Genomic DNA, 230,686 nt, shown 5'->3' with positions numbered 1-230,686 from the left:
GAAGAGCTCCGACCACTCCCTCGACCGCGTCTCGAACATCGTGTTCATGGGCATGGGCGAGCCGCTCGCCAACTACGCCCGCGTCATGCAGGCCGTGCGCGTGATGGTCGACAAGGAGCACGGGCTGGGCATGAGCGCCCGCGGCATCACGGTGTCGACCGTCGGTCTGGTCCCGGCGATCAAGAAGCTCGCCGACGAGGACATCCCCGTCACCTTCGCCCTGTCGCTGCACGCGCCCGACGACGGCCTCCGCGACGAGCTCATCCCGGTGAACTCCCGCTGGAAGGTCGACGAGGCCCTGGATGCCGCCCGCGCCTACTTCGACAAGACCGGTCGCCGCGTCTCGATCGAGTACGCACTCATCAAGGACATGAACGACCATGCCTGGCGCGCCGATCTGCTGGCCGACAAGCTCAACGCCCGCGGTCGCGGCTGGGTCCACGTGAACCCGATCCCGCTGAACCCGACCCCGGGGTCGATCTGGACGGCATCCGAGATCCCCGTGCAGAACGAGTTCGTGCGGCGCCTCAACGACGCCGGAATCCCGACGACCCTGCGCGACACCCGCGGCAAGGAGATCGACGGGGCGTGCGGGCAGCTCGTCGCGACCGAAGAGGACGAGGCGGCCGCCGAGGCGACGCCGGTCGGCTGACACCGCCCGCTGCGGGGCGCGCTCGTCAGGCCGCGACCGCCGTCACCACGAGGTTGTCGACGTAGTGGCCGCTCGCCGGATCCCAAGCGCCGGCGCACGTGACGAGCCGCAACTGCGGCGTCGGTGCGGGGGCGTAGATCGACTCGGTCGGGAAGCTGTCCTTTTCCACCGTCTGCAGGCCGGTGACGACGAAGTCCGCCGTCGAGCCGTCGGCGCGCTCGATCGACACGGTGTCCCCCGGGGTGAGACGGGGGAGGTCGATGAACGCCGCCGGCCCGGTGGGGGAGTCGACGTGGCCCGCGATCACCGCCGGACCCACCTCGCCCGGCAGGACGCCCTTCTCGTACCAGCCGACGGCGTCGTAGTCGGCGGGCGCCTGGATCCATCCGTCCTCTCCCCGGTCGAGGCCCACGAGGTCGGAGTCCACCCCGATGGCGGGGATGGAGATGTGCACCGGCGGCGCCGTGTTGGCGGACGCGGGAGCGACGGGGTCCTGCAACCCCGCCGCGGCGCCGACTCCCGGTGCGGTCGTGCTCCGCGCGGCCGCCGCGTCGGCGTCGTCGGCGAGAGCCGGGCAGCCGCCCAGCACGTCGCTCGAGAGGATGGCCGTGGTCAGGGCGTTCCACGCGGACCCGTAGTAGGTGGGCGTGGATGCCGCGGTGTCGCCCATGCGCCCCACGTCGGCGCGGGCGTCGTCCGACCGGCCGTCCGCGGCGTCCGCGGCTGCTCGAGCGGCGTAGGCGACGGGGTGCTGGTCGGTGGTGCGCGGCCCCGCTCCGGAGTCGAGTTCCGCGGCGAGGATCTCGTCCTCCGGCAGCGCGGAGGAGATGCGCGCGGCCAGGGCGCGGTCGGCGGGGTCGCAGGACTCCGCGAAACGGATCGCCGTCCGCGCCGCGTCGTAGCCGTACCCCGGTTCCCCTCCGCCTCCGGCGGAGCCGGCGATCGCCACGGATCCGTCCGCGGCGACGGTGGCCCAGTCAGTGGGCAGGGCGTTGGCATCTAGCAGCGCGGCGGTCGCGGCGCGACTGCCCTCGGCGAGCTCTGCCCAGCGGGAGTCGCCCGACGCCCGCTCGAGGATGTCGTACGCGGCCGGTGAGGCGTACGACGGGTTGTAGGCGTGGGGGGATGCCGTGGCCCACGGGCCCGGAAGCAGGATGCGCCCGAGCGAGGTCTCGGCCGTCATCTCGTCGAGCACCGCGGCGCCGAGCGCCACCCCCTGTTCACGCAGGTCGTCGCGGTCGAAGGCGTCGCCGGCCAGGACGAGGGCCCGCGCGGCATCCAGATCGGCATCCGAGGCGGGTTGCTCGTCGACGACGCCGTCGTCCTTCCACTGCCACGACAGAAGGAGGTCGTCGCGCTGGAGATTCGCGGTGGTCCAGTCCCAGATGCTGTCGAAACGCGAGGGGTCGTCGGCGGCCACGGCCAGGAGCATGCCGTACGCCTGCCCCTCGCTCACGGTGTCGCCGCCCTGATCGGTGCGGACGACCCGCCCGTCGTCGACGTAGGCGTCGAGGAACGCCGTCGCCGAGGCGACGGTGGCATCTTCCGCCGACGTATCGGGCTCGGGCGCGGGGCTGCACGCGGCCACCGTCACGACGACGGCGGCCGCGATTGCGGCACCGGCCGGTGCGCGGTGCGCGATGCTCACGCGTCCGCCCGCACCCGGCGACGGATGAGGATGCCGCCCGCGGCGACGAGGCCGAGGGCGCCGATCACGCCCGCCGCCGTGCCGAGGGGCGCGGCCGATGCGGCCGCGGTGCCGCCACCGCCGGTGTGGATTCCGCCGACGGGCATGTCGGCGAGAGTGGCGGAGTCGGTGATGGCCTGCGCCGTGAGCGAACCGTTCGCGTCGTCGAGCACGAACACCGTCGAGACGGAACCCGCGGGCAGGTCGACGGCCGAGGTGGCGGCCTCGTCGGCACCGGTCAGGGCCAGGTCCCACGATCCCGCGGGGACCGCGGCGTAGTCGGTCGCGGAGCCGCTGGGCACGTCGCGCGCGATGACGCGTCCCTCGGTGGTGTCGACGTCGACGCTCGACTCGACCGTGGAGGCCTGCACCACGCGGACGCGTGCCTGGCCCTCCGCGGGCGCGGAGAGGTCGTCCTCGAAGACGGTGGTCTCGAGGTCGGCGTTGCGGCCGTACGCGGCCACGGTGAGGGGCTCGCCCTCGGCGATGTCGATCGACTGCTGCACGACCGGCTGCGTGCCGTCGGCCGCATCGGAGGGCACCATCGACACGACGTACGTGCCGTCGGCGAGGGGGATGTAGGGACTCACCGCGCCATAGGCCACGTCGTCGAGCTCGTACACGACGGCGCCACCGGCGAGCGCCGTCAGCTGGACGTCGACGGACTTGGTATCGGGCGACAGGTGGGCGACTCGCGCCCATCCGCCCGGCGCGGGGTCGGCCGCGTGGGCGGCGGGAGCCATCGTCGCGGCGAGGCCGCAGGCGACGAGGGCGGCGGTGGCTCCCGCGGCGATGCGCGTGACGCGGCGGCGGGGGGAGATCGTCTGAGCGAAGCGGAACATGATGGTCCTTTCGTGGGGGGAGAAGGGGATCAGCCGGCGGGGCGGGGGAGGAGATCGACGGGCTCGTCGGGCGAGAAGGTGATCACGACGCCCGCATCGCTGCGCTCGACAGACACCGGCCGCAGGGACCCGGTGAGCGATTCGTAGAAGCTCAGCAGGGCGTCGGCGCCGGCGGCGTCCGCCCGGGCGTCCTGACCGGCGTAGGAGCTGATGACCAGCTGCCGGTGCACGCCGGAGGGGTCGCCGTCCAGCTGTGCGATGTCGGCCACGTCGACGCGTCCCGCGGCCGAGAGCTGACCGAGGGTGAGCAGGATGCGACCGTCCACGACACCCGAGGTGAGCAGGTCCTGCTCCTCGGCGGGCACTCCGATGTCGGGGTTCCGCAGCACCTGCTGGCCGGCGACCGACCGTGCGGCGTAGAGGCCGTCGTCCGCCGCCTGGGCCAACGCGGCCTGGTCGGTGTCGACCAGACGCACGTCGACCTTCTGGGCACCGTCGCCGAACGAGGCGACCACGGCGCTGTTCTCGATCGCCTGGCGCACGGTCGGGAACTCGGTGGGGAAGGTGCGCATCGAGTCGGTCGTGATGACGTAGTCGTAGTCGCGCCACCCGTCGGGGGCGAGCTCTTGCACGTCGGAATCGGTGTCGGCCTTGTAATACCAGACGACGTTCTCGCGCTCGAAGCCCGCGCGCACGAGGTCGACCCACATCGCGTCGTCGACGAGCATGCGCGAATCGGCGGGGGCGTTCTGCGTCATCCAGGCCTCGGCATCCCGCAGCGGTCGGTCGAGGTCGGCGAGCAGGAAGCCGCGCAATTGCGCCGCCCACAGCGGCCCCGCGGCTATCACGGCGACGACGAGCCCGGATGCCACGGCGACGCCTCCGAGACGTCGGGGGACGCCGTGCGCGCGCAGCGCCTCCACCGCGACCTGTCCCATACCCGCCACGACGATCGCGGCGAACGGCAGCAGCATGATCACGTACGGGACGGGGAGGTACCCGCCGCGGAACATGAACGCGGTCAGGGCCAGCAGCGCGACGGCCCACGGGCGCAGGCGCCGGACGAACAGGCCGGTGACCGCGGCCGACAGGGCGGTCACGATGAGAACGGCGTCGAGCTGCCACCACAGACCCACCGTGCGCGACATGAGGCTCTCGGGGTCGAACAGCGAGCCGCTGCCCTCCCGCGAGGCGAGCTGGAAGGCGAGGCCGTCCCACAGGCTTACGCGACCGGCCGCGGGCATGACCTCGCCCTTGACGGCGGCGAGGGCGACATACGTGAGCCCGATCAGCCCCAGCACGGCGGCGGCGACCGACAGGGTGTAGCGCCGCGTCGTGCGGTCCGCTCCACGCCAGATGAACCAGGCGACGAGTGGCAGCGCGAGGAGGTAGGTCTCCTTGGTCAGCACCGCGACGCCGAACGCCGCGGCCGCGCCGATGTAACCGGCGAGCTGCGCGCGTCGGCTCAGGGCGAGGAGGAGGGCGGCGAGCAGCCACGCCGTCGCGATGTTGTCGAGGTACACCTGGTGGTGGAACTGCACGGCCAGTGGAGACAGCAGGAAGAGCGCGACCGACACTGACGCCGTGAGGCGCGCGAATCCGATGCGGCGGACGAGGAACCACAGGAGCACCGCCGCGATGGCACTGGCGACGAGCATCGCCTCGCGCGCGGCGATGACGGCCACGTCGTAGCGGTTCCACGCGTCGGTGAGGCCGGCCCACGCCGCGATCTGGATCCAGCCGAGCGGGGGATGGTCGTACCAGTACGTGTAGTGCGTGAGTTCGCCGAGGTTGCCGATGCTCCACGCCTGAGCGGCGTAGGTTCCTTCGTCGTCGATGCGCTGGGGCGAGCCGCCGAGGTTCGCGGCGTTGACGAGGAGGCCGAGCAGCAGGGGCGGCAGCAGCCACAGGGCGTCGCCGAGGCGCGACCGCCAGGACGAGACGCGTCGGCGCCCGTCCGGGGCGGGGCGGTCGCCGCGGAGCGGGGCCGCCGGGGAACGGTCGAGTGTCGAGGTCATCGCGTCGCCTCCCTCGTGGCTGCGACGAGCACGCGCTCGCCGGGGTCGGGGGTTGCGGCGCCGTCGCGGTGGGCGCCGGTGTGCTCCGTCTTCTCCCAGCTGCCGTCGCCGCGCAGCTGCCGTACGACGGAGCGGACGGCGGCCGCGGCGAGGAACACCTGGTAGGGCACGAGTCCGAGGACGAGGCGCACGTAGTCGCGCACGCGCACCTTCTTGCCGTACACGCGACCGAACTCGGTCAGTCCCGCGGCCTCCGCCACGAGGGTGATGACGGTGGGCACCAGCGGGAGGAAGGTGATGAGCGCCACGGGCGTGGGGACCTTGACCAGCAGGATGAACGCCACGGAGATCGGGATGAGCAGTCCCGTCGCCGCCTGCAGGAACGGCATGTTCAACAGGTAGCGGGCGTACATCCGCTGCCGCAGGGTCGGCAGCGCCTTCCACTCGCCCTTACCGAGCACCTGCAGGAAGCCCTGGTTCCATCGCGTGCGCTGCTTGTACAGCGACTTCAGCGTCGGCGGGGTCTCCTCACGGGTGACGTACTCGGGGTTGTAGGCGACGACGACCTTCGCGCCGTCGCTCGACAGGCGCACGCCCAGCTCGCAGTCCTCGGCGAGGCACTGGTCGTCCCAGCCGTGCGACCATTCGAGCCGGTCGCGCGTGACGAACACCGTGTTGCCGCCGAGGGGGATGAACTTCGAGCGCGCGTGGAAGTGCAGGCGCGAGCGGAACCAGAAGTAGTACTCGAGCACGTTGCGCAGCGACCACCAGCTCGTCTCGAAGTTCATCAACTGCACGCCGCCCTGCACGACGTCGGCACCGGTCTCCTGGAACTTCGAGTCGACGACGGTCAGGAGCCCGGGGTGCACCTCGTCCTCGGCGTCGAACACGCCCACGACGTCGCCCGTGGCGATCTGGAGGGCGCGGTTGAGCGCCTTGGGCTTGTTCTTGGGCACGCTGTCGTCGACGACGACCTTGATGAGCTCGGGATGCCGTGCGGCGGCCTGTCGCACGACCAGCTCCGTCCCCGGGTCGTCCTGACCGACGATCGCGATGATCTCGAAGTCGGGGTGGTCCTGCTGGGCGAGCCGGTCGAGCGTCTGACCCATGACCTCCTCCTCGTGTCGACCCGGGACCAGGAGGGTGAAGCGGTGCCGCGCGGGGCGCGGCGTCGAGCTGAACTGCGTGGCTCGCAGGTCGTCGGCGGAACGCCAGGCGTGCAGCATCCACCACAGGGTCGTCGTGGCGACGACCGTCAGGGCGAGAGCGAGGACGATGATCCCGCTGTAGCCGAGCCACTCGCCGATCGACCAATCGGGCAGGAACCCGCCCGTCACGCTGGTCCCCGGCTGAGCGGGAAGGGGGACGTCGGTGGTTCCCGTCGACCCCTGCCCGGGGGCGGGAACGACGGGCGTGAGGAGCGGCTCGGGTGTGGGATCGGGGAGGACGGCGGTGATCGGGTGCACGTGCGGGAACGACAAAAGTCAACCTCCAGCGTCCACGTGGACGGTTCGAGGGCGGTAAGGGGACGTGCGGTGACCGGGGGCGAATCTCCCCGCACGGGTGGTCATCCGGGGCGGGCGGGGAGGACGGTTTGGACCGGTCAGGGTTCTCCCAGTCGCCTTTGCGGAACCTCCCATGCGATGCCGACGGCGTCCCGGTCCGTGAGGGGACCCGCACGACGGCCGGCCTCGCGCTGCCCCAGACTGGGCTCATGAGCGATCACGTCGTACGCGTCGACGGCCTGCGGAAGACCTACCGCGGGGGCTTCGAAGCGCTCCGCGGGGTGTCCTTCGACATCGGCCGGGGCGAGACGTTCGCGCTGCTCGGCCCCAACGGGGCGGGCAAGAGCACGGTCATCGAGATCCTCGAGGGCTACCGGGACCGCACGAGCGGCGAGGCCGAGGTGCTCGGCGTCGACCCGCACCGCGGTGGCCTCGCGTGGAAGGCGCGGCTCGGGATCGTGCTGCAGAACACCGGCGAAGCGCCCACCGCCACCGTGCGGGAGCTGCTGGCCCACTTCGCCTCGTTCTACCCGCGATCACGCGACGTCGAAGAGACCATCGCGGCGGTCGGTCTCACCGAGAAGGCGAAGGTCAGCGTCCGCAAGCTCTCCGGAGGGCAGCGTCGCCGCGTCGACGTGGCCCTCGGGATCATCGGCCGACCCGAGCTGCTGTTCCTCGACGAGCCGACCACGGGCTTCGACCCCGAGGTGCGGCGGCAGTTCTGGGATCTCATCCGCGACCTGCAGCGCGACGGGACCTCGATCCTGCTCACGACCCACTATCTCGACGAGGCCGCCGAGCTCGCCGAGCGCGCCGCCATCCTCGTCGGGGGTCAGGTGGCATCCGTCGGCCCGATCGACGAGCTGGGCGGCCCCGACGCGCGCGTTCCTCTCGTGCGCTGGCGCGAGGGCGGCGAGGTCCGCGAGCAGCGCACGCAGGATCCCGGGGGTGTGGTCGCCGCGCTGCATGCGCGTCTCGGCGAGCCCGACCGGCTCGAGGTGGTGCGCCCGAGCCTCGAGGACGTCTACCTGTCGTTCCTCGGCGACGAGGCGCGGCGCACGACCGCCGCGGGAGGCGTGGCATGAGCCGCATCCTGCGCCTGGGGGCATCGCGCATCGCGTTCGAGGTGCGCTCCTATTTCCGTCAGGGCGACTCGGTGTTCTTCACGTTCCTGTTCCCCGTGATGATCCTGCTGATCTTCGCCGTCGCGTTCGACGCGCAGACCTTCGGTCCTCCCGGCGACGAGGTGGATGCCGCGCAGTTCTACCTGCCGGCGATGCTCGCCGCGGGCGTGCTGCTGTCGGGACTGCAGAACATGTCGATCGACATCGCGATGGAACGCAGCGACGGCACCCTCAAGCGCCTCGGCGGAACGCCGCTGAGCCCCGTGTCGTACTTCATCGGCAAGCTCGGGCAGGTGCTCGTGACGGGATTCCTGCAGTCGGTGCTGCTCATCGTCGTGGCGGCGGTGTTCTTCGGCGTGCCCGTGCCGACGGAGCCCGGGCGCTGGCTGACCTTCGCGTGGGTGTTCCTGCTGGGTGTGACGACCTGCGCGATCCTCGGCATCGGCCTGTCCGCGCTGCCGCGCACCGGACGCAGCGCCACCGGCGTCGTCATCCCGATCGTGCTGCTGCTGCAGTTCATCTCGGGCGTGTACATCAACTTCGCCGCCCTGCCGGAGTGGCTGCAGAACGTCGCGAGCGTGTTCCCCCTGAAGTGGCTCGCGCAGGGTTTCCGGTCGGTGTTCCTCCCGGAGGGCTTCGCCGCCGCCGAGCCGTCGGGATCGTGGGACCACCCGCTGATCCTGCTCGTGACGGCGCTGTGGCTGGTGATCGGTCTCGCCGTGGTGCGGGTGACGTTCCGGTGGATCCGCAAGGACGCGTAAGCGCTCTGGCCTACCGCGTGAGGGGTCGAGATATGTCGCTTGTGTCGCCTCTCGGCCACGCATTCCGGCTCCTCGCGCGGGAAGGGAGATGCCACGGCCCCGATGTCCGAGGCCGGGTCTAGCGTGGAGGGATGGTCGCTTATCGCTATCTCGGTAACAGTGGATTCAAGATCTCGGAGATCACCCTCGGCAACTGGGTGACCCACGGGTCGCAGGTCGGAGACGACGCCGCGATCAAGACCGTGCACGCCGCACTCGACGCGGGGATCACGACGTTCGACACCGCCGACACCTACGCCAACACCGCCGCGGAGACCGTGCTCGGCAAGGCGCTCGAGGGGCAGCGGCGCGAGTCGCTCGAGATCTTCACCAAGGTCTACTTCCCCACCGGGCCCATGGGCCCGAACGACACCGGCCTGAGCCGCAAGCACATCATGGACTCGATCAACGGGTCGCTCACGCGCCTCGGAACCGACTACGTCGACCTGTACCAGGCGCACCGTTTCGACTACGAGACGCCCCTGGAGGAGACGTTCCAGGCGTTCGCCGACGTCGTCCGCCAGGGCAAGGCGCTGTACATCGGCGTCTCGGAGTGGACCGCGGAGCAGCTGCGCGAGGGTCACGCGCTCGCGAAGCAGCTCGGCATCCAGCTCATCTCGAACCAGCCGCAGTACTCCATGCTCTGGCGCGTGATCGAGGGCAAGGTGGTGCCGGCGAGCGAAGAGCTCGGCATCTCGCAGATCGTCTGGTCGCCCATGGCGCAAGGTGTGCTCAGCGGCAAGTACCTGCCCGGCAAGCCCCTGCCCGAGGGGTCCCGCGCGACCGACGAGAAGAGCGGCGCGAACTTCATCAAGCGCTTCCTGAATGACGACACGCTCGAGGCCGTGCAGCGCCTCAAGCCCATCGCCGACGAGGCCGGGCTCGCCATGCCGCAGCTCGCGATCGCGTGGGTGCTGCAGAACCCCAACATCGCTGCGGCCCTCGTCGGCGCCTCGCGGCCCGAGCAGCTCGCCGACACGGTCAAGGCCTCCGGCGTCACCCTCGACGCCGACACGCTCGCCGCGATCGACGCGGCCCTGGGCGACGCCGTGTTCTCCGACCCCGAGAACACCTACGAGGTGTCGCCGAAGGAGCGCCTGGTCTGACGCGGGTAGGGCGGCGGGTCGGGCGTTCGTGCTCGGCCCGCCGTGGCGCAGATGGCTGAGGCTGTCGAAGCCCCCGATGCTCCCCGCGCGGGGGAGTATCGAGACCGCACTGCGTTGTCCACACCGCATGCGATGGCGAAGCGACGGGTGCGGTCTCGAAAAACGGAGCGGTTTCGCCGTTTCGCGCAGGACCCGGGTCGGCGTGTGCCGAGTGGCCCACCGGACCGCGACCGGCCGCACCGGGCCGTGCCTCAGCCTGCGCACAGGAGAGGGCAGGGTCGGCGTCGTACCCTCTGCGAATGTCCTTTTCCGCTCACCGACCCGGCCGTTTCGGCTCCGACGGTCGCATCGAGTTCACGACGGACGAGGAACGCGTGCAGTACCTCGACGACATCCTCGCCGCCCAGAACGCCGCCGCGCGCCCGGCCGACGCGCTCCCGAACGACACGCGCCCGGCCGACGCGCTCCCGAACGACACGCGCCCTTCCGACGCGCAGGAGCACGCCTCCGAGCCGTGGGGCGCGCCGCCCGCCGACGACGAGCCGCGCGACCCCTTCCTCGACGACGCGGAGGGTGAACTCCGCGACGCCCACCCGCGCGACGACGACCCGGCCGCCGCGCACGACACCGTCGTGATCGACCGCGCGCACGCCGACGGCGACGCTGACGCAGAGACCGAGGCCGTCCCCGAGCGGGTGCTCGCGGCTCCCGCCGTGGCATCCATTCCGGTGACCTCCGAGCCGCGGCCGCCGCGTCTGCGCCGCTCCGACCCGCGCCGACCCAAGCTCTCGCTCATCCGGCGCATGGCCGTGCTCGGCGGCGCCGACAACGACGTGCTCGACGAGGTGCCCGAGGAGGTGCCGCGCTTCGTGCAGATGTTCCTCGTGCTCGCGGGGACCGCGCTCGTCTCGGCGCTGTCGATGATGTTCGCCCTGCTCACCGGTGTGCGCGTGAGCATCCTGCTCGCGATCCCCCTGGCGATCGTGTGGGGTCTCATCATCTTCAACCTCGACCGCTTCCTGACCTCCACGATGCGCTCGACCAAGAACGTCTTCCGGCTGCTGGGCCTGGCCTTCCCCCGCGTGATCATGGCCGCGCTCATCGGCATCGTCGTCGCGGAGCCTCTCGTACTGCAGGTGTTCCAGAACGACATCGCCCGCGAAGTGAATGCGACGAACGTCACCCAGGCGCTCACGGATCAGGATGCCGTGACCAACGGCCCCGAGAAGCAGGCCCTCGACGCCGCGTCGGCCCAGGTCTCGGCGCTCGAGAACCAGGCCGCGACCGGCATCGTGACAGGCACCTCGTCGACGTCGGCCGAGTCGGCGGCCGCTCAGCAGACCGTCGACCAGCTCACCCAGCAGCTCGCGGCGCAGCAGGCCGTGATCGACCAGGCGCGCGCCGTGTACCAGTGCGAGCTGACCGGCCAGGGCGCCGGCACGGTCCCCGGCTGCACCGGGGTCGCGGGCGACGGCGCGAGTTCCGACGCCGCGCAGGCGCAGCTGCAGCAGGCGCAGTCGTCGTACGACGCCCTGTCGACGCAGCTGCAGCAGGCGCAGTCGACGCTGGCCGCCGCCAACACCGCGGGCGCCGAGGCCGCGGCATCCTCCGCCGACCAGAACAAGCGGCAAGCCGAAGACCAGCTGCCCGCGGCGCGCGCGCAGTACGAGTCGGCGCTGCAGGCCTACAACGCCCGGGCCTCGTCGGTCGCCGACGGCAACGCCGGGGCCGTGGGTCTGCTGAGCCAGATCACGGCGCTCGAACGCCTGTCGGATCGTGAGCCGGTGCTGCGCTGGGCGCACTACCTCATCGCCGCGCTGTTCTTCATGATCGAGCTGCTGCCCGTGCTGGTGAAGGTGCTCACGGGCTTCGGCGGTCCCTCGCTGTACGAGAAGGCCGAGAAGATGCGCGGGCAGATCGCCCTCGACCGGGTGTCGGCCCGCACCTTCCGCAAGCGTGCCGACATCATCGCCGACGAGGCACACCGCGTCCCAGCGGCCACGGCCTGATGGTCGAGTGGAGCGCGGGGCTGCTGCTATACCGCCTGAGCCCCGCGCCCCAGGTGCTCATCGCCCACATGGGCGGCCCGTTCTGGGCGAAGAAGGACGCCGGCGCGTGGTCGATCCCGAAGGGCGAGTTCGACCCCGCGACCGAGGGAGCGCTGGATGCCGCCCACCGCGAGTTCCGCGAGGAGCTCGGCGTCGAGCCGCCCGAGACGCAGTGGGCGGAGCTCGGCACGTTCGCGTACAGCAGCGGCAAGAAGGTCGTCGTGTTCTGCGGCGACGGCGCCGGGTTCTCGGCATCCGGGTTCGTGTTCGGCACGTTCGAGATGGAGTGGCCGCCGCGGTCGGGGCGCACGGCGTCGTTCCCCGAGGTCGACCGCGCGGAGTGGATGGACCTGGATGCCGCCCGCGGGGCGCTCGTGAAGGGCCAGCGACCCGCGATCGACGCGCTCGAGGCGGCGCTGCGCGAGGTGCCCGGCGCCTGACGCGGCCGCGCTGCGCGACCCTCGAGCGCGCCCGCTCGCGCGCGCCCGCTCAAACGCGAGTGTCCAAAACACCCGGACGTTTCCTAAAGTCGTCCGGGTGTCTTGGACACTCGATGGGGAGTGGGCCCGGCGACGGCGCGCGATGACAGGGCGCCTCACGGCGCACGCGGCCGCGCTCGGCTCGCACGCGGGACGCGTCAGCTCACGGGCGCAGCAGAACCTTCCCGACGCGGGGCGAGTCGCTCGCGCGAGCGGCCTCGCGGGCGTCGTCGAGGCCGAAGGTCGCGGCGACGGGGAGGGTCAGGGTGCCGTCGGCGAGGTAGCGCGACAGCTCGCCGAACAGGGCGCCGCGGGTCTCGGCATCCATCGTCTTGCTGACGACGCTGCCCCAGAAGCCCTTCACGGTGGCCTGGCGGAAGATGATGTCGCCGACCGAGAGCTCGAGCGTGCCGGCGCCCATGGACCCGAAGATGACGAGCGTGCCGTTCTCGCTCAGCAGCGACAGCACGTCGTTGCTCGCCGAGCCGCCGACCGAGTCGACGCCGGCGACGATGCGCGCACCATCGGCGAGCGCGAGGGCGGCGTCGCGCCAGCCCTCGGCGTCGGTCGACACGACGTTGTCGATGCCCTGCTCGGCGAGTTCGGCGACGGCGCTCCGGCGGCGCACGAGGCCGATCACGTGGATGCCGCGGGCCTTCGCGATCTGCGCGACCATGCGGCCGACGGCGCCGTTGGCGGTGTTCTGCACGATCCAGTCGCCCGCCTTCAGGTCGACCGAGTGCAGCAGGCTGATGGCGCTGAAGGGCATCGAGACGAGCTGCGAGGCGACCTCGTCGCTCAGACCGTCGGCGACGGGGATGAGGCCCGCGGCCTTCGCGACGACCTGCTCGGCCCAGACGCCGAAGGTGCCGCCGGTGGCGACGCGCTGGCCGACGGTCAGTCCCTCGACGCCCTCGCCGAGCTCCTCGACGACGCCGACGGCCTCGGTGCCGGCGCGTGCTGGCAGCTCAGGCTTGAAGCCATAGGTGCCGCGGACGGTCCACAGGTCGTGATTGTGGATGGGCGAGAGCAGCACGCGCAGGCGCACCTCGCCGGGGCCGGGGGTCGGAGTCTCGACCTCTTCGACCCCGAGGACGTCGGCGGGCTCGCCGAACTCGTCGTGGATGACTGCGCGCATGGAATGCCTCCGATGGTTATTTTGTAACGACCGGTCTAATATAGACCTCGAGCCCGAGGATGCAACCGAGAAGGCCCTGAGTCCGTCGACGGGTCCGGGTGGCACGAGGGGTTACAGGGGAGAGAACATGGGCAGGACGCCGAGCTTCGAGCGCTCCGCCGTCGTCGACGCCGCGCGCGACGTCTTCTGGCGCCGCGGCTACGCCGAGACCGGCATCGCCGAGCTCGAGGAAGCGACCGGGCTGACGCGCTCGAGCCTCTACAACGCCTTCGGCAGCAAGCGCGGGCTCTTCGACGCCGTGCTCTCCGCCTACCTCGACGACGTCGTGCGCACGCGTCTGCGGCCGCTGGGCGGGGGAGACCCCGGCGCCCTCGAGGCGTACGTCGACGACATGCGCGCCGCCATCGACGCCGACGCCCCGCGCGCCCGTCTGGGCTGCCTGCTGCTGAACGCCGGTTCGTCTCCCCTGGCGAGCGACGACGCCGAGGTGCGCACGCTCGTCTCCGCGTACGCCGCCGAGATGCGCGCCGCGATCCGCGCCGCCGTCGCCGACCGGCGTCCCGATCTGACCCCGGATGCCGTCGACGCGCTCGCCGCGGTCTGCGCCTCGCTCGTGGTGGCCGGCCTCACCCTCGCCCGCGCCGATCGCGACGCGGCGCTGGGCACCCTGGCATCCATCCGGACGACGCTGGAGTCGTGGGGCGGCCCCGCCTGATCGCGTGAGTCGCCAGAATTCGTCGCCTCGCACGGCATCGAAGCGACAATTCCTGCGACTCGCGCGGGGAGGTTCAGGCGCGCGGTTGTATACGCAAGAGGCGTTCGAGAGCCTGATTGATGCGACTTCGACCCCCTACTGCATACACTAAGAGGAGACACGAAGGGGGTGCCGCATGCGAGCGAGCGAACGCGCGTACGCGATCCTCCTCGACGAGATTCAGACCGGCACTCTCGCGCCGGGGACCGTGCTCGGCGAGGTGGAGCAGTCCACGCGCCTAGGCGTGAGCCGCACCCCCCTGCGCGAAGCCCTGCGCCGCTTGGCATCCGACGGTCTCGTGGCCCAGGCATCCGCTCGCGTGACGGTGGTCGCGGGGATCGACGCCGACGACATCCGGGCGCTGTTCGACCTGCGTCGCGCGCTCGAGACCGAGGCCGCGCGGCTGGCCGCGCAGCGGGGCGATCGACGGGTGTTCCACGCGCTGGCCGCGGAGTTCGACCGCGTCGACACCGCGGATGCCGACGACTACTACGCGCTGATCGCCCGCTTCGACGCGGCGATCGACGCCGCCGTGGACAACGCCTACCTCTCGGCGGCCCTCCGCAGCGTCCGCACCCACCTCGTCCGGGTGCGCCGCATGGCCCGCGACAACCCCCTGCGCCTTACCGCCTCGGCGCGAGAGCATGAACTGATCGCCCGAGCGATCGGCGGCGGCGACCCCGAACTCGCCGCCCACGCCACCCACGTGCACCTGCACAACGCCTTCACGACCATCCTCGAAGCCCTCACGGAGGACCCCTCATGACGATCACCCATCACGTGCGCGTGCACCGCAGCGACGAGAACCTCGCCCGCGAGGGCCAGCTCGCCTGGGCGCTCGCGCGCGTCGCGGTCGACCCGGTCGCCGTCGACGACGACGTGGTCGACATGATCGTCAACCGCCTCATCGACAACGCGGCCGTCGCCGCGGCATCCCTCACCCGTCAGCCGGTGAGCGCGGCGCGCCAGCAGGCGCTCGATCACGCGGTGTCGATCGGCGGGTCCGGCGCCACCGTCTTCGGCTGCCTGCTCGAGCGGCGCACGAGCCCCGAGTGGGCCGCATGGGCGAACGGCGTTGCCGTGCGCGAGCTTGACTACCACGACACCTTCCTCGCCGCCGACTACTCGCACCCGGGCGACAACATCCCGCCCGTGCTCGCGGTGGCGCAGCACACCGGACGCGACGGTGCCGCCCTCGTGCGCGCGCTCGCGACGGCGTACGAGATCCAGATCGACCTCGTCCGCGCGATCTCGCTGCACAAGCACAAGATCGACCACGTCGCCCACCTCGGCCCCGCTGCGGCGGCCGGCATCGGCACACTGCTCGACCTCGACCAGGAGACGATCTACCAGGCCATCGGCCAGGCACTGCACGTCACCACCGCCACGCGTCAGTCGCGCAAGGGCGAGATCTCGACGTGGAAGGCGCACGCCCCCGCCTTCGCGGGCAAGATGGCGATCGAGGCGGTCGACCGTGCGATGCGTGGCGAGACCAGCCCCTCGCCCATCTACGAGGGGGAGGACGGCGTCATCGCCTGGATGCTCGACGGTCCCGACGCCTCGTACGACGTCCCGCTGCCCGGCGAGGGCGAGAGCAAGCGCGGCATCCTCGACTCGTACACGAAGGAGCACTCGGCCGAGTACCAGGCGCAGGCATGGATCGACCTCGCCCGTCGCCTCGGCACGGCCCGCCCCGATCTGCGCGACCCCGCGAACGTGGCATCCATCGTGCTGCACACCAGCCACCACACGCACTACGTGATCGGTTCCGGCGCGAACGACCCGCAGAAGTACGACCCCACCGCCTCGCGCGAGACGCTCGACCACTCGATCCCGTACATCTTCGCCGTCGCCCTCCAGGACGGTGCCTGGCACCACGTCGACTCCTACGCCCCCGAGCGCGCGGGCCGCTCCGACACCGTCGCCCTGTGGCACAAGGTGACGACGGCGGAGGATGCCGAGTGGACGCGCCGCTACCACTCCGAGGATCCGAACGAGAAGGCTTTCGGAGGCCGCGTGGTCATCACCCTCGCGGACGGCACGGTCGTCGAGGACGAGATCGCCGTCGCCGACGCCCACCCGCTCGGCGCCCGTCCGTTCGCGCGGGAGGACTACATCCGCAAGTTCCGGACGCTGGCCGAGCCCGTGCTGCTGCCCGAGGAGATCGAGCGCTTCCTCGAGCTCGTCCAGCGCCTGCCCGAGCTGACCCCCGCCGAGGTCATGCAGCTCACGATCGTCGCCAAGCCCGGCGTGCTGGCCCTGGCGCCGGCGCCGAAGGGGCTGTTCTGATGCGCGGCGGCGGGTGCGCACCCGAGAAGCCCGAGCCGCCGGTGCGCGAGGTCGCCCGCGGGAGAGGAACGCACTGATGCTGTACGCCCAGACCACCGCTGCGCAGAAGCGTCGCGCGCTGCGCGAGAAGCTGGCATCCGGAAAGCTCGTCCGGATGCCGGGCGCCTTCAACCCGCTGTCGGCCCGGCTCATCGAGCGCAAGGGCTTCGACGGCGTCTACATCTCGGGTGCGGTCATCTCGGCCGACCTGGGCCTGCCCGACATCGGGCTGACGACGCTCACCGAGGTCGCCGGGCGCGGGCAGCAGATCGCGCGGATGACGGAGCTGCCCGCGATCATCGACGCCGACACCGGGTTCGGCGAGCCGATGAACGTCGCCCGCACGATCCAGACCCTCGAAGACGCCGGGCTCGCGGGCACGCACATCGAGGACCAGGTCAACCCGAAGCGCTGCGGCCACCTCGACGGCAAGAGCGTCGTGGATGCCGACACCGCGATCAAGCGCATCCGCGCCGCGGTCGACGCTCGGCGCGATCCCGACTTCCTCATCATGGCCCGCACCGACGTGCGCGCCGTGGAGGGACTGGATGCCGCGATCGACCGCGCGAAGGCCCTGGTCGATGCGGGCGCCGATGCGATCTTCCCCGAGGCGATGCGCGACCTCGGCGAGTTCGAGGCGATGCGCGCGGCGCTGGATGTGCCGATCCTCGCGAACATGACCGAGTTCGGGAAGTCCGAGCTGTTCTCGGCGGCCCAGCTGCAGGATGCCGGCGTGAACCTCGTCATCTGGCCGGTGTCGCTGTTGCGACTCGCGATGGGCGCAGCGGGCCGGGGCCTGGACGCCCTGGCATCCGAGGGCCACCTGCGCGAGCAGCTCGGCGAGATGCAGCACCGCGCCGACCTCTACGACCTCATCGACTACGAGGGCTACACCCGCTTCGACGCCGACGTGTTCGACTTCACCGTCGAACGCTGAGGTCCGCCCCGCCGCCGCAGCGCATCCGGCAGCATGAACACTGTGCACGACTCGAGGGAGAGACGATGACCGACATCAAGAAGGGCCTCGCCGGCGTCACGGTCGACGAGACCGCGATCAGCAAGGTGAACCCCGACACCAACAGCCTGCTCTACCGCGGCTATCCGGTGCAGGAGCTGGCCGCGACCCAGCCCTTCGAGGCGGTCGCGTACCTGCTGTGGAACGGCGAGCTCCCGGATGCCGACCAGCTCGCCGCCCTACGCCGCACCGAGCGCGCGCACCGGGGGCTGGCCGACGACGTCCGCACCGCGATCGACCTGCTGCCGACCTCGGCCCACCCCATGGACGAGGTGCGCACGGCCGTAAGCGTCATCTGCGCGCGGGAGACCGCGGGCATCTCGAACGTGATGGATGCCGTGGGCACTCCCGCAGAGAACCTCGAGCGCTCGATCCGACTGTGGGCGCAGCTGCCCGCCGTGGTCGCGTACGGTCAGCGCCGCCGCCGCGGCGAGGAGCTGATCCCGCCGCGCGACGACCTCGACTACGCGGCGAACTTCCTGTGGATGACCTTCGGCGAGGATGCGGACGTCGTCGTCGTCGACGCGTTCACCCGCTCGATGATCCTGTACGCCGAGCACTCCTTCAACGCCTCGACCTTCACGGCGCGCGTGATCGCGTCGACCCTCAGCGACCTGTTCTCCGCGGTCGTCGGGGCGATCGGCGCGCTCAAGGGGCCCCTTCACGGCGGGGCGAACGAAGCCGTGCTGCACGTGTTCACCGAGATCGGCTCGGCCGAGAACGTCGGCCCCTGGCTCGACGCGGCGCTCGCCGAGAAGCGCAAGATCATGGGCTTCGGCCACCGCGTGTACAAGCGCGGCGACTCGCGCGTGCCCACGATGAAGGCCGCCCTCGACACGCTGGTGGAGCATTACGACCGCCCCGACGTCGCGGCGCTGTACGACGCGCTCGAGTCGCAGTTCGTCGAGCGCAAGGGCATCTACCCCAACCTCGACTACCCGTCCGGCCCGGCGTACGACCTCATGGGCTTCGACACGCTCACCTTCACCCCGCTGTTCGTCGCGGCGCGCGTGACCGGCTGGACCGCGCACATCCGCGAGCAGCAGGCCGCGAACGCGCTGATCCGCCCGCTGTCGGCCTACGTCGGACCCGACGAGAGGCACGTCGAGGGATACGTCCCAGATGCCGCGGACGTCGAGGCGCAGGAGCGCCCCGAGGAGGCGGCGGGCTGATGTCCGAGCCGCGGATCGTCATCGTCTCGGGCGCCCGCACGCCCATCGGTTCGTTCGGCGGCGCGCTCTCGAGCGTCGACGCCTACGAGCTCGGCGCCGTCGCCGTGACCGAGGCGCTGACTCGGGCCGGGGTCGAGAAGGACGCCGTCGACGAGGTGGTCATGGGCTGCATCGCTCAGAACGGCCCCGACGCGTACAACGCCCGCCGGGTCGCGCTCGCTGCGGGGCTGCCCACGCGCGTACCCGCCTTCACGGTCAACCGCCTGTGCGGCTCGGGCCTGCAGGCGATCTGGTCGGCGGCGCAGGAACTGCGCTGGGGCGGCATCGACGTCGCGGTCGCCGGGGGAGATGAGAGCATGTCGCGCACGCCCTTCCTCGACTACGGCGCCCGCGGCAACAGCCGGCTCGGCGACCGTACGCTCCTCGACGGCACGCTCGCGATCCTCACCGACCCGTTCAGCGGCCGGCACATGGGCACGACGGCCGAGGTCGTGGCATCCCGGTACTCCGTCTCGCGCGAGGAGCAGGACGCCTTCGCCGTCGAGAGTCAGCGTCGGGCGGCGACGGATGCCGCTCGCGTGGCGTTCGCGGAGGAGATCGTGCCCGTGACGACGGGTGGTCGGAAGCCGGTCGAGGTGTCGATCGACGAGCACCCGCGACCCGGTACCACGATGGAGGCCCTCGCGGGTCTGCGCCCGGCGTTCGAGAAGGACGGCTCGGTCACCGCCGGCAACTCCTCGGGCATCAACGACGGTGCGGCGGCGACGGTGCTGATGCGCGAAGCCGACGTGCGCGATCGCGGGCTGATGGGACTCGCGACGCTGGAGGCCGTGACCACGGCCGGCGTCGACCCCGAGATCATGGGCTACGCGCCCGTGATCGCGCTGCAGCGGCTGTGGGAGCGGACGGGGCTGACCCCTGCCGACGTCGACGTGATCGAACTGAACGAGGCGTTCGCGGCCCAGGCCGTCGCGGTGATCCGAGACGCGGGTCTCGACCCCGAGAAGGTCAACCCGTACGGCGGCGCGATCGCGCTGGGTCACCCGGTCGGCGCGACCGGGGCGATCCTCACCGTGCGCGCGGCCCTCGACCTGCAGCGCCACGACCTCGAGTACGCCGTCGTGACGATGTGCATCGGCGGCGGCCAGGCGCTCGCCGCGCTGCTGCGGCGGTACTGACCCCGCCCCCTTCTCGCGTGGGGGTCAGGAACTGTCGCCCAGCCGCCCTGTCGGCGACGGAAAGCGACCCCTCACGCGAGTCCCGCCCCGGCGCGGGCGTGCGCGCGGCTGAGGGGCCGTGGGCGCGCCCGCGCCGGGCCGCGGTCAGGGCACGTAGCCCGAGTCGCCGTCGACGCCCATGAGGAAAAGCCTGCCGCCGAAAAGCCCCTCCGCCACGAGCAGGCCGGTGACCGACGTCACCGCGACGCTCGCCAGAGCCCAGAACCAGACGCGACCGGAGCGCCGACTCCCCGGGAACGCCGTCAGCCCCAGGAGGACCACACCGATGATGTGCGCCAGCACGAGCGGGAAGATGCCGACGCTCGCCCCGAAGCCGGCCATGGTCGTGCCGGCCGAGACGGCTTTGGGCTGATCGCTCATCTCCTCCTCGAACGCCATGCCGAACCACACCCAGGCGGCCGACATCGCGATCACGCCGGCGGCAGCGAGCACCCAGAACGTCGGTCCGGGCGATCCGCCGCGGGCGGGCGCGCGACGGGTGCGGGGGGAGGAGGCCATGGCGCTCAGGCTAGCTGCGGACCCGCGATACTGAGCCGATGAGCGTTCATCTTCTCGGCGGAGGCCGCGACACGGCGCGGTGCGGCGCCCTGCTGACATCCTTCGTGGCCGAAGCGCGGACGCGCGCCGGCGATCGCGCGCCGGTGATCGCCGTCCTCCTCGTGCTCGAGGCCGACGACAGCACCTCGGTCGCCCTCTTCCGCGGCGTTCTCGAGGCCGCCGGAGCGGCATCCGATGAGATCCGCGTGCACGCCATCGTCGAGGGCGAGAGTTTCACGGATGCCGCGATCGAGGCCGACGGTGTGTTCGTCGGCGGCGGCCTGACCCCGGCGTACCACGATGCGTTCGGTGCGGTCCGCGAGGCGCTGCGCGAACGGGTGGCCCGGGGGATGCCGTACGCCGGCTTCTCGGCGGGAGCGGCGATCGCGGCCGAGCGTGCGCTCGTCGGGGGCTGGCAGCGCGGCGGCGTCGAGGTCTGCTCCGAGGACGCGGGTGAAGAGCTCGGCGAGCTCGAGGTGCGCCCGGGCCTCGGACTCCTCGGCTTCGCCGTCGATGTCCACGCCGCCCAGTGGGGGACGCTCTCGCGCCTGGTCGCCGCGGTCGATGCGGGGCTCGTCACCGATGGGGTCGCGATCGACGAGCACACGGCCCTGGTGGTCTCGGAGCGGGCGGCCCCGGCCGTGCGGGGGAGCGGACAGGTCTGGCGCGTCGAGCCCTCGGCATCCGGTGTCCACGTCCAGGTTCTTCGCGCCTGAGGCGCCATCGGCGTGAGGGGTCGGAAAGTGTCGCCTGGCGCGCTCCTAGGCGACAGTTTCTGACCCCTCGCGTGAACGGGAACGGCCCCCACCCGCGAGGGTGAGGGCCGTTCCGGTGTCGGCCGTCAGACGGCGCGGCGCTTGCGCAGGGCGAAGGCGAGGCCGCCCGCGACGACGAGGAATCCGCCCGCGAGGGCGAGGCCCCACGGTGCCTCAGCGCCGGTGTTCGCGAGCCCGCCGCCGGGACGCTCGCCCGAGGGTCGGCCGGGCTGCTCCCCGGGCTGACCCGGAGCGGGGGCCGGCGTCGGCTCCGTGCTCGGCTCGCCCGGCGCCGGCTCGGCATCCGTCGTGAGCACGGCGCGACCGAGCGGCGCGGGGTCGACCACGCCGGTCGCCCGGAAGTACGCGAGCGTCGCGTCGAGGTCGATCTGTCCGGTGTCCGTGCGATCGGTGCCGGCCGCGAAGGTCGCGAAGCCGTCGCCCCCGTTGCCCAGGAACGAGTTCGTCACCACCGTGAAGGTGTCGGTTTCGGCGATCGCGCGGCCCTGGTAGGCCATCGAGACGACCGAACCGACGCGCGGGTTCGTCGCATCCTGCGTGTAGTCGTACGTGAAGCCGTCGGACACGCCCAGGTGCAGCTTCGGCCGATCGCCGGTCGCCTTCCACTGCTCGTTCAAAATGCCGCGGATCTGCGCACCCGTCAGCTTCACCGTCACGAGGGTGTTGGCGAAGGACTGCACGAGCGCCGCCTCCTTGTAGGTGACCACGCCGTCGTCGCCCTTCAACAGGTCGGCGCGAAGGCCGCCCGGGTTCATCAGGGCGATCTGCGCGGTCGTGCCGGCGTAGGCGGGGTTCTCCGAGGTCGCCCAGAGGTACACGTCGGCGACCCAGTTGCCCATCGACGACTCGACGCCGCGGTCGGCGCCCGAGGGCGAGCCGCCCCGCAGGATGTCACCGCTGATCCTGCCGATGGGCTCGGCACCGATGACGTCGGACTGTGCGACGTACTCGGCCACCTTGGCCGCGATGTCGGCATCCGGTGCGAACGCCCCCGTGAGCGGGAAGGTGGTGCCCGAGACGGATGCCAACGAGTCGGTGCGCGTGTCCCACGCGAGCGACAGCTGACCCATGGCCTTGCCGTACTCCGACGCCTGGATCACGGGGCGGGTGCGGTCGGTGCCGGCCACGGGCAGGTCGCACGCGTACGTCTGGTGCGTGTGCGCCGAGACGATCGCGTCGATCTCGGGCGAGGCGTTGACCGCGAGGGCACCGAAGCCGGCCTGGTCGGCCGCGATGGCCGCGCAGTCGTTCGACGTCGCCGCGCCCGAGTGCGTGAGCAGCACGATGACGTCGGCGAGGTCGCCCGCGGTGATCTCGTCGGCCACGCGGTTCGCGGCTTCGAGCTGGTCGCCGAAGTCGAGACCGGCGATACCCGCCGGGTCGACCATGGTCGCGGTGTCGGGGGTGACGGTGCCGATGAAGGCGACGCGCACACCGTCGACATCCTTGACCGCGTACTCCTGCAGAGCGGGCTCTTTCGTGCCCTTCTTGTAGACGTTCGCGCCCAGGCCGAACTCGCCCCCGCCGTACTCGCCGAGCACGCGTTCCGTGAGATCGGCGAAGCCGCGGTCGAACTCGTGGTTGCCGACCGCCGACACGTCGAGACCGGTGGCCTTCAGTGTGTCGATCGTCGGGGAGTCGTTCTGGATGAGCGAGGTGAAGGTGGAGGCGCCGATGTTGTCGCCGGCCGAGACGAACAGGGTGTTCGGGTTGTGCGCTTCTTTCGCCTTCACGGCCCCGGCGAGCACGGCCGCGCCGGCCTCGCCCTGCGTGCCCGCTTCGAGGCGGCCGTGGAAGTCGTTGATCGTGAGGATGTCGATGTTCTTCACGTTCGGGTTCTCCACCGCGAACACGGTGGTGGTTCCCGAGACCTCGTTGCCGACGGCGACCAGCGGGCGGCCGGTGGGCGAGTCCGCCGCGGAGATGAACTCCACGCCCTCGGGACCGAGGTCGCCGGCCGTCGCCAGCAGCTCGCGGTCGGCGGCCTGATCGCCGGTCAGCTGGTCTTCCACCGAGATCGAGAAGTCGCGGTTGTTGACGTACCCGGCGTAGGTCGCGTTCGCCGGGTCGGTGATGTCGTACGTCATCACGCCGCCGACGCGCTCGAGGCCGATGAAAGCGTAGGTGCGCCCGTCGACCTCGCCGATCGCGAGATTCTCGGGCTCGGGGCCCTTGTCGTCGCTGCGTCCCTCGAGGTTCGACTCCGAGTGATTGGAGTTGAAGAAGTCGGGGTTGGCGTGGTGCGTGATGTGCTCGAAGTCGGAGCCCGAGTCGAAGACCTGCTCGCCCGCGGTGTTCCACACCGAGAAGCCGCGTCCGCCGAAGGTGTAGAGCTCGGAGTAGCAGGTGCCGTCGGCGTTCAGGCCCATGTCGGTCGCGATGTTCAGGCGGCCGAGGTCGGCGTCACCGAGCGAGCCGGCCAGGGGGCTGTCGTCGCAGACCGGTGCGAGGCCGTCGTCACCGAGGTCCTTCACGCGAGCGGTGTCGTTGTAATCGCCCCACTCGCGGCCGTCGCCCTCGTTGGCGGTCACGAGGTAGGTCTCCCCGCCCGCCTGGTAGGCCTGGATGCCGTCGGGCATGTACATGCCGAACAGGCCGGAGTAGCTCTTCTGGCTGTAGGTGGGGGCGTCCTCCGGATCGCGGTCGCTCGCGTCGAGCGTCTCGACGCCGTAGTCCTTGAACCCGAGGGAGCGGATGCCGGTCACCTCCGCCGACGCGAGATCCACGGTGGCGACCGCGTTGGCCTCCTGCAGGGCGACGTAGGCGGTGGAGCCGGCGATCGCGACGTACTCGGGCTCGAGGTTGCGGCTGACGCGGTTCGCGGCGAGGGGCGTGGACCCCTGGTCGGGGGCGGCGACGTCGGGGCCGAAGACGCGCACGTCGGGGTCGAGGGTCTTCGACCTGCCCTGCTCGAAGGCTCCGAAGCCCGCGGTGCGCACGGCATCCTGCGTCGGGGCCGTCTTCGTGCTCGGCAGCGCGACGACGCCGACCGTTCCCTCGGGGTCGGTCGTGAAGTCGTCGGCCGGTTCGCCCTCGTTCGCAACGACGGCGAACGCGCCATCGTCGCTGATCGCGACCATGTCGGGCAGGGCGCCGACGGCGACCTCTCCGAGGACCGTGGGCTCTGCGGCATCCGCGTCGAAGAACACCAGGCGACCGGGCGCGGTCTTGTCGGTGCTCTCGAGCGCGATCACGCCGAGGCCGTCGGCGCGCACGGCGAGCGAATTGGCGACGCCCGTGCCGGCGATGGCGTACAGCTTGGCGGGAGCGACGGGGTTGCTGTTGTCGAGCACGTCGACGGCGCCGGCCTGTGCGTTCACGACGAACAGGCGGTTCTTGTACGCGTGCACGATCTCGGCGGCCGACTGGTCGAACACCCCGGTCTCGTAGGTGCCGAGCGGGCGCAGGGCCACCGGGCTGTCGGCGGCGACGTCGCGCACGGGATCGGCGACGAGAGCGGCGGATGCCGCGGTGGCACTCGACAGTGCGAGAGCGCAGACCGTCGCGGTGGTCGCGCTGAACGCGACCGCACGGCGGAGAAGAGGCGAAGGCATGGCTGTGTCCTCGGATGCAGTGGGGGGACTCGTGCGTCGCGGGCGGCGCACGAGGTCGCCGCGGGGGCGGCGCCGCCGCGATCATGTCGCGCGGCGGTGACTCGCGGGTGAACAGGGGGGAACGTCCCGCCCGAGGGGCCGGCGGTCGCGGCGCGCACGACACCCGAGGCGGGAGCGAGCGGGATTACCCTGACGCCATGACCACCGCGAACGGCGCGCACACCGACGAACCGCACCGCCAGGGACTCTCGCAGCGCCTGAACTGGCTGCGCGCCGGCGTCCTCGGCGCGAACGACGGCATCGTCTCGACGGCGGCTGTCGTGGTCGGCGTCGCGGGCGCCACGAGCCAAACCGGTCCCGTGCTGATCGCCGGTCTCGCGGCGCTCGTCGGCGGTGCGATCTCGATGGCTCTGGGCGAGTACGTCTCGGTGTCGAGCCAGCGCGACAGCGAGCACGCGCTCATCCAGAAGGAGAAGCGCGAGCTCGCCGAAGACCCCGACGCCGAGCTCACCGAGCTGGTGGGCATGTACGAGGCGCAGGGTCTGTCGCGAGACACGGCGACGCGCGTGGCGACCGAGCTCACGGCATCCGACGCCCTCAAAGCCCATCTCGCGGTCGAGCTCAACATCGACGCCGACGACGTGGTGAGCCCGTGGGCGGCGGCGTTCGCCTCGGCGGTGGCGTTCACCATCGGCGCCCTGCTGCCGCTCGCGACGATCCTGCTCGCACCCGTCGAGGTGCGGGTGGCGCTCACCTTCGTGGCGGTGCTGGTGGCGCTGGCGATCACGGGTTACCTCGCGGCGTGGATCGGTGGGGCGCGGCGCGGGCGGGCGATCCTGCGCACCGTGATCGGCGGCGCGCTCGCACTCGCCGCGACCTACGCCGTGGGAGCGCTGTTCGGGGTGACCGCCGGGTAATCGGTCCCTCTACCAATTACTAGGACGTCCAGGTAATCTGGCGGGAGCGACGACGCCGTCGCATCCTCGAAGGAGAGCCGCATGGACACCACCCCTGCCCCAGCCCTCGACGCCGCGACCGGTGGTGCCCTCTCACCCGACGAGCGCGCCGCGATCCTCGACGCCGTCCGCGATTTCGCCGCGACCGAGTTCGCGCCGCACACCCTCGAATGGGATGCCGAGAAGCACTTCCCGCGCGACGCCCTGCGTCGCGCCGGCGAACTGGGTCTCGGCGGCGTCTACGTCAACGACGACGTGGGCGGCGCCGGGCTGTCGCGCGCGGATGCGGTGGCGATCTTCGAGGAGCTCGCCTACGGCGACCCCACGGTCACCGCGTACATCACGATCCACAACATGGTCGCGTGGATGATCGACACCTACGGCACGACGGCCCAGCGCGAGCGGTGGCTGCCCTCGTTGGTGGCGATGGGCGACCTCGGCGCCTACTGCCTCACCGAACCGGGGGCGGGATCGGACGCCGCCGCGATCACCACCTCGGCGATCCGCCACGGCGACACATACGTGCTCACGGGCGTGAAGCAGTTCATCTCCGGGGCGGGTGAGGCCTCGGTGTACGTGGTGATGGCGCGCACGGGCGAGCCGGGACCCCGCGGCATCAGCGCGTTCCTCGTGCCGGCCGACGCCGCCGGGCTGTCGTTCGGGCCGAACGAGAAGAAGATGGGTTGGAACGCGCAGCCGACGCGCCCGGTCATCCTCGACGAGGTGCGGCTGCCGGCTGAGAACCTGCTCGGCGGCGAGGGACGCGGTTTCTCGATCGCGATGAGCGCGCTCAACGGCGGCCGGCTGAACATCGCGACGTGCTCGATCGGCGGGGCGCGCTGGGCACTGGATCGCGCGATCGCGTACGTGCGCGAGCGTTTCACGTTCGGCGAGGCCCTCAGCGAGAAGCAGTCCGTCATCTTCGCGGTGGCCGACATGGCGACCGAGCTCGACGCCGCGCGCCTGCTGGTGCGCGACGCCGCTCAGGCCCTGGATGCCAGAGTGCCGGACGCCGCTACCCGCTGCGCGATGGCCAAGCGTTTCGCCACCGATGTGGGCTTCCGCGTCGCCAACGAGGCGCTGCAGCTGCACGGCGGCTACGGCTACCTCCAGGACTACGGCATCGAGAAGGTCGTCCGCGATCTGCGCGTGCACCAGATACTCGAGGGCACCAACGAGATCATGCGTCTCATCGTCGGCCGAAACGTTCTGGCGGCGTGACTCCGCCCGTTGCGGTCCCGGGGCGCGAGATGACACGCGCGTGCCGAGAAAACCAACTGTTCGCGGCACACACGGGTCAGGTCGGCGAACGGAGGTCCTCTCGGCGTCTCGCGGCATCCCGGGGCAACGGGATCGTCCGGCGGAGCGGCGGAACCCCCTCGGCGGATGTCGGGGGAGCGTGCGAGCATGCCAGAAGCGGGGCCGACCGCGCCGACACGACGGGAGTGACATGACCGATCAGGATGCCGAATACGAAACGATCCGCGTCGAGCAGCGGGGCCGCGTCGGGTGGATCACCCTCGACCGTCCCGAGGCGCTCAACGCCCTGAACACGCAGACCATGCGCGACGTGGTCGCGGCGGCGGAGGCGTTCGACACCGACGAGGGCGTCGGAGCGATCGTCGTGACCGGCAGCGAGAAGGCATTCGCGGCCGGAGCCGACATCAAAGAGATGGAGCAGAAGTCGGGGCTCGACATGATGCTGACCGACCACTTCGGCGCCTGGGCGCGATTCGCCGCGGTGCGCACGCCCGTGATCGCCGCGGTGTCGGGCTACGCGCTCGGCGGCGGCTGCGAACTCGCCCTCATGTGCGACGTGATCCTGGCATCCGATCGCGCGAAGTTCGGTCAGCCCGAGGTGCAGCTGGGCGTGATTCCCGGGATGGGCGGCACGCAGCGGCTCGTGCGCGCCCTCGGCTATTACAAGGCCGCGGAGCTCGTTCTGACCGGACGCATGATCGACGCCGCCGAGGCGGAGCGGGCCGGCCTGGTCTCGCGCGTCGTGCCCGCCGCCGAGCTGCTCGACGAGGCCGAGAGCGTCGCGCGCACGATCGCCGAGAAGCCGTTGCCGGCGCTGTACGCCGCGAAGGCCGCGCTCGACGTGGCCCTGGAGTCCACCCTCGCCGAGGGCGTGCGCTTCGAGCGCCAGGCGTTCGCGGCGCTCTTCGACACCGCCGATCAGAAGGAGGGGATGGCGGCGTTCCGCGAGAAGCGGTCGCCGTCGTTCACGCACCGATGAGCAACGGGAGACGACGCCATCCGGCGGGCGCGGCGGTCCGCGGGTCCGTGCTGCCCGGTGGGGCTCAAAGCGGGTCGGGCACCGGGGCGGGATCGGCGAAGTCGCCGGCGCCCTTGCGGAAGCGCGCGATGATGCGCACGAGCGCCGTCGCGTCGTCGTCGGCGAGGCCGAGGTCGGCGAACACCTCGTTCAACGCCGCCGTCGCCTCGTCGACCCGCCGTCGTCCGGCATCCGTCAGCGCGAGCAACGCGGCGCGCCCGTCGGTGGGGTGCGGCTCCCGCGTGACGTACCCGTCGCGGGCCAGCCGCTCGACCGTGTTCGTCACGCTCGTCGGGTGCACCTGCAGGCGTGCGATGGCGCTCGCCATCGGCATCCGCCCCTCCCGCGTGAACGCGAGCAGCCGCAGCATCTCGAAGCGAGAGAACGATAGATCGAAGGGCTTCAACGCCCGGTCGATGGATGCCATGAGCAACTGGTGCGCGCGGATCACCGAGGTCACGACCGTCATGCCGTCGGCGGCATCGTCCCACCCGTGCGCCAGCCATTGGCGCTTGGCCTCGGCGATCGGGTCGACCGGCAGTCGTCGCGTCATGGGTCCTCCTCGTGCTTCACGCTACCGCCGCGGGGTCGCGGCATCCGTCCCCTCTTCGAAGGAGCATGGTCGATGAAGATCGTGGTGCTGATCAAAGAAGTCCCCGACACGTGGGGCGAGCGTCGGCTCTCGCTCGAGACCGGGCTGGTCGAGCGGGCAGCGTCCGCGCCGGTGCTCGACGAGATCGACGAGCGCGCGGTCGAGGCCGCGCTCGCCTTCGCCGACGCGCACCCCGGCACCGAGGTCGCCGTGGTCGCGATGGCGCCGGCGTCGGCCGTGGCGACCATCCGCAAGGCCCTCGCGATGGGCGCCACCTCCGCGCTGCACGTCGTCGACGACGCCCTGCGCGGGGCCGACCTGCTGCTCACGGCCGAAGTGCTGGCCGCAGCGATCCGGCGCGTCGGCTTCGACCTCGTGCTCGCCGGCAACCTCTCCACCGACGGTGGGGGCGGCGTGGTCCCCGCGATGGTGGCCGAGATGCTCGACGCGCCTCAGCTGACCGGGCTGTCGACGCTCGAGATCACGGACGACGCGGTCTCGGGCGACCGCGTGAGCGACGCGGGCACGATGCGCGTGTCGGCGCCGCTCCCCGCCGTCGTCTCGATCACCGAGGCGATGCCCGAGGGGCGCTTCACGACCTTCAAGGGCATCATGGCGGCGAAGAAGAAGCCCTTCGAGACGGTGGATGCCGGCGACCTCGGCGTCGCGCCCGAAGACGCCGCGACCGCGCGGTACATCATGCTGTCGGTCGCGGAACGACCTCCGCGCCAGGCCGGCACGAAGATCGTCGACGAGGGCGACGCCGGGGAGAGACTCGCCGCGTTCCTCCTCGCCGAGGGGGTGGCCTGATGAGCGTGCTGGTCGTGCCGGAAGTGCTGCCCGGGGGAGCGCTCGCCGCGTCATCGGCCGGCCTGCTCGCCGCGGCCGCGGCCGTGGGGGAGCCGGTCGCGCTGATCGCCTGCTCGGCCGACGCCGCGGAGGCGGCATCGGCGGCGGCCGCCGACCTCGGTGCGGTGCGAGTGCTGACGGCCCCGACCCCCGGCGACGCGCTGACCGTTCCCGTAGTCGACGCGCTGGCGGCCGCGGTCGCGCGCGAGCAGCCCGAACTCGTGTTGGCCTCGCACGCCGTCGAGTCGCGTGACGCGTTGGCCCGTCTGGCCGCGCGGCTGCGGATGCCGTTGGCCACCGATGTCGTCGGCGTCGAGCGCGACGACCTCGGTGTCGTCGCCCGCCATTCGGCGCTCGGCGGGGCCTTCGCCGTCACCGGGGCGCCGACCTTCGGGCCGCTGCTCGCCACCCTCCGCCCCGGCGCCGTCGAGGGGCGCCTGCCGGCGCAGCCCCTCGTCCGCACGGAGCTCGAGATCACGGCATCCGGGGCCCGGGCGGGGCGCATCGAGAGCTTCGCCGAGACCGCGGCGCCGTCGTCGCGCCCCGAGCTGCGCGGAGCGGCGGCGGTCGTCGCCGGGGGTCGTGGGGTGGGCTCGCGCGAGGACTTCGCGCTCGTCGAACGCCTCGCCGACGTGCTCGGCGCCGCCGTGGGCGCCTCGCGCGCCGCGGTCGACGCGGGGTACGTGCCCTCGAGCGCCCAGGTCGGACAGACCGGGGTGACGGTATCGCCGCGGCTGTACGTCGCGCTGGGCATCTCGGGGGCGATCCAGCACCGGGCGGGCATGCAGACGGCGGGCGTGATCGTAGCGGTCGACAAGAACCCCGATGCTCCCATCTTCGACATCGCCGACTTCGGTATCGTCGGAGACCTGTTCACCGTCGTCCCGCAACTCATCAGCGCGCTCGAGGCCCACAAGAAGTAGATGGCGTCCACACCCCGCACCCCGCGTCGCGGGCTGCCGCGCGTCCCCGGCGGGGAGCCCTGGCCGCCCGCGGCCTCCGACGCGCCCGGTCTCGACGCGGAGGGGCGCGCGCAGGACGGCACCGGTCTCGCAGATTCCGCCCCGGGGGATTGCCCCAGCGCGACGAACCTCGCGGTGTTGTCGACGGATGCCGCGGACTCCACTCTCGGGTCCGGCTCCGGCGACGCGGGGGGCGGCGTCGCCCCGCCCGCCCCGATTGAGGGAGCCGCGTCGGCCGACGCGCCCGCCTCGACCTACGCGCCCGCGCCCGCCCCGGCCGAGGTTGCCGCCTCGGCCGACGGAGCCGCTTCGACCGGCGGAGCCGCCCCGACCGGCGGAGCCGCCCCGACCGACGGAGGCGCCCGGACCGACGTGCCAGCCCCGGCCGACCGAGCCGCTTCGGCCGACCGAGCCGTCCCGGCCGCCGCGCCCGCGTTCGCAGACGCGCCGACCTCGGCCGACGCGAACGCTCCGGCCGGCAGGCCGACGGCGCGCCGGGGCCTGCCGCGCGAGCCGGGCGGTGAGCCCTGGCCGCCGGCATCCCTCGTCCCGTCCGTCGGCAACGGCGCAACAGCCGCGCCGGAACCCGACCGGAACACGGGCGTCGGACCGAAGGCGCCCCCGCGTCCGACGCGGGAGCACGGCTCCGATCCCGTCGAGCCCGCGAGCGCTGGCGGTGCCTCGCACCCGGCGGCCGCGCCTTTCGCGGCGGATGCCGCGACCGGCGAGGGCACCTCGCACCCCGCCGCCGCGCCGTCCGAAACGGATGCCGCGACCGCTGCTTCGCGTCGCGGACTCCCACGTGAGCCGGGCGGGGAGCCCTGGCCCCCGGCATCCGGAGCTGCCGCGCCGCGAGGGGGTGCGGGACCGGACGAACACACCGGCGTCCGATCGGGGGCGTCCGCGCACCCGGCGTCGGTGCCGACGCCCGAGCCCGACTCCGCGCCCCCCGCGCCCCCCGCGCCCGCCTCCCCGACCCCGGAGTCCGCCTCCGCACCCGCGCCCCCCGCGCCCGCCTCCGCGCCCGCCGCGCCCGCGGCCCCGGCGGCCCTCGCGCCCACGGCCCCGCGCCCGCCTCTCACCGTTCGCCGCACGGTGTGGCCCGGCGCCGCGGGGCGGCGCGCGGCACCCGGTGCCAGGACCGCCGCCTCGCCCCGCCCGACCGCTGCCACGGCCGCGCTCCGCGACTACTCGCCGCTCCAGCTGCTCGGCTCGACGGCCGTGCTCGGGGTCTTCGCCCTCGCCCTCGTCGGCATCGCGGTGCTCCTCGCTCGCTTCGTGCTCGCGATCGGCCCCGGGCGCGAGTTCCTTGCGGCGTTCCCTGGGGAGTATGCGCTGCCCGCGTCCGCGCCCGTCGGGCTGCCCGCGTGGCTGAACTGGTCGCACTTCCTCAACAGCTTCTTCCTGCTGCTGATCATCCGCACCGGCTGGCAGGTGCGTCGCGAGAAGCGGCCCTCCGCCTTCTGGTCGCCCCGCACCAACAAGAGGCGGCGCATCAGCCTCGCCCTGTGGTTCCACCAGGCGCTCGACATCCTGTGGATCGCCAATGGCCTGATCTTCGTCGTGCTGCTGTTCGTCACGGGGCAGTGGATGCGAATCGTGCCGACGTCGTGGGAGGTCTTCCCGAACGCCCTCTCGGCGGCGCTCCAGTACGCCTCGCTCGACTGGCCCACCGAGAACGGGTGGGTGAACTACAACAGCCTGCAGCAGCTGTCGTACTTCACGATCACCTTCGTCGCCGCGCCCCTCGCGATCGTCAGCGGTGTGCGCCTGTCGGGGGTGTGGCCGAAGGATGCCGAGAAGCTGAACCGGCTGTATCCGGCGGAGTGGGCGCGGAAGGTCCACTTCCCGACCATGCTCTTCTTCGTGGCGTTCATCGTCGTGCACGTCGCCCTCGTGCTCGCAACGGGTGCGCTGCGCAACCTGAACCACATGTACGCCGCCCGCGGGTCCGTCGACCCCGAGGCGTTCACGGGCGATCCGACCGGACTGCTGATCTTCGCGGCATCCCTCGTCGTCATGGCCGCGGCATGGATCGCCGCGCGTCCCGCGGTGCTCGTGCCGATCGCCCGCCTGTTCGGCGAGGTCAAGCAGCGCTGACGGCGTCCGGCGCCGGGCGGATGCCGAAGCCGCATCCGTTCGCCGAGCTCGCGCCCTCATGCGCGCGAAGGCCCGCGGTCTCGGCAAATGCCTGCGGTCTCGGCGGACGGGGGTGGTTCGGGCACGCGCGGGTGGTGTCGGTGCGGGCGGCTGCTCTCGGCACGCGCGGGTGGTCTCGGCAGGATGGTCGTGGGTCGCGCGGGTCGCCTGGGTTGCGCGGTTCGGCGCGGTGGACGCGAGATCGCATCCCTTCGCCGACCTCATACGCCTTTGCGCCCCAACGCGTGTGGTCTCGGCGATCTCGTGTGATCTCGGCGAACGCGCGTGGTCTCGGCGCACGCGTGCGCTCTCGGCGACCACGCGCGGTCTCGGCGGGTGGGCCGGGCGCGGGGGCGGGGTTCAGACCCGTGCGCGGAGGCCGGCGACGATGAGGTCCAGGCCGAAGGCGAAGTCGTCGCTCGCGAGACCGGCAGCGCCGCCGTCGACCTCGGCCGGATCGTCGGCGGCGGACCCGGCGTCGGAGCGGGCGGCGGCGTCGGGGCGGGCGCCGGCGCTGTCGTACTGCAGGCGCTGCTGCTCGTGCCAGACGAATCCCAGCACGTAGTGCAGCACGGTCGTGGCGACTCGGCGGGCGGTCCCGGCGTCGGACCCGGCGGCGGCGGCGGGCGCGGACAGGCGATCCAGCGCGACGGACGACCCCAGGCCCATGGCGAGCGTGCTCGAGACCACCTCCGCGCCGTCGCGGTAGGCGAGCAGGGCGTCGCGGAGGGCGTGCGCCTCGCGGGAGAGGTCGGTGGCGGGGCCGGATGCCATGCGCCCCACGATCCGATCCGACAACTCCGCGAGCAGCGCCTGCTTGTTCGGGAAGTGCCAGTACAGCGCGCTCGGCTGCACCTCGAGCGCCGCCGCGAGCCGGCGCATCGTCAGGTCGGGCAGGCCGTGGTCGTCGAGGATGCGCAGTGCGGTGAGGGCGACGTCGTCGGCGGAGTGTCCTCGGGGGGCCATGCGATGAGTATAGTGAACGCCGTTCAGGTGAACACCGTTCAGGAAGGCCCGCCATGACCCGTACCCCTGATGCCACCGACCTCTCGCGCGTCGCCGTCTTCGCCGCGCTCATCGCCGTGCTGGGTCTGCCCGGCAGCTTCCCGGTCTTCGGCGGCGTGCCGATCACCGCGCAGACGCTGGGCGTCATGCTCGCCGGCGCCGTCCTCGGACCGTGGTTCGGGGCGCTGTCGGTGACGGTGCTCCTCACGCTCGTCGCGGCGGGACTGCCCCTGCTGGCCGGAGGCCGCGGCGGCTTCGGCGTCTTCCTCGGCCCCACCGCCGGGTACGCGCTCGGCTGGATCCTGGGCGCGATCGTCATCGGACTCATCGTCCACGCGGGCGGGCGGCGTCCGGTCCTCTGGCGCACCGTCCTCGCGATGCTCGCGGGCGGCGTCGTGGCCATCTACGCCGTCGGCATCCCCGTGCAGAGCCTGGTGACCCGGCTCCCGCTCGGCGAGACCGCCCTCACCAGCCTCGTGTTCGTGCCGGGCGACCTGCTCAAGGCGGCGGTGGCGACGGTCGTGGTGACCGCGCTCGCGCGTGCGTACCCGCGTGGGTTCCGTCGCGAGTGGCGCGAGACGGCCCCCGCGCAGGTCACGGTCGGAACCGCCGCGTGAGCACGCTCCGCTGCGACGGGCTGTCGGCCCGTCTCGGCGGGCGGGAGGTGCTGCGCGACGTCACCCTCGATCTCGACGCCCGCACGATCGCCGTCATCGGCGACAACGGCTCGGGCAAGTCGACGTTCGCGCGGCTCATCGCGGGCCTCGCGACACGCTCGGCGGGCGGCCTCACCGTCCTCGGCCTCGATCCCGACCGGGATGCCGCCGACCTCCGCCGCCGCGTCGCCCTCGTGCTGAGCAATCCCGACGCACAGATCGTGATGCCCATGGTCGCGGACGACGTCGGGTTCTCGCTGCGCGCGGAACGCCTGGCGAAGGCGGAGCGCGCCGAGCGGGTGGCCCGCGCCCTCGCGCGGTTCGGACTCGCCGACCTCGCCGATCGGCCCGCGCACGACCTGTCCGGCGGACAGAAGCAGCTGCTCGCGCTGTGCGGAGCGTTCGTCCGCGATCCCGCCCTCGTCGTCGCCGATGAACCCACGGCATCCCTCGACGCTCGCAATGCGCGCCGCGTCGCCGACCACCTCCTCGCCGATACCGGTCACGCGCTCGTCCTCGTGACCCACGATCTCGCCCTCGCGCGGCGGTGCGACGCCGCCGTGCTGTTCGCCGAGGGTTCCGTCAGCGCCGCGGGCGCGGCATCCGGGGTCGTCGACGCCTACGAGCGGGCCCTGGCGTGCTGAGCCTGTACCGACCCGGCGACGGACCGCTGCACCGGATGCCGGCGGGCCCCAGCATGCTGCTGGTCGCGATCATCGCGCTCGGCGTGGCGGCCCTGCCGAGCGTGGCGTGGACGGCGGCCGTCTGCGCGGGCGTCGTGACGGTCGCCTACGCCGCTTCCGGTCTGCAAATGCGCGAGCTGGGGCGTCAGCTCCGGGGCCTGCGCTGGATCCTGGCGATCACCGCGATCGGCCAGCTCGTCTTCCTCGGCCCCGAGCCCGCCCTGGCCAACACCGCGCGCGTCGCGGCCGCCCTGCTCGTCGCGACGCTCCTGCCGCTCACCACGCGCGTCGACGACGTGCTCGACGCCCTCGAACGCGCGCTGCGCCCGTTGCGGAGGGTCGGGATGGATGCCGAGCGCGCGGCGCTCCTGCTCGCGGTGACCATCACGACGGTCCCCGTGCTGGCGCGGCTGGCCGCCGAGGTACGCGAGGCGCAGCGCGCCCGCGGAGTGCGGCCGTCCCTCCTTCGCGGAGCCCTGTCGCTGCTCATCGCGGCCCTGCGCCATGCCGATGCCCTCGGTGAGGGCCTCGCGGCCCGCGGCATCCGCTGAGCGCGCCGTTCGCGTCCGCGCCGGAGCTCATCCCGCCCCGTTCGGCGTCGGACCTCGTCCCCCTTGGGGCCCGTCTGAGCCCGCTGGAGTGACCATATGCGGGACATGCGCCGCCCTCTGTGGGACGAGCGGTCCAGACCTTGCGCGTGCGCCGGGTGGGGCGCCCTTGTCCCACTTATGGCTGGTCCGAGCCCGCTGGAGTGGCCATCGCGGCGGAACTTCGCCACACCCATTATTACGAGCACGTCCTCGCTACTTGGAAGGCCTTTGAACAGGTCGGTTGAGTCGTGCAGTAGGGACACGCTGGAGGCGTGGCTCGAGGAATTGGCCGCGAGCGGTGCAGGCGGCGGCGGAATCGCTTACGTGGCCGATCAGAAGCCCGTCGACGGCGTCGACAGCGGTCTGGTGATCTTCCCGCTGCGCAACGCAACGACCTCCGTGTACCTGGCGCCGATCGGGGTCGGTGCACCGGATTGGCGGGTCGCTTTTGAGGCGCAGCCCGAGGTGACCGAGCTCTCGCCCAGTGCTGAGCCACCGCCGCCCGCCCCGGTCCCCTGACCGCTTTTGACCGCACCGTCATGGCACCCGCGCTGTCCTCGGGCATCGACTGGGCGTCAGGCGCCAAAAGGATCACGACGGAGTGAGAGACGGCGTCAATGTCGAACTCGAACGACGCAGCGCCGCCGGTCCATGCATAGAGATTGACGTCTGCCGTCAGCTGGACGCCAGGCATGCCCGGGAGGGGGAGGTCACCGGAACAACGGGCTCCTAGGGCAGGCGACTAGCGCGGAGACTTCGACGCGCGCGGCCTTCATCGGGGGCGGCAACCCGGATCCCATAGCTTTGATTCAAAGCGGGACACATTGCGCACCGTGGATGCTGGCGATGCCGCGGCCACCTAGCGTCGAGTCATGCTTACCTACACCGTGCCCGGCGTCGGGCGCGTCGTCGTTGAGTTGCACGAGCATGTGTTTGGTATGACCGGTGAGAAACTAGTCCTGCTCGGTGACGTCAGCCGCGCTGACGGCACCCCCCTTGGTGTCGTCAACTATGAGCGTGTGGCTCAGTACCTCCACGCGACCGACGTGATCTGAGCGGGGACGTGGCCGAATGCCGCTGTTTGAAATGGAATCGACCAGCCGAGGGCGCCTGCGCGTTTTTCTTCGTGCGCAGCTGCCGTTCGTGCTGGGGGTGGTTTTCCTCGCGGGTGTTGCGGGTATCGCCCTGCCGTCTTCGCTGGGCACTCCCGTCGTCATGATGGGCGCTGGAGTAAGTGGTGCTGCGACGTTGGCGGCCTTGTTCGTGCCGTGGGAAAAGTTCGCTCCATCATGGATGATGATCGTCGCCGTGATGGACATCACGGCCGTGGCCTTTCTGCGCGCTGAACTGCTGCCCTTTGTTCCCGCCGTCTCCATCCTTGCAATCTTCCCCGTGTTGTGGCTGGCGTACGGGTTCCGCTGGTACGGAATCGTCGTCGCGGTCGTTGGGGCAGGATTTGTGACGTCGTTTCGCTTCGCTTATGTCGGTGCGTGGCCCGGGGCCGCGCTTGAGTGGGCGAATGTCATCACCTTGCCCACTTTCATCGTCGGTGTGGCGGTCATCGTCTTCGTGGCGGCTCGACACCTACGACGGAAGTCGGAGCGTCTCGCACAGGCATACCGAGACCAAGCCGCAGCGCTGATCGAGGCTCAGGATGCGGAGACAGTCGCTCTCGGCATCCTCAGCACAGTTAACGCCGGGGTTGCTTTCTATGACGCGGATGGGCGCCTCGACGTCGCGAACGCGCTCGCACACGGGTATGCAGAGCGCGCCGGGTTCTCACTCCACGACCGCCCGCATGTGGGAAACGACGTTCTCGCCGCTGACCGCTCGACTGCCGTTCCCTACAGTGCGCAGCTGATCCCTCGCGCCCTGGCGGGGGAGACCATCACCGACCACCTCGAATGGTGGGGCCCGATTGACACGCAGGCGGCCCTCCTCGCGTCTTCCAGTCAAGTTCGCCGGCCCGATGGGCACGTGCTGGGAACAGTCATCGTCATCTACGACATCACCGAGCTTGCGGAAGCGATCGAGGTACGCGAACACTTCCTTCGCACCGTTTCTCACGAGTTGCGCACCCCGATGACCAGCATCACCGGGTTCCTGGACCTTCTCGAGGACGCCGTGCCCGAGGACAACGCGACCGTGCGACGCTACATCGAGGTCATCACCCGCCGCACCAATGATCTCTTCGACCGAGTGGGCAACCTCCTCGCCGCCAGCGACACCCAGAAGAACTTGCACATCGTCGACGTCGACCTCGGCGAGGTCGCCGACGAGGCGGTGCGTCAGGTTGCGCCCGGGGCTGGCCCACGGCAGATCCAGATCAAAACGGAGCGCTTGGGAGCCAGCCTTCTCCACGCTGACCCCGAGCAACTGACGATCGCGACGGCGGAGCTGTTGACCAATGCAGTGAAGTTCGGGGACGCGCGCTCGCGCGTCAGCCTTCAGTACGGCGTCACAGGTGCTGGTGCGATCATCTCTGTACGCAATGACGGGCCTGGAATCACCTCGGCGGAGCAGCGGAGGATCTTCGACCGGTTCTACCGAACTCCGTATGCCCGAGCTCGAGAGATCCAGGGCTTTGGCCTGGGCCTCACGAATGTGCGCGCAATCGCAATCGCGCATGGAGGTTCCGTTCGCATCCATAGCACTCCTGGCGCGAGTACGACGGTCACCCTGAAACTACCGGCCCGCGCGACGGGCGCCAGTCCGTCCCCAGCGCACGCATCGCTCCCCGCGGCCCCTTCCGCGATGTCGCTGCCCGACTAGCGCACGAACTCAACGGAACCTGACCGGAATGAGTCAGGCGAGACCGGTCGTGCACCACTGCGGATAGCTGTCAGAGGCGCATCAAGGTGGAACGTGGCGGGGGAGGAGCGTTCACCCCCCAAGGCCAACGCGGTCGACCTTACGGTGGTAGCGCATTCCGGCGAGGCCGCCGAGGATGGCGCCTAGCAAGGTGATCACCGCGGCACCGAGTGCGGTCAGGATGCCCGCAGTTGTGGCAGATTCAGGGGTGACCGGAATGCGCGGGAAGCTGTTTAGGTTCCCGAGGATGTCCCACTGGCTGCCCGCGATGACGGTGACTACCGCAACCACGACGGCGATCGCGATGGCCCAAACCCAAACGGCGAGTCCCTGCTTAGCGCCACTGAACCGCGCCATACGTCCAGCGACGTAGCCGCCGGCGAAGTAGGCGACGAGGAGGATGACTCCGACCACGATCGCGCTGACAACGCCCAGCGTGCCAGCGTTGTCCGTAGCGGCGTTGTCCGCATTGTCCGCGGTCTCCGTTTGGCTCAGCCCGATGGCCGCTCCCACTGCGGCAGCGAAGGCGGTGAGCAGGACGGCGGTGCCGGTCGCGGTGAGCCACCCGAAAAAGGCTGAGCCGAACTTGAAGCCTCCGAACGTCTCCCTTTCCCGGGCCAGTACATCGTCTCGACGGGGGTGGTCGGCGTCGATGGGAACGGCGCTGCCGGGCGAGGAAGCGTCGTGCGTGGGGCGGGGCTCGTGATGTGTCGACCTGACTGCGTCTGGGGTGTTGTCGGAGCTCATGCCGCGGACGCTACGAGCGCTACGGGCAGCCGGCGACATAGTTGATCACGGCGTATGCCGCGCGTACACTCCCGCGTCCCGCGTCCGTGGGCGGGGGTGGTCATCTTCACCCTCATCGCGCCACATTTGACGGTTCTTAGGCCGGAATGGCGGCTGCCTGTAATTCAATGTCTGTCGGGTCGCCGCTGGACTCGCGGTGCCACAACCTGACCGGCAGAGTTACGGGTGCTCCGCAACCCGATGGCCCAAACCGGTGGAGCCGCTCTCGCCTCTGACCCTGAAGAAAGACTCCGACTCTCCTCTGCAGGTTGGGCCCGGTGGGCGCCCGTGCAGGTTGCGGCAATCGTGGTGCACGGCATCGGGGGAGTCGGTCTCTTTGTGGGCAACAAGACGCGGCTCGCCGGGCAACCCGAAGCGCGACGTAACACTGCGCTGAAGCTGGTCGCCACCGGTCTCGCTCTCGCCGCGAGCGTGCAGTCCGGGCTTCTGGGTGCGAAGATCGCGAGCCATGCCGACGAGGGTGGGAAGGGGGTCACCGAGCCGTCCGCAGCAGCGTCTTCCACGCTCGCTTTTGCGCAGAACCAGGAGCGCATCCTTCAGCGGGTGACCCCCGCTCTGACCGGATTGCTCATTGTCCTCGGCGCGCAGCAAGGAGAACAGCAGCGTCCCGCAGCGGGACTTCTCCGCTCATTTGGCCGCCGATGAGCCTCCCCACACCCGCAGCGCCGATAGCTCCAAGTCCACGCCGCCGCTCCACAACCCGTCGCGACGTCCTCTGGAGGCGAGTTGTTCAACACCGCCGGCGCGGCTGACGTAGCGGTAGAACCCCCCTCGGTTGACGAGCATTGTCGGACCAGCCGGAGCGGAGATGCACAGTGTGAGGGCGTCCGGCAGCACCACCCAGAGACACTCTGCGGAAGCGGTGGGAAGGGCACGGCTGATGCGCCGTCAGATGAGGCGCACCAGCCGTGCCCGTTGTGCCGTGGTCTTACTCGCCGACCTTGCTGTCCACGGCTTCTTCGCCGGCGTCGATCTTGTCGTCGAACTTGCCGCCGCTGACCGAATCGGCGGCATCCCCGGCTTTCTCGATCGCGGCGTCAGACGTCTGCTCGCCTTGCTCGCCGTTGACGGCGTCCTTGGCCTTATCGCCAAGTGCTCCCAGATCTGCCATGTCGTCCTCCTTCTCCCTGCGCTGCAGTCGCGACGCGCATGCAGTGTCCGGGAACAGAGCCGCATGGGAACGGGGGTTGATCAGTCCCGCCCACCGTGCTGCACCTCACAAAACGGGCAAAGGCTGATGTCAGCGACGCCCACCCGCTCGACGGTGTCGGAGACCGATTCGAGCGGTCGTGCACACCACCAAAACCCCTGCGCGCTGCCGTTCCTCGCGATCGACAGCAACGTCACCGAGCGCGAGCTCGAGCAGCGGCTGGTTGACCGCATCAGAACATCCCCATGCCGTTACTTGGACGTCAGACGCTGCTGTCCGTATGAAGGCCGTCGAGTTGCCAGTTGAGTGTGACCGGCTCGCCGTTCCATTCGGCGCAGCCAGTGCTGTCGCTCCCGCGTCACGGCGAGGGGATGGTTCTTTCAGCGCCCCTCTATCCCCGTGTCAGAGCTACGCGCACGAGGAGTCACGTCCGATTTCTGAGGGTGAGGCCGTCTGCCCCGCTCGCGTCGCGCATCATCCTGTCGATCAGTTCAGCGTCGAGCTGAGGGGGTCTGCCGCCATGAAACTGCATCATCTGTGCGGTGGAGGCCCCGATCCAAATGGACGCTTCACCGCCGCCCTTGGTGGGTGTCTGCAGCATGAACCCTTCGCTGCGGCGGAGCTTGTTCATCACGACTACCCGGAGATGTGCGAGCAGGCGGTCATCGATGTCGAAGCTTGAATCCTCGGTGTAGATCAGGCGTCCCAAGGAGCCGACTCTTGAACGGATCGGAACGGGTCCGCCAAGCAGATACACCGAATCTGAACGGCTGCGGAATGATGCTGAACCGCTGATTGCCGCCGTGCGAGATTTCGAACCAAGCAAAGGAGCTGCATATGTTCGGACTTTTCAGCAGCGCGCCTCGCCCCACGTGGAAGCGAGTGGAAGACGACTTCGTTATGGGCGCGTGTTCACGGCGCATCTTCGGCTTCGCCTCGCGAGGAGACGGTCAGATTTGGGCGGCGTTCGATGATCAGTCACAACCCCTTGGGTCGTTCGACGGGTTGGCGGACGCGCAGAATGCAATGTGGGAGAAGCATCGAACCTTCCACGCGCGCGTATGCGAGCCGGCACATGCGCGGTTCCCGCAGCGGCAGGCGCGTCCAAAGGTGAGCGTCTAGCGACCGCGCCCTCACAACGCCGGTTTCGGTGAGCTGGCGGTCAGGTCATCGCGTGGACGGTCGGTTCAGTCGGTGGCTGTGGGGGGAGCGTTGGTGGGGACTTCCTTGAACGTCATCGGTTCGCCGGGCGTCTCGGGGGTGTGTTCGCCCTGGGGTTCGGGAACGATGTAGAGCCCTCGTCCCGAGTTGGCTGTGTAGTTGAGTGCGTGCAGCCATGCGGGGTTGAGGCTCGGGGTGCGGCCGCCGCTGTACTTGAATATGAGGGATACCTGGGGGTGGATGTAGACGGTGGTGCGCCCGCCGCCCGTGCTCATGTCGTCCTTCCAGGTGAACGTGAAGCTTTCGCCTCGCCGCGTCTTGGCCATGATCACGGCTTGAAGGTGCGCGAGTAGGCGGTCTTCGAAGGTGATCGAGGTGTTCGACTCATAGGTGAACTTGCCCATGGTTTCTCCTGATCGCGACTGGATTGGCGGCGTCTGAGGAGATTCTATGAGGGGCGCGACAAGGTCGAGTGTCGCGCAGTGTGCAACGTGCTCCTCGCCTACGGCAACGGGGGTTGTGGGATCTTCGAGTGGGTTTTACGGTCGGCCGCATGGGGGAAAGCATCGAGAGAGTACAACTGACCGTAGGAGACGCGACCTACCCCCTCGCTCCCCTGGAAGCCGTCAAAGAGATTGAGGCGCAGGTTCTCGGCGCAACACGCGCCGGAGGCGGCTTCCTGCGAGTAACGACGGACGGCGGTCAGCGGCTCAGCATCTTCGTCACGCCCACGACGTCGATAGTGATCGCCTCGAACACAGTCATGCTCGAGGGGGCAGAGGCTGACGGGGACGCGTCAACACGTCATGCGCAGCCACCCGACATGTTCGGCGAGGGTGACACCCCGTACGATTACATCTGACGTCGCCGCGGCCTACGGCACCCACGCTCGGGCGTTCATCCGTTGAAGAAGACCCTGTCTATGCCGGCGCCGACGAGAAGCAGCGAGGTCGCGACGGCGAAACCGGCGCAGCTGAGGAGTATGAGCGCGATCCAGTCGGGCATGGGCCGGCGGGTAGTGAGCGGCATCTCCATGCCGCCCAGCATGGCAGGAGAGCCATGACCCAGACACAACTTGGTGCGTCTTAGATGCCCTCTCGCACGCAGCACCGACTTGCCGTCGACGTCCTTCGCGCCGAGACGCTCGGCCGACTCGACCGCGTTCTGTCGGCTTAGGCCGGCGACGTCCTTGCCGCGGCCCATGTATGAGCTGGCGCGGTCGACGCGGGTCCGACCCTTCCGGTGACGCACGACGCCGACGATCACGAGGACCGTCAGCACGAGCAGGATCGCGCCGAGCACGGCGACGATCCATATCGCGGATGCCGGCCACGCCACGCGCGCGAGGATGACTCCGAGGGTGAGCCCGAACGGGTCGGACGGCGGCTCGGCCGCGGTGCCGTCGAGCTGCGCGCCCAAGCGCACCGCGACGTTGGTCACGACCAAGCCGCCAACGACAACGACGACCAGGACGAGCAGCATCAGCGTCTCGCCGCCGAAGCCGCCGGGATCGCGGCGACGGTTGTTCGGAGTGCTCACAGCGCCGGCTCCTTTTCGCGCTCCTCGTGCTCCTCCGCCAGCTCCTCCACCGCGCGCACGGCACGGCGGGCGGTGCGGGACTGCTCGTACCAACACTGATTCGTATCGCGGATGGAGCGCTCAGCCTCCATGAGCTGCACCTGTACCGGGATGCCCGGTCGGGTGCCGACCTTCACGAGGAACTTGCCGCGGCCAGGAGGGTCGACCTCGCGGCCCGTCGCGGCATCCCACGCGGGCGGATCTCGCCACCCGGTCAACAGCTCTTGCTCGGCCTCCGAGAACGGGAAGACCGTCGTGAGCTCCGGCATTTCGGTGTACGGCAGACCGCCGCACATGACCATGCCGGCGCGCTCGACGAAGCCCTTCGCCTTCAGGCGGTCCTCCTCCGGAAGGGCGCTCAGGTCGGCCATGGCGTGCGAAATCATCGCCGTGCCGACACCCACCTGGCGGTTGAGTCGGGTGAGGAAGTCCACGCGGTCGACGATGCCGTTACCGGCGCGCAGGGCACGTCACAGCTCATCCATGATGACGAAGTAGTGCCGGCGCGGTTCCAAGCCAGCGTCCGCGAGGACGTTGGCGATGTTCACCGTCGCGAAGCCGTTCGACCAGCACGCGAGCAGCGTGGCCGCACGCAGATCGCCCTCAGCCTCACCGATCGCGGAAATGTTGTGGACCACCGGACGATCAAGCGCCATGGGGTTCGTCGTGTGATGGGAGAACACGCCGCCTAGGCGCCGCTACCGGTCGCCAGCGCCAGCAACGACGCCTCAAGACCGCGCGTAATCTCCTGGTACTTCTTGAAATCGCCGCGGTCGACGGCGACCTGACGCAGCTCATTCGGACCTTCCTGCACCACGGCCAGCAGATCGGCCAACACCCGAGCGATGAGCGACGCACCGGACGCCGACGCGCCTGATTCGGTGCTCTTGCGCCCGGTGCGGACGAAGATCAGCGCACCCTTTGCGGGACATGCACCGCCAGAAGTGGGACGAGGCGGCGCTCGGCCCCGCGCGCCGACCCGCGCGCGGACGCCGCCACCTCGCCCGGCGGCCGCAGCCCCGCTACGCCCCCGCCGCGCGTCCGGCGGCCAAGCCCTCGGCGTAGGCCTCGTCGGCGCCCTGGCGGAACATGTCGCGCGCGGGGTCGCGAACGATCGAGCGGGCGCCGGGCAGGTCGAGGTCGCCGACGAGGTCGGCGCGTCCGCGCACGATCGCGACCGGGCGGCGCGAGGCCTTGCCCTTGACCAGATCGGTCGCGGCGGCGATCTCGTCGGCCACGCACGGCAGGGTCACCACGAGGGGGCGGCCCTCGGCATCCACCGTTCCGCGGAGGTCTTCGAACACGTGGATGCCGCCGGCCCCGATCGCGTGATCGGTCTGGCCCTCGCGCCAGGCGCGGCCGAGCGTATCGGTGATGATCACGCCCACGTGCGCCCCCGTCGCCGTGCGCAGGCCCGTCGCCAGGGCCCGCGCCGAGGCGTCGGGGTCGACGGGGAGCAGCAGCACGGTCCCCTCGGGGGTGTTGCTCGCGTCGACGCCGGCGGCGGCCGAGACGATGCCGAGCGGATTCTCGACGATGCGCGTCACGTGCCCGGTGGGCGAGGTGCGGGATGCCACCAGGCGCACGGTTTCGCGCGTGATGGCCTCTTCGCGGTCGGCGGCCTCGATGATGCGCCCCTCGGCCTTCGACACGATCTTGCTCGTGACGACGACGATGTCCCCGTCGCGCAGCGACCGATCGGCACCGTCGCGCAGCGGTTCGCCGATGGCATCCAGGATCACCCCGACGAGGTCGTCGCCCGGGGTGATCTCACGGATGCCGTCGAGGGCCCAGATCTGCAGCACGGTCAGCGGACGAAGCGCACCTCGGTGAGCTCCTCGCCGAGGAAGGGCTCGGTGTGCGAGGCGCCGTCGAGTTCGAAGCCGTTGCGCGTGTAGAAGCGGTGCGCGCGCGGGTTGTCGTCGGCGACCCAGAGGTACAGGCCCTCGCCCTCCTCGACCGCGGCGTCGAACAGCTGCTGTCCGATGCCGGTGCCGTGGAACGCGTCGAGCAGGTAGATGAAGTACAGCTCGCGCTCGCGCGGGGCGTCGTCGTCGCGCGCGGGGCCCGAACCGACGAAGCCGACGATCTCGCCGTTCACGAGGGCGGCGTGCATGCGGTATCCGTCGCCCTGCGCGGCCCAGTGAGTCCAGAGCTCGGCCATGCGGCGGGGGGAGACGGCCTCGAGGGCCGCCTTGCTGATGAGGTGGTCGTAGGTCTCGTGCCAGCAGGTGGCGTGCACGCGGCCCAGGGCTTCGGCATCCACATCGCGCACCGGACGGACGACGATGTCGGTTCGGGTCTCCGCAGTCATGGCGTGACTCTACGCGCGGGTGCGGCGCAGGTGAAATCGGTGCCATGACGGGCTCGGATGCGTTAGCGAGGGGTCCCCCATCGCCCGCGGGCCGGTTCTGAGCGCCGGCCGCGCTGTTTGTCGATGGCTGACAACGAGATCGCCGATCCGTCGTGGACTCGCTACGCTCGCCCCTCGTGAACGTCCTCTGGCGCACGCTTCTCGTGCTCGTCCGTGCCCGCCGCCGTCTGCGCCGCGAAGGGCCCATCGACCCGAACTCGGTGGCGCGTCTGCGCATCCGGGTGCTGCCGACCGACATCGACCTGTTGCGCCACCTGAACAACGGTCGCTACCTGTCGCTCTTCGACCTCGGCCGGTGGGACCTGCTGACCCGCGCCGGACTGATGTCGGCGATGACGAAGCAGGGCTGGTACGCCGTCGTGGCGGCCGAGACGATCACGTTCCGCCGGTCGTTGGAGCTGTGGCAGCGTTTCGAGCTCGAAACCCGCCTGATCGGACACGACGACCGCGCGGTGTACCTCGAGCACCGCGCCCTGGTGAAGGGCGAGATCTACGCCCGCGCGATCATCCGGGCGCGCATCCTCCGCCGCACCGGCGGGACCGTCCCGCACGACGAGCTCTTCGCCGCGGTGGGCCGCCCCGAGGGACTGCCCGACATCGAGTCGTGGGTGCACGACTGGGCCGCGGGCTCGTCACTGCCGTCGACGAAGCGCCCCGCGCCGAGCGTCTGGAGCTGAACCGGCGGAAGCCGCGCGGCTCAGCGCCCGAAGCGGGCGTCGAGCCAGGCCACCTGCTTCATGAAGTGCCGGTAGCCGCCGCCCTCATGGCCGTTGTAGCGGTACACCTCGATCGCGGCATCGGTGGATGCCAGGGCGTGGAACGACGCGAAGACGCCCGAGGGCAGCACGACGTCGTCCATCAGGGCGACCGAGAAGAGCGCGGGCGCGGTGATGCGGCGGGCGAGGATGGCTCCGTCGACGTACGAGAGCGTGCGCAGCACCGCCTCTTCGGCATCCCGGTGGATCGAGAGGAACCGGGTGATCTCGGTGAACGGGGCGAGCGGGGTGCGCACGATCGCGTTCGGGAAGTCGGCGAGGAACGGCACGTCGGGCAGGAGTGCGGCCACCGCGTCGCCCGCCAGCGCGGCAGCCGCGATCGCGAGTCCGCCGCCCTGGCTGCCGCCGGTCACGGCGATGCGCGAGGCGTCGACGCCCTCGAGTCGCGAGACCTCGTCGACCAGCCGCGCGGCGTCCGTGTACAACCGGCGGTAGTAGTAGTCGCGGGGATCGAGGATGCCACGGGTCATGACGCCCGGGTAGGCGGCGGACGAACCGTGCGGATCGGGGGTGTCGCCCACGCTCCACGACGACCCCTGCCCCCGCGTGTCCATGATGACGTGGACGTAGCCGGCCGTCGCCCACGCGGTCTTCTCGCCGGGGAGGCCCCGTCCTCCGCCGTAGCCGATGAACTCGACGACCGCCGGCAGCTCTTCGTCGCCGTGCGGACGCACCACCCAGCCCCGGATCTCGTCGCCGCCGAACCCCGTGAAGGTGAGGTCCTGCACGCGCAGCGTCCGCACCGGCGACGCGACGTCGGCGAGCCGGAGGGGGCCGGCGGCCGCGCGGGCCTCGGCGAGCGTCTCGTCCCAGAACACGTCGAGGTCGTCGGGCGCGGTGAGCGCCGGTCGGTACTCGGTGAGGAGTTCGAGGGGAAGGTCGGTGAACGTCTGGGCCATGCGGATCTCCGTCGATGTGGGGGCTGCACCGACAGTAGCGAAAAGCGGTGCCCGGCCCGCGCCTCTGTGACGCCCCGCGCCGGTGGGGCGGACGGATGCCGGGGCCGGCGGGCCGCTCGCGCCTCGGCGCCGGGAGGCCGGCGGCGCGGAGCGTCACCCGTGCGGTGCGCCGCCCCGATCCGCAGCTTGCGCGGCGGGCCGCCGGGATGCCACGCGCGCGGTGTTTAGGCTGACGCTCATGAGCACGAACGACCCTCGCGCCACCGGTCCTGCGCTCTCCTCCGACGTCGCCGCGCGTGCCGCGACGCGCATCTCCGCGTTCTCGCCGCGGACCGTCGCCCCGACCCGCGGCGGCGACCTCGCCGGCGATGCCGAGGCCGCGGAGTTCACCGCGGCCGCCGTCGACGGGGTGCTCCGGCCCGAGAGCCTGACCGCGTCGGCCGCGGCCCTGCACCGCCTGGCCGAGGTCGTGCCCTCCACGCTCCCGTGGTTCGTCCGCGGTGCGCTGCAGCTCGGCGGCGCGGTCGCGCCCGTCATGCCCACGCCCGCCGTCCCCCTCGCCAAGCGCGCGCTGCGGGACCTCGTCGGAGCCCTCGTCGTCGACGCGCGTCCCGAACGCCTCGCCGTCGACCTCGGCGCGGTCGCCGACGAGGGTGTGACCCCCGACCTGCGCCTGGTCGGACCCGCCGTGCTCGGCGACACGACCGCACGACGCCGGCTCGACGGCATCCGTGCCCTCGTCACCCGCGACGACGTCGATCGTGTCTCGCTCTCACTGGCCGACGCGGTCGCCAGCCGGTCGCCCTGGGCCTTCGACGCCGAGGTCGAGCACGCGGCCGAGCGCGTACTGCCGCTGTTCCTCGACGCGCTCGCCGCGCACACCCACCTCACGCTCGTCGTCCGTGACCGCGCCGAGCTCGACGCGACCGTCGCCGTGCTCACGCGCGTGCTCGAGGAACCGCGCCTGACCGGCATGCGCGCGGGCATCGCCCTCCCCGTGGGCGTGACCGAGACAGTCGACGCGGTGCGGGAGCTCGCGGCGTGGGCGCGCCGGCGCGCGCAGGACGGCGGCGAGCGCCTCACCCTGCGCCTCGACGACGCCCCGATCGAGACCCCGGATGCCGTGACCGCCGCCCGTCACGGATGGCAGGCGCCCGCGGTCGCCACGCGCGACGACGTCGATGCCGCTCTCGTGCGGGTGCTGCGCGAGGCGCTCAGTGCGCGCGCCCTCGACGGCGTGCGTGTCGAGGTCGCCACGGCCGACCCGGAGCGCGCCGCCCTCGCCCTGGCGCTCGGCGAGGAGGCGGGCGCCGACGTCGCCCTCGTGCTGCCGCGAGTGACGACGTGGACCCCCGACGCCGCTCACGTGCGCGCCGTCGCCGTCGTGCACCCCGACGACCTCGACGCGGTCGCAGCTCCCCTGGCCGCCGCCGCAGCCGCGACGGTCGCCGCCGCTCCCGCCCTCCCGCTCGACGCGCCGACCAGCGCCCTCGACGACGCGTCGAGCGTCGAGGACGACCCCGCCACGGCGGTACCCGAGACCGCCGCCGTCGTCGCCCGCGCCCGCCGCGCCCTCGCCGGAGCCGACGCGCCGCCGCCCGCGGTGCGCGCGCCGCAGCGCGACGTCGAGCACGACCCGGCGATCCTGCGCGATCCCGCGGACGCCGACGCCGACGACCCCGGTCTGACGCAGGCCGTGCTCGGCATCGCGCGCCATGCCGCGGCATCCGAGGACACCTCCGCCCTCGGCCCCGACGTGCAGCAGATGCTGTTCGGCGGGCAGGCGTTCGTCGACACCGCCGTGTTCTCGTCGCGCGAGAGCGCGGAGCTCGCCGGGGGCGCGGCGGGTTTCCGCAACGCCGCCGACACCGACCCGACCGTCGCCGCCGACCGCGCCTGGGCGCTCGCCGTGCTCGACCGCGTGGGCGGCTCGACCGCGGGCGACGCGACGGCGGCCGCCGGACGCATCGACGACGAGTCCGGTCTCGACGAGGTCGTCGCGCGGGTGCGCGAGGGCGCCGAAGCGTGGGGCGCGTTGGCCGCCGCCGATCGGTCCGCGGTGCTGCAGGCCGCGTCGCGGACCCTCGCCCATCGCCGCGCGGAGCTCATCGAGGTGCTCGCGTCGGAGGGCGGCTCGCTGCTCGCCGAAGCCGACGCGGAGGTGAGCCAGGCGGTCGACGCCGCCGCGTACTACGCCTCCACGGCCAAGGAGCTCGATCGGGTGCCGGGGGCGGTGTTCGTCCCCGATCGCCTCACGGTCGTCGCACCGCGGTGGAACGCGTCGGTGGGGCTCTGCGCCGCCGAGACGCTCGCCGCGCTGGCCGCCGGGTCGGGCGTGCTGCTCACGCCGTCGCCGCGCGCGCGTCGCGCCGGGGCGGTCGTCGCCGAGGCCCTGTGGGCGGCGGGTGTCCCCCGCGACGTGCTCGCCTACGTCGACCTGAACGAGGACGCCTCGGGTCGGGCCCTGATCGCCCACCCCGGCGTCGACCGCGTGCTGCTCGCCGGGGCCCGGACCACCGCCGAGCGCTTCGCCGGCTGGCGCCCCTCGTTGCGCCTGCAGGCGTTCACCGCAGGGCGCAACGCCGTGATCGTGGCGCCGTCCGCCGACCTCGACGAGGCCGTCGCCGACATCGTGGCCGGAGCCTTCGCCCGCGCGGGCCAGGCGGCCACCGCGGTGTCGCTGGTGATCCTCGTCGGCGCGGTCGCGCGCTCCGCGCGTTTCGCGGAGCAGCTGAAGGATGCCGTGTCGTCGCTGCGCGTCGGCCCGGCCGATGATCCGCTGTCCGACGTCGGGCCGCTGGTGGAGGAGCCGGCGGGCGAGGTGCGGCGGGCCCTGACGGTGCTCGGCGACGGCGAACGATGGCTGATCGAGCCGCGCGAACTCGACCTCGGGCCCGACACGGCCGGTCGGTTCTGGTCGCCGGGCGTGCGCACGGGCGTGACCGCCGGGTCGCACCTGACCAGGGCCGCCGTGGCGGCGCCGGTGCTCGGCATCCTGCACGCCCCCACCGTGACGCGGGCGATCGAGCTGCAGAACGCGATCGGCTCCGGCTTCGTCGCGGGCCTGCACACGCGCGACACCGCCGACCTCGACCTGTGGCTCGACACCGTCGAGGCCGCCGTGCTGCGGGTGAACCGTCCGTTGACGGGCGCGGTGGTGCAACGCGAGCCGCTCGGCGGGTGGGGTGAGGCCGCGGTCGGCGACGGCGCGATGTCGGGCGGGCCGAACCGGCTCGTCACGCTCGGCTCGTGGCGGCCCTCCACTGGCGGGGCGTCGTCGTCGACGCTGCACCTGCGCGGACTCGACAGCCGCATCACCGCCCTCATCGAGGCCGCGCAGCCGACCCTGTCGTACGAGGCGTTCGACTGGCTCCGCCGCGGTGCCCTCTCGGACGCGGTGGCGTGGGATCGCGAGTACGGCCGCGTGCGCGACGTCTCGCGTCTCGGCGTCGAGCGCAACCTCCGCCGCTACCGTCCGGCCGACGTGGCCGTGCGGGCGACCGCCGACGCCTCGTGGCAGGCGGTGCTGCGCGTGCTCGTGGCGGCGGTGCGTTCGGGCTCGACGTTCTCGCTCAGCACCCCCGTGGGGCTCCCCGCCGCGGTGCGGCACCTGCTCGGCGAGAGCGAGATCGCGGTCTCGGTCGAGAGCGACCAGGAGTGGCTGCAGCGCCTGGCGGGTGGCATCCCGGATGCCGAGCCCGGCGCCGACGATCCGGTTCTCGCTCCGCGGCCGGCGCGGGTGCGTGTGGTGGGTCCGGCCGCGTCGGTCGCCGCGGTGCGCGCGGCGGTCGCCGAGACGGTGGGGGCCGACGTGTCGCTCACCCTCTACGCCGACGAGGTCACCACCGCCGGGCGCCTCGAGCTGCTCCCGTTCCTGCGCGAGCAGGCGGTGTCGATCGGGGCGTTCCGCTTCGGGCGCGTCGACGCCTGGAGCGCCGAGGTGATCTGACGCCGCGGGCGCCCTGCCCCCCGCACCCGCACCCGCTCGAATCTCTCCCGAGTGTCCGAGAAACCCGGACGATTTTTTGCGACGTCCGGGTGTTTTGACAGTCACCATCGCTCGCCGCCCAGGCCGCGGTATGCAACGTTGTAGAGTCTCGACCAGAACGAGGGGGGATGCCATGACGGCGACGCTGCACGACGTGGCCCGCGCGGCGGGGGTGTCGATCAAGACGGTCTCGAACGTGATCAACAACTACCCGCACGTGCGGCTCGAGACAAGGGAACGCGTCGAGGCCGCCATCGACGAGCTGCAGTACCGCCCGAATCAGGCGGCGCGGAGTCTGCGCTCGGGACGCGCCGACATGATCGGGCTCATCGTCCCGGATCTGCGCAATCCCTACTTCGCCGAGCTCGCCGACGACGTCATGCGGGCGGCCCGCGCGCACGGGTTCTCCGTGCTCATCGAGCAGTTCGACGCCAATCGCGACAGCGAGCTGGCGGCGCTGCGGGGAGCGCGCCGACGGGGGCTCGACGGAGTGCTCTACTCGGTGCTCTCGCTCGGTGAAGACGACGCACCTCTGCTCGACGAGGTGGGCATGCCCATGGTGCTGTTGGGGGAGCGGATCTTCCATTCCGCCCACGACCACGTGACCATGCGCAACACCGAGGCGGCGCGCGAGGCCACCGCCCACCTGCTCGCCTCCGGTCGTCGCCGCGTGATCGCGCTCGGGTCTCACCCGGGCGAGATCGTCGGCTCCGCGGGGCTTCGCCTCCGCGGCTACGAGGCCGCTCTCGACGAGGCGGGGGTCGCCGTCGACCCCGCTCTCGTGGTGCCGGTCGACCGCTGGCATCGTGTCGACGGGGCGGATGCGATGCGCGCGGTGCTCGACTCGGGTGTCGAGTTCGACGGAGTCGTCGCGTTCAACGACTCGATCGCGCTCGGTGCCATGCGCGTGATGCTCGAGCGCGGCATCCGCATCCCGGACGAGGTTTCTCTCGTCGGGTTCGACGATCTCGACGAGACGCGGTACTCGCTACCCGCCCTCACGACGATCGACCCCGGACGCTCGGAGATCGCGCGCGTGGCCGTGGATCAACTCGTCCGTCGCATCACCGGCGATGCCGCCGATGAGGAGCCTCGTGAGGTGCTCGTCGATTTCCGCCTGGTCGAGCGCGAATCCACGGCGCGCTGACGATCGGCGCTTGACAACCCGTCACGGGCGGGCGATCATCCATTTACAACGTTTACCTCCATCGTTGTAAATTCCTCTTGCACCACGGTCGGCACCCGAGCCGAAAAGACGACGCAGTCACACGAAAGGCATCGAAGATGATGAAGCGCACCACCTCCGTCCTCGCGACGGTCGGCGCCGCGGCCCTGCTTCTCGCAGGTTGCTCCGGTTCGTCCACCCCCGCGTCGGACGGCCCCGCCGAGATCACGTTCTGGCACGGCTACACCGAGGCCGACGGCAAGGTCCTCGACCAGATCGTCGCCGACTTCAACGCCTCGCAGCAGCAGTACAAGATCACGACCGAGACCAAGACCTGGGCCGTCATCGACGACACCCTGCTGCCCGCGCTCAGCTCGAAGGAGGGACCGCAGATCGTCGCGATGCCGGCCGAGCGCATGCCCGTCTATGCCGACCGCGGCGCTTTCGCCGATCTGACCGACTTCTACGGCTCCGCCGACAGCAACACGGCCGACCTCGTCTCCCAGGCCGTCGACATGGTGACCGTGGGCGGCACCCCGTACGGCGTCCCCACCGGGTTCGTCCCCCTCGCGATGTTCTACAACAAGGCGCTGTTCACGGCCGCCGGCATCACCGAGCCGCCCGCCACGTGGGACGCCTGGGTCGCGGATGCCAAGAAGCTCACCGTCGACGAGAACGGAGACGGCACCCCCGAGGAGTACGGCGTCGCGATCCCCGACCACGCCACCGTCGCGAACGGCCTGTGGCCGAGCCTGCTCCTCAGTGGTGGCGGCCAGATCGTCGACGGCGGCGACAAGGCGGTCATCGACTCGTCCGAGAACGCCGCGACCATCCAGTACTGGACCGACGCGATCACGAAGGACAAGATCTCGCCCACCGGCCTCGACGGCATCGCCGCCGACCAGCTGTTCAGCTCGGGCAAGGCCGCCATGCACGTCGGCGGTCCGTGGATGGCATCCATCGCGAAAGAGAACAACATCGACTACGGCATCGCCGCTCTTCCCGCCGGCCCCGCAGAGCAGGCCGCCTCGGCCATTGGCGTCGCGATGGGCATCACGGAGTCGGCCGACGACCAGCAGCGCGCCGGTGCCGAGGCCTTCTTCACCTACTTCTTCCAGAAGGACGTCGCGACCCAGTGGTCGCTCGGCTCGGGATGGCCTCCCCTGCGCACCGACATCCCCCTCAGCGCGGTGGAGTCGAACCCCGTCGTGGCCGCCCTCAGCGAGATCGCGCCGACCGGTCGGGCGCTCCTGCCCGGTGTCGTGAACAGCGTCGACGTCATCACCGACATCGACGAGCTCACGCAGAAGGCGGTCGCGGGCGGCGACGTCGACGAACTCCTCTCGACGGCCCAGGACAAGATCCAGCAGGCCATCAACTGACGACCGCACGGGAGGGGTGCCCGCGTCACCCCTCCCGTGCTTTCCTTCCCGCCTCCCGAACAGGACGACAATGACCACTCACGCCCCGAGCGCGCCGCCCCGTCGGCGCGGGGCCTACCGGCCGCCGGCACCGATCGGCGGACGCGGGCCCCTGCGGCACAGCCCCCGCCACCGCCTCACCGTGGTCGCCTTCCTCACCCCGGCCATCGTGATCCTCACGGTCTTCGTCGCGTGGCCGATGGTTTCGGCCCTGCGCCTGTCGTTCACGGATGCCAGTGGCTTCGGCCGTGAGAAGTTCGTGGGCCTCGAGAACTACGCGCGCGTGTTCACCGACCCCGACATCGTGAGCGCGATGGGGAACACGGCCCTGTACGCCGTGCTGTTCACCCCGATCGCGATCGCTCTGGCGCTCGCGTTCGCGCTCCTGCTGAACAACCCGCTGCTGCCGCTGCGCGGTCTGTTCCGCACCGCGCTGTTCACCCCGTTCATCGTGTCGCTCGCCGTGGCCGCCTTCGCGTGGTCGTACCTGCTCGACCCGCAGATCGGTCTGCTGAACTACTGGCTCCGGGGTCTCGGCATCCAACTCGGGAACGTCCTCCAAGACCCGACTCTCGCCATGCCGGCCGTCGTCCTCGTCGCGGTCTGGAAGAGCTTCGGCTTCTACATGGTGATCTTCCTCGCCGGGCTCCAGGACATCCCGACGAGCCTGTACGAGGCCGCGCGCGTCGACGGGGCGAGCGCCTGGCAGCGCTTCCGCAGCATCACCTTCCCGATGCTCGGCAACACCATGGGCTTCGTCGTGATCGTCGCCCTCATCGCCGCCCTGCAGGCCTTCGACCAGATCTACGTCATGACCGGCGGCGGCCCCTACGGCACCACGCAGACGATCGTCATGGAGATCTACCAGTCCGGCTTCCGCAAGCTCGAGCTCGGGTTCGCCTCGGCCCTGTCGTACGTCCTGCTGCTCATCACCCTCGTGCTGAGCCTGACCCAGTTCCTCTTCTTCTCACGACGAGAGAAGGATGCCGCATGACCGCCCTCGCCCCCGCCCCGGTCGCCTCGGCATCCGGGGTCTCCGCCCCGCGGCGCTCGCCGCAGGCGCGTCGTCGACGCCTCGTCTCGGCGGCGCTGCTCATCCTGGTCGCCGCGGCGACCCTCGTGCTGATGCTGCCGATCCTCATCATCGTGTTCACGGCCTTCAAGCCCGTCGCCGAGGTGAACGCCTACCCGCCGACCCTCCTGCCCGGTCAATGGACGCTCGACAATTTCGCGCGGATCTTCACCGAGCTGCCCTTCGCGCGCCTGATCGCGAACAGCTTCGTCTTCGCGGGCGGGGTGACGCTCTTCGCGTTGGTGTTCGACTCGCTCGCCGCATACGCCCTGGCGCGCCTGGACTTCCGGGGGAACAAGATCCTGCTGATCGCGATCATCGCGAGCCTCATGATCCCGTTCCAGGCGACCCTGATCCCGATCTACCAGCTCGTGTCCGACCTCGGATGGGTCAACTCCTACGCGGGGCTCATCGCCCCGCGCGCCGCCGATGCGTTCGGCATCTTCTTCCTGCGCCAGTTCTTCCTATCGCTGCCCCGAGACCTCGACAACGCCGCACGCATCGACGGGGCGAGCGAGCTGCGAATCTTCCGCAGCATCGTCCTGCCCAACGCGGTGCCCGCGCTGCTGACGCTCGGCATCTTCACCTTCGTCAACAACTGGAACGACCTGCTCTGGCCGCTCGTGTTCACGACCGACTCCGAGATGGGCACCGTGACCTCGGGGCTGACGCTGCTGACCGGTCCGGGCGGCATCATCCCGCAGGGGGTCATGATGGCGGGCTCGCTCATCGCGGTGCTGCCGCTGGCGATCCTGTTCCTGCTGATCCAGCGTCGGTTCGTCGAGAGCGTCGGAACGTCGGGACTGAAATGAGAGAGAATCCCATGTCGACGACCCCCTGGTACCGCGACGGTCGGCTGCACTTCGGCGCCGGTGTCGAGAACACCTTCATCCCGCAGGAGCGCCCGGGGGAGCGCGCGATCGACGAGTACGCCCTCACCGAGCACTACGACCGCTGGAGCGACGACCTCGATCTGGCGGTGTCGGTGGATGCCGAGTTCCTCCGCTGGGGGATCCCCTGGCATGTCGTGTCCCCAGAGCGGGGGGTGTGGGACTGGTCGTGGACCGACCGGGTGCTCGACGGCTTCGCCGCTCGCGGCATCCGTCCGATCGTCGATCTGCTGCACTACGGCACTCCGACGTGGATCGAGGGGGAGTTCGCGCACCCCGACTACGCGTCCTTCGTCGCCGAGTACGCGGCGCGCGCCGCGGAGCGGTACCGCGACGTCGCCACCGACTACACGCCGGTCAACGAGCCGATGCTGCACTCCCTGTTCAGTGGCGAGTACGCCTACTGGCCGCCGTACCGCCAGGGGCCGGCGGGGCTCGTGGAGATCTCGACCGCGATCGCCCGCGGCTTCGTCGAGACCCAGCGGGCGGTGGCCGCGGTGCTCGGGCAGCGCGCCACCTTCGTGCACGTCGACGCCTCGATGCGGTACGCCGGCGACATCGATGCGCCCGAGCACCGCGAGACGGCTGAGCGCTACCGTCACCAGGCGTTCCTGGTCGAGGATCTCGTGACCGGCAGCGTGGGGGCGGAGCATCCGCTCCTCCCTCTGCTGCGCGCGCACGGCACCTCCGACGAGACGCTCGCGTGGTTCGCCGAGAATGCCGTGCACCCCGACGTGATGGGCGTCAACTACTACCCCCGGCACTCGACGGAGCTGTTCGAGAGCGGCATCCATCACTCCGGAGGCTTCGCCGATCCGCGTCCCACGCGCGACGACGGCGTGGGAGGGCTCGCGGAGATGCTGCGCACCTACGCCGCGCGCTACGGCGCGCCGGTGATGCTCGCCGAGACGTGCGTGACCGACGACGTCGCCACCCGCCTGCGCTGGCTCGACGATTCCGTGGCCACCGTCCAGGGGCTCCGCGCAGACGGGATCGACGTCGTGGGCTACACGTGGTGGCCGCTGTTCGACATGTACGAGTGGACCTACCGGCACAGCGACGAGCCGCGGTCCGCCCACCTTCTGACCATGGGACTCCACGACCTCGTGGAGACCGAGACCGGGCTCGCGCGCCGCCGCAACCCCGTCGCCGACCGATTCGCCGAGTACGCATCCCGAGGAGCACGATGACCACCGCCCGCCTGACTCTCGACCCCCGCTTCCCGATCGGGGCCGTCCGTCGCCGCCTGTTCGGCGGGTTCGTCGAGCACCTCGGCCGCCACGTCTACGACGGCATCTACGAGCCCGGCCACCCCGAGGCCGACGACCAGGGCTTCCGGCGCGACGTGCTGGAGCTCGTGCGCGAGCTCGGCGTCTCGACGATCCGCTATCCCGGCGGCAACTTCGTCTCGGGCTTCCGCTGGGAGGACAGCGTGGGACCGCGCGAGCAGCGCCCGCGCCGCCTCGACCTCGCGTGGCACTCGACCGAGACGAACGAGATCGGCCTCCACGAGTTCGCGGACTGGCTCGACAAGGCCGGCAGCGACCTCATGCTCGCCGTCAACCTCGGCACCCGGGGCGTCCTCGAGGCCCTCGACCTGCTCGAGTACAGCAACGTGCCCGGGGGGACGACCCTGTCGCAGCAGCGCATCGACAACGGCCGGGTCGAGCCGTTCGGCGTGCAGGTGTGGTGCCTCGGCAACGAGATGGACGGTCCGTGGCAGCTCGGCCATCGCTCCGCCGACGACTACGGCAAGATCGCCTCGCAGACCGCGAAGGGAATGCGTCAACTCGATCCGTCGATCGAGCTCGTGGTGTGCGGCTCGTCGGGAGCGTCGATGCCGACCTTCGGCGAGTGGGAGCGCGTCGTGCTGGAGCACACGTACGACGACGTCGACATGATCTCGTGCCACGCGTATTACCAGGAGCACGACGGCGACATCGACTCGTTCCTCGCCTCGTCGGTCGACACCGACCGCTTCATCGAGGCCGTCGTCGCGACCGCCGACCACGTCGGTGCCGTCCGCGGCAGCGCGAAGAAGATCGACATCTCGTTCGACGAGTGGAACATCTGGTACCAGACGCGCTTCCACGACGTCGACCAGATCACCGGCGTCGAGAACTGGCCCGTCGCCCCGCGCCTGCTCGAGGACGTGTACTCGGCTCTGGATGCCGTGGTGTTCGGCAGCCTCATGATCTCGCTGCTCAAGCACGCCGACCGCGTGGCATCCGCGTCCCTCGCTCAGCTCGTCAATGTGATCGCCCCGATCATGACGGAGCCCGGCGGTCCGTCCTGGCGGCAGACGACGTTCTTCCCCTTCGCGATCACCTCGCGTCTCGCGCAGGGCGACGCGGTGCGTCTGCAGGTCGAGGCGCCGCTCATCGAGACCGCGAAATTCGGCGCGGTTCCGGCGGTGGACGCCGTCGCGACCCACGACGCAGAGACCGGTGCGACCGCGATCTTCCTCGTGCACCGCGGCCGCGAAGAGGCCGTCGACCTCGCGATCGACATCAGCGGACTGGGCGACGTCGAGATCGTCGAGACGCACAAGCTGCACGACGACGACCCGTACGCTCGCAACACGCTCGACGAGCCCGAGCGCGTGCGGCCCGGAACCGTCGAGGCGCGCGTGGATGGCGGCATCCTGCACGTGACCCTGCCGCCCATCTCGTGGGCCGCGCTGGCGCTGCACCGCCTCGGCTGACACCTCGCCACCGGCGGTTCGGGGCGCGATTCGTCGCTCGGGGCGGAGAATCCACGCCCCAAACGGAGAATCACGCCCCAAACGGGGCCCTGGAGCCGCGCCAGCCATCCCCGCACGCAGAAGCGCCCGTTCCCCGCAGACTCCGACGGGGGCTGCGGGGAACGGGCGTTTGCGCGGGGGTCAGACCAGCTGCGCGCGGCGAGCAGACAGCTCGTCGAAGGTCGCGAACGACTCCGCAATCGGGCTGCCGGTGAAGTGGCCGACCCAGCCGTCGTCGTCGTGGAAGAAGCGCACGCTGACGTAGTGGGGCGCGGTGCCCATGTCGAACCAGTGCGTCGTGTTGGCCGGCACCGAGATGAGGTCGCCCGCCTCGCAGTACACGGCGTGCACCTTCTCGTTCGCGTGCAGGTAGAACACGCCCGCGCCCTTGGCGAAGTAGCGGTCCTCGTCGTCGTCGTGCTGGTGCTCGGAGAGGAACTTCTGCCGCGAGGGCGTCTTCACCTCGTCGTAGTTCTCCTGGGCGGGGTCGAGGGCGACCACGTCGACGAGGGTGTAGCCCTCGCGCTCCTTCACCTCGCTGATCTCGTCGGCGTACAGCGCGAGCACCTCGTCCTGCGAGGCCCCGGCGGGCACGTCGCGGATCTCCCAGCGCGAGAAGCGGGCACCGAGCTCGGCCAGGGCCTCGCGGATCTCGCTCTCCTCGGTGGTCTCGAGCACGGGCGTGCTCGGGTCGGTCTCTTTCCAGACGGTCAGGAGCGTCACGGCTCCTCCTCTCGGCGCGATATGAGCGGAATGATCCGATTCTCTCGCCGAATCCTTCCGAGTGCCCACTTCCGCGACCGGATCGCGGGTCGAGGTGTAACAAAGTGCAACCTCGACTAACGAGCGGGTGGACGGTGCTGCTTGACTGCTCGACGGTCGACCGGCATAGCACCCGGACGAGCCCTCGCACCCGACTCCTCGACGAAGGGGACCCCGTGTCCGTTCGATCCCACCGCTGGGCCACGCTCCTCGCGACCGCCGGCATCGCCGCCCTCGCCCTCACCGGCTGCGCGCAGCAGAACACCGCGGCCCCGGCCGCCTCGGCGGCCCCCGTGCAGAAGGTCGAGAACCTTCCGGCTCCCTTCGACGGCGCGCCGATCAAGGTCGCGCTCGTGCAGCAGTCCGGAGCCGGCGACTTCTTCACCGCCTGGACCGCGGGCGCGAAGGCCCAGGCCGCCGCGATCAACATCGACCTGACCGTCTTCGACGCCCGCAACGACAACGCCAAGCAGGCGTCCGACCTCGAGCAGGCCATCGCCTCCAAGCCCGACGCGATCATCGTCGACCACGGTCAGACCGACACGATCGAGTCGCACGTGCACGACGCGGTGGATGCCGGCATCCCGGTCATCGTGTACGACCTCGCTCTCGCCGACACAACCGGCGTCATCGTGACCTCGCAGTCCGACGCGTCGATGGCGCAGGGCGTGCTCGACCAGCTCGTCGCCGACAACGGCGACGGGGCCAAGGTGGGTCTCGCCAGCACCGACGGCTTCGCGCCCCTCGAGCGCCGCAAGAAGGTGTGGGACGAGGTCGTCGCCGAGCACGGCCTCGACCAGCTGTTCTTCACCGGCAAGGTGACCGAGTCGACCGCGACCGACAACATCCCGCTCATCGACGCCGCCCTGAAGGCGAACCCCGGCATCCAGGCGATCTTCGCGCCCTACGACGAGATCACGAAGGGCGTCGTGCAGGCCGTGCAGCAGAACAACCTGCAGGACAAGGTCAAGGTCTACGGCATCGACATCTCCAACGCCGACATCGAGGTCATGATCGCCGAAGGCAGCCCGTGGGTGGCCACGAGCGCGACCGACCCGTCCGCCGTGGGTGCCGGCGTCGTGCGCGCCCTCGCCCTCTCGCTCGCCGGGCAGCTCGACGAGACGAACGTCCAGTTCCCCGCGATCACCATCACGCGCGACTTCCTCCTCGAAAAGGGCATCACCAACGTCGCCCAGCTGCGCGAGGCCGAGCCCTCGCTCCTGCTCAGCGACACCGTGGTGGCCGACTGGCTCCCCGCGATCTCGGGATGACCGCACCTCTCCCCGCCGACGCCGCTCCGGTCGACGACACCTCCGTCGTCCGCCTGAGCGGCGTCGGCGTACGCTTCGGCAGCAATCAGGTGCTGCGCGAGGTGTCGCTGGCCCTCGAACCGGGCAGCATCACCGCGCTGCTCGGCACCAACGGTGCGGGGAAGTCGACGCTGATCGGCGCCGTCTCCGGCGCCAACGCCGGGTATACGGGCGACATCGCGGTCGGGGGCGAGGTGCTGCGCCTCACCTCTCCCGCCCGCGCCCGGCGGGCCGGTATCGAGACCGTGCACCAGCGCATCGCCGACGGCATCGTGCCCGGCCTGAGCGTCGCCGACAACCTCGCGCTCACCGACCTCGCCACTGCCGGTCACCGGCTCGTGCGGCGCGCGGAGGCCGAGCGCATCGCACGATCGGCCCTCGAGAGGCTCGGACTCGCGTGGAGCGACGAGGTGCTGCGGGCCGACGCCGATCGCCTCGGCACCTCCGACGCGCAGCTGCTCGTGCTCGCGCGCGCCCTGCGCTCCACCCCGCGGCTGCTCATCCTCGACGAGCCGACCTCGGCGCTCACCGCCGCCGAGGCCGACCGCCTGTTCGCCGTGCTGCGCGTGCTGCGCGACGAAGGGCTGTCGATCCTGTTCGTCAGCCACCGATTCGGAGAGATCGAACGCCTCGCCGATCGCATCGTGGTGCTGCGCGACGGCCGGCTCGAACTCGACGCCCGACGACCCTTCGACTGGCACGCCGCGCTCGAGGCGATGCTGGGCGTGCCCACCGAATTGCAGCAGCACATCACCGAGCCCCTCCCGGCCGGCCGCGACGTGCTCGCCGTCGCCGACGCCGTGCTGCTGCCCGGTGCAGAGCCGCTGAGCCTGCGGGTCGCGGGCGGCCAGGTGACCGGCATCCTGGGTCTGCTCGGCGCGGGCAAGACCGAGCTCGCCGAACTCGTCGCCGGGGTGCGCTCTGCCGGCGACGCTCGCCTCTCGCTCGACGGGGAGCCGTACCGCCCGACGTCGCCGGCCGCCGCGATCGCCGCGGGCGTGGTGCTCGTACCCGAGGACCGGCAGCGGCAGGGCATCCAGCCCGGGTGGTCGATCGCGCGCACGGTCGGCCTGCCCGTCCTGCGCGCCCTCTCGCGCGCGGGTGTCGTGGCGACCCGCCGCGAGCACGCCGCCGCCGACGAGGTGATCGACGCCTACGGGGTCGTCGCCCCGTCCTCCGACGCGCGCGTCGACGACCTCTCCGGCGGCAACCAGCAGAAGGTCGTCGTCGGGCGCTGGCTGCGCACCGATCCGCGTCTCGCCGTGCTCGACGAACCCTTCCGCGGCGTCGACATCGGCGCCAGGCGCCGCATCGGCGATGCCACCCGCGCCCGCGCGGCCGCGGGTGCCGCCGTCGTGGTGCTCTCCAGCGACGTCGACGAGGTTCTCGACGTCGCCGATCGGATCGTCGTCCTCGTCTCGGGCCGCATCGTGCTCGACATCCCCGCCGGCGCGCTCGACCGGGCGCGCATCGTCGCCGCTCTTCTCGACGACCCCGGCCACCGGAAGGAAATCGCATGACCTCCGTCTCCGCCCGGAGCACCGGCGTCGCCCCCGCGCGATCGAGCGTCGAATCCCGCGCCGTCGATGCCGTCGCGAAATGGGGCTTCGTCGCCGTGACGGTGCTGCTCATCGTGTTCTTCGCGCTGACCGAATCCGCCTTCGCGACGACCGACAACGTCTTCGGGATGCTGAAGTACATCGCCCCGATCGGCATCGCCGGTCTCGGCGTGACCCTCGCCATGACCGTCGGCGGCCTCGACCTCTCCGTCGGCGCCAACGCCGGCTTCGCGGTGTCGATCGCGGCCTGGACGATGGTGATCGGCAATCAGGTGGGCGGGATCGCCGTGGGCGTGGTGCTGATCTCCGGCGCCCTCATCGGCGCCGTCAACGCAGCGCTGATCGTCTTCGCGCGCATCCCCGACCTGCTGGCGACCCTCGCCACGATGTTCACCGTCGTGGGGCTCAAGCTCATCATCGTCGACGGCAAATCGATCTCGTCGCAGATGACCCTTGACGACGGGACCACCGCGCCCGGTCGTTTCACTCCCGACTTCCTGTGGTTCGATCGCGGGTCCATCGGCCCGGTGTCGGTGCCCGTGCTGCTGTTCCTCGGACTCACGGTGCTGCTGTGGTTCGTCCTCGACCGCACGCGCTGGGGCCGCGCGCTCGCCGCCGTCGGCTCGAATCCCGAGGCCGCCCGTCTCGCCGGCATCCGCGTGCGGGCCTACCGCGCCGCCGCGTACATCGGCTGCGGCATCCTGGCATCCATCGCCGGTCTCGTGCTGGCCGCCCGCATCGGCCAAGGCGACGTCTCGGCCGGCAACAGCCTGCTGCTGGACGCCGTGGCCGTTTCGCTCGTGGGGGTCTCGGTGCTCGGCATCGGCCGCCCGAACGCGTGGGGGACCGCGCTGGGTGCCGTGCTCATCGCCGTCATGGTGACGGGCTTCTCGATGATGGGCCTGCCGTACTACATCCAGGACTTCGGGAAGGGCGTCGTGCTGCTGGTGGCGCTGCTGTTCAGCTTCACGTTCCGTCGTCGCAAGACCACCATCGTCGCCGGGAGCACCACCGCATCATGACCGTCCTCACCGATCAGCTGACCGTCGCCACGGTCCCCGCCTACCTCGCGGCGCGCCCGCACCTCGCAGGCCCGGTGGACCCGGCATCCATCGTCTCGGTCGACGAGGTCGGCGACGGCAACCTCAATCTCGTCTTCATCGTGAAGGATGCCGCCGGCCGTGGCGTGGTCGTGAAGCAGTCGCTGCCCCACGTGCGCGTCGACCCCTCCTGGCCCCTGACTCGGGAGCGGGCGGCGCGCGAGGCCGTGGTGCTCGGGGCGCACGAGCGCATCGCCCCCGCTCACGTGCCCGCCTTCTACGGCTTCGACGCCGAGAACCTGGCGCTGTCGATCGAAGACCTCAGCGACCACGCCGTGTGGCGGGGCGAGCTCAACGCCGGGCGCGTGCACCCCTACGCCGCGGCCCGCCTCGGCGAGTACGTCGGCGAGGTGGGCTTCGCCACGAGCGTGTTCGGCACGCCGGGGCCCGAGCGTCGCCGCCGCATCGCCGAGGCCACCAATCCCGAGCTGAGCGAGATCACCGAGGACCTCGTCTTCAGCGAGCCGTATGTCGAGCACGAGCACAACGGATGGCTCGACGCCAACGCCGACGACGTGCGCGACCTCCGCGCCGACCGCGTCTTCGTGCGCGAGATCGGCCTCGCCAAGCAGCGGTTCCAGGAGAGCACCCAGAGCCTCATGCACGGCGACCTGCACACGGGGTCGGTGTTCGTGCGGGCCGAGGGCGAGTCGGTGCGCGCGTTCGACTCGGAGTTCGGCACGTACGGTCCCACCGGCTTCGACCTCGGTGCCGTGTGGGCGAACCTCGTGATCGCCGCGGCTCGCGCGCACGTGCTCGGACGAACAGAGGACGCCGAGACGCTGCTGCGCCTACCGGTCGAGCTCGTCGACGCGTTCGAGGCGGCCTTCCGCCGCCGCTGGCCCGAGCGGGTCGACCCGCGCGTGTACGACGACGAGGTGCTCGAGCGCACGCTCGCGCAGGTGCGTTCGGATGCCGCCGTCTACGCCGCCGCCAAGGCGGTGCGCCGAATCGTCGGGTATTCCAAGGTCGCCGACATCCTGACGCTGCCCGAGCCGGAGCAGGCCGCGGCCGCCCGGCTCGTCCTGCGCATCGCGCGCACCCTGGGCACCGCGCGGCTCGACGACGCCGACCCCCGCGTGCTCACGGCGCGGACGGTGGAGCTGTTGGGCTGACGCATCCAGTCAGTCGCGGCGTGCCGGTGCCCTCATGCGCTGCGCTGTGCGGCGCGCAGCGCCTCGAGCAGCTCGGCGCGCACCGCGCCGATAAACGCTGTTCCTTGCGAGACACGGCGTCTCTCCGCGTGTCTCGCAACGCGCGGCGTTTATCAGCTGCGCGGCGTCAGTAGGACGGGCGCAACGTGGCGCGCGGCGTGCCGGTGCGCGCGCGGCCTGCCGGTGCGCGGCGCGGCGCGCCGGGCGCGGCATCGGCTCGGGGCCGTCGCCGATAAACGCTGTCTGTCGCGAGACACGGCGTCTCGCCGCGTGTCTCGTCAGGATCGGCGTTTCTCAGCTGCGCAGCGTCGCTCGGCGGCGAGCTGCGCTCGTGCGGCGCGCACCGGGACGCCGGAGCGATGCGCACCGGGACGCCGGGGCGTCGCGCGCCGGATGCCGTCGGGTCAGCGCGTCGCGACGGTGAAGCGCAGCAGCCACTCGGTGATCTCGAGGTGGCGGCGGGCCGCGGCGACGTCGACACCCCAGGCGTACATGCCGTGGTTCGCGACGATGAGCGCGGGCACCTCGGGCACCTCGGCGGTGGCTTCGACGTAAATGTCGTCGAAGCGGGCGGCCTCGACGCGCATGTCCTGGTCGTTGGCGATCACCGGGATCGTCACCGTCTCGTCGTGGGCGCGGTGGCCGATGCCCTTGAGCATCTCCATGTCGCGGATCTCGACGCCCTGCGGCCACCGATGCCCGGCGACGACCGCGTCGAAGGCGTGGACGTGGAACACCGCTGCGGCGCCCGTGCGCGCGGCGATGTGGGCGTGCAGCCCCGCCTCGGCCGACGGCGGGCGCGGGTCGTCGGCGTCGAGGGCCTCCCCGTCGGCGCCGATCAGCACGACATCGCGGTCGGTGAGCTCCGACTTGTCGAGGCCCGACGCGGTCACCGCCAGCACGAGCGGGTCGCGGTCGAGCACGACGGAGAGGTTGCCGGAGGTGCCGCGCATCCAGCCGTAGCCCGAGAACCGCGAGGCCTCGGCGGCGAGGGCGGCACCGGCCTCCTGCACGCGGGTAGCGAGGGGGAGCTTCATCGGGTGATCTCGATCTCGTCGAAGGAAGCCACGGCATCCGCTGCGAAGTCGGAGCCGGCCCACGGCTCCCCGGCGCGGTCCAGCGCGACGGCCTGCCAACCGGCCGCGAGGGCGGCGGCGACCTCGTCGGGGTGGTCGGTGAGGAACAGCGCGCGGCCGGGTTCGACGCCGAGGGCCGCGGCGATGCGGTCGTACGACCCCGACTCCTTCTTCGGTCCGGCGCTGACGGTGTCGAAGAAGTCCTCGACGAGCACGGTCAGATCGCCCTGCGGCGCGTGACGGAACCACGGCACCTGCGAGGCGATCGAGCCCGAGGAGTAGACGGCGAGGCGGATGCCGTCCTTGTGCCAGGCGCGCAGGCGCGGCGGGACGTCGTCGAAGAACTGCGAGTGGATCTCGCCGGCGGCGAAGCCCTCCGCCCAGATGATGCCCTGCAGGGTCTTCAACGGCGTCGACTTCACGTCGGATGCCATGAGCCCGCGCAGCGCCTCGGCGACCTCGGCGTCGGTGGCGTCGGCATCCAGCCCCGTCTCGGCGATCGCGTCGGCGCGGGCGGCGCGCACGGTGTCGTCGTCGCGGCCGAGGACCTCGTCCAGGCGCGGGCGGGCGTAGTCGTAGAGGTCGCCGAGGATGAACCCTGCGGCGCTGGTGGTGCCCTCGATGTCGAGCACGACGACGTCGGCGGAGATGCGGGTCATGACGGTTCCTCGGAAGTGGGGGAGACGGGACGGAAGGAGATCGTGTCGGGCTGCACGGTGGCGGACACGGGCGCCGGCTGCTCGGGCGAGCGACGACGCAGGACGGCGGACGCGGGCACCGGCGCATGGGCGTCGGCGGCGAAGTGCTCGCCGACGCGCGCGGGTTCGAACGTTCCCCGGCTCGTCGCGATGCGGGTCACGAGGCGCGGCGGTGTCACATCGAACGCGGGGTACCAGGCGTCGGTCACGAGCGGGCTCGCGGTGCGCTGCCCCAACACCTCGAGCACCTCGTGTGGGTCGCGGTCCTCGATCACGACGTCGTCGCCGGTCGGCGCTGCAGGATCCGGGGCCTCGACCATCGCGATGTACGGGATGCCGAACGCCGCCGCGGCGGCTGCGTGGGCGAGCGTGCCGACCTTGTTGACGACGGAGCCGTCGAGGGCGACGCGGTCGGCGGCGGTCACGACGGCGTCGATCCGGCCCGAACCAACCCCGCGCGGAGAGGCGAGGGCGGCCGCGGCCATGCCGTCGGTGATGAGGGTGACCTTCTGGTCGAGCTCGCGCAGCGAGTGCGCGGTCAGGCGCGCTCCCTGCAGGTAGGGGCGGGTCTCGGTCGCGATCCACTCGATCTCGCGGCCGGCTTCGCGAGCGGCGGCGACGAGCCCGAACAGATAGGCATCGGCCCAGCAGTGGGTGAGGATGCGCGGCGCCTCCGGCAGGAGCGACAGCGTCGCCCGGCCCAGGCGCAGGCTGGCCTCGCGGTAGTCGCGGTCGACGGCGGCGGCGGTCTCGAGCGTGGCGTCGACCAGCGCCGCGGTGTCGTCGGCGTCGCGACCGGCGGCGAGGATGCGGGCGACCGCGTCGCGGGGGTGCGCGTTCGTGGGACGCGCGGTGGCGAGGGCCCGACCGGCGCGGCCGAGGGCGGTCCGCGCGTCGGCGAGGGGAAGCCCCCGCGCCTGGAGGGCGGCCAGGGCCATGCCGGCCGTGGCGGCGTAGAGCGGGCCGGAGCTCTGCGTCACCATGTCGCGAATCGCCGTCGCGACCTCGTCGGGAGTCGTGGCATCCACCCATTCCACGCGGGAGGGGAAGACGCGGCGGTCGAGGATGCGGACGACGCCCGCGGCCTCGTCGAGGACGACGGAATTCTCGAGCGTGGCGGACATCGCCGCCATCCTCCCATGTCGCCGGTATCGCAGTGGGGCGCATGACGCCGTGAGACATCGCGCGGTCGCGTACGATCGCCGATTCGCGCACCCTCGGGCCCGGTCCGCCCGGATGTCGCGGAGTCCGTGCGCATCGCCGGACGCCGGCCGCTCGCGCGCCCGCGCGTCCCCGCGCGCGCCCGTGAGACAATGGCCGCGGCGTGCTCGGACCGACCTTTCCCCGCACGGTGCCATGGGAATGGCGCCTCCGGGTCGAAGGGCCACCGAGCCCCAGGACAGCGTCCGCCGCACCTTTCCTCCGAGGAGCAGAGATGTCCGCTACCCCCGCCACCGCCACCGAGGCGACGACCGAGCGCGTCCAGCAGCACCGCCGGTACCTCATGTGCAAGCCCTCGCACTTCACGGTGAGCTACAGCATCAACCCGTGGATGGAGCCCTCGCGCCCCACCGACACCGACCTCGCCGTGCAGCAGTGGCAGGCGCTCTACGACACCTACGTGTCGCTCGGCCACGAGATCGAGCTGATCGACCCGCTCGAGGGCCTGCCCGACATGGTCTACACCGCCAACGGCGGCTTCGTGATCGACGGCATCGCCTACGGCCCGAAGTTCCGCTTCCGCGAGCGGGCCGCCGAGGCCCCCGCGTTCATCGACTGGTTCGCGGCCAACGGCTTCGAGGTCGCCGAGCCCGTCGAGGTCAACGAGGGCGAGGGTGACTTCTTGCTCGTCGGCGACACGATCCTCGCGGGCACGGGCTTCCGCTCGACGGGTGACAGCCACCGCGAGGTCGGCGAGGTGTTCTCGCGCGAGGTCGTGTCGCTGACGCTCACCGACCCGCGCTTCTACCACCTCGACACCGCGCTCGCCGTGCTCGACCCGGTCGAGGGGCCCGGCGGCGTCGACAAGGCCAACATCGCCTACTTGCCGAACGCGTTCGACGAGCGCAGCCAGGCGATCCTGCGCGAGCGCTTCCCGGATGCCATCCGGGTCTCCGATGCCGACGGCTCGGTGTTCGGCCTGAACTCTGCCAGCGACGGCAAGAACGTCATCATCTCCCCGCGCGCGGTGGGCTTCGAGGCGCAGCTGCGCGAGCGCGGCTACACCCCCGTCATGGTGGACCTGTCCGAGCTGCTGCTCGGCGGCGGCGGGATCAAGTGCTGCACGCTGGAGCTGCGCGGCGGCACCCGATGAGCACCGCCGTCGACGACCTCGGCGCGCAGCTCATCGCCGCCGAGGGAGCGCACGTCGCGCACAACTACCACCCGCTGCCGGTCGTCGCCGCGCGCGCCGAGGGCGTCTGGGTCACCGACGTCGAGGGCAGGCGCTACCTCGACCTGCTGTCGGCCTACTCGGCGTTGAACTTCGGTCACGGGCACCCGGCGATCCTCGCCGCCGCCCGCGAGCAGCTCGACCGCCTGACGCTCACCAGCCGTGCGTTCCACAACGACAAGCTGGGCCCGTTCGCTTCGGCGCTGTCGCAGCTGTGCGGCAAAGACCTGGTCCTGCCGATGAACACGGGGGCCGAGGCCGTCGAGACCGGCATCAAGGTCGCCCGCGCCTGGGGCTACCGCACGAAGGGCATCGCCCCGGATGCCGCGACGATCATCGTCGCCAACGGCAACTTCCACGGCCGCACCACCACGATCGTCGGCTTCAGCGACGACCCCACCGCGCACGACGACTTCGGTCCGTACGCGCCGGGCTTCGTGCACGTGCCCTACGGGGACGCGGATGCCATCGCCGCCGCGATCGACGAGAACACGGCCGCGGTGCTCCTCGAGCCCATCCAGGGCGAGGCCGGGGTCGTGCTGCCGCCCGAGGGCTTCCTGCAGCGGGTGCGCGAGATCTGCACCGCGAACGACGTGCTGTTCATCGCGGATGAGATCCAGTCGGGTCTCGGGCGGGTGGGCGAGACGTTCGCGTGCGATCGCGAGGGCGTCGTCCCCGACGTGTACCTGCTCGGCAAGGCGCTGGGCGGTGGCATCCTGCCGCTGTCGGCGGTCGTCGCGAACGAGGACGTGCTGGGCGTCATCCGTCCCGGCGAGCACGGGTCGACCTTCGGCGGCAACCCGCTGGCCGCGGCCGTGGGGCTGCGGGTCGTCGAGATGCTGGCATCCGGAGAGTTCCAGACCCGCGCGAAGGCGTTGGGCGCGCACCTCGAGCAGAACCTGCGGACGCTCGTCGGCCACGGGGTCACCGCGGTGCGCATCGCGGGGCTGTGGGCCGGGGTCGACATCGACCCCGCCGTGGGGACCGGCCGCGAGATCGCGGAGAAGCTCCTCGCGCGCGGCGTGCTCGTGAAGGACACGCACGGTCAGACGATCCGCATCGCGCCGCCGCTGACGATCCGCGCGACCGAGCTGGACTGGGCGGTCGAGCAGCTCAAGCACGTGCTGGGGTCCTGACTCGGCCAATCCCTGGGCGATGAACGCGCGCTGCACCGGGAAACGTCTGCTGCGGGCGTTTCCCGGTGCAGTGAGCGTTTTTCGGCGGACTCCGACCCTTTTGTCGGACGCCTGACCGCGGACGCGCCGGCTGCCATCGCCTTCGCACCCGGCTGCGCCGGGGCGGTCATCCGTGTTCGGAGCGTGGGTCAGGCGACCGAGATCGTCGCCTCGTCCCAACCCGTCGCGCCGTCGGGGGCGGGAGGGGCGACGTCGGACGTCTGCGTGCTGCCGTCGGCCGAGATCGCGCGGCAGCGTGCCGTGTGCAGGCCGCTGGTCGCCTCCCACGGCAGGCTCCACTGCACCCACGTGTCGGCCGAGATCGCGCTCGCGAGCGTGGCCGGCTGCCACGGGCCGTCGTCGATCTGCACCTCGACCCCTGCCACGCCGACGTGGTTGTGCCACGCCACCCCGGCGATCATGGTCGAGCCGGCCTCCACGCGGGCACCCGCGCGCGGGACGTCGATGCGCGACTGCAGCTTCACCGGTCCGCGTTCCGACCACCCGCGCGGGGTCCAGTACCCCTGGGCGCGGTCGAAGCGCGTGACCTCGAGCTCGCTCACCCACTTCGTCGCCGAGACGTATCCGTAGAGCCCCGGCACGACCAGACGCGCGGGGAATCCGTGCTCGATCGGCAGAGGTTCGCCGTTCATGCCGATCGCGAGGAGGGCGTCGCGCTCGTCGGTGAGCGCCTCCAGGGGACTTGATGCCGTGAACCCGTCGACCGAGCGCGAGAGCACCATGTCGGCCTCGGCGGTCGGTTTCGCCCGGGCGAGGATGTCGCGGATCGGCACGCCGAGCCACCGGGCGGTGCCGATGAGCGAACCGCCGACCTCGTTCGAGACGCACACGAGCGTGGCCACCGTCTCCTGCTGCGGCAGGGCGACGAGGTCATCCCAGCGCAGCACCACCTCCTGCTCGACCAGGCCGTGCACGCGCAGCGTCCAGGTCGCGGGGTCGACCTGGGGCACGACGAGGGCCGTGTCGATGCGGTAGAAGTCGGCCGACGGGGTGATGACGGGGGAGAGCCCCTCGATGCCGAGGTCGGCGGCATCCGGAACCGTCGTCGTGGAGACGGGCTGCGGCAGGCGCAGGGCCGAGCGCACGGCGCTGATCGCGCGGGCGCCGCCGCTGAGCGCCACCGATCCGAAGGCGGCGAGGGCGCCGGCCATGACGGCGACGCCCGAGAGCGCGAGCACGCCGCGGCGGGTGATGCCCTCCTCGGCGGGCGCACCGTCGGCTACTGCGCGCCGGGGCGGACGCCGCAGGCGGCCGATCAGCAGGGCGCCGACGACCGCCGCTCCCGCTCCCGCGATCAGTGAGGGCACTGGCGACAGCAGCCCGGCGTCGGCGCGCGTCATCGAGACGACGGCGCCGAGCGCGCCGAGGCCCGCGAGCACCACGCGTCCCCACGGCGGACGACGGTTTTCGAGCGCCCCGGCCGACCCGGCGACCACGAGCAGCAGGACGGCGATCCCCACGAGCAGCGCGGCCTTGTCGCCGGTGCCGAAGAGGTCGATGGCCAGGTCCTTCGCCCACGCCGGGGCGAGGTCGATCATCGCGCCCCCGATCACCGCGAAGGGGCTCGCCGAGGGTGCGACGATCGCTGCGGCAAGCTCGCCGAGCCCGGCCCCGAGCACGGTGGCGGCGATCCCCGCGACGACGGCCGGGAGATCGCGGGTGCGGGAAGAAGCGGGAGCCACGATTCGGAGCCTAGGCAGCACCGGGCGCGCGGGCGCCGACCGCGGCGGAACTCACAGCCAACCGGCATCCGTCACCGGACCGCTCATTCGGACTTTGCATGACGCGGCAGAGAATCCGGATGCCACCGGCCACGACCGCGACACCCACCGGTAGCGTTCACGCATGCGCGAGAGCCTGCGGTCCCTCCGGCGTCCGGCCTCCGACGCGGCGCCCGCCTTCGACCTGGCGTATGTGCGGTCGGGCCCGCGCGGGGCGACCCCCGTCGTGGTCATCCCCGGGGGTCCGGGGCTGGCGTCGGTTCTGCCCTACCGCGGCCTGCGGCGGCGAGCGGCCCGCGGCGGGCTCGACCTGATCATGGTCGAGCACCGCGGGGTCGGACGCTCCCGCCGCGACCTCGACGGCCGCCCGCTCCCGCCCGCGGCGATGCGCATCACGGCGGTGCTCGACGACATCGCGGCGGTGCTCGACGCGGAAGGCGTCGACCGCGCGGTCATCGTCGGCTCCTCGTACGGCAGCTATCTCGCGATGGCGTTCGGAGCCCGGCATCCGGAACGGGTCGCGTCGATGCTGCTCGACTCGGCCCTGCAGACGGCCCACGACGTCGATGTCGAGCGCGCAGCCGTGCGGACGTTGTTCTGGGATGCCGACGACGACATGGCGCGCGGGGTCCGGCGTCTCGTTGCCGCGGGGGTCTCGGAGCGGATCGTGCTCGACGTCGTCCGCGCCGCGTACGAACTCGGCGGGACCGACCTCGTCCACCCGCTCGTGCGGCACGAGCCCGGTCTCGCCTGGCGGGCGCTGACCGCCTACGCCACCCGCGATGCCGAGATCGCCGACATCCCGCACATCTACGAGTTCGACCTCGTGGGCACGATCGCCTTCCGCGAGCTGGGATACGGCGGCGCCCTCGACGGTCACCCGCTCGACCCGGTGCGCACCTACCTGCCCCTCGCCCCGCGCTACCCGGCGTTCGCGGGCGAGCCGTACGACCTGCGCGCGGCCGTGCGCGCATTCGACTGGCCCCTCGTCGTGCTCTCGGGCGACCGCGACCTGCGCACGCCGCCGACGATCGCCGAGCGGGTGGTCGCCGCGGCTCCGGATGCCACGCTCGTGCGCCTCCACAACGGACACAGCGCCCTCGACACCCACCCGATGGCGTTGCTGAACGCGATCCGACGGCTCGTGCGCGGGCAGCAGGCGGCCCTGCCCGGCGACGAGCCGGCGCTCGACCGGCTGCCGCGCACCGGTCTGTCGGCGTCGTTCCCGTCGCTTCTCGTGCAGATCGCGCGGCTGGAGGCCGTGGTCCGCCGCCGCGTGCTCCGCCGCCGCTGAGCCGCGGCGCCGACGAGCGGCATCCACTGTCCGCCGGCCGGTCGGTGTCAAGGCTTTGTCGCGAGAGGACCACCGTGATGAGAGTGGACGGTGACAGAAGTCGACCATCCCCGCTTCCCCCTTCTCCTTCCGCCCGACCTGATCGATCTCGACGGCGTCCGTGCATGTCTCGAGGGGGCGGATGCCGTGGACGCGCTCGGTACCGACGTCGCCGCCACTCTCGCCTGGGCGACGGATCTTCCCCGGCCCCGGTCGCTCGCCGCCACCTGGGAGCTGCTCGCGCAGGTAGCCGCGCGCGACGTCGCCGCCGCCCGCATGCTGGAGCCCCACCTCGACGCCCTCGCCATCCTCGACGAGGCGGCCGAGGCCGGAGTGCACCCCGCGATCGACACGGCCGGCTCGTGGGGGGTCTTCGCGGCGGAAGGCCCCGGCGTGCGCCTCGAGGCGCGCGAGGATGCCGGCACCTGGACCCTGCACGGCACGAAGCCGTGGTGCTCCCTCGCCGCCCACCTCGACCACGCGCTCGTCACCGCCTGGGTCGACGACGACCACCGGCAGCTCTTCGCCCTCGACCTGCGCGATCCGGCCGTGTCGCCGCGCTCGGGACCCTGGCACGCCCGCGGCCTCGACCGGGTCGTGAGCGCCCCGATCGACGTCGACGGCGCCGCCGCCGTGCCGGTCGGTGAGCCGGGCTGGTACCTGCGGCGCCCCGGATTCGCCCACGGCGGGGTCGGAGTGGCGGCCTGCTGGTGGGGCGGAGCGGTGCCGCTGCGCGACGCGCTCGCCGAGGTCGCCGCGGGGGAGTGGGCCGATCAGGTCTCTCGCGTGCACCTCGGACGCGCCGACGTCGCCTTGTGGGCGGCCCGCGCCGTCCTCGTGGAGACGGCAGCGGTGTTCGGCGCCGGGGTGTCGGCATCCGCGGGCCTGCGCGCCACCCGCGCGCGCACGGTCGTCGTCGACGCCGTCGAGCAGACGCTCGCCGCGGCCGCTCACGCCCTCGGGCCGGCGCCGCTCGTCGCCGACGCGGCGCACGCCCGACGGGTGGCCGACCTGCAGGTGTACGTGCGTCAGCACCATGCCGAGCGCGATCTCGCCCGCATCGGCGCCGACGTCGCCGCGGGGGACGGGGCATGGTGAGCTTCGACCACCGCGACCCCGGGACCGCCGAGAGCGTGTGGTCAGCGGCGCTGAAGCGCCACCTCCCGCCGCTCGTCCTCGACGTGGACCGTGTCGTGGTCGTGGCGGCGCATCCCGACGACGAGACCCTCGGGGCCGCCGGGCTGATCGCCACGGCCGCCGCCCGCGGCATCCCGGTCGACCTTCTCGTCGTGACCGACGGCGAGGGTTCGCATCCGGATTCCCCCACGCACAGCCCCGCCACCCTCGCCCTGGCCCGCCGCCGCGAACTCCGCGAGGCGGCGTCGATCGTGGGGGTCGGGAGCGAACCGGTGTTCCTCGGCCTGCCGGACGGCGGCACCGACGACCACCGGGATGCCATCGCCGCGGCGCTGCATGACGTGATCGATCGCGCGTCCGCCGATCGCCTCCTCGTCCTCTCGCCGTGGCGCGGCGACGGTCACCGCGACCACCGGGTGGTCGGCGAGATCGTGGAGGAGGAGTGCGCCGCGCGGGGCGTGCGCTCGCGGTCCTTCCCCATCTGGCTCTGGCACTGGGGCGGCTCCGACGACGTGCCGTGGGAGCGCGCCGAGCGCCTGACCCTCGACGCGGCGGCCCGGGATGCCAAGACCCGCGCCCTCGACGCGCACGCGAGCCAGCTCCGCGCGCTGTCGCCCGCTCTCGGCGACGAGCCGATGGTGCACGCGGGCATGCGCGCGCACTTCGAGCGCGATGGTGAGGTGTTCTTCGCGCCTGAACCCGCTTCGGCGGCTTCAGCGGAACCGACCGCGCGGGAGGCGGTGGCGTCTCCCGCCCCGCCCACCGTCGACCAGGGCTACTTCGACGGCATGTACGCGCGCCACGACGACCCGTGGGGCTTCGACTCGCGCTGGTACGAGGAGCGCAAGCGCGCGGTGCTGCTGGCGGCGCTCCCGCGTCGGCACTACCGCGCGGTGTTCGAGGCCGGATGCGCGACCGGCGCGCTGACCGCTGCGCTCGCCGACCGTGCCGAGCACGTGCTCGCGGTCGACCTCGCCTCCGCGGCCCTCGAGCGCGCACGGACCCGCCTTACCGGCCGCCGCGGCGTCGAGTTGCGCCGGGCGACGCTGCCCTTCGAGTGGCCGGAGGGGGAGTTCGACCTCATCGTGCTGTCGGAGGTGGCCTATTACTGGGCGGGTGACGACCTCCACCGGGGTCTCGCGGCAGCCGTCTCCTCTCTCGCCGCCGACGGATGTCTCGTCGCCTGCCACTGGCGGCATCCGGTCGCCGAATACCCTCGCGACGGCGACGAGGTGCACGCCGGGATCGGCGCCCGGACCGATCTCGTGCGTCTCGTGCGGCACGAGGAGGAGGACTTCCTGCTCGAGGTGTTCGGCCGCCCGGGCGCCCGATCGGTCGCCGGTGACGCGGGTCTGATCCGGTGAGGGCGGTCGCGGTGGTCATCCCGGCCCACGACGAGGAGGCGCTCATCGGTCGCTGCCTCGCCTCCGTCGAGCGGGCCGTGACGCACGCGCGGGAGCGGGAGCACGGGCTGTCCGCGGTGGTCGTGGTCGCCCTGGACGCCTGCAGCGACTCCACGGCGACGCAGGTGCGACGCCGTCGAGTCGAGGCGGTCGAGCTCACGGCGCGGCGGGTCGGTACCGCGCGCCGCGTCGGCGTCGAGCGCGCACTGAGCCTGATCGAGGCGGACGCGGCCGACACCTGGATCGCGATGACGGATGCCGACACCACCGTGCCGCGCGACTGGCTCGCGCATCAGCTCGATCTGATGGACGCCGGCGTCGACATGATCCTCGGCACGGTGCGCCCCGACTTCGCCGACCTCAGCGCCCGCCATGCGGACTACTGGCGTGCAACGCATCGGCGCGGAGAGCCCGCCGGGAACGTGCACGGGGCCAACCTCGGCGTGCGCGCGAGCATCTACGCCCGTGCGGGCGGCATCCCGGACCTCGCTGAGCACGAGGACGTCGCCCTGGCCCGCGCGGTGCGGGCGATCGGGGCGACGGTCCGCGCGAGCGACGTGCACGAGGTCGAGACATCGGGGAGGTTCGTGGGGCGGACCCCGGCCGGGTACGCCGCGTTCCTGCGCCGTGTGCACGCGTGGGTCGACGCGCCGCCGCTCGCCGAGACCGGCGCCTGACCCATGTGCCGGGGGCTCGTCAACCACCTCGGCGGCGGGGCCGTCGCGCAGCAGACTGGCCATCCCCCGGAATGAGAGGCATCACCATGAAGGCATTGACCTGGCAGGGCATCCGCAACGTGAGCGTCGAGGAGGTCCCCGACCCCGAGATCCTGGAACCCACCGACGCGATCGTCAAGATCACCTCCACCGCGATCTGCGGCTCCGACCTGCACCTCTACGAGCTCTTCGGTCCCTTCATCGACAAGGGCGACGTACTCGGCCACGAGCCGATGGGCGTCGTCGTCGAGGTCGGCTCGGCCGTGACGAACCTCGCCGTCGGCGACCGCATCGTCGTCCCCTTCAACATCTCCTGCGGGCACTGCTTCATGTGCCGTCGCGGCCTGCAGTCGCAGTGCGAGACCACGCAGGTGCGCGAGTACGGCAGCGGTGCGGCGCTCTTCGGCTACACCAAGCTCTACGGTCAGGTGCCCGGGGGCCAGGCCGAGTACCTGCGCGTGCCGCTGGCCGACTACAACCACATCCGCGTCGGCGACGACCTGCCCGACGACCGCTACCTCTTCCTGAGCGACATCGTGCCCACGGCCTGGCAGGGTGTGCAGTACGCGAACGTCCCCGAGGGCGGCACGCTCGCGGTCATGGGCCTCGGCCCGGTCGGTCAGTTCGCCGCCCGCATCGGCGTGCACCTCGGCTACCGCGTGCTCGCGATCGAGCCCGAGCCGGAGCGTCGCGCGATGGCCGAGCGGCACGGCATCCTGACGTACGACCTCACCGATACCGTGGTCGACGAGCTCGTCGACCTCACCGAGGGACGCGGGGCGGACGGGGTGGTGGATGCCGTGGGCATGGAGGCTCACGGCAACGGCGGCATCAAGCTCGCGCAGAACGCCGTCGGGCTGCTCCCCGACGCCCTCGCGCAGAAGCTGATGGACAAGGCGGGCCTCGACCGCCTCGCCGCGGTCTACGCCTCGATCGATCTCGTGCGCCGCGGCGGAACCGTGTCGCTGAGCGGCGTGTACGCCGGCGAGGCCGACATCCTGCCCATGAAGACGATGTTCGACAAGCAGCTGAACCTGCGCATGGGGCAGTGCAACGTCAAGCGCTGGATCGACGACCTGCTGCCGCTGGTCGAGGACCCCGCCGATCCCCTCGGCGTCATGGACCTCGTGACCCACCACGCCCCGCTGGAGGACGCCCCCGGCCTCTACGAGACGTTCCAGAAGAAGGAGGACGGCTGCATCAAGGTTGTTCTGCGCCCGGGTTCCTGACGCCCCGCTCCGTCCCGCCACCCCGCTCCGCTCCCGCGTCGACCGCCGGCCTAGGAACGTGACGGCGCGTGAGGGGTCATTTCCTGTCGCCGGGATTCGCGCCAGGCGACACTTCTTGACCCCTCAGGCGGTGGCTCGTGCAAGGAATGAGGGGGAGGGATGCCGTCAGGCGGCGCTCACACGCGACCGGCGTGAACGGCCTCGAGGGCGTCGGCGTCGGCGGGGCTCATCCCCTCGATCGGCTCGCCGTTCCAGACGATGTCGTCGCCCAGGGCGGCGAGGATCTCCTTGCGATCGCCGTGCGAGATCTTGGCGCCATGAACGATGGTCGCGGGGCTCCACAGCATCGCGGCGTCGTCCCACCATCCCGCACCCACGTCGCGCACGTGCAGCAGGTCGTGCAGCGTCTTCGGCAGGTGCTTCAGCGGCTCGGTGAAGGCGTCGGCGAGCACGGCGAGTGTGATCTGACGCTCGGTGCCCGGCACCGCCACGACCGGCTCGGCGAGCTCGCCCTGGATCGCTCGCGAGACGTCCTCCGCCTCGAGCAGGATGACGCCGTTGGTGGGCCGTGGGTTGCACTCGATGATCTTGTAGTCGGGCGCGGCTTCGCTCCCGTGATCGACGAAGTCGAACGAGATCTGGCCCGTGAAGCCCGGGTCGAGGGTGTCGACGAGCTGCTGCGTGTAGCGGAGCGTGTCGGTGCTGTCGACGGCGATGAAGGCGATCGCCGTCGAGTGCGCCCACTGCTCCGCGGCCTTGTAGGTGGTGTGCGCCTGCACGCGGCCGTCGACCACGACGCTGTAGGTGCACACCATCGGACCGTCCACGAACGGCTGCACGAGCCACGGCTGCTCGGGGGTGGGGACGCACTCCTCGACCGGGATCTTCCCGGCCAGCGGACCCGTGTTGGTCAGCAGGCCCACGCCGCCGCGCGAGAACGCCGCGCGGGCGAAGTAACGCGGGAACGAGGCGATCGCCTCGCGCAGCTCGTCGGGCGAGGTGACGACCACCGTCTCGGGGATGGGCACCCCGGCATCCTGGGCGAGGCGCTGGAAGCTCGCCTTGTCGTGCAGACGCGCGAGGTCGGCGAAGCTGCCGGCGTACAGGCGCACCCGCGCGGGCAGGTCGGCCACGCGCGCGGCGAGGTAGAAGACCTCCTCGAACGTGGGGATGATGACGTCGATGTCGTGCTTCTCGACGTAGTCGCTCACCGCGGCGATGAAGGCGTCGGTCTCGAACCGTGGTGACGGGGTGGCGAGGTGCCCGGCGAGGAAGCGCGAGTGATTGCCCACCGCGCCGTCGTAGGTGTCGCTCGCGAAGACGGTGTGCCCGACGCTGCCGAGCTTGCGGATCAGGTCGAGGGCGAAGGTGTTCCGAGAACTGGTGACGAGCACGCGCATGAAGGGACCCCTGGTCGTTACGGCTGACGTTGGGCGTCACTCTATCCATCGGCTGTGCGCGCGTGGGGGAAACCTCTTCGCAACACGGCGCTGGATAGAGTCTCAGCATGGGTGACCTGTTCGACGGTTACGGCTCCACGCTGGCGCCGCGCAAGACCGCATCCGGCATCCCGGCGTACGACGAGATGTTCGGCGTCCCGGCCAGACCCGGAGACGCCGCCCCCTCTCGCGAGGCGTACCGGGAGCTGTACCAGACGCTCGCGCAGATGACCCAGGAAGAGCTGCGCGGTCGCACCGAGTCGCTGGCGAGCTCGTACCTGGCCCAGGGTGTGACGTTCGACTTCGCGGGCGAGGAGCGGCCGTTCCCCCTGGATGCCGTGCCCCGCGTCATCGCCTACGACGAATGGTCGCGCATCGAGGCGGGCGTGAAGCAGCGCGTGCGCGCTCTCGAGGCCTTCCTCGACGACGCCTATGGCAACCAGCACTGCGTGCGCGACGGAATTCTGCCCGCGGGTCTCATCTCGTCGTCGCAGTACTTCTACCGCCAGGCGGCCGGCATCCGGAGCGCCAACGGCGTGCGCATCCAGGTCTCGGGTATCGACCTCATCCGCGACGAGCACGGCGAGATGCGCGTGCTCGAAGACAACGTGCGCGTGCCCTCGGGCGTCTCGTACGTCATCTCGAACCGCCGCGTCATGGCGCAGACGCTGCCCGAACTGTTCGTCTCGATGCGGGTGCGTCCCGTCGGCGACTACCCGAACAAGCTGCTCGCGGCACTGCGCGCCTCGGCCCCGCCCGGCATCGACGATCCGAACATCGTGGTGCTCACCCCCGGTGTGTACAACTCCGCGTACTTCGAGCACACGCTTCTCGCGCGGCTCATGGGCGTGGAGCTCGTCGAGGGCCGTGACCTGCTGTGCGTGGGCGGCAAGGTGTTCATGCGTACGACGCGCGGACCGCAGCGCGTCGACGTCATCTACCGCCGCGTCGACGACGACTTCCTCGACCCGCTGCAGTTCCGCGCCGACTCGATGCTCGGAGCCCCCGGCCTCATGCTCGCCGCGCGCCTGGGCAACGTCACGATCGCCAACGCCGTGGGCAACGGCGTCGCCGACGACAAGTTGCTCTACACGTACGTACCCGACCTCATCCGGTACTACCTCGCCGAGGAGCCGATCCTCAAGAACGTCGACACCTGGCGTCTGGAAGACCCGGGCGCACTCGAGGAGGTTCTCGACCGCCTGCCCGAACTCGTCGTGAAGCCGGTCGACGGCTCCGGCGGCAAGGGGCTCGTCGTGGGCCCCGACGCCTCGCCCGCCGAGCTCGACGCCCTCCGCAAGCGACTGCTCGCCGACCCGCGCGGCTGGATCGCGCAGCCGGTCGTCATGCTCTCGACCATCCCGACGCTCGTCGAGGACGGGATGCGACCGCGGCACGCCGACCTGCGCCCCTTCGCCGTCAACGACGGCGACGACATCTGGGTGCTCCCTGGTGGTCTCACCCGCGTCGCGCTCCCCGAGGGGCAGCTCGTGGTCAATTCGAGCCAGGGCGGCGGGTCGAAGGACACGTGGGTCGTCGGCGGCTCCGCGCCCTCTCACGTCGAGTACGGCCAGGGCAACGGCGTCTCGGGCCTCGTCGCCGATCAGGCGGCGGTGACCGAGGCGATCCCGATCATCTACGACGGCCAGCCGGCTCCCGCCACCGCACCGCGCGACCTCCGCGCCGGCCGCGACCAGCAGGAACAGCAGCAGCAGGATGCCACCGTGCAGCACGGCCCGCAGGCCGAGCAGCAGCAGCAGGCGTCGCAGGTGATCGCGGACCCTTCGACGGGCTCAGGGACCAGGGAGGTCGACTCATGTTGAGTCGCATCGCAGAGAGCCTGTTCTGGATCGGGCGGTACATCGAGCGCAGCGACGGCACCGCGCGCATCCTCGACGTGCACCTGCAGCTCCTGCTCGAAGACCCCTGGATCGACGAGGACACCGCCTGCCGATCCCTGCTCAGCGTGATGGGCTCGACCTGGCCGGAGAACGTCGACACGGTCCGCCGCGACGACGTTCTGGCGCGCCTGGCGGTCGATCGCATGAACCCGTCGAGCATCGCCTACTCGCTCACCGCGGCGCGCGAGAACGCCCGCCGCGCGCGAGAGATCGTGTCCACCGAGCTGTGGGAGATCCTCAACACCACGAACTCGCGGATGCCGCGGCGACTGCAGACCGACAAGGTGCACGAGTTCTTCCAATGGGTGCGCGAGCGCGCAGCGCTGGCGATCGGCATCGTCGACTCGTCGACCAACCGCGACGAGGCGTGGCAGTTCTTCACCCTCGGCCGCAGCATCGAGCGCACCGACATGACGGCGCGTTTGCTCGCGACCCGTTCGCTCACCGAGGTGTCAGGGCCGTCGTGGACGACCATTCTCCGCTCCTGCGGCGCGTACGAGGCCTATCTGCGCACCTACCGGGGGATGCCGAGCGCCCGCAACGCGGCGGAGTTCCTCCTGCTCGACCGGCTCTTCCCGCGCTCGATCATCTACTCGATCCAGCGAGCGGAGGACTGCATGAGCGCGATCGACCCGCGCGCCGACCGCGTCGGTCATTCCAACACCGTGCTGCGGGCCCTCGGCCAGATCCGCAACGACCTCGAATACCGACCGGTCAGCGAGATCCTCTCGGAGCTGCCCGAGCACATGCAGCGCGTGCAGACGGTCACGCGCGAGGCGTCGGAGGCGATCCGCTCGCGGTTCTTCCCCACGCAGGCCGAACCGAGCTGGATCGGGGAGATCTCATGACGGATGCCATGACCACGGCCACCACGTCGACCCCGGGGGATCTGCGATGAAGCGCCTGCGCATCGAGCACCAGACCGGTTTCGTGTACCCGGGCGACGTCGTCGCCTCGTACAACGAGGCGCGGATGCTGCCGCACTCCACCGACAGCCAGTTCGTGCTGAGCTCCTCGCTCGACATCGAGCCCTCGACGTCGGTGAACCAGTACGTCGACTACTTCGGGACGCGGGTGGCGGCGTTCGACGTGCTCTCGCCGCACGCGGCGCTCACCATCACGGCCCGCTCGCTCGTCGAGGTGCGCCCGCGACCGATCGAGCACGCCGACATCACGTGGGAGCAGCTCGCCGCCGAGGCCGACCGGTCGATCTCGACGGTCGAGCAGCTGACCCAGACCCGCCGCACCACACCGCACGCCGAGGTGGCCGAGCTGGCGCGCTCCATCGCCGCGCAGCACGACAGCCCCGGTCCCGCCGCGCACGCCATCGCCGAGGCGATCGGGAACGCGATCGAGTACATGCAGGGTGTCACGGGCGTCACCTCCACGGCCATCGACGCCTGGGAGGCCCGCAAGGGCGTCTGCCAGGACATCGCGCACGTCGCCATCGGGGCGCTGCGCGAAGTCGGCATCCCCGCCCGATACGTCTCGGGCTACCTCCACCCGAAGCCCTCGGCCGAGGTCGGCGAGGCGGTCACGGGCGAGTCGCACGCGTGGGTCGAGTGGTTCGCCGGCGACTGGCAGGGCTTCGACCCCACGAACAACATCGAGATCGGCGACCGGCACGTGCTCGTCGGCCGCGGCCGTGACTACAACGACGTGCCCCCGCTGCGCGGTGTGTACGCCGGCCCCGGCAAGAGCAACCTCAAGGTGAAGGTGACGATCACGCGCGAGACGTGAGCGCCGCATCCCCGGCGCGGTGACCGCGCGCGCTGCCCGGTCGCGCGGGGCGTCGGCCTACGGTGCCCCCGTCGACGCCCGCGCCACCAACTCGGGCGCGAAGACCGTCTGCCGGGTCGGTCGCCCCGGGTCGTCGGCCTCGTCGAGCAGGATGCGCATCGCCGTGCCTCCGATGAGTGCGCTCGGCTGCCGGACGGAGGTCAGCGGCACGGCCGCGGCCGCCGCGAAGGGGATGTCGTCGAAGCCGACCACGGCGATCTCGTCGGGCACGAGCATGCGGCCGTCGACGACGAGGCCCTGCAGCAGCCCGAGGGCAAGCAGGTCGTTGGCGGCGAAGACCGCGTCGGGGCGGTCGGCGCGGTCGCGGGCCAGGAGCCTCCGCCCGGCGGCCACCCCCTCGTCGACGGTGAGCGCGTGGGTGGGGACGACCTCGAGCGTGGCGCGGTGGGCGCTGTTCTCGACGGCGCTGCGGGCCCCCGCGAGACGGTCGGTGACCTGCCGGATGTCGAAGGCTCCGCCCACGAAGGCGATACGCCGGCGGCCGCGGGCGAGCAGGTGCTCGGCCGCCAGACGCCCGCCCGCCACGCTGTCGACCGAGACCGACGAGAAGCGTCCGTCGCCCGAGAAGCGGTCGACCAACACCGACGGAATGCCGCGGGCTCGCAGCCGTTCGAGGCGCGCGGTGACGTCGCCGAACGGCGTGATGAGGAGCCCCCGCACCATCTGCTGCTCGAACAGATCGATGTACTGCATCTCGCGAGCGGCATCCTCGTCGCTGTTGCCGTGCAGGACCGCGAGACCGCGTGCCGTGGCCTCGTTCTCGGCGCCTCCGACGACGTCGGCGAAGAAGGGATTGCGCCCGTCGAGGGCGACGAAGCCCACCGTCGTGCTCACTCCCGCCCGCAGTTGTCGGGCCGCATCGTTGCGCACGTAGCCGAGCTGCTCGATCGCATCGTTGACGCGTCGGACCGAGGAGGCGGAGACGGCGTCGGGGCGATTGAGGACGTTCGAGACGGTTCCCACAGAGACGCCCGCGAGGGTCGCGACATCGCGGATGCTGATCGACACGGCGCCTCCTCACGTCACGATCCGGTCTCGACGCGATCCCGACTTGACCACGTCGTCGGGCTCACCCTACAGTGACTGGCATCCGATCTGAAACGTTTCAGATTCCGCCGGGAAACCGGATCGACCCTCAATGAGGAGGCCGCATGGCTGACGCGATGGACGCGACACCCGCCCCGTCCGACCACGCCCTCGAGCTGCGCCGCGTGATGAAGTCCTTCGGCCCCGTCGTGGCGCTGCGGTCCGGGAGCCTCGTGCTCGACCGCGGTTCGATCCACGCGCTGATCGGCGAGAACGGCGCGGGCAAGTCGACGCTCGTGAAGATCATCGCCGGGCTCTACCGTCGCGACGACGGCGACTTCCTGCTCGACGGAGAGAGCGTCGATTTCGCCAGCACGGCCCAGTCGAAGGCCGCCGGGATCGCGGTGATCTACCAGGAGCCGACGCTGTTCCCCGACCTGTCGGTCACCGAGAACATCTTCATGGGCCGCCAGCCCACCGGTCGCCTCGGACGCATCGACCGCGCCGCGATGCGCGACGAGGCGACGCGGATCTTCGCCCGCCTCGGCGTGGCTCTCGACCCCGACCGGGTGACGGAGGGTCTGTCGATCGCCGACCAGCAGATCATCGAGATCGCCAAGGCCATCTCGCTCGACGCCCGCGTGCTGATCATGGACGAGCCGACCGCCGCCCTCAGCGGCGTCGAGGTCGAGCGACTGTTCGCGGTGGCGCGCAGCCTCCGCGACGAGGGCCGCGCCCTGCTGTTCATCTCCCACCGCTTCGACGAGGTGTTCGCGCTGTGCGACACCGTGACCGTCATGCGCGACGGGGCCTACGTGCACACGACGCCGCTGGCCGACACGACGGTCGACGACCTCGTGCGGCAGATGGTGGGCCGCGACGTGACCGAGCTGTTCCCGAAGCTGCCGTCCACCCCGGGCGAGGTCGTGCTCGAGGTCGAGGGCCTCACCCGCAAGGGCGTGTTCCGCGACGTCTCGTTCTCCCTCCGCGCCGGCGAGATCGTCGGTCTCGCCGGGCTCGTCGGAGCGGGACGCAGCGAGGTGGCTCGCGCGATCTTCGGCGTCGACTCGTACGAGTCGGGCACGGTGCGCCTCGGCGGCAGTGTCCTGCCGAAGGGCACCGTCCGCCAGGCGACGGCGCGCGGTCTCGCCCTCGTCCCCGAGGACCGAAGGAAGCAGGGCCTCGTGCTCGACGAGGGCGTCTCCCGCAACATCACCCTCGCCATCCGGCAGAAGCTCTCGCGGTGGGGGCTCCTGCGCAGCTCCGACGAGAACCGCGCCGCCCGCGAGTGGGCGAGCCGCCTCGAGGTCAAGACCGCGGCTCTGGATGCCACGACGGGAACGCTCAGCGGCGGCAACCAGCAGAAGGTCGTCATCGGCAAGTGGCTGGCCACCCAGCCGAAGGTGCTCATCGTCGACGAGCCCACCCGCGGCATCGACGTCGGGACCAAGAGCGAGGTGCACCGCCTGCTCTCCGAGCTCGCGCAGCAGGGCCTCGCGATCCTCATGATCTCGAGCGAACTGCCCGAGGTCCTCGGCATGGCCGACCGCGTCCTCGTCATGCGCGAAGGACGGCTGACGGGGGAGTTCGCCCGAACGGATGCCACTCCCGAAGCCGTCATGTTCGCCGCGACCGCCGAAGCGGGGGCGGCATTGTGAACACGGCCCTTCCCCTCACCTTCCCGACCACCCCTGAAGCGGAGAGCCTGCGATGAGCATCGCCACCCCCGTCCGCCCGGGCACGAGCCCCGCGGCGAAGCTCGTCTCGCACGTCGCCACGGCGCGTGAGAGCGGCATCGTCCTCGCCCTCGTGCTGATCGTCGTCGTCGCGACGGTCAACAACCCGACGTTCCTCTTCTCCCCCGACGGGTTCCGCGATCTGCTGCTGACGCCGTCGCTGCTGCTGCTCGTCGCGGTGGGTCAGGCCATCGTCATCATCACCCGCAACGTCGACCTGTCGGTCGGATCCGTCGTCGGGCTGACCGCCTACCTCACCGGACGCCTCTTCATCGACGTGCCCGGGCTGCCCCTCGTCGTGGTGTTCTTCGCCGGCATCGTGGTCGGCGGCATCCTGGGATTCGTCAACGGCGCGCTCGTGGCCTACGCGAAGGTGCCCGCGCTCGTCATCACGCTCGGCACGATGTACATCTACCGCGGCATCAACGTCGCGTGGGCGGGGAGCAACCGCGTCAACGCCTCCGACCTGCCCGCCGATTTCCGCGGTCTGGGGACGGGCCAGATCCTCGGCATCCCGGTCCTGACGATCCTCGCCGTCGTCGTGCTCATCGTCGCGGCCTGGTACCTGCGCAACCTCCGCAGCGGGCGCGAGCTGTACGCGATCGGCTCCGACCCGGCAGCCGCCCACCTCTACGGCCTGAAGGTGAACCGCCGCATCATCGGGGCGTTCGTCACGAGCGGTGCCCTCGCGGGCCTCGCCGGCGTGCTCTACGCGGCCCGCTACGGCACCGTCGCCTCCAACGCCGGTTTCGGCTGGGAGCTGCAGGCGATCGGCGCGGCCGTCATCGGCGGCGTCGCGATCTCCGGCGGCGTCGGTACCGTGTGGGGCGCGGCCATCGGCGCGTACCTGCTGCTCACCATCAACCGCGCGCTGCCGATCCTCGGCATCGACGACTTCTGGCAGCGCGCCGTGGTCGGCGCGCTCATCCTCGGCGCCATCGTGCTCGACCGCGTGCTCGCCGTCCGGCAGTCCCGCAAGCTCACCGCAGAGAGGGAGACGGGTCGATGACCTCCACCACCGTCGACGAACGCGCCCGGACGTACCGCGCGCACGGCCGCCCGTTCTGGCGTCGCGCCCTGCTCACGCGCGAAGCCGCCATCATCGGCATCCTGCTGCTCGTGATCGTCGTGTCGCTGGCGACCGTGCGCAACTTCGACAGCCCGCTCACCGTCACCTACCTGCTGCGCGACATCGCACCGATCCTGCTGATCGCGCTGCCGATGACGCTCATCATCATCACCGAGGAGATCGACCTCTCCGTCGCCAGCATCGTCGGGCTCTCCAGCGTCACCGTCGGGGTGCTCACCCAGGCCGGGTGGCCGTTCGAGGTCGCCGCTCTCGCGGCGATCGTCGTGGGCCTGGTGGCCGGGGCGATCAACGGCTTCCTCGTGACCGTCGTCGGGCTGCCGTCGCTCGCCGTGACGATCGGGACGCTCGCGCTGTTCCGCGGCATCGCCGTGGGTCTGCTCGGCACCGAGGCTGTCACGGAGTTCCCCGAGACCTGGACCGATCTGGCCAAGGCGAACATCCCCGGCACCCCGCTGCCGCTGATCATGATCCCGTTCGCGGTTCTCGCGGTCGTCTTCGCGGTTCTCCTGCACCTCACCCCCTTCGGGCGGTCGCTCTACGCGATCGGCCTCAACAAGGAGGCCGCGCAGTTCTCCGGCATCGACGTGGCCCGCACGAAGTTCGTGCTGTTCGTCCTCAGCGGTGCCGTCTCGGGCTTCGCCGGGGTCTACTTCACCCTGCTCTACAGCAACGCCCGCGGCGAGAACGCCATGGGCATGGAGCTGCAGATCATCGCCGCCGTGCTGCTGGGCGGCGTGTCGATCTTCGGCGGCCGGGGCGCGCTGCACGGCGTGATCGCGGGCGTGCTGCTCATCGGCACTCTCGGCAGCGCGTTGCGCCTGGCCGGGGTGACGAGCGACATCATCAACGTCATCACCGGCGTGCTCCTCGTGCTCTCGGTGGTGTCGGCCAGTCTGCTCGCCTGGCTGCAGTCCCGCCGCGCGGCCGCCCTCGGCCGACGCAAGAGCCCGCGTTCCTCCGCCCCCGCGGCCTCCGTCTGACCTGCTCATCACCCGCATCACGAAAGGAAACAACGATGTTCGCATTCACGCGCAAGACCCGCGTCGGCACCGCTGCCGCCGCTCTCGCCCTGGCGGTCACCCTCGTCGCCACCGGCTGCTCCGGCGGCTCCGGAGGAGGCTCGGGATCAGGGGGTGACGGAGGCAACCTGTCGATCACCTTCCTGCCGAAGAACCTCGGCAACCCCTACTTCGAGACCTCGAACAAGGGCGGAGAGGAGGCCATCGGCGAGTTCGGCGGCACCTTCGAGCAGGTCGGCCCGAGCGAGGCCACCCCCACGTCGCAGGTGCAGTACATCCAGACCGCGGCCCAGCAGGGCGTGGGCGGTCTCGTCATCTCGGCGAACGACCCCTCGGCCATCTGCGACGCGCTGGATGAGGCACGCAGCGCCGGCGTCAAGGTCGTCACCTTCGACTCCGACACGGACGCGAAGTGCCGCGACCTCTTCATCAACCAGGCGACCGCCGAAGGCATCGCCAAGGTGCAGGTCGACCTCGTCGCGAAGCAGATCGGCGACGCCGGTCAGGTGGCGATCCTCTCGGCCGCGGCCAACGCGACGAACCAGAACGCCTGGATCGAGCTCATGAAGAAGGACTTCGCCGCTGACCACCCGAACATCGAGCTCGTCGACGTCGTGTACGGCGACGACGATGACCAGACCTCGTTCGACCGCACCGCGGCGCTCCTGCAGACCTACCCGAACCTCAAGGGCATCGTCTCGCCGACGACGGTCGGCATCGCCGCCGCGGGTCGCTACCTGTCGACCTCGGAGTACAAGGGCAAGGTCGCGCTGACGGGCTTGGGCACGCCCAACCAGCTGCGCGAGTACGTACAGGACGGCACCATCACCGCGTTCGCGCTGTGGAACCCGGCCGACCTCGGCTACCTGTCGGCGTACGCGACGAAGGCGCTCATCGACGGCACCATCACCGGCAAGGAGGGCGACACGTTCGAAGCCGGCAAGCTCGGCGAGTTCACCGTCGGCGCCGACGCCACGGTGCTGCTCGGCGACCCCTACGTGTTCGACTCCTCGAACATCGCGGACTTCGACTTCTGAGTCGACGCCGGCGCATCGGCCCCGGCCGCCCTCGTGGCGGTCGGGGCTTCGTGCGTCTTCGGGTTTCGTGCGTACCCCGCTTCGGCCTTTCCACGGGTGCGATCGCTCCGAACGGTTCGTCTCACGAATGTCCACGAATACCGGATGCCACGGACGCGGTCTCCGGGTGTCTCGGGCACTCGACCGCGGGGCGGCTCGACGGAGAAAGCGGACCCGCCCGCGCGGCGGCCTCTACCCGCTCGAGGCCCGCACGACGAGCTCGGGGCGGAAACGCACCTGGCGTTCGGCGGGATCGAGCTCGCCGTCGAGTTGGCGCAGCAGCAGGTCGACGGCGGTCGAGCCGAGGGCCTCGGCGGGCTGACGCACCGAGGTCAGCGGGACGACGGTGGCCGCGGCGAAATCGATGTCGTCGTAGCCGACGAGGGCGATGTCGTCGGGCACGCGGATGTCGCCGAGCATCGTGAGCGCCTGCAGCACGCCGACGGCGAGCAGGTCGTTGGCGGCGAAGACGGCGTCGGGGCGATCGGCCCGTTCGCGCAGACGTTCGCCCGCGGCCCGGCCCGCGAGGACGGTCATCGCTTCCACCCCGATGACCTCCAGCGACGCGCCCTCGACCTCGGCGACGGCGCGTCGCGCTCCGGCGAGGCGATCGGCGACCTGTCGGGTGGTGAGGGGACCGGCGACGAAGGCGATGCGCCGCCGACCCTTCGCGAGGAGGTGGGCGACGGCGAGGTGGCCGCCCTCGACGTCGTCGACCGAGACCGCGCACACCTCGCCCGAGGTGTTCTGTTCGTCGACGAGCACGACCGGGATGCCGGCGGAGGCCAGATGCTCGACGGCGTCGCTGTCGGCGTCGGCCGGGGTGAGAAGCACGCCGGCGACCCGCTGCTCGCGGAACTGGTCGAGGTAGAGGCGCTCGTGATCGCCGTCGGCCCCGCTCGAGCCGAGCAGCACGATGTAGCCGTCGGCGGCGGCCCGGGCTTCGGCTCCGCGCGCCACGGCGGCGAAGAACGGGTTGCCGACGTCGAGCACGATGAGCGCGAGCGAGCGGCTGCGTCCCGCGCGCAGCTGACGCGCCGCGTCGTTGCGCACGTAGCCGAGGGCGTCGATGGCGGCACGGACGCGTTCGACAGCGCCCGGAGACACGGTGGCCCGGCCGTTGAGGACGTTCGAGACGGTCCCCACGGAGACCCCGGCGTGCGCCGCGACGTCCTTGATCTTGACCGCCATGATCCGACGACGATATCGCACCACTTCGTACGCTGTGATATCGTGCAATGAAACGATTCATTCTCGAGGAAGAGAAGTCACCCTCCATGTCCGCACAGACCACGCGCGTCTGCTTCGAACTCCGCATCCGGCCCGACCTGATCGATGAGTACGTCGCGCGTCACACGCCGGTGCGCGCGGAGATGCTCGAAGAGATCGCCGCCGCCGGACGCCGCAACTACTCGCTGTTCCTCGGCGAGGGCGGGCACCTCATCGGTTACTACGAGACCGACGACGACGCCGCCGCCCAGGCGTACCTGGCGGCCTCGCCCGTCGCCGCCGCCTGGGAGGCCGAGATGGCCCCGTACTTCGTCGGCCTCGAAGGTCGACCCGACCAGGCCGCGACCCCCCTCGCCGAGGTCTTCCACCTCGCCGACCAGCTCGCGGCGGCCTCGCCCGCGGCATCCGCCCCTTCCGTCACCGCCGAGACCACGGCATCCGCTCCGACCGAAAGCACCCGTTCATGACGACGCTGTCCCCCGAGATCCTCTCGACCCTCGAAGCCCAGGCCATCGAGCTGCCCTCCTGGGCGTTCGGCAACTCCGGCACGCGCTTCCGCGTGTTCCCGACCGCCGGCACCCCGCGCGACCCGTTCGAGAAGATCGCGGATGCCGCCGAGGTCAACCGCCTGACGGCCCTCGCGCCCACGGTGGCGCTGCACATCCCGTGGGACCTCGTCGACGACTACACGGCCCTGCGCCGCCACGCGGAAGACCTCGGCGTGAAGCTCGGCACCGTGAACTCGAACACCTTCCAGGACGAGGACTACAAGTTCGGCGCCCTCACCCACCACGACGAGCGCATCCGTCGCAAGGCCATCGACCACCACCTCGACTGCATCGACGTGATGGATGCCACGGGCTCGCGCGATCTGAAGATCTGGCTCGCCGAGGGCTCGAACTACCCGGGTCAGAACGACATGCGCGGCCGCCAGGACCGCCTGCAGGACTCGCTGCAGGAGATCTACGCGCGCCTCGGCGACGACCAGCGGCTCGTGCTGGAGTACAAGTTCTTCGAGCCGTCGTTCTACCACACCGATGTTCCCGACTGGGGGACGTCCTACGCCCAGGTCGCCGCCCTCGGCGACAAGGCGATGGTGTGCCTCGACACCGGCCACCACGCGCCGGGCACGAACATCGAGTTCATCGTCATGCAGCTGCTGCGGCTCGGCAAGCTCGGCTCGTTCGACTTCAACTCGCGCTTCTACGCCGACGACGATCTCATCGTGGGCGCGGCCGACCCGTTCCAGCTGTTCCGCATCCTCACCGAGGTCGTGCGCGGCGGGGGCCTGAACAACCCCGACGTGGCCTTCATGCTCGACCAGTGCCACAACATCGAGGACAAGATCCCCGGCCAGATCCGCTCGGTGCTCAACGTTCAGGAGATGACGGCGCGGGCGCTGCTCGTCGACCGTGATGCCCTGGATGCCGCGCAGCGTGCGAACGACGTGCTCGGCGCCAACGCGGTGCTGATGGACGCGTTCTACACCGACGTGCGCCCCGCGCTCGCCGAGTGGCGCGAGTCCCGCGGCCTCCCGGCCGACCCCATGGCCGCGTTCGCGGCATCCGGATACCTGCCCCGTATCGCCGAGGAGCGCGTCGGCGGCACCCAGGCGGGCTGGGGCGCCTGACCGACTCCCCGGGGCGGCGCGTCACCTGCCGCTCCGGGGTCTGATCCACCGGGCGGCGCCACCCCCGCCTCGACTCCCTCTCACCGTCGGCGCGCCGACGATCTCCCGACCACCGGGGCGGTGGCCCCTGAATCACCGCCGCCCCGGTTCCTTTCCCGTCGCTCTCACCCGTGAGGAACGTCATGACCAGCTCCACCGCCGCCGACCTCGTCGCGCGCAGCAACCGCCTCGGCTCCGACCCCAAGGTCACCAACTACGCCGGCGGCAACACGTCCGCCAAGGGCACCGACATCGACCCCGTCACCGGCGAGCCCGTCGAGCTGCTGTGGGTCAAGGGCTCGGGCGGCGACCTCGGCACGCTCACCGAGAAGGGCCTCGCGGTGCTGCGGCTCGACCGCATGCGCGCGCTCGTCGACGTCTACCCCGGCATCGAGCGCGAAGACGAGATGGTCGCCGCGTTCGACTACTGCCTGCACGGCAAGGGAGGTGCGGCCCCGTCGATCGACACCGCCATGCACGGGCTCGTGGATGCCGCGCACGTCGACCACCTGCACCCCGACGCGGGCATCGCAATCGCGACCGCCGCCGACGGGGAGGAACTGACGGCGAAGATCTTCGGCGACAAGGTCGTGTGGGTGCCGTGGCGCCGCCCCGGGTTCCAGCTGGGCCTGGACATCGCCGCCATCAAGGAGCGGAACCCGCAGGCCATCGGCACGATCCTCGGCGGTCACGGCATCACGGCGTGGGGCGAGACCTCCGAGGAGGCCGAGACCAACAGCCTGTGGATCATCGACACCGCGCAGGCCTACATCGACGAGCACGGTGCCGCCGAGCCGTTCGGCGGCGTCCGCGACGGATTCGCAGCCCTGCCCGAGGCCGAACGCCGCGCGAAGGCGGCGGCGCTCGCCCCGACGATCCGCGGGCTCGCCTCGACCGACAAGCCGATGGTCGGCCACTTCACCGACTCCGACGTGGTGCTCGACTTCCTGGCATCCGAGAAGGCTCCCGCCCTCGCCGCGCTCGGCACGAGCTGCCCCGACCACTTCCTGCGCACCAAGGTGAAGCCGCTGATCCTCGACCTGCCCGCCGACGCCGCGGTCGAGGACGCGATCGCCCGGCTGCACGAGCTGCACGCGGAATACCGCGCCGACTACCAGGCGTACTACGACGCGCACGCCAGCGCCGACAGCCCGGCCATCCGCGGCGCCGACCCGCTCATCGTGCTGATCCCCGGCGTGGGCATGTTCTCGTACGGGGCGAACAAGCAGACCGCGCGGGTGGCGGGGGAGTTCTACGTCAACGCGATCAACGTCATGCGCGGCGCCGAAGCCCTCTCGACCTACGCCCCGATCTCGGATGCCGAGAAGTTCCGCATCGAGTACTGGACGCTCGAGGAGGCCAAGCTCCAGCGCATGCCGAAGCCGAAGACCCACCAGGGCCGGATCGCGTTCGTCACGGGCGCGGCATCCGGGATCGGGAAGGCCATCGCGACCCGCCTCGCCGCCGAGGGCGCATGCGTCGTCGTCGCCGACCTCGACCTCGAGAAGGCGCAGGCGGCGGCGGCCGAGTTGGGCGGCACGGACGTCGCGATCGGCGTGGCCGCGAACGTGGCGGACGCCGAGGGCGTGCAGGCGGCGATCGACGCCACCGTGCTCGCGTTCGGCGGCGTCGACCTCGTGGTGAACAACGCAGGGCTCTCGCTGTCGAAGCCGCTGCTGGAGACCACCGAGAAGGACTGGGACCTGCAGCACGACGTCATGGCGAAGGGCTCGTTCCTGGTGTCCAAGGCCGCGGCGAAGGCGCTCATCGCGCAGAAGATGGGCGGCGACGTCATCTACATCTCGTCCAAGAACAGCGTCTTCGCCGGCCCCAACAACATCGCCTACTCCGCGACCAAGGCCGACCAGGCCCACCAGGTGCGCCTGCTCGCGGTCGAGCTGGGCGAGCACGGCGTGCGCGTGAACGGCATCAACCCCGACGGCGTCGTGCGCGGATCGGGCATCTTCGCCGCAGGCTGGGGCGCCAACCGGGCCGCGACCTACGGCGTCGACGAGAAGGACCTCGGCCAGTTCTACGCGAACCGCACGATCCTCAAGCGCGAGGTCGTCCCCGAGAACGTCGCCGACGCGGTCTACGTGCTCACCGGTCCCGAACTCTCGCGCACGACGGGCCTGCACATCCCCGTCGACTCGGGCGTCGCCGCGGCGTTCCTGCGATGAGCGGCGCGTCGCCGGACGCAGGCGGAGCCGGGACCGCGTCCACGGTGCGCCCCGGTGTGCGCGCCGTGGCGGCCGTCGACCTCGGCGCGACCAGCGGTCGCGTGATGATCGGGCGGGTCGGCGACGACGTGCTCGAGCTCGAGCAGGTCGCCCGGTTCCCGAACGGGCCCGTCGAGCGGCCCGACGGCTGGCACTGGGACGTCGAGGCCTTGTGGGCTCACGTGCGCGAGGGGCTGGCCGAGGCGCGGAGGCGGGAACCGTCGATCGAGAGCGTCGGCATCGACTCGTGGGCCGTCGACTACGGGCTGCTGGGCGCGGACGGACTGCTGGCCGAGCCGTTCCACTACCGCGACGGGCGGACGGAGCGCGGGGTGGATGCCGTGCATGCGGTCGTCCCGTTCGAGGAGCTGTACCGCCGCAACGGCCTGCAGTTCCTCCCGTTCAACACGGTGTACCAGTACGCGGCCGACGCGCAGCTGGCCGCCGCCGAGGCGAGCTTGCTCATCCCCGACCTCCTCGCCGAGCGTCTCACCGGCCGCCGTGTCGCCGAGCGGACGAACGCCTCCACGACGGGCCTGCTCGACGTGCGGACGGGGGAGTGGGATACGGCGCTCGCCGAGGCGCTCGGCATCCCGTCGTCCGTGCTCCCCCCGCTCGTCGACCCGGGCGGGACGATCGGACCCGCGACCGCCGAGCACGGGGAGCTGCCCGTGATCGCGGTCGGCTCGCACGACACGGCCTCGGCCGTCGTCGCCGTGCCGCTGTCGTCGCCCGATGCCGCCTACATCTCGTGCGGCACCTGGGGATTGGTCGGCCTGGAGCTCCCCGCGCCGATCGTGACGGATGCCGCGCGCGCGGCCAACTTCACGAACGAGGGCGGCGTCGACGGGCGCGTGCGCTTCCTGCACAACGTCACCGGACTGTGGCTGCTGAGCGAGACGGTGCGGTCGTGGTCGGAGGCGGATGGGAAGCCGGTCGATCTGGGTCGCCTGCTGGCGGCGGCCGCCGCGGTGACCGCGCCGGGGCGGTTGTTCGACGCCAATGACCCCTCTCTCGCCGCGCCGGGTGACATGCCGGCACGGATCGCGTCGCTGTTGGGGCGCGACGTGCCCGGACCCTCCGAGCGGCCGATGTTCGCCCGCATCATCGTCGAGAGCATCGCCCGCGCCTTCGCCGAGACGCTGCGGACGGCGGCGGGGCTCGCCGGTCGCGAGATCGACGTGGTGCACCTGGTGGGGGGCGGGGCGCTGAACGCCCTGCTCTGTCAGGCCACGGCCGACCGTTCCGGACTCCCGGTGCTGGCCGGTCCCGTCGAGGCGACGGCGCTGGGCAACGTGCTCGTGCAGGCGCGTGCCCTCGGTTGCTTCGGCGACGAGCCCACCCTCGAAGACCTCCGTCGGCGCGTGGCCGACGCGTTCCCCCCGCGGCGGTTCGAGCCCCGCGCGTAACCCCTTCCTGCCCGACCTCGGCGGGCGTACTATGTGGTCAGACCACACGAAAGCGAGATCTCCATGGTTCAGCGGCAGCTGCCCAAGGTCGGCGAGCTCCTCGAGCTCATGCAGTTCAAGAAGCCCGAACTCGATGCGCGCAAGCGCCGCCTCGACGCGGCGCTCACGATCGCCGACCTGCGCACCATCGCGAAGCGGCGCACCCCCAAGGCGGCCTTCGACTACACCGACGGTGCCGCCGAAGGCGAGCTCTCGCTCGACCGCGCCCGCCGCGCGTTCGAGGACGTGGAGTTCCACCCCGACATCCTGCGCCCCGCGGCGAACGTCGACACCTCGTGCCAGATTCTCGGCGGGCCCTCGGCGCTGCCCTTCGGCATCGCGCCCACCGGCTTCACGCGTCTGATGCAGACGGAGGGGGAGACCGCGGGGGCCTCCGCGGCCGCGGCCGCCGGCATCCCGTTCACCCTCTCGACCCTCGGGACCACCTCGATCGAGGGCGTGAAGGCGGCGAACCCCGTGGGGCGCAACTGGTTCCAGCTGTACGTCATGAAGCAGCGCGACATCTCGTACGGCCTCGTCGAGCGCGCGGCCAAGGCCGGCTTCGACACCCTGCAGTTCACCGTCGACACCCCGATCGCGGGCGCGCGCCTGCGCGACAAGCGCAACGGCTTCTCGATTCCGCCGCAGCTGACGGTCGGCACGATCGTCAACGCCATTCCGCGTCCGTGGTGGTGGATCGACTTCCTGACCACGCCGAAGCTCGAGTTCGCCTCGCTCAGCACCACGGGCGGCACCGTCGGCGAGCTGCTGAACGCGGCGATGGATCCGACCATCGGCTACGACGACCTCGACATCATCCGCGGCATGTGGCCGGGCAAGATCGTCGTCAAGGGCGTGCAGAACGTGCAGGATGCCGCGCGCCTGGTCGACCTGGGCGTCGACGGCATCGTGCTCTCGAACCACGGCGGCCGCCAGCTCGACCGCGCTCCGATCCCGTTCCACCTGCTGCCGAAGGTCGTGCGCGAGGTCGGGAAGGATGCGACGGTCATGGTCGACACCGGCATCATGAACGGCGCCGACATCGTGGCATCCATCGCCCTGGGAGCGAAGTTCACACTGATCGGCCGCGCGTACCTCTACGGCCTCATGGCGGGCGGGCGTCAGGGCGTCGACCGCACGATCGCGATCCTGCGCAGCGAGATCGAGCGCACGATGACCCTGCTCGGCGTCTCCTCGCTCGACGAGCTCGAGCCGCGCCACGTGACCCAGCTCACGCGCCTCGTGCCGGTGGGTGACCAGGCGGTCGACGCCCGCGTCTGACCTCGGGTCGCGACGGGCGCGGGGCGGCGCGCTGGGTCGATCGACCGGGGGTTATCGCCCGCGTATGACATGCGACGCGCGGGGTGGCGGCACTCGACCGGGCGGTCGACGCGCGCGTCCGAGGCCGGGACGCGACGGGCGCGAACGGCGGCTCACCCTCAGTGATTCGCACACCCTCGGCCGCGAATGGGGGAATCCAGCGGAGGTTGTGCGGATCGCGGAGTCTGCCCGACGCCCGCGGGCGCGGCCTCGCGGGTCAGCGCGGCGGGGCGAGCAGCCCGCCGAGCGCCCCGAGCACATCGGCGAGCGGCATCGACGGCTCGAGGAGCCACTGCACCTGCAGCCCGTCCGAGGCGGCGATGAGTAGAGCGGCGACCTGGTCGGGGTCGACGTCGGTGCGCACGCGCCCGTCGGCCTGCTCGAGGCGCAGTCGTTCGGCGAGTTCGGCGCGGAGACGGGCGAACCGCTCGGAGAAGTACTGACGCGCGCTCGCGCTGTCGTCCTTCAGGGAGGCGGCGACGAGCGTCGTGTACAGCTCGACCAGACCCGGGACCGAGGTGTTGTGCGCCGCGGCGTCGGTCAGTGACGACAGGGCGGTCGCATCGGGGGCCGGGGGGCGCTGTCGGTTCGCGTGGTCGTAGACGGCGACCAGCAGCTGCTCGCGGGAGTCGAAGTAGTGCAGGAGGGCGGCGTGCGACACGCCCAACGCCCGCGCGATGCTGCGCAGCGACGCTCCTTCGGCCCCGCGTTCGGCGAAGACGCCGATGGCGCGATCGAGGATCTCCTGCCGCCGCGCCACGCCTTTCGAGTACGCGCCCGAGCGGCCGAGGCGCTCGTCCGCGGCGTCGTCGAGCGGGGGAGGCGGGCCGTCGGCCGCGGGGGTGTCGTCATCGCGCCGCATCCCGCCAGTGTAGAACGGTGGAAAACAACCACTGGTTGGTTTTCTGGTAGCGTTCCCACGAGGCGCCGCCAGGGCGCCGTTCGACGACGAACGAGGAAGGCCCGATGTCGCTCCCCATCCCCTCCGTGCAGCTCTACACCCTGGTCGAGGAGTTCCGCGCCGATGCGGCCCGGTCGCTCGACCGGCTCGCCGCCATCGGCCTGCGTCATGTCGAGGCCTTCGACTTCGTCGGCCGGCCGACCGAGATCCGCGCGGCCCTGGATGCCAGCGGGCTCACGGCCCCGACCGGTCACGCGCCGCTCCTCTCCGACGAGCTGTGGACGCCCGACGGCTCCATCCCGACGCCCGAGCCCGAGGCTGTGCTGGAGGCGGCGGCCATCCTCGGTCTGTCGACGGTGATCGACCCCTTCGTCGAGCCCGTGCGCTGGTCGACGCTCGACGGGGTGACCGAGATCGCCGACCGTCTCAACGCCGTCGCCGACCTCGCCGCCACGTACGGACTGAACGTGGGGTACCACAATCACGCGCAGGAGTTCCTGATCGACATCGACGGGCGGAGCGCCCTCGAGCACGTCGTGGCGCACACCGACGAGCGTGTCGCGGTCGAGCTCGACCTGTTCTGGGCGCTCACCGGCGGACAGGACGTCCCCGCCCTCGCGCAGCGCCTCGGATCGCGGCTGCTGGCCGTCCACGTGAAGGACGGTTTCGTGCCCGCCGAGAACCCGTTCGGCGTCGACGCCGATCGCACCGTCACCCGTCACCTCGACCAGCGTCGACCGGGCGAGGGGGAGGTTCCACTCGTCGAGGCGATGCAGGCGACGGATGCCGTCCGCTGGGCCGTCATCGAGTACGACCGGTCGCCTGGCGACGTGTTCGACGACATCGCCGCGAGCTACGCGTTCCTGCTCGAGAAGGGGCTGGCCGCGTGAGCGCCCCCGTGGGCGTGGGCATCATCGGTGCGGGCGTCATCAGCGACACCTACCTCGCGAACCTGACCTCGTTCCCGGATGTCGCCGTCCTGATCGTCGGCGACCTGGTCGCCGAGCGGGCCCGCGCTCAGGCCGAGCAGTACGGCGTGCCCGCCTGGGGGACCGCCGACGACGTGCTCGCGCACCCCGACGTGCAGATCGTCGTCAACCTGACGATCCCCGCGGTGCACGTCGAGGTCTCGGCCGCAGCGATCGCCGCAGGCAAGCACGTGTGGACCGAGAAGCCGCTCGGCCTCGATCGCGAGAGCACCGCGCACCTGCTGCGGGATGCCGAGGCGGCGGGGCTGCGCATCGGATCGGCGCCCGACACCCTCCTCGGCCCCGGCTTCCAGTCGGCCAAGCGGGCGATCCTCGAGGGCGCGATCGGCGAGACGCTGTTCGCGCAGGCGGCGTTCCAGACGCAGGGTCCCGACCTCTGGCACCCGGGACCGCAGTTCCTCTTCGCCCGCGGGGCGGGACCCCTGCTCGACATGGGGCCGTACTACGTGTCGGCTCTGGTCAGCCTTTTCGGTCCGGTCGATGGGGTCGCCGCGATCGGCTCGCGTCCGCGCGCGCAGCGCCGCATCCACACCGGGCCGGCCGCGGGCGACCTCTTCGACGTCGAGGTCGACACGACGGTGCAACTCGTCCTGTCGTTCGAGAGCGGGCAGCAGGCGCAGGCGCTGTTCAGCTTCGACTCCGCGCTCGAGCGCGCCGGGGTGCTCGAGGTGCACGGGACGCGGGGCTCGCTTTTCCTGCCCGATCCCAACCACTTCCGGGGCGAGATCAGCCGGATCGAGCCCCTCGGGGTGCTTCTCGACGACGTGCGTCCGGAGCAGGAGCGCATCCCCGTCGCGCAGGAGGGGGTCGTGGTCGGCCGCGGTCTCGGGCTTCTCGACATGGTGCGCGCGATCGCCGAAGACCGTCCGCACGTGGCGACCGGCGAACTCGGGTACCACGTGCTCGACGTGCTGCTGTCGGCCGAGGAATCGGCCGCGGGGGCGGGCTTCGTGGCGGTCGAGAGCACCCTGGCGGCTCCGGTGCCGGTCGTACCACGCGACATGGACCCGTTCGCCCGCACGCTCTGAGCGCGGAGCTCCCGTCGGCGGTGCGCCCCGCCCGCGGGGTGGGACGGGGTGCGGGTGATCGGCTGCGGGGTGCGACCTGCCGTCCGTCAATCCGCAAGTGGGAAAGTACTTGCACAAATGGAAAGTGGTTGCGAGGATGGGAGCATCGAAAGGAGTCCCCATGGACACCCCCTCCGCCGTCACCGCCCCCGAAGCGCGCCTCCTCCTCGATCTGGCCGCTCGGCTCAGCCGGTCCGCCCACGACGCGACCCGCTGGCCGTACATCACCTTCATCGTCGCCCTGGGCGTGGCGACCTCGATGGGCACGTTCGCGATGGCCCTCGCCACCGGTGACGCGTTCGGTCTCGCCTACGTCGGCACCCTGGCCGTGACCTTCGCCCTGCTGCTCTTCTTCGTCATCAGCATCCAGGGCCGCTCCGCCTTCGCCCGCAGCCGGCGGTGGACCGCCTACATCGCGAGCTGGTTCGTCTCGTACGCGATCGCGTTGTCGGTGGTCATCTGGGCGCACGGCTCGGTGCTGCTTGCGGGCGTGGCCTCGGGGCTCGTGCTCGCCGTGGCCCTGGTCTGCGCGGCCCGCGAGGCCCGCTCGTGACCCTGGCGCCGCAGCACCCCCGTCATCGGCTCGACGACCTGCTGCAGAACGCCGTGCGCTTCTCGATCATGGCCGCACTCGACCGGGCCACGACCCTCGGCTTCCGGGAGGTGCGCGATGCCGTCGAGATCACGGATTCGGCGCTGAGCAAGCAGGTCTCCGCGCTCGAGGCCGCCGGGTACCTCTCGGTGGGCAAGTCCTTCGCGGGCAAGATGCCGCGCACCTCGCTGACGATGACCACGGAGGGGCGCTCGGCCTGGCGGAGCCACCTCGCGGCGCTGCGCGAGATCGCCGGCATTCCCGACTGAGCGGGTCGTGCGGCGACGCACCGCCCGCGCGCGGGGTCGGCCGAGGCGCGAGGCGGGCAGGGACGCTCCCGTCCCCGCCCGCCGGCGCCCCGGCCCCGCTCACGCCCCCGCGTCGACGCTCTCCTCGGCCGGTGATCGACGTCGGGCGCCCGCGCCGAGGGTCGCCGTCGAGGCGAGCCCGAGCACGAGGAATCCCGCCGCCGTGAACGCGGCCGCGCGGGTTCCGTCACTGAACGCGGCCCGCGCGTTGATCGCCAGGTCCTGCGTCTCGGGCGAGGCGGCCAGGCCCGCGATCGCCGCTCCCGCGCTGTCGACGACCTGCGACACCACCTGATCGCGCTCGGCGGCCGGGATGCCGCGGTCGTCGAGCGTGGCGGCCAGCACCCCCGCCGTGGTCGAGAAGAGTACGGTGCCGAGGACCGCGACGCCGAGGGCGGCACCCAACTGCCGCGAGGTCGACTGGGTGCCCGAGGCCTGCCCGCTGGCCGCCGGGGGGACCTCCGCGAGCACCACGCCCGTGAGCTGCGCGGTGGCGAGTCCGACACCGACCCCGTAGACGAAGAGGAAGGGGACGAGCGGCCCCCAGGTGGCATCCGGGCCGATCGTGAGGGCGACACCCGCAACGCCGACGATCTCCGCGAGCAAGCCGCCGCGCACGATCCAGACCGGGGCGACGCGGCCGCTCAACGCCCCGGCGATGCCGCTCGCCACGAACGAGCCGACGGCCAGCGAGAGCAGCAGCAGACCGGTCTGCAGCGCGTCGAAGCCGACGACGAACTGCAGCCAGAGCGGCAGGGCGAGGATGATGCCGAATTCTCCCAGCGAGACCACTGCGGCGGCGAGGTTGCCATTGCGGAAGGAGGCGATGCGGAACAGTCCGAAGGCGAGCAGGGTGGACTCGCCGCGACGCTGGCGGCGCAGACCCCACGCGATGAAGGCGACCAGGGCGACGAGCGCGACGGCGAAGGCGAGGGGGACCGGAGACAGGCCCAGTGGCCAGGTCCAGTCGCCGATGCGGGGCGCGGTGTCGAGCGTCCACCAGCCGTAGGTGCGTCCTTCGATGAGGCCGAACACGAGAGGCGCCATGGTCAGCACCGATAGCAGGGCGCCGACGCCGTCGATGCGCTCCACGCGGTCGCTGCGCGACTCGGCGACGGTGAGGAGCACGCCGACCACGATGATGACGCCGAGCGGGATGTTGATGCCGAACGCCCACCGCCACGAGAAGGCGGTCGTGAGCCACCCTCCGAGCAGGGGGCCGACGGCCGCCATGCCGCCGATCGTGGAGCCCCACACCGCGAAGGCGATGCCGCGCTCGCGACCGCGGAAGGTGGCGTTGATGATCGACAACGTGGTCGGCAGGATCATCGACCCGCCCACGCCCTGCGCGAGGCGGGCGAGGATGAGCAGGCCCCCGCTCGGGACGAGAGCGGCCGCGATCGAGGCCGCGGCGAAGACGACGACGCCCACGAGCATGAGGCGGCGTCGGCCGAAGCGGTCGGCGAGGCTGCCGAAGACCAGCAGCAGCGAGGCGAAGACGAGGGTGTAGGCCTCCTGGACCCACTGCACCTCGGTCGAGGAGATCTTCAGCTCTTCGACGATCGAGGGCACGGCGACGTTGACGATCGTCGAATCGACGATGATCAGCGACACGGCGATGCTGATGAAGACGAGGCCCGCCCAGCGGCGCCCTGCCATGATTCCGGACATCTCGCTAGATTATCTAGCTAGATTATCGAGGGAAAGGGCTTGCGCCGTCGGTGCTGCTCGCAGTCGACCGCGAACGGGACCTCAGTGGCCGTGGCGCGGACGGGGCGTCGCCGGCGTCGGCCTCTCGCCCGGCGGAAGCGGGATGGGCGTCGTTCCGGCGATCTCGTCGCTGAAGTCCTCGGGCTCGGGCGTCACGGTCGCGATCGGCCGCGTCTCGTCGATGGTGAGGCGGAACCGCTTCGTGTCGTGACGGTGCACGCGGCCCGAGGCGAGGGTCCACGTGATGCCGATGCCGCACGCGACGAGCGCGACGCCGGCCGCCAGGGCGATCGCAACCCGCGGGCCGAACTCGGCGGCCACGGCGCCGACGATGGGCGCGCCGACGGGGGTGCCGCCCAGGAGGATCGCCATGTACAGCGCGAGCACGCGCCCGCGCAGGGCGGGGTCGGTGGTCGTCTGCACGTAGCCGTTCGCCGTGGTCAGGGTGGTCACGACGCAGAAGCCGGTGAACACGAGCGTCGCTGCGTACGCCTCGTACGAGGGGGCGAAGACCGAGAGGGCGGATGCCACGGCGAAGCCGCCCGCGCCCAGGATCACCACGCGCATGCGGGCGCGCTCGCGGCGTGCGGCCAGGAGGGCGCCGGTGAGGGACCCGATCGCCACGAACGAGCTCAGCAGACCGAAGCCGTCGGCGCCGCGTCCGAAGGCGAGCGCCATGGTCGACGCGAAGATCGGGAAGTTCATGCCGAACGCGCCGAGCAGGAAGACCATGACGAAGATCACGACGAGGTCCGGTCGATGGGCGACGTAGCGGAAGCCGTCTGCCAGACGCGCGGGCCCGCCCCGGCGGTGGTGCGCCACCAGCTCGTGCGGACGCATGATCAGCAGGGCGGTGATCATGGCGAGGAACGTGAACGCGTTGACGAGGAACACCCACCCGGTCCCGATCGCGACGATCATGACGCCGGCCACCGCCGGTCCGATCAGGCGCGCGGTGTTGAACGACGCGGCGTTCAGGGCGACGGCGTTCGAGGCGTTCTCCTGGGCGACCACATCGGACACGAACGCCTGACGGGCGGGGTTGTCGAACGCGGTGACGATGCCGAGAGCCAGGGCGAAGCCGAACATCATCGGCAGGGTCATCACCCCGGTCAGCAGCAGGATGCCGAGGGTCACGGCCAGCAGCAGCAGAGCCGACTGCGTACACATGATGAGCTTGCGCCGATCGAAGCGGTCGGCGACCCACCCCGTCACGCTCACGAGCAGGAGCGGCGGGGCGAACTGCAGGGCCATGGTCACGCCCATGGCGGCCGCGTCGTTGTCGGTGAGCTGGGTGAGCACGACCCAGTTCTGGGCGGTCGCCTGCATCCACGCACCGATGTTGGAGACCAGAGCCCCGATGAACCAGACGCGGTAGTTGAAGATCGACAGCGACCGGAACATCGACGTGCTCATCTGTCGGCCACCTTCCTCATGACCACCGCGGCACGGGCCAGCGTGTCGCGTTCCTCGGGGGTGAGCTCGGCGAGAGCCTCCTCCACGAAGGCGTCACGGCGTCGGACGGTCTCGTCGACGATCGTGCGCCCGAAGTCGGTGAGGTCGATCGTCACGCGGCGACGATCGACCTCGTCGGGGATGCGGCTGACATAGCCCGCTTCCTCGAGCAGGGACACCGTGCGGTTCATCGACGGTGCGGTGACGCGCTCGCGGTCGGCCAGCTGGCCGAGCGTGTGCGCGCCGTGAACTGTGAGAGCCGCGAGGACGGCGAACTGCCCGTCGCTCATGGTGTCCACGGCCCGCTGCGCCCGAAGGCGGCGGGCCAGACGGAACGTGGCCATGCGCAGCTCGGAGGCCGCGGCGCTGAAGTCATGACTCCGGTCGGGAAGGGGGGATTCGTCGACGCGATCATTCATGTTCCTGACCATGAGGGTAGCTCATTAGTCTTGCTAACGGAATGGATGCCGCGCTTCGCGGCCGCCCGGTCGCGCGTTCCGGCCGCCCGCCGAGGACGCGTCGGCCCCTAAACTCGGCGCATGCCCGAGTTCGTCGACGCCTACGGCATCCCGATCGTCTACGACGTCCACGAGGCGGCGGAGCCGCGGGCCGTGGTGCAACTGCTCCACGGGGTCGGGGAGCACGCAGGCCGCTACGGCGCCCTCATCGAGGCTCTCGTCGCCGACGGCTACACGGTCTACGCCGACGATCACCGCGGTCACGGGCGCACCGGACTGCGGCAATGGGGCGGCGATCACCGGCGCCTCGGGCGGCTCGGACCGGGTGGGCTCGGCGCCGCACGCGACGCGGTGTGGACCCTCACGCAGCGCATTCGCGAGGCGCACCCCGATCTGCCGCTCGTCCTCCTCGGGCACTCGTGGGGGTCGTTCCTCGCGCAGATGCTGCTGGACCGGCATCCGGACGCCTACGACGCCGTCGTGTTGAGCGGATCGGCCCTGCGCTGGCCGGGAGCGCTGAACGCCGGCGACCTCAACGCCCCCTGGAAGCACCTGCGCGGATCGGGGATGGAGTGGCTCTCGAGCGACGAGCAGGTGGGGCGCGATTTCGTCGCCGACCCGCTGACGACCTCGGAGCCGTTGATGAAGCTGTTCGGGCCCATCGAGGCGGCCAAGCTCTTCGGTCGTCCCCGTCGCGACCTCGGCCGTGACGTGCCGATGCTGCTGATGGTCGGGCGCGACGACACCGTGGGCGGCCCGCGGAGCGTGCACCGACTGGCCGACGCCTACCGCGAGCGGTCGGGCCTCACCGACGTCACGACGCTGGTGTACCCGGGCGCGCGGCACGAGATCTTCGCGGAGCGGGAGCAGGCCGCCGTGCGCGCGGATCTGCTCGCCTGGCTCGACCGGCGGATGCCGGCGCGGGACTGACCGTCCCGCCCCCAGGGCCCTGTGCTCGTCGAACAGTCCCGGCTCCGCGTGCGGCGCACGACGCTGAGCCTGTCGAAGGGTCCGATCCCCGAACCCCTGTACGGCGGAGGGCCGAGTGCGTGCGCACTCGGCCCTCCTTTTCGCTTCCGGCTGATCCCCCCGATCAGCGCCGACTGAACGCCGCGTCGAACGCCGCCCCCGACGGCTCGTACGACGACATCCGCTGCACGAAGGCGAGCGCCTCCGGTGCCCCCACGAGCCGGTCCATCCCGGCGTCCTCCCACTCCACCGACAGCGGCCCCTCGTACCCGATGGCGTTGAGCATGCGGAAGGCGTCCTCCCACGGCACGTCACCGTGACCGGTGGAGATGAAGTCCCAGCCACGGCGGGGATCCGCCCACGGCAGGTGCGACGAGAGCCGGCCGTTGCGTCCGTTCGTCAGCCGTTTCTTCGTGTCCTTGCAGTGCACGTGGAAGATCTTGTCCTGGAAGTCCCACAAGAATGCGACCGGATCGATGTCCTGCCACACCATGTGCGAGGGGTCCCAGTTGAGCCCGAACGCCTCGCGATGCCCGATGGCGTCCAGCGCCCGCTTCGTCGTCCAGTAGTCGTACGCGATCTCCGAGGGGTGCACCTCGTGCGCGAAGCGCACGCCGACCTCGTCGAAGACGTCGAGAATGGGGTTCCACCGATCGGCGAAATCGCGGTAGCCGGCATCCACCATCTCCTCTGTGGCGGGCGGGAACATCGCGACGTACTTCCAGATGCTCGACCCGGTGAAGCCCGTGACGGTCTTCACCCCCAGCTTGGATGCCAGCCGCGCGGTGTTCTTCAGTTCCTCGGCGGCGCGTCGGCGCACGCCCTCGGGGTCGCCGTCGCCCCACACGCGGTCCGAGACGATGTCGCGGTGACGCTGGTCGATCGGGTCGTCGCACACGACCTGGCCCTTGAGGTGGTTCGAGATCGTCCACGCCTTCAGGCCGTTGCGCTCGAGCACGTCGAGCTTGCCCTGGACGTAGTCGTCGTCGTCCCAGCGCCACGGGTCGAGATGGTCGCCCCAGCAGGCGATCTCGAGGCCGTCGTAGCCCCACTCCCCGGCGAGGCGGGCGACTTCGTCGAAGGGCAGGTCGGCCCACTGGCCGGTGAAGAGGGTGATCGGTCGCGTCATCGCGCCGTCCTTTCGTGGGTGGTGGTCCGCAGAGACGGTTCAGGATGCCGCGAACGCACGGTCGGGGGAGGGAGAGGTGAGCGCGGCGCCCACGCCCGTCCAGCTGCCGTCCGCTTCGGAGCTGCGAGCGACCGCGTCCAGCACCTCCTGCACGTGAAGGCCGTCGGCGAAGGAGGGGCGGGGGTCGGTCCCCGCGGCGACGGCGTCGACGAAATCCTTCGCCTGGTGCGAGAAGCCGTGCTCGTACCCGAGCATGTGGCCCGTCGGCCACCACGCGGCCATGTAGGGGTGCTCCGGTTCGGTCACGAGGATGCGACGGAACCCCTGCTCGGCGCTCGGCAGCGTCGCATCGTGGAACTGCAGCTCGTTGGGGCTCTCCAGATCGAACGACAGGGCGCCGAGGGATCCTGCGACCTCGACGCGCAGAGCGTTCTTGCGGCCGAGGCGGAAACGCGACGCCTCGAACGAGGCGAGTGCGCCCCCCTCCAGTCGCCCCGTGAACAGCGCGAGGTCGTCCACGGTGACGGGTCCGCGGTCGGCCCCCGCCGTGCCCGACAGCCCCGATGACGCAGCGAGCACCGGCCGCTCGGCGACGATCGTCTCGAGCACCCCCGCCACGCGGGTGAGGCGCCGGCCGGTGATGTATTCGGTGAGGTCGACGGCGTGGGCGCCGATGTCGCCGAGGGCACCGGAGCCCGCACGGTCCTTCTGCAGGCGCCAGGTGAGGGGGGCCTCGGCGTCGCTCAGCCAGTCCTGCAGATACTCGGCGCGGACTTGGCGGATCTCGCCGAGACGGCCGGCGGCGACGAGGTCGCGGGCGAAGGCGGTCGCCGGCAGACGGCGATAGGTGAACCCGACCATCGACCGGATGCCGTTCGCCGCGGCGTCGGCGGCGGCATCGCTCATGCGACGGGCCTCGTCGACGGTGTTGGCCAGCGGCTTCTCGCACAGCACGTGCTTCCCGGCTGCCAGGGCGGCCAGCGCGATCTCGGCATGGGAGTCGCCCGGGGTGACGATGTCGACGACGTCGATGTCGTCGCGGGTGACGACCTCGCGCCAGTCGGTGGCGCTGTCGTCCCAGCCCCAGGTGGCGGCGGCCGCGGCGGTGCGGCCGGCGTCGCGACCCACGAGCACGCTCATCACGGGGGAGAGGGGGAGGTCGAAGAAGCGGGGGGCCACGCGCCATCCCTGCGAATGCGCGGCCCCCATGAAACCGGCGCCGACCATGGCGATGCGGAGGGGACGGGTCATGATCGGAGCCTTTCGTCGGCGGGAGGGGAGAGGGGCGCCCGCGGTGACCGTGGACGCCCCGGGCGCATCAGGACTCGAACGCCAGGTCGATGTACGAGTCGACGTTGTCCTTCGTCACCACCGGTGCGTCCAGCACGATGCGGTTCGGCACGCTCGGGGTGATGAGGTCTCCCGCGGTCTTGCCCTGGGCGATGAGGCGCGCAAGGGCGATGCCGTCGGCGGCCTGGGTCGAGGGGTAGATGACCGTGGCCTGCAGCGGGGTGTCGCCGGCCTGGATGGCCTCCATGGCGTTGCGGCTGCCCGCACCGCCCACCATGAAGAACTCGTCGCGGCCGGCGGCGGTGATGGCGGCCAGCACGCCGATGCCCTGGTCGTCGTCGTGGTTCCAGATGGCGTCGATCTTCGGGTTGGCCGACAGCAGCTGCGAGGTGGCCGACTCGCCGCCCTGCACCGTGAAGTCTGCGGCGACGCGCGGACCCACTTCGAGGCCGCAGTCCGACAGAGCGTCGGCGAAGCCTGCGGAGCGGTCCTGCGTGAGGGGGAGCGAATCGATGCCGGCGATCTCGGCGACCACCGCGTCGCTCTGGCCGCTGAGTTGCTCGCAGATGTACGTGCCGGCGCTGACGCCCATGCCGTAGTTGTCGCCGAGGACGGTCGAGCGGGCGGCGAAGGGGCTCGAGAACTCGCGGTCGACGTTGATGACGGGGATGCCGGCGTTCATCGCCTTGATGGCGACCTCGGTCAGGGCGGCGCCGTCGCTCGGCAGCAGCACGATGGCATCCACCTTGTTGTTGATGAAGGTCTCGACCGCCGCGATCTGCGCGTTGACGTCGTTGGTCCCCTCGGCCACCTGCAGGTCCACGTCGGAGAAGCTGTCGCCCGCGGCCTGGGCGCCGGAGTTGATGGCGCCGAGCCAGCCGTGGTCCGCCGCGGGACCGGAGAAGCCGATGGTCACGGTGTCGCCGGTCGCGGCGTTCTCCTCGGTGGTGGTGCCCTGGTCGACGATGTCCTCGCCGTCGTTGCTCGAGCCGGTGCACCCGGCGAGCAGGCCGACGGCGGCCACGAAGGCGGTTCCCGTCAGGATCAGGCGGGAGCGCGTGGTCAGCTGTGAGCGCATGTCTTTCCTCCTTGAATGTGATGCGGCAGGCGCCGTCGCGGCCCCTGATCCGAGGAGGAGTCCACGATGACGCGGCTCACGCTAGCAGAACAAACAAAGCAACTGTCAACTTTTGTTTGCTGATCGTCAAAAGCCGAAAAGGGGGGAGAAAGCCGCAATGACGCGACCATGCGGGTCATAGACCGGGTTTATGCGGCTTCCGCACGATCCCCGTCCGGGTGTCGCGCTGCGCGGAGGCGCGTGTTATGTTCGCGGCGTGATCAAAGTTGACCATGAGAAGTCATTACTCACCGTCCGAGGAGTGACCAAGTCGTTCGCCGGGGTGCAGGCCCTCCGCGGCGTCGACCTCGACATCGTCGCCGGCGAGGTGCACTGCGTGCTCGGGCAGAACGGCGCCGGCAAGTCGACGCTCATCAAAACGCTCGCCGGCGTCCACCGCCCCGACGGCGGCGAGATCGTCTGGCTCGGGGACGCGGTGGAGATCGCCGACCCCGACGCGGCCATCGAGATGGGGATCGCCACGATGTATCAGGAGCTCGACGTCGTCGACGGCCTGACCGTGGCCGAGAACATCTTCCTGGGCCACGAGCTGTCGCGGGGCGGCTTCACGCAGCGACGCGAGGCCGCCCGCCGGACCACCGAACTGTTGCGCCGACTGGGGCATGCCTCATTCCCGCCGCACACCGAGGTCGGCACTCTCAGCGCGGCCAACAAGCAGATCGTCAGCATGGCCCGCGCGCTGTCGCACGACATCAAGCTCATCATCATGGACGAGCCCTCCGCGGTGCTCGACACCGAGGAGGTCAAGAACCTCTTCGCGGTGGTGCGCGAACTGACGGCATCCGGGATCGCGGTGGTCTACATCACCCACCGGCTCGAGGAGATCCGCGAGATCGGCGACCGCATCACCGTGCTCAAAGACGGCAGGACGACGGCGGTCGGCCTCCCCGTGGCGGACACCCCCACGGCCGAACTCATCCGCCTCATGACCGGCCGCGAGATCGCCAACGTCTTCCCCGAGCGCAAGCCGATCGAGCCCGACGCCCCCGTCGTGCTCGACGTTCACGGGCTGGCGCTGAACGGCGTCTTCTCGGACGTGTCGTTCTCGGTGCGCGCCGGCGAGGTGGTCGGACTCGCGGGTCTGGTCGGATCGGGACGCTCGGAGATCCTCGAGACCGTGTACGGAGCCCGCAAGTCGTCGGCCGGACGCGTGTCGGTACGCGACCGGGTGCTGCCTCGCGGCTCGGTGCACGCCGCGGTCGGTGCGGGGATGGGTCTGTCTCCCGAGGAGCGCAAGAGTCAGGGACTCGTGCTCGACGAGCCGATCTTCGTCAACATCGCGCTGGCATCGATGGCCCGCTTCGCCAAGAGTGGGTTCCTCGACGATCGTGCCGCCCGTGCGGTCGCGCGCCAGCAGATCGACGCGTTCGAGCTGCGCCCCGCCGACCCCGACCGACCCGCCCGCACCCTGTCGGGCGGCAATCAGCAGAAGATCCTCCTCGCCCGCTGGATCGTGCACGGCACGAGCGTCCTGCTTCTGGACGAGCCCACGCGCGGCGTCGACGTCGGTGCCCGTGCCGAGATCTACGCCCTCATCCGCGACCTGGCCGCCGCCGGCAACGCCGTCGTCGTGGTCTCGAGCGAGATCGAAGAGGTGCTCGGTCTCGCCGACACGGTGCTCGTGGTCGCCGACGGCCGCATCCTGCGCACCCTCCCCTCGCATCAGATCGACGAGCACGGCGTGCTCGACCTCGTCATGAAAGGAACTGCCGCGTGAGCGAGCCGACCACCCCGACCCGTGCGCGCACGGTTCCCGCCTCCGCCGGTGCGACACCGGCTCCCCCGACCGCGGCGTCGCCGTTGCGGGCGTTCTTCTCCGGCTCCGCCGGGCGCAACGTCGGTCTCGTCATCGCGCTGCTGGTGATGTTCATCGTCGGGGCCATCACTGCGCCCGGCACCTTCCTCACCGTCGACAACGTCTTCGTCATCCTCCGACAGGCCTCGATCGTGGGCGTGATCGCCGTGGCCATGACCCTGGTCATCATCGCCGGGGGTATCGACCTCTCCGTCGGTTCGGTGACGGGCCTTGCCTCCGTGGTGGGCACGCTCGCCGTCGTGCAGGACCTCGCCGACTCGATGCACTGGGTCGTCTTCGTGCTCCTCGCCCTCGCGGTGGGCGCGGTGGCCGGGCTCATCAACGGCATCGTCATCGCGTACGGCAACGTCGTCGCCTTCATGGCGACCCTCGCGATGCTCGTCGGGGCGCGGGGCCTCGCCGAGATCCTCGCCGAGCGACGCACCCTGGTGGTGCAGGACCGCGGATTCATCACGTTCATGAATGCCGACATCCTCGGCGTCAACATGCTCATCTGGATCTTCCTCATCGTCGCCGTGCTCGGATGGGTGCTGCTGAACCGCACGACGTTCGGGCGTCGCACGGTGGCGATCGGCGGCAATCGCGAGGCCGCGCGCCTGGCCGGCATCGACGTGCGTCGTCACGTCATGTGGCTCTACGTCCTCGTGGGCTTCGCCTCGGGAATCGCCGGTGTCATGTTCCTGGGCCGCACGACGGCCGGCAGCTCGACGAATGGCCTGCTGCTCGAACTGGACGTGATCGCCGCCGTCGTCGTGGGCGGCACGCTGCTCGTGGGTGGCCGCGGGACCATCACCGGCACGGTGTTCGGTGTCCTCATCTTCGCGACGCTCACGAACGTGTTCATCCAGAACAACCTGTCGTCGTCGGTCCAGGCCGTCGCGAAAGGTGTCATCATCGTCGTCGCAGTGCTTCTGCAGCAGCGCTTCTCCCGCCCGCCGGGGCGGGGCTGAGGCGCGACTTCCGCCGACGGTGACTGCGCTTTCCGCGCAGTCGCCGTCGGCTTGTGGATCGTGTCGATAGCAACTGATGGTGTACTGAGGGCGTGAAGAGGATGAGCACAGATTCCGTGCAGACCGGGAACGGCGCGGGGCAGCTCTTCCAGCTGCTGCGCGACGGGATCCCCCGCACGCGCGCCGAGCTCGCCAAGTCGACGGGGCTCGCCCGCTCCACGGTGGCCGTCCGCGTCGACGAGCTCATGCGCATGGGCTTGATCACGCCGGTGGCGGACGCGGTCAGCACGGGTGGACGGCCCCCGTCGCAGTTCGCGATCAATCCGGCCGCGAAGGTCGTCGTGGCGGCCGACATCGGCGCCTCGCACGCCACGGTGGCGATCGTCGATCTCGCCGGCACGGTCCTGGCCGAGACCAGCGCGGCACTGGACGTGACACTGGGCCCGGTTCCCGTGCTGACGTGGCTGGTCGACGGCGCGCGCGACCTGCTGGCGTCGGTCCAGCGCTCGGTCTCGGACGTGGTGGCGATGGGCATCGGCGTCCCGGGTCCGGTCGAGCACTCGACCGGACAACCCGTGAACCCGCCCATCATGCCCGGCTGGGACCGCTTCGACATCCCGGGGTGGATCTTCGACCACCTGCCCGTGCCCGTGCTCGTCGACAACGACGTGAACATCATGGCGCTCGGGGAGCAGGTGTCGTCGTGGCCGGGCGTCGAGCACCTGATGTTCGTCAAGGTGGCCACGGGCATCGGCACCGGCATCATCTCCGACGGTCGGCTCCAGCGCGGTGCGCAGGGCATCGCCGGCGACATCGGTCACGTGCAGGTGGCGCGCGGCGCCGACATCCCGTGCCAGTGCGGCAATCGCGGGTGCCTCGAGGCCCTGGCATCCGGTCCTGCCATCGCGCGGGCCCTGCGAACGCAGGGCATCGATGCGCACAGCGGTTCCGATGTGGTCGATCTGGTCAAGCGCGGCAACATCGACGCGATCCAGGCGGTACGGCAGGCCGGCCGCGACATCGGCGAGGTGCTGACCACCTGCGTGAGCCTGATGAACCCCTCGGTGATCGCCGTGGGCGGCTCGATGGCCCGTGTGGGCGAACACCTGATCGCCGGGGTGCGCGAGGTCGTCTACTCGCGCTCGACGCCGCTGGCGACGGAGTACCTCTCGATTGTGCAGTCGGTGGCGGCCGAGAACGCCGGCGTGCGCGGGGCGAGCATCCTCGCGATCGAGCACGCCTTGTCTCCGGAGTCGCTGAACACGGCGTTCCTGCCCGCCTGACGGTCGCCGGTTCCCGCGGGATCGGAGGCCGCGTCGCCGCGTATGCGCAGGGCCGTCGTCGCGCGGTCACCGTCGCGGGAGGCTCCGGGTCGATCGCCGGCGCCGCCCTCCGGCGTCGACCGGATCAACCGGCGGCATCCGTGGCACGAGAGGCGACGGTGCGCAACGCGTCGAGCACCAGGCGCGCGGCCGCGTACGCCAGCGCATCGGGCCGGGCGAGGGCATCGACGTGACGCACGAGGGGGAGGTCGTCGAGAGGGCGCAGCACGACACCGTCGACGGCGAGCGCAAGCGCGGTCGTGCGGGGCATTACGGCGATCGCCGCCCCGGCGCGGACGACTTCGGCGGTCACCGAGAACTCGTTGATGCGGTGCGCGATCCGCAGTGGTCGGCCCACGTGCGCGGCGAGGTGGTCGAGCACCCCGGCCAGGGGGAACCCCTCGTGCACCGAGACCCACGGTTGCTCGACGAGGTCGGCGGCGGCGAGCCGCTCGCGCGCGGCCAGCGGGTGCGCCGCCGGGAGGGCGATGTCGAGGGCCTCGGTCAGCAGCGGCGTCGTGACGACCCGGTCTTGGGGCCAGGGCGGGTCGTGCGCGAGGCGGTGCGCGATCACCAGGTCGTGGTCGGCGGTGAGGCCCGGGAAGTCCCGGTGCGCCACATCGGCGTCGGCGAGATGAAGGGGAGGGATGCCGTCGAGCTCGCGCAGCAGGGGACCGAACAGCGCGAGTCCCGCGCTGTGGAAAGCCGACACCCGCACCGGTCGCTCATCCCCGTCGAGGAAGTCGCCGACCGCCTCGCGCGCGGCGGTGAGCGCCTCCTCCACGCGCGTGCCGGCGGCGGCGAGCGCCTCACCCGCCGCGGTGAGGGTCAGCACACGTCCGCGGCGCACGGTGAGCGGCACCGGTACGCGCGCCTGCAGATGCGCGAGTTGCTGCGACACCGCCGACGCGGAGACGTGCAGCGCCGCGGCGACTGCGGCCACGCTCCCGCGGTCGCCCAGTTCACGCAGGAGGCGGAGGTGGGCAGGATCCATAAGCCAGAACTTACGGGACGCTGAAGAAACGTGGCGTTGTTCTTCCGTGTCGGCCGGTCGAGGCTGGACGTATGACCCGCCGTGCACCCGAAATCGTCGTCGACGTGCTCCTCGTGGCCGTCGCGGCGGTGTGGGGCGCAAGCTTCCTCGCCGCGAAGGGCCTTGCCGCCGAGGCCGGCGTCGCCCCGGCCGTCGCCCTGCGCTTCCTCGTCGCGGCGGGCGCGCTCGGGGTGATCTGCGCGGTGCGCCGAGAGCGGATGCCACGCGGCCGCGGCCTCGCGATCGCCGTCGTGCTCGGCTGCTCTCAGGCGGCCGTGATCGGCCTCGAGACATGGGGGGTCCACCTCACCTCCGCCACGAACGCGGGACTGCTCATCAGCCTCGCTCTCGTAGTCACCCCCGTGCTCGAGAGCATCGCGGCGCGATCGTGGTTGCCGAGGTCGTACTTCGTCGCCGCCGTCGCGGCCGTGGTCGGGGTGGCGCTGCTCGTCTCGGGCGGGGGCTTGCGGATGCCGAATCCCGGCGACGCGCTGGTCATCGTCGCGGCGGTCGTGCGCGCCGTGCACGTCACGGCCAGCGCGCGCCTCACGCGCGGCCGCGACGACAGCACCCTCGCCGTGGTGTTCGTGCAGCTTCTCGTGTGCGCGGGGGCGTCGTCGGCGGTGGCCGGCGCCGACCTCCCACGCGCGGTGGGCCGGCTCTCGGCATCCGGGTGGGGGAGCGTGCTGTTCCTCGGCCTGCTGTGCTCGGTCTTCGCGTTCGTCGTGCAGCTGTGGGCCGTGCGGCGCACCTCGGCGACGCGGGCGAGCATCCTCATGGGCACCGAACCGGTATGGGCTCTCGCGGTGGGCGTGGCGGTCGGCGGTGAGGCGCTGGGGCTGCCCGCACTCGTGGGCGCGGCCCTCATCATCGCCGCGTCGTACGTCGGTCAGGCGATCGAGCGCCGTCACCGCCGTGGGCTCGTCGCCCCCGGCGTCGCCCCTCCCGTCCCGGCCGCGGCGCCGCCGCCGTAGGCTGGATGCATGCACGGCGAGTACAAGGTCCCGGGGGGCAAGCTGGTCGTCGTCGACCTCGAGGAGCGCGAGGGCCGCATCCACGGCTTCCACCTTGCGGGCGACTTCTTCCTCGAGCCCGACGACGCCCTCGACGACATCGATGCGGCCGTGAACGGCCTGCCCGTCGAGTCCGACGTGCCCACGATCGCCGCAGCCATCCGCGCCGCCCTCCCCGAGGGGGCGCAGCTGCTCGGCTTCACCCCCGAGTCGGTGGCGACCGCGATCCGCCGCGCGCTGGTGACGGCTCCCGGCTGGGCGGACTTCGAGTGGGAGGTCGTGCACGACGCTCCCGTGTCGCCGCGCATGAACCTCGCGCTCGACGAGGTGCTCACCGCCCGCGTGGGCGCCGGACTCCGCAAGCCCACTCTGCGCCTGTGGGAGTGGAACGAGAACGCCGTCGTGATCGGCTCGTTCCAGTCGCTGCGCAACGAGGTCGACCCCGAAGGCGCCGCGAACCACGGGTTCGACGTGGTCCGCCGCATCTCGGGCGGCGGCGCAATGCTCATGGCGGCGAACTCGATCGTCACGTACTCGCTGTACGTCCCGGCATCCCTTGTCGCCGGGATGACCTTCGCCGACTCGTACGCCTTCCTCGACGACTGGGTGCTCCAGGCGCTGCGCTCGCTCGGCATCGACGCGGTGTACCAGCCGCTCAACGACATCGCGGGACCCCACGGCAAGATCGGCGGCGCCGCGCAGAAGCGTCTGGCGAACGGCGGGGTGCTGCACCACGCGACGCTCAGCTACGACATGGACGGCCAGGTGCTCACGGAGGTGCTGCGCATCGGCCGTGAGAAGCTCAGCGACAAGGGCACGGTCTCCGCCGCCAAGCGTGTCGACCCCCTGCGCAGCCAGACCGGACTCCCGCGCGATCAGGTCATCGACCGCTTCATCCAGACCTTCACCACCCTGTACGGCGCGACCGAGGGGCACATCTCCGACGAGGAGTACGCCGAGGCCGAAGCGCTCGTCGAGACGAAGTTCGCCACCGACGCGTGGCTGCAGCGCGTCCCGTGAGCGTCGAGGTCCTCCCCGACGCCCCCGAGACCGGCCGCGTCGAGATCCACCACGCCGACAACCTCGACGTCACCCCGGCCTACGCCGACGGGTCGTTCGCCCTCGTCTACCTCGACCCGCCGTTCAACACCGGGCGCACCCGCTCGAAGGCCGTCGAGTCGGCGACGTGGACGCCCCCGGCCGAGGACGCGGAGACCCCGGATGCCGCCGAGCCCGAGGTCGCGGCATCCGGCGACGATCCGAACATGCTGACGTTCCCCGAGGAGGAGCCGCCTCCGCCTCCCGTGGTGCAGCGCGGCTTCCACGGACGCGAGTACGCGCGCCTGCGCGGCGACCTGCGCACCTACGACGACCGCTTCGACGACTACTGGGGGTTCCTCGAGCCGCGGCTGATCGAAGCGTGGCGTCTGCTCGCCGACGACGGGACGCTCTACCTGCACCTCGACTACCGCGAGGTGCACTACGCGAAGGTGATGTGCGACGCGCTGTTCGGTCGCGACCACTTCCTCAACGAACTGATCTGGGCCTACGACTACGGTGCGAAGACCAAGCGCCGCTGGCCCACGAAGCACGAAACGATCCTCGTCTACGTCAAGAACCCGGCCCGGTACTTCTTCGATTCGGATGCCGTCGACCGCGAGCCCTACATGGCTCCCGGTCTCGTGACCGCCGAGAAGGCCGCGCGCGGGAAGATGCCGACCGACGTCTGGTGGCACACCATCGTGCCGACCACGGGTCGGGAGAAGACGGGCTACCCGACGCAGAAGCCCGAGGGCGTGCTGCGGCGCATGGTGCAGGCGTCCAGCCGCCCCGGCGATCGCGTGCTCGACATGTTCGCCGGCAGCGGCACGCTCGGCGCCGTCGCCGCCCCCCTCGGCCGGCACAGCGTGCTGATCGACGACAACGCCGACGCCGTCGCGGTGATGCGCAAGCGCCTGGAGCCGTTCGCGGGCTGAGCGCGGCCCCGGGCGCTGCCGGCATGAGCGCGTTTGAGGCGCATTTCGGCGTTCGGGGCACGATTTTCCGCGCCCCGAACGTACGATCGCGCCCCGAACCCCGGTCGTGCCCGAGGCTCCCTCTCGACGAGCGAGCGCGGCGGCCGGATATCGCGCGGCGGAGTCGGGTGGGGCCGGCGGTGACGGCGCCGCGCGTTGCGGCCCGCCGCCGCGGGTTCCGGCTCGACGGCCCCCGACGTCGGCGGCCGCGCCTAGGGTGAGCGCATGGAATTCGGAATCTTCGTCCCCCAGGGCTGGCGCTTCGACCTCGTCGGCATCGACCCCTCCGAACACTGGCGTGTCATGAACGCCCTCGCCCAGAGCGCCGACGACGGCCCCTGGGCCTCGCTGTGGGTTTACGACCACTTCCACACCACCCCCGTGCCCAGCGCCGAAGCGACGCACGAGGCGTGGACCCTCATGGCCGCCTTCGCCGCGGCGACCGACCGCGTGCGGCTCGGCCAGATGTGCACGTGCATGGGCTATCGCAACCCGGCCTATCTCGCGAAGGTCGCCGCCACCGTCGATGCGATCTCGGGCGGCCGCGCCGAGATGGGCATCGGCGGCGGGTGGTACGAGCACGAGTGGAAGGCGTACGGCTACGGCTTCCCGCCCATCGCCGAGCGTCTCGGTCGCCTGCGCGAGGGCGTCGAGATCATGCACCAGGCCTGGACCACCGGTGAGGCGACCCTGTCGGGGAAGTACTACGAGGTCGACGGCGCGATCGTGCAGCCGAAGCCGCTGCAGCCCGGCGGCATTCCGCTGTGGATCGCCGGCGGGGGCGAGAAGGTCACGCTCAAGATCGCGGCGAAGTACGCCTCGTACACGAATTTCGGCAACTCGGTCGAGGAGTTCGACCACAAGTCCGAGGTGCTGCGCGGGCACTGCGACGCCCTCGGCCGCGACTTCGGCGAGATCACGCGCTCCACGAACTTCAACACGATTGTCGCGGCGACCGAGGCCGAGGCCGACGATCGTCTGGCCGCAGTCGTGGCCCGACTGCGCCCGCACGTGGGCGACGACCGGGCGGATGCCATCGAGGCCGACTACCGCTCCTCCGTCGGTTTCGGCACGCCCGAGCAGATCGTCGAGAGGCTGCGCGAGCGCGCCGAGCACGGGCTCGGCTACGCGATCCACTACTTCCCCGAGGCCGCGTACGACACCTCGGGCATCTCGCTCTTCGAGCGCGAGGTGATCCCGAACCTCTGACGCCGGCCGCAGAGCGCGCGAGTCGCCGGATCGTGTCGCCTCATCCGACCGGGAGGCGACGATCCCTGGCGACTCGCGCGTCTCTCGGTGGGTGGGTCGAACGCACGGGGAAAACGCCCGCTGCACCGGGAAACGCTCGCGAGGAGCGTGTCTCGGGGCAGCGGGCGTTCATCGAGGGGGCGGTGCCTCACGCGTCGCGCCGCGCGCCCTCCGACGGGGTCACCGTGAACACGTTCGGAGCGCGGAATCCGGATGCCGAGAACGCGGCCCGCACGGCATCCGTCGCCGCCCGGATCGACTCGACAGGGATCAGCGCGATGGCCGCCCCGCCGAACCCGCCGCCGGTCATGCGCGCGCCGAGCGCGCCCGACGCCAGCGTCGTCTCGACGGCGAGGTCGAGCTCGGGTACCGAGATCTCGAAGTCGTCGCGCATCGAGGCGTGCGAGGCGATGAGGAGGTCGCCGATCGCGGCGGGGCCGTCGGCGTCGAGGGCGGCGACGGTGTCGAGCACGCGCTGGTTCTCGGTCACGACGTGACGGACGCGGCGGAAGGTGACATCGTCGAGGATCTCCGCGGCGCGCGGCAGGTCGTCGACCGTGAGATCGCGCAGCGAGGCGACGTCGAACGCCGCTGCCCCGCGCTCGCACGCCTCGCGGCGCTCGCGGTAGCCCCCGGTGGAGTGCGCGTGCTCGACGAGTGTGTCGACCACGAGGATCGCCAGGCCCGCGTCGGAGAAGCCGAGCGCGACGGGACGCGTCTCGAGCGTGCGGCAGTCGAGGAAGGTGGCCGCGTCGGCGACGCCGAGCATCGAGGCCATCTGGTCCATGATCCCGGTGGGGGCGCCCACGGCGTCGTTCTCGGCGATGCGGCCGACGCGGGCGAGCGCGACCTTGTCGAGGCCGGCGTCCCACACGTCGTTGAGGGCGGATGCCACGGCTCCCTCGATCGCGGCGGAGGACGACAGCCCGGCACCCACCGGCACGTCGGAGGCCAGGGCGATGTCGACGCCGTGGGGCGCGGCATCCGGAGCCTCCCGACGCAGCGTCCACGCCACGCCCAACGGATAGCCCGCCCAATCGAGGCCGCCGGCGGCGATCGTCGCGTCGAGGTCGGCGAGCGAGACCTCGACCGGCTCGGGCGAGAAGGTCGAGCTCACCCGGATGACGTCGTCGTCGCGCAGGGCGACGGCCGCGGCGGTGCGCTGGGCGATCGCGAACGGGAACACGAAGCCCTCGTTGTAGTCGGTGTGCTCGCCGATGAGGTTGGCGCGACCGGGCGCCGACCACACCCCCTCGACCGGGGCGTCGGTGAGCGTGGCGAGAAGGGTGCGGGCGTCGTCGACGGCGGTCATGCCGTCACCTCCGGAACGGTGTCGAGGGCGGCGCGCAGGCGCTCGGCCTGCGATTCGGGGGTCACGTCGCCGATCCAGGCGCCCATGGCGGCCTCGGATCCGGCGAGGTACTTGAGCTTGTCGGCGGCGCGACGCGGCGAGGTGATCTGCAGGTTGAGGCGGACAGCCTCCCGCCCGCGTCCGACCGGTGCCTGATGCCAGGCGGCGATGTAGGGGGTGGGGGTGTCGTACAGCGCATCGATGCCGCGCAGCAATCGCAGGTAGAACGGCGCCAGCTCGTCACGCTCGGCATCCGTCGTCTCCGCGAGGTCGGCGACGTGGCGGTGCGGGAGCACGTGCACCTCGATGGGCCAGCGCGCGGCGAACGGGACGAAGGCGGTCCAGTGCTCGCCCCGCAGAACGACGCGCTCGCCGCCCTGCTCGAACTCCAGGATGCGCGCGAACAGGTCGTCGGAGGTCCGCGAGATCGTGTCGAGCAGACGGTGCGTGCGCGGGGTGACGTAGGGGTAGGCGTAGATCTGCCCGTGCGGGTGGGGGAGGGTGACGCCGATCTCCTGCCCGCGGTTCTCGAACGGGAACACCTGACGGATGCCGGGCAGAGCCGACAGCGCCGCGGTGCGGTCGGCCCACGCTTCGATGACGGTGCGGGCGCGGGTGCGCGAGAGCGAGCCGAACGACCCCTCGTGCGCGGGGCTGAAGCACACCACCTCGCAGCGACCGACCGAGGTGCGCGTGCGGCCGAGGCCGAGGTGCTCGAGGTCGTCGTCGCCGCGGGGCGGGTCGACGGCGGCCGGAGCGTCGCCGGTGGCCACATCGAGCGCCGGACCGAACGAGGGCGACTTGTTCTCGAACACGGCGACGTCGTACAGCGACGGGATCTCCGACGGGTTGGTCGGCGTCTGCGGCGACAGCGGGTCGAGGTGCGCGGGGGGCAGAAACGCGCGGTTCTGGCGGTTGGACGCCACGGTGATCCAGTCGCCCGTGAGCACGTCCTGGCGCATGGTCGCCGTCGCTGGACGCGGGTCGAGGGTGCGGGAATCGACCGCGCGCTCGGCACCGAGCGTCGTTCCGGGGTCGTCGAAGTACATCAGCTCGCGGCCGTCGGCGAGACGGGTCGTCCGCTTGACGACGCCGGCGCCCAGAGTTTCCGCCGAGGGAGTGTCCGTGTTCACGATAACACGCTACAACCGGGGCGTGATATCGTCAACATGAGGGGGCGTGATGCGCGTATCCATGGCCGATGTGGCCGAGAGGGCCGGAGTCTCGGCGCAGACGGTGTCGCGCGTGGCCAACGGCAGCCCCCGCGTCGATCCCGCCACCCGCGCACGGGTCGAGAGGGCCATGGCCGACCTCGGCTACCGCATGCACCGCGCCGCCCGCGCGCTGCGCACCGGTCAGACCTCCACCATCGGCCTCGTCGTGTCGACGCTGGCATCCGTCGGCAACTCCCGCATGCTGCAGGCGATCTCCGAGGCCGCCGCGGCCCGTGACTACGCGCTCGCGGTCGTGACCGTGGGCGAGCGCGGCATCCGCGACGCGTTCGCGCGGCTGCGGTCGCAGGGCGTCGACGGGGCGGTGGTGCTGAACGAGGCGACCGAGCTCGCCCGCGACGTCGATCCCCCCGCCGACCTGCACGTCGTCGTGGTCGACTCCCCGCCCGATGCGCGCTTCTCGATCGTGCAGACCGATCACGCCGGCGGGGCGCGCGCTGCGACGCGATACCTGCTCGAGCTCGGTCATCCCACGGTGCACCACCTCGCGGGACCGCGCGGGTCGTTCGCCGCCGCCGAGCGGGAGCGCGGCTGGCGCGAGGCGCTCGTCGACGCGGGTCTCACCGCGCCTGAACCGGTCCGCGGCGATTGGACGTCGGCATCCGGCCATCTCGTGGCCTCGGAGCTGATCGAGGCCACGGCGATCTTCGTCGCCAACGACCAGATGGCGCTCGGTGCCCTGCGTGCTCTCGCCGACGCCGGTCGGCGCGTCCCCGAGGACGTCTCCGTGATGGGCTTCGACGACATCGCGGATGCCGCGGAGTTCCGCCCGCCCCTGACGACGGTGCGTCAGGACTTCGACGCCCTCGGCCGCCGCGCGGTCGCGGCACTGGTCGCGGCGATCGAGGGCGGCGACACGGTTGCGGAGACCGTTCCCGCGTCGTTGATCGAGCGACGGAGCACCGCCGGAGCCTGATGCACGCCGGCAGCCTCGGCGCGCCGCGCGCGAGACGGCCGCCGTCAGCGCGGCTCGCGCCACCCTCGCTCGAAGAGACGGAAGCCCGCCTCGATGGTCGCGGCGGCATCGTCGTGCTCGAAGGCGAGGATCTGCAGCTGCAGCACCATTCGCGCGTAGACGCGGGTCTCGGCATCCGGCTCGCTCTGTCCGGTCGTCTCGGCGATGGCCGCGGCCAGGGCGTCCTCGTGGCGCAGCCACATGCGTGAGGCGTAGTCGCGGAGGGCAGGTGTGTCGGTGATGAGCTGCATGAACTGGCGACGATGCGCGCCCGTGGGGTCGAAGGCGAGGCCGATGAGCTCGCGCCGGTAGAGGTCGCGAAGGGCGTCGGACACCGACGTGCCGTCCGGGCGGTCGCGCACGGCCGCGACGAGCATGTCGCGCTGGGCGTCGTCCTCGTCGAAGACGAGCGCCTCCTTCTGGGGGAAGTGCGCGAAGACGGTCGTGGGCGACACGTCGGCGGCATCGGCGACCTCGCGGATGCTGACGTCGTCGAAGCCGCGCTCGACGAAGAGCTGCGTCGCGGCGTCGGAGATGGCCTTCCGCGTCGCGGCCTTCTTGCGTTCGCGGCGTCCGACGTCTGCGCTCATGGACACACTCTACCGACTTCGCTTCAAACATGTATTGACACCGAAACTGGTACGAGTACAGTTACGGCGTGACTTCAGAATCTTCCTCTTCCTCGCTCAACGTCCGCGACGGCCGTCGCGCCTGGGTCATGCTCGTCGTCCTGACGACGCTGACGACCGCCGGCATGACCGTTGTGCTCCCGGTCCTGCCCTTCGTGGTGCTGCGGTACGTGTCGAACCCGGCCGACCTCGCCGTGTGGGTCGGCATCCTCGAGACCGTCAACGCTCTCTGCGCGTTCCTCGTCGCCCCGTTCCTCGGCCGCATCTCCGATCGCTTCGGCCGGCGGCCCGTCATCATCGTCGCCGGCTTCGGGGGCGCCCTCGGCTTCCTCCTCTTCGGCATCGGGGGCGCCATCTGGGTGCTGCTGCTCGGACGCATCGTGCAGGGCGTGACCGCGGGCGACCTCCCCGCCCTCTTCGCCTACCTCGCCGACATCACCCCGCCCCACAAGCGGGCTCGGCGCTTCGGTGTCCTCGGGGCGACGGCCGGCATCGGCACGATGGTCGGCCCCGCCCTCGGCGGCACGCTCGCCGCGATCGACGTCGACCTGCCGGTGTTCGTCACCGCGGGCCTCGCGCTGACGGTCGCGATCCTCAGCATCTTCCTGCTGCCCGAGAGTCTCGCCCCCGACAAGCGGATCGCCGCTCTCGATCTGCGGGCGGTGCACCCGTTCGCGGTGTTCCGCGGCGTCTTCCGCCGTCCGGAGCTGCGCGGGCTCATGATCGGGCTGCTCCTGGTGGGCCTGCCGTTCGGCTTCTTCGTCAACAACTTCAGCGTGCTCGCCCTCGACGCCATCGCATGGACTCCCACCGCGATCGGCCTGCTGACCGCGTGCGTCGGCATCATCGACATCGCCATCCAGGGCGTGCTGCTCGGGTTCCTGCTGCCGCGGATCGGCGAGCGGGGTGTCGTGGTCAGCGGCATCGTCACGCAGGCGATCGGTCTCGTCGCCCTCGCCGGGGTCACGTCGCTGTTCGCCCAGCCGTGGCTGTTCGTCGTGGGCGCGCTGACGCTCGCGGCGGGCCAGGGGGCGGCGCAGGCCACGATGGACGGTCTGCTCTCCAACGCCGTCGGCGACGACGAGCAGGGCTGGATCGCCGGAGCCGCGCAGTCCCTCAACGCCGCCGTCGGTACCGTCGCGCCGCTGGTCGCCGGTCTGCTGTACGCCCACGTCGCCCACGCGGCGCCGTACGTACTGGGGGCGGCGCTCATGGTCGCCGCGGCCGTGGTCATCGGACGGGCGCGCTTCACGAGCCCGTCGATGAAAACGACGGTTCCGGATGCCGCGGGGTCCGTGATCACCACGACGTGAGGCGGCGACGCGGGTCAGTGCATCGGGCGGTCGGGCAGGCGCACCTGCCGCAGGGTGAGCGTCACGACGCTCGAGAGCGAGGTGCTCGCCCCGTTCGGCGCGAAGACGGCTGCGGCAATCGCACCCGCGTCACGCGGCACCACGCGAGGACGCGTGCCTGAGGTCGAACCGCCGTCAGGCCCCGTCGCCCCACGGCATCGGACGGTCGGCGTCGCGCGCACTGTCGTCGGGGATGTGCGGAAGGGGCTCGCCACCCGCGCGGATGCACAACCACCGCAATTCGCCGGGGCTGTCCGGGACCGCGCGCCAGACGCGCCACACGCCCTGCCCGACGCGGATGACGCTACCGGGGCCGACGTCCACGACGTCGTCGTCGAGGCCCATTTGTCCGCGCCCCTCGAGGAACACGTAGAGCTCCTCCACCCGGCTGTGCGTGTGCCAGTAGCCCGCGTCCTCGCCGGGCAGGAGGGCGTTCGCCGTCATGCCGATGAATTGCATCGTCAGCTCGTGATCGACCACGCGTCGTCCGTCGCGCGAGCGCTCCGGTACGAAGCCGCCGAAGTGGTCGCGCCAGTCGGCCATCGCTCCGATGTCGGTGATCTCGTAGTCGCTCACGTCGTCTCGCTCTCTGTCGCCGGGGCGGAAACCTGCCAGCCATCGCCGGTGCGACGGTAGATCGTGCGCCGATGGCGGCGGTCGGGGGAGCCGTGCCAGAACTCGACCCGGTCGGGCACGATTCGCCACAGCACCCACCCGCCCGGAGGAATCCCGTCGCGGGCGGCCGCGGATCGCGCCGCGAGATCTGCGGCGGATTCCTCCTCCGACGCCTCCCGCACGCTCCCGCGCACGCGCACGGACCGCAGCACGGCCGGCCACCAGAAGGTCAGGGCCGCAGCGGACCGCGCGGCCAGCTGCTCGGCCTTCGCGGAGTCCCGCGGGCCCGCGAACGCCCAACCGCGAGGTCCGACGTCCTTGAGGATGAGCACACGAGCATCCGGGATGCCGTCGGCATCCACCGTAGAGAGGGTGGCGCCGTGCGCCTCGGCGACGTCCGCCTCCACCGCCTGCCGGATCCATCGCTCGAAGAGCGGCTCCGGCGCGTCGGGCAGGGGACCGGCATCCGGTTCGGGAGCCACGCCGGTGAGGGAGGGGAGCGAGCGGAGCCAAGCGGCCATCGTCATGACCCCATCCTGCCCCTCCCGCGCGACGGCGCACGCCCGGCCGACGCGGAACAGGCGATCCGCCAAGAGCAGGACCGCGATCTCGCGGGTCGTCCTGTTCTCGAACGGATCGCCTGTTTCGGCGCGTCGCCGGGATGCCGCGTCGCCGGGATGCCGGGTCGCCGGGTCGGCGGGTCGGCGCGCCGCCGCGCCGCCGGACCGCCCGGTCGCCGGCCTACTCCTCCAGCTGCCCGAGCGACGGCTCCGCCACGAAGCGGGCGACCGGCTGGATCGCGTGCTCGAGCTCGAGCACGACGATCTCGTTCGCGCCGGCGCGGGTCGCCGGTCCCGGCACGTACAGGGTGTCCTGCGGGACGTTGTTCCAGTACCGGCCGAGGAAGAAGCCGTTGACGAACGCGAAGCCCTTGCCCCACGACGTCGTGTCGAGGAACAGATCACCGGGCGTCTCGAGGTCGAACGTCCCGCGCAGGAACGCCCGACCGGCCGTGCCCGTGCCGGAGCCCTCGACGGTGTCGAGGTCGATCGGTGTGGCGGTCCATCCGGTCACCGCGGCGCCGTTCAAAGTGACGGGCCCGACCAGGCCCTTCGCCTCGCCGAGCCGGTCGGCGTAGTTCACCCGCCCCTGGTCCTCCACGAGCACCGTCAGGTGGGCGCCGGCGGGGATCATCAGCGCGCGCTCCTTCAGGGACCGCGACAGGCGTCCCACCGGCACGCCGTCGACGTGCACCCAGGCGAGGTCGCGCACCTCGTCGAACACGAGCGCCGCGGTACCGGTGAACGACGGCAGCTCGACGTCGTACCGCACCAGGGGGCCGAGGTGCCCCAGCTGCTCGAAGGTCGCGGGGGCGTCCGTCGGAGTCGTGGCGCCGGATGCCGGCATCCATTCGCCCTCGCCCGAGAGCGGGACGTCGAAGACGGGGGCCGCGGGCCGGGGCCCGGGCGCCTCGGTCGGCACAGGCGCGTACTTCGCGATGACCTCGCGGAACGCGTGGAACTTCGCCGTCGGGTGGCCCGATTCGTCGATCGGCGCGTCGTAGTCGTACGAGGTGACGATCGGGTCGAAGCGGCCCTTGTCGTTGGCGCCATTCGTGGTCCCGAAGTTCGTGCCGCCGTGCACCATGTAGATGTTCACCGAGGCGCCGGCCGCGAGCAGTACGTCGAGGTCGTGGGCGGATGCCGCGGGGTCGGTCGTGTGGTGGATGCTGCCCCACCAGTCGAACCAGCCGTCCCAGAACTCGGAGCACATCAGCGGCCCCGTGGCCTGGTGCTCGCGCAGGGTCGCCAGGCGCTCCTCCGACCGCGAGCCGAACGAGCCGGTGAGGTGCAGCTCGGGCAGGCTCCCCGCCTCGAGCATCCACGGCATCGGCTGGTCGACGGTGGTCAGCGGGACCGTGATGCCGGCGTCCTTCGTGACGCGCACCAGCTCGCGCAGGTAGTCCTTGTCGGAGCCGTAGGCGCCGTACTCGTTCTCGATCTGCACGAGCACGACGTTGCCGCCGCGGTCGATTTGGCGCGGGGCGACGATCTCGTACACGCGACGCAGGTACTCCGACACCGCCGCGACGAACTGCGGCTCGGAGCGACGGATGCCGATCCCCGGCGTCGAGGTGAGCCACACGGGCAGGCCGCCGTTGTGCCACTCCGCGCAGATGTACGGACCCGGGCGCACGATCGCGTGCAGGCCCTCGGCGGCGATGAGGTCGAGGAAACGGCCCAGATCGTTCCAGCCGGTGGCATCCCACTCGCCCTTCACCGGCTCATGGGCGTTCCACGCCACGTAGGTCTCGATGGTGTTGAGGCCCATCGCCTTGGCGGTGCGGATGCGGTCGGCCCAGTGCTCGGGGTGGATGCGGAAGTAATGGAGCGTGCCCGAGATGACCTGGTGCGGTCGCCCGTCGAGCAGGAAGTCGGTCTCGCCGATGGTGAAGGTCGTCACGGTGTCTTTCGGGGTCAGGCGGTGAGGCGCGCGGTCAGGCGCACCCAGGCGAGGGCGGGGAGGGTGAAGCGCAGGATGCCGTCGGCGCCGACGTCGACGGGCAGGGGAGTGGGGGCGACGGGCTCGGCGTCGACCGAGTTGGTGGTGTGGCGATCGCCGCCCTCGGGGATCGTGATCACGACGGCGTCGACGTCGGCGACCGGCCCCAGATCGAGCTCGACCGGGGTGGCGGCGTCCAGGTCGCGGTGGGCGAGGAAGACCGCCACGTTGTCGCCGTCGACGGTCGCGACGGCGTCGACGGCTGCGACCGCGCCGTGCCGGGCGGTGTCGATCGTGGCGCCCTCGACGACGGGGTCCACCACGCGTCCGGACGCCGCGCGCGCGGTCAGGGCGAAGGGATGGAAGGTGCTCTGCCGCCAGGCGCCGCCCCCGTCCGGCTCGGTGCGGATCGGGGCGATGACGTTCACCAGCTGCGCGAGATTGGCCATCGAGACGCGGTCGGAGCGGCGGATGAGCGTGATGAGGAGCGATCCGACGACCACGGCGTCGGTGACGGTGTAGTCGTCCTCGATCAGGCGCGGGGCGATCGGCCAGTCGCCGGTGAAGACCCGCGGCTTGTCGACCTCGTTCCAGCGCGTCTGGTTCCAGACGTTCCACTCGTCGACGCTGATGCCGATCGTGCCGCCGTCGGGGGCGGTCGCACCGACCTCGTCGATGATCTCGACGACGTCCGAGATGTAGCGGTCCAGGGCCGCACCGCTGGCGAGGAAGCTCGCCGGGTCAGCCGGGTCCTCCTCGTAGTAGGCGTGCACCGAGATGTGGTCGATGAGACCGGCGGTGTGCCGGAGCACGGTGCGCTCCCACTCTCCGAAGGTGGGCATCTCGTGGTTCGAACTGCCGGCGGCGACGAGCTCGACGGCCGGGTCGATGAAGCGCATCATGCGCGCGGTCTCCGCGGCGAGGCGTCCGTACTCGTCGGCCGTCTTGTGCCCGATCTGCCACGGCCCGTCCATCTCGTTGCCGAGGCACCACAGCCGGATGCCGAACGGTTCGTCGCGGCCATTGGCGCGGCGGCGGTCGCTCAGCGCCGTGCCGGAGGGGTGGTTGACGTACTCGAGCAGGTCGGCGGCTTCGGCGACGCCGCGCGTGCCGAGGTTCACGGCCTCCATGACCTCGAGGCCCGCGGCATCCGCCCACTCGGCGAACTCGTGTAGACCCACCTGATTGGTCTCGGTGCTGTGCCACGCGGCGTCGAGGCGGACCGGCCGCTCCTCGCGGGGGCCCACGCCGTCCTCCCACCGGTAGCCCGAGACGAAGTTGCCGCCCGGGTAGCGCACGACCGTGGCGCCGAGCTCGCGCACGAGGTCGAGCACGTCGGCGCGGAAGCCGGCGGCGTCGGCGCTGTCGTGCCCGGGCGAATGGATGCCGTCGTACACGCAGCGGCCCATGTGTTCCACGAACGAACCGAACAGACGGCGGGGGACGACGGAGCCGACCGCGGAACGGTCGATGCGGATGCGGGTGGGGGTGCTCATGGCTCTCCTCGGGAGGGAAAGGGAGGGGCGGGCCGCATGCGTTCGCTGCGGCCCGCCCCGGTGACTCTCGTTACTTGTTGACCGAGAAGCCCTGGTCGTTGCCGTACTGGACGAGCTGGTCCTGCCAGGTGGTCAGACCCTCGTTCAGGTCGGTCTTGTTGGCGTACGCCTGGCCGACGGTGTCGCTGTAGATGCTGTTCGCGTAGACCTGGAACGGCAGGTAGCTCCAGCCCTTCACGACGTCGCTGGACGCCTGGGTCAGCACCTGGTTGATCTGCTGACCGCCGAAGTACTCCGACTTCTGGTCGACGAACGAGGGGTCGCTCAGCTGCGCCGTGGTCGAGGGGAAGCCGCCCGACTCCGCGAAGATCTGCAGGCTCTCCTCGTCGTTGTTCAGCCACTTCAGGAAGCCGGCCGCGAGGGCGGGGTTCTTGCTCTGCTTGGTCACGGCCTGGCCGCCGCCGCCGTTCTCAGCGGTCGCCGGCGTGCCGTCGTAGGTGGGGATGGGGGCCACGGCCCACTTGCCGGCGCCGTCCTCCACGGAGGACTCCAGCACACCGGGCATCCAGGCGCCGATGACGAGCGAGGCGATCGAGCCGTCGCCGAGGCCCTTGAACCACTCGTCGCTCCAGCTGGGCGTGGTCGCGAGCAGATCGCCCTCGATCAGACGGTTCCAGTTCTCGGCGAACTTCTTCGAGCCGTCGTCCTGCAGGTCGATGGTGACATCGGTGCCCGCGTCGCCCGTGGTCGTGAAGGGGGTGCCGCCGGCCTGCCAGATCATGCTGGTCGTGAAGCCGGAGTCGCCGGTGTCGGCGGTGATGTACTTGGTCGGGTCGGCCGCGTGCAGCTTCTGGGCGGCGGCGTAGTACTCGTCCCACGTGGTGGGCACGGCGATGCCGTACTGGTCGAAGACGCTCTTGTTGTAGAAGAGGGCCATGGGGCCCGAGTCCTGCGGAAGGCCGTAGATCTTGCCGTCGAAGTCGACCGAACCCCACGGGCCCGTGGCGTAGTCGTCCTCGAGGTCGCCGAAGCCGTACGACGACAGGTCGAGCAGCGAGTCCGAGAGCGCGAACTGCGGGAAGGCGTAGTACTCGATCTGCACGACGTCGGGGGCGCCCGAGCCGGCCTTGATCGCGTTCTGGAGCTTCGTGTACTCCTCGGTGTTGGTGCCCGCGTTGACGTAGTTCACCTTCACGTTGGGGTACTTCTTCTCGAACGCCGCGACCTGCGCCTCGGCCGAGGGCGTCCACGACCAGTACGTGATCTCGCCGCCGGCCTCGAGGGCCTTCTCGATGTCGTCGGCCGAGCCCGCGGCAGCGCCGCCGGCGTTGCCGCCCGAGCACGCGGTGAGCGCGCCGACCGACAGGGCGGTCGCGGCGACGGCGAAGACGGTCCGCCGCACGGCGGAGCCCTTGCGCATGAATGTCATCGGTTTCCTCTACTTCGTTGTTGTGGATGGTGTTGCGGATGCAGGTGCGACGTGCCCGTGCCGGGACGAGGCGGTGTGGGGGGTCAGCGGATCACTGCTTGACGCTGCCGGCGCTCAGGCCCGACTGCCAGAAGCGCTGCAGCACGAGGAACGCGGCGACGATCGGGAGGATCGACAGCAGCGCCCCGGTGATCACGAGGTTGTAGATGGGCTGGGCGCCCACGCCGATGGCCTGCGCGTTCCACTGGTTGAGCCCGACGGTGAGCGGGTACCACGAGGGGTCGCTGAGCATGATCAACGGCAGGAAGTAGTTGTTCCAGGTCGCCACGACGGCGAACAGCAGCACGGTCACGATGCCCGGCGTGAGCAGGCGGATCGAGATGGTGAAGAACGTGCGGAACTCGCCCGCGCCGTCCATGCGCGCGGCCTCGAGCAGCTCGGTGGGGATGGCGTCGCTCGCGTACACCCAGATGAGGTACAGCCCGAAAGGGCTGATGAGCGAGGGGATGATGATCGCCCACGGGGTGTTGGTGATGCCGAGCTGGCTGAACAGCAGGAACGTCGGGACGGCGAGGGCGGTTCCGGGGACGGCGATCGCGCCGAGCACCACGGCGAAGACCGCCTTGCGACCGCGGAAGTTGTACTTCGCGAGCCCGTACCCGGCGAGGGTCGCGAGCAGGGTCGCGCCGCCCGCGCCGACGACGACGTAGAGCAGCGTGTTGCCGAGCCAGCGCACGAAGATGCCGTCGCGGTAGGTCAGTGTCTGCGCGATGTTGTCGAACAGGGCGAAGCTGTTGCCCGGTCCGAGACCGAAGGTCGTGAACAGGTCGGGCTGCGTCTTGGTGGCGTTGATGACGAGCCAGAACAGCGGCACGAGCGTGTACAGCAGGTACAGGCCCATGACGATGCTCAGCACGATCGACTTCTTGCTGCGCGTGGGCGAGGTGCGCGCGAAGCGCGTGCCGGCGCGGCCGGTGCGGGGCGTGGTCACGGCGACCGTGTCGGTGCGGGGTGCGGTCGCGGTGGTCATCGCGCCTCCTGACGTGAGCCGCGCAGCTGCACGACGTAGGCGATCACCGCGGTGATGACGCCCATGATGATGGCGATCGTGGCGGCGTAGTTGTACTGCTGGCCGGCGAACGAGAGGTTGTAGGCGTACATGTTCGGCGTGAAGAACGTCGAGATGGTGTTCGGGGCCAGCGGCTTGAGGATGTTGGGCTCGTTGAAGAGCTGGAAGCTGCCGATGATGGAGAAGATCGTGGCGATGACGATCGCGCCGCGCACGGCCGGGATCTTGATCGAGAAGATCGTGCGCCAGGCGCCCGCCCCGTCGATGGATGCCGCTTCGTACAGCTCGCCGGGAATGGTCTTCAGCGATGAGTAGAAGATGAGCATGTTGTAGCCCACGAACTGCCACGTCACGATGTTGCCGATCGACAGCAGCATCCATTCCGGCACGAAGGGCTGGACGAACTGCCCGCCGAGCAGGTCGTTGAGGTTGCGTGTCAGGCCGAACTGGTCGCCGTAGATGTAGCCCCACATGAGCACGGCGACGACCGCGGGTACGGCGTAGGGCAGGAAGATCACGATGCGGTAGAAACCCGCCGCGTGCAGTCGGGCACTGTCGATCGCGAGGGCCGCGGCCAGGGCCAGCAGCAGCATGACCGGCACCTGCACGACGAGGAACACCGCGACGCGTCCGAATCCGTCCCAGAACTTGGGGTCGCCGAACGCGGTGACGTAGTTCTCGAGACCCACGAACGCGTTGCCGCCGATGAGCTGATCGCGGAAGAGGCTGAGGTAGACGCTGTACGCCAGCGGTGCCAGGAACACGAGCGCGAAGACGAGAGCGAAGGGGGCGACGAACAGCCAGCCTCGATCGTCGATTCGTGCGCGCCGCTTGCGCCGCGGGGTGCGCAGGGCGGGCGGGGGTGCCGCGGTGGTCGTCATCGTCCGGTGCCTCTTCGTTGGTGCGCATCCCGGCCGGGTCGTCGGGATGTTGACGTAAACATAACCCGCCCCCGCTAGGGTGTCAACGTCAACATCTTCAGGGGGCAGGCATGAGCGAAACGACGACGACGTCGACCGCGATCCCGACGCGCGAGCGTCGGCGGGAGGTGTCGATGGCCGACGTTGCCGCGGCGGCGGGTGTCTCCGGCCAGACCGTCTCGCGCGTGGCCAACGGCCGTGCGAACGTCGACCCCGAGACGCGGCAGCGGGTGCTCGATGCCATGTCCACCCTGGGTTACCGCCCGAACAGTGCGGCGCGCGCCCTCCGCTCGGGACGGTTCCGCAGCATCGGCGTCATCATGTTCTCGCTGAGCTCCTACGGCAACACCCGTACCCTCGACGCGCTCGCGTCGATGGCAGCGGCATCCGGATACTCCATCACCCTCATCACCGTGCACTCGGCGTCGCAGTCCGACGTCTCGGGCGCCTTCCTCCGCCTGCGCGAGCACGCCGTCGACGGCATCGTCATCCTGATCGAGACCCACCGCCTGGGTGAGAACGAGCTGTCGATCCCGTCGGGACTGCCGGTCGTGGTCGTCGACTCCAGCGCCGACTATCCCTACGCGGTGGTCGACAACGACCAGGCGCAGGGCGCTCGGCTCGCGACGGAGCATCTCCTCGACCTCGGTCACGAGACGGTGTGGCACGTCTCGGGGCCGCCCGAGTCGTTCGCTGCGGAGCGTCGCCGCGACGCCTGGCGCGCCGCCCTCGAGCAACGCGGATGCCGCGTGCCGGAGGTGCAGATCGGCGACTGGACGGCCGAGTCGGGGCACCGCATCGGCCTCGCGCTCGCGACGATGCCGGAGGTCACGGCCGTATTCGCGGCCAACGATCAGATGGCGCTCGGCGTCATCCGCGCGCTGCACGAGACGGGGCGCGCCGTCCCCGCGGATGTCAGTGTCGTCGGCTTCGACGACATGCCGGAGTCGGCGAACTTCTGGCCCCCGCTGACGACGGTCCGCCAGCGCTTCGAGCGCGTGGGCGAGGAGGCGATGACGGCGCTGATCGCCGACATCGAGGGCAGCGGCGGCGAGCACGCGCGCACTCTCGTGCCGACCTCGCTGGTCGTGCGGGAGAGCTCCGGCCCGCGCCGCTGAGGACGGCTCCGGGGCATTGCGTCTCGGCGCGACCCTCCGCTAGGTTCGATGTTGACGTCAACATGTTGACGTCAACATCCCCACCCACGAGGGCCGCGACGATGCGGCCGGATCGGAACGACGATGAAGTCAGCTCGACTGTTGTCGATGACCTGTGCTGTCGCCTTGGCCGCCGGAGGGATCGCGGCGACGACCACCGCGACGGCAGCGCCCGCAGCCGCAGCGGAACCGACCACCGCGACGGTGCGCATCACCCCCAACCCCGCGACGGCAGCGGACCCCTTCGAGGGGTGGGGCACGAGCCTGGTGTGGTTCGCCAACGCCACCGGCAACTACCCCGCCGACGTGCGCCAGAAGCTCTTCGACGCGGTGTTCGGCGACGAAGGTCTGAACCTCAACATCGCCCGGTACAACATCGGCGGCGGCAACGCCTCCGACGTGCCGGCGTACCTGCGCCCCGGTGGAGCGGTGCCCGGCTTCTGGAATCCCGACCTCGGCGCCACCGACGCGCAGGGCGCGATCACCTCGACCTACGCCGACCGAGCCCGGTACAAGGCCGCCTGGAACCCCGACGACCCGGATGCGTACGACTTCGACGCCGACTCGGCGCAGCGGTGGTGGATCGACGCGTTGAAGGACAAGGTCACCCACTGGGAGGCGTTCAGCAACTCCCCGCCCTACTTCCTCACGCAGAGCGGATACGTCTCCGGCGGCATCAACAACGCCACCAGCGAGCAGCTCGCCCCGGCGGACATGGAGAAATTCGCCGGGTACCTCGTCACCGTCGTCGACGAGCTCGAGAAGGCCCATGGCATCCGGTTCGACACGATCGACCCGTTCAACGAGCCGAACACGAACTACTGGCAGACGCAGATCCCGAACGGGGCGACGTGGCCCACGGGCGGGCGCCAGGAGGGCGCGCACATCGGCCCGCAGGCGCAGGACGCGATGGTCAAAGCCCTCTCCGCCCGCCTCGCCCAGCCGAGCACGACCACGGATGCCGTCATCTCGGCGATGGACGAGACCAACCCGGGGATCTTCGCGTCGAACTGGAACACCTGGTCGGCGCAGTCGAAAAGCCTCGTCGACCAGCTCAACGTGCACACCTACGGCACGAGTGGTCGCCAGGTCGTGCGCGACATCGCCAAGGCCGCCGACAAGCCGCTGTGGATGAGCGAGGTCGAGGGCAACTGGACGGCCGGGGGTTTCCGGACCGACGACATCGACAACGGCATCGGCATGGCCGAGCACATCGTCGGCGACCTCCGCGAGCTCGAACCGACCGCCTGGGTGTTCTGGCAGCCGGTCGAAGACCTCTACAACATGCAGAAGGTCGAGAACCTCAACTGGGGCAGCGTCTACATCGATTTCGACTGCAACGCCGAGGGCAAGTCGCTCCGCCGCATCGCCGACGGCGAGGCCGACCCGTCGTGCAAGGTGCTGACGAACGAGAAGTACAACACCGTCCGCAACTTCACGCACTACATCCACCCCGGCGACCGTCTGATGTCCACCGACGACGCGCGGTCCACCGCGGCGGTCGACGCCGACGGCCAGGGCGCGACGATCGTGCACGTGAACGGCGACGACTCCGCCAAGACGGTGCAGATCGACCTGCGCGACTTCGCGAGCATCGCCCCCGGTGCCACCGTCACTCCGATCGTGACCACCGAGTCGACGGTCGCGCAGCCGACGGTCAACGCCCTCCAGGAGGGTCAGAAGGTCGCGGTCGACCCGGCGACGCGCACCGCCACCCTGACGGTGCCCGCGAAGTCGGTCACCACGTTCGTGATCGACGGCGTCTCGGGCGTCTCCGACGACGCCGCGGCCTTCCGCGACGGTCAGACGGTGCAGCTCACCGGCCTGCAGAGCGGCCTGGCCCTGGATGCGTCCTCGGGCGTCGCCATCCGCGCGACCGCGACGACCGCCGAGGCCGCCCGTGCTCAGTCGTGGACCGTTCGCACGATCGACGGCGCCGGCACGAACCGGCACCGTTTCACCCTGCAGAACGGAACGGGGAAGTTCCTGGCATCCCGCAACGGCGGCACGGCCCTCGTGGATGCCGATCCGGCCGCGGCCGCGGGCGACCCCGCGACGCAGTGGATGGCGTCGACCACGGACGGCGAGTACTACTCGGTGCTGAACGTGGCGGGCGAGCGCGTGCTCGACGTGAACCAGGCCAGCACCACGCCCGGCGCGACCGTGGGCCTGTGGACCTCCAACGGCGGCGGGAACCAGCAGTGGAAGATCGCCGGCACCACGGTCGTGGGCACCGACCCGGTTTCGGCCGCGACGGCCGTCGGCGCGACGCCGTCCCTCCCCGCGACCGTGACGGTCCGCTACGCCGGTGGCATCCGGCGCAGTGCGCCCGTGATCTGGCAGCTCGACGGTGTCGACTTCTCCACGCCCGGAACCGTCACGGTCCGCGGTGCCGGCACCGATCTGTTCGGCGGAGCGTTCGAGGCGACGGCGACGGTCGAGGTCGGTGCCTACACCGCCACGCGTCCCGCCTCGGTCACCGTGGCCGCCGGGAGCGCCCTCTCTGCCGTCGAGAGCCAGGCGGACACCACGGTGCAGGCCGAGCTCACCCCGTCGGGTGCGGGTTTCTCCCTTCCCGTTGAGTGGAACTGGGACGGTGTGGTGGACTCCGCCTTCGCGCAGCCGGGGACGGTCTCGGTGACCGGTGTCGCGACGGGCCCCGCCGGTGAGCGTCTCGACGCGAAACTGACCGTCATCGTCACGGACGCGGCCGCGAACAACGTCGCCCCGCAGAGCACGCCGTCGGCGACGTACACGGAGTCGGGGTACCCCGTCGCGAACACCATCAACGGTGTCACCACCGACAAGGGCTGGTCGAACTGGCGCGGCGGCACGAAGAACACGCAGGACACCCTGAGCTACGTCCTCGCCAAGCGCGAGACCCTCAGTCATGTGTCGGTGCAGTTCTACAAGGACGGCAGCACGCTCAGCTGGCCCACGACCGTGCGTGTGGACCACCGGGTGAGCGGGGGCGGCTGGGTGAGGGGAGACGAGGTCGCCGTTCCGACGCCCGCGAACGGTGCGCCGAAGGTCGACGTCCCCGTGACGGGTGCGGCCGACGAGGTCCGTGTGATCCTGAACGCCCGCCCGCAGACGCACATGATCGTCTCGGAGGTCGAGATCTCCGCGGCCTCGGCGTCGCTCGCCGGCATCGCCGACCTCGCGCGCCTCACCGTCGGCGACCAGCCGGTGGAGGGCTTCGACGCCGGCACTCTCGCCTACACCGTCTCGTCCACCGGAGCGGCGTGGCCGACCCTGCACGCGCTGGCGGTCGACCAGGACGCGTCGGTCGTGGTGACCCAGCCGGGTGACGCCGCGGGCGTGGGCTCCGTGGGGGTGACCGCACCCGATGGGAGCACGCGCACGTACACGGTGACCGTGAACCGCATCGTCGGCATCGACACCCCCGTCGTGACCGGCGAAGCGCGTGTCGGTTCGATCGTCCGGGCCACGGCCGTCACCGACCCGGCGGATGCCGCGCTCTCGTTCGCCTGGTTGCGCGACGGAGCGCCCATTCCGGATGCCACGGCCGACGCCTACGCTCTCACCGCTGCCGACGAGGGGCGGGAGATCTCGGTGGAGGTCACCGCGGCCGCGGACGGCTTCGCGGTCGGATCGGCACGCTCCGCGGCCATCGTCCCCGCAGCCGCCCCGGTCGATCCGGGTGCCGGCGGCAACGGGTCGGGCAACGGCAACGGGAACGGCAACGGCAACGGGAACGGTTCGGGCAACGGCGGCGGCTCCGGCGCCGGCGGTGGCTCGAACGCCGGGGGCGCCGGAGCGGGGTCGTCGCCCGGCTCCGGATCGTCCACGGCGCCCGGATCCGCGTGGGGCGGAACCGCGGGCGGCCTCGCGAACACCGGCATGCACGGCGAAGGCCTCGCCGTGACGGGTGCGGGTGCGGCCGTGCTGCTCCTGCTCGGCGGGGCGTTGCTGTGGCGCCGCCGTCGCGGAGCAGGCTCCACCCGGAGCTGACATCGAGATCACGCGGCCGCGTCGTTCGCCTCGAAGCGAGCGGCGCGGCCGTGTCGTTCCTGCGGGGCCGCTCCGGTCGCCCGAGAGCAAGACGTCGGCGCGATCAGCGCGGAGCGGGCTCGGGGCGGTGCACGCCTCGCGGACGGTAGCCGAGCGCATCGGAGCACTCGAGCAGGTCGGCGAGATACCAGATGATCGCGAGCCACATCTCCGTGCCCTGCAGGCCCGGCTCTCCGGCATCCAGACGGAAGGAGATCCCCGCGTCGGCGTGCCAGCCGGTGAGGGCATGCCGGAGGAGCTCGGCGGCGAGGGTGCGCACCTCGTCGCGGCGGTATCCGGTGGCGCGCGTCAGCCACAGCGGATGCGCGATGTCGAGCACGGTGCAGGCGTCGCGGCGGTCGGGGCGCATCCAGCGGTCGTCGCGCGCGTGCCGGAGCACCGTGTCGATGACGGCCTCGGGATGCGAGACGTCGAGGCCGATCTGTGCGAGCGTCCCGCGGGCGGCGCGGTAGAAGCCGTTGACCAGGAGCCGCAGGTCGCCGTCGACGCCGGGGTGCCCCCACATGCCCGTGCCCGGATCGGCGCGGAGGCTCAACCAGCCGAACAGGGCTTCTGCGAATCCCGGGGGGATGGCATCCTGCCGACGGTCGCTCCAGTGCAGGGCGGTGCCGATCGCATCGACATGATGTCCCGCGCGCCAGGGATCGGTGCCCCACGGCAGGGCGTCGAGGCGGGCGATCAGCCCGGCGGCGTCCGCGTCGACGACGTCGGCGAGGGCGTGCGGGAAGCGGCCGCCCAGCAGGTCGAGCGCGTACCCGGCGCTCAGGACGCCGTAGGACGCATCGGGGTCGTCCCAGAGCGTGGCGGCGTCGGTCGTGAGGCCGGTGGTCGGGCGCTGGTGCACCGCGATGCGGTCGATCCATCCCGCGCGATCGTCGCCGGGCGGGGGAGCGTCGTGCAGCAGGGCCGACAGTTCGACGGCGTCGCACAGACCGCGCAACGTCGAGGTGGCGTCGGAGCGGTCGCGGAATCCGCCGTCGACCGCGACCCCGGCGAGCACCGCCGGCAGCTCGTCGCGCGCGCGATCGGCGAACCGGGCCAGGGCGTCGCGCCGAGGGTCGCCGCCCCGCTCAGGAGGAACGCGCCAGCGCAGGACGCGGGCCGGGTTGCCGCCCACGATCGCTCCGGCGGCGACGTCCTTCGTCACCACCGCTCCGGCCGCCAGCACCGCGTGATCGCCGACCGTGACGCCGTCGAGCACGACGACGTGCGAGCCGATCCAGACATCCGACCCGATGCGCACGCCGCGCGAGGTCAGCGGTTGACGGAACACCTCGGTGCCGGGCTCGAAGGAGTGGTTGAAGCCGATGATCGAGGAGTGTGCGCCGACCCTGACCGCGTCGCCGAGCTGCACGTCACCGCGCACCACGGTGTACGGGTTGATCGAGCAGTCGGCACCGATGCGCACCGTGCCGGTGAGGTAGGCGCCGGTCGCGACGTACGAGCGATCGCCGATCGCGAATGCTTCGGGATCGATGCCGGCGTGCTCCGAGAGGAAGACGTCGTCGCCGATCCGCCAGTCGGGATGCGCGACCGCCAGCGCGGCGAGGTACGCGCGGGCGCGTCGACGCTCCTCGGGCGGGGCCTCGGTCGCGAACGTCCACGGCGAGAAGTCGCGCGCCGAGGGGGTGCTCATGACCGCGGGGCGGCCGTCGACGCGCGCACGTTCAGGCGCGGGCTCAGCTGGACCCGGTGCACCGGCCGGTCCGGCTCCGCGATACGCCGGGCGAGCAGCTCCACGGCTGCCTCGCCCACGCTCGCGCGCGGCGGGCTGACCGCGGTGAGGGCGGGCGTGAAGAGCTGGGCGACCTCGTCGTCGTACGCGATGATCGACAGGTCGTCGGGAACGGAGATCCCGCGGGTCAAGGCGAGGTCGACGAAGGCCATCGCCTCGGGGTCGGAGTGCACGAGCAGGGCGGTGACGCCGGTGGCGAGCGCCGAGTCGAGGGTCGCGTTGACCACGTCGGAGAAATCGGGGCTCGTGCGATCGGGCAGGGTCTGCTCGAAGTGATCGGCGGGCGTCAGGGCGAGCTCCTCGCACGCCGTCTGCCACCCCGCCGCGATCTTGCGCGAGGTGGGGGAGTGGCGCGAGAGGATCAGCCCCACCTTGCGGTGGCCCAGGGTCGCGAGGTGCCGGGCCGCCAGCAGTGCTCCCAGCGCATGATCGGTGGTCACCGACTCCATCGGGATGCCGCCCGCCTCCGGCACGGCATCGCGCTCGACGAGCACGCTCGGCACCGGGCAGTCCGCCAGCCAGCTCATCACGTCGGCGGCATGCGCGGTGTCCGTGTTGGGGGCGACGATGAGGCCCCGCACATCTCCGGTCGCGACCAGACGATCGAGCACGGGGCGCTCGTCCTGCAGCTCGTAGGAGGCGCCGCGCAGGAGCATCTTGTAGCCGAGGCGACGGCCGGCCGTCTCCATGCCCCGCACGACCCCCGGCCAGTAATAGGCGAGGGAGGGGACCAGGACGGCGATCGAGCCCGCCGATGTCTCCTCGGCGCGCGGTTCCGGGCTCGGCGGGGCGTTCTCCCCCGCGACGGCCCCGCCGTGGACGCGCCGCAGCACCCCCTCCTTCTCGAGCTGCGCGAGATCGCGGCGCAGTGTCACCGTCGCGACGCCCAGGTCTTCGGTGAGCTGCGAGATGCGCACGGCGCCGTCGTTGTGCAGCGCGCTCAGGATGTGCGCGCGGCGTTCCGCGGCCAGTGGCTGGTGCGGCGTGGTGTCGGTCATTGGTGATCCTCGATCGGTGTGTCCAGTTCTACCGTGACCTGGAGCTGAGTGCGGGATGCCAGGGGCAGGGCGAGGCGCGTCAAGCGGTCCCCCCACACCTCGGTGAGCATCGGATCGTCCAGAACGCGCACCTCGGCCGTCGCGGTGACGTCGCTCGGCCAGCGCACGCGCGCCGCTCGCGCGCCGCCCGGCGGGATCACCCGCGCACCGTCGTCCTCGAGGCGCACCTCGCCCGCGACGAGCAGGTGCAGTCGGGTGTCGTCTCCGGCCGGGGCGCCGTCCGCGAAGGCCCAGGAGTCGTCGATCTCCACGCGCCCGGCCGCCCGATCGAGCCGTGCTCGCCGACGCCAGGTGCGGAGGCCCGCGTCGGGGTAGGCGCCCGCGAGCTCGACGGTGAACGCCGAGGCCTGGTCGGCGAGGTCGACGGCGGCGCCGCGCGCGGTGGCATCCGCTCCCGCCGGCTGCACGGTGCCGCGCACCACGGGGACGTTGTGCCACGCGCTCTGCATGGTCCAGATGTCGTAGCGGTCGGGGCCGAAGGTGGCCGCGGTGTAGGTCGGGCGCCCGGCGTCGACGAGGACCGGGACGCCGTCGACCGCGACGAGGAACGACCCGACGTCGTTGTGGTTGTGATGCTCGCCGTTGTGGCCGCCCTTGGCCACGAGGGTGAGGCCGTCGCGGGACCCGGCGCTCTCACGCGCGAGGAAGACCTCGGTCGAGGCCAGCCAGACGTCGCGCGGCAGCGGAGGGGGAGCGGGGGATGCCATGATCCAGGCCTGATCGGTGAGCGCGCGCAGCAACCGGCCGAGGCCTTCGCGCTCGGTGGCCGCGGGCGCGCCCGGGTGGCGGTGCGACGCGGCGAAGGCGGCGGCGGCGGCGTCGCCGTGGCGGCGGGCGGCGCGGTGCAGCGCATGCCAGGGCTGGTCGACGGGCGGCCTCGCCTGGCCGTCGGCGTGGTTGACGAACCAGTCGCCGCCCAGGTGCGAGCGATGGGGGAACGCGACCGTCTCGCGCAGAGCGGTCACCGTGGTGGCGTCGGCGGTCCCCTCCGACGCGTGGGCGAGCACGTCCAGCACCTCGAGGGCGCGCGCGGCCCCGTTCCACCAGTAGGCGTAGCCCTCGTCGATCGCGCCGTCGGGGGGAAGGGCGGCGACGTAGCGGTCGAGACCTTCGACGGCGAGGGCGATGACGCGGTCGCGTTCGGCCGCCTCGCCGGCGGTGTCGAGCAGGCGCAGCGCGGCGACGATGACGTTGCCGTGGATCCAGGGGTTCCAGTTGTGCACGTCGCCGTCGAGACCGATCCAGTGCCAGTCGCGTCGGCGCTGGAATGGCTCGAACACCCGCACCCGGGCCTCGTGCCGGATGCGCTCGCGGACGCCCGGAGCGCGCGTGTCGAGCTGCGCACCGAGCAGGTGGTCGATCCAGGCGAGCTGCGCGACGACCTCGCCCGCCCCCAGATCCACGAAGGGATCCGTCACGGTCGCGAGGATCGCGTCGTGCACGCGGTACGTGTCGTCGTGGGCGGGCCAGCACCACGAGCTCTGCTCGCACAGCAGGACGATGCCGTCCACGACCTCGTCGATCCACGCGTCGTCGAGGGTGGCCGCCGCGGCGATCGCCGCGCGGCTCAGCCGGCGCTGCCTTTCGAAGGCCGCGTTCTCCCACGCGCTGCGGTCGCCGTCGCGGTGCACGCGCGCGGCGTCGCTCGCGCGGGGGTGCGGCCAGGGCGTCGACCGCTCGGCCTCGGCCCGGGCCGTGATGGTGCGAAGTCCGACCCGGTCGGCGGACCCGGTCAGCGGGTCCCACACGGCGCGGTCGGATGCCGGGGGGACGGGCAGCGCGTCGTCGCCGAAGCGGCGCACGACGACGTTTCCGAGATGCGCGGCGAGCGGCCCCCGGAAGGGCGCGGTGGGGAACGACATCGGTCTCCTTCGAGCGGGCTCCTCCCGCCTGATTCGATCATAAACGATCATTACGATTCAGAAAAGATGTTGTGGTGTGCGTTTCTGATTGGTACGCTCGCCATCGTTCACCCCTTCCCGTTCGGGGGAACGACGGTCTTCGAAGGAGAACCCGTGGCGATTCCCGCCCTTCCCCGCCTCGCCGGCGGTCAGCGCAGCGACTGGCTCGCCGTCGCCGACGCACTGCTGGACGCGGCGCGGCGCCACGCCACCCCGGGCCACGGGCGCATCGTCTTCCCGGGAGCCGAGGGCGGGTACGGTGCAGCCGTCGACGGACTCGAGGGCTTCGCGCGGGTGTTCCTCCTCGCCGGCTTCCGCATCGCCGGTGCACGGGGCGAGGGCGTGGACGATCTCATCGCGTTCTTCGCGGAGGGAGTGCGCACCGGGGTCGACCCGGATGCCGCCGACCGGTGGGTGCGCATGGACGAGCACGCGCAGGCCAAGGTCGAAGCGGCATCCCTTGCCCTCGCCCTCGATCTCACCCGCGAGTGGATCTGGGACTCGCTCGACGCGCAGACGCAGGAGCGGCTCGTCGCCTACCTCGCGCCCGTCGTGGGAGACGCGACCTACCCGCAGACGAATTGGGTGTGGTTCCGCATCGTCGTGCAGACCTTCCTGCGCTCCGTCGGCGGTCCGTGGTCGGCCGACGACATCGCCGCCGACCTCGCGCGGCACGACTCGTTCGTCCGCGCGGACGGCTGGCTCTCCGACGGGGACGAGCGCGCCTTCGACCACTACGTGGGCTGGGCCCTCCACGTCTACCCCGTGCTCTGGCCCCGTATGACGGGCGCCACCGATCTCGTCGGCGACCGCACCGCGGGCGACGTCGCCCGTCTCGACCGTTTCCTCCAGGATGCCGTGCGGCTCATCGGTGCGGACGGCTCGCCGCTCCTGCAGGGTCGGAGCCTCATCTACCGGTTCGCGGCCGCGGCGCCGTTGTGGGCCGGAATCATCGCGGAGGTCCCCTCCACGGGGGCGGGGCGCCTGCTCCACGCCGCCGGCGCCGTCGTCGATCACTTCGTCACCCGCGGTGCCCCGAATGCCGACGGCATCCTCACCCTCGGGTGGCACGGTGAGTGGCGCTCGCTCGCCCAGTCGTATTCCGGCCCCGGTTCGCCCTACTGGGCCGTCAAGGGACTGATGGGGATCGCGCTCCCCGCCGATCACCCCGTCTGGAGCGCGGTCGACGAACCGCTGCCGATCGCCGAGGCCGACGATCTCCGAGCCATCCCGGCCGCCGGATGGATCGTCTCGGGCACCCGCGCCGACGGGATCGTGCGCGTCATCAACCACGGCACCGACAAAGCCCGCCCCGGTACCTCCACGGCCGACTCGCCCCTGTACGCGCGCATCAGCTACTCCACGGCCACGGCGCCGCTGCTCGACGACCTCGCGTGGAGCGACCCGCTCGAGCAGGCCGTCGTCCTCGTCGACGCCGCAGGTCGCGTCACGCACCGCACCGCACTCGAGCCGCTCGGTGCGATCGTGCACGAGGGCGTCGGCGTCGCCGCCTCGGCATCCGATGTGCATCTCGTGGACATCGCGCCCACGACGCACCGTCACGGCGCCGGCCTGGCGGGTGCGGCGCAGTCCCTCGGACGGATGACGGTGACCTCCCTCGTCCGCGGCGCATGGGAGGTGCGCATCGCACGGCTCGACCACGTCGCCCCGGGCGTCGACGTCGACCTGCTGCGCGTGCGGATGGGCGGGTGGGCGCTCGCCGGCGCCGCGCCCGTGCACGCCACCTCGACGGGCGCGGCCGAGGCCCACGCGAACGGCCGGGTGTCCGGCATCCGGGCCCTCACCCCCGAGGCCACCTCACGCGTGACGATCCGCCGCGGGGCCAGCCCCCTCGGCGACACGGCGGCCATCCCCGTCCTGACCTGGGATGCCGTGGTCGGCGTGCGCTTCGCCGGGCTCGTCACCCTGGCGGGCGCCTCGACAGCCGAAGCGGCGGAGACACTGCTCGAGATCGTGGGCGACGAACCCGTCGCCGTCGTCACCTGGCCCGACGGCCTCTCGACGCGCACCCCCCTCACAGACTCCGGAGCCCCGCGCGGGGCGCACCGGCACTCTCGGGCCCGAAGCGGTGCCCGGCACGCAATCGCAAAGGAGCAGCACGCATGAAGCGCAAGATCGTCGTCGCGACCGGGGTGGGCATCGTCGCCGCCCTGTCGCTGACCGCCTGCAGCGGCGGATCGTCGGATGCCCCCGCCCAGAGCGGTCCCGTCACCCTGTCGATGTCGGGGTGGAGCCTGAGCACGACGCCGGAGTTCCAGGCCCTCGCCGACAAGTTCCACGAGGAGAACCCCGACATCACGATCGAGGTCAAGGAGTACGACTCGACGAACTACGACACCCTGATGACGGCCGACCTCGCCGCGGGGTCCGGTCCCGACATCGTCACGCAGAAGAACCTCAAGACCTTCATCACCTACCAGTCCGGTGGGCAGCTCGCCGACGTCTCCGACGTCGAGCTCCCCGGCGACATCGGCGGTGCGGAGGCGTTCGAGGTCGACGGCGCGACGTGGGCCGTGCCCTACCGCCAGGACTCGTGGGTGCTGTTCTACAACAAGGACCTTTTCACCCGGGCGGGCGTCGCCGAGCCCGACGGCTCGTGGACGTGGGACGACTACGAGAAGGCCGCCGAGCAGCTGACCTCGAAACTCGGCGCCGCCGGCTCCGCCGCCCTCGGCACCTATCAGCACAGCTGGCAGTCGACCGTCCAGGGCTTCGCGAACGCGCAGTCGCCCGACGTCGACATCCTCGCGGGCGACTACGGCTACCTGAAGCCGTACTACGAGCGTTCGCTGTCGCTGCAGTCGGCGGGCGCACAGGTGGAGTACAACACCGTCACCGCCAACAAGCTCACCTACCAGGCCGAGTTCGGCAAGCAGCAGGCGGCGATGATGCCCATGGGCACCTGGTACGTCGCGACCCTCATCGCCCAGCAGGCGAAGGGCGAGGCCGACGCCTTCTCGTGGGGCTTCGCCCCCATCCCGCAGTACGACTCCTCCACCACGGGCGAGTCGGAGACCCCGGTCACCTTCGGCGACCCCACCGGTTTCGCGATCAACAAGGCGGCGGATGCCACCAAGCTCGCCGCCGCGAAGAAGTTCCTCGCCTTCGCCGCCGGCGAGGACGGCGCACAGGTGCTCGCGGGCCTGGGCATCACGCCCGCGCTGACGAGCTCGAGCGTCGCCGACACGTACTTCGCCGTCGCCGGAGCGCCCACCGACGAGCTGTCGAAGTTCGCCTGGTCGACGCACGAGACGAAGCCGGAGAACCCCACCTCGGCGAAGACCGCCGCCGTCCAGAACATCCTGCTCGACCTGCACACCGCCGTGATGTCGGGATCGACCTCGATCGACGACGCCCTCACCACCGCCGAGAACCGCGTCAAGAGCGAGGTCGGCGTCGGCTGACCCCGTAGGTCGGTGACCGGCCCGGATCGCTCCGGGCCGGTCACCCCTCACGATCTGGAGACAGACACCATGGCGACCATCGCCGATACGCGCCCCCGGGCGTCGAAGACCGAGCCGGGCCGGCCGCGCCGCCGCTCGCGTCTGACGCTGCGCAGCACCCTCATCGGGTGGAGCTTCATCCTCCCCAACTTCCTGGGCTTCGCCGCCCTCACGCTCGTCCCCGTCGTCGTGCTGTTCTACATGTCGATGACGAACTGGAACGTCTTCGGTTCGTCGGCCTTCGTCGGCATCGCCAACTTCCAGCGACTCATCGGTGACGGCAGCTTCCGGATCGCGCTGCTGAACACGCTCTATTACGCGGCTCTGCACATCCCGCTGACGATGGTCGTCGCGCTCGGCCTCGCGCTTCTGCTGAACAACAAGCTGCGCGGCGTGGCGTTCTTCCGCACCGCGGCGTTCTTCCCCTACATCACCTCGATCGTCGCGATCGCGGTGGTGTGGAACCTGCTCTTCAGCCCGGAGTACGGGCCCATCAACGAGATCCTGCGCTTCTTCGGCCTGCACAACCCGCCGGGATGGCTCACGTCGTCGGAGTGGGCGATGCCCGCCGTCGTCATCATCAGCACGTGGCGCGACATGGGCTACTACATGATCCTGTTCCTCGCGGGGCTGCAGACGGTGCCGCGTGAGCTGCACGAGGCGGCCCGCGTCGACGGCGCCAGCGTCTGGCAGCGCTTCGTGAACGTCACCCTGCCGTGTCTGCGTCCGACCACGTTCTTCGTGACCGTGATGCTCACGATCAACTCGTTCAAGATCTTCGACCTCATCCTCGTCATGACGCAGGGCGGCCCCGGGCAGTCGACGCTCGTGCTCTCGCAGTTCATCTACCAGAAGGGCTTCCAGGAGAACCAGTTCGGCTACGCCTCTGCGGCATCCATCGTGTTGTTCCTCCTGTGCATCGTCGTGACGCTCGTGCAGTTCTTCATCAACAAGAAGCGGGACGCCTGATGACCGACCTCCTCGTCCCCGACGCCACCCGCACGCTCGTCACCGCGGGGGCCAAGCCGCCGCGCCGGCGACCGGTCGCGGGTTCCCACCCCGCCCGGCGCGCGGGACGCATCGTCGGCTACGCCGTGATGATCGTCGCGGCGGCAGCCCTCCTGCTGCCGTTCTTCTGGATGATCATGAGTTCGCTCAAGACGCCGAACGACGTCTTCAGTGCCCCCGTGAAGTGGTTCCCCGAGACCTGGGTGTGGAGCAACTACGTCGACATCTGGACGCAGTCCGGCATGCTCACCTGGATCCGCAACACGCTGCTGCTGGCCGTGGTCGTGACCTTCCTCCAGGTGCTCACCGGCTCGTTCGCCGCGTACGGGTTCTCGCGGATGCGCTTCCCGGGGCGCGACGTGCTGTTCCTCGTCTACATCGGCACCATCGCCGTCCCGTGGCAGTCGTACATGATCCCGCAATTCATCCTGCTGTCGAACCTCAAAGTGTCGAACACCCTGTGGGCGATCATCCTCATCCAGGCCTTCGGCGCGTTCGGGGTGTTCCTGATGAAGCAGTACTACGACACGATCCCCGAGGACCTGTCCGAGGCCGCCCGCCTCGACGGGCTCAGCGAATACGGGATCTGGGCGCGCATCATGCTGCCACTGTCGGTCCCCGCGATCGCCAGCCTCACGCTGTTGACGTTCGTGAACACCTGGAACGACTACCTCGGTCCCCTCATCTACCTGCGGAACCCGGATCTGTGGACCATCCAGCTCGGGCTGCAAAGCTTCGTCAGCACGCTGTACGACGCCAACTACGCCCTGTTGTTCGCGGGTCTGACCATGTCGGTCGTGCCGATCGCGATCGTGTTCCTCTTCGGACAGAAGTACTTCGTCGAGGGCATCGCCACGAGCGGGATGAAGGGCTGATCGTGCGTCGCATCTCCCACGACACGTACGCGAGCGTGTTCTCGACGGTCTACCTCGGCCTCATGGTGAACGTACTGCTGCTCGTCACCTGTGCACCGCTGGTGTTCCTGTTGCTGACCACCGATCCAGCACGGACGTGGCCGCTCCTGCTCATCGCCCTGCCGCTGTGCGCCCCCGCGGTGGCCGGTGCCCTCACCGCTTTCCGCGCGCACGGGGTCGGGGAGGCGCGCGTCGTCCGGGCGTTCTTCGCCGGCTGGCGACGGACGGTGCGCAAGGCGCTCGTCATCGGCGCCCTCCTGGCGGCGGTCCTCGCGATCGTGCTCGTCGACGTGCGCGCCGTGTCGGCGGCATCCTGGGCCGTCGTCGTCGTGCCGCTGTGCGGCACGGTCGCGCTGCTCGTCGTGGCCATCGCGCCGGTCGCGCTCACCGCACTGGTGGAGGCCCCCGGGACGCCGCTGCGGGTCGTGCTGTCGACGGCCGCGGTGCTGGCCGTCCGCCGCTGGTACCTGAGCCTCGTCAGCGTGCTCGTGCTCGCGGGCCAGGCCGTGCTGTTCACCACCTCGCCCGCGTTGGCGCTCGGCCTGACCGCCGCGCCCGCCCTCTACCTCGTGTGGGCGAACGCCCGCTTCAGCCTCCGCCCCGCGCTTCCGGCCGACTCCTCGGTCGCCGCCGTCTGAACCGAAGGACTTCTCCCCGCATGACCACCTCCCCTCCGACCGCTGCGGCCGCCGCGCGTGTCGACGCCCCTCGAGCCGCCGTCGACCGTGCCATCGCGCAGGTGTTCGACACCGTCCGCGCGAACATCGACGCCTTCGGCATGCGCTACCCCGACGACACCACGCGCGACAACCGCTATCCGCTGCGTCCGGCCGTCCCCGGCTTCGCCGAGGGGGAGAACCGCGGCTGGACGACGAGCTTCTGGCCCGGCATGCAGTGGATCGCGTGGGAACTGACCGGCGACGAGGCCTTCCGCGACACCGCTCTGGTGCACGCCGCCGACTTCGGGCACCGGGTGCACGAGGAGCGCGACCTCGACACGCACGACCTGGGCTTCCTCTACACCCTCTCGTGCGTGGCGCCGTGGCGCCTGCTCGGCGACGAGGATGCCCGCGCGAGCGCGCTTGCGGCGGCGGACCACCTCATGATGCGCTACCTTCCGTCGGCGGGGATCATCCAGGCCTGGGGCGACCTCGCCGACCCCGCGCAGCGCGGGCGCACGATCATCGACAGCCTCATGAACATGCCCCTGCTGACGTGGGCGGCCGAACAGACCGGCGACCGGCGCTACAGCGACGTCGTCGCGCGCCACACCGCCGAGTTGCGCCGGCGCATCCTGCGTCCCGACGGCTCGACGTTCCACACCTTCTACTGGGATGCCGAGACGGGGGAGCCCTTGCGCGGCGCCACCGAACAGGGCGCCTTCGACGACTCGTGCTGGGCGCGTGGACAGGCGTGGGGCATCTACGGGTTCGCGATGAACCATCGTGCGACCGGCGACGCCGCGCTCCTCGAGGCCTCGCGCACCTGCGCCGAGTACTTCCTCGCCCACCTCCCCTCCGACGACGTGCCCTACTGGGACCTCGTCTACGGCGACGACGCCGATGCGCCGCGCGACAGCTCCTCGGGCGCGATCGCCGTGTGCGGACTCTTCGAGCTCGCGGCCGTCGACCCCGAGGGCGCCGAGCGCTGGCGCGCCGCGGCGGAGCGCATCCTGGCATCCCTGATCGCGCGGTACACCCCCGCGCGCGCCGCGGATGCCGACACGGTGCTGCTGCACAGCGTGTACGACCTGCCGAAGAACGTGGGCGTCGACGAGGGCACCCTCTGGGGCGACTACTTCTACCTCGAGGCGCTCGCCCGCGCGGCCCGTCCCGACTGGCGGCCCGTGTGGTGAGGCTCGCGCGCGTGGGGGACCGCTCGGTCGCCGTCGTGGCGGGCTCCTCGGGCGACCACGTGCTCGACCTCGGCCCGCGCCCCCTTCCCGAGCTGTTCGCCGACCTCGACGGCATCCGTTCCCTCGTGCAGCGGACGGATGCCGAGACCCTGCCGCCCCTGGACCCCTCGGCGCTGCAGGCGCCGGTGGTCCCGCGGACGATGCTCTGCCTCGGCTACAACTACCGGGGGCACGTGCCCGACGGGGTCGACCCCACCGCCGACGATCCGGCCAGCCCCGACGTGTTCGTCAAGACGGCGAACACCTTCGGCGGACCGAACGATCCCGTGATGATCCCCGCCGTGGCCGACGATGTCGACTACGAGGGCGAGATCGCCGTCGTCATCGGGCGTCGCGCGCACGCGGTGAGCCTCGACGACGCGCTGTCGTACGTCGCGGGATACACGCTGCTCAACGACGTGTCCGACCGGTCGTGGCAGCGCAAGCAGAGCCAGTGGGCGCTGGGCAAGTGCTTCGACGGCTTCGCCCCCCTGGGGCCGTGGGTGGTCACCGCCGATGAGGTCGACCCGCAGGACCTGCTGGTCGAGGGCGTGCGCGACGGCGAGGTCACGGTCTCGCAGTCCACGGCGACGACGATCTTCTCGGTCGCCTTCGTCGTCCATCACCTCAGCCAGGTGCTGACCCTCGAGCCGGGCGACGTCATCTCGACCGGCACGCCGCAGAAGCTCCCCGCCGCGCAGGCGGCGCACCGCCCCCTCGTCCCCGGGGACGCGGTGACCGTGCGCGTGGGCGGCATCGGCGACCTCACCACCCGCTTCATCGCACCCCCGGGAGAGCCCGCATGATCCTCGACACCTTCCGCCTCGACGGCCGCGTCGCCGTCGTCACCGGCTCCAGCCGCGGTCTCGGGCAGGGCGCCGCCCTCGCCCTCGCCGAGGCCGGCGCCGACCTCGTGCTCATCGACCGGGGCGACGCGGCGCACACCGCCGACCTCGCCCGGGGCCTGGGGCGTCGCGTGCACACGATCCACCGCGATTTCGTCTCCGCGTCCCGTGACGAGCTCGCCGGCGCGATCGACGAAGCGGCGCAGACGATGGGCCGCATCGACATCCTCGTCAACAACGCCGGGACCATTCGCCGCGCCCCCGCCGTCGAGCACGGCGCGCAGGACTGGGACGACGTGCTCGCGGTCAACCTCGACGCCGTCTTCCATCTCTCGCAGGCCGCAGGCCGACACATGATCGCGCAGGGGTGGGGCCGCATCGTCAACGTCGCGTCGATGCTGTCGTTCCAGGGCGGCATCCTGGTCCCGGGCTACGCCGCCAGCAAGCACGCCGTCGCGGGCCTGACGAAGGCGCTCGCCAACGAGTGGGCGGCCTCCGGCGTCACCGTCAACGCGATCGCGCCGGGCTACATGGCCACCGACAACACCGCCCCGATCCGAGCGGACGCCGATCGCGAGGCCTCCATCCTCGGCCGCATCCCGGCCGGCCGCTGGGGCACGCCCGCCGACCTGCAGGGGGCCTTCGTGTTCCTCGCCTCCGATGCCGCCGCCTACGTCACGGGCGCCGTCATCCCCGTCGACGGCGGGTGGCTCGTGCGCTGAGGCGCGCCGGCACACGCCCGTCCTTCCGCCCCGCGGCCCTGCCGCACCGACCCCCAGGAGAATCGCATGACCGCCTCCATTCCCCAGCGCTACGCCACGCACCCCGAGCAGATCCCGGGCATGACCACCGCGCAGTTGCGCGAGCGTTTCCTCATCGACGACGTCTTCGTCGCCGGCGAGGTGCGGCTGACCTACTCGCACCACGACCGCATCGTGCTCGGCGGTGCCGTGCCGGCCGGCTCGGAGCTCGCGCTCACGGGCTACCCCGAGATCCGCAGCGAGTACTTCCTCGAGCACCGCGAGGTCGGCATCGTCAACGTCGGGGCGGCAGGCACCGTCACGGCCGACGGCGAGGTGTACGAGCTCGTCACCGGCGCGTGCCTGTACCTCGGCCGGGGTGTGCGTGACGTGGTGTTCGCCGACGCCGACGCCGACGCCGCTGCAGTGGGAGAGGGTGCCGACACCGCCGCGCCGGGCGGGGCGCGGTTCTACCTGTTCTCGGCCCCCGCGCACACCGCCTACCCGTCGGCGCTCGTCTCGCCGGGCGAGGGCACGGTGCGCGAGCTCGGCGACCAGGTGACCAGCAACCGCCGCACCCTCAATCAGTACATCCACGAGAACGGCGTGAAGAGCTGCCAGATCGTGATGGGCGTGACGCAGCTGCACCCCGGGTCGATGTGGAACACCATGCCCGCCCACACCCACGACCGCCGCACCGAGTGCTACCTCTACTTCGACCTCCCCGCCGACGCGCGCGTCGTGCACCTCATGGGCGAGCGCGAGGAGACGCGACACCTCATCGTGGGTGACGAGGAGGCCGTCATCTCGCCGAGCTGGTCGCTGCACTCCGGCGTCGGTACGGCCGCGTACTCGTTCGTGTGGGCCATGGCGGGCGAGAACCAGTCCTTCGACGACATGGATGCCGCCCCCATCACCGACCTGCGCTGATGTCCGCCGTGACGCCCGACGACGTCTCCCGTGCCGGTGCGGGCGCGGCCCCTCCGGCATCCGCGTGCGTGCTCCTCGCCGTCGGCGAGACGATGGCGATGCTCGCCCCGTCCGACGGGGGAGGGGTGGTGGATGCCATGACCTTCCTCGTCGATGCGGGAGGCGCCGAGTCCAACGTCGCCGCCCACGCGGCGGCGCTCGGCATGACCGCCCGCTGGTTCAGTCGACTCGGGGCCGATCCCCTCGGCGACCGCGTGCTGCGGCAGATCTCGGCGCGCGGGGTCGACACCACGGGCGTGGTGCGCGACGCGCGGCATCCGACGGGTCTGTACGTCAAAGACCCCGGGCACGGGGTGCGCTACTACCGGGCCGGGTCCGCCGCCTCGCACCTCGCCCCGATGGATGCCGATTCCCTCGCGCTCGACGACGTCGACGTGCTGCACGTCTCGGGGATCACGGCCGCCCTCTCCGCGTCGGCGCGCGCGTTCGTGGATGCGGCGATCACGCGGGCCCACGCGGTCGGGGTGTCGGTCAGCTTCGACGTGAACCACCGCGCGGCCCTGTGGCCGGCAGCGGAGGCGGGCTCGGTGCTCGCCGCCCTCGCGGGCCGGGCCGACGTCGTCTTCGTCGGACGCGACGAGGCGGAGACGCTGTGGGGGACCTCGACCGATACCGCTGTGCGCGCCGTGCTCCCCGGGGTCGCCGAACTCGTCGTGAAAGACGGCGACGTCGGCGCCACCGTCTTCGAGCCCTCGGGCCGCACCTTCGTGCCCGCGCTGCGGGTCGAGGTGCTCGACGCGGTCGGGGCGGGGGACGCCTTCGCCGGGGGCTACCTCGCCGCGCGCGCCCGCGGACTCGACGCCCGCGCCCGCCTCGCGGCCGGACACGAGCGCGCCGCCCTCACCCTCCGCACCTACGGCGACTCGATCGACGACACGGTCGCGCCGCCGACCCCGCTCCCGGACAGGACCCTCGCATGACCCTTCCCCACGACGCCCGCACCTCCTCGGGCTCCGTCTCCGACCGCGCCTCGTCGGGCGATGGCGCCCTCGCCGACGACGACGCCTTCTTCGACGACACCTTCGCCGGGGCCCCGCTCATGGCGATCCTTCGCGGCATGGGTCGGGAGCGCTCGCTCGAGCTCGCGACGACGGCGTGGGATCTCGGCATCCGGTCGGTCGAGGTGCCCCTGCAGACCCCGGCCGACGAGGAAGCGCTGCGCGCCGTGGCCTCCGCGGCGGCGGAGCGCGGCCTGTCCGTCTGCGCGGGCACGATCATCGACCCCGCACAGGTGCCGGTCGCCGTTGCTGCCGGAGCCCGCTACCTCGTGTCGCCGGGGCTCGACCCCGACGTGATCGCGGCGGCCCGCGCGCACGGCATCCCGATCCTCCCCGGCGTGGCGACGCCGAGCGAGGTGCAGCGCGCGGTGGCGCTCGGGCTGCGGTGGCTCAAGGCGTTCCCGGCGACGTGGCTCGGGCCCGCGTGGTTCCGCGTCCTGCGCGGACCGTTCCCCGACGTGAGATTCGTGGCGACCGGCGGTCTCGACGCCGGCAACGTGTCGGAGTTCCTGGATGCCGGGGTGCGCGTCGCCGCGGTCGGCTCGGCTCTCGAAGACTCCTCGCAGCTGCCGCGACTGGCCGCACTGCTTGGGCGCCCCTGACCCGTCTCCGCGTGAGTGCCAGAAATCGTCGCGCACCGTTTCCCGCAAGCGACGATTCCTGGCACTTCGCGCACATCCGTGCAAGCCCGACCCGCGGCGGCGTCGGCGGGAGAAGATTGACCGTCCGAATCGACCCCCACCGAGGAGACCCATGCACGTCAACGCCTACGCGGCGTCGTCCGCGACCTCGCCCCTTGAGCCCACGACCATCGAGCGTCGTGACGTCGGCCCGAAGGACGTCCTGATCGACATCGCCTACGCCGGCATCTGCCACTCCGACATCCACACCATCCGCGGCGAGTGGGGCGACGTGCCCTACCCCCTGACCGTGGGCCACGAGATCGTCGGCACGGTCGCCGAGGTCGGCTCCGAGGTCACCAGCCACAAGGTCGGCGACCGCGTCGGCGTCGGCTGCATGGTGAACTCGTGCCGCGAGTGCGAGAACTGCCTCGCCGGCGAGGAGCAGTACTGCGAGAAGGGCAACATCGGCACGTACGGCGCGAAGGACGTCGACGGCACGATCACCCAGGGCGGCTACAGCGAGAAGATCGTCGTCGACGAGCACTTCGTGCTGCGTGTGCCCGAGTCGATCCCCTACGAGAAGGCCGCTCCGCTGCTGTGCGCCGGCATCACGACCTACTCGCCGCTGAACCACTGGAACGCCGGCCCCGGCAAGAAGGTCGCCGTCGTCGGCCTCGGCGGTCTCGGCCACATGGCCGTCAAGATCGCCCACGCGATGGGCGCCGAGGTCACCGTGCTGTCGCAGACGCTCAGCAAGAAGGACGACGGCCTGAAGATGGGCGCCGACCACTACTACGCGACGAAGGACGAAGAGACCTTCGACAAGCTGAAGAAGAGCTTCGACCTCATCATCAACACCGTCAGCGCGCCGCTCGACCTCAAGCAGTACCTCGGTCTGCTCGCGCTGAACGGCACGATGGTCAACGTCGGCGCCCCGCCGGAGCCCCTGCCCATCCAGGTCTTCACGCTGTTCACCAACCGCCGTTCCTTCGCGGGTTCGTCGATCGGCGGCATCCGCGAGACCCAGGAGATGCTCGACTTCTGCGCCGAGAACGGCATCGCGCCCGAGACCGAGCTCATCTCGGCCGACCAGATCAACGAGGCCTACGAGCGCGTGCTCAAGAGCGACGTGCGCTACCGCTTCGTCATCGACGCGAAGACCTTGGCCCCCGCCTGATCCCGCTCAGGCCCGGATGCCACGGCCCCGACGTTCCCCGGAGCGTCGGGGCCGCGGCATCCCCGCCGCCTTCGTCGCCGATAAACGCCATTCCTGTGCAGAAACGCCGCCTCGCGGCGTGTTTCGCACGGATTGGCGATTATCGGTGCCGGCCGGCCGGACAACGCGAAAGCGGCGCCGCCCCGCAGGACGGCGCCGCCTCGATGACGGTGTTAGGCCTGGCCGAGCGCCGCCGAGACGACCGCGCGTGCCTCTTCCTGCACCTCGCGCAGGTGGTCCTCGCCGCGGAGCGACTCGGCGTACAGCTTGTAGACGTCTTCGGTGCCCGAGGGGCGCGCGGCGAACCACGCCGACTCCGTCTGCACTTTCAGGCCGCCGATCGCGGCGCCGTTGCCCGGCGCGTGCGAGAGCTTCGCCACGATCGGCTCTCCCGCGAGCTCGGTCGCGCTGACGGCATCCGGAGACAGCTTCGACAGGGACGACTTCTGCGCGGGAGAGGCCGGGGCGTCGACGCGCTGGTAAGCGGAGGCGCCGAATTCGGACTCGAGCTCGGCGTAGCGCTGCGAGGGCGTCTTGCCGGTCACGGCGAGGATCTCGGCCGCGAGCAGGCAGAGCAGGATGCCGTCCTTGTCCGTGGTCCAGACGGTGCCGTCCTTGCGCAGGAACGACGCTCCGGCCGACTCCTCGCCGCCGAACGCCACGGAGCCGTCGAGCAGGCCCGGCACGAACCACTTGAAGCCCACGGGAACCTCGAGCAGCGTCTTGCCGAGCGAGGCGGCGACCTTGTCGATGATCATCGACGACACGAGGGTCTTGCCCACCGCGGCATCCGTCGGCCAGCCCTCGCGGTGCGAGAAGAGGTAGTCGATCGCGACGGCCAGGTAGTGGTTGGGGTTCATCAGCCCCGCATCGGGGGTGACGATGCCGTGCCGGTCGGCGTCGGCGTCGTTGCCCGTGAGGATGTCGTACTCGTCACGCGCGGCGACGAGGGAGGCCATGGCCGAGGGCGACGAGGGGTCCATGCGGATCTTCTCGTCCCAGTCGAGCGTCATGAACTTCCACGTCGGGTCGACCTCGGGGTTCACCACCGTCAGGTCGAGGCCGTACACCTCGGCGATCAGCGCCCAGTACTCCACCGAGGCCCCGCCGAGCGGGTCGGCGCCGATGCGCACGCCGGCGCTCTTGATGGCGTCGACGTCGATGATGGATGCCAGGTCGCGCACGTACGCGTCGCGGAAGTCGTACTGGCCGAGGGCGTCGAGGTCGATGTCGGCGTGCGGGGTGCGGTGCACGCCCTCGAGGCCTGCGGCGATGAGCTCGTTCGCGCGGTCGGCGATCCAGCCGGTCGCGTCGGTGTCGGCGGGCCCGCCGTGCGGGGGGTTGTACTTGAAGCCGCCGTCGCGCGGGGGGTTGTGCGAGGGGGTGACGACGATGCCGTCGGCGCGGCCCGGGTCGTCGGCCGCACGGCCGCGGTTGTAGGTGAGAATGGCGTGGCTGAGCGCCGGGGTCGGCACCCACGCGTCACGGGAATCCACGCGGACGTCGACGCCGTTCGCGACGAGCACCTCGATGGCGCTGCGCTCGGCCGGCAGCGACAGGCCGTGCGTGTCGCGGCCGAGGAAGAGGGGCCCGGTGATGCCCTGCGCCGCGCGATAGTCGACGATCGCCTGCGTGGTGGCGAGGATGTGATCCTCGTTGAAGCTCGTGCTCAACGACGAACCACGGTGGCCGCTCGTGCCGAAGGCGACGCGCTGCTCGGGCACCGCGGCATCCGGCTTGCGGTCGTAATACGCGGCGATCAGTTCGTCGATGTCGATGAGATCGGATGCCTCTGCGGGCTGCCCTGCGCGACTGCTCATGCGCCCAGTCTGCCCGGTGTCTCCGACATGCGCACACGCGGTTGCGCATTCACGGCGAATCCGTCGTCGCGCGGCGCCCAGACGGGAGCGAAGAGGGTCCGCGCGTCGCCGGTCTAGGCTGTACGCCGTGCTGCCCGACACAGAGACCGTGCCCGCCCGCCGTACTTACAGCTACCTGGGTCCCGCCGGCACGTTCACCGAAGCCGCTCTCGCGCAGGTCCCCGAGGCGCGCGATCAGATCTGGCGGCCCGTGCGTAATGTCGGCGAGGCGCTGGCCGACGTCGTCGAGGGCCGATCGGATGCCGCGATGATCGCGATCGAGAACTCCGTCGACGGCGGAGTGTCGACCGCGCAGGACGCGCTGGCCACGGTCCCGGGCCTGCGGATCGTCGGCGAGTACCTCGTGCCCGTGAACTTCGTGCTCGTGGGCCGGCCCGGGGCGACCCTCGCCGATGTCGCGCTGATCGCCGCCCACCCCGTCGCCTACGGGCAGTGCCTCGGCTGGTTGAGCCGGAACGTCCCCGCGCATGCCCACCTCCCCGCCGAGAGCAACGTCGCCAGCGCCCTGGGAGTGCTCGACGGCACGAGCGCCGCCGACGCCGCGATCGCGGCCCCCGGCATCGTCGCGCACCACGATCTGACGGTCCTCGCCGAGAGCATCGGCGACAACCCGAACGCGGTGACGCGCTTCGTGCTCGTCAGCCGCACCGTGGCACCCGCGCCCCCGACCGGTGCCGATAAGACCTCGCTCATCGTCGAGCTGCCCGAGGACCATCCCGGCGCCCTGCTCGAGCTGCTCGAGCAGTTCGCCACCCGTGGCATCAACCTGAGTCTGCTGGCATCCCGCCCCATCGGCGACGCGCTCGGTCGCTACCGTTTCGTCATCGACGCCGACGGGCACGTGCACGACGAGCGCATGGCTGACGCGCTGCTCGGGCTGCGGCGCTTCAGCCCGAAGGTCATCTTCCTGGGCTCCTACGCGCGGGCGGACCGCGCCATCGTGCGTTATCCGCAGCGCTACAGCGACGACGTGTTCGTCGAGGCCCGCGACTGGCTGCGCGGCCTGCTGAGCGGCGAACCGGAGGCCTGACCGGCAGACCGGCGCGGTGCCGGCGAGGTCCCTGAGTGTCGAAGGGACCGGGCTCCGCGTCAGGCCGCCACGGCCTCCCGCGCCGCGATCAGCTCGAGCGTCTGCACCCGGCCCTCCGAGCCTTCACCGTCGTACGCGCCGGCGACGGGCGACACCATGATCTCGTCGACACCGTGCTGCGCGGCGAAGGCGGCGAGCTGGCCCTGCACGTCGGCGCCCGTCCCGATGAACCACTTCTGACGCGTCGACGCCATGATCGACTCCGCCATCGAATCGAACGGGTCGGCCTTCGCCTGCTCGATCGTCTCGAGGGGAACGAGCGGCTTGTTCGTGCGCAGTCGCGCCATCATCCGCAGCTGCGGCAGAGCGCGGTCCTCAGCCTCCTCGGCCGTGGGGGCGGTGACGACGTTCGCGGTGACGAAGGTGCGCGGGCCGTCACCGGTCTCGTTCGGCACGAACTGATCGCGATATAGGCGCAGCGCTCGGTCCAGTCCCTCGCCGGCGAAGTGGTTCGCGAACACGTACGGCAGTCCGAAGCTCGCGGCGAGCTGCGCGGAGTAGTCGCTCGATCCGAGCAGCCACACCTGCGGCATCCCGGATGCCGACGGGGTCGCCTTCACCTGGTACTCGCTGCCGGAGGTGAAACGCACCGTGGCCCCCTCGGGGGAGGTGAGGGCGATGATGTCGGTGACGTGGTCGGGGAACCGCGAGACGTCGCTCGTCGTGCCCGAGCGGTTCAGCAGCTGCGTGATGACCGGGTCGCTGCCCGGCGCGCGACCGATGCCGAGGTCGATACGACCGGGGGCCAGCGCCTCGAGCGCAGCGAACTGCTCCGCGACGATGAGGGGGGAGTGATTGGGCAGCATGACGCCGCCCGACCCCACCCGGATCCGACTCGTGCGCGCGGCCGCCGCGGCGATCAGCACCGGGGGAGTGGTGGATGCCACCGAGGGCATGTTGTGGTGCTCGGCGAACCAGTACCGGCGGTAGCCGAGGCGGTCGGCCCGCTCGACGAGATCGAGGGCCGCGCTCACCGCCTGAGCGCTGGTCTGCCCGTGGCGCACGGGCACGAGGTCGAGAACGGAGAGGGAAGGGATCGCGTCGTTCACCTCGAGGGGAACGTCCACGGGACGGACGGTATTCCCCTCGCGCGGGTGCACGACGGGGTGGCCCAGGGCGCCGGCCGAGGGCTCGCCGGCCGAGGGCTCGGCATCCACCCACAGGTTTCTCCCAGGAAGGATTCTGTGACGAATCCGCTCCGTCGCGCGTCTCACCTCTGACATCGCGGGACACAGGGTCCCGGAACGACGGAAGGAAGCGAACATGGCTGACACCATCACCACCGCCACCCCCACCCCCTCCAAGAAGGACGGCGGCTCGACCGTCATCGTCGACGCCGTCGTCGCCAAGGTCGCCGGTATCGCCGCGGCCGAGGTCCCCGGCGTCCACGCCCTCGGTGGCGGCGCCGCCCGCGTCATCGGCAACCTCCGCCAGGCCGTCGGCGCGAAGGACCACGCCCAGGGCGTGAGCGTCGAGGTCGGCGAGACCGAGGTCGCCGCCGACATCGCGATCCAGGTCGATTACCCCGAGCAGCTGCAGCGCGTGGCCGCGAACGTCCGTTCGGCCGTGCACCAGGCCATCACCGAGCTCGTGGGCATGAAGGTCGCCGAGATCAACGTGACCGTGGTCGACGTCTTCATCCCGGGCGACGACGACGAAGACGACGCCACCGAGCCGCGCGTCAACTGACATCCGTCGACAAGGGGCGTCACCGCGAGGTGGCGCCCCTTTCGCGTACCCGGATGCCGACCTCCCCGGCGACCCCCGGGGAACGGCGCCCACGCAGACGTGAGTCCCGACCTCAGCCCCCGTGCCGCACGTGCGCGTAGGCGTCGAGCGCGCGTTTGCGGGTCTCGCCGAGGTCGACCATCGGCTCCGGTGGGTCCTCGCCGAGGAACTCCGGCGCCCACTTTCGCACGTACTCGTCATGCGGGTCGAATTTCTTGCGCTGGGTCTCCGGGTTGAACACGCGGAAGTAGGGAGCAGCGTCCGCGCCCGATCCCGCGACCCACTGCCAGTTGAAGGGGTTGCTCGCGGCATCCGCATCGACCAGGCAGTCCCAGAACCACTGCTCGCCGTGACGCCAGTCGATCAGCAGGTTCTTGATGAGGAAGGATGCCGTGACCATGCGCACGCGGTTGTGCATCACGCCGGTCTTCCAGAGCTGTCGCATCCCGGCGTCCACCACGGCGACGCCGGTCTCGCCTCGCTGCCAGGTCTCGAGGTGCGCACGGTCCAGCTCCGGCCACGGGAACGCGTCGAAATTCCGACGCCAATTGGCGGTGGCGATGTCGGGGGAGTGGTACGTCACGTGCCACGCGAACTCCCGCCACACCAGCTCGGACAGGAACCCGCTCGCGCTCTGCGCATGCTGACCGGAGCCCTTGTGCTCGAGGGTGTCGTGCCAGACCTGGTACGGGCTCAGCTCGCCCCACCGCAAGCGGGGCGAGAGGTTCGAGGTGGCACCGCCGGCGAACTCGTCGCGGTACTTCGAGTAATCGCCGAGATCCTCGTCGAGGAACTCCTTCAGCCGCGCCCTCGCGGCGGGCTCACCGGGCTCCCACGTCTCGCGCAGCCCTCCGGCCCAATCCGGCTTCGTCGGCAGCAGGCCCCACGACGCGAGGTCGTCGGAGTCGACGGATGCCGACACCCCGGGCACCCTCCGCGCCTCGGGCATCGGCGGACGCGGCGCCGGCAGCTTCTGCACGGCGCGCGAGAAGGGGCTGTAGACACCGTACGGCTTGTCGCTCTGGGTGCGCACGGTCCACGGCTCGTACATCAGGTTCGCCGCGAACGACGCCACGGTCACCTCGTCGTCGCGCAGCTTCTCCTTGATGCCGGCGTCGATCTCGCGCTCGACACCGCCGTATCGGCGGTTCCAGAACACCGCGCCCGCACCGACCTCGTCGACGAGGGCGGGGAGCACCTTCGCCGCCGCCCCTCGACGCAGCACGAGCGTCGCGCCCCGATCCTCGAGCCGCTCGGCGAGGGATGCCAGCGACCCGTGCAACCACCAGCGCGCCGCCCCGCCGATCTCGCGCACGCCGTCCGATTCCTCGTCGAGCACGTACAGCGCGACGATCGGCTCGTCGCGGTCGAGCGCCGCGCGCAGCGCCGGGTTGTCGGTCAGGCGGAGGTCGTCACGGAACCACACGATCGAGGGCGAAGCCATCCCTCGACGCTAGCCACCGCCGCATCCGGCCCCGCGGGCTTGACAGGCGTCCGTCGCTCCCGGCGGGCCGCGTCGGCTGAGCCGTCGCCGAGATCACGCGCTCCCGCCGAGATCACGCGCGATTGAACACGATCACGTCTGATCTCGTACAACGCGCATGATCTCGCCGGACGCCGGACGCCGGACGCCGGACGCCGGACGCCGGACGCCCGGCCCGCGGGAACGCCGTGCGTCAGATCGAAGAGACGTCGTGCCCCTTCGGCAGCGCCACGACGAGTCCGCCCGCGACGATGCGCGTGTAGATGCGCGTCGCCTCGCCGAACTCGTCTCCGTCGAGCTCGATCGGCTGGGCGGGAGCCGTCGCGAGTTCGATGCCCGTGCCTCGCAGGTAGCGCACCGAGGTGTCCTTGCGCCGTTCGAGCACGCGACGGCCGGCGCGAAACCTGCGAAGCACCGAGTTGTCCCAGACGATGCTGCGCCACACTCCCAGCCAGCCCAGCACTCCGCTCGGCTGCAGCACCGCCACGTCGAGGCGGCCGTCGGCGATGGAGGCGTCGGGGATCAACGCCACGCCGCCCTGCAGCGCCCCGCAGTTGGCGAAGAGCACGCTCTGCACCCTCGCTGAGTGAAGGCGGTGACCGTTGAGCTGGTACATCACGCGGAACGGCTTCGCCTTGACGAGCGATCGGGCGGCGCCGTCGACGTAGGCGACCCAGCCGACCTGCTTCTTCAGGTCGTCGCGGGTGTTCTGGATCATCGCGGCGTCCAGGCCCATGCCGGCCATGACCGAGAACCCGTGCTCCTCGATCTCGCCGTCGGCGCGGCGGATGCGGGCCAGCCCGGTGTCGATGGAATGGATGTCGCCGTCGAAGGTCGCTCGGATCATCGCGTCGGTGTCGGTCAGCGGCAGGTTCAGGTTGCGCGCGAGCAGATTGCCCGTGCCGCTCGGCACGATCGTGAGGGGGACGCCGGTGGAGGTGAGGGCCTCGGCCACCGCGCGGACGGTACCGTCGCCGCCGGCCACGAGCACGGAATCCACCTTCTCGTCGAGGGCCGCGCGCGTGGCGTCGTCGCCTAGGTCGTCGACCGTCGTCTCGTAGAACAGCGGCTCGGCCCAGCCTGCCTCGGCCGACAGCTCGGCCACCCGGGCGCGCAGCGTCTCGGGGTCGACTTTCGTCGGGTTGTACACCAGGGCCGCGCGCTTCTCGCCGGTGTGCTCGGCATCCATCGGAGCCTCGTCGCCCTCGGCGTCCACGCGCTGCGCCTTGCCGGGCAGCTCGGCCGACGAGTCGGGGTCGACGTCCTCCGGCTGGTGGATGGTGTCGTCGGGCTCCGCGGCGTCCTTCGGGTGGGGGACGTCCTTCCGCGGATGATCGGCCACGTCGTCGCCCAGGCGTGCGGCGTCGAAGTGCTCCTGCGACCCGTCCGCGGCGGCGGCATCGGCCTTCACCTCGGTGGGGGCATCGGCGGGGTCGTGCTCGGGGGACTCCGCGTCGTCACGCGGCTCGTCAGGGGCGGCCATGGCTCCACCATAGGACCGCGCGGGGAGCATGACCCGGCCTGAGAGGTGGGGGTTGACGGCGGGATGCCGCGCGCGCATGCGCCGGGCGTGTCGTCGCGTCATGGCGCGGGAGGGTCGCTTCGGGACGGGATGCCGGGGCGGTGGACGTCGCGAGGACACGCCCGGGCGTCTGCGGATCGGGGTGCGCCGCCCGCCGCGGGGGGAGCGGGCGAGCGCGACCGTAGGATGGACGCGTGATCGACCTGACTCTGCTGCGTGAAGATCCCGAGCTCGTGAAGCGCTCCCAGATCGCCCGCGGGGAGTCGCCGGATTCGGTGGATGACGCGCTCGCCGCCGACCGCGACCGCCGCGCCGCCATCACCGCCTTCGAGGAGCTGCGCGCGTCGCAGAACGCGCACGGCAAACGCGTCGCCCAGGCGCCGAAGGACGAGAAGGCCGCCCTCGTCGCGGAGGCCAAGCAGCTCAGCGAGAAGGTCAAGGCGGCTCAGCACGCGGTCACCGCCGCCGAAGAGGCAGCGGATGCGGCCCTGGCCAAGATCGAGAACATCGTGCTCGAGGGAGTCCCGGCCGGAGGGGAGGCGGACTTCGTCACCCTGCGCACGCACGGCGACGTCCCCACCTACGAGTTCACGCCGCGCGACCACCTCGAGATCGGCGAGTTGCTCGGCGCGATCGACATGGAGCGCGGCACGAAGGTCTCGGGCAGCCGCTTCTACTTCCTCACGGGCATCGGTGCGCGCCTCGAGCTCGCGCTCATGACGCTCGCGCTCGACCGGGCCCTCCAGGCCGGGTTCACGCCCATGATCCCGCCGACTCTCGTGCGTCCGGAGGTCATGCGCGGCACCGGCTTCCTCGGCCAGCACGCTGACGAGGTGTACCACCTGCCCAAGGAGGACCTGTACCTGGTGGGCACGAGCGAGGTCCCCCTCGCCGGCTACCACATGGACGAGATCCTCGACCTCGAGCGCGGCGCCAAGCGCTACGCCGGCTGGTCCACCTGCTACCGCAGCGAGGCCGGCTCGTACGGCAAGGACACCCGCGGCATCATCCGCGTGCATCAGTTCAACAAGCTCGAGATGTTCGTCTACACCGACCCGGCGGATGCCGAGGCCGAGCACGACCGTCTCGTCGCGATGCAGGAGGGCATGCTGCAGGACCTCGGTCTGGCCTACCGCGTGATCGACGTGGCCGCGGGCGACCTGGGGTCCAGCGCCGCGCGCAAGTTCGACATCGAGGCGTGGGTCCCCACGCAGGACGCCTACCGCGAGCTCACGAGCACGTCGAACTGCACGACCTACCAGGCGCGTCGCCTCGACACGCGCTTCCGTCCCGCGGATGGCGGCAAGACGCAGCCGGTCGCCACCCTCAACGGCACGCTGGCGACCACGCGGTGGATCGTGGCGCTCCTCGAGACGCACCAGCGCGCGGACGGCTCGGTCACGGTCCCCGAGGTTCTCCGGCCCTACCTGGGTGGCCTCGAGGTCATGGAGCCGATCGCATGACCGACGAGGCCGCGCTCCCCGCCACCGGCGCCGTCGAGAGCACCCCGAAGCAGGAGGCGGCCGATGTCGTCGCCGACCTGGCCGACGACACCCGCGCGGGCGCGGTCCCGGCGGAGCGCATGCTCATCGCGCTCGACATCGACGGCACCGTCCTCCTCGAAGACGACACCCTCAGCCCGGGCGTGGTCGAGGCCGTGGCCGACGCCCACATCGCCGGCCACGAGGTCATGCTCGCGACCGGACGCAGCTGGGACAGCACGCACGGGATCATGCGGCGCCTCGGCATCCGGCCCGAGTACGCCGTGTGCTCGAACGGCGCGGTCATCATGCGCCGCGTCGGAGCGGACGATGCCGACGAGTACGAGCTCGCCCACGTCGAGACGTTCGACCCGACCGAGGTACTGACGCTGCTGGGCGAGCACCTCGCCGGGGCGCACTTCCTCGTCGAGCTGGCCGACGGCACGCGCCTGTTCACCGACTACCTCGACGACTGGAACCTCGAGGGCGCCAACAAGGTGACCTTCGCCGAGCTGTCCGACCAGCCGGTGTGCCGCGTCGTGGTCGTGGCGCCCGAGCAGACCGACCAGGACTTCCTCGAACTGGTCGAGCGCATCGGCCTCACCCAGGTGTCGTACGCGATCGGCTGGACGGCGTGGCTCGACATCGCCCCGCAGGGCGTCGACAAGTCCACCGCGCTCGAGCTGGTGCGCGGCTGGCTGGGCATCGCCCCCGACCGCGTGCTCGTGATGGGCGACGGGCGCAACGACATCGAGATGATGCAGTGGGCCGTCCGCAACGGCGGTCGCGCCATCGCGATGCACCAGGGCCCGCCCGAGGTGCACGCCGCGGCCGGAGAGGTCGGCCTGTCGGTCACCGAGGGCGGCGTCGCCGCGATCCTGCGCTCGCTCTAGTCACGCACGCGAGGTCCCCGAGCCCGCCACAGAGACCGGCACCCGTGCGGACGGCCCCCGAGTCCGTCAGCGCCCCCACGCCTCCCGCACCGCCGTGCGGAGCGTCCGCGCGTCGGACCGGTCGAGCGCGCGGCGACTCCGCGCGAACGCCGCGCGGGCGGCATCCCGGAACACTTCGGCCTGCGCGGGAGAGGATGCCGCGAGCGACGCGAGGCACTTCTGCAGACGGATCTGCACCTCGATGTGCTCCGCCCCGTCGCGCGCGAGGGGGCGGAAGGCGTCGGCGGCGAGGTCGGACAGCGGCGGAGCCGGAACGAACACGTGCTCGTGATCGATGTCCTCGGCCCGCTCTGTGGTGAGGGCGCGCGAGAACACGCGCTGAAGGGCGGCGATGACGTCGATCGCCGTCCCGGGGTCGTTCACCGCGGGGGAGAGTGCGCGGCTGCCGATCTCCGCGAGAGCGATGACACCGAACCGCGGATCCTGCTCGTACGTGCGGTGATGCTCCACGCGGAAGGCGCGGATGACCGCGGAGACGACGTCGTCATCGGGACCGCCCGTGACGAAGGCGAGGGGAACGCGCGCATCGGCCGTCCGTCCGGGGGTGGCGTTGACGTGGATCTCCACGTCCGCTTGACGCGCGAGACGATCCAGCACCGCCACGTCGATGTGAGTGACGTAGCCGACCTTCTCGGCATGGACGGCGACGGCGTCGGGGGGAATCGGCACGGCGGGACGGGCCCCGAGGGTCGGGTGCTCGGCGTGGAGCTCGAGTGACAGCGCGGCTGCTTCCTCGACGCGGTCGATCACGTCGGCCATCCGTCCGAACGTCGACAGGTGCGAGATCCACCGCAGCAACGTCACGACGACGATGGCGATGATGACCAGCGTCGCGACGAACAGGATCGTGCGCCCCTGCTGCTCGTAGTACCCGGTCGACAGCGCGACGATGCCGACGAGCGAGAACGCGAACGCCCCCACGAAGGTCGAGACGGCGTTCTGCGATGTGGGGTCGGCGATGAGCAACTGCGTGGACCGCGGCGTCGCGGTCGTGGTCGCCGAGGAGAAGGCGGTCACCATGGCCGTCACCGAGAACGTGCTCACCGTCAGCATGGCCGTCGCGATGATCTGCAGGAGGGAGTCGACGGCGCCGTCCCCCAGCGAGAAGCTGAACGAGAACGGCAGGAGAGGACCGATGAACTTGGCCGCGAGGGCGACGATGATCGCGATCACCGTGAAGGCGGCCGCGCGCACCCAGACCTGCCTGCCCAGCCGGAGGAAGAAGGATGCCAGCGCTCCACGCGATCTCATCGCCATGCTCCGACGCTAGTGAGCCCCGGCGCCACGGCACGGGGGCTGGACGCCGCCGTCGCGGGCGGTCGGTAGACTCGGGGCGTCCGGGAGGGTTGTCCGAGCGGCCGATGGACCTGGTCTTGAAAACCAGTGGGCAGCGATGTCCCGTGGGTTCGAATCCCACACCCTCCGCAACGACGAAAGCGGGCCCCGCAGGGGTCCGCTTTCGTCGTTCTGACCGGCTGAGCGGGATGCGAACGAAGTTGGGCCCACGCCGCCGGAGGCTCCGCGTGCCGCGCAGCGGCGCGTGGAGGGGCGGTGGGGAGAATCCCACACCCTCCGCAACGACGAGAGCGGGCCCCGCAGGGGTCCGCTTTCGTCGTTCTGACCGGCTGAGCGGGATGCGAACGGGGTGGGCCCACGCCGCCGGAGGCTCCGCCTGCCGCGCCGCGGGGCGGGTCGACCGGGTGAAACGCCAGGTCTTCACGGCATTCACAGACGTCGATCTCTAGGATTACTGCGACCTCCGGCTGCCGCGCCGGGGTCGACGTGCTGCCGGGCCGGTGGCATCCGTCGTGAAAGGACCCGAGTGAGCAAGACGAACACCCCGCGCGGTCAGAGGACCGCCGCGCGCCACGGGCGACTCACCTCGCCCGGGCCGCTCGCCCAGCTGCTGCGAGGCCTCGCCATCGTCCTCGCCGTGTTGCTCGTCTCGGGCGGAACGGTGCTGGCCTACGCCGCGGTCGACCTGACCCGCAGCTTCACCGCCGACGCCGTCGAACTGAAGAACCAGCCGGCCGTGCCGCCGGACCTCGGGGAGCTCAAGGGCGGCGTCAACATGCTGCTGGTGGGCACCGACGAGTGCGAGCCCGACTTCGCGCAGCTGTTCGGCGACCGGTGCACAGGCGATGACGCCGAGGGCAACCTCAACGACGTCAACATGCTCGTGCACATCTCCGACAACCCGAGGCGCGTGACCGTCATCTCATTCCCTCGCGACCTCATGGCGCCCATGCCCGCCTGCACCGACGAGGACGGCACGGAGAACTCGGCGAAGAGCAAGGCGCAGATCAACAGCGCCTTCCTCTCCGGCGGGCTGTCGTGCGTCGTCGAGACGGTGTCGGAGCTGAGCGGCCTCGACATCCCCTTCGCCGCGAAGGTCAGCTTCGGTGGCGTCATCAACATCACCGACGCGATCGGCGGCGTCGACGTCTGCATCGCGAACGGCATCAAAGACCCGTACACGGGCATCGACTGGCCGGCCGGCATGCGCCAGGTGAAGGGCCTCGACGCCCTGCAGTTCCTGCGCACGCGCCACGGCGTGGGCGACGGGGGCGACCTCGGGCGCATCTCGAACCAGCAGCAGTACATGTCGCGCCTGGCCAACAAGCTGAAGAGCCAAGAGGTGCTGTCGAACCCCGCCACGCTCTACAAGCTCGCGTCGACGGCGCTGCGCAACGTCGACCCGTCGACGTCGCTGACGAACCCTCTGACGCTCGTGCAGATCGCCTCGGCGGTCAAGGACGTGCCGTTCGACGAGATCGTCTTCATCCAATACCCGACCTACACCGACCCGTCCGACCCCAATCGCGTGGTGCCCGACTACGACGATGCCGACACCCTGTGGGCCGCGCTCGCCGCGAACCAGTCGCTGCAGCTGTCGGGCAACCTCAGCGACGGCGACGGCGTGATCGTCGACGCCAACGCCACCCCCGCGCCGACCGACACCGCCGCTCCGACCGACGCCGCGACCGACGCGCCGACCACGGGCGCAGACGCGACCCCGGCGCCCGACGCGACCTCCGGCACGGTCGTGCTCCCGGAGGGCATCGCGGGGCAGACCGCCGCGCAGGCGACCTGCTCGAACGGCAACGTCCGTCAGTGACGCTCGACCTCGCCGCCCGGCATCCGGACTTCGGTTTCGGATGCCGGGCGGCATCCGGTTAGTATGGACCGGTGTGTTCGCGCCGCAAGGCTCGATCACCTGGAGACGTCGCATAGTCAGGCCTAGTGCACCACCCTGCTAAGGTGGAGTCCCCGTAAGGGGACCGAGGGTTCAAATCCCTCCGTCTCCGCAGATGAAGCCCCGGTTCGCCGGGGCTTTTCTGGTTCCCGGATGCCATCGCCGCTGGACGGCCGGTCTCATCCGCGCCGCAGCTCCACCGCGCTGAGACCCGGCATCCCGAGCCAGGAGCGGCCGTCGGGGGCGTCGACGACGGTGAGGAGCACCGCGTCGCAGGAGCGGCAGCGGACGACGGCTCCCATCGCCGAGGCGTAGACGGCGGCCGTCGCGAGCAGGCCGCGGAGGCCGCAGTGGGTGCAGCGCACCTCCGACGCGGTGGCATCCCACCCCAGGAGGTCGTCGAGACGACCGGCGAGGGCGTTTCCGTCGAACGTCGTCATCCCGAACCTCCGAACCTCTCGGTGCGCACGCGCGCGGGCGCGTGGCCTTGCTCGATCAGCCATCCCGCGACCGCCTCGACGAACGGCGTCGGGCCGCAGACGAAGACGCGGGGGCTCTGCTCCGCGGGGACGACCGCGGCGCGGAGGCGCTCCGCGGTGAGGCGACCGGGAGTGACGGAAGAGCCCGGCGGGGCGCTGCGCGTGTAGACGACCTCGACGTCGAGGCGGTCGTCACGCCGCGCGAGGTCGGCGAGTTCGTCGCGGAAGAACATGTCCGTCTCCGAACGCACCGAGGAAAGCAGCCGGAACGGAGCGGGGTCGGAGCTCCGGGCGTGGGCTGACGCCATCGCGAACAGCGGGACGATCCCCGACCCGCCGGCGATCAGCTGCACCGGCGCGGGGTCGGTCGACGGCATCCACACGAAGAAGGCGCCGAGCGGGCCGTGCACCTCGATCCGGTCGCCCTCGCGCAGCTCGTGGACGAGGAAGGGCGACACTTCGCCGTCGGGCACCTCGTCGACCGCGAGCGTGACGCGCGTGCCCTCGCCCGACGAGGCGATCGAGTACGACCGGCTCGCCTGGTACCCGTCGGGCGCGGTGAGTCGCACGTCGAGGTGCGAACCGGCGTCGTTGCCCGGCCACGTGGGCACGTCGAGCTCGATCCGCCGCGCGGTGGGGGTCTCAGCTCGCGTGCCGACGACGGTCGCCGCGTGCCAGGATGCCGGGCGCCGGTTCACCCGTATCGTTCCTCGCGCCACGGGTCGCCGTGCAGGTGGTATCCGTTCTGCTCCCAGAACCCCGGCTTGTCGGATGCCATGGTGATGAGGCCCTGCACCCACTTGGCGCTCTTCCAGAAATACAGGTGCGGCACGAGCAGGCGCGCGGGTCCGCCGTGCTCCGGCGTGAGCGGCGCACCGTCCGCCTCGAAGGCGATCCAGCTCTTCCCGCCGAGCAGGTCGTCGAGGGCGACGTTGGTGGTGTACCCGCCGAAGGAGTGCACCATCGCGTAGCGGTGGTTCGTCTCGACCTCGGCGAACACACGATCGAGCGACACGCCCCGCCAGGGCGTGTCGAGCTTGGTCCAGTGCGTGACGCAGTGGATGTCGACCGTGACGTCCTCCATGCCGAGGGCCTGGAACTCCTCGAGGTTCCAACGGTGCACGCCGTTCTCGGTGCCGATGGCGAACTCCCAGTCGGCAGCATCGACCGCGGGCGTGGGTCCCGCAGACAGGACCGGCCAGTCCGACACGAGCGTCTGCCCCGGCGGCAGCCGCGGATCGCGTTCGCGACGACGACCGCCGAAGCCTCGCGTGATGAATGACATGCGTCCCCCTGCCGGTCCCGTGAGCATCACCCTAGCCAGGGCGGCGCTTCGTCGACAGGGGAATCGCGACGGGCGGGGAAGCATCCGCGAGGATTCTCCTCGCACCGCATCGGCCCCGGCCGCCACCCCTCCGCAGGACTCGCCGGGCACCCGCTAGTGTCGTCCCGCGGCGTGCGTGCGTCGCACCCTCACCCCCGGGAGTGCACACATGTCGGTCGGTCTTCTCGCCGTCGTCGATGACATCCTCAGCGCCGCGATGCGCGCGAGCGCCAAGACCGCGGGCGTCGTCATCGACGACGCGGCCGTCACGCCGCAGTACGTCCAGGGCCTCACCCCCGCGCGCGAACTGCCGGTGGTGTGGAAGATCGCTCTGGGCAGCATCATCAATAAGTACGTGATCATCATCCCGATCGCGCTGCTGCTGACCGCGTTCGCGCCGTGGGTGCTGCCGTACCTGCTCATCATCGGCGGCTGCTTCCTCTGCTTCGAGGGGGCCGAGAAGGTGCTCGAGTGGTTCGGCGTCAGCCACGGCGAGCACGACGCCGACGAGCCCCGCGACGAGAAGAAGCTCGTGCTCGGTGCCGTGCGCACCGACCTCATCCTCAGCACCGAGATCATGCTGATCGCGCTGTCGAGTCTCGACCCCGGGCTGAGCATCTGGATGACGCTCGCCGCCCTCCTCGTGATCGGCCTCGCCATGACGCTCGTCGTCTACGGCGCCGTCGCGCTTCTGGTGAAGGTGGATGACATCGGGCTGCGGTTCATGAAGAGCCCCTCCCGCGGGGTGCGTCGCTTCGGCGCGCGGGTCGTGGCATCCATGCCCACGGTCTTCCGCGTCATCAGCGTGGTCGGTACCGTCGCCATGCTGTGGGTCGGTGGGCACCTCGTGCTGCAGAACCTCGAGGAGACGTTCTGGGCCGGCCCCTACGAGCTCGTCCACGTCGTCACCCACGCGATCGAGGCGGTGGGCCCGGTCGTCGTGTGGATCGTGGAGACGGCGATGTCGGCCGTGTTCGGCCTGGTGCTCGGCCTGATCATCGTCGGGGTCGTCACCGGCATCCAGCGGCTCGTGAAGCGCGACGCGCCGGCTGACGCCGGGCATTGACACCCGCCCGGCCGGCGCGCCGGCACGGACGCCGGGCAGCAATGCCCCGTCACCTCGCAGGCGACGGCGCCGATGAACACCGGGTAGCGACGGAGGGGCGGACCCGGGCCGGGGTCAGCGGGGGCGGGCTTCCCCGGCCGCGACCACGCGCGCGATGCCCGCAACCAGCTCGGGCCAGAGCTCGGGCGCGATGAAGTGGCCCATGCCGGGGTGCACCTGCAACTCCGCGGCGGGGAGTGCCTCAGCCATGTCGACGGCCGCGCTCCAGTGCAGCACGTCGTCATCGCGACCGTGGAACACCAGCGCGGGCACGGTGACCGCACGCAGCGCCTCGAGCCGCTCCGGTGCACGCAGCAGCGCGGACCATTGCCGGGAGAAGCCCTCCGGGGCGTAACCGCGATCGAAGGCCTCGACGGCGGCCCATGCGTTCCATTCGGCATCGAGCGGGTAGCGCTCGCCCGCGGTGGAGGCGGCGAACGCCATCGCCGCGGCCCGCACCTCGTCACGGCTGTAGCGGACCGGCGCCCGCAGGAGCTCCGGGCGCTCGTCGTGCAGGATGTAGCGCGGGTCGCGCCCGGGCGTCGTGGAGAGCAGCCCGAGGCTGCGAACGCGGTGGGGATGCCGGATCGCGGCCATCTGCGCCATCATCCCGCCCATCGAATGTCCGACGAGGTGTGCCGCGTCCATCCCGAGGTGGTCCATGACGCGGATCACGTCATCGGCCATCTCCTCGAGGCCGTACCCGCCGTCGATCTCATCGGGCCCGCCGAAGCGGGCCGACAGACCTACGTCGCGGTTGTCGAGGCGCACGACCCGCAGGCCGTGGTCCACCAGCGCGGCCACCAGGTCGGTGTGCCAGGCGATCAGCTGGGCGCCTCCGCCCGCGATGAGGACGACCGTCGGTGCGGAGGAGTCGCCCGCGGCGTCGTAGAAGATCGCCGGATCGGGGGTGTACGGCATCCAGGGCCTTTCCGTCATGTGGGAGCGACGATAACCCGCATCACCGGGGCGGGGGTATGGTCGCGGGCCCCACCCCGTCGCCCGTGGGGGTGGATCTCGGGCACGTCGCGCCGAGGTCGTGCGACAGCGTCGCGGCGAGGTCGAGGGCCGCGGCGCGCAGCTCGGGTAGACGCGACGAGACGTCCTCGGTCGCCCCGACGATGCACGCGGCGGCGGCGACGAGACCCGCCGCATCGCGGACCGGGGCCGAGATCGAGGTGATGCCGAACTCGTCGATCGAGCGCATCGTGAGCGTGCCGTCGGCGCGCACCCGCTCGACGCGGCGCACGAACTGGTCGTATTCGGCCGCCCCGTGGCGCCGGGGGAAGAGCTGCGCGAGCTGAGCCGCATCGAAGTCCATCGCCAATGTCGGGCCGCCGTCCGAACCGACCAGGGGGTGCGGGCGTCCGAGCCACGGTGCCATGCGCAGTCCCTCGCCGAGCGGTTCGATGTGCTCGACCATCGTGAAGCTGCGCATGCCGGTGAGCGTCGTGACGAAGACGCACGCTCCGGCCTGCTGCGCCGTCGCGGCCGCGCGTGCGGGGCCGACGAGCGCCAGAGTCGGCGCGTACGCGGCTCGGTGCCACGCGTGAATCGCGGGATCGACGTGCAGGACGTCGGTCTCCGCGTCGCGGGCGAGCAGACCCGTGCGCACGAGAGTGTCGGCCAGCCGGCGCGCGCGGTCGAGGCGCAGCCCGGCCGCCGAGGCCGCAGCCGTGACGGAGCGGGGGAAGTCGGCGATGGCCTCCACCATCCGTACGGCCGCCTCGATCGCCCGGGTCGGCGCGGCGGTGGGCCCGTCGGCGCGGGCGGCAGGGGCAGCGCGGGCAGGCGTCGGACGGTGCATTCGCGCGAGGGCGCGCTCGAACGCGTGACGGGCGTCGGTCAGCAGGCGGCGGATACGTGGGCGGGCCCGAGCGGCGCGGTAGACGGGGAGGGACACGGCGAGAACGGCGACGCGACGACCGTCGGGGGCGGTGAGGGCGACCGCGATCTCCACGGCGCGGCCGGTCTGCGACTCCACGACCACCTCGCCGGCGCCATCGGGCGACGCCGCACGCACCAGCGCGCGGCGCGTGTCGTCCACGCGATCGCCGATCAGCGCGGGCACATGCAGCGTCCACCCCGACGCGACGGTCGCGACGATCCGCGCGCCACCGGCTTCGGGGGCCGCCAGCACGACCGTCTCGGCGGTGTCCTGCGCGAGCCGGTGCAGCTCGAAGTGCACGGTCGGGCCCAGGGCCGCGGCGGCGCGTCCCGACAGCGCGACCGCCCGGGCGCCCACGCCGTACGTACCGTAACCGTCGGCCCGCCGGAGGAGTCCTGCGTCGGCGAGCTCGGCGCACAGACGCGAAGCGGTACTGAGTCCGATGCCGGCCGGGCGGGCGATCGCGGCGAGAGGGAGCGGGGCGGTCGGGTCGGTGCGTCCGGCGACCGCGCGCAGGACAGCGACGGCCTGCTCGACGCGCGCGGTCATGGCATCCCTCGTTTCTGCAAAGTCATCGTCGATGAATTGCTGCTGCTGGCGACCGTAACAGGAGCGCGACGAGCGATTCGAATAATTGCCGATATTCGCCGGGCGCCCGCCCGGGATCCGGAAGGAACCGCTATGGAGCAATTCGACGTCGCCGTCGTGGGACTCGGCGCGCTCGGCAGCGCCGCGGCCTACCACCTGGCCCGTCGTGGCTCGCGTGTCGTCGCGTTCGAGCAATTCGAGCTGGGCCACGTGCGCGGTGCGTCGCACGACACCTCGCGCATCGTCCGCACCTCGTACGGCTCGGCCGCGTACGTGCGTTTCGCGCAGGCGGCGTACCGCGAGTGGGCGGCGCTGGAGGCGGCCACCGGCGAACGCCTGCTGACCGTCACAGGCGGGGTCGTGTTCATCCCCGACGACGGCCCGTACGACGCGGCCGACTTCGCGCGCAGCCTGTCGGCCAGCGGCGTGCCGTTCGAGATGCTCGGCCCCGCCGAGGTGCGCGCGCGGTGGCCGCAGTTCGCGGTCCCCGAGGGGGTGACGTGCGTGTACACACCCGATTCGGGGATCGCCCACGCCGCCCGCACCGTCGCGACCCTGCAGATGCACGCGCGCGTGCTCGGAGCCACGCTGCGCGACCGCACCCGTGTGGATCGCCTCCGCCCCGACGGCGAGGGCGTCATCGTCTCGACCTCCGGAGGCGACGTCCGTGCGCGCCGCGTCGTCGTCGCCGCGGACGCGTGGACGAACGAGCTCCTCGAGCCGCTCGGCATCCGCATCCCGCTGGAGGTGATGCAGGAGCAGGTCAGCTACTTCGCACCCGCGGACCCCGAGGCGTTCGACCGTGACCGCTTCCCGGTGTGGATCTGGGAGGACGAGCAGTGCTTCTACGGGTTCCCCACGTACGGCGAGCCGACGATCAAGGCCGCGCGCGACGTCTCGGAGAACCGTATGACGCCCGCCGAGCGCACCTTCGTGCCCTCGCCCGAGCGCGCCGCGGAACTGACGGCGTTCCTCGCCGCGACGATCCCCACCAGCGGTCCGCTGTTGCGCACGGTCACGTGCCAGTACGCGCTCACGCCCGGCCGTCGCTTCGTCATCGGCCCGCTCACCGAGCACCCCGACATCGTCGTCGCGCTCGGGGCGGGCCACGCCTTCAAGTTCACGCCCGCGATCGGGCTGGCTCTGGCCGAGCTCGCACGGGGCGAGGACACCACCGACGACCTGACGGCATTCGCGCTCGACGCGACCGCCGTTCCCGCGATGTGAGGCCCGCCATGCAGATCCAACGGCGTGGCGACACCCACCACGATTGGACGCTCTACGAGGGGCAGAGCCGGGTCGGCATCGAGTGGTACTTCCGGGATGCCACCGCCCTCGGCGTCCACGCGATGCTCTATGAGCTGGCCCCCGGCGCGTCCGAGGGAGAGCATCGGCACCTGAGCGGGGCGGTGGACAGCTGCTCTGCCGAGAGCAGTGACGAGATGTACATCGTGACACGCGGCGAGATCGTCTTCTCGGGTGACGGGGAGGAGCGCGTGCTCGCGGCGGGCGACGCGGCCTACGCGCCGGCCGGTATGCGGCACGGCGTGCGCAACGCCTCCGCCGAGCCGGCAGAGCTCGTGCTCGTCTTCGGCCCTTCGCGCAGAGAGGCGGCGGCATGAGGCACAACGCCGACTACGCGCTCGACGACCTCGACGCGGTCCGCGCGCTCGTGGACGAGAACCCCTGGGCGACCCTCGTCAGCCACGTTCCGGGGCGCGGGCTCGTGGCATCCCATTACCCGGTGCTCGTCGATGACGGGGCCGAGGGCCTCGCCCTCGTGAGCCACGTCGGCCGCCCCGACGAGAGGCTGCACGAGCTCGGCGCGCACGAGGTCATGATCGTGGTCTCGGGGCCCAGCGGGTACGTCTCGCCGAGCTGGTACGGCACGTCGCCCGCGGTGCCCACGTGGAACTTCGTCGTGGCGCACCTGTACGGAGTCCCTGAGATCCTGAGCGACGACGACAACCTCGCCGTGCTCGACAGGCTCGTGACGCGATTCGAGGCGCCGCTGCCGAACCCTTTCGTGATGCATCGCAGCCTCGAGAACACGGAGTATGCCGAGCGCATCGTGCACGGCACGGTGGGGTTCCGCCTGCCCGTGGCCCGCTTCGACGCGAAGCAGAAACTCAGTCAGGACAAGCCGGATGCCGTCGTCGACCGCGTCGTCGCGGCGCTGCGCGCCCCCGGCCCCTACGTCAACCCGGCCCTGGCCGACCGGATGGATGCCATCCGCCCCCGAGAGGAACGACACACACGATGACCGGATTCGTTGGCGTGGACGCCATGGTGCGCTGGGTCGCCACGCACGGGGCCGAGCGGCTCATGACCGACATGGTCGCCTATCTCGAGGCCGACTATCGTCGGTGGACGTCGTTCGACAAGGTCGAGCGGATGGCCAGCCACACGCCCTTCGGTGTGATCGAACTCATGCCCATCAGCGACCCCGACACGTATGCGTTCAAGTACGTGAACGGGCACCCCTTCAACCCCGGCCGCGGGTATCAGACCGTGACCGCGTTCGGCGTGCTCGCCGATGTGCACAACGGCTACCCGGTGTTCCTGTCGGAGATGACGCTGCTGACGGCCCTGCGCACGGCGGCGACCTCGGCGATGGTCGCGCGCCGTCTTGCCCGAGCGGACGCGTCGACGATGGCGATGATCGGCGCGGGGAGCCAGGCCGAGTTTCAGGCTCTGGCCTTCCGCGGGGTGCTCGGCGTCGACCGCCTGCGGGTCTACGACGTCGATCCCGCAGCCACGGCGAAGCTCGTGCGCAACCTCACCCCGCTCGGCTTCGACATCGTGGTGTGCGACTCCGCCTCGGAGGCCGCCCGCGGCGCCGACATCGTGACGACCTGTACCGCCGACAAGGCGGCCGCGACCGTTCTCAGCGATGCCGACGTGGCATCCGGGATGCACATCAACGCGATCGGCGGCGACTGCCCCGGTAAGACCGAGCTCGACCCGGCGATCCTCTCCCGGGGGCCCGTGTTCGTCGAGTACACGCCGCAGACGCGCATCGAGGGCGAAATCCAGCGCGTCGCCGCGGACTTCCCGGTGACGGAGTTCTGGGAGGTGCTCGCCGACCGGCGACCCGGTCGCACCGCCGACGATCAGGTGACCGTCTTCGACTCGGTCGGCTTCGCGATCGAGGACTTCTCGGCGCTGCGGTTCCTGCGCGACAGCGTCGCGGGTACCGAGCTGGCGCTCGAGATCGACCTCGTGGCCGCCCCCGACGATCCCAAGGATCTGTTCGGGCTCGTCGGCTCCCCGGTGCCGGCGCTGTGAGCGCGCTCACTCTGCGGTCGGTCCGCCCGTACGGCGGCGGCGAGCCGGTCGACGTCGTCGTGTGCGACGGCGTCATCGCGTCGATCCACCCCCGCGGCGGCGACAGCGAGGGCGAGACCCTCGACCTCGACGGGCGTTTCGTCGGGCCCGGGCTGTGGGACGCCCACGTGCACTTCACGCAGTGGGTCATCTCCAGCCGCCGTGTCGACGTCGGCGGAACGGCGAGCCCCGGCGAGGTGGTGGACGCCGTGCGTCGCGCCGTGCGCGCGGGCGCACCGCGTACCGACGGTGTGCTCGTCGGCTACGGCTACCGAGACGGCCTGTGGACGGAACCGACCTCGCTGCGCATCCTCGACGAGGCGTTCCCCGACGACCCCGTGGTGCTCGTCAGCGGCGACCTCCACGCCGGGTGGATGAACTCCCGCGGCGCGGATCGGCTGGGGCTGCGGCCCGGCGCGAGCGGGGTGGTGGCCGAGTTCGAGTGGATCGCGGCGTTGCAGCGGTTCCAGCAGGCCGCGTCCATTCCGATAACGGCATACGCCGAGGTCGCCGATGCCGCGGCGCGCCGGGGCATCGTCGGCATCGTCGACTACGAGAACGTACCGAATTTCCGCGAGTGGCCCGAGCGCGTCGCCGCGGGGGTGCATTCGCTGCGCGTGGACGCCTCCGTGTGGCCCGACCGGCTGGAGGAGGCGATCGTCGCGGGGCTGCGCACCGGCGATCCGCTCGACGCCGAGGGGCTGGTCACCATGGGCCGGCTCAAGGTCGTCTCGGATGGCTCCCTCAACACCCGGACGGCCTGGTGCTGGGACCCTTACCCCGGTGCGGACCCGCACGCGGAACACGGGTGCGGCGTGCAGAGCGTTTCCGTCGCCGAACTGCGCCGCCTGCTCGTGCGGGCCGGCGAAGGCGGCATCCTGCCCGCCGTCCACGCGATCGGCGACCGCGCGAACACCGAGGTGATCGAGGTGTTCGAGGAGCTCGGAATGCCGGGCATCGTCGAGCACGCCCAGCTCGTGCGCGACGACGACTTCGCGCGGTTCCGCGCGGCCGGGCTCATCGCGAGCGTGCAGCCCGAGCACGCGATGGACGACCGCGACATCGCCGATCTGCACTGGGCCGGGCGCACGGCGCGCGCTTTCGCATTCGGGTCGCTCCATCGTTCCGGGGCGCAGCTTCGTCTCGGGTCCGATGCCCCCGTCGCGCCTCTGGATCCGTGGCACGCGGTCGCCGCGGCGACGTCGCGCAGTCGCGGTGACCGCGAGGCGTGGCATCCCGAGCAGCGGCTGCCGCTCGACGTCGCGCTCGCCGCGAGTTGCCGCACGACGTTGGCGGTGGGTCAGCCGGCCGACCTCGTCGTGGTCGACGCGGATCCCTCCGCCTGCGATCGTGACGTGCTGCGCGGCATGCCGGTCGCCGCGACCCTACTGGGCGGGCGGTTCACGCACCGCGCGGTGTGAGGCATCGGCGGCACGGGGCGAGGAGGCTGGGCGCCGCCGGCGGCGGCGCGAGAAACGCTTCCGCTGCTGAGACATGCGGTATCGCAGCGAGTCTCGGTAGGAACAGCGTTTGTCGGCTAAGGGCGGCCGCTCCGCGGCCGCTAAAGCGGGGGCAGCCGTGGGGCGGCGATGGCGCCGCGGGGAGGGCGCGAGAAACGCCGTCTCTGCTGAGACACGCGGTGTCGCACCGTGTCTCGGCAGGAACACCGTTTATCGGCGCTCGGCCGGCCGCCGGCTACCGGCTGGGGCGCGGACGGTGGGGCGCGGCGGGGAGGGCAGGGGTGGCGCGAACAGCGCGTCGGAAGCGCGGGGCGCGGGGCGCGGCGGGCCGGGCGGGGGGAGTCGCCCTCAGATGTCCAGCACGAGCGCCGAGCCCTCCCGTGCGCGTGAGACGCATGCATACATCACGCGGGCGTCGTCGTCGACGGTGAGGGAGTCGCGGTGCTCCACCGCGCCGTCCAGCACCGGGACCGCGCACGAGCCGCACACCCCGCGCAGGCACGACCCGGTCACCGCGACCCCCGCGCCTTCGAGTGTTTCGCGCAGCGACCGGCTCGCGGGCACCTCGACCGTGACGCCCGAACGGGCCGCGGTGGCGGTGAAGGGCTCGTCCGGACCGAACTCCCGCCGCCTGGGCTCGAAGCGTTCGAGGTGGATGCCGGATCCCTCCGGCAGCGTCGGGGCGAGGGTGAGCAGGGCGTCGGTGAAGGCCGCGGGGCCGCACGCGTAGACGTCGGTGCCGGGGGCGATGTCGCCGACCACGGTGGCGAGGTCGAGACGGCCCCGCTCGCCGCTGACGTGGACGCTCGCGCGCTCGCCCAGCGCGGCGATCTCGTCGGCGAACGCGACCCCGTCGGGCGTGCGCGCGGCGACGATCATGCGCCAATCCGCACCGATGGATGCCAGGTGCCGCGCCATCGCGAGGATCGGCGTCACCCCGATCCCGGCGGCCAGCAGCAGGTACGCCGAGGCGTCGCCGAGCTCGAAGAGGTTGCGCGGGGGACGCACCCAGACCGTGCTGCCGGCGCGGAGGAATGCGTGGATGTAGTGAGAGCCGCCCCGGGAGAGCTCCTCGCGACGCACGGCGATGCGGTACGACGCCGTGTCCCGGGGGTCGCCGCACAGCGAGTACTGGCGCTCGTGCCGGGTGATGAGCTGCAGGTCGACGTGCGCTCCCGGCTGCCACGCCGGCAGGGGGGAGCCGTCGGCCTTCCGCATCCGGATGCTGACGATGTCGGGCGTCTCGTGGACGATCTCGCTGACCACCAGCGGCATCAGTCCCTCGCGACCGCGCATTCAGTACAGCGCCCGGTAGGCGCCGGACATCGCCTCATCGATGACGTCGCCCACCTCGGCATCCCACCCGGACGTGCTCGCCCAGATCTGGCCGGATGTCGGCACCTGCGTCGCGAGGTCCTGCATGTCGGCATCCCACAGACCGCCGCGCAGCAGGGCGCGACCGCAGTGCAGGTACACCTGCTCGATGCGCACCACGATCGCCAGATCCGGCACCGTGTGGTCCTGCTCGAGGGTGCGCAGCAGCGTCGGGTCGTCGGTGACGACCGCGGTGCCGTTGATGCGCAGCGTCTCGCTCATGCCGGGCACGAAGCACAGCAGAGCGGCGTGGCCGTTCTCGACGATGTTGCGCATGGAGTCCGCGATCTTGTTGCCGAGGCGGTCCGGGATCGCGACGGTGCGGTCGTCGATCGCCCGCACGAAACCGGGGTAGTCGCCGCGGGGCGAGCTGTCGCACCGGCCGTCGCGGTCGGCCGTGGCCAGCGTGGCGAAGGGGGAGTGGGCGAGGAAGCGCAGGCAGTTCTCGTCGAGGCGATCGGTGATCTTCTGCAGCGAGGGCCCTTCGGGTTCGCCCAGCGTCCCGCGGATCTCCTCGAGTCCGAGCGCGCGGAAGTCGGTGGAGAGCATGCTTTCGACGCTACCCGGAGCGTGATCGCGGCTCATCGTCCTCAGAGCACAGGATCGACGGGGCGATCTGTGCCACCGGCACACGTCGCGCGCGAGGACCTCAGCGTCTCGACCCGATGAGCCGCACGCGGCAGGCCAGTTCGACGGCGAAGCGGGTGTCGGGGTCGTCGAGGTCGACGTCGAGCAGTTCGCGCACGCGGCGGATGCGGTATCCCACGGCGTTCGGGTGCAGGTTCAGCTCGCGTCCGGCCTGGGCCAGGGAATTGCGGTTGCCGAGGTACGACAGCAACGTGCGCACGGCGGTGGCCGATCGCTCCGCGCCGAGCGCGTCGAGCGGATGCAGGAGGTCGTCGAGCAGGTTGCGGCTGACCGGCGAGGCGTAGAAGTCGAGCAGCAGGCGCCGCAGCCCCGTCACATCGGTGAGCTCGATGGCACCCAGTCGTCCGGCCGCGATCGCCGAATCGGCGGCGACGCGCGCCTCGGCGGCAGACTGTCGGAGCCCTGCGGCACCCGTCTGAGGCGTCCCGAGGCCCACCGTGTACGTCCAGTCGTCGCCCGCCAGCCGACGCGCCTGCTCCTGAACGCGCACGATCACGTCGCGCAGGCGCCGTTGGTGATCGCCGGCGCCGTGGTCCTCGCTGCTGACGAGGATGACGTCGTCCTGCAGGAAAGCGACGTGCCAGAGCTCAGCGCGATCCTCGATGAGCTGCAACGTGAACAGCTCCAGGGCCGCCTCCACGAAACGCGGTGCGCGCAGCCCCGCGTCGACGCGGTGCTGCGGCCGCATCCAGGCCACCGCGTGCGACAGCTGCAGCGGGAGGCCGAGCCGCGCGGCGGGCGCGACGAAGCCGTCGACGCGACCGGCCTCCGCGAGGATCAGCTCGACGATGAGGTCGGCGCGGGACTGGTTCGGTGCGAAGCGATCGCGCAGGTTCCTCTGCATGGCCCGCGACACGAGGGACGCGACGACGGGCAGCGCCACCATCGCCGCAGGATCGGAGGTCTCGGCGATGAGGCGGCCGATGGGCACCTCCCCGGCGAAGACGGCGTCGGCGTCCGTCCACGACGTCGATGGATCGTCTTGCACGCGCACGCGCACGCCCAGCGCGGTACCGGCAGCGTCGAGGATGGCGGCCACGGCGTCGGACCCGTCGGCCGACGCCGCAGCCGTCGCCTTCTCGACCGCGAACGCTGCCCGCGTCATCGACTCCGCGGCACCGCCGCTGATGACGCGGTCGATCGTGACGGCGAGGTCGGGGGCGCGCGCCGCGCGCGACGCGAGCACGGGCACGCCCCCGCGTTCGGCGAGCACTCTCGCGGTCTCGGCGGGCGCGAAGCCGACCGGCATCACCAGGCCCGCGAGACCCCGGGCGCTCGCCTGCCGGAGGGCGACGTCGACGAGGTACGAGGCGGGCGGGTCGTCTCCGCCGATGACGGCGAGCGTCCCCGCCGGGAGGGCGGGCAGCTCCGCCATGGCGGTGACGTCGACGCGCTCGATCACGGCGCCCGCTCGAGGACCGGCGACGTGATCGACGCCGAGGCGCTCGGCCTGTATGAGAAGGTCCGCGGTGGTGAGCTGTGCCACCAGCACAATGTACGCCGATTCCCTGTCCGCTCACCACATTGTCGGCCGGGGAAGTGCTGCCTAGGGTCGTGTCATGGCATCCCCGTCCCTCGCCCCGCCGACCGCGGTCCGCGCCCCCGAGCACGTCACGGCCGACGACATCGCCGCCCTCGCCGCGGGAGCCGCGATCTTCGGCACCGGCGGCGGCGGGGCGGTGTACACCTCGCAGCTCACCACCGAGCGCGCCATCCGCGAGCACGGCCCGGTGCGACTGCTCTCGGTCGACGACCTCGGGCCCGACGATGCGGTCATCATGATGAGCGGTATCGGTGCCCCGACGGTCGGCATCGAGATGCTCTCGTCGGTGCAGCAGATCGAGACGCTGCTGCAAGAGGCCGAGCGTGTCGCGGGGCGCACGATCACCGCGATCATGCCCGCCGAAATCGGCGGCAGCAACGGCGTCTCGCCGGCCGGCTGGGCCGCCCGCCTCGGCGTCGCGCTGCTGGATGCCGACGGCATGGGCCGCGCGTTCCCCGAGGCGACCATGATCTCCACGAATGTCGCCGGGGTGCCGTGCGACTTCGCCGTGCTGAGCGACGTCGTCGGAAACGTCGTCACCCTGCGCACCGTCGACCTCGGGTGGCTCGAGCGGCATGCCCGCGCGGTCACTGTCGCCGCCGGCGGCATCTGCCTCGGCGCGCACTACCTGCTCACCGCCGAGACGGCCCCGGGGGCCGTCATCCCGGGCACGATCAGCACCGCGATCCGCGTCGGTCACGCGCTCCTCGGGGCCACCGACCCGGTGACGGCCGTCGCGGCGGAGCTCGACGCCGACGTGCTCATCACCGGCAAGATCGTCGACGTCTCGCGGCGTACCGAGGGCGGTTTCGTCCGCGGCTCCATCACGATCGCCGGCATCGGCGACGACCGCGGGCGTCTGCAGCGCGTCGAGCTGCGCAACGAGAACCTCGTCGTCCTGGAAGACGGCGAAGTCCTGGCCACGGTGCCCGATCTCATCACGGTCGTCGACCTCGAGACGGGCCACGCGATCTCCACCGAAATGCTCCGGTACGGCCAGCGCGTGTCCGTGCTCGCGTGGGCGTGCGACCCGCTGTGGCGCACCGAGCGCGGCCTCGAACTCGCCGGCCCCCGCGCCTTCGGCTACGACCTGCCCTACGTCCCCTTCGAACGGAAGGACGCGCGATGAGCGCCGTTCGCGACCTGTCCATCGGCGTCGACGTCGGTGGCACCAACACCGACGCTGTCGTGGTGGATGCCACCGGCTCGGTCATCGCCTGGACGAAGCAGCCCACGACGGCCGACGTCATCGGAGGCATCCGGGCGGCAATCGCCGCGGTGCTCGCGCAGCTCGGCGAGGACCGCGACCGCGTGTCGCGCGTGATGCTCGGCACGACGCACGCCACCAATGCGATCGTCGCGCGCCGCGGGCTCGACCGGGTCGCGCTCGTGCGCCTCGGCGCACCGGCCGCGACCGAGTGGCCCCCGCTCACAGGATGGCCCGACGATCTCAGCGACCAGGTCCTGGCCGGTGCGGCCATGCTCGGCGGCGGGCACATGGTCGACGGCACGCCCATCTCCCCGCTCGACCGCGACGGCATCCGTCGCTTTCTCGACGGTCTGGGCAGCGGCTTCGACAGCGTCGCCGTCTGCGGCATCTTCAGCCCGTCCTCCCCCGAGCAGGAGCGCGAGGTCGAGCAACTCGTGCACGACCACCTCGGCGAGGCGGTCCCGGTGTTCCTCAGCCAGGACATCGGCCCCGACGGGCTCCTCGAGCGCGAGCACGCCACGGTCCTGAACGCCGCCCTGCGGGGGGTGGCGAGCGATGTCACGCGCGCACTCGTCGACGTCGTCGCCGAGGAGGGGCTCGACGTCGCGTCGTTCTTCGCTCAGAACGACGGCACGCTCATGTCGCTCGACTACGCCGTGCGCTACCCCGTGCTGACCATCGGCTCGGGGCCGGCGAACTCCATCCGCGGCGCGGCGTTCCTCTCTGGAGCGCAGAACGCCATCGTCGTCGACGTCGGCGGTACCACCAGCGACCTCGGCGTGCTCGTCGACGGATTCCCCCGCGAGTCCACGCTCCCGCGCGATATCGGCGGCGTGCGCACGAACTTCCGCATGCCCGACATCCTCAGCCTCGGCATCGGCGGCGGCACGGTCGTCGACCCGCGCACGGGCGCCGTCGGCCCCCGCTCGGTCGGCTACCGCATCGCCGAGGAGGGTCTGCTCTTCGGCGGCTCCACCGCGACCCTCACCGACGCTGCGGCGGCGGCCGGTCACGGCATCCCGGGTCGTTCACTGCCGACGCTGTCGTCGGGCCAGCGCGACCTGCTGAGTCGAGCCCTCGCCCGCGCCCATGAGCGCATCGAGGAAGCCGTCGAGCGCCTGTCGCTCGGTCGGGTCGACCTCCCCCTCGTCGTCGTGGGCGGCGGCGCCCTCCTCGTCCCCGACGACCTGCCGGGAGCCGCTGACGTCCTGCGCCCCGATCGGGCCGACGTCGCGAACGCGGTCGGTGCGGCCATCTCCCTCGCGGGCGGCCGCGCCGAGCAGATCTCCGACGCCGACGACCGGGATGCCGCGATCGCGGCCGCCTCGGAAGCGGCGATCGCCAAGGCCATCCAGGCGGGGGCCGATCCCCTCGCGGTCGAGATCGTCGACGTCCTCGAGACGTCTCTGTCCTACACGGCCCGTCCCACCCTCAAGGTGTCGGTGAAAGCCGCCGGCCCCCTGAGCCACCTCGCCGCGCCCATCCCCGCGCGCTGACGCACCGCACCACCCCACCCGCACCATCCCTCGAGCACCACGTCTGGCACCACTGACGCTTCACCCGAATCTAGGAGCAAGGCCATGAAACGCAGCACCCTCGTCCCGGCGGCCGCCGGGGTCGCCCTCCTCGCACTGACACTGGCGTCGTGCGCCGCGCCGTCCGACAACGGGGGAGGTGGGGGCTCGGTCGTCTCGGGCGGCACGTTCGTCAAGGCGATCAGCGATGATCCGGGCGACCTCGACCCGATGAAGACGGTCTCGCCCGACACCTTCGACGTCGTCACGATCGCCTACGAGTCGCTCATCTACGTCACCCCCGACGGCGACTACGAGCCGTGGCTCGCCGAGAGCTGGACCGACGAGGGCACCTCGGCCACGTTCACCCTGAAAGACGGCATCACCTGCGCGGACGGCTCGCCGTTCACCGGGCAGACTGTGGCCGATAACCTCAACTACAACGCCGACCCGGCCAACGCGACTTTCTCGTACGGCACCGTCATCACCGAGGCCGTCTCTGCGACGGCCGAGGGCAACGTCGTCACGGTCACCAGCACCGTCAACGACCCGTTCCTGTCGATCAACCTCGGCTCGATCATGATGGTCTGCGACGCGGGGCTCGCCGACATCGCCTCGCTGTCCGACACCACCGATGGCACCGGCCTGTTCCAGCTCAGCGAGGCCCGCCCCGGCGACGCGTACATCTTCACCAAGCGCGACGGGTACACCTGGGGCCCGTACGGCGTCACCGGCGACACCGAGGGCCTGCCGGACACGATCGAGACCCGCATCGTCTCAGACCAGAGCACGGTGACCAACCTGCTGCTCTCGGGCGAGCTGAACACCGGCGTGGTCACAGGCCCCGACCAGGACCGTCTCGAGGGCGCGGGCATCGAGTACACGGGCGTGCGCAACCCCGTCGGTCAGATCCTCTTCAACGAGCGCGAGGGCCGGCCGTTCTCCGACCCGCTCGTGCGCGAGGCGCTGTCGACCGCGATCAACCGCGACGAGGTCGGGCCGGTCATCGCCGGGGCGACGGGCCTGCCCTCCAGCGGCCTCGTCATGAAGACGCCCCTGCTGTGCGTGCAGGACCCGCCCAGCTGGTCGCTGCCGGCCACCGATCTCGACCGCGCCGGGGAACTGCTCGACGAGGCCGGCTGGACCCTCGGCTCCGACGGCATCCGTCAGAAGAACGGCCAGCCGTTGACGGTGAAGTTCATCTACGACGCGCCGACCGCTTCGCACGCCCCCGCTGCCGAGCTCGTCAAGGAGACCTGGGACAAGCTCGGCGTCGTCACCGAACTGTCGGCCAACGATGCCGCCGCCTGGTCGGATCAGCTCTACACGAGCTTCGACTGGGACACCGGCTGGGTGCAGATCGCCCCCGGCAGCCCCGTCGTGCTCGACCTGTTCTTCGGCGGCGCGACCCCCGACCAGGGCGGGCTGAACTTCATGTTCGTCGACAACCCGGAGTACAACGCCCTCGCCGCGCAGGCGAAGACCGCCACACCGGACGCCGCCTGCGGGCTCTGGCAGCAGGCCGAGAAGGAGCTGATCGATCGGTTCGACACCTTCCCGGTGATCGACAACATCCTGCCGAACTACATGAGCGGCGCGACCTTCGAGCAGCCCAACTTCCTCAACCCGACCTCGATCCGGATGCAGGGCTGACATGACCGCGACCCCTCCGCCCGCCGTCGCCGACCTGGCCGGCGCCCCCACCGCGGCCCTCGCGGTGCGGGCGGAGGGGCGCGCGCCCGCCCCCCGGCTGTCCCCCCGAGCGACCTTCCTCCTGCGCCGCCTCGGTCGGCTCCTCGTCTCGCTCGTGGTGGTGGTCGTGGCCTCGTTCTTCCTCGTGCACCTCGTGCCGGGCGACCCCGTGCGAGCGGCCCTGGGCATTCAGGCCTCACCCGAGCTCGTCGCCGCGACCCGCGCGGAGCTCGGTCTCGACAAGCCGATCCCGGTGCAGTTCCTGGATTACGTCGCGAATCTCCTGCGGGGCGACTTCGGCGAATCCATCCGCACCGGTCGCTCGGTCGCCGAGACGATCGGGCAGCGCTTCCCGGCGACCGTCACCCTCGGCGTGCTGAGCTTCCTCGTCGCCCTGTTCGCCGCGGTGCCGCTCGGCATCGGCGCGGCCGTCGCCCTCCAGCGTCCCGGCCGGAGGGTGGCCGACGCCGCCATCTCGGGAGTCCTCGGCATGCTCATCGCGGTCCCCGGCTTCCTGCTGGCCGTCGGGCTCATCGCCCTCTTCGCGGTGCAGCTGAGATGGCTGCCCGCGGCCGGATGGGGCACGCCCCAGGATGCCGTTCTCCCCGTGCTGGCGCTCGCTCTCGGCCCCATGGCCTACCTGGCCCGCATCGTGCAGGTGGAGATGTCGGGCGTGCTCGGTGCCACGTACATGACCACCGCCCGTGCGAAGCGCCTCCCCGGTCGCCTCGTCTACCTGCGTCACGCGTTGCCGAACATCATCACCGCCTCGCTCACGGTGAGCGGTCTGCTGTTGAGCGGGATGATCGCCGGCACGGTGCTCATCGAAACGGTGTTCGCGATCCCCGGCATGGGCGGGGTCATGGTGCCCGCGGTCGGGGCCAAGGACTACCCGATCGTGCAGGGGCTCGTGATCGTGTACGCCCTCATCATCCTCGGCGTGAACCTCCTCGTCGATCTCATCCTCGTGACCGTCGACCCGCGGTCCTCGATCACGGAGGGCTGACCCGTGACCTGGCGCTCCCGTCTGCTGTCCCCCGCGGGCATCACCGCCGCCGTCGGCGTACTGCTCTTCCTCTTCCTCACGATCGCGGGGCCGGTGCTCTTCCTCGCCGCGGCCGAGACGTCGAACGTGCCCGATCGCCTGCTCGCGCCCAGCTTCGCGCACCCGTTCGGCACCGACGACCTGGGCCGGGACATCTTCTCGCGCGTCCTCGTCGCGGCGCGCGTGTCGATCCTGCTCACCCTCGGGGCGACCGTGGTGTCGACCATCGGCGGCATCGCCTACGGGCTCATCGCCGTGATCCTGCCCCGCCACGTGCGGCGGCTGGCCACCGGACTGCTCGACATCCTGCTGGCGTTCCCGTGGCTGCTCATGGTGCTGTTCTTCACCGTGATCTGGGGGGCGAGCGCGATGAGCGCGATGTTCGCGATCGGCATCTCCGGCATCCCCTTCATGGCCCGACTCGTCTACAACCTCGCCTCCTCGGTGTCGGGCCGCGACTACGTGCGCGCGGCGCGGGTCGTGGGCGTCGGGCCGATCGGCATCCTGGTCCGGCACATCCTGCCCAACATCGCCAACCCGCTCTTCGTGAACGCCGCGGCCACCGCGAGCGTCACCCTGCTGTCGTTCGCGGGCCTGTCGTTCCTCGGGCTCGGTGTGCAAGCGCCCGAGTACGACTGGGGGCGTCTGCTGCAGGACGGCATCACGCGCATTTACGTCAACCCGCTCGCCGCCATCGGCCCGGGTATCGCGGTGGTTCTCGCGGGCCTGGTCTTCACCTTCGTGAGCGAGGCGCTGTCGGACACCCGCGGAGGCGGCCGGGGTGCCGTTGCCCGGCGGGCACTGGGCGCAGTCGCTCCCACCCGCCGCGCAGGAGTGGCCGCGACACCGCGTCGGCCTCTTGCATCCGGCGAACCGGTCGCCGAGATCGCCGACCTCCGCGTGGCCTTCGCCTCGGCCGACGGGGGCGAGGTGGAGCGCGTGAAGGGAGTGAGCCTGCGGGTCCTTCCCGGCGAGGTCGTCGGCATCGTCGGCGAGTCAGGATCGGGCAAGTCGCTCACGGCGATGGCGCTCGCGGGACTGCTCGGGCCTGACGCGCGTGTCGCCACGACCGCGCACACCTTCGACGGCATCGACATGACCCGGCCGCTGAGCGCGGCCGACCGTTCGACGCTGGGCGTGGAGCTGGGGATGGTGTTCCAAGACCCGCTCACCTCGCTCAACCCGGCCCTGACCATCGGCCGCCAGCTCACCGAGGTCCCCGAGGTCCACCTGAAGATGTCGCGCACGAAGGCACGCGAGCAGGCCGCCGCCGCACTCGAGGCGGTGGGCATCGCGGATGCCGCGCGGCGACTGTCGCAGTACCCGCACCAGTTCAGCGGCGGCATGCGCCAGCGGGCCATGATCGGGCAGGCCCTCACCGGCCGACCGAAGCTCATCATCGCCGACGAGCCGACGACGGCGCTCGACGTCACGGTGCAGCGCCAGGTGATGGGCGTGCTGCGGCGCGCGCAGAGAGACACGGGAGCGGCGATCGTGTTCATCTCGCACGACATCGCCTTGGTCTCCGCCTTCTGCGACCGGGTGCTCGTGATGAAGGACGGCGCGGTCGTCGAGGAGCTCGACGCACAACGCATCCGCGAGGAGGCGACTCACCCCTACTCCCGCGCGCTCATCGCGTGCCTGCCCGACATGACATCCGACCGCTCCCGACCGCTCCCGGTGATCCCGCCGGAGGTCGCGGCATCCGCGCTCGCCGAGGAGGTGGGGGTGTGAACGCCCTCGAGATCGATCACCTGTCCGTGCGGTACGGCCGCGCCACCGTCGTCGACGACGTGTCCCTCGTCGTGCCCTCCGGCCGGACGCTCGGGCTCGTCGGGGAGTCCGGGTCGGGCAAGAGCACGATCGCTGCTGCCGCGGTGGGCCTCGTGCCCCTCGCGGCCGGCGAAGTGCGCGCCGACGGAGTCGTGGCATCCGGTCGAGGCGCGGCAGCGCGCGCCGCGCGCCGGCGTCTTCAGCTCGTCTTCCAGGATCCGTTCTCCGCCCTCGACCCCCGCATGAGCATCGGCGACTCCATCGCCGAGGCCCTGCGTGCAAGCGGCCGGACGTTCTCGCGCGACGCCCGCGTGGAGCGCGTTCGGGAGCTGCTGACGCTCGTGCACCTCGACCCCGACCGCGCTGGTGACACCCCGGACGCGTTCTCGGGAGGTCAACGCCAGCGGGTGACGATCGCCCGCGCGCTCGCCGGCGAGCCCCGCGTGCTCATCGCCGACGAGGTCACGAGCGCCCTCGACGTGTCGGTGCAGGGCGCGATCCTCAACCTCCTGCGGGAGCTGCAGGACAACCTCGGACTGTCGATGCTCTTCATCTCGCACAACCTCGCCGTCGTCCGCTACATCAGCGACGAGATCGCCGTCATGCGTCACGGCCGCATCGTCGAATCGGGGCCGACCGAGCAGTTGTTGGCCGCGCCCAGCGAGCGGTACACGCTCGATCTGCTCGACGCCGTGCCCGTGCTCGGGGTGCGGATGGCGGCCGGATGAGCGGCTTCGCCGACGCGGCGGCGGCGCTCGTCCCCGAGCTGGTCGCCGTCCGCCGCGAGCTCCACGCCGTCGCTGAGGTCGGCCTGCACCTGCCACGGACGCAGGCGGTGCTGCAACGCGAGCTCGCCGCACTCGGTCTCGACGTCTCCACCGGCGTGGGGCTGTCGTCGGTCACCGCGGTGCTGCGCGGAGCACGACCCGGGCCCGTTGTCCTGCTGAGGGCCGACATGGACGCCCTTCCCGTGGCCGAGGCGACGGGGCTGCCATTCTCCTCGCCGCTCGCGACCATGCACGCGTGCGGTCATGACCTGCACATGGCGGGACTGCTCGGTGCCGCGCGCCTGCTCGCCGCCCGCCGCAGCGAGCTCGCTGGCGCGGTGGTCTTCATGTTCCAACCGGGCGAGGAGGGGTACGCCGGCGCGCGCCTGATGATCGAGGAGGGCGTGCTGGATGCCGCGGGCGACACGCCCGTGGCCGCCTACGCGCTGCACGTCGACACGATGACCGATGCGGGGACGTTCGTCACCCGCCCCGGCCCGATGATGGCCAGCGTGAGCGCAGCGACCCTGACCCTGCGCGGCACGGGCGGGCACGCGGCGCTGCCGCACCAGGGCATCGACCCGGTGCCCGTCGCCGCGGAGCTGGTGCTGGCGGTGCAGACGTTCGGCGCGCGGCGTCTGCCCGCGACAGACCCCGCGGTGCTGTCGGTGACGGGCATCCGCAGCGACTCGGCGGCGGGCAACGTGCTCAGCGAGACGGTGACGCTGGTGCTCAACGTGCGAACGTTCTCGGACGGTACCCGCGCCCGCGTGCGCGATGAGCTGCCGGCGCTCCTCGCGGGGATCGCGACCGCCCACGGGTGCACCCTGGAGACCGACTGGGTCGATTCGTACCCGGTGACGGTGAACGACCCCGATGAAACCGCGGTCGTGCTCGACGGGCTGCGCGCCGCTCACGGTCCGGCGCGGGTGCGGGTGCTCGAGGCGCCGTCGCCGGCATCCGAGGACTTCGCGTACGTGCTCGAACGCGTGCCGGGCGTGCTCGTCTTCCTCGGCGTCGCGCCGGCCTCGGGGCGCGCGCCTCTGCACTCCGATCGCGCGGTGTTCGACGACGCGCAGCTGGGGTTGCACGCGGCGACGCTCGCCGATCTGGCGTGGAATCGAGCCCACCGGCCCGGGCGCTGAGGCCGGCATGCCCCACCCCGCTGCAGGGCCTGACTCCGACACTCCTGCATCCGGCACCGCGCCCACGGCGCATGCCGGGTCGGACCACCCGCCGCCGCCCACCGTCGCCGACGTCGCGGCGCTGCGCCGTCGCACCGGGGAGCTGGCGGCGCTGTACGCCAGCGCGCGGGAGCTCGCGGCGATGCGCGACGCGGATGCGGTACTCGAACGCCTCGTCGACCGGGCGCACGAGCTGCTCGCAGCCGACGTCGCCTACCTCTCGGAGTTCGATGAGACCGACGAGACCTTGAGGGTCCGTGCCACGCGCGGGACGGTGACCGCTGCGTTGCGCGGCCTCGTCGTCCCGCCCGGGCGTGGGCTCGTCGGCGCCATCGCCGAGTCGCGGATGCCGCACGCGGTGCGCCGCTACGACGCGGTCGACGCCGACCGGCATACGACGGGCGTCGATGCGGCGGTCGCGGGGGAGGGGATCGTCTCGATGCTCGGGGTGCCGCTGCTCTCCGAGGACCGCGTGCTCGGCGTGCTCTTCGTCGCCGAGCGCCGCGAGCGCGAATTCGGACCCGACGACACCGCCCTGCTGGCCGCCTTGGCCGACCACGCCTCGGTCGTCCTGCAGACCGCCGCCGCCCTCGCCGATGCCCGCCGGCAGGCCGAGCGCGCCCGCGCGGCGGCCGCCGAACTGACGGCGCACGTCGCCGCGCGCGACCGCGCGAACCGCGTGCATCGCGAGCTCGTCGACGCGGTGCTGGCGGGGGGCGGGCTCGCGCCGGTGGCGACCGCGCTCTCGGCGGCACTGCGGGCGCCGGTGGCGATCCTGGACGCCTCCGGCGCGGTGCGGGCGATGCATGGCGCCACCTCCGACGCCCTCGTCGACGCGGCCCGCAGCGGCGACGACACGGATGCCGGTGTCTCGGTGGTCAGCCCGATCGCCGCCGGCGGACGCGGCCTCGGGGTGGTCGTGGTGGGCCCTTCTGCACGCGAGCTCGACGACGTCGACCGGCGCACGATCGAGCGGGCGGGTCAGGTCGCCGCCCTCCTCGCCCTCTCCGAGGAGGCAGTGGCGGAGGCCGATCACCGCCAGCGTTCCGACCTGCTGATCGACCTCGTCACCGCTTCCGCGCAGCGCCGGGCCGACGTCGCCGCGGCCTTGCGCCGTTCGGGCGTCGACGCGCAGGCGCTGGGCGCCGTGACGGCGTTGGCCGTGACCGGGGAGCGCCGCGCGGCGGCTGCTCGTGCCCTCGCGCACCACCTCGGACAGACGGCGCTGGTCGGCGAACTCGACGGACTCGTGGTCGCGGCGCATGCCGCGCCGGTCGACGCGGCGTCGTTCCGGCAGCTGCGCGACGCCATGGATCTCGACGTGCTCGCCGTGACGACCGTCGCCGCACCCGACGGCATCGCCGCCGCCGCGCGCGACGTGCGGGCGGCGGTCGCCCTGGCCCGCGCCCTCGGTCTGCGCAACGCCCTGGTCGGAGTGGACGACCTGCTCCCCTACGCGGCCGCGATCGGCGCCGACCGACGCGCCCTCGACGCGTTCCTCGACTCCGCTCTCGGGGCCGTGCGGCGTCACGACGGCGCGCGGGGCAGCGAGCTCCTCGCGACCCTGCGTGCGTTCGTGCACCACGGCGCGAGCCCCACCCGCACGGCCCGGGCATTGACGTTCCACACCAACACGATCCTGCAGCGACTCGAGAAGCTCGACGCTCTGCTCGGGGAGGGCTGGCGCGACGGCGAACGCTTCTTCCGTCTGTCGATCGCGGTGCGCCTCGACGACCTGCGTGAGCGTCTGGAGCGCGACGGTGATGGGTGAGACGCCCACTTCCGCGGTCGTCCGATGTGTCGTGGGTCCGTATTCCGCGGGTCGACGCCGACCTAGCGTCGAGGGGACGCCGCGGTCGACGCGGCACCCGCCCGCCCGCGAAGGAGCCCGCGTGACACCCTCCAGCCGACTTCCCGGTCTGCGCGACCACACCCCGCTCGAGCGACGTCGCCTCGTCGCGGAGGCCGCGGGGCTCGACCCCGCGCATCTCGCTGCCTTCGACCCCGCCGAGGGGCTGTCGCTGTCGCAGGCGGACCACCTGGTGGAGAACGTCGTCGGACTCCTCGGCATCCCCGTGGGCGTCGCCACGAACTTCCGTATCGACGGGGTCGATCGACTCGTCCCGATGGCGACCGAGGAACCCTCGGTCGTCGCCGCCGCGTCGAACGCCGCGCGCATGGCCCGGGCGACGGGAGGTTTCGCCACCTCGTCGACCGGCGACGTGATGATCGCCCAGGTGCAGGTGCTCGACGCGGCCGACCCCGAGGGCACCCGCCTCCGCCTTCTCGAGGCCCGCGACGAGCTTCTCGCCCTCGCCGATGCGCAGGACCCGCTGCTCGTGTCGCTCGGCGGCGGCGCGATCGACGTCTCGGTACGCACCCTGCCCACTCGCGTCGGAACGCAGGTCATCCTGCACCTGCACGTCGACGTGCGGGATGCCATGGGCGCGAACGCCGTGAACACGATGGCCGAGGCGGTGGCACCGCGCATCGCCGAGATCGCGGGCGCCCGCACCCTCCTGCGCATCCTGACGAACAAGGCCGACCGGCGCCTCACCCGCGCCCGCGCCGTGTTCCCCGCCGACCTGCTCGGCGGCCCGCAGGTCGTCGCCGACATCGAGGCGGCGAGCGCGTTCGCCGAGGCCGACGCGTACCGCGCCGCCACCCACAACAAGGGCATCATGAACGGCATCACCGCCGTCGTCCTGGCCACCGGCAACGACACCCGGGCCGTGGAGGCCGGATGCCACTCGCACGCCGCGAGGGAGGGGGCGTATCGCGCGCTCTCGCGCTTCGAGCGCAACGCCGCGGGCGATCTCGTCGGAACGCTCGAGGTGCCGCTCGCGGTGGGACTGGTCGGTGGGGCCACCCGCGCCCACCCCGCGGCACGTGCCGCGGTGGAGCTGCTGGGGATCACGACGGCGCGCGAGCTCGGCGCGACGATCGCCGCGGTGGGCCTCGCGCAGAACCTCGCGGCGTGCCGAGCGCTGGCCGCGGAAGGGATCCAGCGCGGGCACATGACCCTGCACGCCCGCACGATCGCGGCGAGCGCGGGTGCGGAGGTGGGCGAGATCGCCTCCGTCGCTGCGCGGATCGTCGCCGATGGCCGCATCCGGGTCGAGTACGCCGCCGAGGTGCTCGCCGAGCTGCGCGGGCGGTCCTCGTGAGCGGGCCGGCTCCACGGCAGGCCCCGCGCCGTGTCGCGGCGGAAGGGCTGCCCGCCGAGGTCACCGTGTACGAGGTGGGTCCGCGCGACGGACTCCAGGCCGAGACCGACGTCATCCCCACCGCCGTCAAATCCGAGCTGTGCGCCCGCCTGTACGCCGCCGGGTCACGGGCGCTCGAGGTCACCAGCTTCGTGCCGCCGGCGTGGATCCCGCAGCTCGCCGACGCGCGCCGGGTCTCCGCGTCGGTCCGGCCTCCCGAGGGGGCCCGCGCGGTCGCCCTCGTGCCCAATCGCCGCGGTCTCGATGACGCTCTCGCCGCCGGGATGCGCGAGGTGGCGGTCGTGGTGAGCGCGACCGAGTCCTTCGCTCGCGCGAACCTGAACACCGACCGGGCGGGGGCGGTCGCCCGGGCGGTCGCCGTCGTCGACGACGCGCGCTCCGCCGGGATCCCCGTGCGCGGATACGTCTCGATGGCCTTCGGCGACCCGTGGGAGGGGGATGTCGACATCGCTGCCGTCGTCGACGCCGCCGTGGCGCTGCACTCCGCCGGATGCCGCACGATCGCCCTCGGCGACACCATCGGGGTGGCGACCGCGGGACACGTCGAGCAGGTCGTCGAGGCGGTGACGGATGCCGGTATCCCCCGCTCCGCGCTCGCCCTGCACCTGCACGACACGTACGGTCAGGCGCTCGCCAACGTGCTCGCCGGCCTCCGGGCCGGGGTGACCGAGTTCGACGCGTCCGTGGGCGGGCTCGGCCGATGCCCGTACGCCCCCGGAGCGACGGGCAATCTCGCGACCGAAGACCTCGCCTGGATGCTCGAGGGTCTCGGCATCCGCACCGGCCTCGACATCCCTGCGCTCGCGCGCACGAGCGCCTGGCTGGCCGGCGTGCGGGGTCGCCCGCACGCGTCGCGCGTCGCCCACGCCCTGACCACCACCCCGGAGGAGCACCCCGCATGACCGCCCACCTCGTCCCCGGCACCGGCGCGCTCGGCGGTGTCGTCGTGCTCGACCTGTCCCGCGTGCTCGCGGGTCCCTACGCCGCGCAGATGCTCGCTGATCTGGGGGCGACGGTCGTCAAGATCGAGAACCCGCGCGACCCCGACGTCTCGCGCGGCTTCCCCCCGTATCTCTCCGACGGCGACGAGGAGTTCAGCGGGTACTACGCCCAGTACAACCGCGGAAAGCTCGGCGTGGGGCTCGACCTCGCGGCTCCGGGCGGCGTCGAGGCGCTCATCGATCTCGTGCGCAGCGCCGACATTCTCGTCGAGAACTTCCGCCCCGGCACGATGGACAAGCTCGGCGTCGGCTATGAGGTGCTGCGCGCGGTGAACCCCCGGCTCGTGTACGTCGCCGTCTCGGGGTACGGGCAGACGGGGTCGCGAAGCCGTCGGCCCGCGTTCGACAACACCGCGCAGGCGGCGGGCGGTCTGTGGTCGATGAACGGGTACCCCGACCGGCCGCCGGTGCGCGTGGGGGTCACGATCGGCGATCTGTCGGCGACGATGTTCGCCGTCGTGGGGACGCTCGCCGCCCTCCGGCACGCGGAGCGCACGGGGGAGGGGCAGCTCGTCGACGTCGCGCAGGTCGACAGCGTGCTGGCGCTCACCGAGACCGCGGTCGTCGAGTACACGGTGCGCGGCGTCGAGGCTGCGCCTGCGGGCAACGAGCACGCCTGGGTGCGTCCGTACGAGCTGTTCGACTGCGCCGACGGCCAGGTGTTCTTCGGTGCGTACACCGACAAGCTGTGGCGCGCGAGCTGCGTGCTCTTCGGGGCGACCGAGATCGCCGACGACCCCGAGATCGACACGATGCGGAAGAGGTTCGACCCCGAGGTCTACGCGCGGCGCGTCAAACCGCTCGTCTCGGCGTGGCTGGCCCCGCACACCAAGGCGGAGCTCGAGGAGATGGCGGGCGACGTCATCCCGCTCACCGCCGTCAAGACGATCGGCGAGGTGGTCGACGACCCCGGAACCGCCGAGCGCGACATGATCGTCGAGGCCGACTACGGCTCGCTGGGAACCCTTCGCATGTTCGGTCAGCCCATCAAGCTCAGCGCGACGCCGGCGACGCCGGGACGGGTCGCCAACCGCTTCGCGGAGCACTCCGACGTCGTCCTCACCGCGCTCGCCGGTTACGACGCCGAACGCCTCGCCGCCCTGCGGGCATCGGGGGCCCTGTCGTGAGCATCATCCGCACGGAGATCCTGGATGCCGCGCCCGCCGAGGCATATCGCGGGACCTTCGCCGCGGCCGAACCGGTACGGTCCGTCGGCGACGAGCTCCCGCCGGGCTGGGAGGGTGCGTACTTCCCGTTCACCGTGTCATTCGACGACCTGCGCGCCGACGGCACGCCCGCGCGCGACGGGATCCTGCCCAAGATCGACCTGCCGCGTCGCATGTACGCGGGCGAAGACACGGTGTTCGAGGGGGCGCTCCGCCTCGGCGACGAGGTGACGCAGACGGCCACGGCGGGATCCGTCGTGGAGAAGGCCGGTGCGAGCGGGCCGCTCGTCTTCGCCGACATCGAGCGCACCTTCGCCGTCGACGGCGTGGTCGTGGTGCACAGCGCGTGGCACGACGTGTTCCTCGGCGCGCCTTCGACCCCCGCCCGTGCGCCGCGCACCGACCCGGCCGCCGCCGCAGAGGCCGCCTGGATCGAGACCGTGACCCTCGACGCGCGTCGCCTCTTCCGCTTTTCGGCCCTGACGTTCAACACGCACCTTGTGCACTACGACCGCCGGTGGGCACGCGAGGTCGAGGGGCTGCCCGACCTGCTGGTGCACGGGCCGTTGCTGCGCATCCTGCTCGTGGATGCCGCGCGTCGGCACGCCCCCGGCCGCCGCATCGCCGCGCTGCGGGTACGCGTGACCTCGCCGGGGTTCGTCGACCGGCAGATCCGCCTGTGCGGCAGTGCCGATGCGACGCGCGTGGTGGCCGTGGGCCCGGGTGACGCCATCCTGGCGACGGCCGAGATCACCTTCGCCTGACGACCCCGTGGGCCGACGGCGGCGTGCCAGGTCACCGCATACGGTCGAGCGCCCCCCTCGAGCCGGGCGGCGTCGGCGGTATGACGTGATGTGGTCGATGCGGGGCTCGCGACCGACGGCGGGCCCCGGATCGCGCGTCAGTCCAGCCGCGAGTGCTCGCCCAGGCGGTGCCACGTGCGGTTGTGGTACACCAGAGCGGCTCCGGGCTCGCCCGGCTCGAGGTCGCGCTCGACGTCGACCTGCAGGGCCTGCGCGGCGATGACGGTGGAACCGCCGGCATCCATGCGACTGACGATCTTGCAGCGCAGCCATGCGCGCACGCCGTGGTAGACCGGCTCGCCGGTCGCGAGGCGTGACCAGGTCGAGGTGTCGGCGAAGCGATCGAGGCCGCTGGTGGCGGCCGTGCGGGCCAAGCCGATGTCCTCGGCGTCGAGCAGGTGGACCACGATCGTGTCGGCCGCGATGATGGTGGGCGTCGCCGACGACAGGGCCGAGACCGAGAAGATCAGCAGCGGCGGGTCGGCGCTCACCGATGACACGCTCGACGCCGTGAGGGCGACGGGACCGTTCTCGCCGTAGGCGGTGATCACCGCGATGCCGCCGGGGTGGCCGCGGAACGCGCGCTTGAAGTCGTCCGCCGAGACCGAGGTACCGATGGCGGGCGTGCTCTCCGGGGTGCCGTGCGGAAGCGAAGTCATACCTACGACGGTAGGCGTTCGCGGGGGCGCCGGCGCCGTCGGGTGCAATACGAGGAAACGCTCGATCCGACCAACCGGAACCGTGAGCCATGAGTGTGAGGCTTCACATTTACCGATCCGTGATCTCCGAGCGGTCCGGATTGCTTGACAACGACGGTTGTGTGAGCGCTAACATTCCCACACGGCTCACCCGAGGGGCTGCATCACATGAACCGGCATCGGAGCCGGCGAAACGAGGAGGTTTCATCATGAAGGCGAACAAGATCATCACCGGGCTCGCGCTCGTCGGAGCGATCGCATTCACGGCGACCGGCTGCGCCGGCGGTGGCGGCGGGGCAGCCGGCGGCGGTGGCGACGGAGTCATCACGGTCGGCTTCGCACAGACCGGGTCGGAGAGCGGGTGGCGCAGCGCCAACACCGAGTCGATGAAGGAGGCGTTCAGCGAGGCCAACGGTTTCAACCTCATCTTCAACGCCGCCGACAACAAGCCCGAGGCGCAGATCGCCGCGGTCCGCAGCTTCATCAACCAGGGCGTCGACGCGATCGTGCTCGCTCCCATCGTCACCGACGGCTGGGACGACGTGCTGAAGGAGGCGAAGGATGCCAACATCCCCGTGATCCTCGAAGACCGCACGGTGTCGGCATCCGAAGACCTCTACGCGAGCTGGATCGGCCTCGACTTCACGAAGGAGGGAGAGACCGCGGGCACGTGGGTCGCCGAGAACTTCGGTTCGACGCCGACCAACATGGTCGTGCTCGAGGGGACGACCGGGTCCTCCGCCGCGACGGACCGCGCCTCCGGCTTCGACTCGGCGATCGAGGGCACCGACATTAAGGTCCTCGACTCGCAGACGGGCAACTTCACTCGGGCTGAGGGCAAGACCGTCATGGAGGGCTTCCTGCAGAAGTACGGCTCGCAGATCAACCTGCTCTTCGCCCACAACGACGACATGGGTCTCGGCGCGCTCGAGGCGATCAAGGCGGCGGGTCTCACGCCCGGCACCGACATCAAGATCGTCACCATCGACGCGGTCAAAGACGGCATGACCGCTCTGTCCAAGGGCGAATTCAACTACATCGTCGAGTGCAACCCGCTGCTGGGCGAGAAGACGGCCGAGGTCGTCAAGAAGGTCGTCGCCGGTGAGTCCGTCGACAAGAGCTACATCGTCGAAGACCAGGCCTTCGACCAGGAGCAGGCCAAGAAGGTCCTCGACAGCCGCCCCTACTGATCGCCGGCCCCGGCGCCGTCGACTCCCCTCGTCGGCCGGGCCACTCGGTGCAGAACCCTCCCCGCGTGCGGGGCCGCTCCAACGGCCCCGCACGCCCACCGATCCTCAGAAAGCGATCCAGCATGACAAGCGAACGTGCCGCCGTCGTGGCCATGCGCGGCATCAGCATCCAGTTCCCCGGTGTGAAGGCGCTCGACGGCGTCGATTTCACCCTCTACCCGGGCGAGGTGCACTCCCTCATGGGAGAGAACGGCGCCGGCAAATCCACCCTCATCAAGGCCCTCACCGGTGTCTACGGCATCGACGAGGGAAGCATCCGCGTCGACGGCGACGAGCGGCTCTTTCGCTCGACCGCCGACGCGCAGGCCGCGGGGATCGCGACCGTCTATCAAGAGGTGAACCTCTGCCAGAACCTCACCGTCGGCGAGAACGTGATGCTCGGCGAGGAGGTGCGACGCGCGGGCGTCGTCGACTGGCGGGCGACCCACGCCGCCGCCGCGACCCACCTGGCCGGACTCGGGGTGTACATCGACACCCGGTCGATCCTGGCCAGTCACTCCATCGCCGTGCAGCAGCTCGTCGCGATCAGCAGGGCCATGGTGGTCGACACCAAGGTGCTCGTGCTGGACGAACCGACCTCGAGTCTCGACCGCGGCGAGGTGGAGCAGCTCTTCGGGGTGATCCGCGACCTGCGCGACCGCGGCGTCGCGATCCTTTTCGTGTCGCATTTCCTCGACCAGATCTACGAGATCTCCGACCGGCTGACCGTGCTGCGCAACGGCACGCTCGTGGGGGAGTACCCCGTCGCCGAGCTCGGGCGCGAGCAGCTCGTGGCGAAGATGATCGGCCGCGAACTCGGCGAACTGGATGCCATCTCGGCGAGCGCCGATCGCCCGATCGACCGCTCGGGAACCCCCGTGCTCCGGGCGAGCGGCCTCGGCCGCAAGAACGCCCTCGAGCCCGTCGACCTCGAGGTGTTCGGGGGCGAGATCGTCGGGCTCGCGGGACTCCTGGGCTCCGGGCGGACGGAATTGGCGCGCCTGCTCTCCGGCGCCGACCGCGCCGACGAGGGCGCGATCGAGGTCGACGGGACGCCCGCGCGGACCGGCTCGCCCCGTCATGCCCTCGATCGGGGCATCGCGTTCTCATCGGAGGACCGCCGCGCCGAGGGGATCGTGGGCGACCTCACCGTGGCCGAGAACATCATCCTCGGCGTCCAAGCGCGGCGCGGGCCGCTGCGCCGGATGGGGGCGGCCGAGAAGCAGGCCATCGTCGACGAGTACATCACCGCCCTCGGGGTGCGCCCGGCGAATCCCGACGCGCTCATCCGCAACCTCTCCGGCGGCAATCAGCAGAAGGTGCTGCTCGCTCGCTGGCTGGCCACCGCGCCCGAACTGCTGGTGCTCGACGAACCGACCCGCGGCATCGACGTCGGCGCGAAGGCCGACATCCAGCGCAAGGTCGCCGAGCTGGCCGAGAAGGGGCTCGCCGTCGTCTTCATCTCCTCGGAGCTCGAGGAGGTGCTGCGCATCGCGCAGCGCGTGGCCGTCCTGCGCGACCGTCGTAAGATCGGCGAGCTCGCCACCCGCGACGTCGACCTCGACGGCCTGGTGGCCTACATCGCCGACGGACAGCCCGATGGGCTGCCCGTCACCGTCCCCGAGACATCGTCGTCCGACCGGGAGAAGATCGCATGAAGAGATTCCTCACTCACCGCCTCGTGTGGCCGATCGCGGCGCTCATCGCCCTCATCGCGATCAACACGATCTCGCGGCCGTCCTTCCTCAGCATCACCGTGCAGAACGGGCAGTTCTACGGTTCGCTCATCGACATCCTGCGCAACAGTGCGCCGCTGATGCTGGTCGCCCTCGGCATGACGCTCGTGATCGCCACCCGGGGCATCGACCTCTCGGTGGGCGCGATCATGGCCGTCTCCGGAGCGGTCGCGCTGACGATCATCGAGGCCGCCCCCGACTCGGGCAACCTCGGGGTCGTCTTCACCGCGATCGCCGCCGCCGTCGGCGTCGCGCTGCTGCTCGGCGTGTGGAACGGCTTCCTGGTGTCGGTGCTCGGCATCCAACCCATCATCGCCACGCTCGTGCTGATGCTCGCCGGCCGCGGCGTCGCTCTGCTCATCACGGGCGGGTTCATCACCACGATCAACAGCGACCCCTACAAGTTCATCGCCGGCGGGTACGTGCTGGGACTGCCCTTCGCGTTCTTCGTGGCCCTCGCGGCCGTGATCGTGGTCGGCGTCCTGGAACGGCGCACCGCCCTGGGCATGCTCACCGAGGCGGTGGGCATCAACCCCGAGGCCAGCCGTCTCGCGGGGGTCCGCTCGCGCGGGATCATCTGGGGCGCCTACATCGCCAGCGGCGCGCTCGCCGGGATGGCCGGCATCCTGTACAGCTCGAACATCATGGCCGCCGATGCGAACGCGGCCGGCCTCTACATCGAGCTGGATGCCATCCTCGCGGTGGTCCTCGGAGGCACCTCGCTCGCGGGTGGGAAGTTCAGCATCGCGGGCACGGTCGTCGGCGTCTTCACCATCCAGACGCTCAAGAGCACCATCACCTTCCTCGGTGTCCCGCCCGCGGTCAGCCCGGTGTTCATGGCCGCGGCCGTTCTCGTGGTCGTCCTGCTGCAATCGCGACGCTTCCGGGCGTTCTTCCACACGGCCGGCCGCAGCGCCGTCCGCCCCCTGTCCCGTCGTGCCGATGCGAAGGTGCTGTCCTGATGGCCACTCTCACCGAAGAGCGCCGCGTGGCCACCGTGCCCGCGAGCCCGTACCGCCGCTTCCTCAGCCGCCACGTCTCGTGGGTCCCGGTGTTCGCGGCGGTCGTCATCCTCGTCGTCATGATCGCGGGCGCGATGTGGTGGTTCCCGAACTTCCAGCTGCCCCGCATCCTGTCGTCGATCCTCCTCGACAACGCCTATCTGCTGGTGCTGGCGGTCGGCATGACCTTCGTCATCCTGACCGGCGGCATCGACCTCTCCGTCGGGGCGGTCATGGCCTTCACCGGCATCCTGTGCGCGAAGATGCTGTCCGACGGCGTCCCGGTCGCGGTCACCCTGCCTGCGATGATCCTCATCGGCGCCGCCATCGGGCTGCTCATCGGGGTCCTCGTGCAGTTCTTCGACGTCCAACCCTTCATCGCCTCCCTCATCGGCATGTTCCTCGCCCGCGGTCTCGCCTTCGTGGTGAGCCTGGAGTCGATCAAGGTCGACAACGAGGGGCTGCTGTGGCTGCAGTCCACTCGCTTCTCGTTCGCGGGCTGGTACATCACGCCGACGGGGGTGATCGCGCTGCTCACCGTCGCGCTCGCGGCCTTCGTGCTGCGCTACACCCGGTTCGGACGCACCGTGTACGCCGTCGGAGGCAACGAGCATTCGGCCCGTCTGATGGGGCTCCCGGTCGTGCGCGCGAAGCTGTCGGTCTACGTCATCAGCGGGGTGTGCGCCGGTCTCGCGGGCATCGTGCTGACCGCTTATTCGGGTGCGGGCTACCCCTTGAACGGCGTCGGTACCGAGCTCGACACGATCGCCGCGGTGGTCATCGGCGGGACGCTTCTGACGGGCGGCAGCGGATTCGTGATCGGCTCGATGATCGGGGTGTTCGTGTACGGCCTGATCCGCACGATCATCTCCTTCTCGGGCGCCGAGCAGTCGTGGACGCGCATCACCGTCGGCGCGCTGCTGCTGCTGTTCGTCGTGGTCCAGCGCGTGATCGTCTCGCGCTCGGCCCTGCGGCGGTGACACGCTCTCGCCGCGTTCGCACTCCCGCTCGGGCGCGGGCATGATGGAGCCCATGTCCGCCGTCGCTCCGCCCCTCCTCGAGGTGCGCGGAGCGACGGTGCGTTTCGGCGTCGAGACAGCGCTCGCCGACGTCGATTTCCGGCTGCGGCCGGGTGAGGTGCACTCGCTCATGGGCGAGAACGGCGCGGGCAAGTCGACGCTCATCAAGGCGATCACCGGCGCGCTGCGCCTCGATGACGGCGACATCCTTCTCGACGGTCGACCGGTGCGCTTCTCCTCACCCGCCGACGCGCAGGCGCGGGGCATTTCGACGGTGTACCAGGAGATCGACCTCCTGCCCAATCTCACCGTGGCCGAGAACATCTCGCTCGGGCGCGAACCCCGGCACTTCGGCGTCATCGACCACCGCGAGATGCGCGTGCGCGCCGACACGGCGCTCGCGGCCCTCGGCGTCGACGTCGACCCCGCGTCGGTGCTGTCGTCGCATCCGTTGGCGGTGCAGCAGCTCGTCGCGATCGCGCGCGCCGTCTCGACCGAGGTCAAGGTCCTCGTGCTCGACGAACCGACCTCGAGCTTGGATGCCGACGAGGTGGCCGAGCTGTTCCGCGTCATCCGAGACCTCAAGGCGCAGGGCATCGCGATCGTCTTCGTCTCGCACTTCCTCGACCAGGTCTACGAGATCTGCGATCGCGTGACCGTGCTCCGCGGGGGACGCCTGGTCGGCGAGTACGGCACCAAGGAGTTGCTGCGCATCGACCTCGTGGAGAAGATGCTCGGTGCCGCCGCCGACGCCCTCGCCCCGCTCGGGCAGCGACTCGTCGAGCCCGCGGAGGGACCGAGCGTCCTGAGCGCGCGGGGACTGGCATCCGGGCCGCGACTGCGCGAGGCCGATCTCGACATCGCCGAGGGTGAGGTGATCGGCGTCGCGGGACTCCTCGGCTCCGGTCGCAGCGAACTGGCCCGCTCGCTCACCGGCGTCGATCGTCCCGACACCGGCGACGTGGCGATCGACGGCGAGGTCGCGCGCCTGGCCAGCCCCCGCGAGGCGATCCGCCGCCGTGTGGCCTACTCGTCGGAGAACCGGCGGACCGAGGGCATCATCGGCGATCTCAGCGTGCTCGACAACATCACGCTGGCTCTGCAGGCGCAGCGGGGGATCTTCCACCGCCTGAGCACGGCGCGTCGCCGGGAGCTCGCGACGAGCTGGGTCGAGGCGCTGCACATCCGGCCCGCCGACATCGATCGTCCCGTCGCGACGCTGTCGGGCGGCAACCAGCAGAAGGTGCTCCTCGCGCGTCTGCTCGCGCTCTCGCCGCGCCTGATCGTGCTCGACGAACCCACCCGCGGCATCGACGTGGGCGCGAAGGCCGAGATCCAACGGCTGGTGGGCGAGCTCAGCGACAACGGCCTGTCGATCGTCTACATCTCGGCCGAACTCGACGAAGTGCTGCGGGTGGCCCATCTCGTCGCCGTCATGCGTGACGGAGTGCTCGCCCAGATCGTCCCGGCCGTGGGTCTGACCTCCGACGCCCTCCTCGCGCTGGTCGCGGGCCACACCACCCCGGAAGGCGGCGGCGGTGGCTGACGACAAGGCCTCCTCCCGCACCGCCAACATCTTCGACGTCGCCCGCTTGGCCGGGGTGTCCCATCAGACGGTGTCGCGGGTGCTCAACAACATGCCGAACGTCCGCCCGGCGACCCGGGCGCGCGTCGAGCAGGCCATCGCCCAGCTGCGCTACAGCCCGTCGCCCGCCGCACGCGCCCTCGTCACGCGGCGCACCCGCACGATCGGGCTGGTCACCCCGGGCACGGTCGATTACGGGCCCTCGTCGATCGCGATGAACTTCAACTTCGCCGCCCGCGCGGCCCGCTACAACGTGGATGCCATCAGCTCGGCCCAGACAGACGTGGGCGAGGTGCGAGTGGCGATCGACGGTCTGCTCAAACAGCGGGTGGATGCGATCGTGCTCATCATCGTCGACGCGGAGGTGCTCGCCGCCGTCCAGGCGCTCGAGCTCGACGTGCCCGTGGTCGCTGCCGCGGCGACCCCGCGGCCCCACCCGCGGCTCGTCGCCATCGATCAGTACCGCGGTGCGCGAGCGGCCGTGCGCCACCTGCTGGAGTCGGGGTACGAGACCGTACGCCACATCGCCGGCCCGGCCCGCAACCCGGACGCGGTGGAACGTCTGCGGGGATGGCGTGAGGAGATCGCCACGGCGCGTGCCCAGTCGACTCCGCCCCTGTACGGCGACTGGACGGCGGCGAGCGGCTACCGGATCGCGACGGAGACCGATCTCGCCCCCGGCGAGGGCATCTTCGTCGCGAACGATCAGATGTCGATCGGCGTCCTGTCGGCTCTGCGCGAGCGGGGGCTGAGGGTTCCGGAGGACATCGGCATCGTCGGATTCGACGACATCCCGGAGGCGTCGTTCGTGTACCCCTCACTGTCGACGGTGCGGCAGGACTTCGCCGCCCTCGGCGAGATCCTCATGCAGAAGGTGCTGTTGATGGTCGAGGAACCCGACACCGTCAGCGAGAGCACGCCGCTGCCCACCCGCCTCGTCGTGCGGGATTCCGCGCCGAAGCGTCCCTGACGCCCGAGACCCGCAAGGTCTCGTGGGGCGATCGCCGCACGCGGAAAGGCCCGAATGCCGTGGCATCCGGGCCCTTCTTCGCCCGCGGATCAGCCGAGCAGCGGCACCGCGCCGACGAGCACGCCGACGGCGAGCATCACGAGCGAGACGATCGTCGCGCGCCACAGCACCTTCTTGTGGTGGTCGCCGAGGTTGACGCCGGCGAGCGAGACGAGCAGCAGGATGGCCGGCACCAGCGGGCTCTGCAGGTGCACGGGCTGGCCGGTGATCGAGGCGCGGGCCATCTCGACCGGGGCGATGCCGTAGTTCGCCGCGCTCTCGGCGAGAACCGGGAGGATGCCGAAGTAGAACGCGTCGTTCGACATGAAGAACGTGAACGGGATCGACAGCACACCCGTGATGACGGCCAGGAACGGCCCCATCGATGAGGGGATGACCTCGGTGATCCACGACGCCATGGCGGTGACCATGCCCGTGCCGTTGAGCACGCCGACGAGCACACCCGCGGCGAGCACCATCGAGACGACGCCGACGATGCTGGGCGCGTGGGCGACGATCTCGTCGGCCTGCGAGCGGAGCTTCGGGAAGTTCACGATGAGGGCCAGGGCGGCACCGACCATGAAGACGAAGGCGAGCGGGAAGATGTCCATCACCAGCAGCACCATCACGGCGACGGTGAGGGCGAGGTTGAACCAGATGAGCTTGGGTCGGAGCGTCGCGCGGTTCGGGTCGAGCATGGTGTCGGCCATCGCGGTGTCGGCGGCCTCGACCAGCTGCGGGGCGGCGACGGCACCCTGGCCGCCGCGGACGGTGACGATGTTGCCGGTGCGCAGCGAGGCGAGGGCGCCGGGCTTGTGCTCCGCGCCGCGGAAGATCTTCGGAGCGCCGAGGCGACCGAAGCCCCCGGGTCCGTCGATCTTGGAGGTGTCGACGGAACCGGCGAGACGCTTGCGCTCGGACAGACCGAGGAACCACGCGAAGGCGAGGGCGACGACCAGGCCCGCGAGGAGCGAGGGCACCATCGGCACGAAGACGTCGGTGGGCTGAAGGCCCAGCGCCGTCGCGGCGCGCACGGTGGGGCCGCCCCACGGGACGATGTTGAGCGTGCCGTTCATCAGACCCGCGACGCACGTCAGCACGACGGGGCTCATACCCAAGCGCAGGTAGAGGGGGAGCATCGCCGAGGTCGTGATGATGAAGGTGGTCGAGCCGTCGCCGTCGAGCGACACCGCGCCGGCGAGGATCGCCGTACCGAGCACGATCTTGGCCGGGTCATCGCCCAGGAAACGCGTGATCACGCGGATCAGGGGATCGAAGAGCCCCACGTCGATCATGATGCCGAAGTACATGATGGCGAACAGCAGCAGGGCGGCGGTCGGCGCCATCTTGCCGATCGCGTCGATCACCATGTCGCCGAGGCCGAAACCCGCGCCGGCGATGAGGCCGAAAACGGTCGGCACGATGATGAGGGCGACCATCGGGGTCATGCGCCGCGTCATGATCAGCGCCATGAACGACAGCACCATGAGGAAGCCGAGGGCGACGAGCACACCATCGGCGGGCGTGTAGGCCACCGCGTACTCTTCGGCCTCAGCCGCAAGGATCAGGGGGGTCATCGCGACTCCTTCGTCGTGGATGTGGGCGCCCGGTGCGCCATCGATCTGCCGACCGTACGGATGCCGCTGACTTCCGCGCGCGCTTGCTCGCATTGAGCGCCGTTATGCGCGTACCGTGTCTTCTGCGCATTTCGCGCACGACGACGTCGCCGACCGGGAGGTGCGCATGCGGTTCGCCACCCGGATGCTCGTGGTGCAGGTCGCCACCCAGCTCGTGGTCGTCGCCGTGTGCACCGCCGTCTTCGCGTTCCTCGGGGTGCAGCAGCTGAAGGCCGAGGCCGATTCGTCCGCCCTCAACATCGCGCGCTCCGTCGCGGAAGCCCCCGACGTGCGCGCGCTCGTGACGGCGTTCTCGGCCGACCCCGGAACCCCGGATGCCGCGCAGCTGCGCGACGGGGAGCTGCAGCACTACGCCGCCGACGTCACTGACCGCACGCAGGGGCTCTTCGTCGTCATCACCGACGATCACGGCATCCGTCTGGCCCACCCCGACCCCGATCGCCTGGGGCAGGTGGTCAGCACGAGCTTCGCCGACGCCCTCGCGGGCCGCGAGGTGGTGACGTGGGAGACCGGGACCCTGGGGGAGTCGGCGCGGGCCAAGGTACCGATCTACCCGCCCGCCGGAGGAGCGCCGGTCGGCGAGGTCAGCGTGGGCTTCGAACGGGCCAGCGTGTTCGACGACCTGCCGGCCCTCATCGGGGGCATCGCGGTGGCGGTCGCGCTCGCCGTGGCGATCGGCGCGATCGTGGCCCTGCTGATGCGACGGCGACTCGAGCGGTTGACCCTGGGCGTGCAGCCCGAGGAGCTCGTCGCACTCGTGCAGACCCAGACGGCCGTGCTCGAGGGGGCGGACGAGGGGGTCCTGGCCCTCGACGAAGCCGGAGTGGTGCGCGTGTGCACGGCGACCGCCGAACGCCTACTGGGTGTGACGGGTGCTGTGGGGCGGCCGATCGCCGACCTGGGCCTCGCCCCCGCTGTCACGGCGGCGCTTTCGGGGCCGGGGGCGTCGACGGGACTGCCCCTGGGCGACCGGGTCGTCTTCATCGACGTGCGACCCGTGCGCCGCGGGGCGCGCGCCCTGGGCCGAGTGGCCGTGCTGCGCGATCGCACCGACGTCATGGCGCTGTCGGGCCGGCTCGACAGCGTGCGCGCAATGGGCGACGCGCTGCGCGTGCAGCGGCACGAGAACGCCAACCGCCTGCATGCGGCCGTGGGGCTGCTCGACGCGGGCCGGGTCGAGGAGGCGCGGGCCTTCCTCGCCGACCTCGTCGACAGGGGCTCGGTCGACTGGGCCGTGCCGGGCATCGAGCTCGTGGGCGATGCGATGCTGCAGTCGTTCCTCGGCGCGAAGGCCCTCGCGGCCCGCGAGCGCGGCGTGGCCCTGCGCCTGGCCGACGACACCTTCTCGCGCGAGCCGATCGACGACGTGGAAGACGTGGTTGCGGTGCTGGGGAACCTCATCGACAACGCCGTCACGGCCGCGGCGGCGGCTCCGGCCCCCCGCGCGGTCGAGGTCAGCGTGCTCGACGACCGCGACGCGGTGGTGATGACGGTGGCCGACAGCGGGGGCGGGATCGTCGACGTCGACGAGATCTTCGCGCCGCGCGATCGGGATGCCGACTCCGACACCGTGCACGGTCTCGGGATCGGCCTGCCCCTGTCGCGCGAGTTCGCGCGGCGCCGGGGCGGCGAGGTGTGGGTGGTGGATGCCGGAGGCGACGGGCACGGCGCCGTGGTCGCGGCGCGCCTACCCGGCGTCCGCCGAGCCGGCGACGATGTGGTGCGGGAAAGGGGCGGCGCGTGAGCGGCATCCGGGTTCTGGTGGTCGACGACGATTTCCGCGTGGCGGGGTTGCATCGCGAGGCGGTCGCCGCGCGCGCGGGTTTCGTGGCCCTCGAGCCCGCGCGCACCATCGGAGAGGCGCGCACCGCGATCGCCGCGCACGCCCCCGACCTGGTGCTCGCCGACGTCTACCTGCCCGACGGCGACGGCATCGACCTCGTGCGCTCCCTCGACGTCGACGCCTTCGTCCTGTCGGCGGCGACGGATGCCGCAACCGTCCGGCGCGCGTTCTCGGCCGGGGCGCTCGCCTACCTCGTCAAGCCGTTCGACACGCGCGTGCTGGCCGAACGTCTCGAGCGCTACGCCCGCTATCGCAACCTGCTGACCAGCGTCCGGCCCCTCTCGCAGGACGACATCGACCGCGCGGCATCCCTCATGCGGGGGGAGCGCGAGGGATCCTCGCTCGCCCGCTCGGCCACCGAGCAGACGGTGCTGGCGGCGCTGGGCGATGACGAGGCGTCGGCGACGGAGGTGGCCGAGCGCATCGGCGTCTCGCGCGCGACGGCGCAGCGTCACCTCACGGCGCTCGCCGAGCGCGGTCTCGTGCAGGTGAGCCTGCGGTACGGGTCGACGGGTCGGCCCGAGCATCGCTTCCGCGCGGGCGGCTGAGCGTCCCGGCATCGCACCGCTCGCTCCCCTCTGATCGGTGCCGGCGCGACGCGCCCTCGTCCCACCTGTGGTGGGTGTCGGCGTCTCGCACCGGCCATAGGTGGGACGAGGGGGAGCTCAGGCCTCCAGCACCGCCCAGCCGCGCGCGCCCAGCTCGACGCGTCCGGCGGCGAGCGTGCCGTCACCCGCGACGATCGTGCGCGCATCGGCGGCCGGCAGCGACACCGGCTCGTCGCCGATGTTCAGCGTCACCACGACGGCGTCGTCGCCGGTCGCCGTCCGCAGCGCCACGGCAGCGTTGGCGAGCTCGATCACGTCGGTGTGCGCGCGCCAGAGCCACGGTTTGCGGCGCCGGAGGGCGATGAGCGAGCGATGCGCCTCGAGGACGCGGGCGTCGGCCTGCGCCTCATCGGGGCCGGCGGGGAACTCCGGTCGCACCGCGTCGTCGCCGCCGAGGCGATCCTCCTTCACGGCGGTCCACCCGAACTCGTCGCCCGCGTACACCGAGGGCGTCCCGGCCACGGTGAACAGCACGGCGAGCGCGTGCGGCACGAGGTCGGCCCCCACCGCGGATGCGATGCGCGTGACGTCGTGATTGCCGACGAAGGTCTGGGGGACGAAGACGCGCAGCAGCTCGTCGTGCCGCTCGATGGCGTGGCCGAGCTCGAACAGGTTGCCGTCGGCGATGCCGTGCCAGATCCCCTGCCACAGCTCGTACTGCGTCAGGGAATCGATGGTCGACTCCCGCACGATCCGCGCCGCCTCGCCGTGGATGACCTCGCCGAGGAACCACGCGTCCGGGAAGCGCTCGCGCACCCGCGGCAGCACCTCGGCCCAGAAGGCCGACGGCACCGCGTACGCGGCATCCAATCTCCACCCGTCGATCCCGCGTTCGAGCCAGTGGCACATGACGTCGACGACGAGGTCGACGACGGCGGGGGAGGAGTGATCGAGCGCGACGAGCGCGTCGTGCCCCTCGAACACGTCCGCCTCGAAGCGGCCGTCGACCCACCGCCCGCGGAACAACTGCGGCCCGTCCTCGGTCTGCGCGCGGAACGCCGGGTGCGCGCGCCCCACGTGATTGAAGACGCCGTCGAGCAGGATCCGGATGCCGCGCTCCCGCGCCGCCCCCACGAGACGGTCGAAATCGGCGTCGTCCCCCAGTCTTGGGTCGATGCGGAAGTGATCGACGGTGTCGTATCCGTGGGTCTCGGCCGCGAAGACCGGTCCGAGCAGCAGACCGTTCAGCCCGAGCTCGATGACGTGGTCGAGCCAGGGGTGCAGGCGGTCGAGGCGGTGCGAGGGCTCGGCATCCGGGTCGACGCCGTCGCGGATCGGCGCGCCGACGAATCCCAGCGGGTAGACGTGCCACCACATGACGTGTTCGGGCCATTCGGGCATGACTCGACGCTATCGAGGTCTCGCGGATCGTCGGGCGGGGTTGCGCGGCGGCCGCCGCGGAGGTGCGTGGTCAGGCGCGCGCGCGAGCGTCGGGCGCGGAGAAGGCGAGAAGGTCGAGCGCGTGCGACCGCGCCGCGTCGACGGCCGCCGCGACCGCGCCGATCGAGACGATGTCCGCGCCGAGGGGGGATGCCACGATCTCGGGCGCCGGAAGGTCCAGCGCGCGGGGGAGGGCGGCCCGTGCCGCGGTGATGATGGGTTCGGCGCCCGCGGCGATCGCGCCCGAGACGACCACCCTCCGCACGTCGAAAAGACTGCCGAGGGTCGCCGCGACGATGGACAGGGCGCCGCCCACCTCGTGCGCGATGGCCAGCGCCCCGGCGTCGCCCGCGCCGGCCAGATCGAGGACGGTCTTCGCGTCGAGCGCGGCGGGGTCGATCGTCGCCAGCGCGGATCCGGTGGGGAGGCGCCCGGAGGCGATGGCGGCGCGGGCCGCCTCGACGCACCGTGGCGCCAGGCCCTCGGCGCTGCCGACGCCCTCCACCCGATCGAACGCGACGGTCTCCCCGGCGCCGCCGTGGGCACCGCGCAGAAGGCGACCGTCGACCCAGATGCCGGCGCCGAACCGCTCGCCGGCGAGCAGGGCGATGAAGTCGTCGACGCCGACCGCGGCGCCGCGGGCCCGCTCGGCCACGGCCGCGAGAGAGGCGTCGTTCTCGACCCGGACCACCGGCGCCCAGTCGGCGAACGTGTCGACGAAGCCCGGGTTCATACGCTCCCAGAATCCGTCGTGGTGAAGGGGGGATCGACCCGACCGGTCGACCGGCGCGGGCACGCCGACGCAGAGGGCGGCGATGTCGGACCGATCGCGGTGCGCACGCGTGAGAGTGGCATCGACCGTCGTCTCCGCGGCGCGTCGACGGCGCTCCGGGGAGTCGCGCTCGGGATCGATCGCGAGACGCGAGGTCGCGAGCGTCCGTCCGCGCAGATCGGCGACGGTGGCCGTGACGTGCCCGCGCCCGGCGTCGACGCCGACCACCACAGCCGCCTCCGGGCGGAAGGCGAAGCGGCGCGCCGGGCGACCTTTCGAGTACTCACCGACGGTGCGGGCGTTCGGCATCTCGGCGAGGAGGCCTCGCGCGACCAGTTCGTCGAGGACGTCGATGGTCGTCGATCGCGTCAGGCCGACGGCGGCGATCACGTCGCTCGCGGTGAACGCCTCGGCGTCCCAGGCGTGCGCGAGCACCGTGTCGAGACTGCGTCGGCGCAGCGAGGGCGCCGATGTCGTGGCATCCGTCATCAGATCTTGACCCCCTTCGCGTCCGGTGCAATACTGCCCTCACGAAGTTGATTTGGCGAGTAAATTTACTCGGCGACACAACAAATTCGCAGTGCAGCGAGGAGGACGCAGGTGTCGACGAAGACGAGAGCGGGGCGACGATGGCTCGCCGCGACCGCGGTCGGGGTGCTCGGGGCGAGTCTGCTCGCCGGGTGCTCGGCCGACGGGCGCGAGACCATCCGCTTCACCTTCAGCAAGCGCGAGGCGCTGACGTTCATGAACGACGTGGTCGCGCAGTACAACGCCTCGCAGGACGAGGTGCGCGTCGAGATGGACAGCTCGGGCGTCGACGTGGTGTCGGCGAGCTTCGTCCGCGGCAACCCGCCCGACATCATGCTCGCCAACTACAACTACGAGGTCGCCCGGTTCGTGCAGCGCTGCGCGCTCAGCGACCTCAGCGGCACCGCCGCCGCCGCGAGCGTCCGCGAGGACCTCCAGCCGCTCATGGATCAGTACGGCTCGTGCGAGGGGCGCACGAGCGCCCTGCCGTACTCCGTGATGGCGGCATCCGTCATCTACAACACGCAGATCTTCGAGCAGTACGGGCTCGCGGTCCCCACCACGTGGGACGAGCTGCTGCAGGTGTCCGACACGTTGAAGCAGAACGGCATCACCCCGTTCTACGGCACGTTCAAAGACGACTGGACCGTCGCGCAGGGGTGGTACGACTATTCGGTCGGCGGCTCGCTCGACGTGATCGACTTCTTCGACGGCCTCGCCGCCGAGGGCGACCAGGTGGGGTCCGGTTCGTCGGTGTCGTTCGCGAAGGACTTCACCGAGCCGATGGACCGCATGCTGCAGCTCGCCCAGGACTACACGAACGAGGATGCCGAGAGCCGCGCCTACGGTGACGGCAACCTCGCGTTCGCCCAGGGTCAGGCCGCGATGTACCTGCAGGGCCCGTGGGCGCTCGGCGAGATCGCCAAGACCTCGCCCGACCTCCCCGTCGGCACCTTCCCGCTGCCGATGACCGACGACCCCGACGACCTCAAGGTGCGGGTCAACATGGACCTCGCCGCGATCATCCCCGAGGCCTCCCGCCATCAGGATGCCGCCCGCGACTTCCTGGAGTATCTGTACCAGCCCGAGATCATCGAGGCCTACAACGAGTCCCAGCTCGGATTCGCACCGACGAAGGACGCCCCCTCGCCCAGCGACCCGCGTGTCGCCGGCATGGTCCCCTACTACGAGGAGGGGCGGATCTACCAGGGCGCCTCGGTGCTCGTGCCCAAGACGATCCCCACCTTCAACTACGCGCAGGCGATGATCTTCGGCGCCTCGCCCGAGACCACCCTGCGCACCATGGACGAGGACTGGTCGCGGCTCGCGTTCCGCCAGCCGCCCGCCTCGACGACGGATGCCGCTGGCGAGGAGGCCGCGCGATGACCACCACCACCACGATCGTCACGGGAGGGAAGGCGACGGCTCGCCGCAGCTCGCGCCGGATCGAGCCCATCTACTACCTGTTCCTGCTGCCGACCCTCGTGCTCTTCACGCTCGCGATCACGATCCCGGGTCTGATCGGCATCTTCTTCAGCTTCACCGACTCGATCGGTCTCGGGGAGTGGAACTTCACGGGGCTGACGAACTACATCGCGATCTTCAGCGACCCCGCGATCCTGCAGGCCTACCTGTTCACCTTCGGGTTCTCGATCGCCACCGTGATCGTCGTCAACGTCGCGGCCTTCCTGCTCGCGGTGGGCCTGACCGCGCGGATCCGCTTCACGAAGGCGCTGCGCACGGTCTTCGTCATCCCGATGGTGATCTCGGGCATCATCATCGCCTACGTCTTCAACTTCCTCTTCAGCAACTCCGTACCGTCGGCGGGCGAAGCGCTCGGCATCTCCTGGCTGCAGACGAGCCTTCTCGCCAACCCCGATCTCGCGTGGGTCGCGATCGTGATCGTCACCGCGTGGCAGGCCATCCCCGGAACGCTGCTCATCTACATCGCCGGGCTGCTCTCGGTCCCGGGCGACGTGTACGAGGCGGCCGGGCTCGACGGCGCCAGTAAGACCCAGCAGCTGCTGCGCATCACGCTGCCGCTGGTGGCCGGGTACGTCGTCATCAACGTCATCCTCGGCTTCAAGGGCTTCCTGAACGCCTACGACATCATCGTCGGGCTCACCGGCGGCGGCCCCGGCACCGCGACGCGCAGCGTCGCGATGTCGATCATCCTGGGCTTCAACGGCGGCGACTACGCCTACCAGATGGCCAACGCCGCGCTCTTCTTCGTCGTCGCCGTCGTCATCTCGCTCCTGCAGCTCTCGCTGACCCGGGGAAGGAACACCCTGTCATGACCGCTCTCAACCAGCCCGCTCTCGCCTTCGAACAGGCCGAGCTCGCCGTCCCCGAGCGTCAGGGCCCCGCGGGCTCCGGCCCCCGGCGCTCCCGCTTCCGCCGCGTCGGCGCCGAGCGCATCAGCTGGTCGACGACGACCATCCTCGTGCTGTGCTCGCTGACGGTGCTGCTGCCCCTGTACGTCACCGTCTCGATGGCGCTCAAGAGCGGCACGCAGGTGGTCGACGGCAACGCGTTCTCGATCCCCTCGCCGATCAGCTTCGACGGCTTCGTGCAGGCGTGGACGCTCACGAAGTTCCCGGTGGGCCTCGCAATCTCGCTGCTGGTCACCGCGGGCACGGTCGTCGCGACGATCATCCTCGCCGCCTTCGCCTCCTACGCCATCGCCCGCAACTGGGACCGCAAGCTCTTCAGGTACTCGTTCTTCTACCTGCTCGCGGCGATGTTCATCCCGTTCCCGGTGATCGCTCTCCCGCAGATCCAGCTCACCGGGCGCCTCGGCCTCGACAACCCGCTCGGCGTGATCATCCTCGCGACAATGTTCCAGTTGAGCTTCAGCGTGCTGCTGTTCACGGCGTTCCTGCGTTCGATCCCCCTCGAGCTGGAGGAGAGCGCGCGGATCGACGGCGCGACCACCTGGCAGACGTTCTGGCGCCTGATCTTCCCGCTGCTCGCTCCCATGAGCGCCACGGTCGGCATCTTCGCGTTCCTGTACGCCTGGAACGACTTCATGATGCCCTCGCTCATCATCAGCGACCCGGCCCTGCAGACGCTGCCGGTGCGCCAGAACCTGTTCCAGACGCAGTTCAGCAACAACTACAACGTCGCCTTCGCCTCGTACCTCATGGCCATGGCCCCCGCGATCGTCGCTTACCTCTTCACCCAGCGCTGGGTGATGGCCGGCGTCACGCAGGGCGCCGTCAAGGGCTGAGCAGACCATCCCCTCCCCGAAAGGACCCTCCGTGACAACCGCCGCACCGTCCGTGCACGCCCGCGAGCTCTCCGACGCCCCCGACTGGTGGCGCCAGGCCGTGGTGTACCAGGTCTATCCCCGCAGCTTCGCCGACACGAACGCCGACGGCCTCGGCGACATCCCCGGCATCACCTCGCGCGTTCCGTACCTGGCCGAGCTGGGGGTGGATGCCATCTGGCTCAGTCCCTTCTACCCGTCCGACCTCGCCGATGGCGGCTATGACGTCGCCGACTACCGCGACGTCGACCCGCGGCTGGGGACCCTGGCCGACATGGACGAGTTGATCGCGCAGCTGCACGCCCACGGCATCCGGGTCGTGGTCGACATCGTGCCCAATCACACCTCCGACAAGCACGCGTGGTTCCAGGAGGCGCTGGCCGCCGGCCGCGGCTCGGCCGCGCGCGAGCGGTACATCTTCCGCGAGGGCACCGGTCCCGACGGCTCGGAGCCGCCCACCGACTGGGTCTCGGTGTTCGGCGGCCCGGGATGGGAGCGCGTCGCCGACGGCCAGTGGTACTTCCACAACTTCGACGTCTCGCAGCCCGACCTGAACTGGTCGAACCCCGAGGTGCGCGCCGACTTCGTCGAGACCCTGCGCTTCTGGAGCGACCGCGGGGTCGACGGGTTCCGCATCGACGTCGCGCACATGCTGACCAAGGACCTCAGTGAGCCGTTGCCCTCGCGCGCCGAGCTCGAGGCGCGCCCGATCGACGGTTCGCACCCCCTGCTCGACCGCGACGACGTGCACGAGGTGTACGCCGAGTGGCGCGCCGTGTTCAACTCGTACGACCCGCCCCGCACCGCGGTGGCCGAGGCCTGGGTGCACCCCTCGCGCGTGCCGCTGTACGCGAGCGCCGACAGCCTCGGGCAGGCGTTCAACTTCGACCTGCTCGAGGCCGACTTCGACGCGGGGCAGTTCCGCCGCATCGTCGCCGACAACCTCGCGCTCGCCGCCCGCTCGGGCTCGTCGACCACCTGGGTGCTGTCGAACCACGACGTCGTGCGCCACGCCACGCGGTACGGCCTGCCCGACGCCGAGCGCGGCGCCGACGGACGCCCGACGCTCAAGCACGGCAACGAGTGGCTGCTCTCGGGCGGACGGACGCCGACCCTCGACGCCGCGCGCGGCGAGCGACGCGCGCGCGCCGCGGCGCTGTTCGTGCTCGGTCTACCGGGATCGGCATACCTGTACCAGGGCGAGGAGCTGGGCCTGCACGAGGTCGCCGACATCCCCGACGACCAGCGCCAGGACCCCACCTTCTTCCGCAGCCCCGGTGTCGATCTCGGGCGCGACGGATGCCGGGTCCCCCTGCCGTGGACGGCGTCGGGCGCGGCATTCGGTTTCGGCGAGGGCGGGGCGCACCTGCCGCAGCCGGAGTGGTTCGGGCCCGCGGCCGTCGACGTGCAGGACGACGACCCCGCCTCGACGCTGTCGCTGTACCGTCGCGCACTCGACCTGCGGCACGAGCTGCAGACCGACGAGCAGCTGGAGTGGATCGAAGGGACGGCGCCGGCCGTCGTGGCGTTCGAACGCCCGAACGGCTGGGCTGTCGTGACCAACTTCGGCACCGAGCCCGCAGCGCTGCCCGCGGGCGAGGTGCTGCTGTCGAGCGGCCCGCTCGCCGGCGACACGCTGCCGAGCGAGACGACGGTCTGGATGCGACGCGCCTGACCCCCGCGGAAGCCCCGGCGCCCTCGAGCGCGGGGGCTTCCCCGCGTCCGTCGTTGACGCCCTGGCCCCCGGCATCCGCCCGCTTCACTCACCGACTGTCCGAAACACCCGGACGGATTTCAAAACGTCCCGGGTGTTCTGGACACTCGACGCCACCTGGCGCCGTGCACGCTCCGCGCGATCTCCCTGCCCCGCGCACTCTGCCCGCTCCGCCCGCCCCACGCACCGACTGTCCAGAACACCCGGACGGATTTTGAAACGTTCCGGGTGTTGTGGACACTCGACCCCGCCCCCGTGCGCTCACGGGCGACGGATCGAGTCGCGGATCACCACCGGCATCTCGACGAGGTGCTGCCCCTCGGGCGGTCCGTCCGGTGCGAGCAGGAGCTCGACGGCGCGGCGTCCCATGTCCTCGTGGGGGAGGCCGATCGTCGTCAGCCCGGGGCGGAGGTACGCGGCGAGCTCGTCGTTGTCGAACGACACGAGCGACACGTCCTCGGGGACGCGCAGGCCGGCATCCCCCAGAGCCTGGAGGGCGCCGAACGCGAGTCGGTCGTTCAGGCAGACGATCGCCCGCGGACGCATCCCCTGCGCGAGCAACCGGGCGGTGAACTCGTAGCCGGGGGCGGGCTCCCACAGCCAGATCGACTCCTCGTGCAGAAAGGTCGCTTCCGCGTCGGCCATCGCGGCGGAGATCCCGCGCACGCGCGCCGCCACCGTGGCCGAGCGGAACAGGTCGCGTTCGGCCTCCGCGTCGTAGCCGAGGAGCAGGATGCCGTCGCGGATCCCCGCCTCGAGGAGCAGCTCGATCGCCCGGCGGCCACCCGTCTCCTCGTCGGGCAAAACGCTGCAGCGGTGCAGGTCGTTCGTGGCGTTGAGCATGACGGTGCGCAGCCCCGCGGGCAGGCGCGGGACGAAGGTCTCCCGCGCGCGCATCGAGGCGAAGATGATGCCGTCGACCTGGCGGTCGAGCAGGGCGGAGACGGCCTCGGCCTCGCGCTCGGGCTCGCCGCCGGTCTCGGCCACGAGCACGACCTGACCCGCGGCCTCCGCCGCCCCGAGCGCGCCCTTGATGAGCCCGCTCGCGAAACGGGTGGTGGCGACGAGGTCGGACACGAAGCCCACGGTGTGCGAGGTGTCGGTGCGCAACGCCCGCGCCGACATGTTGGGCCGGTAACCGAGCTCCGCCGCGGCGGCGTGCACGCGCTCATGCGCGTCCTGCGACAAGCGCGTGTCGGGGCGTCCGTTCAAGATCATCGAGGCCGCTGCGGGCGACAGCCCCGCGCGTCGGGCGACGTCGGCCAGCGTGACCCTCTTGCCCATCGGTGCCCCCGTTCTGCGGCGTCGGCGCCGCGGTCACGATCTTCGCAGCGATCTTGACAGCACCCCGCGCGTCTGCGTAAATGATCGTGCTAAATCCTTTCAGCACAGGTTAGCGCACCAGAAGTCCGCCGCCGGAACAGCCCGAGCGCCGGCACGCAGCACAGACGAAGGAGTCGACATGAACACCCGTATCCCCCGCCGTCGTCGAGGGGCATCCCTCGCCCTGCTCACGATCGCGGGGCTCGCCGGCGCCGCACTCACCGGGTGCGCACCCGGAAGCGCGGCCCCCACCGCGCAGAACGACGTCGAGGTCAACACCGAGCTCACCAGCGACCCCGTCCAGCTCACGATCGCCGACGAGACGGGCTTCCCGGTCACCGACAAGCTGACCGAGGAGTTCACCAAGCAGCACCCGAACGTCACCTTCACGATCAACCGCGACACGTTCCAGAACCTCACCGCGAACGCCCCCAAGCTCCTCGCCAGCTCCACCCCGCCCGACCTCATCCGCCTCCCCACCCTCGGCGACACGGTGCGCGACGGACTCGTGGCCAACCTCGACCCCTACTTCGACGCCTACGGCTGGGATGCCTGGCCGGCGTCGCAGCTCGCCCCGCTGCGCATGACCGACGAAGGCGTTCGCGGATCGGGGTCGCTGTACCAGCTCGGTCTCGGGTACAGCATCACCGGTATCTACATGAACACCACGCTCGCCGACCAGCTCGGCATCGACGCCCCGCCGCAGACGCTCGCCGAGCTCGAGGAGGACATGGCGAAGGCGAAGGCCGCCGGCATCCTGCCGATCATGGCGGGCGACAAGGACGGCGTCGTCAACTTCGTGGTCCAAGCCGCGATGAACCAGTACGTCGACAAGGATCAGTTCCTGTCGTGGATGTTCAACGAGCCGGGTGCGCGCTACGACGAGTCCGGCAACGTCGAGGGCGCCGAGCTCGTCCGCAAATGGGCGGATGCCGGGTACTTCCCGTCCGACATCAACGCGATCGACTACTTCACCTTCACCAGCCGCTTCTCGGCGGGCGAGGGCCTGTTCACCTTCAACGGCAACTGGGAGGCGGCGAATTACCAGAAGGCGCTCGGCTCCAACGTCGAGTTCTTCCTCGTGCCGCCGGCCGAGGCCGGGGCCGACCACGTGGCGATGGGCGCGGCGAACTCGTTCTCCGTCGCGGCGAAGTCCCCGCACCTCAACGAGATCGTCTACTTCCTCAACTGGGTGCACACCGATCCCACCGCGCGCCAGATCATCGTCGACGTCACCGGTGCGTCGCCCGGCGGCGACCCGGCGCAGGAGCTGCCGACGGTGGAGGCCGGATCCCTCATCGAGAACGCGCTGAAGATGTCGGCGCAGATCGGCGCCGAGAACGGCCAGGTCGACTTCATGGCCAACACCACGGCGGGTATCTACGCGGGTTCGATCATCCCCGAGTCGCAGCTGCTGGTGACCAGCCAGATCACCGGCCAGGAGTTCGTCGACCGCGTGCAGAAGTTCTACGAGAGCGAGGTCGGGGAGTAATGACCGACCGTGCGGTCGCCGTTGCGGCGGCCCCTCGACAAGGCGACGACGCCTCCTCGGCGACGGCGACCGCACCCGTTCGCCGGGCCGCTGCACGCGCAGTGGCCCGGCGGGCGACCCTCGCGGGCTGGCTGCTCCTCGTCCCCGCCCTCGCGTTCTACGTCGGGTTCGTCGTCTGGCCCCTGGTGCAGGGCGTGCAGTACTCGTTCTACGACTGGAACGGCATCGGCGTCGCCCGCTGGGTGGGCGTCGAGAACTACTTCACGGTGTTCACCGACCCCGACCTGCTCGGCGCGATCCGCAACGCCTTCGTCCTCATCGCGTTCTTCACGTTCATCCCCGTCGGCCTCGGCCTGGTGCTGGCCACGCTGATCCGCGGCATCCGGTACAAGGCGTTCGCCGCCACCGCGCAGACGGTGCTGTTCCTGCCGCAGATCATCCCGCTCGCGGCGGCCGGTATCGCGTGGTCGTGGATGTACGCCCAGACCGGGGCGGTCAATCAGATCCTCGGCTGGGTCGGGCTCGGGTGGATCACCCGCCCCTGGCTCGCCGACTACGGCACGGCGCTGCCCGCCGTGGGGCTGATCGGGTCGTGGGTGCTCACGGGCCTGTGCACCGTGCTGCTGCTCACCGGTCTCGGCAAGATCGACGTCTCGCTGTACGAGGCGATCCGTCTCGACGGTGCCGGGTGGTGGCGCGAGTTCTTCACCATCACGCTGCCCGGTCTGCGTCAGGAGATCGCGGTGCTCGTCACCGTGACCGTGATCGCCGCCCTGTCGAGCTTCGACATCATCTACACCTCGACCCAGGGCGGCCCGGGCCGCGCGACCCTCGTGCCGGGCCTGTCGATCTTCCGCATCGGCTTCACCCAGAGCGACGTGGGCCTGGCCTCGGCCTTCGGCATCGTGCTCATGGTGCTGGTGCTGATCGTGGTGCTCCCCATCCAACGTCTTTCGAGAGCGAGCGACTCGTGATCGCCAGCCGCACCGAGCGCGTCCTCGGCATCCTCCTGCTCAGCGTCGCCGCGATCGTGACGCTTCTGCCCCTGATCAGCATGTTCTCGGCGGCGCTGCAGCCCGCCGACCAGAACCCGACCGGCCTGACGTGGCCGACCGACCCGCAGTGGGGCAACTTCGCCACCGCCTTCGAGACCGGTCACGTGTGGCAGCTCATGGGCTCGAGCCTGGTCATCGTCCTCGGGGTCGTGCCGTTGAGCCTGGTCGCCGCCACCCTGGCGGGCTTCGCGCTGGGTTCGCTCCAGGTGCGCTTCGGGCGCGGCATCCTGGTGTTCTTCGTCCTCGGTCTGACGATCCCCTTCGAGGCGCTCATCATCCCGCTGTACTACCAAGCGCAATCGATGGGCACCGTGAACACCCCCTGGGCGGTGATCTTCCCGCTCATCGGGCTCTACATGCCGTTCGGGGTGTTCTGGATGCGCGCGCACTTCGTCAACGTGCCCCGCGAGCTGTCGGAGGCCGCGCGCGTGGACGGGGCGTCGCTCTGGCGCGAGTTCCGCAGCATCCAGCTGCCGCTGGCGGCGCCGGCTCTCTCGGCCCTGGCGATCCTGCTGTTCATCTGGACGTGGAACCAGTTCCTGCTCCCGGTCGTGCTCATCGCCGACCCGCTGCAGCGCACCGTCGCCGGCGCCCTGACCTTCTTCCAGGGGCAGTACTCGCTCAGCATCCCGCTGCTCAACGCCGGAGCGCTCATCATCATCACGCCCGCCGTGCTGCTGTTCCTCGTGTTCCAGCGCCAATTCATCCGCGCCCTCGTGCAGGGCGCGGTCAAGGGCTGATCGCCCGCATCCCTCGAAACGGATCTCATGACGTTCACGCTGCCCGACCACTGGGTCTGGGATTTCTGGCTCGCCCGTCACGGCGACACCCACCACATGATGTTCCTCCAGGCGCCGACGAGCCTGGGCGACCCCGACCTGCGCCACCGCAACGCCAGCGTCGGCTACGCCACGAGCGACGACCTGCGCTCGTGGACCGTGCACGGCACGGTGCTGGAGCCCTCCGGCGGTGATGCTCCGGATGCCACGGCGACGTGGACGGGCAGCATCGTCGGGGCGGATGCCGACTGGCGCATGTTCTACACCGGCTCGCGATTCCTGCGCGACGGCGAGATCACGAACGTCGAGACGGTGCTCGCGGCATCCTCCACCGACCTGGCGACGTGGGTGAAGGATCGCGAGGTCGTCGTGGCCGCCGACGCGCGGTGGTACGAGACGCTCGACGCGGGCACGTGGCACGAGGAGGCGTGGCGCGACCCGTGGGTGTTCGCCGACCCCGACGGCGACGGGTGGCACATGCTCGTGACCGCCCGCGCGCGCGAGGGTGTCGAGCGCGACCGCGGGGTCATCGGCCACGCGTGGTCGCGCGACCTGCACCAGTGGGAGGTGCGCCCGCCGCGCAGCACGCCGGGCGCCGGTTTCGCGCACCTCGAGGTCCCGCAGGTCGTGCAGATCGAAGGCCGGTGGGCGCTCGTGTTCTCATGCGACGCGACCCACCTCGCGGGCGACCGCGCCGGTCAGGCGGGAGGGATCTGGGCCGTCGCCCTGAACGACCCGCGCGGTCCCTATCCGGTGGAGCAGGCGTCGCTCGTCGCCGACGAGCGCCTCTACAGCGGCCGGGTCGTCGCCGACGACGCCGACGGGCGGGCCGTGATGCTGGCGTTCGAAAACGTCACGACCGACGGCGCGTTCGTCGGCACCCTGTCCGACCCCCTGCCGCTGCGGTGGGACGGCGACCGCCTCGTCGTCGCGGAGGTCGTCCGATGACCGCGGTGCAGGGCGTCGTCGCCCCCGGTTTGGAGTCGGTGGGCGAGGCCTTCGCCGCCGCGTTCGAGGGACTGCCCGAGATGGGTGCGGCCCTCGCCGTCCGCGTCGACGGGCGCCCCGTCATCGACGTCTGGGGCGGTACGGCCGACAGCCGTGACGGCCGACCCTGGGAGCGCGACACGCCCTCGGTGGTGTTCTCGTGCACGAAGGGGCTCATGTCGATCCTCGCCGCGCGCCTCGTCGAAGAGGGGCGGCTCGATCCGGATCGTCCGCTGGCCGAGCTCTGGCCGGAATTCGGGGCGCACGGCAAGGACCGGGTGAGTGTCGGCGACGCCCTCGCCCACCGGGCGGGCGTCTCGGCCCCGCGGGTCGACGTTTCGCGCGCGCAGCTGCTCGACTTCGACGCGATGACGCGGATCGTCGCCGCGCAGGAACCGCTCTGGGAACCCGGCGCCGGCTGGGCGTACCACGCGCTCACGCACGGCTGGCTGTCGGGCGAGATCGTGCGGCGGGCGGGCGGCGTCGCCCCCGGTGCGGCCTTCGCCGCCATGGCCGAGGCCGTGGGCGGCGGCGCGTGGCTCGGGATGCCGAGCGAGGTCGCGGCATCCGTGGCGCACCTGCGCGTGGGGCCGACGCTCGCCGCCCTCGTCGCGCGGCAGGCGGCCGAGCGAGAGCCCGGCGCGATCGACTGGCTGGACCGGGCGATGACGCTCGGCGGTGCCCTGCCGACCACCCTGGTCACCGCCGACGACGGATTCAACGCCGACGACGTGCGCGCCGCCGTCATCCCCGGCGCGGGAGCCGTGGCCACGGCGCGGGCCGTCGCGGCGATGTGGTCGGCCACGGTCGTCGAGACCGACGGCCTCCGTCTGCTCCACGACGACACGCTCGACGCGGTGACGCGCGAGCGGACGGCGGGTGCTCCGGTCTTCGCCGCGCCGGCGCCATGGCCGCGGTGGGCGGCCGGGTTCCAGCTCGACTCCGACGCGCGCCGCTACCTCGGACCGACGAGCTTCGGCCACGACGGGGCGGGCGGTCAGGTCGCCTTCGCCGACCCCGCGGCCCGGGTCGGGTTCGCGTTCGTCACGAACTGGATGGAGGCCGACGACCCCCGCGCCACGCGCATCGTCGACGCCCTCCGCGCGCTGGTCTGACCCCCGCGCGAGGCGCCAGGAACCGTCGCCTTCAGACGTCGGGAAGCGACGACTCCTGGCACCTCACGCGCGGGTGCGCGCCCAGACGCCGTCGCGCTGCTCGATCGCCCCGGCCGCGGCGAAGGCCTCGAGCCATCCGCCCATCGGCCATGACCCCCACCGCGCGTGGAAGGTCGCGCCGTTGCGGAGGATGTCGTCGAGGTGCTGCCACGGCGGAGAGGACACCGGATGCCACTGGTGGAAGGCATCCGCCCCACCCACCCACCGCATCTCGACGTCGGCGGCGCGCGCCGTCCACGCGAGGTCGGTGTCCTCGGCGCCGTAGCCCTGGTAGCCGGCGTGGAAGCCGCCGATCCGATCCCACGTCGCGGGGGTGACGGCGAACGACAACGACCAGAACAGGTCGTACTCCTCGCGCGACGCCGCTCGCGTCGCGCCCGGCGCGAGAGCGGGCCGCGCGCGGTGCGGGCGCGCGAGGAAGGGCAGGTCAGCGGCGGTTTCAGGGCGCTGGACGCTCGCGAGGTACGTGACCGCTCCGGCGAGGATCGCGTCGGGGTGGGCGCGAGCCGCGGCGCGGTAGGCCGGCAGCAGCTCCGCGCCCGGGAGGCAGTCGACGTCGAGGAACACGAGCAGCTCGGCCCCGGCCTCGATGGCCGCGGCGGCGGCTCGATTGCGCCCCTCGCCCACGCGCATCCCGTGCGGCCCCGGGGGGACGTGCAGCGTGAGGGTGCCGGCATCCGGGATGCCGTCCGGCGGCGTCTCATCGAGCCAGGCCTCCACCCGCACGATGTCGGCCGCGACCTCGGCGAGTACGCGGCGCTGACGCGCGAGGTGCTCGGCGCGCGCGCGGGACGCGACGGTGATCACCGCCGTCTTCACGGCAGCACCGCTTCGACGGCGGCGGCCATGCGCTCGGCGCCTCCGGCGACCTGCCAGCGGGACCAGTCCGGCTCGTCGTCGGCCGCGGCCTCGACGAGGGCGACGAGCCCGTCCGCCGTGACCATTGTGTCGGCCCGGCGTGCCAGTCCCCACCGCTCGAGGGCGTCGGCGGTGTGCGCCTGCTCGTCGAAGGGTCGCTCCTGCGCGATGACCACCGCGCGCGCGTGCGCGGTCGCGAGATCGGCGACGCTGTTCTGCCCGGCGGCGCTGACCACCACGGTGCTGCGCGAGATCAGCGGCCAGGGATCGTCCACGCGCGAGGCCGCGTCGTGACCGACGGCCGTCACGTCCCATCCGCGGTCGCGCAGGCGTGCCGAGGCCTGCTCGCGCACGGTGTCGTCGAGCACGCGCCCGAGCACGAGAACCGAGCGCTCGGCGCGCACGCCCTCGGGGGCGCGACCGTCGTGCCGCGAGATCCCGCCCGTCCACACGACGCGGTCCCCGTGCGCCGACAGCCCCGCGGTCGGCACGGCCCCGTGCGCCCAGGGCGCGACGATGCGGTCCGCCAGGGCGTACGCGAGGGCGTGCGGGGCATCGGTGCGGGCGCCCGGTTGGGTCACCGCGACGGTGCGCAGGCCCAGCAGACGCGCGAAGGCGACCACCTCGGCGCTCACGTCGACGACGAAGGCCTGGAGATCCCGCGTGACGGATGTCGCGGCGATCGTCGCGAGACGCGCACGGTGGCCGGGGTGCCCGTGCGGGGCCCAGTGCAGGTGCCCGCGTACGGTCGGATCGCCGTCGCGCGGATCGTGCAGCGACCCGTCGGCGCCCTCGAACTCGTCGGCGTCGGGGGGCAGTTCCACCCACTCGATGTCGGCCGGCAGGGTCGTGGGCCGCGGCATCGACGAGAACGCCACGACGGGCGAGCGCAGGTGCGGCTGCACCGCCAGAAACCGAGCGACGTGGCCGTAGCCGTGGTGGTGGACGTACCAGCCGATCACCACGCCACCGCCGGCGCGCGCCGCGCCAGGACCGGCTGCGCGGTGTAGGCGAGTACGCGCTCCACCTCGCGATAGCGCTGGGCGAGGGAGTGCTGCCGCACCGCGGCGCGGCGGGTCCACACGCGGGTGAGCGGCTCCTGCGCCCCCTCGGACGCCAGCCGGGCGGCGGCCCTGGCGAGCGCGATGACGTCACCCGGCATGACCGTCGCCGATCCCGGCATCCCGCTGAGCACTTCCGCCACGCCGCCGATGTCGAACGCGGCGACGGGAGTGCCCGTGGCGAGCGCCTCGGCGATGACGAGCCCGAACGGCTCCTCCCACATGGGCGTCACGAGCGCGACGGCCGACGATCCCACGAGCCGGCACAGGTCGGGCTGTCGCAGGGGGCCGACGTAGCGGGCGTGGGCGCCCAGGCGCGGCACGATCTCCTGCTCGAAGTAGTCGACGTCACCGATACGGCCGGCCAGCCGGATGTGCGCCCCGGCCTCGCGTGCCGCCTCGATCGCGAGATGAGGGGCTTTCTCGGGGACCACGCGGCCCGACCACACCCATGACGATCCGCCCGTCCCACGGGTCCACTGATCGGTGTCGATGCCGTTCGGGAACACGAACGCGTCCACGCCCTCGACCGACCACGCGCGCGCGGTCGCCTGGCTCACCGCAACGAAGCGGTGCGGGCTGTCGCGTACGTCCGCGGCGGCCTCGAGCATCGGCTCCAGGGGAGGGGTGTGCAGCGTCGTCACGACCGGGATGCCGGCTTCCCGGCTCCATCTGATGGGGGCAGGATGCAGGCTGTGGTTGTCCACCACGTCGTAGAGGTGGCGGTCCGCGATGAGGCGTTCCAGGGCCGCGTCGTAGGCGGCGTCGACCGCCTCGGCGTACCCCGCGGGGTAGTCGGTGTCGGACGACTCCTCCGGGCGCGTCCACTCGGGGGTCGGGAGGCGGAACTCGGGCACGTCGCCCAGGAAATCCGATCCGTCGGCCGCGCACAGCGTCACCTCGTGCCCGCGCGCCCGCAGCCATCTCACGCGATCCCACACGCAGGCTTCGAGGCCACCGGCGTGCGGCTGGCGCAGGGCGTACCGCGAGGGCGCCACCACCAGCACCCGCAGTGTCTTCCGGTCCCGCATCACGCCGCCTCCTCCGTGGTCATGGCGCGTCGGTAGAGCGCGAGATGCGCGGCGCGCACGGCATCCCGTTCCTCGAGGCGCGCGGTGCGTCGGCGTTCGATCTCGGCCGCCCGCCGCGGCGAGCCGGGTGCCGACCACGCCGCGTCGGTGGCAGCAACGATCGCCCGCGCGAGGGACACGGGCTCGCCGAGGTCGAAGCTGTGGAAATCGGCCGGGTGCTGGGCCGCGATGTGCCCGACGCGCGTGCCGATGACGGGCACGGCGAGGTCGTAGCAGAGCTCCGCCCAGCCCGACTGCGTGCCGTGGCGGTAGGGCAGCAGGCACGCGTCGAGGTCGGCGAGCCAGCGCGAGAGCGCCTCGTCGTCGAGCCGTCCGCCACGCTCGACGGTGACGCCCTCGGCGTCGCGCGCGAGCAGATCGATGGATGCCGCCGCCTCCGCGTCGCGGACGTTCTCGTTCATCCGCACGACGGCTTCGATGCGCGCTCCCTGGGCCCGCAGGTCGGCCACGGCGCGCACGAGCGTCGCGGTGGTTCCCACCCCGTCGATGTTGGGGCGAAGATCGCGCAGGTGCACGCCGATGCGCGTCACGTCGTGGGCGGTGCCCGTGGGGCGGGGAGCCTCGGCGAGCAGGGTCGGATGGGCGATCACCGTCGGTCGACGCCCGGTGAGCGCGAAGACCTCGTCCCCGGCCGTCCCGGTCAGGGTGACCAGCTCGTCGGCCGCCTCGGCCAGCACCGCGAGCGAGGCGCGGTGGGTGTCCTGCGAGAGCACCTGCGGGTTCTCGAGATCGTGCACCGTGTAGACCAGCGGCCGGCCCAGCGATCGCAGCGTCGCGACCGTCGAGGAGAGCTCCTCGGGCGTGTACGACTCGATGCCGAAATGCACGTGGACCAGGTCGAAGTCCGCCGCGTTCTCCCGCAGCCACTCCGGGAGGAGGATTTGCGGCGGCCACCACTGCCCAGCCGGGGCCCCCGGGGGAGGCGGATCGGCGAGCAGGAGCACGTGCGCGGGATCCGCGACGGCGGTGACGTAGGGGTGCGCCGCGGGGACGGCAGCGACCCGGACCGGGGGGACGGTGCTGGTGACGATCTTCTCTTCCTCCTCGTGCAGGCGTGCGTGACGGTGCGTGTACCGCATCGCCAGGCACATCGCAATGCAACGGGGCGGTTGGGACGACGATGACACCGACGGATACGTTCACATCATGGGTGGCGAGATGGCGCGGCTGGGAAGCCTTGCGGACCACGGCGAAGCGGTGATAGCGCGCCGGGCCCACTACGCCGAGTTCTTCGGAGACGCGCCGCCGCCCACCGGCTACGGCCTCGTCGTGGGCAACTGCCAGGCGGCATCCCTGCGCCTCGTGGTCTCCTCCGACGCCCTCCCGACGGTGCGCATGCCCGCGGTTCATGAGCTGTCGGCCGACGACGCCGCGCGGCTGCACGACCTCCTCCGCGAAGCGTCGTTCCTCGTCAGCCAGCCGATTCGCGACGACTACCGGGGCCTTCCGCTGGGCACGGCGCAGCTTCGGGCGTCTCTCGCGCCGACGGCCCGCGTCGTCACGGTCCCGGCCGTCCGCTTCGCGGGTCTGCACCCGTTCCAGGCGGTGCTGCGCCTGCCCGACTTCCCCGAGGATCCGCCGCTGGTGGCCTATCACGACGTGCGGACGGTCGCCGAAGCCGCGCACATCGACATCCCCGGCGCCCTCCCGCCCACCGCGGTGCACGAGATCGCCGAGGGCTCCCGTGCCGAACTGCGCCGCCGCGAGGCGCGCGGGCTCGACATCGTGGCATCCGACCTGTTCGATCCCGTCGTTGAAGACCTCGCGCGAACGGTCAATCACCCCGGCAACGCGCTGTTCCTCCCGCTCGGCGAGCGCATCGTCTCCGCTCTCGGCGCACCGGGCGGTGCCGTCGATCCGGGGCGTCCGATCCTCGCTTCGGTACGCGCGCCGCTCGAGGACTGGGTGGTCGACGCCTGGAACATGGATGCCGCGCCCCGACCCGACTGGATCGTCGCCGGGGAACCGCTTGCGGCCGAGACCGTCCGCGAGGCCCACCTCGCGTACTACCGGGAGCGTCCCGCACTGCTGGCCGCCGTCGTCGACCGCATGGCGCCGCTGATCGCGACCTGGGCGGCCACCGCATGAACCTTCCGACCCCGGATGCCGCACCCCCGGTGCTCCTCGTCCACCCCGGGCCGCACGGGGTCGCGGTGTACGCGCGTGACATCGCCGCCGAGGTGGTCCGCCTGCAGCCCGGCACCCGCATCGCCACCCCCGATGCGCTCGCCGCGCTCGCTCCCGGAACGCCCGTGCACGCTCACGTGACCGACCGTCTGTGGGGCGCCTCGCCCGAGGAGGCGACGCGTACCGTCGTGGCGCTGGCCGCTCGGCATCCGCTCACCGTGACCCTGCACGACGTGCCGCAGGCGTCCGACGGAGAGCGCAACCGGCCCCGTCGTCGGGCGTTCTACCGTGCGGTCAGCGAGGCGGCGCGCGCCGTCGCGGTCAACAGCGCCCACGAGAGCGACCTGCTCCGCGAGGAGGACGTCTGGGGCGGGCCCGTGGCCGTCGTCCCCCTGCCGGTCGACGAACGTCCGGCGTCCCGCGCCTCCTCCGACGACGCCGTCGGCGTGCTCGGCTACTTCTACCCCGGCAAGGGCCACGACGAGGCGCTCGCCGCCGCCGTCGCCGCGGGCGTTCCGCGACTGACGGTGCTCGGGCGCGCGTCGGAGGGGCACGCGGCCGACCTCGAGACCTTCGTCCACCGAGCGGATGCCGCCGGCGTCGCCGTCGAGGTCACCGGTTGGCTCGACGACGCCGACATGGCCGCGCGCGTCGCCCGCGTCGCGGTGCCCGTCATCGCCCATCGCCACGTGTCGGCGTCGGGATCCCTCACCTCGTGGATCGGCTGGGGCCGCCGTCCGGTCGCCGTGCGCAACCGCTACGTCGACGAAATGGCGCGGCTGCGGCCCGGCACCCTCAGCGTGGTCGAGCCCGACGCGCTCGCCGACGCGATCTCCGTCGCCCGCGCCGACGCGACCACGACGTGGCACGGCGTCGCCCCCCTCCCGTTCGGCCGCGCCGAGGCCGCTCGCGCCTACCTGCGCTGGTGGCGCGAGGTCGCGTCGTGAGCGCCGACGTCCCGGACGGCTGGAACGACCGGATGCCATGGGTTCCGGGCAACCGGTGGGATCTGGTGTCGCACCTCGACCCGGAGCCGCCGAGGGTCTCCGTCATCGTGACCCACTTCGCGCAGCCGCGCGAGCTCGCCCGCACGCTCGCCGCTCTCTCGCGCCAGGACCATCCAGCCGACCGGCTCCAGATCGTCGTCGCCGACGACGGATCGCCTGAATCGCCCGTGGTGCCCGACGGTGTCCGCCTCGTCCGCCAGGAGGACCGCGGCTTCCGCGCGGCCGCCGCGCGCAATCTGGGGGCCTCGGTCGCCACCGGCGACGTGCTCTGCTTCCTCGACGCCGACACGACACCCGAACCGGGCTACGTCCGCTCGATCACACGACTGCCGGCACTCCTGCGGGAGGCCGTGACGGTCGGGCGCCGTCGTCACGCGGATCTCGCCGGCGTACCGGTCGATGCGCCGATCGCCGAGGTCGCCCCGTCCCTCGAGCTGCCCGAGCCCGCCTGGCTGCAAGACACCTACGCGGACAGTGGCGACCTGCTCCACGCCGACGACCGCTCCTACCGTTATGTCATCAGCGCGGTGCTCGCCTGCTCCCGCGCGTTCTTCGACGAGGTCGGCGGCTTCGACGAGACCTTCTCCGCCTACGGGGGAGAGGACTGGGAGTGGGCGCACCGCGCGTGGCAGGCCGGCGCCGTCCTCGCTCACGTCCCGGATGCCGTCGCCTGGCACGACGGACCGGACTGGGCCGGTCGCGACGACCGCGACCGGGCCGCGGAGGGCAACCGCCAGAGCCTGCAGCTCGCGCAGCTCATCCCGGTCGACGGGTCCGCCGGCCGCGGCCTGCTCCCGCGCACGCCCGACCTCGAGGTGCGCATCCCGGGGGAGCTGACCCTCGCCGCCGCCTTCGTCTGCGTCGACTCGATCCTCGCCGCCTTCCCGCGGGCGACGGTGACCCTGGATGCCATCCCCCCGGGCACGGCGCTCGGGACCGACCCGCGTGTCCGCGAAGGCGGGTCCTCGCATGATGCGCGCGTGACGCTGGAGCTCGATGTTCCCGTCGTCGTCATGCAGGACTCCTCCCTTCCGGCGGCCTTGGCGCTACTGGGCGAGGGCGACGTCGGCACCGTGCAGGTGACGACGAGCGAGGGCGTGCGGATCGGCCGGGCACAGAACCGACGTGCGCGTCGACGCGCACGTCGGTGGTCCGACGAGGGCGGTCTCGCCACCCGAACCGTCGCGGTGGAGGGCGTGCACGTGCTCCGCCCCGAGCCGCACGTTGAGGCATGGGTCGGAGGGTGGGGAGCGCCGGAACGGTTCGTCTGACGACGCCCGTCCCTCCTTCACCGGGCGGGGCTGGACTCGGCGACACGCCCGGGCGGTGCCGTCGATTCGACGGTGGCGTGGTTCGGGCGTAACTTATTACTTGTTCGCCCCACAGGGGAGAGCGGAGCGGCCGGAAGGCCCCGCAGCCCCTCAAGTGACGAACCGCCCCCAACATCAGTGCTTGAGACTTTTCAGTCTCTGGTCTACAGTTGGGGTTCTGCCGTTCGGCACACATCCAAATCTGCTTCTTCGGAGTGGTTTTGTCGTGTGCGGGTGGCGTAGGTAGTGAACTGCCTCACGGGTAGGTCGAGATGACTGTTTCTGTGGGTGCGTCCGTTCCTTGAGAACTCAACAGCGTGCACTTGTCAAATGCC

General features: G+C 71.3%; 201 protein-coding genes and 2 tRNA genes (1 of these 203 cut by a window edge). 131 read left to right on the top strand and 72 right to left on the bottom strand.

The annotated features are described in order from the left end of the window. On the top strand, positions 1–652 hold the 3' end of the coding sequence (gene rlmN / locus B0B15_RS01005) for a dual-specificity RNA methyltransferase RlmN (protein WP_256334126.1). Its footprint begins 689 nt before the window's first position; the window shows 652 of its 1,341 coding nt (coding positions 690–1,341); its start codon lies off the left edge, out of view; it ends in the stop codon at positions 650–652. A 25-nt stretch (positions 653–677) separates the two neighbouring features. Here the strand turns inward: rlmN and B0B15_RS16615 are convergent, their stop codons facing one another. From B0B15_RS16615 to B0B15_RS00980, 4 genes are read right to left on the bottom strand one after another with little or no spacing between them, the layout of a single operon-like run. Continuing rightward, positions 678–2,300 carry a class F sortase gene (locus tag B0B15_RS16615; RefSeq protein WP_083708797.1) on the bottom strand — a complete coding sequence of 541 codons (1,623 nt, stop codon included), beginning with the start codon at positions 2,298–2,300 and terminating at the stop codon, positions 678–680. Further along, the gene (locus B0B15_RS00990) at positions 2,297–3,181 is read right to left on the bottom strand and encodes a DUF4397 domain-containing protein (RefSeq protein WP_083708796.1); all 885 of its coding nucleotides are present in this window, start codon (positions 3,179–3,181) and stop codon (positions 2,297–2,299) included. Before B0B15_RS00990 ends, B0B15_RS16615 begins: the two co-directional genes overlap by 4 nt. 29 nt (positions 3,182–3,210) lie before the next feature. Further along, positions 3,211–5,199 carry an ArnT family glycosyltransferase gene (locus tag B0B15_RS00985; RefSeq protein ID WP_076672882.1) on the bottom strand — a complete coding sequence of 663 codons (1,989 nt, stop codon included), beginning with the start codon at positions 5,197–5,199 and terminating at the stop codon, positions 3,211–3,213. Next, positions 5,196–6,680 (bottom strand): glycosyltransferase family 2 protein, encoded by a 1,485-nt coding sequence (locus B0B15_RS00980; RefSeq protein WP_256334125.1) that lies wholly within the window; start codon positions 6,678–6,680, stop codon positions 5,196–5,198. The genes B0B15_RS00985 and B0B15_RS00980 overlap by 4 nt, the downstream gene beginning before the upstream one ends. Before the next feature lie 233 nt (positions 6,681–6,913). On the opposite strand from B0B15_RS00980, the gene B0B15_RS00975 reads away from it, so the two are divergent. From B0B15_RS00975 to B0B15_RS00955, 5 genes are all read left to right on the top strand, one after another. Then, positions 6,914–7,789, top strand: coding sequence for an ABC transporter ATP-binding protein (locus tag B0B15_RS00975; protein ID WP_076672881.1), 876 nt, complete (start codon positions 6,914–6,916; stop codon positions 7,787–7,789). Next, positions 7,786–8,589 (top strand): ABC transporter permease, encoded by an 804-nt coding sequence (locus tag B0B15_RS00970; RefSeq protein WP_076672880.1) that lies wholly within the window; start codon positions 7,786–7,788, stop codon positions 8,587–8,589. Before B0B15_RS00975 ends, B0B15_RS00970 begins: the two co-directional genes overlap by 4 nt. 131 nt (positions 8,590–8,720) lie before the next feature. Further along, complete coding sequence (locus B0B15_RS00965; RefSeq protein WP_076672879.1) at positions 8,721–9,734, top strand: aldo/keto reductase family protein; 1,014 nt, start codon at positions 8,721–8,723, stop codon at positions 9,732–9,734. Between the two features lie 299 nt (positions 9,735–10,033). Beyond that, complete coding sequence (locus B0B15_RS00960) at positions 10,034–11,743, top strand: DUF4407 domain-containing protein (RefSeq protein WP_076672878.1); 1,710 nt, start codon at positions 10,034–10,036, stop codon at positions 11,741–11,743. Further along, positions 11,743–12,222: an NUDIX hydrolase gene (locus tag B0B15_RS00955; RefSeq protein ID WP_076672877.1), complete on the top strand. Its 480-nt coding sequence runs from the start codon at positions 11,743–11,745 to the stop codon at positions 12,220–12,222. The genes B0B15_RS00960 and B0B15_RS00955 overlap by 1 nt, the downstream gene beginning before the upstream one ends. Before the next feature lie 202 nt (positions 12,223–12,424). Here B0B15_RS00955 and B0B15_RS00950 read toward each other — a convergent pair whose 3' ends face one another. Beyond that, positions 12,425–13,399 carry a zinc-binding dehydrogenase gene (locus tag B0B15_RS00950; protein ID WP_076672876.1) on the bottom strand — a complete coding sequence of 325 codons (975 nt, stop codon included), beginning with the start codon at positions 13,397–13,399 and terminating at the stop codon, positions 12,425–12,427. A 127-nt stretch (positions 13,400–13,526) separates the two neighbouring features. On the opposite strand from B0B15_RS00950, the gene B0B15_RS00945 reads away from it, so the two are divergent. The 6 genes from B0B15_RS00945 (at position 13,527) to B0B15_RS00920 (ending at position 19,846) form a co-directional block, all read left to right on the top strand. Continuing rightward, on the top strand, positions 13,527–14,114 hold the full coding sequence (locus tag B0B15_RS00945) for a TetR/AcrR family transcriptional regulator (protein ID WP_076672875.1): 588 nt from the start codon (positions 13,527–13,529) through the stop codon (positions 14,112–14,114). 175 nt (positions 14,115–14,289) lie between these two features. Then, the gene (locus B0B15_RS00940; RefSeq protein ID WP_076672874.1) at positions 14,290–14,919 is read left to right on the top strand and encodes a GntR family transcriptional regulator; all 630 of its coding nucleotides are present in this window, start codon (positions 14,290–14,292) and stop codon (positions 14,917–14,919) included. After that, positions 14,916–16,442, top strand: a complete 1,527-nt coding sequence (locus tag B0B15_RS00935; protein WP_076672873.1) for an MmgE/PrpD family protein — start codon at positions 14,916–14,918, stop codon at positions 16,440–16,442. The genes B0B15_RS00940 and B0B15_RS00935 overlap by 4 nt, the downstream gene beginning before the upstream one ends. 76 nt (positions 16,443–16,518) lie before the next feature. After that, on the top strand, positions 16,519–17,418 hold the full coding sequence (gene prpB / locus B0B15_RS00930) for a methylisocitrate lyase (protein ID WP_076672872.1): 900 nt from the start codon (positions 16,519–16,521) through the stop codon (positions 17,416–17,418). 65 nt (positions 17,419–17,483) lie between these two features. Next, positions 17,484–18,668 (top strand): bifunctional 2-methylcitrate synthase/citrate synthase, encoded by a 1,185-nt coding sequence (locus tag B0B15_RS00925; protein WP_076672871.1) that lies wholly within the window; start codon positions 17,484–17,486, stop codon positions 18,666–18,668. After that, positions 18,668–19,846 (top strand): thiolase family protein, encoded by a 1,179-nt coding sequence (locus B0B15_RS00920; RefSeq protein ID WP_076672870.1) that lies wholly within the window; start codon positions 18,668–18,670, stop codon positions 19,844–19,846. Before B0B15_RS00925 ends, B0B15_RS00920 begins: the two co-directional genes overlap by 1 nt. 144 nt (positions 19,847–19,990) lie before the next feature. Here B0B15_RS00920 and B0B15_RS00915 read toward each other — a convergent pair whose 3' ends face one another. Continuing rightward, a complete protein-coding gene (locus B0B15_RS00915) occupies positions 19,991–20,404 on the bottom strand; it encodes a hypothetical protein (RefSeq protein WP_076672869.1) in 414 nt (137 codons plus the stop codon). Positions 20,405–20,442: 38 nt separating this feature from the next. Here B0B15_RS00915 and B0B15_RS00910 point away from each other — a divergent pair, with 38 nt between their 5' ends. Further along, on the top strand, positions 20,443–21,159 hold the full coding sequence (locus tag B0B15_RS00910) for a Type 1 glutamine amidotransferase-like domain-containing protein (protein WP_076672868.1): 717 nt from the start codon (positions 20,443–20,445) through the stop codon (positions 21,157–21,159). 125 nt (positions 21,160–21,284) lie between these two features. Here B0B15_RS00910 and B0B15_RS00905 read toward each other — a convergent pair whose 3' ends face one another. Continuing rightward, positions 21,285–24,773, bottom strand: a complete 3,489-nt coding sequence (locus B0B15_RS00905) for a choice-of-anchor I family protein (protein ID WP_076672867.1) — start codon at positions 24,771–24,773, stop codon at positions 21,285–21,287. Positions 24,774–24,970: 197 nt separating this feature from the next. On the opposite strand from B0B15_RS00905, the gene B0B15_RS00900 reads away from it, so the two are divergent. The 3 genes from B0B15_RS00900 to B0B15_RS00890 all read left to right on the top strand — a co-directional run bounded on the left by B0B15_RS00900 (position 24,971) and on the right by B0B15_RS00890 (position 27,968). Then, complete coding sequence (locus B0B15_RS00900) at positions 24,971–25,690, top strand: VIT1/CCC1 transporter family protein (protein WP_076672866.1); 720 nt, start codon at positions 24,971–24,973, stop codon at positions 25,688–25,690. An 81-nt stretch (positions 25,691–25,771) separates the two neighbouring features. Beyond that, complete coding sequence (locus B0B15_RS00895; protein WP_076672865.1) at positions 25,772–26,950, top strand: acyl-CoA dehydrogenase family protein; 1,179 nt, start codon at positions 25,772–25,774, stop codon at positions 26,948–26,950. A 229-nt stretch (positions 26,951–27,179) separates the two neighbouring features. After that, positions 27,180–27,968 (top strand): enoyl-CoA hydratase-related protein, encoded by a 789-nt coding sequence (locus B0B15_RS00890; protein ID WP_076672864.1) that lies wholly within the window; start codon positions 27,180–27,182, stop codon positions 27,966–27,968. Between the two features lie 64 nt (positions 27,969–28,032). On the opposite strand, the gene B0B15_RS00885 is transcribed toward B0B15_RS00890, so the two are convergent. Further along, positions 28,033–28,560: a MarR family winged helix-turn-helix transcriptional regulator gene (locus B0B15_RS00885; protein ID WP_076672863.1), complete on the bottom strand. Its 528-nt coding sequence runs from the start codon at positions 28,558–28,560 to the stop codon at positions 28,033–28,035. A 72-nt stretch (positions 28,561–28,632) separates the two neighbouring features. On the opposite strand from B0B15_RS00885, the gene B0B15_RS00880 reads away from it, so the two are divergent. From B0B15_RS00880 to B0B15_RS16680, 3 genes are all read left to right on the top strand, one after another. Then, a complete protein-coding gene (locus tag B0B15_RS00880; RefSeq protein WP_076672862.1) occupies positions 28,633–29,409 on the top strand; it encodes an electron transfer flavoprotein subunit beta/FixA family protein in 777 nt (258 codons plus the stop codon). Next, positions 29,409–30,371: an electron transfer flavoprotein subunit alpha/FixB family protein gene (locus tag B0B15_RS00875; protein ID WP_076672861.1), complete on the top strand. Its 963-nt coding sequence runs from the start codon at positions 29,409–29,411 to the stop codon at positions 30,369–30,371. The genes B0B15_RS00880 and B0B15_RS00875 overlap by 1 nt, the downstream gene beginning before the upstream one ends. 1,134 nt (positions 30,372–31,505) lie before the next feature. Next, positions 31,506–32,510 (top strand): cytochrome b/b6 domain-containing protein, encoded by a 1,005-nt coding sequence (locus B0B15_RS16680; RefSeq protein WP_256334124.1) that lies wholly within the window; start codon positions 31,506–31,508, stop codon positions 32,508–32,510. Between the two features lie 399 nt (positions 32,511–32,909). On the opposite strand, the gene B0B15_RS00865 is transcribed toward B0B15_RS16680, so the two are convergent. Then, entirely contained in the window at positions 32,910–33,515 is a 606-nt protein-coding gene (locus tag B0B15_RS00865; RefSeq protein WP_076672860.1) for a TetR/AcrR family transcriptional regulator C-terminal domain-containing protein, read from the bottom strand. Positions 33,516–33,568: 53 nt separating this feature from the next. Here B0B15_RS00865 and B0B15_RS00860 point away from each other — a divergent pair, with 53 nt between their 5' ends. The 6 genes from B0B15_RS00860 (at position 33,569) to B0B15_RS00835 (ending at position 38,255) form a co-directional block, all read left to right on the top strand. Then, complete coding sequence (locus B0B15_RS00860) at positions 33,569–34,171, top strand: biotin transporter BioY (protein WP_076672859.1); 603 nt, start codon at positions 33,569–33,571, stop codon at positions 34,169–34,171. Then, the gene (locus tag B0B15_RS00855) at positions 34,168–34,854 is read left to right on the top strand and encodes an energy-coupling factor ABC transporter ATP-binding protein (RefSeq protein WP_076672858.1); all 687 of its coding nucleotides are present in this window, start codon (positions 34,168–34,170) and stop codon (positions 34,852–34,854) included. Before B0B15_RS00860 ends, B0B15_RS00855 begins: the two co-directional genes overlap by 4 nt. Then, the gene (locus B0B15_RS00850) at positions 34,848–35,444 is read left to right on the top strand and encodes a CbiQ family ECF transporter T component (protein ID WP_076672857.1); all 597 of its coding nucleotides are present in this window, start codon (positions 34,848–34,850) and stop codon (positions 35,442–35,444) included. Before B0B15_RS00855 ends, B0B15_RS00850 begins: the two co-directional genes overlap by 7 nt. 363 nt (positions 35,445–35,807) lie before the next feature. Further along, positions 35,808–36,002 (top strand): hypothetical protein, encoded by a 195-nt coding sequence (locus tag B0B15_RS00845; protein WP_143016307.1) that lies wholly within the window; start codon positions 35,808–35,810, stop codon positions 36,000–36,002. A 353-nt stretch (positions 36,003–36,355) separates the two neighbouring features. Beyond that, a complete protein-coding gene (locus B0B15_RS00840; RefSeq protein WP_076672855.1) occupies positions 36,356–36,538 on the top strand; it encodes a hypothetical protein in 183 nt (60 codons plus the stop codon). A gap of 16 nt (positions 36,539–36,554) precedes the next feature. Beyond that, positions 36,555–38,255 carry a sensor histidine kinase gene (locus B0B15_RS00835; protein ID WP_076672854.1) on the top strand — a complete coding sequence of 567 codons (1,701 nt, stop codon included), beginning with the start codon at positions 36,555–36,557 and terminating at the stop codon, positions 38,253–38,255. Between the two features lie 111 nt (positions 38,256–38,366). Here the strand turns inward: B0B15_RS00835 and B0B15_RS00830 are convergent, their stop codons facing one another. Then, positions 38,367–39,041, bottom strand: coding sequence for a hypothetical protein (locus B0B15_RS00830; RefSeq protein ID WP_076672853.1), 675 nt, complete (start codon positions 39,039–39,041; stop codon positions 38,367–38,369). A 345-nt stretch (positions 39,042–39,386) separates the two neighbouring features. On the opposite strand from B0B15_RS00830, the gene B0B15_RS16095 reads away from it, so the two are divergent. Continuing rightward, on the top strand, positions 39,387–39,746 hold the full coding sequence (locus tag B0B15_RS16095) for a hypothetical protein (RefSeq protein ID WP_176776533.1): 360 nt from the start codon (positions 39,387–39,389) through the stop codon (positions 39,744–39,746). Between the two features lie 283 nt (positions 39,747–40,029). Here the strand turns inward: B0B15_RS16095 and B0B15_RS00825 are convergent, their stop codons facing one another. The 3 genes from B0B15_RS00825 to B0B15_RS00815 all read right to left on the bottom strand — a co-directional run bounded on the left by B0B15_RS00825 (position 40,030) and on the right by B0B15_RS00815 (position 41,816). Beyond that, complete coding sequence (locus tag B0B15_RS00825) at positions 40,030–40,212, bottom strand: antitoxin (protein ID WP_076672852.1); 183 nt, start codon at positions 40,210–40,212, stop codon at positions 40,030–40,032. Between the two features lie 463 nt (positions 40,213–40,675). Beyond that, a complete protein-coding gene (locus B0B15_RS00820) occupies positions 40,676–40,960 on the bottom strand; it encodes a DUF7882 family protein (protein ID WP_076672851.1) in 285 nt (94 codons plus the stop codon). Between the two features lie 478 nt (positions 40,961–41,438). Next, positions 41,439–41,816 (bottom strand): DUF7882 family protein, encoded by a 378-nt coding sequence (locus B0B15_RS00815; RefSeq protein WP_076672850.1) that lies wholly within the window; start codon positions 41,814–41,816, stop codon positions 41,439–41,441. Between the two features lie 149 nt (positions 41,817–41,965). On the opposite strand from B0B15_RS00815, the gene B0B15_RS00810 reads away from it, so the two are divergent. Beyond that, positions 41,966–42,274, top strand: coding sequence for a hypothetical protein (locus B0B15_RS00810; RefSeq protein WP_076672849.1), 309 nt, complete (start codon positions 41,966–41,968; stop codon positions 42,272–42,274). Between the two features lie 35 nt (positions 42,275–42,309). On the opposite strand, the gene B0B15_RS00805 is transcribed toward B0B15_RS00810, so the two are convergent. From B0B15_RS00805 to B0B15_RS00785, 6 genes are all read right to left on the bottom strand, one after another. After that, positions 42,310–42,951: a hypothetical protein gene (locus B0B15_RS00805; RefSeq protein ID WP_076672848.1), complete on the bottom strand. Its 642-nt coding sequence runs from the start codon at positions 42,949–42,951 to the stop codon at positions 42,310–42,312. Beyond that, positions 42,948–43,424 carry a hypothetical protein gene (locus B0B15_RS16900; protein WP_076672847.1) on the bottom strand — a complete coding sequence of 159 codons (477 nt, stop codon included), beginning with the start codon at positions 43,422–43,424 and terminating at the stop codon, positions 42,948–42,950. The genes B0B15_RS00805 and B0B15_RS16900 overlap by 4 nt, the downstream gene beginning before the upstream one ends. Before the next feature lie 36 nt (positions 43,425–43,460). Further along, positions 43,461–43,646, bottom strand: a complete 186-nt coding sequence (locus B0B15_RS16895) for a hypothetical protein (protein ID WP_076672846.1) — start codon at positions 43,644–43,646, stop codon at positions 43,461–43,463. 32 nt (positions 43,647–43,678) lie between these two features. Next, positions 43,679–43,825 (bottom strand): hypothetical protein, encoded by a 147-nt coding sequence (locus B0B15_RS16890; RefSeq protein ID WP_176776532.1) that lies wholly within the window; start codon positions 43,823–43,825, stop codon positions 43,679–43,681. 187 nt (positions 43,826–44,012) lie between these two features. Next, entirely contained in the window at positions 44,013–44,795 is a 783-nt protein-coding gene (gene cofE, locus B0B15_RS00790) for a coenzyme F420-0:L-glutamate ligase (RefSeq protein ID WP_076672845.1), read from the bottom strand. A 2-nt stretch (positions 44,796–44,797) separates the two neighbouring features. Beyond that, positions 44,798–45,304: a GNAT family N-acetyltransferase gene (locus B0B15_RS00785; protein ID WP_076672844.1), complete on the bottom strand. Its 507-nt coding sequence runs from the start codon at positions 45,302–45,304 to the stop codon at positions 44,798–44,800. A 176-nt stretch (positions 45,305–45,480) separates the two neighbouring features. Between B0B15_RS00785 and B0B15_RS00780 the strand changes: the two genes are divergently transcribed. Next, a complete protein-coding gene (locus B0B15_RS00780; protein WP_076675049.1) occupies positions 45,481–46,041 on the top strand; it encodes an acyl-CoA thioesterase in 561 nt (186 codons plus the stop codon). A 20-nt stretch (positions 46,042–46,061) separates the two neighbouring features. On the opposite strand, the gene B0B15_RS00775 is transcribed toward B0B15_RS00780, so the two are convergent. Further along, positions 46,062–47,039, bottom strand: coding sequence for an acetylxylan esterase (locus B0B15_RS00775; protein ID WP_076672843.1), 978 nt, complete (start codon positions 47,037–47,039; stop codon positions 46,062–46,064). 238 nt (positions 47,040–47,277) lie between these two features. Here B0B15_RS00775 and B0B15_RS00770 point away from each other — a divergent pair, with 238 nt between their 5' ends. The 7 genes from B0B15_RS00770 to B0B15_RS00740 all read left to right on the top strand — a co-directional run bounded on the left by B0B15_RS00770 (position 47,278) and on the right by B0B15_RS00740 (position 58,279). Next, positions 47,278–50,988, top strand: a complete 3,711-nt coding sequence (locus B0B15_RS00770) for an aldehyde dehydrogenase family protein (protein WP_076672842.1) — start codon at positions 47,278–47,280, stop codon at positions 50,986–50,988. A 172-nt stretch (positions 50,989–51,160) separates the two neighbouring features. Beyond that, positions 51,161–52,174, top strand: a complete 1,014-nt coding sequence (locus B0B15_RS00765; protein ID WP_076672841.1) for a LacI family DNA-binding transcriptional regulator — start codon at positions 51,161–51,163, stop codon at positions 52,172–52,174. Between the two features lie 137 nt (positions 52,175–52,311). Further along, positions 52,312–53,574 (top strand): ABC transporter substrate-binding protein, encoded by a 1,263-nt coding sequence (locus B0B15_RS00760; protein WP_256334122.1) that lies wholly within the window; start codon positions 52,312–52,314, stop codon positions 53,572–53,574. Positions 53,575–53,644: 70 nt separating this feature from the next. Next, positions 53,645–54,607, top strand: a complete 963-nt coding sequence (locus tag B0B15_RS00755) for a carbohydrate ABC transporter permease (RefSeq protein WP_058595739.1) — start codon at positions 53,645–53,647, stop codon at positions 54,605–54,607. After that, positions 54,604–55,497, top strand: a complete 894-nt coding sequence (locus tag B0B15_RS00750) for a carbohydrate ABC transporter permease (RefSeq protein WP_076672840.1) — start codon at positions 54,604–54,606, stop codon at positions 55,495–55,497. The genes B0B15_RS00755 and B0B15_RS00750 overlap by 4 nt, the downstream gene beginning before the upstream one ends. 11 nt (positions 55,498–55,508) lie before the next feature. Next, positions 55,509–56,765 carry a family 1 glycosylhydrolase gene (locus B0B15_RS00745; protein WP_076672839.1) on the top strand — a complete coding sequence of 419 codons (1,257 nt, stop codon included), beginning with the start codon at positions 55,509–55,511 and terminating at the stop codon, positions 56,763–56,765. Beyond that, a complete protein-coding gene (locus tag B0B15_RS00740) occupies positions 56,762–58,279 on the top strand; it encodes an arabinosylfuranosidase ArfA (protein WP_076672838.1) in 1,518 nt (505 codons plus the stop codon). The genes B0B15_RS00745 and B0B15_RS00740 overlap by 4 nt, the downstream gene beginning before the upstream one ends. 180 nt (positions 58,280–58,459) lie before the next feature. Here B0B15_RS00740 and B0B15_RS00735 read toward each other — a convergent pair whose 3' ends face one another. Further along, a complete protein-coding gene (locus B0B15_RS00735) occupies positions 58,460–59,041 on the bottom strand; it encodes a 1,2-dihydroxy-3-keto-5-methylthiopentene dioxygenase (RefSeq protein ID WP_076672837.1) in 582 nt (193 codons plus the stop codon). Positions 59,042–59,256: 215 nt separating this feature from the next. Here B0B15_RS00735 and B0B15_RS00730 point away from each other — a divergent pair, with 215 nt between their 5' ends. The 4 genes from B0B15_RS00730 to mtnK are packed head-to-tail and all read left to right on the top strand — an operon-like array spanning position 59,257 to position 64,164. Beyond that, the gene (locus B0B15_RS00730; protein ID WP_076672836.1) at positions 59,257–60,351 is read left to right on the top strand and encodes a substrate-binding domain-containing protein; all 1,095 of its coding nucleotides are present in this window, start codon (positions 59,257–59,259) and stop codon (positions 60,349–60,351) included. After that, positions 60,348–61,910, top strand: coding sequence for a sugar ABC transporter ATP-binding protein (locus B0B15_RS00725; protein WP_076672835.1), 1,563 nt, complete (start codon positions 60,348–60,350; stop codon positions 61,908–61,910). Before B0B15_RS00730 ends, B0B15_RS00725 begins: the two co-directional genes overlap by 4 nt. Then, positions 61,907–62,971 (top strand): ABC transporter permease, encoded by a 1,065-nt coding sequence (locus B0B15_RS00720; protein ID WP_076672834.1) that lies wholly within the window; start codon positions 61,907–61,909, stop codon positions 62,969–62,971. The genes B0B15_RS00725 and B0B15_RS00720 overlap by 4 nt, the downstream gene beginning before the upstream one ends. Then, positions 62,968–64,164, top strand: a complete 1,197-nt coding sequence (gene mtnK, locus B0B15_RS00715; RefSeq protein ID WP_076672833.1) for an S-methyl-5-thioribose kinase — start codon at positions 62,968–62,970, stop codon at positions 64,162–64,164. Before B0B15_RS00720 ends, mtnK begins: the two co-directional genes overlap by 4 nt. Positions 64,165–64,607: 443 nt before the next feature. Here mtnK and mtnB read toward each other — a convergent pair whose 3' ends face one another. The 3 genes from mtnB to B0B15_RS00700 are packed head-to-tail and all read right to left on the bottom strand — an operon-like array spanning position 64,608 to position 67,101. Further along, entirely contained in the window at positions 64,608–65,240 is a 633-nt protein-coding gene (gene mtnB / locus B0B15_RS00710) for a methylthioribulose 1-phosphate dehydratase (RefSeq protein ID WP_076672832.1), read from the bottom strand. Beyond that, positions 65,237–65,938 (bottom strand): acireductone synthase, encoded by a 702-nt coding sequence (mtnC, locus tag B0B15_RS00705; RefSeq protein WP_076672831.1) that lies wholly within the window; start codon positions 65,936–65,938, stop codon positions 65,237–65,239. Before mtnC ends, mtnB begins: the two co-directional genes overlap by 4 nt. Further along, complete coding sequence (locus tag B0B15_RS00700; RefSeq protein ID WP_076672830.1) at positions 65,935–67,101, bottom strand: translation initiation factor eIF-2B alpha/beta/delta subunit family protein; 1,167 nt, start codon at positions 67,099–67,101, stop codon at positions 65,935–65,937. The genes mtnC and B0B15_RS00700 overlap by 4 nt, the downstream gene beginning before the upstream one ends. Positions 67,102–67,412: 311 nt before the next feature. Here B0B15_RS00700 and ddaH point away from each other — a divergent pair, with 311 nt between their 5' ends. Together ddaH and rocD are read left to right on the top strand one after the other, a co-directional pair. Continuing rightward, positions 67,413–68,291, top strand: a complete 879-nt coding sequence (gene ddaH, locus B0B15_RS00695; protein WP_076672829.1) for a dimethylargininase — start codon at positions 67,413–67,415, stop codon at positions 68,289–68,291. Further along, positions 68,288–69,505, top strand: coding sequence for an ornithine--oxo-acid transaminase (gene rocD / locus B0B15_RS00690; RefSeq protein ID WP_076672828.1), 1,218 nt, complete (start codon positions 68,288–68,290; stop codon positions 69,503–69,505). The genes ddaH and rocD overlap by 4 nt, the downstream gene beginning before the upstream one ends. Before the next feature lie 188 nt (positions 69,506–69,693). Here the strand turns inward: rocD and B0B15_RS00685 are convergent, their stop codons facing one another. Beyond that, complete coding sequence (locus B0B15_RS00685; RefSeq protein ID WP_076672827.1) at positions 69,694–71,247, bottom strand: molybdopterin-dependent oxidoreductase; 1,554 nt, start codon at positions 71,245–71,247, stop codon at positions 69,694–69,696. Positions 71,248–71,410: 163 nt separating this feature from the next. On the opposite strand from B0B15_RS00685, the gene B0B15_RS00680 reads away from it, so the two are divergent. The 5 genes from B0B15_RS00680 (at position 71,411) to B0B15_RS00660 (ending at position 77,104) form a co-directional block, all read left to right on the top strand. After that, complete coding sequence (locus B0B15_RS00680; RefSeq protein ID WP_076672826.1) at positions 71,411–72,580, top strand: alpha/beta fold hydrolase; 1,170 nt, start codon at positions 71,411–71,413, stop codon at positions 72,578–72,580. Between the two features lie 90 nt (positions 72,581–72,670). Beyond that, positions 72,671–73,717 (top strand): acyl-CoA dehydrogenase family protein, encoded by a 1,047-nt coding sequence (locus B0B15_RS00675; RefSeq protein ID WP_256334121.1) that lies wholly within the window; start codon positions 72,671–72,673, stop codon positions 73,715–73,717. Then, entirely contained in the window at positions 73,711–75,120 is a 1,410-nt protein-coding gene (locus tag B0B15_RS00670; RefSeq protein WP_083708794.1) for a PIG-L family deacetylase, read from the top strand. The genes B0B15_RS00675 and B0B15_RS00670 overlap by 7 nt, the downstream gene beginning before the upstream one ends. An 11-nt stretch (positions 75,121–75,131) precedes the next feature. Further along, a complete protein-coding gene (locus tag B0B15_RS00665) occupies positions 75,132–75,836 on the top strand; it encodes a glycosyltransferase family 2 protein (RefSeq protein WP_256714454.1) in 705 nt (234 codons plus the stop codon). An 86-nt stretch (positions 75,837–75,922) separates the two neighbouring features. After that, positions 75,923–77,104 carry a zinc-dependent alcohol dehydrogenase gene (locus B0B15_RS00660; RefSeq protein WP_076672824.1) on the top strand — a complete coding sequence of 394 codons (1,182 nt, stop codon included), beginning with the start codon at positions 75,923–75,925 and terminating at the stop codon, positions 77,102–77,104. 176 nt (positions 77,105–77,280) lie between these two features. Here the strand turns inward: B0B15_RS00660 and B0B15_RS00655 are convergent, their stop codons facing one another. Then, on the bottom strand, positions 77,281–78,504 hold the full coding sequence (locus B0B15_RS00655; protein ID WP_076672823.1) for an ATP-grasp domain-containing protein: 1,224 nt from the start codon (positions 78,502–78,504) through the stop codon (positions 77,281–77,283). Between the two features lie 107 nt (positions 78,505–78,611). On the opposite strand from B0B15_RS00655, the gene B0B15_RS00650 reads away from it, so the two are divergent. From B0B15_RS00650 to B0B15_RS00640, 3 genes are read left to right on the top strand one after another with little or no spacing between them, the layout of a single operon-like run. Continuing rightward, positions 78,612–80,366 (top strand): circularly permuted type 2 ATP-grasp protein, encoded by a 1,755-nt coding sequence (locus tag B0B15_RS00650; protein ID WP_076672822.1) that lies wholly within the window; start codon positions 78,612–78,614, stop codon positions 80,364–80,366. Further along, positions 80,360–81,292, top strand: coding sequence for an alpha-E domain-containing protein (locus tag B0B15_RS00645; protein ID WP_076672821.1), 933 nt, complete (start codon positions 80,360–80,362; stop codon positions 81,290–81,292). Before B0B15_RS00650 ends, B0B15_RS00645 begins: the two co-directional genes overlap by 7 nt. Before the next feature lie 46 nt (positions 81,293–81,338). Next, the gene (locus B0B15_RS00640) at positions 81,339–82,184 is read left to right on the top strand and encodes a transglutaminase family protein (protein WP_076672820.1); all 846 of its coding nucleotides are present in this window, start codon (positions 81,339–81,341) and stop codon (positions 82,182–82,184) included. Positions 82,185–82,241: 57 nt separating this feature from the next. On the opposite strand, the gene B0B15_RS00635 is transcribed toward B0B15_RS00640, so the two are convergent. Then, positions 82,242–83,252: a LacI family DNA-binding transcriptional regulator gene (locus tag B0B15_RS00635; protein ID WP_076672819.1), complete on the bottom strand. Its 1,011-nt coding sequence runs from the start codon at positions 83,250–83,252 to the stop codon at positions 82,242–82,244. 143 nt (positions 83,253–83,395) lie between these two features. On the opposite strand from B0B15_RS00635, the gene B0B15_RS00630 reads away from it, so the two are divergent. Genes B0B15_RS00630 through rhaS form a run of 4 tightly spaced genes read left to right on the top strand, consistent with a single transcriptional unit; the run spans position 83,396 to position 88,152 of the window. Beyond that, positions 83,396–84,928 carry a sugar ABC transporter ATP-binding protein gene (locus B0B15_RS00630; RefSeq protein ID WP_083708793.1) on the top strand — a complete coding sequence of 511 codons (1,533 nt, stop codon included), beginning with the start codon at positions 83,396–83,398 and terminating at the stop codon, positions 84,926–84,928. A 52-nt stretch (positions 84,929–84,980) separates the two neighbouring features. Next, a complete protein-coding gene (locus B0B15_RS00625) occupies positions 84,981–86,015 on the top strand; it encodes an ABC transporter permease (protein WP_076672818.1) in 1,035 nt (344 codons plus the stop codon). Beyond that, complete coding sequence (locus tag B0B15_RS00620) at positions 86,012–87,076, top strand: ABC transporter permease (RefSeq protein ID WP_076672817.1); 1,065 nt, start codon at positions 86,012–86,014, stop codon at positions 87,074–87,076. The genes B0B15_RS00625 and B0B15_RS00620 overlap by 4 nt, the downstream gene beginning before the upstream one ends. A gap of 35 nt (positions 87,077–87,111) precedes the next feature. Next, complete coding sequence (gene rhaS / locus B0B15_RS00615) at positions 87,112–88,152, top strand: rhamnose ABC transporter substrate-binding protein (protein WP_076672816.1); 1,041 nt, start codon at positions 87,112–87,114, stop codon at positions 88,150–88,152. A 231-nt stretch (positions 88,153–88,383) separates the two neighbouring features. On the opposite strand, the gene B0B15_RS00610 is transcribed toward rhaS, so the two are convergent. Continuing rightward, on the bottom strand, positions 88,384–89,382 hold the full coding sequence (locus B0B15_RS00610; protein ID WP_076672815.1) for a LacI family DNA-binding transcriptional regulator: 999 nt from the start codon (positions 89,380–89,382) through the stop codon (positions 88,384–88,386). A gap of 86 nt (positions 89,383–89,468) precedes the next feature. Here B0B15_RS00610 and B0B15_RS00605 point away from each other — a divergent pair, with 86 nt between their 5' ends. From B0B15_RS00605 to B0B15_RS00585, 5 genes are all read left to right on the top strand, one after another. Next, entirely contained in the window at positions 89,469–89,888 is a 420-nt protein-coding gene (locus tag B0B15_RS00605; protein WP_076672814.1) for an L-rhamnose mutarotase, read from the top strand. Further along, positions 89,885–91,051 carry an L-rhamnose isomerase gene (gene rhaI / locus B0B15_RS00600; protein ID WP_076672813.1) on the top strand — a complete coding sequence of 389 codons (1,167 nt, stop codon included), beginning with the start codon at positions 89,885–89,887 and terminating at the stop codon, positions 91,049–91,051. Before B0B15_RS00605 ends, rhaI begins: the two co-directional genes overlap by 4 nt. 182 nt (positions 91,052–91,233) lie before the next feature. Further along, positions 91,234–93,270, top strand: a complete 2,037-nt coding sequence (locus B0B15_RS00595; protein ID WP_076672812.1) for a bifunctional rhamnulose-1-phosphate aldolase/short-chain dehydrogenase — start codon at positions 91,234–91,236, stop codon at positions 93,268–93,270. After that, entirely contained in the window at positions 93,267–94,718 is a 1,452-nt protein-coding gene (locus B0B15_RS00590) for a rhamnulokinase (protein WP_076672811.1), read from the top strand. Before B0B15_RS00595 ends, B0B15_RS00590 begins: the two co-directional genes overlap by 4 nt. Before the next feature lie 63 nt (positions 94,719–94,781). Further along, the gene (locus B0B15_RS00585) at positions 94,782–96,038 is read left to right on the top strand and encodes an alpha-hydroxy acid oxidase (protein ID WP_076672810.1); all 1,257 of its coding nucleotides are present in this window, start codon (positions 94,782–94,784) and stop codon (positions 96,036–96,038) included. A gap of 256 nt (positions 96,039–96,294) precedes the next feature. Here B0B15_RS00585 and B0B15_RS00580 read toward each other — a convergent pair whose 3' ends face one another. Continuing rightward, the gene (locus tag B0B15_RS00580) at positions 96,295–96,939 is read right to left on the bottom strand and encodes a TetR/AcrR family transcriptional regulator (RefSeq protein ID WP_083708792.1); all 645 of its coding nucleotides are present in this window, start codon (positions 96,937–96,939) and stop codon (positions 96,295–96,297) included. A 104-nt stretch (positions 96,940–97,043) separates the two neighbouring features. On the opposite strand from B0B15_RS00580, the gene B0B15_RS00575 reads away from it, so the two are divergent. The 4 genes from B0B15_RS00575 to B0B15_RS00560 all read left to right on the top strand — a co-directional run bounded on the left by B0B15_RS00575 (position 97,044) and on the right by B0B15_RS00560 (position 99,895). Next, positions 97,044–97,868, top strand: coding sequence for a sugar phosphate isomerase/epimerase family protein (locus B0B15_RS00575; protein WP_076672809.1), 825 nt, complete (start codon positions 97,044–97,046; stop codon positions 97,866–97,868). Next, positions 97,865–98,995 (top strand): Gfo/Idh/MocA family protein, encoded by a 1,131-nt coding sequence (locus tag B0B15_RS00570; protein WP_076672808.1) that lies wholly within the window; start codon positions 97,865–97,867, stop codon positions 98,993–98,995. The genes B0B15_RS00575 and B0B15_RS00570 overlap by 4 nt, the downstream gene beginning before the upstream one ends. A 160-nt stretch (positions 98,996–99,155) precedes the next feature. Next, positions 99,156–99,587, top strand: a complete 432-nt coding sequence (locus tag B0B15_RS00565; RefSeq protein ID WP_076672807.1) for a chemotaxis protein CheY — start codon at positions 99,156–99,158, stop codon at positions 99,585–99,587. After that, a complete protein-coding gene (locus B0B15_RS00560) occupies positions 99,584–99,895 on the top strand; it encodes a winged helix-turn-helix domain-containing protein (protein ID WP_076672806.1) in 312 nt (103 codons plus the stop codon). Before B0B15_RS00565 ends, B0B15_RS00560 begins: the two co-directional genes overlap by 4 nt. A gap of 99 nt (positions 99,896–99,994) precedes the next feature. Here B0B15_RS00560 and B0B15_RS00555 read toward each other — a convergent pair whose 3' ends face one another. The 3 genes from B0B15_RS00555 to B0B15_RS00545 form a co-directional block, all read right to left on the bottom strand. Further along, positions 99,995–101,605 (bottom strand): DHA2 family efflux MFS transporter permease subunit, encoded by a 1,611-nt coding sequence (locus B0B15_RS00555; protein ID WP_076672805.1) that lies wholly within the window; start codon positions 101,603–101,605, stop codon positions 99,995–99,997. A gap of 81 nt (positions 101,606–101,686) precedes the next feature. Beyond that, positions 101,687–103,060, bottom strand: coding sequence for an MFS transporter (locus tag B0B15_RS00550; RefSeq protein WP_076672804.1), 1,374 nt, complete (start codon positions 103,058–103,060; stop codon positions 101,687–101,689). Further along, a complete protein-coding gene (locus tag B0B15_RS00545) occupies positions 103,057–103,518 on the bottom strand; it encodes a MarR family winged helix-turn-helix transcriptional regulator (RefSeq protein WP_076672803.1) in 462 nt (153 codons plus the stop codon). The genes B0B15_RS00550 and B0B15_RS00545 overlap by 4 nt, the downstream gene beginning before the upstream one ends. Before the next feature lie 120 nt (positions 103,519–103,638). Between B0B15_RS00545 and B0B15_RS00540 the strand changes: the two genes are divergently transcribed. Further along, on the top strand, positions 103,639–104,487 hold the full coding sequence (locus tag B0B15_RS00540; RefSeq protein WP_076672802.1) for an alpha/beta fold hydrolase: 849 nt from the start codon (positions 103,639–103,641) through the stop codon (positions 104,485–104,487). A 163-nt stretch (positions 104,488–104,650) separates the two neighbouring features. Here the strand turns inward: B0B15_RS00540 and B0B15_RS00535 are convergent, their stop codons facing one another. From B0B15_RS00535 to B0B15_RS00525, 3 genes are all read right to left on the bottom strand, one after another. Beyond that, positions 104,651–105,655 carry a sugar phosphate isomerase/epimerase family protein gene (locus B0B15_RS00535; protein WP_076672801.1) on the bottom strand — a complete coding sequence of 335 codons (1,005 nt, stop codon included), beginning with the start codon at positions 105,653–105,655 and terminating at the stop codon, positions 104,651–104,653. Positions 105,656–105,694: 39 nt separating this feature from the next. Then, positions 105,695–106,906 carry a Gfo/Idh/MocA family protein gene (locus B0B15_RS00530; RefSeq protein WP_218123522.1) on the bottom strand — a complete coding sequence of 404 codons (1,212 nt, stop codon included), beginning with the start codon at positions 106,904–106,906 and terminating at the stop codon, positions 105,695–105,697. 67 nt (positions 106,907–106,973) lie between these two features. Continuing rightward, positions 106,974–108,023 carry a substrate-binding domain-containing protein gene (locus B0B15_RS00525; RefSeq protein WP_076672800.1) on the bottom strand — a complete coding sequence of 350 codons (1,050 nt, stop codon included), beginning with the start codon at positions 108,021–108,023 and terminating at the stop codon, positions 106,974–106,976. A gap of 301 nt (positions 108,024–108,324) precedes the next feature. Here B0B15_RS00525 and B0B15_RS00520 point away from each other — a divergent pair, with 301 nt between their 5' ends. The 3 genes from B0B15_RS00520 to B0B15_RS00510 all read left to right on the top strand — a co-directional run bounded on the left by B0B15_RS00520 (position 108,325) and on the right by B0B15_RS00510 (position 112,132). Then, complete coding sequence (locus B0B15_RS00520; RefSeq protein ID WP_076672799.1) at positions 108,325–109,800, top strand: sugar ABC transporter ATP-binding protein; 1,476 nt, start codon at positions 108,325–108,327, stop codon at positions 109,798–109,800. Further along, a complete protein-coding gene (locus tag B0B15_RS00515) occupies positions 109,797–110,849 on the top strand; it encodes an ABC transporter permease (protein WP_076672798.1) in 1,053 nt (350 codons plus the stop codon). Before B0B15_RS00520 ends, B0B15_RS00515 begins: the two co-directional genes overlap by 4 nt. 101 nt (positions 110,850–110,950) lie before the next feature. After that, entirely contained in the window at positions 110,951–112,132 is a 1,182-nt protein-coding gene (locus tag B0B15_RS00510; RefSeq protein WP_076672797.1) for an ROK family transcriptional regulator, read from the top strand. A gap of 124 nt (positions 112,133–112,256) precedes the next feature. On the opposite strand, the gene B0B15_RS00505 is transcribed toward B0B15_RS00510, so the two are convergent. After that, a complete protein-coding gene (locus B0B15_RS00505; protein WP_076672796.1) occupies positions 112,257–113,165 on the bottom strand; it encodes a LysR family transcriptional regulator in 909 nt (302 codons plus the stop codon). Positions 113,166–113,236: 71 nt separating this feature from the next. On the opposite strand from B0B15_RS00505, the gene B0B15_RS00500 reads away from it, so the two are divergent. From B0B15_RS00500 to B0B15_RS00485, 4 genes are all read left to right on the top strand, one after another. After that, positions 113,237–114,178, top strand: a complete 942-nt coding sequence (locus B0B15_RS00500) for a DMT family transporter (protein ID WP_076672795.1) — start codon at positions 113,237–113,239, stop codon at positions 114,176–114,178. 9 nt (positions 114,179–114,187) lie between these two features. Beyond that, a complete protein-coding gene (locus tag B0B15_RS00495) occupies positions 114,188–115,237 on the top strand; it encodes a lipoate-protein ligase LplAB (RefSeq protein ID WP_076672794.1) in 1,050 nt (349 codons plus the stop codon). Beyond that, positions 115,216–116,193: a DNA-methyltransferase gene (locus B0B15_RS00490; protein WP_256714450.1), complete on the top strand. Its 978-nt coding sequence runs from the start codon at positions 115,216–115,218 to the stop codon at positions 116,191–116,193. Before B0B15_RS00495 ends, B0B15_RS00490 begins: the two co-directional genes overlap by 22 nt. Positions 116,194–116,457: 264 nt before the next feature. Further along, positions 116,458–117,441, top strand: coding sequence for an LLM class F420-dependent oxidoreductase (locus B0B15_RS00485; protein WP_076672793.1), 984 nt, complete (start codon positions 116,458–116,460; stop codon positions 117,439–117,441). Between the two features lie 187 nt (positions 117,442–117,628). Here the strand turns inward: B0B15_RS00485 and galK are convergent, their stop codons facing one another. Further along, complete coding sequence (gene galK, locus B0B15_RS00480; RefSeq protein ID WP_076672792.1) at positions 117,629–118,792, bottom strand: galactokinase; 1,164 nt, start codon at positions 118,790–118,792, stop codon at positions 117,629–117,631. Beyond that, entirely contained in the window at positions 118,789–119,880 is a 1,092-nt protein-coding gene (gene galT, locus B0B15_RS00475) for a galactose-1-phosphate uridylyltransferase (RefSeq protein ID WP_256334246.1), read from the bottom strand. Before galT ends, galK begins: the two co-directional genes overlap by 4 nt. A 133-nt stretch (positions 119,881–120,013) precedes the next feature. On the opposite strand from galT, the gene B0B15_RS00470 reads away from it, so the two are divergent. Continuing rightward, complete coding sequence (locus tag B0B15_RS00470) at positions 120,014–120,979, top strand: LacI family DNA-binding transcriptional regulator (protein ID WP_076675036.1); 966 nt, start codon at positions 120,014–120,016, stop codon at positions 120,977–120,979. A 44-nt stretch (positions 120,980–121,023) separates the two neighbouring features. Here B0B15_RS00470 and B0B15_RS00465 read toward each other — a convergent pair whose 3' ends face one another. Further along, positions 121,024–121,608, bottom strand: coding sequence for a TetR/AcrR family transcriptional regulator (locus tag B0B15_RS00465; protein WP_076672790.1), 585 nt, complete (start codon positions 121,606–121,608; stop codon positions 121,024–121,026). 68 nt (positions 121,609–121,676) lie between these two features. Here B0B15_RS00465 and B0B15_RS00460 point away from each other — a divergent pair, with 68 nt between their 5' ends. Further along, complete coding sequence (locus tag B0B15_RS00460; protein ID WP_256334117.1) at positions 121,677–122,960, top strand: MFS transporter; 1,284 nt, start codon at positions 121,677–121,679, stop codon at positions 122,958–122,960. Between the two features lie 14 nt (positions 122,961–122,974). Here B0B15_RS00460 and B0B15_RS16670 read toward each other — a convergent pair whose 3' ends face one another. The 8 genes from B0B15_RS16670 to B0B15_RS00425 all read right to left on the bottom strand — a co-directional run bounded on the left by B0B15_RS16670 (position 122,975) and on the right by B0B15_RS00425 (position 130,991). Continuing rightward, positions 122,975–123,103: a hypothetical protein gene (locus B0B15_RS16670; RefSeq protein ID WP_256334116.1), complete on the bottom strand. Its 129-nt coding sequence runs from the start codon at positions 123,101–123,103 to the stop codon at positions 122,975–122,977. Between the two features lie 31 nt (positions 123,104–123,134). Then, positions 123,135–123,575, bottom strand: coding sequence for a cupin domain-containing protein (locus tag B0B15_RS00455; protein ID WP_076672788.1), 441 nt, complete (start codon positions 123,573–123,575; stop codon positions 123,135–123,137). Beyond that, entirely contained in the window at positions 123,572–124,141 is a 570-nt protein-coding gene (locus tag B0B15_RS00450; RefSeq protein ID WP_076672787.1) for a pyridoxamine 5'-phosphate oxidase family protein, read from the bottom strand. The genes B0B15_RS00455 and B0B15_RS00450 overlap by 4 nt, the downstream gene beginning before the upstream one ends. A 214-nt stretch (positions 124,142–124,355) precedes the next feature. Further along, complete coding sequence (locus B0B15_RS00445) at positions 124,356–126,077, bottom strand: glycoside hydrolase family 35 protein (protein WP_076672786.1); 1,722 nt, start codon at positions 126,075–126,077, stop codon at positions 124,356–124,358. Positions 126,078–126,091: 14 nt separating this feature from the next. Continuing rightward, positions 126,092–127,612 carry an alpha-N-arabinofuranosidase gene (locus tag B0B15_RS00440; protein ID WP_076672785.1) on the bottom strand — a complete coding sequence of 507 codons (1,521 nt, stop codon included), beginning with the start codon at positions 127,610–127,612 and terminating at the stop codon, positions 126,092–126,094. A gap of 70 nt (positions 127,613–127,682) precedes the next feature. Continuing rightward, positions 127,683–129,041, bottom strand: a complete 1,359-nt coding sequence (locus tag B0B15_RS00435) for an ABC transporter substrate-binding protein (RefSeq protein WP_076672784.1) — start codon at positions 129,039–129,041, stop codon at positions 127,683–127,685. Between the two features lie 91 nt (positions 129,042–129,132). Next, positions 129,133–130,071 carry a carbohydrate ABC transporter permease gene (locus B0B15_RS00430; protein WP_218123521.1) on the bottom strand — a complete coding sequence of 313 codons (939 nt, stop codon included), beginning with the start codon at positions 130,069–130,071 and terminating at the stop codon, positions 129,133–129,135. Beyond that, positions 130,068–130,991: a carbohydrate ABC transporter permease gene (locus B0B15_RS00425; protein ID WP_076672783.1), complete on the bottom strand. Its 924-nt coding sequence runs from the start codon at positions 130,989–130,991 to the stop codon at positions 130,068–130,070. The genes B0B15_RS00430 and B0B15_RS00425 overlap by 4 nt, the downstream gene beginning before the upstream one ends. A 110-nt stretch (positions 130,992–131,101) precedes the next feature. Between B0B15_RS00425 and B0B15_RS00420 the strand changes: the two genes are divergently transcribed. Together B0B15_RS00420 and B0B15_RS00415 are read left to right on the top strand one after the other, a co-directional pair. Continuing rightward, the gene (locus B0B15_RS00420; protein WP_076672782.1) at positions 131,102–132,148 is read left to right on the top strand and encodes a LacI family DNA-binding transcriptional regulator; all 1,047 of its coding nucleotides are present in this window, start codon (positions 131,102–131,104) and stop codon (positions 132,146–132,148) included. 147 nt (positions 132,149–132,295) lie between these two features. Beyond that, the gene (locus B0B15_RS00415) at positions 132,296–136,162 is read left to right on the top strand and encodes an RICIN domain-containing protein (RefSeq protein WP_256334115.1); all 3,867 of its coding nucleotides are present in this window, start codon (positions 132,296–132,298) and stop codon (positions 136,160–136,162) included. 103 nt (positions 136,163–136,265) lie between these two features. On the opposite strand, the gene B0B15_RS16865 is transcribed toward B0B15_RS00415, so the two are convergent. Genes B0B15_RS16865 through B0B15_RS00400 form a run of 3 tightly spaced genes read right to left on the bottom strand, consistent with a single transcriptional unit; the run spans position 136,266 to position 140,877 of the window. Continuing rightward, positions 136,266–137,858, bottom strand: a complete 1,593-nt coding sequence (locus tag B0B15_RS16865; protein WP_076672781.1) for an acyltransferase — start codon at positions 137,856–137,858, stop codon at positions 136,266–136,268. After that, on the bottom strand, positions 137,855–138,955 hold the full coding sequence (locus B0B15_RS00405) for a substrate-binding domain-containing protein (protein ID WP_076672780.1): 1,101 nt from the start codon (positions 138,953–138,955) through the stop codon (positions 137,855–137,857). Before B0B15_RS00405 ends, B0B15_RS16865 begins: the two co-directional genes overlap by 4 nt. Continuing rightward, positions 138,952–140,877: a heparinase II/III domain-containing protein gene (locus B0B15_RS00400; protein WP_076672779.1), complete on the bottom strand. Its 1,926-nt coding sequence runs from the start codon at positions 140,875–140,877 to the stop codon at positions 138,952–138,954. The genes B0B15_RS00405 and B0B15_RS00400 overlap by 4 nt, the downstream gene beginning before the upstream one ends. Before the next feature lie 153 nt (positions 140,878–141,030). Between B0B15_RS00400 and B0B15_RS00395 the strand changes: the two genes are divergently transcribed. The 12 genes from B0B15_RS00395 to B0B15_RS00340 all read left to right on the top strand — a co-directional run bounded on the left by B0B15_RS00395 (position 141,031) and on the right by B0B15_RS00340 (position 153,569). Further along, positions 141,031–143,043: a DUF2264 domain-containing protein gene (locus B0B15_RS00395; protein ID WP_076672778.1), complete on the top strand. Its 2,013-nt coding sequence runs from the start codon at positions 141,031–141,033 to the stop codon at positions 143,041–143,043. Continuing rightward, the gene (locus B0B15_RS00390) at positions 143,040–144,341 is read left to right on the top strand and encodes an ABC transporter substrate-binding protein (RefSeq protein ID WP_076672777.1); all 1,302 of its coding nucleotides are present in this window, start codon (positions 143,040–143,042) and stop codon (positions 144,339–144,341) included. Before B0B15_RS00395 ends, B0B15_RS00390 begins: the two co-directional genes overlap by 4 nt. Positions 144,342–144,410: 69 nt before the next feature. Then, positions 144,411–145,349, top strand: coding sequence for a carbohydrate ABC transporter permease (locus B0B15_RS00385; protein WP_076672776.1), 939 nt, complete (start codon positions 144,411–144,413; stop codon positions 145,347–145,349). Continuing rightward, entirely contained in the window at positions 145,349–146,263 is a 915-nt protein-coding gene (locus B0B15_RS00380) for a carbohydrate ABC transporter permease (RefSeq protein WP_076672775.1), read from the top strand. Before B0B15_RS00385 ends, B0B15_RS00380 begins: the two co-directional genes overlap by 1 nt. 2 nt (positions 146,264–146,265) lie before the next feature. Continuing rightward, positions 146,266–146,940, top strand: a complete 675-nt coding sequence (locus B0B15_RS00375; RefSeq protein WP_076672774.1) for a DUF624 domain-containing protein — start codon at positions 146,266–146,268, stop codon at positions 146,938–146,940. Between the two features lie 20 nt (positions 146,941–146,960). Then, positions 146,961–148,157, top strand: coding sequence for a glycoside hydrolase family 88 protein (locus B0B15_RS00370; protein WP_076672773.1), 1,197 nt, complete (start codon positions 146,961–146,963; stop codon positions 148,155–148,157). Between the two features lie 11 nt (positions 148,158–148,168). Then, the gene (locus tag B0B15_RS00365; protein ID WP_256334114.1) at positions 148,169–149,002 is read left to right on the top strand and encodes a fumarylacetoacetate hydrolase family protein; all 834 of its coding nucleotides are present in this window, start codon (positions 148,169–148,171) and stop codon (positions 149,000–149,002) included. Further along, positions 148,999–149,763, top strand: coding sequence for a 2-dehydro-3-deoxy-D-gluconate 5-dehydrogenase KduD (kduD, locus tag B0B15_RS00360; protein WP_091366270.1), 765 nt, complete (start codon positions 148,999–149,001; stop codon positions 149,761–149,763). The genes B0B15_RS00365 and kduD overlap by 4 nt, the downstream gene beginning before the upstream one ends. Before the next feature lie 66 nt (positions 149,764–149,829). Further along, positions 149,830–150,711: a 5-dehydro-4-deoxy-D-glucuronate isomerase gene (gene kduI / locus B0B15_RS00355; RefSeq protein ID WP_076672771.1), complete on the top strand. Its 882-nt coding sequence runs from the start codon at positions 149,830–149,832 to the stop codon at positions 150,709–150,711. Beyond that, complete coding sequence (locus tag B0B15_RS00350; RefSeq protein ID WP_076672770.1) at positions 150,711–151,691, top strand: sugar kinase; 981 nt, start codon at positions 150,711–150,713, stop codon at positions 151,689–151,691. Before kduI ends, B0B15_RS00350 begins: the two co-directional genes overlap by 1 nt. Then, positions 151,688–152,371 (top strand): bifunctional 4-hydroxy-2-oxoglutarate aldolase/2-dehydro-3-deoxy-phosphogluconate aldolase, encoded by a 684-nt coding sequence (locus B0B15_RS00345; protein WP_083708788.1) that lies wholly within the window; start codon positions 151,688–151,690, stop codon positions 152,369–152,371. Before B0B15_RS00350 ends, B0B15_RS00345 begins: the two co-directional genes overlap by 4 nt. A gap of 151 nt (positions 152,372–152,522) precedes the next feature. Next, positions 152,523–153,569 (top strand): NAD(P)-dependent alcohol dehydrogenase, encoded by a 1,047-nt coding sequence (locus B0B15_RS00340; RefSeq protein WP_076672769.1) that lies wholly within the window; start codon positions 152,523–152,525, stop codon positions 153,567–153,569. Positions 153,570–153,781: 212 nt separating this feature from the next. Here B0B15_RS00340 and pgm read toward each other — a convergent pair whose 3' ends face one another. Further along, entirely contained in the window at positions 153,782–155,428 is a 1,647-nt protein-coding gene (gene pgm, locus B0B15_RS00335; protein ID WP_076672768.1) for a phosphoglucomutase (alpha-D-glucose-1,6-bisphosphate-dependent), read from the bottom strand. A 127-nt stretch (positions 155,429–155,555) separates the two neighbouring features. On the opposite strand from pgm, the gene pheA reads away from it, so the two are divergent. Beyond that, positions 155,556–156,518 (top strand): prephenate dehydratase, encoded by a 963-nt coding sequence (gene pheA / locus B0B15_RS00330; protein WP_076672767.1) that lies wholly within the window; start codon positions 155,556–155,558, stop codon positions 156,516–156,518. A 59-nt stretch (positions 156,519–156,577) separates the two neighbouring features. Here the strand turns inward: pheA and B0B15_RS00325 are convergent, their stop codons facing one another. Continuing rightward, complete coding sequence (locus B0B15_RS00325; RefSeq protein WP_371113224.1) at positions 156,578–157,645, bottom strand: LLM class flavin-dependent oxidoreductase; 1,068 nt, start codon at positions 157,643–157,645, stop codon at positions 156,578–156,580. A 196-nt stretch (positions 157,646–157,841) separates the two neighbouring features. Here B0B15_RS00325 and B0B15_RS00320 point away from each other — a divergent pair, with 196 nt between their 5' ends. Beyond that, the gene (locus B0B15_RS00320) at positions 157,842–158,267 is read left to right on the top strand and encodes an Asp23/Gls24 family envelope stress response protein (protein ID WP_076672766.1); all 426 of its coding nucleotides are present in this window, start codon (positions 157,842–157,844) and stop codon (positions 158,265–158,267) included. 112 nt (positions 158,268–158,379) lie between these two features. On the opposite strand, the gene B0B15_RS00315 is transcribed toward B0B15_RS00320, so the two are convergent. Together B0B15_RS00315 and B0B15_RS00310 are read right to left on the bottom strand one after the other, a co-directional pair. After that, entirely contained in the window at positions 158,380–159,750 is a 1,371-nt protein-coding gene (locus B0B15_RS00315; RefSeq protein WP_076672765.1) for a cryptochrome/photolyase family protein, read from the bottom strand. Positions 159,751–159,982: 232 nt separating this feature from the next. Beyond that, entirely contained in the window at positions 159,983–161,272 is a 1,290-nt protein-coding gene (locus tag B0B15_RS00310) for a diacylglycerol kinase family protein (RefSeq protein WP_176776531.1), read from the bottom strand. A gap of 233 nt (positions 161,273–161,505) precedes the next feature. On the opposite strand from B0B15_RS00310, the gene serS reads away from it, so the two are divergent. Both serS and B0B15_RS00300 read left to right on the top strand, forming a co-directional pair. Next, complete coding sequence (gene serS / locus B0B15_RS00305; protein ID WP_076672764.1) at positions 161,506–162,774, top strand: serine--tRNA ligase; 1,269 nt, start codon at positions 161,506–161,508, stop codon at positions 162,772–162,774. Continuing rightward, positions 162,771–163,685, top strand: a complete 915-nt coding sequence (locus B0B15_RS00300) for an HAD family hydrolase (RefSeq protein WP_076672763.1) — start codon at positions 162,771–162,773, stop codon at positions 163,683–163,685. The genes serS and B0B15_RS00300 overlap by 4 nt, the downstream gene beginning before the upstream one ends. A gap of 66 nt (positions 163,686–163,751) precedes the next feature. Here the strand turns inward: B0B15_RS00300 and B0B15_RS00295 are convergent, their stop codons facing one another. After that, positions 163,752–165,002, bottom strand: coding sequence for a DUF2254 domain-containing protein (locus B0B15_RS00295; protein ID WP_083708787.1), 1,251 nt, complete (start codon positions 165,000–165,002; stop codon positions 163,752–163,754). Positions 165,003–165,085: 83 nt separating this feature from the next. Between B0B15_RS00295 and B0B15_RS00290 the strand changes: the two genes are divergently transcribed. The 3 genes from B0B15_RS00290 to B0B15_RS00280 all read left to right on the top strand — a co-directional run bounded on the left by B0B15_RS00290 (position 165,086) and on the right by B0B15_RS00280 (position 167,053). Beyond that, positions 165,086–165,170 (top strand) — tRNA-Ser (locus B0B15_RS00290). 397 nt (positions 165,171–165,567) lie between these two features. Next, positions 165,568–166,863 (top strand): LCP family protein, encoded by a 1,296-nt coding sequence (locus B0B15_RS00285; protein ID WP_076672761.1) that lies wholly within the window; start codon positions 165,568–165,570, stop codon positions 166,861–166,863. A 101-nt stretch (positions 166,864–166,964) separates the two neighbouring features. After that, positions 166,965–167,053 (top strand) — tRNA-Ser (locus tag B0B15_RS00280). 67 nt (positions 167,054–167,120) lie between these two features. Here the strand turns inward: B0B15_RS00280 and B0B15_RS00275 are convergent. Genes B0B15_RS00275 through B0B15_RS00265 form a run of 3 tightly spaced genes read right to left on the bottom strand, consistent with a single transcriptional unit; the run spans position 167,121 to position 168,705 of the window. Further along, on the bottom strand, positions 167,121–167,381 hold the full coding sequence (locus tag B0B15_RS00275) for a DUF6510 family protein (RefSeq protein ID WP_076672760.1): 261 nt from the start codon (positions 167,379–167,381) through the stop codon (positions 167,121–167,123). Continuing rightward, positions 167,378–168,118 carry an FAD-binding oxidoreductase gene (locus tag B0B15_RS00270; RefSeq protein WP_076672759.1) on the bottom strand — a complete coding sequence of 247 codons (741 nt, stop codon included), beginning with the start codon at positions 168,116–168,118 and terminating at the stop codon, positions 167,378–167,380. Before B0B15_RS00270 ends, B0B15_RS00275 begins: the two co-directional genes overlap by 4 nt. After that, the gene (locus tag B0B15_RS00265) at positions 168,115–168,705 is read right to left on the bottom strand and encodes a molybdopterin-dependent oxidoreductase (RefSeq protein ID WP_076675027.1); all 591 of its coding nucleotides are present in this window, start codon (positions 168,703–168,705) and stop codon (positions 168,115–168,117) included. The genes B0B15_RS00270 and B0B15_RS00265 overlap by 4 nt, the downstream gene beginning before the upstream one ends. A gap of 208 nt (positions 168,706–168,913) precedes the next feature. On the opposite strand from B0B15_RS00265, the gene B0B15_RS00260 reads away from it, so the two are divergent. Continuing rightward, positions 168,914–169,810 carry a DUF808 domain-containing protein gene (locus B0B15_RS00260; RefSeq protein ID WP_076672758.1) on the top strand — a complete coding sequence of 299 codons (897 nt, stop codon included), beginning with the start codon at positions 168,914–168,916 and terminating at the stop codon, positions 169,808–169,810. 114 nt (positions 169,811–169,924) lie between these two features. Here B0B15_RS00260 and B0B15_RS00255 read toward each other — a convergent pair whose 3' ends face one another. Then, positions 169,925–170,788 (bottom strand): alpha/beta fold hydrolase, encoded by an 864-nt coding sequence (locus B0B15_RS00255; RefSeq protein ID WP_176776530.1) that lies wholly within the window; start codon positions 170,786–170,788, stop codon positions 169,925–169,927. 22 nt (positions 170,789–170,810) lie between these two features. After that, a complete protein-coding gene (locus B0B15_RS00250; RefSeq protein ID WP_076672756.1) occupies positions 170,811–172,286 on the bottom strand; it encodes an IclR family transcriptional regulator domain-containing protein in 1,476 nt (491 codons plus the stop codon). Positions 172,287–172,418: 132 nt separating this feature from the next. Between B0B15_RS00250 and solA the strand changes: the two genes are divergently transcribed. From solA to B0B15_RS00225, 5 genes are read left to right on the top strand one after another with little or no spacing between them, the layout of a single operon-like run. Continuing rightward, on the top strand, positions 172,419–173,552 hold the full coding sequence (solA, locus tag B0B15_RS00245) for an N-methyl-L-tryptophan oxidase (protein WP_076672755.1): 1,134 nt from the start codon (positions 172,419–172,421) through the stop codon (positions 173,550–173,552). An 8-nt stretch (positions 173,553–173,560) separates the two neighbouring features. Then, complete coding sequence (locus tag B0B15_RS00240; protein ID WP_143016304.1) at positions 173,561–173,947, top strand: cupin domain-containing protein; 387 nt, start codon at positions 173,561–173,563, stop codon at positions 173,945–173,947. Continuing rightward, a complete protein-coding gene (locus B0B15_RS00235) occupies positions 173,944–174,588 on the top strand; it encodes an FMN-binding negative transcriptional regulator (protein ID WP_076672753.1) in 645 nt (214 codons plus the stop codon). Before B0B15_RS00240 ends, B0B15_RS00235 begins: the two co-directional genes overlap by 4 nt. Beyond that, positions 174,585–175,613 (top strand): ornithine cyclodeaminase, encoded by a 1,029-nt coding sequence (locus B0B15_RS00230; protein WP_076672752.1) that lies wholly within the window; start codon positions 174,585–174,587, stop codon positions 175,611–175,613. Before B0B15_RS00235 ends, B0B15_RS00230 begins: the two co-directional genes overlap by 4 nt. Next, complete coding sequence (locus B0B15_RS00225; RefSeq protein WP_076672751.1) at positions 175,610–177,073, top strand: amidohydrolase; 1,464 nt, start codon at positions 175,610–175,612, stop codon at positions 177,071–177,073. Before B0B15_RS00230 ends, B0B15_RS00225 begins: the two co-directional genes overlap by 4 nt. Before the next feature lie 387 nt (positions 177,074–177,460). Here B0B15_RS00225 and B0B15_RS00220 read toward each other — a convergent pair whose 3' ends face one another. The 3 genes from B0B15_RS00220 to B0B15_RS00210 all read right to left on the bottom strand — a co-directional run bounded on the left by B0B15_RS00220 (position 177,461) and on the right by B0B15_RS00210 (position 180,620). After that, positions 177,461–178,387 carry a PDR/VanB family oxidoreductase gene (locus B0B15_RS00220; RefSeq protein ID WP_076675026.1) on the bottom strand — a complete coding sequence of 309 codons (927 nt, stop codon included), beginning with the start codon at positions 178,385–178,387 and terminating at the stop codon, positions 177,461–177,463. Between the two features lie 21 nt (positions 178,388–178,408). Then, a complete protein-coding gene (locus tag B0B15_RS00215) occupies positions 178,409–179,035 on the bottom strand; it encodes an MSMEG_1061 family FMN-dependent PPOX-type flavoprotein (protein ID WP_076672750.1) in 627 nt (208 codons plus the stop codon). A gap of 100 nt (positions 179,036–179,135) precedes the next feature. Continuing rightward, complete coding sequence (locus B0B15_RS00210) at positions 179,136–180,620, bottom strand: PucR family transcriptional regulator (RefSeq protein ID WP_143016303.1); 1,485 nt, start codon at positions 180,618–180,620, stop codon at positions 179,136–179,138. A gap of 73 nt (positions 180,621–180,693) precedes the next feature. Here B0B15_RS00210 and B0B15_RS00205 point away from each other — a divergent pair, with 73 nt between their 5' ends. The 12 genes from B0B15_RS00205 to B0B15_RS00150 all read left to right on the top strand — a co-directional run bounded on the left by B0B15_RS00205 (position 180,694) and on the right by B0B15_RS00150 (position 196,020). After that, positions 180,694–181,806, top strand: a complete 1,113-nt coding sequence (locus B0B15_RS00205) for an S-methyl thiohydantoin desulfurase family protein (RefSeq protein ID WP_076672749.1) — start codon at positions 180,694–180,696, stop codon at positions 181,804–181,806. Next, a complete protein-coding gene (locus B0B15_RS00200) occupies positions 181,803–183,383 on the top strand; it encodes a hydantoinase/oxoprolinase N-terminal domain-containing protein (RefSeq protein ID WP_076672748.1) in 1,581 nt (526 codons plus the stop codon). The genes B0B15_RS00205 and B0B15_RS00200 overlap by 4 nt, the downstream gene beginning before the upstream one ends. A gap of 84 nt (positions 183,384–183,467) precedes the next feature. Then, positions 183,468–185,054 carry an ABC transporter substrate-binding protein gene (locus tag B0B15_RS00195; RefSeq protein ID WP_076672747.1) on the top strand — a complete coding sequence of 529 codons (1,587 nt, stop codon included), beginning with the start codon at positions 183,468–183,470 and terminating at the stop codon, positions 185,052–185,054. A gap of 1 nt (position 185,055) precedes the next feature. Beyond that, on the top strand, positions 185,056–186,099 hold the full coding sequence (locus tag B0B15_RS00190; protein ID WP_083708785.1) for an ABC transporter permease: 1,044 nt from the start codon (positions 185,056–185,058) through the stop codon (positions 186,097–186,099). Between the two features lie 3 nt (positions 186,100–186,102). Beyond that, positions 186,103–187,872 carry a dipeptide/oligopeptide/nickel ABC transporter permease/ATP-binding protein gene (locus B0B15_RS00185; RefSeq protein WP_076672746.1) on the top strand — a complete coding sequence of 590 codons (1,770 nt, stop codon included), beginning with the start codon at positions 186,103–186,105 and terminating at the stop codon, positions 187,870–187,872. Beyond that, positions 187,869–188,639 carry an ABC transporter ATP-binding protein gene (locus B0B15_RS00180; RefSeq protein WP_076672745.1) on the top strand — a complete coding sequence of 257 codons (771 nt, stop codon included), beginning with the start codon at positions 187,869–187,871 and terminating at the stop codon, positions 188,637–188,639. The genes B0B15_RS00185 and B0B15_RS00180 overlap by 4 nt, the downstream gene beginning before the upstream one ends. Then, positions 188,636–189,823, top strand: a complete 1,188-nt coding sequence (locus B0B15_RS00175) for a M20 metallopeptidase family protein (protein WP_076672744.1) — start codon at positions 188,636–188,638, stop codon at positions 189,821–189,823. The genes B0B15_RS00180 and B0B15_RS00175 overlap by 4 nt, the downstream gene beginning before the upstream one ends. Before the next feature lie 7 nt (positions 189,824–189,830). Further along, positions 189,831–191,633, top strand: coding sequence for a helix-turn-helix domain-containing protein (locus B0B15_RS00170; RefSeq protein ID WP_076672743.1), 1,803 nt, complete (start codon positions 189,831–189,833; stop codon positions 191,631–191,633). A gap of 121 nt (positions 191,634–191,754) precedes the next feature. Then, positions 191,755–193,029, top strand: coding sequence for a hydroxymethylglutaryl-CoA reductase, degradative (locus B0B15_RS00165; protein WP_076672742.1), 1,275 nt, complete (start codon positions 191,755–191,757; stop codon positions 193,027–193,029). Beyond that, positions 193,026–193,991, top strand: coding sequence for a hydroxymethylglutaryl-CoA lyase (locus B0B15_RS00160; RefSeq protein WP_076672741.1), 966 nt, complete (start codon positions 193,026–193,028; stop codon positions 193,989–193,991). Before B0B15_RS00165 ends, B0B15_RS00160 begins: the two co-directional genes overlap by 4 nt. Continuing rightward, a complete protein-coding gene (locus tag B0B15_RS00155; protein ID WP_076672740.1) occupies positions 193,988–195,217 on the top strand; it encodes a CaiB/BaiF CoA transferase family protein in 1,230 nt (409 codons plus the stop codon). Before B0B15_RS00160 ends, B0B15_RS00155 begins: the two co-directional genes overlap by 4 nt. After that, on the top strand, positions 195,214–196,020 hold the full coding sequence (locus B0B15_RS00150) for an FAS1-like dehydratase domain-containing protein (protein ID WP_076672739.1): 807 nt from the start codon (positions 195,214–195,216) through the stop codon (positions 196,018–196,020). The genes B0B15_RS00155 and B0B15_RS00150 overlap by 4 nt, the downstream gene beginning before the upstream one ends. 137 nt (positions 196,021–196,157) lie before the next feature. On the opposite strand, the gene B0B15_RS00145 is transcribed toward B0B15_RS00150, so the two are convergent. Beyond that, on the bottom strand, positions 196,158–196,718 hold the full coding sequence (locus B0B15_RS00145; RefSeq protein ID WP_076672738.1) for a flavin reductase family protein: 561 nt from the start codon (positions 196,716–196,718) through the stop codon (positions 196,158–196,160). Positions 196,719–196,966: 248 nt separating this feature from the next. Between B0B15_RS00145 and B0B15_RS00140 the strand changes: the two genes are divergently transcribed. From B0B15_RS00140 to B0B15_RS00115, 6 genes are all read left to right on the top strand, one after another. Continuing rightward, complete coding sequence (locus B0B15_RS00140; protein ID WP_076672737.1) at positions 196,967–197,947, top strand: ABC transporter substrate-binding protein; 981 nt, start codon at positions 196,967–196,969, stop codon at positions 197,945–197,947. 122 nt (positions 197,948–198,069) lie between these two features. After that, entirely contained in the window at positions 198,070–199,644 is a 1,575-nt protein-coding gene (locus B0B15_RS00135; protein ID WP_091366264.1) for a sugar ABC transporter ATP-binding protein, read from the top strand. Continuing rightward, positions 199,641–200,684: an ABC transporter permease gene (locus tag B0B15_RS00130; RefSeq protein WP_076672736.1), complete on the top strand. Its 1,044-nt coding sequence runs from the start codon at positions 199,641–199,643 to the stop codon at positions 200,682–200,684. The genes B0B15_RS00135 and B0B15_RS00130 overlap by 4 nt, the downstream gene beginning before the upstream one ends. Continuing rightward, the gene (locus B0B15_RS00125) at positions 200,684–201,703 is read left to right on the top strand and encodes an ABC transporter permease subunit (RefSeq protein ID WP_076672735.1); all 1,020 of its coding nucleotides are present in this window, start codon (positions 200,684–200,686) and stop codon (positions 201,701–201,703) included. Before B0B15_RS00130 ends, B0B15_RS00125 begins: the two co-directional genes overlap by 1 nt. Positions 201,704–201,746: 43 nt before the next feature. Next, positions 201,747–203,288, top strand: coding sequence for a sugar ABC transporter ATP-binding protein (locus tag B0B15_RS00120; RefSeq protein ID WP_076672734.1), 1,542 nt, complete (start codon positions 201,747–201,749; stop codon positions 203,286–203,288). Further along, positions 203,281–204,297 (top strand): LacI family DNA-binding transcriptional regulator, encoded by a 1,017-nt coding sequence (locus tag B0B15_RS00115; RefSeq protein WP_076672733.1) that lies wholly within the window; start codon positions 203,281–203,283, stop codon positions 204,295–204,297. Before B0B15_RS00120 ends, B0B15_RS00115 begins: the two co-directional genes overlap by 8 nt. An 89-nt stretch (positions 204,298–204,386) precedes the next feature. Here B0B15_RS00115 and B0B15_RS00110 read toward each other — a convergent pair whose 3' ends face one another. Beyond that, positions 204,387–205,913, bottom strand: coding sequence for a CitMHS family transporter (locus B0B15_RS00110; protein WP_076672732.1), 1,527 nt, complete (start codon positions 205,911–205,913; stop codon positions 204,387–204,389). 115 nt (positions 205,914–206,028) lie between these two features. Here B0B15_RS00110 and B0B15_RS00105 point away from each other — a divergent pair, with 115 nt between their 5' ends. Both B0B15_RS00105 and B0B15_RS00100 read left to right on the top strand, forming a co-directional pair. Further along, positions 206,029–207,717: a sensor histidine kinase gene (locus tag B0B15_RS00105; protein WP_306169546.1), complete on the top strand. Its 1,689-nt coding sequence runs from the start codon at positions 206,029–206,031 to the stop codon at positions 207,715–207,717. Then, positions 207,714–208,364 (top strand): response regulator, encoded by a 651-nt coding sequence (locus tag B0B15_RS00100; RefSeq protein ID WP_076672731.1) that lies wholly within the window; start codon positions 207,714–207,716, stop codon positions 208,362–208,364. The genes B0B15_RS00105 and B0B15_RS00100 overlap by 4 nt, the downstream gene beginning before the upstream one ends. Before the next feature lie 117 nt (positions 208,365–208,481). Here B0B15_RS00100 and B0B15_RS00095 read toward each other — a convergent pair whose 3' ends face one another. Beyond that, on the bottom strand, positions 208,482–209,765 hold the full coding sequence (locus B0B15_RS00095; protein ID WP_076672730.1) for an alpha-amylase family glycosyl hydrolase: 1,284 nt from the start codon (positions 209,763–209,765) through the stop codon (positions 208,482–208,484). Between the two features lie 70 nt (positions 209,766–209,835). Continuing rightward, entirely contained in the window at positions 209,836–211,065 is a 1,230-nt protein-coding gene (locus B0B15_RS00090; protein WP_076672729.1) for an ROK family protein, read from the bottom strand. Between the two features lie 111 nt (positions 211,066–211,176). Here B0B15_RS00090 and B0B15_RS00085 point away from each other — a divergent pair, with 111 nt between their 5' ends. From B0B15_RS00085 to B0B15_RS00070, 4 genes are read left to right on the top strand one after another with little or no spacing between them, the layout of a single operon-like run. Next, positions 211,177–212,490 carry an ABC transporter substrate-binding protein gene (locus B0B15_RS00085; RefSeq protein ID WP_076672728.1) on the top strand — a complete coding sequence of 438 codons (1,314 nt, stop codon included), beginning with the start codon at positions 211,177–211,179 and terminating at the stop codon, positions 212,488–212,490. Next, entirely contained in the window at positions 212,487–213,401 is a 915-nt protein-coding gene (locus B0B15_RS00080; RefSeq protein WP_076672727.1) for a carbohydrate ABC transporter permease, read from the top strand. Before B0B15_RS00085 ends, B0B15_RS00080 begins: the two co-directional genes overlap by 4 nt. Continuing rightward, a complete protein-coding gene (locus B0B15_RS00075; protein WP_076672726.1) occupies positions 213,398–214,333 on the top strand; it encodes a carbohydrate ABC transporter permease in 936 nt (311 codons plus the stop codon). The genes B0B15_RS00080 and B0B15_RS00075 overlap by 4 nt, the downstream gene beginning before the upstream one ends. Before the next feature lie 31 nt (positions 214,334–214,364). Further along, positions 214,365–216,047, top strand: a complete 1,683-nt coding sequence (locus tag B0B15_RS00070) for a glycoside hydrolase family 13 protein (RefSeq protein ID WP_076672725.1) — start codon at positions 214,365–214,367, stop codon at positions 216,045–216,047. A 300-nt stretch (positions 216,048–216,347) separates the two neighbouring features. Here the strand turns inward: B0B15_RS00070 and B0B15_RS00065 are convergent, their stop codons facing one another. Continuing rightward, positions 216,348–217,370: a LacI family DNA-binding transcriptional regulator gene (locus tag B0B15_RS00065; RefSeq protein ID WP_076672724.1), complete on the bottom strand. Its 1,023-nt coding sequence runs from the start codon at positions 217,368–217,370 to the stop codon at positions 216,348–216,350. Positions 217,371–217,548: 178 nt separating this feature from the next. Between B0B15_RS00065 and B0B15_RS00060 the strand changes: the two genes are divergently transcribed. Genes B0B15_RS00060 through B0B15_RS00040 form a run of 5 tightly spaced genes read left to right on the top strand, consistent with a single transcriptional unit; the run spans position 217,549 to position 222,837 of the window. After that, positions 217,549–218,901: an ABC transporter substrate-binding protein gene (locus B0B15_RS00060; RefSeq protein ID WP_076672723.1), complete on the top strand. Its 1,353-nt coding sequence runs from the start codon at positions 217,549–217,551 to the stop codon at positions 218,899–218,901. Continuing rightward, positions 218,901–219,875, top strand: coding sequence for a carbohydrate ABC transporter permease (locus B0B15_RS00055; protein WP_256334110.1), 975 nt, complete (start codon positions 218,901–218,903; stop codon positions 219,873–219,875). The genes B0B15_RS00060 and B0B15_RS00055 overlap by 1 nt, the downstream gene beginning before the upstream one ends. Then, complete coding sequence (locus B0B15_RS00050; RefSeq protein WP_076672722.1) at positions 219,872–220,696, top strand: carbohydrate ABC transporter permease; 825 nt, start codon at positions 219,872–219,874, stop codon at positions 220,694–220,696. The genes B0B15_RS00055 and B0B15_RS00050 overlap by 4 nt, the downstream gene beginning before the upstream one ends. A 27-nt stretch (positions 220,697–220,723) precedes the next feature. Further along, positions 220,724–221,683: a glycoside hydrolase family 68 protein gene (locus tag B0B15_RS00045; RefSeq protein WP_076672721.1), complete on the top strand. Its 960-nt coding sequence runs from the start codon at positions 220,724–220,726 to the stop codon at positions 221,681–221,683. After that, on the top strand, positions 221,680–222,837 hold the full coding sequence (locus B0B15_RS00040) for a serine hydrolase domain-containing protein (RefSeq protein ID WP_076672720.1): 1,158 nt from the start codon (positions 221,680–221,682) through the stop codon (positions 222,835–222,837). The genes B0B15_RS00045 and B0B15_RS00040 overlap by 4 nt, the downstream gene beginning before the upstream one ends. Before the next feature lie 63 nt (positions 222,838–222,900). Here the strand turns inward: B0B15_RS00040 and B0B15_RS00035 are convergent, their stop codons facing one another. The 4 genes from B0B15_RS00035 to B0B15_RS00020 are packed head-to-tail and all read right to left on the bottom strand — an operon-like array spanning position 222,901 to position 226,986. Further along, on the bottom strand, positions 222,901–223,716 hold the full coding sequence (locus B0B15_RS00035; RefSeq protein WP_076672719.1) for a glycosyltransferase family 2 protein: 816 nt from the start codon (positions 223,714–223,716) through the stop codon (positions 222,901–222,903). After that, positions 223,713–224,717, bottom strand: coding sequence for a glycosyltransferase family 28 protein (locus B0B15_RS00030; RefSeq protein WP_256334109.1), 1,005 nt, complete (start codon positions 224,715–224,717; stop codon positions 223,713–223,715). Before B0B15_RS00030 ends, B0B15_RS00035 begins: the two co-directional genes overlap by 4 nt. Next, complete coding sequence (locus B0B15_RS00025; protein WP_218641716.1) at positions 224,714–225,847, bottom strand: glycosyltransferase; 1,134 nt, start codon at positions 225,845–225,847, stop codon at positions 224,714–224,716. The genes B0B15_RS00030 and B0B15_RS00025 overlap by 4 nt, the downstream gene beginning before the upstream one ends. Continuing rightward, complete coding sequence (locus B0B15_RS00020) at positions 225,847–226,986, bottom strand: glycosyltransferase (RefSeq protein WP_176776529.1); 1,140 nt, start codon at positions 226,984–226,986, stop codon at positions 225,847–225,849. The genes B0B15_RS00025 and B0B15_RS00020 overlap by 1 nt, the downstream gene beginning before the upstream one ends. Before the next feature lie 67 nt (positions 226,987–227,053). On the opposite strand from B0B15_RS00020, the gene B0B15_RS00015 reads away from it, so the two are divergent. The 3 genes from B0B15_RS00015 to B0B15_RS00005 are packed head-to-tail and all read left to right on the top strand — an operon-like array spanning position 227,054 to position 230,312. After that, complete coding sequence (locus tag B0B15_RS00015) at positions 227,054–227,995, top strand: WcbI family polysaccharide biosynthesis putative acetyltransferase (RefSeq protein WP_083708782.1); 942 nt, start codon at positions 227,054–227,056, stop codon at positions 227,993–227,995. After that, positions 227,992–228,981: a glycosyltransferase family protein gene (locus B0B15_RS00010; protein WP_076672717.1), complete on the top strand. Its 990-nt coding sequence runs from the start codon at positions 227,992–227,994 to the stop codon at positions 228,979–228,981. Before B0B15_RS00015 ends, B0B15_RS00010 begins: the two co-directional genes overlap by 4 nt. Next, on the top strand, positions 228,978–230,312 hold the full coding sequence (locus B0B15_RS00005) for a glycosyltransferase family 2 protein (RefSeq protein ID WP_256334108.1): 1,335 nt from the start codon (positions 228,978–228,980) through the stop codon (positions 230,310–230,312). Before B0B15_RS00010 ends, B0B15_RS00005 begins: the two co-directional genes overlap by 4 nt. The last annotated feature ends 374 nt before the right edge of the window (positions 230,313–230,686 follow it).

The sequence above is a fragment of the Microbacterium sp. RU1D genome (assembly GCF_900156435.1).
GTDB lineage: Bacteria > Actinomycetota > Actinomycetes > Actinomycetales > Microbacteriaceae > Microbacterium.
Note: the sequence above shows the minus strand (reverse complement) of the source record. Positions and strands in the feature narration are given on the sequence as shown.

Coding starts and splice junctions, on each gene's coding strand:
- B0B15_RS00990 (WP_083708796.1), bottom strand. CDS start 3,181: ATGTTCCGCTTCGCTCAGACGATCTCCCCCCGCCGCCGCGTCACGCGC.
- B0B15_RS00985 (WP_076672882.1), bottom strand. CDS start 5,199: ATGACCTCGACACTCGACCGTTCCCCGGCGGCCCCGCTCCGCGGCGAC.
- B0B15_RS00975 (WP_076672881.1), top strand. CDS start 6,914: ATGAGCGATCACGTCGTACGCGTCGACGGCCTGCGGAAGACCTACCGC.
- B0B15_RS00970 (WP_076672880.1), top strand. CDS start 7,786: ATGAGCCGCATCCTGCGCCTGGGGGCATCGCGCATCGCGTTCGAGGTG.
- B0B15_RS00965 (WP_076672879.1), top strand. CDS start 8,721: ATGGTCGCTTATCGCTATCTCGGTAACAGTGGATTCAAGATCTCGGAG.
- B0B15_RS00960 (WP_076672878.1), top strand. CDS start 10,034: ATGTCCTTTTCCGCTCACCGACCCGGCCGTTTCGGCTCCGACGGTCGC.
- B0B15_RS00955 (WP_076672877.1), top strand. CDS start 11,743: ATGGTCGAGTGGAGCGCGGGGCTGCTGCTATACCGCCTGAGCCCCGCG.
- B0B15_RS00950 (WP_076672876.1), bottom strand. CDS start 13,399: ATGCGCGCAGTCATCCACGACGAGTTCGGCGAGCCCGCCGACGTCCTC.
- B0B15_RS00945 (WP_076672875.1), top strand. CDS start 13,527: ATGGGCAGGACGCCGAGCTTCGAGCGCTCCGCCGTCGTCGACGCCGCG.
- B0B15_RS00940 (WP_076672874.1), top strand. CDS start 14,290: ATGCGAGCGAGCGAACGCGCGTACGCGATCCTCCTCGACGAGATTCAG.
- B0B15_RS00935 (WP_076672873.1), top strand. CDS start 14,916: ATGACGATCACCCATCACGTGCGCGTGCACCGCAGCGACGAGAACCTC.
- prpB (WP_076672872.1), top strand. CDS start 16,519: ATGCTGTACGCCCAGACCACCGCTGCGCAGAAGCGTCGCGCGCTGCGC.
- B0B15_RS00925 (WP_076672871.1), top strand. CDS start 17,484: ATGACCGACATCAAGAAGGGCCTCGCCGGCGTCACGGTCGACGAGACC.
- B0B15_RS00920 (WP_076672870.1), top strand. CDS start 18,668: ATGTCCGAGCCGCGGATCGTCATCGTCTCGGGCGCCCGCACGCCCATC.
- B0B15_RS00915 (WP_076672869.1), bottom strand. CDS start 20,404: ATGGCCTCCTCCCCCCGCACCCGTCGCGCGCCCGCCCGCGGCGGATCG.
- B0B15_RS00910 (WP_076672868.1), top strand. CDS start 20,443: ATGAGCGTTCATCTTCTCGGCGGAGGCCGCGACACGGCGCGGTGCGGC.
- B0B15_RS00905 (WP_076672867.1), bottom strand. CDS start 24,773: ATGCCTTCGCCTCTTCTCCGCCGTGCGGTCGCGTTCAGCGCGACCACC.
- B0B15_RS00900 (WP_076672866.1), top strand. CDS start 24,971: ATGACCACCGCGAACGGCGCGCACACCGACGAACCGCACCGCCAGGGA.
- B0B15_RS00895 (WP_076672865.1), top strand. CDS start 25,772: ATGGACACCACCCCTGCCCCAGCCCTCGACGCCGCGACCGGTGGTGCC.
- B0B15_RS00890 (WP_076672864.1), top strand. CDS start 27,180: ATGACCGATCAGGATGCCGAATACGAAACGATCCGCGTCGAGCAGCGG.
- B0B15_RS00885 (WP_076672863.1), bottom strand. CDS start 28,560: ATGACGCGACGACTGCCGGTCGACCCGATCGCCGAGGCCAAGCGCCAA.
- B0B15_RS00880 (WP_076672862.1), top strand. CDS start 28,633: ATGAAGATCGTGGTGCTGATCAAAGAAGTCCCCGACACGTGGGGCGAG.
- B0B15_RS00875 (WP_076672861.1), top strand. CDS start 29,409: ATGAGCGTGCTGGTCGTGCCGGAAGTGCTGCCCGGGGGAGCGCTCGCC.
- B0B15_RS00865 (WP_076672860.1), bottom strand. CDS start 33,515: ATGGCCCCCCGAGGACACTCCGCCGACGACGTCGCCCTCACCGCACTG.
- B0B15_RS00860 (WP_076672859.1), top strand. CDS start 33,569: ATGACCCGTACCCCTGATGCCACCGACCTCTCGCGCGTCGCCGTCTTC.
- B0B15_RS00840 (WP_076672855.1), top strand. CDS start 36,356: ATGCTTACCTACACCGTGCCCGGCGTCGGGCGCGTCGTCGTTGAGTTG.
- B0B15_RS00835 (WP_076672854.1), top strand. CDS start 36,555: ATGCCGCTGTTTGAAATGGAATCGACCAGCCGAGGGCGCCTGCGCGTT.
- B0B15_RS00830 (WP_076672853.1), bottom strand. CDS start 39,041: ATGAGCTCCGACAACACCCCAGACGCAGTCAGGTCGACACATCACGAG.
- B0B15_RS00825 (WP_076672852.1), bottom strand. CDS start 40,212: ATGGCAGATCTGGGAGCACTTGGCGATAAGGCCAAGGACGCCGTCAAC.
- B0B15_RS00815 (WP_076672850.1), bottom strand. CDS start 41,816: ATGGGCAAGTTCACCTATGAGTCGAACACCTCGATCACCTTCGAAGAC.
- B0B15_RS00810 (WP_076672849.1), top strand. CDS start 41,966: ATGGGGGAAAGCATCGAGAGAGTACAACTGACCGTAGGAGACGCGACC.
- B0B15_RS16895 (WP_076672846.1), bottom strand. CDS start 43,646: ATGGCGCTTGATCGTCCGGTGGTCCACAACATTTCCGCGATCGGTGAG.
- B0B15_RS00785 (WP_076672844.1), bottom strand. CDS start 45,304: ATGACTGCGGAGACCCGAACCGACATCGTCGTCCGTCCGGTGCGCGAT.
- B0B15_RS00775 (WP_076672843.1), bottom strand. CDS start 47,039: ATGGCCCAGACGTTCACCGACCTTCCCCTCGAACTCCTCACCGAGTAC.
- B0B15_RS00770 (WP_076672842.1), top strand. CDS start 47,278: ATGAGCACGAACGACCCTCGCGCCACCGGTCCTGCGCTCTCCTCCGAC.
- B0B15_RS00765 (WP_076672841.1), top strand. CDS start 51,161: ATGACGGCGACGCTGCACGACGTGGCCCGCGCGGCGGGGGTGTCGATC.
- B0B15_RS00760 (WP_256334122.1), top strand. CDS start 52,312: ATGATGAAGCGCACCACCTCCGTCCTCGCGACGGTCGGCGCCGCGGCC.
- B0B15_RS00755 (WP_058595739.1), top strand. CDS start 53,645: ATGACCACTCACGCCCCGAGCGCGCCGCCCCGTCGGCGCGGGGCCTAC.
- B0B15_RS00750 (WP_076672840.1), top strand. CDS start 54,604: ATGACCGCCCTCGCCCCCGCCCCGGTCGCCTCGGCATCCGGGGTCTCC.
- B0B15_RS00745 (WP_076672839.1), top strand. CDS start 55,509: ATGTCGACGACCCCCTGGTACCGCGACGGTCGGCTGCACTTCGGCGCC.
- B0B15_RS00740 (WP_076672838.1), top strand. CDS start 56,762: ATGACCACCGCCCGCCTGACTCTCGACCCCCGCTTCCCGATCGGGGCC.
- B0B15_RS00725 (WP_076672835.1), top strand. CDS start 60,348: ATGACCGCACCTCTCCCCGCCGACGCCGCTCCGGTCGACGACACCTCC.
- B0B15_RS00720 (WP_076672834.1), top strand. CDS start 61,907: ATGACCTCCGTCTCCGCCCGGAGCACCGGCGTCGCCCCCGCGCGATCG.
- mtnK (WP_076672833.1), top strand. CDS start 62,968: ATGACCGTCCTCACCGATCAGCTGACCGTCGCCACGGTCCCCGCCTAC.
- mtnB (WP_076672832.1), bottom strand. CDS start 65,240: ATGAAGCTCCCCCTCGCTACCCGCGTGCAGGAGGCCGGTGCCGCCCTC.
- mtnC (WP_076672831.1), bottom strand. CDS start 65,938: ATGACCCGCATCTCCGCCGACGTCGTCGTGCTCGACATCGAGGGCACC.
- B0B15_RS00700 (WP_076672830.1), bottom strand. CDS start 67,101: ATGTCCGCCACGCTCGAGAATTCCGTCGTCCTCGACGAGGCCGCGGGC.
- ddaH (WP_076672829.1), top strand. CDS start 67,413: ATGTCCGCTACCCCCGCCACCGCCACCGAGGCGACGACCGAGCGCGTC.
- rocD (WP_076672828.1), top strand. CDS start 68,288: ATGAGCACCGCCGTCGACGACCTCGGCGCGCAGCTCATCGCCGCCGAG.
- B0B15_RS00680 (WP_076672826.1), top strand. CDS start 71,411: ATGCGCGAGAGCCTGCGGTCCCTCCGGCGTCCGGCCTCCGACGCGGCG.
- B0B15_RS00670 (WP_083708794.1), top strand. CDS start 73,711: ATGGTGAGCTTCGACCACCGCGACCCCGGGACCGCCGAGAGCGTGTGG.
- B0B15_RS00660 (WP_076672824.1), top strand. CDS start 75,923: ATGAAGGCATTGACCTGGCAGGGCATCCGCAACGTGAGCGTCGAGGAG.
- B0B15_RS00655 (WP_076672823.1), bottom strand. CDS start 78,504: ATGCGCGTGCTCGTCACCAGTTCTCGGAACACCTTCGCCCTCGACCTG.
- B0B15_RS00650 (WP_076672822.1), top strand. CDS start 78,612: ATGGGTGACCTGTTCGACGGTTACGGCTCCACGCTGGCGCCGCGCAAG.
- B0B15_RS00645 (WP_076672821.1), top strand. CDS start 80,360: ATGTTGAGTCGCATCGCAGAGAGCCTGTTCTGGATCGGGCGGTACATC.
- B0B15_RS00640 (WP_076672820.1), top strand. CDS start 81,339: ATGAAGCGCCTGCGCATCGAGCACCAGACCGGTTTCGTGTACCCGGGC.
- B0B15_RS00630 (WP_083708793.1), top strand. CDS start 83,396: ATGGCTGACGCGATGGACGCGACACCCGCCCCGTCCGACCACGCCCTC.
- B0B15_RS00625 (WP_076672818.1), top strand. CDS start 84,981: ATGAGCATCGCCACCCCCGTCCGCCCGGGCACGAGCCCCGCGGCGAAG.
- B0B15_RS00620 (WP_076672817.1), top strand. CDS start 86,012: ATGACCTCCACCACCGTCGACGAACGCGCCCGGACGTACCGCGCGCAC.
- rhaS (WP_076672816.1), top strand. CDS start 87,112: ATGTTCGCATTCACGCGCAAGACCCGCGTCGGCACCGCTGCCGCCGCT.
- B0B15_RS00610 (WP_076672815.1), bottom strand. CDS start 89,382: ATGGCGGTCAAGATCAAGGACGTCGCGGCGCACGCCGGGGTCTCCGTG.
- B0B15_RS00605 (WP_076672814.1), top strand. CDS start 89,469: ATGTCCGCACAGACCACGCGCGTCTGCTTCGAACTCCGCATCCGGCCC.
- rhaI (WP_076672813.1), top strand. CDS start 89,885: ATGACGACGCTGTCCCCCGAGATCCTCTCGACCCTCGAAGCCCAGGCC.
- B0B15_RS00595 (WP_076672812.1), top strand. CDS start 91,234: ATGACCAGCTCCACCGCCGCCGACCTCGTCGCGCGCAGCAACCGCCTC.
- B0B15_RS00590 (WP_076672811.1), top strand. CDS start 93,267: ATGAGCGGCGCGTCGCCGGACGCAGGCGGAGCCGGGACCGCGTCCACG.
- B0B15_RS00585 (WP_076672810.1), top strand. CDS start 94,782: ATGGTTCAGCGGCAGCTGCCCAAGGTCGGCGAGCTCCTCGAGCTCATG.
- B0B15_RS00580 (WP_083708792.1), bottom strand. CDS start 96,939: ATGCGGCGCGATGACGACACCCCCGCGGCCGACGGCCCGCCTCCCCCG.
- B0B15_RS00575 (WP_076672809.1), top strand. CDS start 97,044: ATGTCGCTCCCCATCCCCTCCGTGCAGCTCTACACCCTGGTCGAGGAG.
- B0B15_RS00565 (WP_076672807.1), top strand. CDS start 99,156: ATGGACACCCCCTCCGCCGTCACCGCCCCCGAAGCGCGCCTCCTCCTC.
- B0B15_RS00555 (WP_076672805.1), bottom strand. CDS start 101,605: ATGTCCGGAATCATGGCAGGGCGCCGCTGGGCGGGCCTCGTCTTCATC.
- B0B15_RS00550 (WP_076672804.1), bottom strand. CDS start 103,060: ATGAGCACGTCGATGTTCCGGTCGCTGTCGATCTTCAACTACCGCGTC.
- B0B15_RS00545 (WP_076672803.1), bottom strand. CDS start 103,518: ATGAATGATCGCGTCGACGAATCCCCCCTTCCCGACCGGAGTCATGAC.
- B0B15_RS00540 (WP_076672802.1), top strand. CDS start 103,639: ATGCCCGAGTTCGTCGACGCCTACGGCATCCCGATCGTCTACGACGTC.
- B0B15_RS00535 (WP_076672801.1), bottom strand. CDS start 105,655: ATGACGCGACCGATCACCCTCTTCACCGGCCAGTGGGCCGACCTGCCC.
- B0B15_RS00530 (WP_218123522.1), bottom strand. CDS start 106,906: ATGACCCGTCCCCTCCGCATCGCCATGGTCGGCGCCGGTTTCATGGGG.
- B0B15_RS00525 (WP_076672800.1), bottom strand. CDS start 108,023: ATGCGCTCACAGCTGACCACGCGCTCCCGCCTGATCCTGACGGGAACC.
- B0B15_RS00510 (WP_076672797.1), top strand. CDS start 110,951: ATGAGCACAGATTCCGTGCAGACCGGGAACGGCGCGGGGCAGCTCTTC.
- B0B15_RS00505 (WP_076672796.1), bottom strand. CDS start 113,165: ATGGATCCTGCCCACCTCCGCCTCCTGCGTGAACTGGGCGACCGCGGG.
- B0B15_RS00500 (WP_076672795.1), top strand. CDS start 113,237: ATGACCCGCCGTGCACCCGAAATCGTCGTCGACGTGCTCCTCGTGGCC.
- B0B15_RS00495 (WP_076672794.1), top strand. CDS start 114,188: ATGCACGGCGAGTACAAGGTCCCGGGGGGCAAGCTGGTCGTCGTCGAC.
- B0B15_RS00485 (WP_076672793.1), top strand. CDS start 116,458: ATGGAATTCGGAATCTTCGTCCCCCAGGGCTGGCGCTTCGACCTCGTC.
- galK (WP_076672792.1), bottom strand. CDS start 118,792: ATGACCGCCGTCGACGACGCCCGCACCCTTCTCGCCACGCTCACCGAC.
- galT (WP_256334246.1), bottom strand. CDS start 119,880: ATGTACTTCGACGACCCCGGAACGACGCTCGGTGCCGAGCGCGCGGTC.
- B0B15_RS00470 (WP_076675036.1), top strand. CDS start 120,014: ATGCGCGTATCCATGGCCGATGTGGCCGAGAGGGCCGGAGTCTCGGCG.
- B0B15_RS00465 (WP_076672790.1), bottom strand. CDS start 121,608: ATGAGCGCAGACGTCGGACGCCGCGAACGCAAGAAGGCCGCGACGCGG.
- B0B15_RS00450 (WP_076672787.1), bottom strand. CDS start 124,141: ATGACGATGGCCGCTTGGCTCCGCTCGCTCCCCTCCCTCACCGGCGTG.
- B0B15_RS00440 (WP_076672785.1), bottom strand. CDS start 127,612: ATGAGCACCCCCACCCGCATCCGCATCGACCGTTCCGCGGTCGGCTCC.
- B0B15_RS00435 (WP_076672784.1), bottom strand. CDS start 129,041: ATGACATTCATGCGCAAGGGCTCCGCCGTGCGGCGGACCGTCTTCGCC.
- B0B15_RS00430 (WP_218123521.1), bottom strand. CDS start 130,071: ATGACCACCGCGACCGCACCCCGCACCGACACGGTCGCCGTGACCACG.
- B0B15_RS00425 (WP_076672783.1), bottom strand. CDS start 130,991: ATGACGACCACCGCGGCACCCCCGCCCGCCCTGCGCACCCCGCGGCGC.
- B0B15_RS00420 (WP_076672782.1), top strand. CDS start 131,102: ATGAGCGAAACGACGACGACGTCGACCGCGATCCCGACGCGCGAGCGT.
- B0B15_RS00415 (WP_256334115.1), top strand. CDS start 132,296: ATGACCTGTGCTGTCGCCTTGGCCGCCGGAGGGATCGCGGCGACGACC.
- B0B15_RS16865 (WP_076672781.1), bottom strand. CDS start 137,858: ATGAGCACCCCCTCGGCGCGCGACTTCTCGCCGTGGACGTTCGCGACC.
- B0B15_RS00405 (WP_076672780.1), bottom strand. CDS start 138,955: ATGACCGACACCACGCCGCACCAGCCACTGGCCGCGGAACGCCGCGCG.
- B0B15_RS00400 (WP_076672779.1), bottom strand. CDS start 140,877: ATGTCGTTCCCCACCGCGCCCTTCCGGGGGCCGCTCGCCGCGCATCTC.
- B0B15_RS00390 (WP_076672777.1), top strand. CDS start 143,040: ATGAAGCGCAAGATCGTCGTCGCGACCGGGGTGGGCATCGTCGCCGCC.
- B0B15_RS00385 (WP_076672776.1), top strand. CDS start 144,411: ATGGCGACCATCGCCGATACGCGCCCCCGGGCGTCGAAGACCGAGCCG.
- B0B15_RS00380 (WP_076672775.1), top strand. CDS start 145,349: ATGACCGACCTCCTCGTCCCCGACGCCACCCGCACGCTCGTCACCGCG.
- B0B15_RS00370 (WP_076672773.1), top strand. CDS start 146,961: ATGACCACCTCCCCTCCGACCGCTGCGGCCGCCGCGCGTGTCGACGCC.
- kduD (WP_091366270.1), top strand. CDS start 148,999: ATGATCCTCGACACCTTCCGCCTCGACGGCCGCGTCGCCGTCGTCACC.
- kduI (WP_076672771.1), top strand. CDS start 149,830: ATGACCGCCTCCATTCCCCAGCGCTACGCCACGCACCCCGAGCAGATC.
- B0B15_RS00350 (WP_076672770.1), top strand. CDS start 150,711: ATGTCCGCCGTGACGCCCGACGACGTCTCCCGTGCCGGTGCGGGCGCG.
- B0B15_RS00345 (WP_083708788.1), top strand. CDS start 151,688: ATGACCCTTCCCCACGACGCCCGCACCTCCTCGGGCTCCGTCTCCGAC.
- B0B15_RS00340 (WP_076672769.1), top strand. CDS start 152,523: ATGCACGTCAACGCCTACGCGGCGTCGTCCGCGACCTCGCCCCTTGAG.
- pgm (WP_076672768.1), bottom strand. CDS start 155,428: ATGAGCAGTCGCGCAGGGCAGCCCGCAGAGGCATCCGATCTCATCGAC.
- B0B15_RS00320 (WP_076672766.1), top strand. CDS start 157,842: ATGGCTGACACCATCACCACCGCCACCCCCACCCCCTCCAAGAAGGAC.
- B0B15_RS00315 (WP_076672765.1), bottom strand. CDS start 159,750: ATGGCTTCGCCCTCGATCGTGTGGTTCCGTGACGACCTCCGCCTGACC.
- B0B15_RS00310 (WP_176776531.1), bottom strand. CDS start 161,272: ATGGCCGCCCCTGACGAGCCGCGTGACGACGCGGAGTCCCCCGAGCAC.
- B0B15_RS00300 (WP_076672763.1), top strand. CDS start 162,771: ATGACCGACGAGGCCGCGCTCCCCGCCACCGGCGCCGTCGAGAGCACC.
- B0B15_RS00295 (WP_083708787.1), bottom strand. CDS start 165,002: ATGGCGATGAGATCGCGTGGAGCGCTGGCATCCTTCTTCCTCCGGCTG.
- B0B15_RS00275 (WP_076672760.1), bottom strand. CDS start 167,381: ATGACGACGTTCGACGGAAACGCCCTCGCCGGTCGTCTCGACGACCTC.
- B0B15_RS00265 (WP_076675027.1), bottom strand. CDS start 168,705: ATGTCATTCATCACGCGAGGCTTCGGCGGTCGTCGTCGCGAACGCGAT.
- B0B15_RS00260 (WP_076672758.1), top strand. CDS start 168,914: ATGTCGGTCGGTCTTCTCGCCGTCGTCGATGACATCCTCAGCGCCGCG.
- B0B15_RS00255 (WP_176776530.1), bottom strand. CDS start 170,788: ATGACGGAAAGGCCCTGGATGCCGTACACCCCCGATCCGGCGATCTTC.
- B0B15_RS00250 (WP_076672756.1), bottom strand. CDS start 172,286: ATGACCGCGCGCGTCGAGCAGGCCGTCGCTGTCCTGCGCGCGGTCGCC.
- solA (WP_076672755.1), top strand. CDS start 172,419: ATGGAGCAATTCGACGTCGCCGTCGTGGGACTCGGCGCGCTCGGCAGC.
- B0B15_RS00240 (WP_143016304.1), top strand. CDS start 173,561: ATGCAGATCCAACGGCGTGGCGACACCCACCACGATTGGACGCTCTAC.
- B0B15_RS00235 (WP_076672753.1), top strand. CDS start 173,944: ATGAGGCACAACGCCGACTACGCGCTCGACGACCTCGACGCGGTCCGC.
- B0B15_RS00230 (WP_076672752.1), top strand. CDS start 174,585: ATGACCGGATTCGTTGGCGTGGACGCCATGGTGCGCTGGGTCGCCACG.
- B0B15_RS00220 (WP_076675026.1), bottom strand. CDS start 178,387: ATGCCGCTGGTGGTCAGCGAGATCGTCCACGAGACGCCCGACATCGTC.
- B0B15_RS00215 (WP_076672750.1), bottom strand. CDS start 179,035: ATGCTCTCCACCGACTTCCGCGCGCTCGGACTCGAGGAGATCCGCGGG.
- B0B15_RS00205 (WP_076672749.1), top strand. CDS start 180,694: ATGGCATCCCCGTCCCTCGCCCCGCCGACCGCGGTCCGCGCCCCCGAG.
- B0B15_RS00200 (WP_076672748.1), top strand. CDS start 181,803: ATGAGCGCCGTTCGCGACCTGTCCATCGGCGTCGACGTCGGTGGCACC.
- B0B15_RS00195 (WP_076672747.1), top strand. CDS start 183,468: ATGAAACGCAGCACCCTCGTCCCGGCGGCCGCCGGGGTCGCCCTCCTC.
- B0B15_RS00190 (WP_083708785.1), top strand. CDS start 185,056: ATGACCGCGACCCCTCCGCCCGCCGTCGCCGACCTGGCCGGCGCCCCC.
- B0B15_RS00175 (WP_076672744.1), top strand. CDS start 188,636: ATGAGCGGCTTCGCCGACGCGGCGGCGGCGCTCGTCCCCGAGCTGGTC.
- B0B15_RS00170 (WP_076672743.1), top strand. CDS start 189,831: ATGCCCCACCCCGCTGCAGGGCCTGACTCCGACACTCCTGCATCCGGC.
- B0B15_RS00155 (WP_076672740.1), top strand. CDS start 193,988: ATGACCGCCCACCTCGTCCCCGGCACCGGCGCGCTCGGCGGTGTCGTC.
- B0B15_RS00145 (WP_076672738.1), bottom strand. CDS start 196,718: ATGACTTCGCTTCCGCACGGCACCCCGGAGAGCACGCCCGCCATCGGT.
- B0B15_RS00140 (WP_076672737.1), top strand. CDS start 196,967: ATGAAGGCGAACAAGATCATCACCGGGCTCGCGCTCGTCGGAGCGATC.
- B0B15_RS00135 (WP_091366264.1), top strand. CDS start 198,070: ATGACAAGCGAACGTGCCGCCGTCGTGGCCATGCGCGGCATCAGCATC.
- B0B15_RS00130 (WP_076672736.1), top strand. CDS start 199,641: ATGAAGAGATTCCTCACTCACCGCCTCGTGTGGCCGATCGCGGCGCTC.
- B0B15_RS00125 (WP_076672735.1), top strand. CDS start 200,684: ATGGCCACTCTCACCGAAGAGCGCCGCGTGGCCACCGTGCCCGCGAGC.
- B0B15_RS00120 (WP_076672734.1), top strand. CDS start 201,747: ATGGAGCCCATGTCCGCCGTCGCTCCGCCCCTCCTCGAGGTGCGCGGA.
- B0B15_RS00110 (WP_076672732.1), bottom strand. CDS start 205,913: ATGACCCCCCTGATCCTTGCGGCTGAGGCCGAAGAGTACGCGGTGGCC.
- B0B15_RS00095 (WP_076672730.1), bottom strand. CDS start 209,765: ATGCCCGAATGGCCCGAACACGTCATGTGGTGGCACGTCTACCCGCTG.
- B0B15_RS00090 (WP_076672729.1), bottom strand. CDS start 211,065: ATGACGGATGCCACGACATCGGCGCCCTCGCTGCGCCGACGCAGTCTC.
- B0B15_RS00080 (WP_076672727.1), top strand. CDS start 212,487: ATGACCACCACCACCACGATCGTCACGGGAGGGAAGGCGACGGCTCGC.
- B0B15_RS00075 (WP_076672726.1), top strand. CDS start 213,398: ATGACCGCTCTCAACCAGCCCGCTCTCGCCTTCGAACAGGCCGAGCTC.
- B0B15_RS00065 (WP_076672724.1), bottom strand. CDS start 217,370: ATGGGCAAGAGGGTCACGCTGGCCGACGTCGCCCGACGCGCGGGGCTG.
- B0B15_RS00060 (WP_076672723.1), top strand. CDS start 217,549: ATGAACACCCGTATCCCCCGCCGTCGTCGAGGGGCATCCCTCGCCCTG.
- B0B15_RS00055 (WP_256334110.1), top strand. CDS start 218,901: ATGACCGACCGTGCGGTCGCCGTTGCGGCGGCCCCTCGACAAGGCGAC.
- B0B15_RS00045 (WP_076672721.1), top strand. CDS start 220,724: ATGACGTTCACGCTGCCCGACCACTGGGTCTGGGATTTCTGGCTCGCC.
- B0B15_RS00040 (WP_076672720.1), top strand. CDS start 221,680: ATGACCGCGGTGCAGGGCGTCGTCGCCCCCGGTTTGGAGTCGGTGGGC.
- B0B15_RS00025 (WP_218641716.1), bottom strand. CDS start 225,847: ATGCGGGACCGGAAGACACTGCGGGTGCTGGTGGTGGCGCCCTCGCGG.
- B0B15_RS00020 (WP_176776529.1), bottom strand. CDS start 226,986: ATGCGGTACACGCACCGTCACGCACGCCTGCACGAGGAGGAAGAGAAG.
- B0B15_RS00015 (WP_083708782.1), top strand. CDS start 227,054: ATGGGTGGCGAGATGGCGCGGCTGGGAAGCCTTGCGGACCACGGCGAA.
- B0B15_RS00010 (WP_076672717.1), top strand. CDS start 227,992: ATGAACCTTCCGACCCCGGATGCCGCACCCCCGGTGCTCCTCGTCCAC.